We start from the raw sequence: 229,535 nt of genomic DNA on the forward strand, positions 1-229,535 counted from the left end.
TGCTTTTACCGATGAGAAGTGGAGGGTCAAATACTGCTGGACTCGACACATCACGATGCGGAGTCAAGAGAGCCTGCTGCCGATTATTCAGTAGCAGGTCGTTTAAGTATCTGGAAGGTCAGAGTTGCTTGAATCCCGGTTTGCCGTTGGCGGCGCGCCAAACTTTTACCTTTGCTACTATTTGTTCAGGGCTGTTATGACCGTCTTCTGGATAATAAATTAGATCTGAACCGGAAGGGTGCTCTGAAATTTTTTCAAACTCCATAATCGCGGCTATGTGGGCCGAATCTGATGGATAATCTACATCGCAAATTTTTTTCACAAAGGCGAGAAATTCTGATTCTGTCATTGTTAGTTTGGTCATTGTTTGTGCTCTCGATGTATTTCGATATGGCGTTTTGGGGTCATTAGATTAATGTTGTCAAGGTCATAAATTTCCCCTCCGTGGGAGATATATTTTATGTGGTGCAACTCATAAGTATACCGCCTGCCAATGCGTTCATTCTTATTAACAATTGCCGCCAACCCTCTCTTCATTCGTCCTAGATTGTACCGGTCAAAATGTTGCGAAAGTATAGGATCCCCAGCAGCAGCCTTCCAAAAACTCTCCCGAAACTTCCTGAATCTCCTAAACTTCTTCCCCCTCAATTGATCCGCAATCTGCGACGGAATGGGTGCTCCTTCACCTTTTGATGCAGCGTCCGTCCACACGCCTGAAATCGGGGTACCCGATCCCAGCGCAATCCCAGGGTCTTCACGTCGATCCCTGAACATGACGTACAGGGGTGGCAGGCCTGAGTCGATGGGGAAAACGAAAACATAATCATTGAAACTGTTTAGGGATATCTCAGGGAATGGATCGATTCTCCCCACTACGGGTGTTACCGATGCGCCTGTATAAGCAGGTGGGCCGGGTGGTTCGGCTGGAAATGCAGTGGAACTGTTTCCGGGTTGAACGACCGGTGTCCACGTCAAGGATCTGGGTGGGGTGTCTTCAGTTGTAGCGGTGTAGAGGTTCTGTTGTGCGTTGTAGGTAACCGGTAGCACTCGGACTTTCGACGGGTGGGTTACACCGTCAGTGTTGATCACGAGGATTTCTGACTGACCATCTGCCGTCGCTTGGGAGGTGAGGCGTACAGGTAAGTCAACGGTCCCGCCGGCCGCCGCGATGGCGTGTAAATCGTGGTGTTGTGTCGGTGCGAGGTCTGAGAGTGGTGTACTTAAAGCATACCGTTCCGGTAATTCACCGTTCGCCAACTTGGGTGAATAGAGCAATGCCGCAAACCCTGCGACAGCGGGTACCGCGGTCGCCGCAATGGTTTCGCTGATTGCCGTGACGGCAACGCGTAGCGCAGCGGTGATTGCCGAGGTGGTTGTCGGGTTGGCGGCGAGACTTGCTCCCGCGACGCTGAACGCTGGGCCGGCGACAGCGACGGAGCCCGATAGGCGAAATGCCTGAGCAGCCGTGGCCGTTCTACGTGTCGTTTGAGTTTCGGCCTGAAGCCGGGCCGCTTTCGCGGCAAGCCGTCTGCGTCTGGCGTTGCGTTTGGCCTCAGCCCTGGCTGCCTTGCGGGCTTTTATAGTGGCCGTGCGTTCTTTGTCAGCCAGGGCTTTTGCTTGGGCGGCGGCTTCAGCCGCGACCTTGAGTTGTTCTTCTACCGCCAACCGTGCCTGTTCTTCTGCAACCCGTTTGGCCTCGGCTTCGGCTGTTTTGCGAGCCAGTTCTTCGGCCATTCGTTTTGCGTCGGCTTGGGCTTTCGCCTGGGCGGCGGCTTTTTCAGCCGCAGCCTTGCGTTGCGCCTCTGCCTCCAGCCGCGCTCGCTCTTCGGCCACACGTTTAGCCTCGGCCTGGACCTTTGCTTGAGCAGCGGCGGCTTTAGCTTTGGCATCGGCAATGGTCTTATTCTGTGTAGCGATGCGAGCATTCAGCAGTTTCATTTGCTCAGCCAGGAACTTCGCATGGTAAGCAGCGGCATAAGAAGCGTTCCATTGTTCTGCAGCTTTGATGTAGTCTTTTTCCGAAATGCGAAATGGGACATCGAATCCTTTCATATAAGGATCCCGTCCTTTATGAGTCAGCGGGTCGTGACCATAAAAAAGATTGGCGGTTGTTCTTTGCTTTTGGTGATCAGTTGTTATGTTGGAAAGCAGAAGACCCAGCGCATTTAACTCTAGGACGAGGGCATCGGTTCCCTCCTTGGCAGTAGCGCGAACATACGCTTTTGTGTTTGCGAGTTCGGTATCGGTTATGCGGACGATGTTTTTTATATTTTCTTTGTAGGTTGTTTCGGTATAAAGGTTGCCCTCGATTACCCAGTCTTTGGCTATATCAATTCCATCACGTCCAAGATCTGCGTTAATTGTGATTGTTGAGTGGTCCCAGTTACTGCCGAAGCCATTGTTTGAAAGAGAGGGCGTGCGAGGTATTCCTCTATTGACCAGTATATTTTTTTCTTCCAGCATCTCGATTTCCTTTTCGAGCTGAATGTTCAAATAGACATGTCGGCATGCAATATTTGCCGTCATTCATGCCTATTGATGTCGTCGCCATCCAAGTCGACGAAAAAGACTATAAATTTGATCTTGCAAACCGGGCAGGTGAGCGTTTCCGACGGTGTTGTAGGAAACAAGAAGTTTTACCCAGGAAATAAACCCACATAAAAAAAGCCGCTGCAAAAAGCAGCGGCCTAAACATGACGTTGCAAAGGAGCCACAAACCAACGTCGATAAACACGGGATGATGGACCGATACGCAATCCATCCGAATGACGGTGTGCCAGGCGTGAGGGATGCCATGGCGGGGGCTTGCAGGCCCGTTACCCTGGAAGCCCGGCCAGCATAGGGATCGGGCGCATCGGGAAACAGACCGGATCCGGACATGCACTGTTACGGCGCGCGCAACAGTCGAAACGAGGCGCCGAACATGCATAGCACTGATGGGCCACTATCCAGCCCATTCATGGCGTGTGCAAAGCCCCGTCCTGTGCGGGCGCTAATCCTTTCGAGCGACAGCGTGAATACCTCCTTGGTGCGCTTATCGCCCATGACCGGCGGCAGTAGGGTGAAGTCTCTGTCACTCATCGGGGAAGACGCATGACAACAATAACAATGCGCGCCATCTTCAAGCCGCAGGCGCTGGCCGTTGCGGTGGCCTTGGGTTGCTGTGCCCAGGCCCAGGCCGTCTCATTCAACATTGGCGAGATCGAGGGTCAGTTCGACTCCTCGCTGTCCGTGGGCGCGAGCTGGGGCATGAGCGATGCCGACAAGGATTTGATCGGCACGGTCAACGGCGGCAGGGGCCAGTCTTCCACCGGTGATGATGGGCGGCTGAATTTCAAGAAGGGCGAGACGTTCTCGAAAATCTTCAAAGGGCTGCACGACCTCGAACTCAAGTACGGTGATACCGGCGTGTTCGTGCGTGGCAAGTACTGGTATGACTTCGAGCTGAAGGACGAAAGCCGTCCGTTCAAGGACATCAGTGACAGCAATCGCAAGGAAGGTGCCAAGTCTTCCGGTGCGGAGCTTCTCGACGCCTTCGTCTATCACAACTATTCCATTGCCGATCTGCCGGGCACCGTGCGCGCCGGCAAGCAGGTGGTCAGTTGGGGCGAGAGTACCTTCATCGGTAACTCCATCAACAGCATCAACCCGGTGGACGTGTCCGCGTTCCGCCGTCCGGGTGCCGAGATCAAGGAAGGCCTGATCCCGGTGAACATGCTGTTCGCCTCCCAGGGCCTGACCGACAAGCTCACCATCGAGGGTTTCTACCAGCTTGAGTGGGACCAGACGGTGGTCGATAACTGCGGCACGTTCTTTGGCAATGACGTGGTGGCGGATGGTTGCACCAGCGGCTATACCGTGGGCAGCCCGGCTATCGCGCCGTTCGTACCGCTGACCCAGGCGTTCGGCCAGGGTATCGAAGTAACCAGCGAAGGCGTGGTCATTCCTCGGGGCGGCGACCGTGATGCCCGTGACTCCGGGCAGTGGGGCACGGCGTTGCGCTGGCTCGGCGATGACACCGAATACGGCCTGTACTTCATGAATTATCACAGTCGCACGCCTACTGTCGGTACCACGACGGCGGGCGCCTCCACTCTGGCGGCTTTGCCGGGAATGATTGCGATTGCCAACGGCCTGTCTCCAGGCAGCGGTGCCGGCCTGGCCCAAAGCGTCATGCTCGGCCGCGGTCAGTATTACCTCGAATACCCCGAGGACATCCGCCTGTACGGCGCCAGCTTCTCCACCACGCTGCCCACCGGCACCGCATGGACCGGTGAAATCAGCTATCGCCCCAACGCTCCGGTACAGCTCAATACCAACGACCTGACCCTGGCCTTGCTCAACCCGATTGCCGGCGGCGCAGCTTCACCTATAGCAACCAGGGCGGGCGCCGACAACACCGGCTACCGCCGCAAGGAAATCACCCAGATCCAGAGCACCATGACCCACTTCTTCGACCAGGTATTGGGCGCCGATCGCCTGACCCTGGTGGGCGAGGCGGCGGTGGTACATGTCGGCGGGCTGGAGTCCAAGGACAAGCTGCGTTACGGCCGCGATTCGGTCTACGGCCAATACGGCTTCAACGGTGACACCGATGGCTTCGTCACCTCCACCTCATGGGGCTATCGCGCCCGGGCGATCCTCGACTATTCCAACGTCGTTGCCGGCATCAACTTCAAACCCAACCTGTCCTGGTCCCATGACGTGGCCGGCTACGGTCCCAACGGCCTGTTCAACGAAGGTGCCAAGGCCGTCAGCCTCGGCGTCGATGCTGACTACCGCAACACCTACACCGCCAGCCTGAGCTACACCGACTTTTTCGGCGGCGATTACAACGTCCTCAAGGATCGCGACTTCCTCGCGTTGAGCTTCGGCGTGAACTTCTGATCTGGCTGACAAGGAAAACCCTATGCGCAAGATGATCCTGCAATGCGGTGCCCTGGCTTTGAGCCTGCTGGCCGCAAACGTGATGGCGGCGGTTTCGCCGGACGAGGCGAACAAACTGGGCACCAGCCTGACGCCGCTGGGCGCGGAGAAAGCCGGTAACGCCGATGGTTCGATCCCGGCCTGGACCGGTGGTATCCCGAAAAACGCCGGTGCCGTGGACAGCAAAGGCTTTCTGGCGGATCCGTTCGCCAATGAGAAGCCGTTGTTCATCATCACCGCCGCGACGGTGGACAAGTACAAGGACAAGCTTTCCGAAGGCCAGGTGGCGATGTTCAAGCGCTACCCGGAAACCTACAAGATCCCGGTCTATCCGACCCATCGCAGCGTAGGGCTGCCGCCGGAAATCTACGAATCGGCCAAGCGCAGTGCGCTCAATGTCACGGCGATCAACGACGGTAACGGCCTGGCCAATTTCACCGGCAACCGCTACTACGCGTTTCCGATTCCCAAGAACGGGGTGGAAGTCATCTGGAACCACATCACCCGTTATCACGGTGGCAACCTGCGGCGCATCATCACCCAGGCCACACCGCAGACCAACGGCAGCTTCACGCCGATCCGTTTCGAAGAGGAAGCTGCTGTGCCGGCCCTGATCAAGGACGCCGACCCGGAAAAAGCCAGCAACGTGCTGACCTATTTCAAGCAGGAAGTCACCGCCCCAGCACGCCTGGCCGGCAACGTGCTGCTGGTGCATGAAACCCTCGATCAGGTGAAGGAGCCACGCCTGGCCTGGATCTACAACGCCGGCCAGCGCCGTGTGCGCCGCGCCCCGCAGGTGGCCTACGACGGCCCGGGCACCGCCGCCGACGGGTTGCGTACTTCCGACAACTTCGACCTGTTCTCTGGTGCACCGGACCGCTACGACTGGCAGCTGGTCGGCAAGAAGGAAATGTACATTCCGTACAACAGCTACAAGCTCGATTCACCGAGCCTCAAGTACGACGACGTGATCAAGGCTGGCCACATCAACCAGGACCTGACCCGCTACGAGTTGCACCGGGTCTGGGAAGTGATCGGTACGGTCAAGCCCAACGAGCGGCACATCTATGCCAAGCGCCACATGTATTTCGACGAAGACAGCTGGCAGGCGGCGCTGGTGGATCACTACGACGGCCGTGGCCAGTTGTGGCGTGTGGCCGAAGGGCATGCGCAGTTTTACTACGACCACCAGAACCCCGCCTACACCCTCGAGACGCTCTACGACATCATCGCCGGCCGCTACATTGCGCTGGGCATGAAGAACGAAGAGAAGCACAGCTATGAGTATGGTTTCGAGGCCAGGGCAGCCGACTACACGCCGGCGGCGCTACGTTCGAGTGGGGTTCGTTAAGCCTCGGTGGTCTTCTGATTGTGGCGAGGGGATTTATCTGTGGCTAGGGGATTTATCCCCTCGCCACAAGGGTACCCCTCCGGTCGTTTCCTTATGGGCCGCGATCAGCGCGCTGAATACTTCTCCAAAGGTCGGTGACACAGGACTAGGGTGATGAGACAACAATAAAAAGGACCCTCACACATGACCGCCATGACCCCGTGTCCGGACCGTCCTGGATTGCTGCCGCGCCTGTCTTCGACGCATGTGCCGCGCCGGTCTCTGAGCGAGCCCTTGCTCACGTCCGAAGCACGGATAAAGCTGCTCTGCGCGCCGGCGGGCAGTGGCAAGAGTGCGCTGTTCGCCGAGTGTTTCCTGCAGGCTCCCGCTGGATCTCGGTTGCATTGGTTGCCGCTGGGGGGCGCGGCGCTGGACGCGAAGCAGATGTGCGAGCAATTGGCGCAGACCCTCGGGTTGCCGGTGCTGGAGGAGGCGGCGCTGTTGTCCCATCTGGCGCGCTTGCAAACGCCGACCTGGCTGTTCCTGGATGATTATTGCCGGGTACCCAATCCCGAGCTGGACCAGTTTCTCGACCGTCTGCTGAACGCCAGCAGCCCGGCGCTGCACCTGTGGCTCAATGGCCGTCGGCGTCCACACTGTAACTGGTTGCGCTTGTTGCTCGATGACGAACTGCACGAATTCGACGCGAAGGCGCTGGTGTTCAGCCTTGACGATATCCAACCGTTGCTCGGTCATCTTCCCGGTCCTCTGGCGGCCCGTACGGCCCGCGAGGTGATACAGCGCAGCGGTGGCTGGTGCGCGGGCGTGCGCATCGCCTTGCTTGAGCGTTGCGAGTGGGCACGCCGCCACGCATCGACGGGACGCCCCGGCACCTTGCTTGATTACCTCGAACACGAGTTGTTCAGCGCGCTGACCCCGGACCTGGCACAGGCCTGGCGCGTGCTGGCCCATCTGCCGCGATTCAATGCGCGGCTGTGCGAGCATTTGTTCGGTGACACGGTGGGGGCGGAATGTCTTCCCTTGTTGTTGGACCTGGGGTGCTTTATCGAGCCGTGGGAACAGTCTTCGGACTGGTTGCAGATATTCCCGGCCCTGGCCCGGCTGGTGCGTGAGGAGCCGTGGCCGCAAGGGCGCTCCTGGCATCGACGGGCCTGCCAGTGGTTCGCGGCCGAGCAGGATTGGCCCATGGCGTTCGAGCAGGCAATGCTGGCTGAAGAGTTCGAAACCGCCGTCAGCCTCTTGCAACACCTGAATTTCGAGCACGTCTTGCAGCGTCGCACCGTGGTGCTGTTACTGGACTTGCATGATCGACAGGGTGAAGCGCTGACGCTGGGTACGCCGCAATCGGTGGGTTTGGTTACCGCCGCGCTGCTGTTCGCCGGACGCTTCGACCAGGCATCGGCGTGTATCGAACAACTGGCCAGGTTTGCGCCCCAGCCCAAGGCGTGCCAGCAGCGCCAATTGGTCGCGCGGTGGCAGGTCCTCAGTGGCTGGCTATGGCACCTGGCAGGTGAGGGGGATCAGGCGAACGAACATTTTCTGCAAGCCCAGAGCAGCCTGGATCCGGAGGCCTGGGCTTCACGGCTGCTGTGCCAGTCGGGACTGACACAGCAGGCGTTGCTCAAGGGCGAGTTGGCGTCGGCCCAGTGGATCAATCGCCAGGCGCTGTGCCTGGCGCGTGCACAAGGCTCGCTGGTGTTCGAGGGGTTATTGGAGCTGGATCACGCCCAATTGCTGGAGCAACGCGGCGCGCCCCATCGGGCCGACCATTTGCTGAGCGAGATCCAGGCGTTGCTCGAAAAGCCAGGTCAGGACTTTTCCCCGTTGCTGGGACGCATTGCCCTGCGACGTGGGCGCCTGGCATTGCGCATGGGTTTTGAAGAGCAGGCAGCGGAGCAGTTTCAAGCGGGCCTGGAAACGAGCTTGCACAGCCAGGACAAACAAGTGCTCTATGGCTTTCTCGGCAAGGCCAGCCTGGCCGCCAACCAGGGCGACTACGGTGAGGCGTTCGTGCAGCTTCGAGAAGCCGAGCGGGTCATGCAGCAGCGGCATATTCCCGATACCGTGTACCGTGGCGTATTGCTGCAGACCAGTTGCCAGTTCTGGTTGCAGCAAGGCCGCCCGGAGCTGGCCCATGAAGCGTTGACCCGCGTCCTGCGACATTTTCGCGGCCCACGGGCCAAACACGCGCCTCCGGCGACTCTGGAGTTGATTCCGCGGCTTGAATACTTACAGGTATTGGCCGAGGTCTATCTGCAGCGGGGGCAGGATCCGCAGGCCCGACTGCAGGTCATGATTGCCCAGGCGCAGTGCTGTGGCATGCACGGGCTGGAAACCGAGCTGTATCTGGCGTTGGCCGAAGTCGTCTGGCTGTCCGGCGATCATTCCCAGGCCCGTGTTCTGATGCAAGAAGGCCTTGAGCGAGTCGCCTGTTGGCGCGCCCAGCAAGCCTTGTGCGAGCTGCGCTTGCGCCAGCCGGAACTGTTGCGTTGGGCGCAGTCGGTGGAGCCCGTCGGACAGCCGGCTGTCATTGCTGAAGGAGCCTTGCTCAGCCAGCGAGAGTTGGAAGTCCTGGAGCTGATTGCCCAAGGTCATTCCAATCAGCAAATTGCCGAGCGGTTGTTCATTTCACTGCACACGGTCAAAACCCATGCGCGGCGGATACATAGCAAATTGGGCGTGCAGCGACGTACCCAGGCGGTGGCGAAGGCCAAGGTCATGGGCGTCATGGGTTAGGCTCTGTACGAAAAGCCTAGTATTACAAGTCCGGTTTTTTCGATCAGGACACTGTTCTGAGATAACTGTTTGCAAGTCTTCACGCACGCTTACATTTGCCTTTTCGCGATAAACGCGAGCCCTGGTGTATAACGACCCTGTTGAAGTTACGCGGGGTTGTTCTACTCGCTCGCTTTATCAATTGAGCCCGGCCTGGGCGAATATCAATAATGGATCGGACAGGAAGTTCGAACAAAATGACAAAACAAGGATGCTTATGAATCTGCAGCTGTTTTCCTCTCACTCTGAAAGGCTTCTCGCGCTCAAGAAAACCCGTGTGGACTTTGCCGTGCGGGTACTGTTGGGCCTGGCTCTGGAGGCCCGAGGAATCAATCCCCATGCCAACTACTTGACAACATTGGTCGATGTTTCGAGCGCAAAGGTCCACTCTTCCGAGACCTTGTTCGATGTCGCGCTGGGTTGCGTCGCAGAACAAGTGTTGCCTCATTACACGCAAGGACTCAGCAATGTGTTCAGCAAGCGTTATTCCTTCGCCGACGAGGACCGGACAAAGACTCTGGATCTGATCGAGTTTGAACGCATTGTCATGGAGATCGTGACCGGCCTTGCCGAAAACCCCTCAATGGATCTGTCTTGGCGCACGATCAAGCCGCTGACGATTGAAGATCTTCAGCAGGCGTTGAACAGGCATCTGCCCGGCGTGGATCTCGATGAAGTCTACGTCACCAGTTTTGTCATCCACGGCTTTGGCGAACGGGTGGTGTCGTCCTCTCAAAATCTGGCTGCATATCTACTGGGCCATTTCGAACAGGATGAAATTCCTTACCACTCGAACGGCAGTCACCAGACGATTCATGCTGTCGCCTTCAGTGGGCCCGACGAACATTTGCATCCTTGGCTGACCACCGCGCATATCAATGACTTACTGATCCGGATGGTTCCGGACTTGCTGGGCTGATCCCGGGCCGGACTCATACCCCATCCGCCAACTCACGGCCCGGGTCGCCGCCAACAGTCGTTGGGCCGCCGGGCCATTCTCATCGGCATGGAACAATGAGGTCGGGCCGACGATGGTCATGACGGCCGTTATCTGGCCGACGGCATTGAAGACCGGCGCGGAAAGGGCGTCCACGCCCGGCATCAGCAAGCCATGTACGTGGTGCAGTCCTCGACCGCGGATCTGCTCGCACAAGGAGGCATAGGTGCGGTCGTCGGCCAGCGCATGATTGCCGATGCCTGCTACTTCCTGTTCGCGCAACCCGATGGTTTCGCGTTCCGGCAGATAGGCGCTGAACACCAGTCCGGTGGAGGAACTGAGCAGCGGTAACACCGAACCCAGTTGCGTCACCACGGTCACGGCGCGCACGGCGGGTTCGATCCGTACCACGGTCGCGCCGTGATTGCCCCACACCGCCAGGAAACAGGTTTCGTTCAAGTCGTCCCGCAGCTCCGCCAGGGGCAGGGCGGCCACTTGCAGCACGTCCATGCCGTTCAGCGCCGCCAGGCCCACCCGCAAGGCTTCGCGCCCCAGGCCGTAATGGTTGGTGGCGGTGTTCTGTTCGGCGAACCCACTGGCAATCAAGGCCTGCAGGTATCGATGAACCTTGCTCGCCGGCATCTGCACGTGTTCGGCCAGGCGCGACAGCGACGTGGAGGGGGAGAGTTCGGCCAGGGCCTTGAGAATGTCGGTGCCGACTTCGGCCGAGCGGACTTTCTGTTTACCGTTATTGAGCGGGGTTTCCATGGGGGCGCTGGATCCGGGAGCGAGTGGGCGTCTTTATAGCTTGACGGTCGTCGTCGAGCAAATTACGTTATGCGTAATCGAATTACGATAAAAACAACAGGTGTTCAGGAGGCTCCATGAACCTCGATTCCACAGCGTCCGAGCTGGCGTACCAATCGGGCTTCGGCAACGAGTTTGCCAGTGAAGCGCTGCCCGGCGCGCTACCTGCCGGTCAGAACTCCCCGCAAAAGGCCCCGTATGGTCTCTACGCCGAGTTGTTTTCCGGTACGGCGTTCACCATGGCGCGCAGCGAGGCGCGGCGTACCTGGATGTATCGCATTCGGCCATCGGCCAACCATCCGGCTTTCGTCAAGCTGGAACACCAACTGGCCGGCGGGGCGCTGGGCGAGGTCACCCCCAATCGCCTGCGCTGGAACCCGTTGGACATCCCCGCCGACCCCACCGACTTCATCGACGGGCTGGTGCGCATGGCGGCCAATGCCGGCCAGGACAAGCCCGCCGGCATCAGCATCTTTCACTACCGGGCCACCCGCTCCATGGAGCGGGTGTTCTTCAATGCCGACGGCGAGTGGCTGATCGTGCCGCAGTCGGGGCGACTGCGGATCATCACCGAGCTGGGGATACTGGAGCTGGCGCCGCTGGAAATCGCCGTGCTGCCTCGCGGTCTGAAATTTCGCGTCGAGCTGCTCGATCCGCAGGCTCGCGGCTACCTCGCCGAGAACCATGGCGCGCCGTTGCGCCTGCCTGATCTCGGCCCCATCGGTAGCAACGGCCTGGCCAACCCACGGGACTTCCTGGCGCCGGTCGCGCATTACGAGAACCTCCCGCAGCCGACCACGCTGGTGCAGAAGTTCCTCGGTGAGTTGTGGGCTTGCGAACTGGATCATTCGCCGTTCGACGTCGTGGCCTGGCACGGCAACAACGTGCCGTACAAGTATGACCTGCGCCGGTTCAACACTATCGGCACGGTCAGCTTCGATCATCCGGACCCTTCGATCTTCACGGTATTGACCTCGCCCACCAGCGTCCATGGCCTGGCCAACCTCGACTTCGTGATCTTCCCGCCGCGCTGGATGGTGGCGGAAAAAACCTTCCGTCCGCCGTGGTTCCACCGCAACCTGATGAACGAATTCATGGGGCTGATCCAGGGCGCCTACGATGCCAAGGCCGAAGGTTTCCTGCCGGGGGGCGCGTCCTTGCACAGTTGCATGAGCGCCCATGGTCCGGACGGCGAAACCTGCACCAAGGCGATCAATGCCGAGCTGTCCCCGGTGAAAATCGATAACACCATGGCCTTCATGTTCGAAACCAGCCAGGTGCTGCGCCCGAGCCGTTTCGCCCTGGACTGCCCGCAACTGCAAACCGACTACGATGCCTGTTGGGCTTCGCTGCCCGTCACGTTCGACCCGACCCGGAGATAATCATGACCCAAGTTTTCCCTGCCCGTAGCTGGGTTGCCTCCGCCAACGGCCATGCCGATTTCCCGCTGCAGAACCTGCCGCTGGGGATCTTCAGCGTCGGCGGCGGTGTTCCCCGTAGCGGTGTTGCCATTGGCGATCATGTGTTCGATTTGCAGGCCGCGTTGCAGGCCGGCCTGTTCGATGGCGCGGCGCGTGAAGCCGTCGAAGCCATGAGCGGCGGCCAGTTGAACGCATTTTTCGAGCTGGGTCGCAATGCCCGGGTGGCCTTGCGCGAACGGCTGCTGACCTTGCTGAGCGAAGACAGTGCGCAACGCGAGCAGATCCTGGCCCAAGGGGCAAAGATGCTTCCTCTGGCGACGGATTGCCAGATGCACCTGCCAGCGAAAATCAACGACTACACCGACTTCTACGTCGGCATCGAACATGCGCAGAACGTCGGCAAGCTGTTTCGTCCCGATAACCCGCTGTTGCCCAACTACAAATACGTGCCCATCGGTTACCACGGTCGCGCCTCGACCATCCGCCCGTCTGGCACCGATGTGCGCCGCCCCAAGGGCCAGACCCTGCCCGCCGGCCAGGCTGAGCCGACCTTCGGCCCCTGCGCGCGGCTGGACTACGAACTGGAGCTGGGGATCTGGATCGGCAAGGGCAATGCACTGGGCGAGCCCATCGCCATCGGCGATGCCGCCGACCACATCGGCGGGTTCTGCCTGCTCAACGATTGGTCGGCGCGGGACATCCAGGCCTGGGAATACCAGCCCCTTGGGCCTTTTCTGTCGAAGAGCTTCCTGACTAGTATCTCGCCGTGGGTCGTGACGGCTGAGGCCCTGGAACCGTTCCGTCGCCCTCAACCGGCGCGGCCGGCAGGCGATCCGCAACCGCTGCCGTACCTGCTGGACAAGCGTGACCAGGACGGCGGCGCCTTTGATATCGAATTGGAGGTCCTGCTGCTGACCGAAACCATGCGTGAGCAGAACCTGCCGGCCCATCGCCTGACCTTGAGCAACACCCGCTACATGTATTGGACCGTGGCGCAAATGGTCGCACACCACAGCGTCAATGGCTGCCAGCTGCAGGCCGGCGACCTGTTCGGCTCGGGTACGTTGTCGGGGCCGGAAAACGGTCAGTTCGGCAGCTTGCTGGAGATCACCGAAGGCGGCAGGAAACCCGTCGAACTGGCGTCCGGCGAAGTGCGCAAATTCCTTGAGGATGGCGACGAAATCATCCTGCGGGCCCGTTGCAGCCGTGACGGTGTCGCATCCATCGGTTTCGGCGAATGCCGGGGCAAGATCCTGCCGGCGCGGTGAGGAGCAAGCATGGAACTCTATACCTATTACCGCTCCACCTCGTCTTATCGGGTGCGCATCGTCCTGGCACTCAAGGGGCTGGATTACCGTGCCGTGCCGGTCAACCTGATCGCACCGCTGGGGGGCGAACATCGTCAGCCGGCCTACCTCGCGATCAACCCGCAAGGGCGGGTACCGGCGCTGCGCACCGATGAGGGGGCGCTGCTGGTGCAATCGCCTGCCATCATCGAGTACCTGGAGGAGCGTTATCCACAGGTGCCGCTGCTCAGCCCGGACCTGGCGGTTCGAGCTCATGAACGTGGCGTCGCCGCCCTGATCGGTTGCGACATTCACCCCCTGCACAACGTCAGCGTGCTCAACAAACTGCGGCAGTGGGGGCATGATGAAACGCAGGTGACGGAGTGGATCGGGCACTGGATCAGCCAGGGGCTGGCGGCGGTGGAGCAGTTGATCGGCGACGAAGGCTACTGTTTCGGCCCCGCGCCAGGGTTGGCGGACGTCTACCTGATCCCGCAGTTGTATGCGGCTGAGCGTTTCAACGTGTCCTTGCAAGGGTATCCGCGGATTCGTCGTGTTGCGGCGCTGGCGGCTGCCCATGCTGCGTTCCAGAAAGCGCATCCGGCGAATCAGGTGGATACTCCTGCCAGCTGAGATTGGGGCTGGCTGATGTGACGCTATCGCGAGCAGGTTCGCTCCCACATTTTGGTTCGCGTTGCACGCGGTCCTGTGTGGGAGCGAGCCTGCTCGCGATGGCGGCCTGACAGTCAACAAGAATGCTGCCAGTCCTGCAGATCAATGCACAATCGAATTCGGCGGCAGATGTCCCAGACGTTCCGTCAGCCGGATCCGCTGGATCGGATCGTCGCTGAGCATCAGCGCATGTTCCAGGTCGAAGCGTTCGGCATTGGGACAGTCGAGCCGCTGGTACAGGCTGGCGCGGGCCAGGTAATCGGCGGCGCTGGCGTTGCCCAGTTCCAGGACCCGTTCGGCATCGATCAGTGCGTCGATGTACTCGTCGTTGGTCAGATGCAACTGCCGTAGATTGCGTGACAGGCGCTGGAGCATCTGCAGCGGCTCGGCGCTGACCAGGTGTTCAGCCTTGAGCGGCATGTTCGAGCCATATTGGCGTTGCAACAGTTCCCGGCAGTCATTGGGATACAGCCGGCGACCGCCGCATGGATCGAGCAAGTGATCGGCACCGGGCACCCGGAGCAGGAAGTGGCCGGGAAAATTGACTCCGACCATCGGTATTTCCAGGCCTCGGGCCAGTTCCAGGGCAATCAGGGCGAGGGCCAGCGGTTGGCCGCGCTTCCTGGCCAATACCTTGTCGAGCAGCGCTGCCCGTGGACGCAGGGGTGTGAAGTCGTCCTGGGCGAACCCCAGGTTATTCAGGCAGCGCAACAAGGGCTGGCCCAGCTCCGCGGCGGGCAGCAGGGGCAGGTCATGGCTGACCCGCTGTTGCAGATCCCTGAAATCCTTCAGCAAAGCTGGTACGTCGACGTTGCGGTCATGCTCGGCAGCGATCCACAACGCCGCTTCGAACAGCGCCGCAGGCGACCGGTGCAGACATTCAAAAAAGGCTTGGCGCGGTTTCATCACACTCTCCGGACATTGCCTCGTTTTAGCTCTGCCATGGGCTTTCGTCCAGTCTCAGAGAGATGTGGTAACGGTTATGCCCGAAAAGATGAGAGTCGGGGCAGCTTATTCCGGCGTGCTCCAGCAAATTTCAGCTACGCGCCTATACTGGCGAAACAAACAGAAGTGATTCGGGAGCCTGTCGATGTTTGCGCTCATGCAAAGCTCCCGCCTTGAATCGCTGCACTTGAGCGTAGACCCGACAACCGGGTTGAAGGCGGTCATTGCCATTCATAGCAGCCGCCCAGGGCCAGCCTTGGGGGGATGTCGTTATCTATCCTACCCCGACGATGAAAGTGCCGTGGTCGATGCCGTGCGCCTGGCTCAGGGCATGAGCTACAAAGCCGCCTTGGCCGGCCTGCCGGTGGGCGGTGGGGTGGCGGTGATCATGCGGCCGGCCCATGTCGAAAGCCGAGCCGCGTTGTTCGAAGCCTTTGGCCGCTGTATCGAGCAACTGGACGGCCGGTACATCACCGCCATCGACAGCGGAACCTCGGTGGCCGACATGGATTGCATCGCCCAACAGACCCGTCATGTCACCAGCACCACCGCCTCGGGCGACCCGGCACCCCACGCGGCGATGGGCGTGTTTGCCGGTATTCGTGCCACGGCCATGGCCCGGCTGGGCAGCGATAATCTTGAAAGCCTGCGCGTGGCGATCCAGGGCCTGGGCAATGTCGGGTACGCCCTGGCCGAGCAGTTGCATGCGGCCGGTGCCGAACTTCTGGTCAGCGACATCGACCCCGGCAAGGTGCAACTGGCAATGGAGCAACTGGGCGCCCACCCGATTGCCAACGATGCGTTGCTCAGCACCCCTTGCGATATTCTCGCTCCCTGCGGCCTGGGCGGTGTGCTCAACAGCCACAGCGTGGCGCAGTTGCGTTGCTCGGCCGTGGCCGGCTCGGCCCATAACCAGCTGAGTAACCTGCAAGTGGCCGATCAATTGGAAAGGCGCGGGATTCTCTACGCGCCGGATTATGTGATCAACTCCGGCGGCCTGATCTACGTCGCCCTCAAGCATCGCGGCGAAGAACTGCCGACCATCACGGCCCATCTGTCGAAAATCGCTGCCCGGCTGACGGAAGTCTTCGCCCATGCCCAGGCGGAGAAACGCTCCCCGGCCCGGGTGGCGGATGAATTGGCGGAGCGCTTGCTGTATCGATAAAAACGGCTCGCAGCGGACCTTGAGCCGTCACGATCACTTGCCTGCGGCGATGATGGCGGTTTCGCTTTGCCGGGTATGAGTCAGCACGAAATGCGCCACAAGGCCGAAGATCAGGCCCCAGAATGCCGCGGCCAGCCCCAGGAAACTCATGCCCGATGCGGTCACCAGGAAAGTCATCAGGGCTGCTTCCCGCTGCTTTTCGTCCGCCATGGCGCCGGTCAGCCCGGCGCTGATTGCGCCGAACAGGGCAAGACCGGCGAGCGAGGCGATCAATTCTTTCGGCAGGGCGGAAAACACCGAGGCCAGCGTCGCGCCGAAGATGCCCATCAGAATGTAGAACAGCCCGCAGGCGATACCGGCGATGTAGCGTTTGTCACGGTCCTCATGGGCTTCGCGACCGGTGCAGATCGCTGCGGTAATGGCCGCCAGGTTCAGACCGTGGGAGCCGAAGGGCGCCATCAGGGCCGCGCCAATCGCGGTGACCGAAATGATGGAGCGCGCCGGTGTGTTGTAGCCCGCGGTCCGTAACACCGCCATACCCGGTACGTACTGGCCGGTCAACGTCACCAGCGCCAATGGCAGGCCAATATTGAAGATTGCATGCCAGCTCCATTCAGGGACGATAAAGACCGGATGAGCCACTGCAATGGTGATTGAGCCGCTGTTGAGCTCCCCGGATGCGGCGGCCATCGCGCAACCGACCACCAACACCGACAGAATCGCGTAGCGTGGCGAAAAGCGCTTGCAGATCAGGTACACCGCGATCATCGACAACACCAACGACGGCTGCAGCTTGATCGAAGTGAACAGCTCTGCGCCGAAGCGGAACAGGATGCCGGCGAGCATGGCGGCGGCGATGGCTTTGGGCAGGCGGCTCATCAGTTTGTCGAACGCGCCGGACAGACCCACCACGGCAATGATCAACGACGCCACCACGTAGGCGCCGATGGCCTGGGGCAGGGTGACGGTCGGCAGCATCGACACCAATAACGCCGCGCCCGGAGTCGACCAGGCGGTGATCACCGGAATACGCAGGCGCCAGCTCAGGAAGAGGCCGGTGATCCCGCTGCCGATGGAAATGGCCCAGATCCATGAGGACACTACGTCGTCGGCCAGATGTGCCTCCTTGGCTGCCTGGAACACGATGATGAGGGGACCTGCATAGGAAATGATCACGGCGATAAAGCCGGCGATGATCGCTGACAGGGATAGATCCTTTCTGATTGTGGCCATGGTGTCTCGACTTGGCGCAGGAACGCGCAGTGATCGGGGAGAGATTGAGTCGATTGATTCGATTCTTGGTGAGTGTATTTCAACGAATTGAATTGATTCAATGGTTCGTCCGTAGGTTTCGCGATGTTTAGCATCAGTTTCTGTTTAAATAATTGAATCCATTGAAAATTTATTTTTAATGAATCGCTATATAAGCGTCGCTTGATCATTGGGTATCGAATCAATCGACTCAATTATTCGAATGTTTCCGTTTCAAGTGGCTTCGCTTCGATGTGATATGCTCGAAAATTCATCATTTCTACGATGGCAGCGATCATTCATGTGGGTCCCCCAGCTAAGCGAGTCCAACCAGCCGATGTACCTGTCGATTGCCGATGCCTTGGCGCGCGACATCGGTAACGGGGTGCTGAATGAGGGTGATCGCTTGCCGACCCTGCGGGAATTGGCCAATGCCTTGGATGTCACGCCGGGCACCATCAGTCGGGCCTATGGCGAAGCCCATCGACGTCGGCTGGTGCGAGGGGAGGTGGGGCGCGGCACCTATGTGCTCAGCCAGCAGCCATCGGACCTGCCGGCAACCCAGGGCACCGCATCGTTGAATCTTGGGCAACCCGAGCTGCTCGATCTCTCGATCATCAAGCCTTCCAGCGAAACCCTGGAGTACTGGCTGCGTGGTGCGCTGGTAGGTATGGCGAAAAGTGTCGACTTTGCCGGCGCCCTGGATTATGCCCCGGACGGCGGTCACCCGGCCCATCGTGAGGCAGGCGCGCAGTGGTTGCGCCATTCATTGCCCGATGCGCAATGGCAACAAGTGGTGATCACCGCCGGGGCCCAGCATGGCCTGATGGTCGCGATGAGCGCCCTGACCAATGCCGGTGACCTGGTGCTTTGCGAAGCACTTTGCTACCCGGGCATCATTTCCCTGGCCCATGGTCTTGAACGTCGCCTGCGCGGTGTGCCGATGGACGACGAAGGCATCATCCCCGAGGCGTTGCGCGAACTGTGCCTGCGCGAGAAACCGGCGATGCTGGTATGCGTGGCGACGTGCCAGAATCCGACGACGGCGATCATGTCGCAAAAGCGTCGGGCTCAGATTGCGGCGCTGGCCGACGAGTTCGATTTCATCATCCTGGACGATGATATCTATGGCTTTCTTGCCACCGATCCGTCGACCAAGCCGCTGTCGGCCTTCGCGCCGGAGCGGTCGGTGTACCTGACCAGCCTGTCGAAGTCGGTCATGCCGGCGCTTCGGGTCGGTTATCTCTACAGTCCGCCGAAACTGCTGTCACGGCTGACCTCGATGGTGCGCAGCAGTGTCTGGATGCCGTCACCGTTGACCGCGCAACTGGCGAGCAATTTGATCGCCGAAGGCCTGGACAGGAAACTGGTCCGCATCCAGCGCAACGAAGCCGCCACACGACAGGCGATTGCCCGGGAAATCTTTGCCAGCTTCGAACTCAAGACCCAGCCCTGTGCGTACCATGTCTGGTTGACGCTGCCTGAGCCCTGGAGTGGCGACGAGTTCGCCATGCTTGCGCGGGCCAACGGCGTACTGGTGCTCAGTGGCTCGCAGTTCCAGGCTGAGCGTTCCGGGACCAGCCGAAGCGTAAGGGTGGTGCTGATGTCCCCTACCAGCCAGGACGAGCTGCGTTTTGCCCTGACCAAGTTGGCCAGCCTGATCGATTCCGACCCGCGTCGTTACTATTGAGTGCCACAGTAAGCTCACTCGCTTCCTTCGGAACCTAGAAGTTCCCCGAGGGCGGCCGCGTTGCTTTTGAAGGCTGCTGCAAACGCCGCCCGGTTTTTTGCCATGAAGATGCTCGCATCCTCGGCCTGTTTCTCGTTCAGGCCTTGCACATTCTTCATCAGAACAGTGGTCAGCACCTCTGCCAATTCAAGCATCTGGTCATGGGCATCAGCGAGCTTACGGTCCAAAAACGTAGTCTCCAAATCACGTGTACTGCGGTACAGAATCTCAACAGCCATGGCTGGCCTCTCGTTTGTTTGCATGTCTGCCGCAAGCATGGGAAGCCAGGCTGCGGAATCAATAAAATCCAAGCATCACGTTGCGGGTGCGACGGTTGCTTCCGTCTCGTGCCCCTTGAAACCGATTTTTTGTGAGCACTGTATTTATATACAGGTTGCGAGGATAAGCGAATCCTTTCCCTTTGGGTAGTGGCTTTTTAATGTAGACCGGTTTCTACGTTTGTCGTGGGGTGGACGTGTCGGTTGCCAGCTTGTTGCCATCTCATTCATCGCCGCTGGCCTTTTTTCTGCATACAGAACAACCGTCACGTCCAACCCGCATCATCGGTCGAGTCGACCTAAGGAAACCGCATCGTGAAAATCAACTGGGCCGAGAACCTGCGCCAGAACGTCCATCAGTTGGCCGAATCCCTGGGCAACCTGTTCGTCGAGACGTTCCACTACCTGGCGCTGTTCGCCATCGGGGCGGTGACCGCATGGGCGGCGGTCATGGAGTTTTTGCAGATGATCGAGGCAGGGCATATCAAGATCGACGATATCCTGCTGCTGTTCATCTATCTGGAATTGGGCGCGATGGTCGGGATCTACTTCAAGACCAACCACATGCCGGTACGGTTTCTGATCTACGTGGCCATCACCGCATTGACCCGCCTGCTGATCTCCAACGTGTCCCACCATAGCCCGCCGGACCTGGGGATCATCTACCTGTGCGGCGGGATCCTGCTGTTGGCGTTCTCGATCCTGGTGGTGCGCTATGCGTCGTCGCAGTTCCCGTCGGTGAAGATCGAGCACCCGCACCGTAAGGTCGGCGCGGGTTCCAGCGAGCATGCAGAAATAGAGAAAGGAGAAATCTAGAGACTGGCGGAGGCCGCTCCCTGAGCGCGCGGTGGTGGCAGCTTGACGTTGTCGCCGCCGGTCATGGCTTCGAGGATCGCCACGGCGCTGTGGCCCTGCTCGATGGCGATGCCGAACTGAATGCTTTGCACCAGGCGCTTGAGCCGTTCGGGGTCGTTGCGCTGCTGGGCACTGATCATGCGCTTGGCGACGATCCGCCCGGCCCTGGACAGGGTCAGCATGATGCTGCCGTCGAGGCCCTGGATGCTCAGGTTGATTTGATATTGCGGCGCAAAAGCGTCGGTAATGATCTGAAAAGGGTTGTCCATGATGCGTCACCGCCTGATTGAACGTGCAGTTGTTGACCGGCCGTGATCGGGATAAGTTCGCAATACCGGACCACCGGCCATTCCATGATCGTTTTCCATCGCTGGGTACACGCAAACATCAGCTGATGCCGCCTGCGACCGCTGCGACAAGACGATAGCAAGGGACATGCCGGAAAAACTGTCGGTCAGTGTTCGCGGCAAGATAGCCCGCGACGCTCTGGAACGGGATTCCAGTGGTTGCCCGTTTCGGGGCGGGATGTTCGTTGACGGTGCGGTGCGGTGCGCAAATTGCGAAAGATGGCGGGGCGAGGAAACTCCCGACATTAACAGCGCTTTTGCCCGTTGTCCGGCTTTATTTGCAAATCAATATTTATCTTTTTCGGGGGCTTGAATTGTTCCTCGGGCAGCCCGACTCTGTACTCAAGGGGCCGTTACGCCAACGTCGACAGGCCCCTGGCGAGCTAGCCGAAATAAGGGATGAACTATGCAAATCCAAGTCAACAGCGATAACCATATTCAAAGCAGCATCCGACTGGAGGAGTGGGTACGTACTACCATCGAAAGCACGCTCGAACGTTATGAGGAGGACCTGACACGGGTCGAGGTCCATCTGGGGGATGAGAACGGCGCCAAGCCTGGCCCCCACGATCTGCGTTGCCAGATCGAAGCCCGGCCAAAGGGTCATCAGCCGATTTCCGTGACACACAAGGCCGGTTCGCTGGAGGCCGCTATCGAGGGGGCGGCAACGAAGCTGGAGAACGCCCTGGAACATCTGTTCGGCAAGCTGCGTGGTAAACGCGCCGCTGTGGTCCAGAGCGAGTCCGTGGCCCTGGCTGATGCGATGCTGGAGGAAGAATTCCTGGAGAACGAGCGGGCCGCGCGTCACGGCTGAAGCCTCGTTTTATCTTTAATCCCAACTGAAAACGGGCCTGCATTGCAGGCCCGTTTTCGTTGGCAAGCATCATCAGCGCAAGAAGGCCTGCCGATACTCCCCAGGCGTCGCCCCCAATGCCTGGCGAAAGCGATGGGTGAAGTGACTGGCGCTGGCGAATCCGCAAGCCAGTGCCACGTCGCCCAGCGGTTGTGAGGTGTTGCGCAGCAGGTGTCGCGCCTGTGCCAGGCGTCTTGCCAACACATATTGGTGAGGTGGCAGCCCGAAGCTTTCGCGGAACATCCGGGCAAAGTGGTATTCGGACAACGCACACAGCGCCGCCAGTTGCCCGAGGCTGATGGCCTCGGCCAGATGGCTGTCGATGTAGTCCACCAGTAACCGGCGCTGGTGCGCGGCCAGCCCGCCCTTGAGGCGCAGTCCCTGGCGTTGGCCGACCTGGCTGAGCAGCAGATGATTGAGCAAGTCGTGGGCCAGGCTGGTCGTCAGCAGGCGTTCGCCGGGTTCATTCCAATTCAGGGCGATCAACTGGCGAAAGCGTTGCGCCTGTTGCTCATCGTCGAGGAAGGTCGCCTCGCGCAGTTGCACTTGCCGGGGTTCGCGATCCAGCAGCGTGACGCAACCGAGGGCGAACTGTTCGGCACTGAAGTACAGATGGGCGAGGCGAATGTCGCCGTTGATGACCCAGGCCGATTCATGGTCCGCCGGCAGGACGCAGAGTTTGTCAGGGGCCCCGAGCGTGTCGGGCCGTTCGCGACGAAAGGTACCGGTGCCGCCGGCGATGTAGCAGGACAGCGTGTGGTGGGTCGGCGCCTCGTAGTCCCGGGCGTCGTGATGATTGGTCCACAAGGCGGCCGCCATGCCGTCACCGAGCTCGGCACTGTGCTCCAGGCGGGCATTGGGCGAACTGTTGAGGGCTTGGAAGACTTGCAGGGTTTGCAGTGTGGGCATGATCGGTTATCTCCAACGCCTTGCATCCTACTCCGTTGGAAGCCCCGTGCCAGCCTCACGCCGACAAAACCGCAAGTTTACGCAAGTGCTCCGTGGGCGACGGCGTGACACTGAACGCCATTGTCAGGAGCCGTCACCATGAACCTCTCGCTTTACCTGCTTACCGTGCTCATCTGGGGCACCACCTGGATTGCGCTGAAGCTGCAACTGGGCGTCGTCGCCATCCCGGTATCGATTGTCTATCGCTTCGGTCTCGCGGCCCTGATCCTGTTCGCAATGCTCCTGCTCAGCCGGCGCCTGCAGGTGATGAACCGCCGTGGTCATTTGATCTGCCTGGCCCAGGGGCTGTGCCTGTTCTGCATCAATTTCATGTGTTTCCTCACGGCCAGCCAGTGGATTCCCAGTGGCCTGGTGGCGGTGGTGTTTTCCACGGCGACGCTGTGGAATGCCCTCAATGCCCGGGTGTTCTTCGGCCAACGGATCGCCCGTAATGTACTGTTGGGCGGTGCGTTGGGGTTACTGGGGCTGGGGCTGTTGTTCTGGCCGGAACTGGCCGGCCATCAAGCGAGCCCGCAGACGCTGCTCGGATTGGCGTTGGCATTGCTGGGAACCTTGTGTTTTTCGGCGGGCAACATGCTCTCGAGCCTGCAACAAAAAGCCGGGCTCAAGCCGTTGACCACCAATGCCTGGGGCATGGCCTACGGTGCGATGATGTTGGCGGGTTGGTGCCTGTTCAACGGCATTGCTTTCGACATGGAATGGAACCTGCGCTACATCGGTTCGTTGCTGTACCTGGTGATCCCGGGTTCGGTGATCGGCTTCACCGCTTACCTGACGCTGGTAGGGCGCATGGGGCCGGAGCGAGCTGCATATTGCACGGTGCTGTTCCCGGTGGTGGCGTTGAATGTCTCGGCGTTTGTCGAAGGCTACCAGTGGACGATGCCGGCGTTGGCCGGGCTGGTATTGGTGATGCTGGGGAACGTGCTGGTATTTCGCAAGCCTCGTTCAGCGGCGACCGGTGTCGCACTGGGCGCCCGCTGAATGGGCTGTGAGGGGGGTTACTTCCAGACCTGCGGATTGACCAGGTTCTGTGGTCGTTCACCCAGCAACGCACTGCGCAAGTTATCCACCGCGAGATTGGCCATGGCTTCACGGGTTTCGTGGGTCGCCGAGCCGATGTGCGGCAGGGTGACGGCGTTCTTCAGCTGGAACAGCGGCGAATCGGCCAACGGTTCCTTCTCGTAGACGTCCAGGCCTGCGCCGCGGATGCGGTTGTTCTGCAAGGCCTCGATCAGCGCCGGCTCATCCACTACCGGGCCGCGGGAAATGTTGATCAGGATGGCGCTGGGCTTCATCAGCGACAGCTCCCGTTGCCCGATCAGGTGGCGGGTCTTCTCGCTCAGGGGCACGACGAGGCAGACGAAGTCCGCCTCGGCCAGCAATTGGTCCAACTCGCGAAACTGCGCGCCCAGCTGGTTTTCCAGTTCGGTCTTGCGGCTGTTGCCGCTGTACAGGATCGGCATGTTGAACCCCAACCGGCCACGCCGGGCGACGGCTGCGCCGATGTTGCCCATGCCGACGATGCCCAGGGTCTTGCCGTGCACGTCGCTGCCGAACAGTTGCGGCCCCACCGTCGCCTGCCATTGTCCGGCTTTGGTCCAGGCGTCCAGTTCGGCGACGCGACGGGCGCTGCTCATCAGCAGGGCGAAGGCCAGGTCGGCGGTGCTTTCGGTCAGCACATCGGGAGTGTTGGTGAGCATGATCCCGCGTTCGTTGAAGTAGGCCAGGTCGTAGTTGTCGTAACCCACCGAAACACTGGCGACCACCTGCAGGTTCGCGGCATCTTGCAGTTGCTCGCGACCGAGTTTACGACCGACACCGATCAGGCCGTGGGCGTGGGGCAAAGCTTCGTTGAACTGTGCATTGATGTCGCCCTTCGATGGGTTCGGCACGATCACGTCGAAATCCTGTTGCAGGCGCTCGACCATCTGGGGTGTGACACGGCTGAAGGCAAGTACGGTTTTTTTCATCGCGCAAGGCTCGTCTTGGAGGCAATACCAAGCACGCTAACATTCTCGGCGAGGGTTAGGCGAGGGGGGAGTGCAGGTTAAGCGCTGGAATGACCTGTGGGAGCGAGCCTGCTCGCGATGGCGGCGGTTCAGTCAGCGTTGATGTTGTCTGACATAGCGCTATCGCGAGCAGGCTCGCTCCCACAAGGGGTCTTTATGTCGTCTCTAAGCCGCCCGTAGCGAAATAAACGCGTAATCGGGGGTCGCCTCTGTGACCACTCGCGCGCCGCCGGCCATGACCTCGCGGGCGACGTCATCCCCGGACAGATGGAATTGCCATTCACCGGTTTCCTGCGCCGTGGGCCGCAAGCGCACCTGATCGATGGCGGCCGCGAACGCTGCCATCTCCGGCAGATAGGCGGTAAACCCGTCGCCTTTCAGCGCGGTGGTACGGATCCCAAGGGCCGCACAGATGCGGTCCTTGATCGCGATTTCTTCACGATCAGCCTGGCGGGAACGTTCGATCAGCCCGGCCAGTTCTTCATCGACCAGTGTCCCGCCGACGATCAGTTGCGGTCCGGTTTCCCAGGATTCCGGCGGGCAGTCCTTGGCGGCAGGAGTGAGCGGGATGTGCGGGTTGATTTCCATCGGATAGATGCGGCACACCAGCGGGCGACGTTCGTAGATGCGGCAGAGGTTTTCTTCGTCGAGATTATGGCAACGGCCGGCGTTATAAGCGGCGAAGGTGATCGCCACGAAGGCATCGCTGCCGCCGCTCCGAACCCTGACGGAACGGCGTTCGGCATGCTCGCGTTGCGCCATCGGCAGGCCGAGGCCATTGGGTAGGAAGCCTTCCACCAGGACAATGACCTGGCCGCCATCGCTCGCCCACATCCGGGCTTCGTCGAGGGTCAGGGGAACGTGGTGATCGGAGCAGCATTTGCCGCAGCCTACGCAGGAAAACCTTGTATTCATTGAGCGACCGGTCGAGAACTGGAAGACGGCGACAGAAAAACGCCGTGACGAGCCTCGCGAAGCAAGTTATGCGCCACTCATTACTCGGTTGTGGCGGATCGGATCGAGTCCCATTCGGTCACATGGGCGGTCTTGGTTTTCTTGCGGTAGAGGCACAGCTCGGTACCGGTCGCCCCTTTCATGTGTTTCTGCGGGTATTGGCCTTGTAGCAACAGGGCGGTGTAGCCGACCCGGTCGTCGAATTGCGCGGCGGTGCCCACCGGTTCGGCGTTCTTCAAGCCGCTGGCCTTGATGCAACTGGCCAGCACAGCTTTGTCGTAAGCGGCCCAGGCCTCCGGGCTGGAAGCGTGGGCCTGGGCGGCCAGGGCAGCGAAGCCAAGGAAAATCAATGTGCGGGTTTTCATCGGGATGCCTCGTTCCGGAAAGTCAGGGCAAGAGTATGCCTGAGGTTGCCGGACCCTGATCACTCCCATGCCGGAGCGCAGAAGCGAGCCATCGGTATAACTCAGTGACCTTGCTCGGCCACCGCCTTGGCTGCGGTGATCAGGCACTTGGTCAGTTCTGGCGAGGAAAACTTGGTCAGTACCCCGTTGGCGCCGGCCAGGCGGGCCTTCTCGCTGTTCATGGCGCTGTCCAGCGAGGTGTGCAGCAACACGTAGAGGTGAGCAAAGTCCGGCGTTTCCCGAAGGGTACGGGTGAGGGCGTAACCGTCCATCTCCGACATTTCGATATCGGAGACGATGAGGTTGATTTGCCCGGCCGTGCCTTGCAGGTCCAACAGGCATTCGATGGCTTCCTTGGCGCTGCGGGCGGTGTGGCATTGCAGGCCCAGGTTGCGCAGGGTGTGCACCGATTGCTGCAGCGCCACCTGGCTGTCGTCGACCACCAGGATCCGTGCGTTGCCCAGTACTTCGGCGTCTTCCATGCTCAGTTCGGTGGGCGCGGTTTCGATCTGCGCCGGGGCGATGCCATGGATAACTTTCTCGATGTCCAGCACCTGCACCAGCGTGCCGTCCACTGACGTTACGCCGGTGATGAACGCTCGGTTACCGCCGGAGCCGTAAGGCGGTGGCTTGATGTCGGTGGTCAGGCAATGGACGATCTTGCTCACCGCCTGCACATGCAGACCCTGCTTGGAGCGGCTGACATCAGTGACGATCAGGCAACCACCATCCGGATCTTCCAGGGGCCGCTCGCCGATGGCGCGGCTCAGGTCAATCACCGACAGCGATGTGCCACGCAGGGTCGCGATGCCTTTTACGTGCGGGTGCGATTCCGGCAGTTTGGTCAGTGGCGGGCACGGAATGATCTCACTGACTTTGAGCAGGTTGATTGCCATCAGCTTGCCGCTGCGCAAGGTAAACAGCAGAAGCGAAAGTGAATCTGCGCGGGCTTTGTTGGAAGACATAAAAACCTTCTGTGGAAAAGGTGGGGCGAACGTGAGGATCGCCAAAACAGCTTTCGATATTGGGTTATCGACTTGTTGGGGGCAGGCTTTAGGGGGAAAGCTGTCGACCTCCGATTTTCGGGGCAGCGGCTTGTAATAAACAAGACTTGAGCAACTTGAGGGCGTTACCTGAGCCCCAACCGCCGCGCCATCCGCCCCAGGTTCGCCCGATCCAGCCCCAGTTCCCGAGCGGCGCTGGCCCAATTGTGCTGATGGCGTTCCAGGCTGGCGCTGATCAGCCGACGTTGGAAATCGTCCACGGCTTCGCGCAGATCTCCCGTCACGGGAGCCGTCGCCAAGGCCGGGTGGATAGCGGAGTGTTCAGAGGTTGGCTCGGTGGCCTGGGGCAGGTCCAGATCCTGGGCGCCGAGGCTTAGGATCTTCGGGCGCACCGGGCATCTGCCCAGTGCTTTCAGGGCGCTACGGCCGATCAGGTGTTCCAGTTCACGCACGTTACCCGGCCAGTCGTAGGCCAGCAGCGCGGCTTGGGCGTCGCTGCTCAGGCGCAGGCTGTTAAGGCCCATGCGCGAGCGGTTCTGCTCCAGGAAGAAACCGCTGAGCAACAAAACATCCCGGCCGCGATCCCGCAGTGCCGGTACCTGCAAGGGGTATACGCTCAGGCGGTGATAGAAGTCGGCTCGATAACGGCCGTTGCGCACTTCTTCGGCCAGGTCGCGATTGGTTGCGGCGATCAGGCGCACGTCGACCCGGTGTTCCTTGTCCGAACCCAGGCGCTGCAATTGGCCGCTCTGCAACACTCGCAGCAGTTTGGCCTGGACAGTCAGGGACAACTCGCCCACTTCGTCGAGGAACAAGGTGCCGCCATCGGCCAGCTCGAACTTGCCGCGCCGGTCGCTCGTGGCTCCGGTGAAAGCCCCGCGCACATGGCCGAAGAGTTCACTTTCCACCAGGGTGTCCGGCAAAGCGGCGCAGTTAAGGCTGATCAGTGGCTGTTCGGCGCGTTTGGAGGCCGCGTGGATCGCCTGGGCCACCAGTTCCTTGCCGACGCCGGTTTCCCCGGTGATCAACACGGTCAGGTCGCTGCCGCCCACCAGATTGATCTCTTCCATCAGGCGTTTATGAGCTTTGCTCTGCCCGACCATGTCGCGGGGTTGCTGGCCGCTGGCCTGGCGATAGACCTCGGCGCGACGGTGTTCGTCTTCGGCTTTCAAGGCCAGGCGCTCGATGCGTTCGGCGGCGCTGACCGTGGCGGCGGCAAGGCTGGCGAAGGCTTGCAAGGCGCTGAGGTCGATGGGCTCGAAGCGTTCAGGATCCAGTGAGTCAAGGGTCAGCAGGCCCCAGGGACGTTCGTCGACGAACAGCGGGCAGCCCATGCAATCGTGAACCTCCAGATGGTCGTCGAGGCCATCGACCAGCCCGTCGTAGGGATCGGGCAGGTCGCTGTCGGTAGCAAAACGGGTGGGATGCGGGTTGGCCAGCAACGCTTCGAAGCGCGGGTGTTCGCTGACCCGGAAACGCCGGCCCAAGGTGTCGGTGCTCAAGCCGTCCACCGCCAGCGGCACCAGGCAGTCCCCGTCCAGCCGCAACAACGCCGCCGCGTCGCAGGGCAGCAAGGCGCGCAAGGCTCCGAGCAAGCGGCGATAGCGCTCGCCTTCAGGCAATTCGCGGGACAAGTCCGCTACCAGTGGCAGCAGGGAGGTCAGCAGGGAGGTTGCGGTCATAATGACTCCGTGTAGTCGAAAGGACTATATCCTCGCCCGTGTCTTAATGACTACTTTATTTTTAACTTGCTGAAAATAAAGGAAAATATTTGTGGCACGAAAACTGATAAGCATGAGTATCCGTTTCCGTAATACGCGAGGAGTCACCTTATGCTTACCCGGGAAGAACGCGCCATCATTCGCTCCACCGTTCCATTGCTTGAAAGTGGTGGTGAAGCGCTGATCACTCATTTCTATCGCATGATGCTTTCCGAATACCCCCAGGTCCGACCGCTGTTCAACCAGGCTCACCAAGCCAGTGGCGATCAACCCCGGGCCCTGGCCAACGGCGTGTTGATGTACGCGCGGCACATCGACCAGCTCGACCAGTTGGGTGACCTGGTGGCGAAAATCGTCAACAAGCACGTCGCCTTGCAGATCGAGCCACAGCATTACCCGATTGTCGGTTCCTGCTTGTTGCGGGCGATTGCCGAAGTGCTGGGCAACGAAATTGCCACGCCCGAAGTCATCTCTGCCTGGGGCGCCGCCTATAACCAATTGGCCGATATCCTCATCGGTGCCGAAGCCGGCATGTACGACATGAAAGCCGCTGCCCCGGGTGGTTGGCGGGGTGATCGGGAATTCATTCTGGTGGCCAAGGTCCAGGAAAGCTCGGAGATCACCTCTTTCTACTTCGAACCCGCGGACAAGGGACCGATTCTGCTGGCCGAGCCAGGTCAATACATCGGCATGAAACTGTTCCTGGACGGTGAGGAAGTACGTCGCAACTACTCGCTGTCGGCACTGGCGGACAACGGCCAGTACCGGATCAGCGTCAAGCGCGAGCCGGGTGGACGGGTATCGAACTACCTGCATCATGATTTCCAGGTTGGCAGCAGCATCCAGCTGTTCCCGCCGTCCGGGGATTTCTACCTGACCGCCAGCGACAAGCCACTGGTGCTGATCAGCGGTGGCGTTGGTATCACCCCGACCCTGGCAATGCTGCAGGCGGCATTGCAAACCGAGCGGCCAGTGCATTTCATTCACTGCGCACGCAATGGTCGCGTCCATGCCTTCCGTGAGTGGATCGACGACCTGGCCGAGCGGCACCCGCAGCTCAAGCGTTTCTATTGCTATGACGAAGACGACGGCTTGAGTCCGGCGGCCGACCGGATTGGCTTGTTGAGTCAGGAGCAACTGGCCAAATGGCTGCCGGAACAACGTGACCTGGATGCCTATTTCCTTGGACCGAAAGGTTTCATGGCGGCTGTGAAGCGTCATCTCAAAGCCCTGGGCGTACCGGATGGACAGAGCCGCTACGAGTTCTTCGGGCCGGCTGCGGCACTGGAATAAAGGCAGGCGGCAAGCCTGGCAGAGCCGGGTTGCCTTCATCGCGAGCAGGCTCGCTCCCACAGGGAATTGCGGCGGATGCACTGTTGTGACCGCTGCAAAAACTGTGGGAGCGGGCTTGCTCGCGAAGACGGCGGCATCGTCGACACAGAGGTTGCCTGACACTCCGCTTTCGCGAGCAAGCCCGCTCCCACAGCGGGCTTGCGGTAAGCGTGTCTTCCTGGGTGTCACCAGCCCCTGTGGGAGCGAGCCTGCTCGCGAAGGGGCCGGCAGGCGTTGCACACTCTCAACTGACCCTTCGCACGCCCCAAGTTAATCCGCACTTAACCTTTTTCCTGTCTATTCCCCCTCAAAGTTGGCGCAAGCCGCTCGTTCACTGTCATGGCCAAGTGTAGACTTCGGCCATCCGATAGCGCGCCGGGTGTCGCAAGGCTGTGCGTCGATCCATGCATCCAAAGGAAAACGCAATGAGTGAGGAAATGATGCGGTTGGGCCGCGAGCGTCGCTACCTGGTGCTGCTCGGGCTGATCTGCCTGGCGCTGATCGGTGGTGCGCTGTACATGCAGGTGGCCCTCGGTGAAGCACCGTGCCCGCTGTGCATCCTGCAGCGATATGCGCTGTTGTTGATCGCGATCTTCGCGTTCATCGGCGCGGCCATGCGCACCCGTCGCAGCCTGACGATTCTTGAGGGAATCGTGGTGCTCTGTGCCCTGGCCGGCGCAGGAGTGGCGGGACATCACGTGTATACCCAGTTCTTCCCGGCAGTCAGTTGCGGCATCGATGTGTTGCAACCGATTGTCGATGATCTGCCGCTGGCGAAAATCTTCCCCCTGGGTTTCCAGGTTGATGGGTTCTGCTCCACCCCGTACCCGCCGATCCTGGGCTTGTCCCTGGCGCAGTGGGCCTTGCTGGCCTTCGTACTGATCGTGGTGCTGGTGCCTTTGCTGGTGTCGCGTAACCGCAAGCCCCTTCGCTGAAGCACCTTGATGAAACGCCCCGGTTTTCCTGTTGGAGAACCGGGGCGTTTTGTGTTTCAGCGATGGGAAGGATCAGCCTTGATCCGGGACAAGAATGACCTGCGACACTGTGCGACACGTTGTCACACATTTCCTGGTTCCAGGGTCGTCCGCAGCATGCATAGGTGCTTCGTCCTGTAACAAAAAAACTTTCAAACTTGCCTTGGTGGTGATCTTTGCTGAGCCGGCAGCAGGCATTTTTAACAGCGCAACGCCAGTGGGCGAGCCCCCCGAAAAACGGGCTCTTGCCGGGCAAAAAACCTCAATGCGTTCCGTTCAGGCTGTCTGAATCGCGGGTAGTAGACCTACCTTTTCTGGGGTTCTTGTTGAGAATCAATTTCGATAACATGCCGCACCGTTGCGGTATCTGGAAGAGATTGTTGCCGGTTTGGATAAAAATTATTTCGGGATGAGACATGGTCTCCAGCGCTTCAGCTCACTACAATCGCCCGCACCGAGTATCCGACCCGGCTCAGGCTTGAGCACGAGAGGTGGTCGAAGGGCGCCAGCGCCCCATGCGACCCCAGGTGTCGGTGCCTTCCTACTACCTGCACCAAATGGAATTGGGCTGTAACAAGGCCTTTTACCGACGAATTCGAATAAGAACTCACTGCTGGCCCAGGATAGGTCGAACAGCGTCTGACGCTCGACGGGCAGCCCTTATTCAAATCCAAGAAAATGCCAACCCTTGGCAGGGTGAAGTGTTGGCGATCAAAACCCAACTGCATTGCGCAAGCTGCTTTAGAGGTCGTGAGATGAGTAAAAACAGGTACCCCCGATTACTAGGCTTGTTGCCGCTGCTCGGCACGTTGCTGCTGGGAGGCTGCAACATGACCTTGCTCGATCCCAAGGGCCAGGTCGGCCTGGATGAACGAAACCTGATCATCACCGCCACGCTGCTGATGTTGCTGGTCGTCGTGCCGGTTATCGTCATGACGTTCCTGTTCGCCTGGAAATACCGCGCCTCCAACACCAAGGCCGTGTATACGCCGAAGTGGTCGCACTCCACCAAGATCGAAGCGGCCGTGTGGACGATCCCGGTCCTGATCATCATTGCCCTGGGTTATGTCACCTACAAGTCGACCCACGCCCTGGACCCGTATCGTCCGCTGGACTCCGATGTCAAGCCGATCACCATTGAAGTGGTCTCCATGGACTGGAAGTGGCTGTTCATCTATCCGGAACAAGGCATCGCCACCGTCAACAAGATCGTGTTCCCGGCCCACACGCCGATCAACTTCAAGGTCACCTCCGACACCGTGATGAACTCGTTCTTCATCCCGGGCCTGGGCGGGCAGATCTATGCGATGGCGGGCATGCAGACCAAGCTGCACCTGATCGCCAACCAGAACGCCGAACTCGAAGGGATCTCCGCCAACTACAGCGGCGCAGGTTTCACCGGCATGAAGTTCAAAGCAATCGCCACCACTCAGGAAGACTTCGACGCCTGGGTCAACGATGTGAAGAAGGCACCTAAACAGCTTGAAAAAGCTGAATACGAAGCCCTTTCCAAACCGAGCCAGAACAACCCAGTCGAACTCTACTCCGCGGTCACGCCGAACCTGTTCCAGACCATCATCGACAAGTATGAGGGGATGAATCCAGGCAAGCCGATGCACCACGAGAAGCATGAGAAGGAAGTGGCGCACAACATGGAAGGGATGGACATGAGCTCGCATTCAGCTGCCGGGGCAGAGGAGTAAACGATGTTTGGTAAATTAAGTTGGGAAGCGATCCCGTTCCACGAGCCGATTGTCATGGTGACCCTTGCCATCATCGCGCTCGGTGGTCTGGCGTTGTTCGCCGGGATCACTTACTTCAAGAAGTGGACCTATCTGTGGACCGAGTGGCTGACGTCGGTCGACCACAAGAAAATCGGCGTGATGTACATTGTCGTCGCCATGGTCATGCTGCTGCGTGGTTTTGCCGACGCCATCATGATGCGTACCCAGTTGGCCATGGCCACCGAGGGTTCGCCTGGCTACCTGCCACCTGAACACTATGACCAGATCTTCACCGCCCACGGTGTGATCATGATCATCTTCATGGCGATGCCATTCTTCACCGGCCTGATGAACCTCGCAGTGCCGCTGCAGATCGGTGCCCGCGACGTTGCCTTCCCGTTCCTGAACTCCCTGAGCTTCTGGCTGCTGGTGTCCGGCGTCGTGCTGATCAACGTTTCCCTGGGTGTCGGCGAGTTCGCCAAGACCGGTTGGGTGGCCTATCCGCCGTTGTCGGGGCTGCAGTACAGTCCGGGCGTGGGTGTGGATTACTACATCTGGGCGCTACAGCTATCCGGCCTGGGTACGACGCTGACGGGGGTCAACTTCCTGGCCACCGTGCTGAAAATGCGTACCCCGGGCATGAAACTGATGGACATGCCGATCTTCACCTGGACCTGCACCTGGGCCAACGTACTGATCGTCGCTTCGTTCCCGATCCTGACCGCTACCCTGGCACTGCTGACGCTTGACCGCTACATGGATTTCCACATTTTCACCAATGAGCTGGGTGGAAATCCGATGATGTACGTCAACCTGTTCTGGGCCTGGGGTCACCCCGAGGTGTACATCCTGATCCTGCCGGCGTTCGGGATCTTCTCCGAAGTCATCTCGACCTTCTCCGGCAAGAAACTGTTCGGCCATCACTCGATGATCTACGCGTCCGGCGCGATCTCGGTGCTGGGCTTCATGGTCTGGCTGCACCACTTCTTCACCATGGGCTCGGGTGCCAGCGTCAACGCCTTCTTCGGCCTGGCGACGATGCTGATTTCGATCCCGACCGGGGTGAAGCTGTTCAACTGGCTGTTCACCATCTACCAGGGGCGCTTGCGTTTCACCAGCCACGTCATGTGGACCCTGGGCTTCATGGTGACCTTCGCCATCGGCGGCATGACCGGCGTACTGCTGGCCATTCCGGGTGCCGACTTCGTCCTGCACAACAGCCTGTTCGTGATCGCGCACTTCCATAACGTGATCATCGGCGGTGCGGTGTTCGGCTACATCGCCGGCTTCGCCTTCTACTTCCCGAAAGCGTTCGGCTTCAAGCTGCACGAAGGCTGGGGCAAGGGCGCGTTCTGGTTCTGGATCACCGGCTTCTTCGTCGCGTTCATGCCGCTCTATGTACTGGGCTTCATGGGCATGACTCGTCGCTTGAACACCACCACCAACCCTGAGTGGGTGCCTTACCTGTACGTCGCCATGTTCGGTGCGGTGCTGATCGCCGTCGGTATCGCTTGCCAGCTGATCCAGCTGTACGTCAGCGTGCGTGACCGCAACAAGCCAGAGAACATGTGCGAACACGGCGACCCGTGGAATGCCCATACCCTGGAGTGGTCGACCTCTTCGCCGCCGCCGTTCTACAACTTCGCCGTGCTGCCGAAAGCGGACGTCATCGACCCGTTCACCGAAGCCAAGGAAAACGGTACTGCGTACCAGACTCCGGCCAAGTACTCGCCGATCCACATGCCGAACAACACCGCCACCGGTGTGGTCATGGGCGGCCTGTTGACCGTGTTCGGTTTCGCGATGATCTGGCACATCTGGTGGTTGGCGATCGCCAGCCTGGTCGGCACCGTGGTGTATTTCGCCATCCATGCCGCCCGTGACGATCAGGGCTACATGGTGCCGGTGGATGTCATCGAGCGCATCGAAGCCGAGCAGCACAAACGTCTGGTCGCGGCCGGGAAAGTCCCTGCCACCGCCACCCGTGTTGAAACCTCGTTGGAACAGGCTTAAACCATGTCGAACTTAGTGACCAATGTTGGACACGCCCATGGTCATGACCATGGGCACGATGACCATCACCACGACTCGGGCGAGATGACCGTATTCGGTTTCTGGCTCTACCTGATGACCGACTGCATTCTGTTCGCGTCGATCTTCGCGGCCTACGCGGTGCTGGTAAATAACGTCGCCGGTGGCCCGTCGGGCCACGACATCTTCGAACTGCCTTACGTACTGGGCGAAACCGCTCTGCTGCTGTTCAGCTCGATCACCTACGGCTTCGCCATGCTGGCGTTGTACAAGGGCAAGAAAACCCAGGTCCTGGGTTGGTTGGCCATGACCTTCCTGTTCGGTGCCGGCTTCATCGGCATGGAGATCAACGAGTTCCACGTGTTGATCTCCGAGGGCTTCGGTCCTAACCGCAGCGGTTTCCTGTCCGGGTTCTTCACCCTGGTCGGCACCCACGGTCTGCACGTGACCAGCGGCCTGATCTGGATGGCGATCATGATGTACCAGGTCCAGAAAAATGGCCTGACCGCGACCAACAAGACCCGCCTGAGCTGCCTGAGCCTGTTCTGGCACTTCCTGGATGTGGTGTGGATCTGCGTATTCACCGTTGTTTATCTGATGGGGACCCTGTAAATGGCTAACGCACATTCCCATGATGGTCATGACGCCAGCCACGGCAGCGTCAAGTCCTATGCCATCGGCTTCATCCTGTCGGTGATCCTGACCGTCATCCCGTTCGGCCTGGTGATGTACCCATCGCTGCCCAAGAGCCTGACCCTGTGGATCGTCCTGATCTTCGCCGTGGTCCAGGTCCTGGTACACCTGGTGTACTTCCTCCACCTTGACCGCTCCGCCGCCCAGCGTAACAACGTGATTGCGTTTGTCTTCGCGGCGTTGGTGATCGTCCTGCTGGTCGGCCTGTCGTTGTGGATCATGTTCAGCATCCACACCAACATGATGGCGCACTGAGGAAAGTCCGGATGTCCTTAAAGCACTTTATCCAAATCACCAAGCCGGGGATCATTTTCGGTAACGTGCTTTCTGTGGCAGGCGGGTTTTTCCTGGCCTCGAAAGGGCATGTCGATCTGGCCATCTTCCTGGCGGCGATGATCGGCACCTCCCTGGTGGTGGCGTCCGGTTGCGTGTTCAACAACTGCATCGACCGCGACATTGACATCAAGATGGAGCGCACCAAAAACCGTGCGCTGGTCCAGGGGCTGATCCCGGTACAACTGGCCCTGGCGTTCGCCACGGTGCTGGGCGTGGCCGGCGTGGCGCTGTTGTATCGGGTGGCCAACCCGTTGGCGGCGCTGTTTGCAGTGATCGGTTTTGTCATCTACGTCGGCCTCTACAGCCTGTACCTCAAGCGCAAGTCGGTTCACGGCACGTTGGTGGGCAGTCTGTCGGGGGCGATGCCGCCGGTGATCGGCTACGTGGCGGTCAGCAACAGCTTCGACATGGCTGCGCTGACGCTGCTGGTGATGTTCAGCCTGTGGCAGATGCCGCATTCCTATGCCATCGCGATCTTCCGCTTCAACGACTACCTGGCAGCCTCGATTCCGGTGTTGCCGGTCAAGCGTGGCATTCGCGTGGCCAAGAAGCACATCCTGCTCTACATCCTGGCCTTCCTGGTGGCGACCTTGATGCTGACCTTCAGTGGCTACGCCGGCATGAGCTACCTCGCCGTCGCCGCCGCCATGGGCATGTACTGGCTGTACATGGCCTGGACCGGCTACAAGGCCGTGGATGACACGGTCTGGGCACGCAAGCTGTTCGTGTTCTCGATCTTCACCATCACCGCCCTGAGCGTCATGATGTCCCTGGACTTCAAAGTGCCAAGTGAGCTGCTGCTGACCTACGCACCATAAGCGCCAGACGCTATATAGAAAGCCCCGCCTTCGCGAGAAGCGCGGGGCTTTTTCTTGGTACGGAGCTTTGAGCGGTATCGTCTGTCATCTGCTGCAACAGATGGGTGGGTGTTGAACTATAAGCAATTTGCCTATAGTTTTGCCATGCGCACTCAATTTTTTGAAACCTCGTCATTTACTGCCACCGTAAGCCGTTACCTGACGGACGATGAATATCGCTTGCTTCAAACTCATCTGCTGCAGCATCCGGGCGCCGGCGACCTCATGCCTCGTACAGGGGGATTTCGTAAGTTGCGCTGGGCGGACGAGCGTCGTGGCAAGGGGAAGCAAGGAGGGTTGCGGGTTATCTACTATTGGCTTATGAATGATGGCCAATTCTGGATGTTTGCGATTTATGACAAGGACGAGTTGGAAAACCTGACCTCGGATCAGGAAAAAACGCTCAAGCGCGCCATAGACGCAGAGTTGAAAGTACGAGGTACCTTATGAAAAAGCGCGATCTGTTTGCCGAGCTGATGCAAGGCGTCGACGAGATGGCTGCTCATCGAGAGGGCAAGATCACCCTTCGTCAGATATCGATTGAAGACAAGCCCGCTCCCGAGGTGTCGGCGCAGGAAATTGTTGCTCTGCGCGACAAGCTCCACATGTCTCAGGCGGTTTTTGCGAAGAGCATCAGGACTAGCCCCGGTACGCTTAGAAATTGGGAGCAGGAGAAGTCCAAACCCAATGCCCAGGCGGCTCTGCTGATCAAACTGGTCGAGAAGTTTCCAGACATGGTCGAGCGGCTCGGCGCGGTCTGATCAATCAGTCCCATGAAAAAGCCCCGTCTTCGCGAGAAGCGCGGGGCTTTTTCATGGGTGTCATTTCGGACTTTTGTGGGAGCGGGTTTACTGCTGGGCGATGCTATAGCCGTCAAAGGCCTTTTGCTGCTGCAAAGCGGTGATGATGCTTTTGCGGGTGGCCTGTTGTTCGGTGCCGTCGTTGTCGAGGAACAGGTCGTTTTCCAGCTCGGCCTCGTCCCCTTCGCCGACGAAATTGAAACCCAGGAATTCGAAGGCCTCACGGTCGACGTTCGGCTTGGAGCTCGGGGTGCGCAGGGGCAGAGTGACGCTGATGCCGTCCTTGCTGATGACAAACACTTGCGCTTCCTTCTTGGCCCGCGAGGCCTTGCCCTTGCTGCCGCTCGGGTTGCTGATGGCCTGGTGGGTCTGGTTCAGCACCTTCAGGGCCAGGCCATAGACCAATTCCTGGAAGGCTGGGTCGTCCTTGTAGCTGGAAAGAATCCGGCTGATGGGGAAGCGGCTGCTCAGGTCTTCCAGCGCGGCGAAATCGGCCGCTTCGGCGTCCTTGAGTTGCTTGAGCTGGCCCATCAGTTCGTAGGCCTTGTCATCGTCGAACGCGTCGTGGGCCTGGCGGATGGCGCTGCGCAGTTCGCGGATCTGGTCGCTCTCACGGTTCGACTGGAAGGCATCCAACACCATCTCACTGATGGTCTTGGCTTGAGGCAGATGCTGTGAAAGATTGATGGAGTTTTCGTATTCCGCTTTGGACGACAGGGTGACTACGGATTCAGCGGTATTGGAATCGGACATTGAAATTTCACTACTTCTGTTAGCTGGATAAGACGAGAAAGGCATTGAGCTTTTTTTCGGTCGCCTAATCTATTGGACGCGGGCGGTGTTGTCACGGTTGATCCGGTGGCTGGTCGGCATTTGTTGCCGGCATCGGCGTTCAGGTGCGCATCAGCGCCTCCAAGCGCAACGCGTCGGGGATGGCGGCGCCGCTGGCGGTGTTGTCGAAGATGCACCAGGTCGGCGTATCGGGTTCGCGTTTCAATTGTTGAGCGAGTTGCTCCAGCCAAATGTCTTCGTAGCGCGAGTAATAGATCCGCGGGGAGCCGTGCAGCCGGTAGTAACGCACCCCGGGCCAACCCCCTGGTTGATCGCAACCGGGCAGGGGTGATGGATCGGCGGCGACGCGGCCGATGTGTTCATCGTGCAGCAATGCCGTGACGTGCTCGGTCAGCCAGCTTGGATGTCGGGGCTCAAGCACCGCGTGGCCCTGATAGCGGTCTCGCAAGGCCCCGAAAAACGATTCGGCCACCGCTGCATCGAAGGCCAGTGACGGTGGCAGTTGGATCAACAGGCAGCCCAGCTTTTCCCCCAATTGCGAACATTGCCCGAGAAACTCACCCACAAGCCCGTCGCAATCGCGCAACCGCCGTTCATGGGTGATCTGCTTGGGCACCTTGACCGAGAAGCGGAAGTCCGGCGCGACGCGTCCGCCCACTTTGCATAGGTGGCGGGGCGGTGCGGGCGATAGAACGAACTGTTGATTTCCACCGCCGGGAAGCGGGCGCTGTAACGCTGCAGGTGCGTGCCTTCCTCGGGAAAGGCCGGCCATTGCTCCCGGGGCAACGACCAGCCGGCGCAGCCCAAATGAAAGTCAGCTGAAGGGCGAGATTGAATCGACAAGGGCAATGACCTGTACCGTCTCTGGTTTCGCTGGGTTTTCTGTAGCCTCTCAGGGCTACTCCTGGATTTAGTCAGCGGATCTCGCCCATTTCTCCAACGCAAACTCCACAAAACTGCGCAGCTTTGGCAACCGGTAGCGATCCTGGGCGTAGATCAGGTTCATTGGCCGATGGGGCAGTTGGTAATCCTGCAGCAGCGCTACCAGGTGTCCATCCTTCAGGTCCTGTTCCACCAGCGCATCGGGCAGCATCACCACACCCATGCCGGCCAGGGCCGCGCGATGCAGGCCTGCGGAGCTGTTGATCAGCATCGGTCCGTTCACCGGCACTTTGATTTCTCCATCCGGGCCGTTGATGGGCCAGTGGTCCTGGGCGAAGCGCCACTCGTCGCCGGCGGAATAGGCGAACGACAGGCAGTCGTGCTGTTGCAGGTCGGCGGGCTGTTCCGGGGTGCCCCGGCGGGCCAGGTAGGCCTTGGAAGCGCAGATCGTCAGGCTGTAGTCGATCAAGGGCCGGGCAATCAACTTCGGATCGGACAGGCCGAGGCGGATGGCGGCATCGAAGCCGTGGTCGAGCAGGTCCAGGCGCTGGTTGGTCAGTACCACGTCGAGTTTGACCTGCGGATAACGCTGACTGAACTCGGCCAGGGCCGGCGCAAGGCGTTCGGTGCCGAAGGTCAGCGGCGCAGTGATGCGCAACGTGCCGGTGGGCTCACCTTGGGTCTGCTCGGCCAGGCGCTCGGAGTCGGCCACCAGCCCCAGGACTTCCAGGCAGCGCTGATAGTACGTCGAGCCGAATTCCGTCAGGCGCTGTCGACGGGTCGTGCGGTTGATCAGTCGTACCCCCAGGCGTTGTTCCAATGCCCGAAGGTGATTACCCACCATGGTGGTGGACATTTCGCACGCCTGGGCCGCTGCGGTCAGGCTCCCGGTTTCTACTACTTTGACGTAAACCGTCATTGCCTGGAACAGATCCATTATCAAGCCTGGCTTTTAAATGATTGAAGTTAAGCAGTGTTTATCCAGCAAAGGTGGCTAACCATACTGGAAAAAACCACCTGATGGAGCTTGATGTCATGACCGCCACCTGCCTGATGACCACTTACCAACCTTTGGCCCTGAGTTTCACCCATGGGCTGGGGACGCGCCTGTGGGACCAGGACGGTCGCGAGTACCTCGATGCGGTGGCCGGTGTGGCGGTGACCAATGTCGGTCATTCCCATCCCCGGCTGGTGGCCGCCATCAGCGAACAGGCCGGTCTGTTGCTCCACACCTCGAATCTGTACAGCATCGACTGGCAGCAACGGCTGGCACAAAAGCTCACCCAACTGTCGGGGTTGGAACGGGTGTTTTTCAATAACTCGGGTGCCGAGGCCAACGAGACCGCGCTGAAGTTGGCGCGTCTCTACGGCTGGCACAAAGGCATTGAGCAGCCCTTGGTGGTGGTCATGGAAAACGCCTTTCATGGACGCACGCTAGGCACTTTGTCCGCCAGCGATGGCCCGGCGGTACGGTTGGGTTTCAACCGCTTGCCGGGGGACTTTATCAAGGTGCCGTTCGGCGATCTCGCCGCGCTGGAAGACATCCAGCAGGCCCACGGTGAACGCATCGCGGCAATACTGGTGGAACCGATCCAGGGTGAGAGCGGTGTGCAGATGGCATCGCCGGGCTACCTCAAGGCTTTGCGGCAGTTGTGCTCCCGGCGTGCCTGGTTGTTGATGCTTGACGAGATCCAGACCGGCATCGGCCGCACCGGGCAGTGGTTCGCGTTCCAGCACGAGGGCATCGTGCCGGATGTCATGACCCTGGCCAAAGGGTTGGGCAATGGCGTACCCATTGGCGCGTGCCTGGCGCGGGGCAAGGCGGCCGAGCTGTTCACTCCCGGCAGTCATGGCAGCACCTTCGGTGGTAATCCACTGGCCTGCCGGGTTGGCTGCACGGTATTGGATATCATCCAAGAGCAGGACCTGGTGGGCAATGCCAGGCGTCAAGGCGAGCACTTGATCGGCCGGCTGCGGGCGGAACTGGCGGACAACCCGAACGTGCTGGCGATTCGTGGCCAGGGATTGATGATCGGCATCGAACTCAAGCAACCGGTCCGCGACCTGGTGCTTCGTGCCGCCCGGGACCACGGTCTGTTGATCAATGTCACCCGCGGCAAGACCATCCGCTTGTTGCCACCGTTGACGATCGATGGGCGGGAGATCGAAATGATTGTCCGGGGGGTAAGCCGCAGCCTCGTCCAATGATAAAATCGGCCTGAGCGAAGCGCAGCGTGACGGAATTTTTAACGTTTGCTGCGTTCCAACGCCAGCCAGAGTCGATTGCCCATGTCCTGGCACATCAGACTGAAAACCCCAGGAGCTTGTCCCATGTTCACCTCGCGTCGCTTGATCGTTGTCGCTACCGCCGTGGCCCTGTTGTCCGGCTGCGCGTCGCCTAACCCGTATGACAACCAGGGCCAGGCTTCCACGGACTCCTCAGGGATGAGCAAGACCGCCAAGTACGGCGGCCTCGGAGCGTTGGCCGGCGCACTGGCCGGTGCGGCCATCGATCACAACAATCGTGGCAAGGGTGCGTTGATCGGCGCCGCAGTCGTGGGTGCTTCCGCGGCAGGCTACGGCTACTACGCCGACCAGCAGGAAAAGAAATTGCGGGCCAGCATGGCCAACACCGGTGTTGAAGTGCAGCGCCAGGGCGACCAGATCAAACTGATCATGCCGGGCAACATCACCTTCGCCACTGACTCGGCGAACATCGCATCGAGCTTCTACCAGCCGCTGAACAACCTGGCCAACTCCCTCAAGGAGTTCAACCAGAACCAGATCGAAATCGTTGGCTACACCGACAGCACCGGCAGCCGTCAGCACAACATGGACCTGTCCCAGCGTCGCGCCCAGAGCGTGGCAACCTACCTGACGTCCCAGGGCGTCAGTGGTGCCAACCTGAGCGCCCGCGGGGCCGGTCCGGATAATCCGGTGGCCAGCAACGCCGACGTCAACGGTCGGGCGCAGAACCGTCGCGTTGAAGTCAACCTCAAGGCCATTCCGGGCCAGAACTACCAGGCACCGGCGCAGCAAGGACAGACTTACCAACAGTACCCATGATTGCCTGACGGCATATGAAAACGGGGGCCCTGGAGACAGGGCCCCCGTTTTTTTCATCACGAGCAGGCCCTCACGTTTTTCCGAACTGTTACAAGCGTCACGTACGCCATCAATCCCGTGTGGGAGCGAGCCTGCTCGCGATAGCGGTCCGCCTGAACCGGTGATGTCGGATGTGCGGACGTCATCGCCAGCAGGCTCGCTCCCACCGGTTTTGCGCAATGGCTGAGGGATGCATGGTTACCACAAATCCCTCTGTGGGAGTCAGGCTGGAGGGGATGTCGGGCCCAGCATCCGCGTTGGCGGCTTGCCGTTGGCGTTGTGCTGGTAGATCTGCTCCGGCTGGCCTTGCTCATTGAAAAATACCTGGCCGATCCCGGCCGAGTTCCACAAGCGTTCACCCGCCTCGGCATGTTCCGGGGTGTGGGGAACGATGCGCATGCGTCGACGCTGGGTGAACCAGTTCAGGGGCGAGCGTGGGGCGTAGAGCCAGCGGTTCAGGCGGTCGAACCATTCCAGCAGCACCGGTGGGAATTCATTCTTGATGCCGCTGCTGGTGATCTGCCAGACCCGCGGGCCGCCCTTGCGATGGGGAATCAACACTTCGTAGACGAAGGAATAATGCACATCCCCTGACAGCACCACGTAGTTCCCTGGCGTCCGCGAGTGTCGGAAAATGTTCAGGATCACCTGGGCCGCGCCGCGGTGGGCCATCCAGTTTTCCGCGTCCACCAACAGTGGATAACCACACCAACTGAACACCCGCTGCACAGTTTCGATCAGCTTCACCCCGAAGATCGGTGCTGGCGAAACGATGATTGCTGAAGGATGGTCCAGCAGTTCCTGTTGCAGTTCGCTCAGTGCTTCCCAATCCAGCAGACCGGAGGGGTGCCTGAGGTTGCGTTCACTGCGCCAGCGGCGGGTACGGGTATCGAGCACCACCAGGGCCGGGGTGCTGGGCAACACGTAGTGCCACTGCTGGAAGCCCAGCAAGGTATCGATCAGGGCGTCCTGGGGCCCGCTGTCGAGGTAGCGGTCCCGTGCCGTGTCGCTCAGGGCTACGGTCTGGCGAACCACATCCTCGAACGCATCCGGGTTGTTGCCCCAGCCCTGACACAGCATGTAGGCGATCAACGTATTGCCGATGATGCGCTTGGAGAACGGGTGGCCGTAGGCCGTTTCTTCCCACTGTGCAGACAGGTTCCAGTCATCGGTGATGTCGTGATCGTCGAAAATCATCAGGCTCGACAGGTGCGCCAACACCCGCGCCACGCCATCCAGGCCGGCCTTGAAGCCATCGATGCGTTGCTGCTCCAACCCGTAGCGCTGGCGTCGCTCGGCGGTCAGCTCGGGCGGCTGCGGATCGATCAGTGTCCAAGGCACTGGCGACCAGACCAGCAGGTACATTGCCATGACCTCGGCGAAGGTCACCAGGTGATTGTCGGCGCTGCTGCTGGTGAAGATCGGCTTGCGCGCGCCGCCGAAAAATCGCTCGCGCAGGGTTTCGTTGCTTTCCAGGGCAGGCAACAGATCGGCGCGATGGTAGTAGCTGGCCGGGTGTCGATAGAGCCGGGCGCTGTCTTCCACCACCGCACCGTCCAGACATTCCTCGAACAACCCCAGCCGCTCGATCAGTGCATGAATCGCCCGCAGCATCGGCCCGGCGACGTCATCGGCATAGACTTGATCGCCGCTCATCATCAACAGTGCCGGCCGTTGCGCTGGGGGTTGCGTGAGCAGTCGGTCGACACAGAGCAAACCGTCGTTGGCCGGGTGATGAGGCTTGCGACACGAGCCGTGGACCAGTTGCCCGATACGCGAGTGCAGCACGAAGTTCGGCCGTTTCGCCTCGCCATACAACAGGTGCGGCGCCCACTCGGCGATGGGGCTGCCGTCCACCAACAGGTCGTATTCAAGCGCGACGTCCTGGGGCAGGGGATGATCGAGTCGGACATCGACCAGGTGCACAAACGCGTGCTGCCCCACCGGCACCACCGTGCAGTGGTCGGTATCCAGTGCCAGATCGCCCACACCCTCCACCTGCAACGTCAATGCCAGCGACCGCGTCCCCACCAGCCACATCACCAGCCGCGTGGGCTCCAGCCGCCGCAGCAGCGGACCGACCAGGACGGGGGGCAGGGCAGTGGTGATATCGGCAGTGGACGGCATGTGTGGGTAAAGCTCGGGTTCAGAACGAGGAGCGGATCATAACGCAATGCGCTTTGGCACTGCGGAGGGGTGAACAAGAGCAGCAAAGCGACACAGCTCTTGTGGCGAGGGGATAAATCCCCTCGCCACAAGAAAGCGATGTTCAGTCGATCGACAGCTCGGTCACTGAACCTGATTGGCCGCCTGCGCTGCCTTGAGCAGATCCGCTCCGATCTCCTTTTCGAATGTCGTCCATACCGGTTTCATCTTTTCCCGCCAGGCGTTGCGCTGCTCCGGTGTGAGGGTAATGATCTGGGTGAGCTTGGTGTCCAAGACGTGCTGCTTATCCTGCTGGTTCAACCGCTCTGCCTCACCATTGGTATAGGTGGTCACCTCCACCACGATCTTGTCCAGTTCGGCGCGGATATCCGGTGGCAGGCCATTCCAGAAATCGGAAGTCGTGATCCACATGTAGTCGAGTGCGCCGTGGTTGGTTTCGGTGACGTACTTCTGCACTTCATACAGCTTCTGGTTGTAAAAGTTCGAATAAGGGTTTTCCGCCCCATTGACGACGCCTGCACGCAGAGCCTGATACGCCACTGAGAAAATCATCGGCTGCGCCTTGGCACCCACCGCCTTGAACTGTTCTTCCAGCACCGCGGAAGTCTGGATCCGGAAGATCAAGCCTCGGGCATCATCGGGTGTGCGCAGGGGCTTGTTGGCGGACAACTGCTTCATGCCGTTGTGCCAGTAGGCCAGGCCGGTGATGTTCTTGCTTTCCATGGACTTGAGCAGCTTCTGGCCCTCGGGGCTCACCTGGAAACGCTCCACCGCGGCCATGTCGTCAAACAGAAATGGCAAGTCGAACAACTGTACGGTCCTGGTGTACTGCTCGAACTTGGCCAATGATCGCGCAATCATCTGCACATCCCCCAGCAGCAGGGCTTCCATCTCCTTGTCATCGTTGTACAAGGTGGAATTGGGATACACCTCGACCTTCACCTTGCCCGCCAGCCGCTCATCCACCAGCTTCTTGAACATCAACGCGCCCTGGCCCTTGGGCGTCTGTTCGGCCACGACGTGGGAGAATTTGATCACGATGGGTTCTGCTGCCATGGCCGTGCCCAATGCACTGAACGCGAGGGTACAGACGAGCGCTTTCCAAAGAGGTGTGAACATTGCGAAGTTCCCTTTGCATCAATATTTATCGGGTGGGCTCATTCAACTCAGACCAACGGCGGTCAACTCCAGGTCCGGGAGAAAACCGCCGCGACTTCGGCAGAGCCGGTGGGCTAACTCATCCCCAACCAGTTCGGCAAGACCAGCGAGATCCACGGCACATAGGTAATCAGCACCAGGAACGCCAGCAGGATCATCAACCACGGCATGGCCGCGCGGATGGTGGCGGGCAGGGACATGCCGGTCACCGCCGAGGTCACGAAGAGGTTCAGGCCCACCGGCGGCGTAATCAAACCAATCTCCAGGTTCACCACCATGATAATGCCCAGGTGGATCGGGTCGATGCCCAGTTGCATGGCGATCGGGAACAGAATCGGTGCCAGGATCAGGATGATCGCCGATGGCTCCATGAACGCGCCGGCAACCAGCAGCACGATGTTCACCACCAGCAGGAACGTCACGGGGGTGAGCCCGGCATCGATCACCCATGCGGTGATCTGTTGGGGAAGTTGCTCGGTGGTCAGCACATGGGCGAAGAGCATGGCGTTGGCAATGATGAACATCAGCATGATGCTCAACTTGGCCGACTCCAGCAGTACCTTCGGCGTCTCACGGAACGTGAGGTCCTTGTAGACGAACAAGGCGATGAACGCCGAATACACCGCAGCCACCGCAGCCGCTTCGGTCGGAGTGAACATCCCCGAATAGATCCCGCCGAGGATGATGAGCATCAGCAGCAGACCCCACAGGGCCTTGCGCGCGGTGGACAGCCATTCGCGGAACGTCGCCCTAGGCAGGGCCGGCAGGTTCTTTTTCACCGCGACGATGTAGATCGCGACCATCAGCGCCAGGCCCAGCAGCAAACCAGGCACCACCCCGGCCATGAACAACTTGCCCACGGAGGTCTCGGTCGCGGCGGCATACACCACCATCACGATCGAGGGTGGAATCAGGATCCCCAGGGTCCCGGCGTTGCACACGATGCCGGCGCCGAACGATTGTGGATAACCCGAGCGCACCATGCCAGCAATGGCGATGGAGCCGACCGCCGCTACGGTCGCCGGGCTTGAGCCGGACAGCGCCGCAAACAGCATGCACGCCAGCACCGCGGCAATCGCCAAGCCGCCGCGAATGTGGCCGACGCAGGCGTTGGCGAAGTCGATCAGCCGTCGCGCCACGCCGCCGGTGGTCATGAACGCGCCGGCCAGCAGGAAGAACGGAATTGCCAGCAGTGTGTAGTGTTCAGACGTTTCGAACAGCTTGATCGCCAGGGATCGCACGGAGTCCGGGCTGAAGAAAATGATGGTCAGTGAGCCGGCCAACCCCAACGAAATGGCAATGGGCACACCGATGAACATCAGAATGAACAGTGCTGCAAACAGGAAGGCAATGGTCATGGCTTGTCTTCCTCGTGTTCGGTCAGTTTGATAGCTTCCGCCGCTTCATCGGCCAGGCCCAGGCCTGTCTGACGATTCCTCAGGATGCGCAGGAGGATTTCCGCGAAACGGATGAACACCAAGGCAAAACCCACCGGTACGATCAACCCGATATGCCATTGCATGATGCCGAATTGACCCAGGTCCTCGGCGCCGATCTGCGCGATCATCAACGTATTGATCCATTCATAGCTCGCCACGGCCAGCAGCCCGGCGTAGGTCAGGCAGAACAGGCAGGCGATCACCCCGATAAAGCGCTGCACCGGCTTGCTGGCCAGTTTCACCAGCGCGTCGACGCCGATATGCCCGGCGGTGCGCACGCCATACGACAAGCCGAAAAAGATCAGCCAGCCGAACAGCGCTTTGGTCAGCGAGCTGCTCCAGGTCATGGCCTGGGCCATATTCATGATGCCATCGCCAATGGCGGACGCCGGTTCACTGACGGCCGACCAGTTATCGCCGATGCTGTAGAAAACGCTGTAGAGATTGTTGAGCACCACATAGACGAAAGTAACCAACGTCATGGCGGCCAGAAGGAAGGCAATGAAACCTTCCTCGAAGTGTTCCCAGATGCGCCGAAAAGCGTTCATGGAGGACATCTCCTGCAGGGGGACGACAAGCCGGTGTTGCCAGAACGGCAGCACCGGCCAACCCATTACTGAGCCTTGTTGGAGGCTTCGGCCGCTTTGATCAGATCAGCACCGATGTCACCTTCGAACTTCTTCCACACCGGTTTCATCTTGTCGCGCCATTCGCCACGCTGCTCGGGTGTGAGCGTGATGATTTCGGTGGTTTTGGCATCGACGATTTTCTGCTTGGCATCCTGATTCAGTTGTTCGGCTTCTTTGTTTACCTGGGTGGTGACTTCCTTGATGATCTTGTCCAGTTCGGCACGGACATCGGGTTGCAGGCCGTTCCAGAACGTGGTGTTGGTGATCAGCATATAGTCGAGTACACCGTGGTTGGATTCGGTGATGTACTTCTGAACTTCATGCATTTTCTGGCTGTAGATGTTCGAGTACGGGTTTTCCGCACCATTGACCACGCCGGTCTGCAGGCCTTGGTACACCTCTGCGAAACTCATCTTGCGCGGGTTGGCGTTCACCGCCTTGAACTGTTCTTCCAGCACGGCGGACGCTTGCACCCGGAACTTCAGGCCACGGGCATCCTTGGGCTCGCGCAGCGGCTTGTTGGCCGACAGCTGCTTCATGCCGTTGTGCCAATAAGCCAGTCCGGTGATGTTCTTGCTTTCCATGGACTTGAGCAGCTTCTGCCCATCAGGGCTCAACTGGAATCGGTCCACGGCAGAAATGTCATCGAACAGGAACGGCAAGTCGAACAACTGCACGCTCTTGGTGTATTGCTCGAACTTGGCCAGCGATGGCGCAATCATCTGCACATCGCCCAGCAACAAGGCTTCCATCTCCTTACCGTCACCGAACAGCGAGGAGTTGGGGTAGACCTCCACCTTCACTTTGCCCGGGAGTCGTTCTTCCACCAGCTTCTTGAACATCAATGCGCCCTGGCCCTTGGGCGTTTGCTCGGCCACCACGTGGGAGAACTTGATGATGACCGGATCAGCCGCCATGGCCGTGCTCAATGCACTGAGGGCGAGGGTACAGACGAGGGCGTTCCAGATAGGTTTGAACATTGCGGGAGTACCTCTTTATTTTTGTATTTATCGTGCAGGCTCATTCAAAACCGAATGCACGTCGGGACAGTTGCAGTCTAGGCAGAAAACAATCTGCCGGGGGTTTTTGACGGTCGAAAAGGGCAGAATCGTCCGTATGGGGAACGTCTGAAGAGAGACCTCAAGGTCCCCAGCGGCCGAGTCGAGCCCCTTGTGACCGACACTGGGCCAAAGACCTCAGCCAACAACCGTAACGGGGGCAGGAAACCATAAACGAGGGGTAATGGCTACTGGCTTTCAATGGTGGCGACGGGACAGGATCGAGGTGCTGTGGCAGAGGTCCGTGCTTTGGTCGGACGGTAAAAAGGTCCTCTTCCGATCCTTGTGAGGTTCGCTCCAACTGCATCAGAATCCCATCCTCCCGCCTTTACTGGCCTGAAACGCTTTTCAACTCGAAGGATTTATGGATGATCGACTTCAACAACAAAGGCTTCTTCAAACTCAAGCAGAACGACGAATATGCCGAGCGTGTCACGGCGTTGCTGCTGGATGGTGAGCAGGTCATCGACGCCTACAAATCCATGCGTGACGGCGTGGTCTTCACCAACAAGCGCATCATCGCGGTGAACGTACAGGGCATCACCGGCAGCAAGAAAGACTTCACCTCCCTGCCTTACAAGAACATCGTGGCTTACTCGGTCGAAACGTCCGGCACCTTCGATCTGGACTCCGAGCTGGAGATCTACTTTTCGTCTCTGGGCAAGGTGAAGTTCGAGTTCACCGGCAAGACCGGGATCGTCGAGATCTCGAAGGTGATCTCCCGGCATCTCCTGGCTTGACCTCAGGGCGCCGCCGGAGGGAGGGGCGCCAGGAGTCGGTGTCTACCTCACTCGAAATCCGTCCCACCGGACTTCAGCACCAGTAACTGATAAACGCCGTTCTCCACGTCGATCCCATGGGTGTCATGGGTGAAGCCCGGAAAGGATCTGTCGAAGCTCTCCAGTGCTTTCAGATAAGCCAGCAAAGGTCCGTCCGCGGGGCCGGCGTTTTCCCCCGGCATCAACAAGGGGATGCCCGGTGGGTACGGCACGATGCCGGTGGCGGCGATGCGTCCCGCGGCGTCCTTCAGGGGCACCAGCTCGACATCGTTGCGCACCAGTTTTTCGTAGGCCTGCACCGGGCTGAACACGGCTGTGGGCAACGTGCCGAAAGCCTGGGCCATGGTCGAGGTGGTCTTGTTCTTTTTCATCGCGGTGAAGATTTCATCGGCCAAATCCTTGAGCCCCATGCCGGCGTAGCGCTGCTGATTGGCCACCAGCAGGTCCGGCAGGCACAGCTCCAGCTCGGTGTTTTCGTCATAGTCGCGCTTGAAGTCGAGCAGGGCGTTGACCAGGGTGCCCCATTTCCCTTTGGTGATGCCGATGGAGAACAGAAACAGGATGGTGAAGTCGGTGGTCTTCTCGACCACGATGCCCTGGTGTTCCAGGTAGGCCGTCAGGACGCAGGCCGGGATGCCGAAGTCGAGCAGGTTTCCATCGTCGCCCATGCCGGGGCTCAACACCGAGACCTTGATAGGGTCGAGCATGCAATAGCCGTCTTCGATGTCGCCGAAGCCGTGCCAGACCTCGTTCGGGTGCAGCACCCAGCAGCTCGGGTCCGTCTTGAGCAATACCGGGTCCACTGCATGGAACGGCATCTGGCTGGCGCCAACGCGCACTGACGGCGGCTGCCAGCAGGTGAAGAACCATTCCTGCTTGCTCGACATCTCGTTGTGCATGCGTGACAGGACCTGGCGAAACGCGACGGCCTCCTCGATGGATTCGCTGGTCAGGATCTGTCCGCTCGGTGCCTCCATCATGGCCGAGCTGACGTCGCAGGAGGCCATGATTGCGTAGTTGGGCGACGTCGAGGCGTGCATCATGAACGACTCGTTGAACCGCCCGTGTTCGATCGGGTTGCGGCCATTGCGCACATGAATCATCGAGGCCTGGGACAAGGCGGCAATCAGCTTGTGTGTCGACTGGGTGGCGAACACGGTCGGCTTCGAATCGTCGTGATCGTCGGGCTCGCCGTGCATGGCGAAGCGGTCGCGGTACAGCGGGTTGAAACGTGCATAGCCGTACCAGGCTTCGTCGAAATGCAGGCGGTCGACGCTTTGCCCGAGCAATTCTTCTACGCGGGTGACGTTGTAGGTCAAGCCGTCGTAGGTGGAATTGGTGATGATCGCGTGCACCGGTGTCGGGTCGATGCCTTTCTTGACCAGCGGGTTATTCGCGATGGCGGCTTTGACCCCTTCGGCGCTCAAGGTTTGCGGCAGGATCGGACCGATGATGCCGTAGCGGTTGCGGGTGGGGACCAGATAGGTGGGCAGCGCGCCCGACAGGGTCATCGCATGTTCGGCCGATTTGTGGCAATTGCGGTCGCAGAGGGCGATCTGGTTGCGCGTGACGCTGGCCATGAGGATCACGCGGTTGGACATCGAGGATCCATTGGTGACGTAGTACGTGCGATGGGCGCCGAACACCTTGGCCGCATAGCGTTCACCCTGGCCGATGGGGCCGCTGTGATCCAGCAGTGAACCCAGCTCCCCGACAGAGATGGACAGGTCGGAACGCAGCAGGTTTTCTCCGAAGAACTCGTAAAACGCCCGACCTGCGGTGCTTTTGAGAAACGCCGTGCCACCCGCATGGCCGGGGGTGTGCCAGGAGTATTCGTAGGAACTGGCAAACCTGACCAGCGCACCGAACATGGGGGGCAGGGAGGCTTTGCGGTAGCGCTCGATGGCCGCCAGAATGCGACCGCTGAGGAAGCGGCTGGTGTCCTCCGGCAGCCAGATGAAGTCATCGGCGTACTGCATGACCACCAGGGGAATACTGGAGGCGGTACTTCGGTCGCTGATCAGGAAGACCGGTACCCGGGTGTTGCGTTCACGCAGGTTGGTCAGCAGCTTGATGCATTCCTCGTGGCCCTCGCTGTCGTCCATTTCCCAACTGAGCAGGACACATTGAATGGCCGGGTCCGAATTCAGGATCGACGTGGCGTCGCTCAGGGATTCCGACACCAGCATGCTGATGGCCCGCTGCTCCACGTCGCTGATCAGTTGAAGCAGGGCTCGACCGAAGACCGTGCGTTTATCCGGCGGGCTGCTGACCAGTAGGGTGAGCATCCCGAGCGTGTGCTTGTTTTCCGTCATGGCAGAGCCCCCGGAGTGGCTTTATTCAAGTGGTTCACCGGTACTGGCTCGCCTTTGAGATGCTGGGCGCTGACCACTGCGCCGGGTATCAACGCTTGTTTGCCGAGTGAGCGACATCCCTGCCCCATTCAATGCGTGGTAAAGACTTAGCTATAGCTGAAGATAGGGATGTCGCAAGGCTTGCCCTGGCGCGTTCCGATGGTTGTCGAGCCGAAAAACCTTACAGATCACGCCAATTTCAGTGGTCCGGAAACTCAGGCAAATAACAAGCCGGCGAACTCATCTCTCCCCGTTTCTCCAGCTCATCCTCCAGCCATTCGGCCAGCACCACGGCATTGTTTTCGCTGGTCGAGTGGGCGGCGTAAACCAGGGTGAGGTTGCCGTTGCAGGCGGTGTCGACCAGCTCCCACCAATGCTGCGGTTGCGCGCCCAGTGCCTGGCGATAGGCCGCTTTGAACTGATCAAAGGTCATCGCACCGCTCTTGAATGCCTTGCGCAGTTCAGGAGACGGCGCCACGTCCTGGAGCCATGCGTCGATGATCAATTTATCCTTGCGACAATTGCGCGGCCACAGGCGGTCGACCAGCACGCGCCGACCATCGTCGGGGGCGGGTGCTTCGTAGGCGCGTTTGCATTGGATCATGACGGCCGGCCTCTCGAGGGGATTGGATCAGCATAGGCCTTGGCGGCTGGGTTATCACGGGACAGTTCAAGCGTAGAGGTGTTGAATGTTCGGACGCCATCGCGAGCAGGCTCGCTCCCACAGGTCCGGCGTCGTACTTCAATACTGCATATACCGCAGAGTTTCTGTGGGAGCGGGCTTGCTCGCGAAAGCGTGGGGCCACCCAACGAGGTTCCGTGGCGTCACTGAACATCCAGCAGAGGCTGCAACCGTGGCATCGTCGCCACAAATCCCATCTGCTGCGCTGCGCGTTGAATCCCTTTCAACGACTCCTCCTTCGTTCGATCGCCCCGCAACCATTGGCTCGCCACATCGATCAGCCGCACATGATGACTGACCCACGCGCACGACGCGGACTCAGGCAGTACCGCCATCTGTTGCCCATGCCGGATTGCCTGTTCGATGTTCCCCGCCAGCAGGCAGGCTTCAGCGGCGGCCACGCGAAAGCGCAGGGTGTTGTGGGCGAGGCAGGCTTGGGTGAGTTGAGTTTCGCCTTTCAATAGCGCCTGGTCACTGAGTTGCGGATCGTCGACCATCATTGCCAGGCTGCCGTAGATCCAGGGGCCGATATAACGGTGCAAATCGAAGCGTTCAACCAGGTTTGCCGCGTCCATGATCAACGTCTGCGCCTGCTTGCGTTCACCCTGGTGCAGGGCTACCCGTGCCAGCCCTTCCAGCAGGATCGCTTCGAAACGGCTGGCGCCCAGGTTGCGCGCCAGTTCAAGGGCGCAGGTCAGTTGCTGCTCTGCCGATGCCTGCTGAGCACTTGCTGCCAGCACCCAGGAGGCGGTCAGGCGCGAGAACACTTCCGCCCGATGGTTGCCGATCCGGCGACTGTATTCGATGGCATCCGTGGCGTCGCGCAACGCCAGGTGCGGCTGGCCCAGGTAGAATTGCGCCGAGCCGCGGGCACTGCGATTGCCTGCTTCCACGTCCACCAACCCATGCCGCTCGCACAGGCGCACGCATTGGTCGAAGACTTCGTAGGCAGTCTGCATGTTCCCTTGGGCGTAGTAGGAGTCACCGATCCCGCTCAAGGCCTTTGCCTCGGTTTCCAGATCCCGACCGATCCTCGCAAAGGAGAGTGCCTCTTCGTGCAAGCGACGACATTCGACATAGTCTCCGCGCGGAAAGTAGATGTTGCCGTGCAACTGATGCAGCCGGGCCAGTGCGGTGTGGGCGCGCAGGGCCTGGGCGACGGGGAGCATGTCTTCGATCAGGCGTTCTTCTTCGTCCAGGCAATCGAGAGTATTGAGGACCGCCGCCAGCCCGAGCGCCGCCTCGATCCGGTCCTGCGGCTGTTGCGCCAATGCCAGCGCCCGCTGGAAATGTTCCCGTGCCTGTGCCGTCTGGCCCAGACCCGAACAGGCCTGGCCGCACAGCAACGCAAGGGTAAAACTGCCCTGGGAGCGCTCGCCGAACACTGCGCATTGGTGTGCCAGCGCGAGTACGCTGTCGTACTGACAGGCAAGGCGTTTTTCGTCCATGGCCGCCAGCAGCGCATCGAACGCTGCCGGGTCTTTGGCCCGCAGCAGATGCTGGGCATGGAGCACCCGGTCGCGCTCACGGTAGAGCTTCGCCACCGTCCGGTGCAACTGTTCACGCAGCACGTCGGGGATCGCGTCGTAAAGGCAATGCATGACCAGGTCATGGACGAACAGGTAGCTTCCCGGCTCGACTTCGCGTAACAGCCCCTGGCGCATGTCCGCCGTCGGTAAATAATCAGGCTGCCCAAGAGCCTCGCGCCAGAGCGTCAGTTCGAAGCGATTGCCCAGCACCGCGGCGTAGTGCAGGGCGTGACGCTGGTGCGAGGCCAGCTTGTCAAAACGGGTCTGTATCAGGTGTCGCAGGCTATCGGGAAAAGTACCTTCCTGACTCGCCAGCAACTGCGTCAGGTACAGCGGGTTGCCTTGGGCCCGGATGACGCAATCGGCGCGGTAATGCGGGTCGACATCAATGAACTGAGCGGCCAGGGCGGAGGCCTCCCGTGCGCGGATCGGCGCGATGTCGAGCACACTCATGGGTGTGTTCGCGTGAGCACGGATTGAGTTTTCCAGCGGATCGCCTTCTGGTCGGGACGTCAGCAGCCAGACGATGGGCGCCTCGTCCGTGGCATCGAGCAGCTTGCCCAGTAGCGTAAACAATGGAGCGTCGCCCCAGTGCAGGTCCTCCAGGCCGATCAGCAAGGGCTGTTGCACCGCGATTCGTCGCAACACCTCGACCAAGGCCAGCAGCAGGCCCTGAGTGCGGGCCGGGCTGCTCATCGCTGCATACAAAGCGGGCGGCTCGGCGGATGAAACAGCCGTCAGGACCTGAAGGAACATCCAATGTTCAGGCGCCACTTTCAGGCGGGACAACCCGGCCTCCAGCTGCGCAGCATTGATCGACGTAGTGCCAGCGACACCCAACAAGCTGCCCACCAACTGCCCCAACGGCCAGAGGCTGTTGTCCATGCCGAAGTCCAGCACATCGGCACGGTGACAAGCGAAACCGCTTTGCCGGGCGATGTCGAAAAACTCGCTGACCAGCCGTGTCTTGCCGATGCCCGCCATGCCGCGCACATAGACCACATGGCCGTCCTGGCACTCGTGGGTGGCCTCGATCACGCCCTTGAACTGCAGCAACTCAATGGCCCGTCCCACCAACGGTCGGGGGGCGTTTTCGTCGAGGTTGCGCAGACGCCGACACTTTCGATAGGTGGGAAAAGCCTCGTCGGTGGGGGAGAACTCGAAGCGCGAAGCGAGTTGTTCAAGCAGGCTCTGTGCGACATACACCGGAGCGTGACCGTGGTGGTCCGACAGCGGTTGTCGCGCAAGCAGGATTGCATCGCCTTCCGGCATCGCCACTTCGTTGCCCAGGCGCACCAGCCGCAGCAACAAGGCGTGCCCCGGCTTCACGAATTGCTCCCGGCTCAGCGCCAACGCACACAACAGGCCACGTTCGCTGTCGCTGCGATAGGCGTGGGGTGAGCCGAACCGGGCGATGATGACATCCTGGGCGATGACGGAGACTGCGCCGCCGAACTGCCGGACCAGGCGTTCGATGTCATGCGCCAATACATCGGGCAACCCCCCGATGGCAAAAGAAAGTTCCAGCACATAGCGGATGACCGCGTCGTCGGCTTGTTTCAGCGTCTGTTGTGCCAGGGTCTTCTCATGCAACTGGGTGACCGATTGCTCTATCTCCACCAGCATCGTTGACATGGCTGCGCCCAACAACGCACTCACGTCGACATCGAAGGCCGTCGCCAGGTGACGGGCCGTGCGGTAGAGCACCGGTTTGCCGGTTTCGGCGCGTTTGATGGAGGCGATAGACACGCACAGGTGCCGGTTCAGGCAGGCTTCGGCCAGGGTTTCCTGGCTCAGGCCATGTTGTTTGCGCAAGCCTTTCAATAGCCCGGCGTCCAGCAGTACGCGGCCATCGGACACCGAAGCATCGCGCTTGGGGAGGGCAGGGAGCACGCGGTATCTGGAGTCCATGTCGATCGCCAGGGGAAGTCAACGGCAGACGCCCGAGTCTACTCCTCTGCATCCGCGACGTTAACGAAAAGATGGCATTTTGCCTGATACCAAACTGATACCGGACTGACACCACGCTGGACTGTCGGCTCGGCAGCGGTCTCCTGATACTGAATCCCGTCAATTGGCATCAGTTGATACCACCTGAGCGATGGGAGAAAGCGATGAACGAAGGCATTCAAGGCAGCACAAATGATCTGCGTGATATCGGCGGCTCGCAATTACTGGGGCGCGGCCTGAATCGGCTCGACTGGGCCGGCGACAGGAAGGAATGTCAAAAGGTCGGTGATACCGAGTCGGGTAAGCGGGCCGTGCCGTACAAGGCCACGTCTTATAACGTGGGTCAGCACGTCACCATGAGCACGGTGGTCTCCCAGGACAACTCCACGGTCGAGACGTTCTCTTCCCGCGACGATTATGAAAGCCATACCCAATCGAGCGTCGAGGGGGCTGGTAAATACGGTGCCTTTGCCGCGGGTTTCAAAGTCACGTTCGGCAGTGACATCAAAACCTTCGAGGAGCGTGAGGCTGCGCTTTACAGCCACACGGCACGGCTGTGGAAACTGACGCTTGCGGTCGACCCCGCCAACGCCACCGAAGTCTTCAAGGAGCGGGTCAAGGCACTGCCCAAGGCTTTCGACGAGGACAATCCGCAGCCATTCTTCGACTTCTTCCTCGCTTTCGGTGTCGATATCGTCAGTGAGGTCACCGTCGGCGGCTCGCTGAACTACGCGATGACCGCGCTCAAGAGCTATCTCAGCCAGACCAACACCCTCGATGCGATGGTCAAGGCCGAGTACGGCGCTTTCGTCAGCGGCAGCGCCTCGACCTCGATTTCGGAAACGGTCAAGAAAAACCTGGCCCATCGCAAGGCCAACCTGACCACGCGGGGTGGCACCCATTCGATCAACTTCAACTCGATGGAGCCCAATAACTGTAATGCGGATTTCAGCAAGTGGCGCGAGTCGCTGGCCGACGATCCCGCGATTGTGGAATTGACCCTTTCGCCGGTCTATTACTTCATCGACAGTGGCGCAACCCGCACGGCAGTGGAGCAGGCCTACCAGTGGTACACCAGCTACAAGGCGGAAATCAAAGCGGACTGGCAGGAGTCGACGATTGTTCTCGGCCGCTCCAATCGGCTCAAGGCATCTGTCGCGGCGGCAACCGGCCCAGCCCTGCGGCTAGTGTTCGTCGACAACAAGAGCAAGGAAACCCACGAAACCTTTCACACCCCGCCGGCTGCGGACGCCTCCAGCGAAGACTTTGAACAGTTCTGGGATGCGCTGGCCTCACTGGTGAAGCAAAAAGGCGGGCACAAGCTATTGATGGCCACTGAGCGCTGGCCTCGCGACAAGCGTTACTACCCGGGGCGCCGTATGCGTGAGGCGCTGTTGCTGAATGGTGCCAGCGAGAAGGCGCTCCAGCGTTGGGAAGCGTTGACCAAGCACATGGTGCCAAACCCATTGGCTGGACTCACTTATGTGCTGGCGGGCAACGACCTGGAAACGCCGGGCGTCGACGGGCTCATCGCCGGCTTCGGCCAGGCGGGCAAAGACCTCAACCCAACGGTGAAAGTCTCGGCGCGCCTGTGTCATGACTCGTTCGGCAGGGTCAAGGTGGTGCAGACGGAAAAGACCCAGGAAGACCCGTGCACCTTGCTGTATATCGTGCGCAACAACACCGACTCCAAACCGGCCCTGGCGACTGACCCGCAGAACAAGACCCGTATCGCCATGCAAACCCCGGACAGGCACAACCTGGGGCAGTACTGGTACATGCCCGAGCTGGAAAAACCCTATCCGGAAATCAACCACCCGGTGCTGCTGATCAACTACGAGACGGGGACCTGTCTGCAAGGCATGCATGATCAGAACGACTGCCGGCTCAAACCCATCGAGCCGGGTCGCCAGCAAGACGATGTGATCTGGGATCGGCGTGGCGACGACGTGTTCCATCTATTGCTGGTGCACTACTGGATGAACGCCATGTGCCTGACCCAAGTCGAAAAGCGCGCCGCCGTCCGGCCATGGCGTCTGCCCCACGGCATGGACTGGTTCCGCGAAGTACATCGTCCGTATAGTTGATAACCAACAGACAGACCCGGCTGTCCGGCCGGGTCTCCCGTGCTTTCTTGCGTGAGTGGTCCCTGACGATGCAAGTCTTCAACAGTGTTTCTTTTATCGACGAGGGCGTGGAAGTAGCGCTCGATCCGCGAACCTCTCCTTATCTGTTCAACGACCATGGCCTGGCCCAGCCCAGTGCCTGTGTGCGCGGCAAGCTGATCTCCCTGACACCTGAAAACCCCGACCTGCTGCTGGGGGCTCGCTATTCCGGCATCACCTGGTGGGACCGTGAAGTGCCGACGAGCACCGGCTCCTATCGGATCAAGCAATTCGACTTCCATGCCAAGGAAGTACGCTACGAGCCCATTTGGGCCACGAAGGAAACGGCACAAGCCTTCGGCATGACCCTGCTCGCCAATGGCGAATGCCTGCGCTTCGAGTACGACCAGTTGATCCTGGGCCAATACACCTACGGCAAATGGGCCGGCCATCAATCCCCGTATCTGGGGCCGGAGCGCATGCGTGAACTGCTGACCTACAACCCCACCGACCTCGAATACCACAACTTCCCCCACGCCTTCTTCTCTCGCTACGGGCGCCTGCCACTGGTCATCAGCGTCGCACGCTGGCGGCCTGCGGCACGGGAGATCTACCTGGCCGATCTGTGGCTACGCCCCGGCGACGCGCTGGTCCTGCCGCCCAAACACTACCCCGACATCCCATCCAGCGACGCCGGCGGCCTGGAGAACTGGCCGGTGGTGGTGGACATGCATGGCAATAGGAACTCGGCCTTGGCTTGCTGGTTTGGAGGGCAGGATTGCCTGCTCACGGAAACGGTACTGGCGAATTCGGCATTGATGAGGTCCCCGGCGGGGAGGCCGCATTATCACGAAGAGAAGACGGCGACGCGGCATGAGATGCCAGTGGGTTATCAGGCGTAAAGAGGTCAGGCACGACGCCCTGTGGGAGCGGGCTTGCTCCGGGCGGCGATCCGACGAAGGCGGCCTGTCAATTACCCGATACCAACAGTTGCCGCACAGCCACTTCCCCCGGCTGGACGTCCCGAATTCCCCTGTCTAGAGTGAAATATCCGCGCCGGATACATCGGGAGGGATTCCTGTGAACCAGCTTAATGACTACACCAGCCTGACTGATCCATTGAATGTAAAAATCATGGAGCTGGCCCCCAAGGAAAAGCGCGATGGTAAGAAAACCAACCTGTTCTTCACCCCCGACACCGCATTCGACGCCAAGCCACTGACCCTGACGACCGGCAGCTATCCCTTCACGCCCATCGGCAGCCTGGGCATCACCCAGGTGGATACCACAGGAAAGGAATGGAGGCATGTCGTCAATCAAATCACCAACAGGCATGGCCTCACTTCGGATTACGGCAATCCTGACCGAGCCGATCAACTGGTCTTGCTGGACACCCTGGACGCCCTGAAGATCAAGGAGGCCGTCGCACGGGACAAGCAGTTCACCAAAGGCAGCTACTACCATCCCGACGTCGAACAGGTATTCGGGACAACCAACCCTGTCACAACCTATGCCGCCCAACAGGTCATCGAACGCCGAGCCGTCTTGTGTCAACCCGTGCCCGATCCGATTGCGCTCAACTACTGGAACCTGCTCAGCTCGGACCCGACCGCGCAGGCAAAGGTCTATAACTGGCTGCAAACCCATGGGTGGATTTCCCACAAGTTCTCGGTCCATGACAGAAAATCGGGAAACAGAATCCAGAACCACTTCCAGAACCTGGAGAACTCCAACGCCATACATTTCGCCAGCGAAACCCGTGGGGAATATGCTGCCGCCAAACTGCTGATTACCGTCCTCGGCAACGAATACCAGATGAAGATCGGCAAAGCCTCTTCAGGTCGCACCAATGGCATCGACCAGATATGGGTCAAGCGCAACCTGATCAGCGGCGTGGTGGAGGAATACATCATCGTCGAGTGCAAAGGCAGCGTGGATGCGTCGCTCAACGAAGCCAAGTATGGCTGGCAGATGTCGCCGTGTTGGGTCTTCTATTGCCTGGTCGGTCTGCTGGGCACCAATGGCAGTCTTGCCAGTACCTCGACCACGGATGTGTTCGCCAAGACCACCATGGTCAGGAAAATCTTGAACGCCTTGATCAACCCAGGCCCGCCCGTGGTGAAAGGCCTGGTCATCCAGCCCATGACCAAGTCCATCACCGCACCGAATAACATCGAAATGGTCGACTTGGGCGCCTATGACCTGGTCGAGCAATATACGAATGCGGTGGCCGGACACTCGAAGTTCCATAACGCCCAGGTGTTCACCGGCACTTTGTTCTAGGACGTCAACGCCATGAAAAAAACAGAACAGGAAAGCCTCCTGTACACCCTGAAATCCCGCTTTGAACAAAACCCCCATCGTCACCCGGACCTTCAATGGCCTGACATCCAGGCCCGGCTCGAAAGCAACCCTACCGCGCTGAAAACCCTCCAGGCCATGGAAACCACCGGAGGCGAGCCGGACGTGATCGGCCACGACAAGCATACCGGGCGCGTGACCTTCTGCGATTGCGCCAGGGAAACCCCGGCCGGCCGCAGAAGCCTTTGCTATGACCGCGCCGCCCTGGACGCGCGCAAGGAAAACAAACCTCGGGGCAGCGCGCTCGAGCTGGCCGCAGAGATGGGCATCACCCTGTTGACGGAGGATCAGTACCGCGAGCTGCAGGCGCTGGAGGCATTTGATTTGAAGACGTCCAGCTGGCTGGCCACACCCGCTGAGATTCGCTCGCTGGAGGGGGCGATATTCGGTGACCGGCGTTATGGCCGGGTGTTCGTGTACCACAACGGCGTGCAGTCGTATTACGCGGCGAGAGGGTTTCGGGGAATGCTGGGTGTTTGAACTGAACCTGTTTGCGAAGCGGAGTGGCTGTCGGCGAATAGGTTGAATGCAGGGCCGCCATCGCGAGCAGGCTCGCTCCCACAGGGGATTCGTGCAAGCGCATAGTTTGAGGGGGTCACGGCTTTTTAGCGATGACGACCAACCCGCCCACTATCAGCGCCGCGCCTATCAGCGTGCGCAAGGTGATCACTTCCCGCAGGATGAGCCACGCCAACAGCATGGTGACCAGTACGCTGCCTCTGTCAATCAAGGCAATGGTAGCGACGTCGCCCAGTTTCAACGCCTTGTAGTAGAAGATCCAGGACAGCGCCGTGGTAACGCCGGAGGCTCCAAGCCACAGCAGGTTTTGCTGGTTGATCTGTGCGATGTGTTGAACCGGCACCGCCCATGCGGCGAATACCAGCACAAACATGCACACGAATAATGTACGAACGGTCAGCCCCAGTTCGGCTGATATGCCGTTGAGCCCCATCTTGGCGATCACCGATGTGAAGCCGGCAAAGAACATTGAGATGCAGGCGTATATCACCCATTTTTCCATGGCTTCTATTCTCCAGATCGGGTAGTCGGAACAGACATTCGAAGCTCAGGTGTCATGTCCTGCATTGGTATTTGTAGCATCTCATCCGCGACGCGATATCGATTAGACAGTAGCGGCAGTTGATCAGGGTCTAGGTTCGTCAAAGGCGCATACATGGCGAACAGGTCGCCTGTCGTCTACTTTTGACTGGAGCCGCCATCACCCAGCCTGGAGACATCTCATGTTCACCTTCCCCCGAGCGCAGCAGAGTAGAAGATGGGAAGGGCAGGGTGACCTGCTTGGCGGTGGAATTCCCTGGTTTGGCGTGGACAGTCTGGGGGTGTGCTTCGGTTTCAGTACGCTATGGATTAAGCTCGGCGCACCTTATAACTGTTTTGATGCATTGCGGGCCGAGAACCAGGCGGTTATCGAAACCCAGCGCAAGCTGACCCAGGCTATGGAAGGATTCGAAGTGTTGATGGCCATGGGCACTACCGCCGAGGGCATCATGGGAGCCAGTACGGTCAGCGAGACTGCCTACGTCGACGGTGTTGCCAGCCACATCGTCCTCGACATCCTCCAGAGAGCCGGCGCCCGCCACTTCGTTGTCTCGTTCTACTTCTCCGGTGGGCCGGAAGGCGCCGGTGGTCATGCGATCGGGGTGTCCTTCGATGTGGGCCAGACGGGGAGGCTCTTCGACCCCAATTACGGTATCGGCGCCTACTCGTCGAGAACCGACCTGTGCAACGACCTGCATGGGTTGCTGGCGAGCTACGTTGTGCCCAACGGGCATGTCAGTGCCAGCTACCTTCTGGAATTCGCGGTCGTCGACGATGACGATGGGTTTGGTGATTTCATGAGTGCAGCTGATTTTCACTGATTGACGTTGATGGGGTTAAGCGCAGGCGCGGACGTCCTTCCAGGTCCTCAGCCCCCGGACACACCTTCCAGCAACACCTGTTCCAAAATCCCGAAAAAACATTTGATATGCGCCTGCTTCAACGCCTGGGGCCGGCTCACCAGATAGACCTCCAGGTCTGGAATAGGCAGCTCCGCAAACACCTCGATCAGGTCCTGCGCCAAGACCCGAGGCAATACCGCCACCCCCATGCCGCGCCGCACTGCCTCAAGTTGTGCCGTGAATGAATTCACGCTGATCGGCCCGCGCTCCAGGCCGCCGGCTTTTGCCGCGCGCAATTGCGGCAGCATGTCCAGCGGAGGAAGCAAGGCGATATGGGCCGCCGTGGCCGGGGTGAGCCCTGGAGAGCGCTTCAAATAGTCTGCATCGGCGAAGACGCCATAAGCGACTCGGTCTATATGCTTGTAAATCAGTGATGGCTCACCCAGATGCGCGGTGCGCACCCCGATGTCGGCCACGCCGCGGACGATCTTGTGGAACTCGGCGGTGACCAGTAATTCTACTGAACAACGGGGGTGCAGGGTGGTGAAGCGGCTCGCGGCCTCCAGTACGGAGGAGGAGAAGCCTTCCCCGGCACTGACCAGCACGCTGCCACTGAGCTCGGCCTGGCGCCCGGTCGGGCTCGCAACGGTTTGTCGGCGCAAACCGGTTTCCGCGGCCAGGGCGACTTCCACCAGCGACTGGCCTCGCGAGGTCAGCCAACAGCCTTCGACGCCCCGCTCGACAAGGGGTTCGCCCAAGGCGCTTTCCAATTGCGTCAGACGACGGGACACCGTGGACGCCGCGATTCCTAACAACTGTCCCGCTTGAAGAAAGCTACCGCGCCGCGAGACGGCCAGCAGCAGTCGAAGATCGTCCCAATTCGCTTGCAATGCCATGCGTCCTTTCTTCCCTGGTTTGCATATATGCAAAGCCATTATGCAGCAGTCGCTGTTTTTCAAAAATGGCGCCGACGGTATATCTACGGCCCTTCGAAACCCATGGAGTGGACTCTATGACCACCGGCCCCAACGACTATGCGGAACGCGCCTCAAGAGCCTTCAATTGCCGTGATGTGGAGGCGATGCTTGCATTGGTGAGCGAGGACTTCATCTACCTCGATGGCTCGGGCATTCAGATTGGTCGCGAGGCCATGCGCAAACGGGAAGTCGCATTGTTCGAAGCGCTGCCCGACGCTGAAATCAACTTTAGCCCTTTCATGGTCGCCGAGGACCGACTGGCGCTGGTCGCCGTACTGTGCGGCACCTTCACCGCCCCCCTGATGTTGCCGGAGCGAGTGATACTGCCCCATGGCCGGCACATCACTGTGCACTTTGCGGCGCATTTCATCTTCAAGGACGGCCTGGCTACCCATGAAGAAGTGTTCTTCGACAGCGCGGTGCTGCTGCCGTCCGCCGAACAGGGGGAGGGCTGAACCATGCAAAACATATTTGTGACCGGGGCAACCGGCTTGCTGGGTAACAACCTGGTACGGGAACTGGTTGCGCGTGGCTACGGGGTCAAAGCCCTGGTCCGCTCCAGAAGCAAAGGTGAACAGCAATTCAGTGACCTGCCCGACGTGGAGCTGATTGTCGGCGACATGGCCGATGTCAACGCCTTCGCCGCCTCGCTGCAAGGCTGCGACACGGTGTTCCACACGGCGGCGTTCTTTCGCGATAACTACAAGGGCGGCAGCCACTGGGCGGCGCTCGAAGCGATCAACGTCACGGGCACCCGAGATCTGCTTCATCAGGCGTACCGCGCGGGCATACGCCGATTTATTCACACCTCGTCAATCGCCGTGCTCGACGGTGAGCCCGGCGCGTCCATCGACGAAACCTGCCTGCGGGCCGAGGTCGATGCGGACGATTACTACCGCAGCAAGATCCTCGCCGACCGTGTCGTCCTGTCTTTCCTGGATGCCTACCCCGACATGCACGCTTGCATGGTCCTGCCCGGCTGGATGTGGGGGCCTGGCGACATGGGCCCGACGTCTTCGGGGCAACTGGTCGATGACGTCGTGAATGGCAAGTTGCCCGGGTTGATCCCCGGCAGCTTTGCCGTGGTCGATGCCCGCGACGTGGCCTGGGCTCTGATTGCCGCAGCCAGACTGGGACAGCGAGGCGAGCGCTACCTCGCGGCGGGCCGGCATATGACCATGGGGCAGTTGGTGCCTGTGCTGGGACGGATCGCGGGCGTCAAAACACCTTCGCGGCAACTGCCGCTGCCCTTGCTATACGCCTTTGCGACGGTGCAGGAAATCTATGCCCGGCTGACCGGCAAGCCGATTCTGTTGAGTCTGGCGACGTTGCGGCTGGTGATACGCGAGGAGCATCGCACGTGTTTCAACCCTCGCAAGAGCGAGCAAGCGCTGGGGCTACGCTTCCGGGATCTGGAAGTGACCATTGCGGACACGGTGGCCTGGTATCGGGAGCATGGTGGGTTTGGCAAGCACAATGCTGTAAACACTGCATAACGACTGGGCCGTTCTGTGGCGAGGGGATTGTTCCCCGCTGGGATGCATAACAGCCGCAACCTCAACTCCCCAAAAAACCACCCCCCAGCCTGATGCCAGTCAGTTAAGCCACGAACGATCCGTTCCCTTCAAGTCTTCGCCCCACCTGCCGCTATTGGTATGACAATTTTTACCCACCCCTCGATTGTCTTTGCGATACCTTTGCCTTTCGGCAGTGGGGTTGGCGAAAGCACGACAAGAGAACGCAGCGAATGGACGACGGACGAGACGAAAGGAGGGCGGCTGAGGCTGGAAGCGCGACGGTGTCTTCCGATTCGCTGCCGCATATTCTGCTGATCGACGATGTTCCGGAGGATCTCCGTGCGACGCTGATACTGCTGAAGGCGCAACCCTGGCGCATTTCCCTGGCCAGCGATGCTCACCAGGGGTATCAGCGAGCGCTGGCATTGCGTCCCGACTTGATCGTGCTGGATGTGCACATGCCGCACATGGACGGTTTCAGCCTGTGCCGGCTGCTGCGCGAGGCGCCATCGACCCGGCAGACGCCCATTCTCTTCTTGTCCTCGGCCAACAGCACCTTCGAGCGCCTGGAAGGGCTGACCGTGGGCGCGGTCGATTACATCCCCAAATCCTGCGCCCCCGAGGAAGTGCTGGCGCGAATCAAGATCCACCTGCAATTGACCTGGCGCGCGCCGCCGCCCCTTCAGCACAACCCGACGGACCCGGAGCCGGAGGGTGACGAAATTGTGCTGCGCGCCGCGATGCGCTGGATTGAGCAACATCTCGACGATATGCCCTCCCTCGTGCAACTGGCGCAAAAAGTCGGTACCCATGAAAAACGCCTTTCGCGGATATTTCGCGAGTACCTGGGCCTGACCGTGTTCGCTTACATTCGCGATGCGCGGTTGCGTCGAGGCCAGACCTTGCTGAGCGAAAGCGCCATGAGCGTGCAAGACGTGGCTGAATTGATCGGTTTTCGCAATGCCTGCAACTTCACTACGGCCTTCCGCCAACGCATCGGCATGACCCCCAGTCAATTTCGCCAGCAAACCCTGGGCATCACCGATGCCGAGTCGGCCGGGCGCGCCTGATGCGGCTCGTGCAATTTCTGCTGCTGGCGATGACGCTGTTGTCCGCCGGCCTGTTGCGCGCAGCGCCCGTGGACGCCTGCCAGGCTGAACAGTTGGACGTGATGCCCGCGATGCAGGTTTTCGAAGATCCCCAGGCCAGGTTGAGTCTGGAGGACGTCGCGCAACTGCCCGACGGGCGATTCAGCACCGCGACCCCGACTTGGCCGACGCAAGGCTACAGCCGCTCGGCATTCTGGTTGAAACTGCAACTCACCAATGCAAGCGCCAGGGCCTGTTCGCGTTTGCTGGTAATCGGCGCGCCGCGCCTGGAGGACATCCGCATCCATCAACCTGTCGACGGACACTGGCGCGAGGTCCGGGCTGGTAGCGCCCATCCCCTGGCCGAATGGCCACAACCGCCGGCGCGCCAACCGGCGTTCCCGGTCACGTTGGCGGCCGGGCAGAGCACCACCTTGTTCATCCGGGTGACCAGCAATTTCCAGTTGCTGCTGGAGCCGCAGCTGTGGTCCGAACCGGCGTTGCTGCGCAGCCAGCAACAGACCTACCTGAGCGACGGTCTGACCCTGGGCATTGTCCTGCTGGTGGTCCCGTTCGGGCTGATCGTTGGCTGGATCCTGCGCTCCCGCTTGCTGAGCGTGAATGCGGGGGCGGTGCTGAGCTATATCCTGCTGACCTGCACCGTGAATGGCTACTTGGTCTACTGGCCCGCGGCGCTCGGCTGGACACGTGAGCTACTGGCCTGCCTCAGCGTGACCTCGTTCGTTCTGTTCCTCGCCTACATGCGCGTGTTGTTACAGGTGGCCCGGCTGCCCAGAATCATTGGCTGGAGCTATTGGGTGCCGCTGTTGGGCTGTGCCTTTGGCCGAATCTGGTGGTTGAAGGTCGATCCGGTCCAGGGCGCGCAGATGATCCAGGCGTCGCTTTTGAGCTTTTACGGTGCGCTTCTCGCCACGCTGTTCATGGCATGGCGCAGGCGGCTCACTTACAACTGGATGGCGTGGCTGGTGCCGGGGCTGCTGCTGTCGCAGTTGTTGATGCGATTCTTCTTCCCCCAGGAACAGTTGCCCTGGCAGTCCCCGCAAAGCAAACAGAGCCTGTCATCGACATTGCCCGGCGTGGCGTTACTGGTGTGCACATTGATCATCGAAGTCAGCCGCAGTCGGTATCGGGAAAAGCACGCTCTGTTCACCCTCGAACAGCAGCGCCAGGCCGAGCACGAGCGCCTGGAAAGCACCGTGGCGCTGCGCACGGCACAGTTGCGCGAATCGCTGGCGGCACGCAGTGCGTTGATGGCCCGCATCAGCCATGACCTGCGCTCGCCGCTGGTGCGCATCATCGATTATTCGCGCCTGCTGCACGCGGGGCTGAACCGGGAGTACCCGGCCCATATCGAGCGCAACGCCCGTCAGCAACTGGAACTGATCGACGAAATGCTCGAGTTCTCCCAGGGAGAATTGGAGCAGATGCAACTGACCCTCGCGCCCGGCTATTTGTACGGGTTTCTGAAAGAGATCGAAGAGGAGGCGGGCTTCCTCGCCGCGCGGCAGGGCAACACTTTTGAAGCCGTTCTGGTGCCGGATTTGCCGGCGCTGGTTGAGGCCGATTTCAAACGGCTGCGGCAGGTCCTGATGAACCTGTTGGCCAACGCGGCGAAGTTCACCCGTAACGGCCGGATCCGTTTCGAAGTGAGCGCTGCTCCAGGGGCGACGGCTGACAGCGTGGTGCTGTGTTTCAGCGTGATCGACAGCGGCATCGGCATCGATCCACTAGAGTTCGAACAGCTGCTGCAACCGTTCCGTCGCGGTCGCAACGCGCAACGCTACGAAGGCAGTGGGTTGGGCTTGTCCATCGTCACGCAACTGCTGGAGCGCATGGGCAGTCGGCTCGAACTCCAGGCCGGCGAGCAGGGCGGCAGCCGCTTCAGTTTTCGCCTGCAATTGAACTGCGCCCAGGAACACGAACTGGAAAACGGTATTGTCGATAACCATGCCGAGCCGTTCGATGGCCGAGGCCAGCACGTGCTGCTGGTGGACGATGTCGAGCAGAACGGCGAATGGCTATATGACCTGTTGGCCGGCTACGGGTTTGACGTGAGCCTCGCGGCGAACGGCGAAGACGCCTTGGCCTGCCTGGCCCAGCAGCCGGTCGACCTGCTGATCAGCGACCAGATGATGCCCGGCATGGACGGCTGGGCATTGCTGCGACAGGTGCGCGAGCACGGGCACGATTGCCCGGTGCTGCTCTATTCGGCCGTGCCGCCCCGCAGGCCGGAGGGCTATCCCGAGGACCTGGCCTTCGATGCGGTTCTGCTCAAGCCCGCCGACAGCCGTGAATTGTTGGCGTGGCTCAAGGCACTGACGGGCTCGAGCAGGGTGCGTCGGCCGATGGCCCGGGAGCAATAGCGTGCTCGGTCGGCGTTACCGGCGGCTCTTGCTTGGCAGTCTGACGGCATTGCCCTGGACGTGGGCCTGTGCTGAGCAAGCGCCATCGCCGACCGTGCCTGCGGTGTCGCCCGGCCCCCTGGTCTTGGAGGAAACCACGGTGACCGCTCGTCGCCGCGAGGAGGATCCGCAAGATGTGCCGATCCCGATCAACGTCCTTTACGGCGAGCAACTGGACGAGGCCGGCCTGCACCGGCTGCAAGACATCCAACAGCGCGTGCCCGGCCTGGTAGTTTCCGGACATGACGCCCGCTTTGCCGGCTTCGGCCTGCGCGGCTTCGGCGCCACCGCCTACAACGATGGCCTGGAGGGCAGCGTCGGTACCTACGTCGATGGCGTTTACCAGGCGCGCCAGGGCATGGCCTTCACCGAGTTGATGGACATCGAGCGCATCGAAGTGCTGCGCGGGCCCCAGGGCACCCTCTTTGGCAAGAACACTACCGCGGGCGCGCTGAACATCATCACCCGCCAGCCAACCTTTCAGCCTGAAGCCAACCTCGAAGCCAGCTACGGCGAGCGCGGCCTGCGGGAATATCGCGGGACGGTTTCCGGGCCGTTGCAGGACGATGTGCTCGCCGGCCGACTGAATGTTTTCGACAGCGCCACCGATGGCGCCGTGGAAAACCTGCAAGACGGCGCCCGCCTCGGCGATGCCGACAGCCATGGCCTGCGCGGCCAGTTGCTGTGGACGCCGACCGCCGACTTCAGCGCGCGCCTGATCGCCGACTATGCCGAGCAAAACGAAGCCGGCAACGTCCTGCTGGTCAATCACTACAGCCAACAGACCCGCAAGCGCGCCCAGTTCCTCGGCTATCCGCTGCCGGAGCCCGACCCTTACAAGCGCGAGGCACGCATCGACGCGCCGGGTCATCCGCAAACCCTGCAGAACGGTGTCTCACTGGAATTGAATTGGGACCTGGACGAGGCGATGCGCTTGACCAGCATCACCGCCTACCGCGACTGGGACTACCACGCCACCCGCGACAGCGACAGCACGACGCTGTCCGTGGCCGAGTCCGAAACCGAGCTGGGCCACCGGCAGTTCAGCCAGGAATGGCGCCTGTCCGGCACGGTCGGTTCGTCCGTCGACTACGTGGCCGGGCTCTATTACCTGCGCCAACAGCTTGACCGCGAGATCGACGCCGATTTTGGTAAGGACGCCGCGGCCTGGTTCGTCGGCGATCAGCTGGAAGCCTTGCGCAAGCTCTATGGCATCACCTTCACCGATCCGAAGCAGGTGCCGGCGATGCTGCTGGACGGCGCCCGGCAACGCTATGACGGCGAACAGAAGGGCGACAGCCGAGCCATTTTCGGCCAGCTCTCATGGCGGCCGATCGACCCGCTGGAACTCACCGGCGGCCTGCGCTACAGCCAGGAGCGCAAGGACGGCTGGATCTCCCGCGACGTCAGCAATCTCGCCCCGCTGACGGGGTTGCCGCCGGTATTCCAGGCCGGCGGGCAATTGCTGCGCGACATTGCCCTCGGCGGTGCGTATTACCGCGAGGATTCGATAAAGGAAAACAACCTCTCCAGTCTCCTCAGCGCCAGCTACCGCTTCAGCGATGCGGTAATGGGCTACGTCAGTTGGTCGCGGGGCTACAAGGCCGGCGGCATCAACTTCGACGTGGTCGGCCCGTTCACCGCGCCCACCTTCGAGCCGGAGCGCGCCACGTCCCTGGAACTGGGCATGAAGACGCGCTTCTGGGATGAGCGCGCATTGCTCGACCTCGCCGTCTACCAGACCGACGTCGACAACTATCAGGCGCTCACCTACAGCCCGCCGACGTCCATGTTCGCGCCGCCGCTGCGGGACAATCTGATCAACGTCGGCAAGGTCCGCCTGCGCGGCATCGAGCTGGACTCCGCCTGGCAACTCACCCCTCAACTCACCGGGCGCCTGGGCCTGGCCTGGAGCGATGCGCGCTACCGCAGCTTCCCCAACGCCCCGTGCCCACCGGCCTCGGGCCAATGGACCTGCGACCTCAGCGGCGACCGGCTCTACAATGCGCCGGAATGGAACCTCAGCAGCGGCCTCGACCACACCCATCCGCTGCCCTACGGGCTGGAAGCCTTCAGCGGCATCGACTACAGCTTCCGCACCGGCTACTCCGGCACCCTCGAAGGCGGCGAAGGCAGCTATCAACCCAGTTACGGCCTCACCAACCTGCGCCTGGGGCTGCGCAGCCAGGACCGTGGGTGGGAAGTGGAAGGTTGGGTACGCAATGTCTTCGACCGTCGCTACATCACCGCCGTCTACTCACTGCTGGGCGCCGGTGACTATGGGGTGATGCCCGGCAGCGAACGAACCGTCGGCACCACCGTCAGGCTCCGTTATTGAGGGAAATGAAACGGGTCGGACAAAACGCCAGACGATTGCCGCCGGCCTTTTTCGACAGGTACATCGCCTGGTCCGCCTTGCTGATCAGCCCATCGACTTCCTGCCCATGCTCCGGAAAGAACGCCACGCCGATACTGGCGGCGATCTCCACCGTTTGCGCGCCAATCAAGATCGGCGCACTGGCCGCCGCCAGCATCCGCTTGAGCAGCGGCTCGCTGTCCTCCACCGCCTGCAAATCCACCAGCCCCGCCACAAACTCATCGCCACCGAGGCGCGCCAATGTATCGCCCTCACGCAACGTCGCATTGATCCGCGCCGCGACAATCTGCAACACCCGATCTCCCCAGTCATGTCCGTAACTGTCGTTCAGCGCCTTGAACCCGTCCAGATCAATGAACGCAATGGCCACCTTGTGTTGGTGAATCCGCGCCTTGCCCAGTGCCTGACGCATCCGCTCGGCCAACAGCAACCGATTGGGCAGTTGCGTGAGGGCGTCATAACGGGCATCGCGCTCCAGTAACTGAAGGCGTTGCTTCACCTGCGTCATGTCGCTGAGCAGCGCCACATAGTGCTGCACGTTACCGTGACGGTCATGCACGGCACTGATGCTGATGCGCAACGTCATCTCCCGACCATCCTTGTGGTTGCTTTGAATCTCGCCGGACCAGTGCCCGTGGAAATCCAGCGCGGTCTTCATCGGCGCATAAAACGCCGTGAGCCGCCGCACCATGCGATGGGAATTCAAATCCCGGCCCTTCACCTCGTCTTGCCCGTAACCGGTGAGGCGGGTGAAGGCCTCGTTCACGCTGATGACCCGACCGTAAGGATCAACTAGCACAATGCCCTCCCGCGCATGGCTGAACACCGTCGCCGCCAACTCAAGGCAAACACCGCTACCGCGCAGCTCCAGCGCGTCCTCGTCACGGGGCGCCGGCCATATGCTGGAGTCGAAGCCCTGCTGTGCCAGGTAACCGGCCAAAAACGAAAGCGCCCGGTGCAGCCGAGTCAGTGCGTTCGTTACGAACCTGGAATCAAAGCAATAGCTGCGGATGAAGGTGCGTAGGTTCATTTAGGTTTATGTGAGGCTGGCGGGTAAGGGGAGTGCGAGTGAAGGGGGGATTATCGGGGGGCGGATTTGCCGAGAACTTTGCTGGAGAGGATGGGGGCTTTGCGGGAGGGGATGGAGGGGAAATATTTTTGCTGGGCGTGCTGTGGCTGCGCCTTCTGAGCTGGGAGTTTCCCCAGGGTATCCACCCACCTGTGGCGAGGGGATTCAGCGAAACGTCGCACCGCCCCGCTGGGCTGCGCAGCAGCCCCAAACCGCAAGAGTGAAAAACGGATCAGATGGCTGGTCATTTCACCACTTGGTTCGGTATCGAAATCCAATCTGATAGTCGAACTTCTCTGGATCGATTGGGTGATCAAAGAAGGGTTGGATGATAGGTATCCATCCAGCGAGCACATCAAAGCCTCCGTCATATATCTCCGGTTCGCTTTCCAGATCCAAAGCGGTGATTACCGACAAATCGTCCCCCAAGTCTTTCGAGTATTCTTTGCCTTCAGCCAGTTCGGTTTTTTTGTCGTACCAATCCAATTTAAGCTTCAAACCCATTGAAATCCTCACAAGTATTTTTTAATGCTGCGGTTTTTTCTAGCCTGACTTACTTGCAGACCCGTTTCGTGATCGAACGCGCCTAAATGGCTTCCATCGCTTGCGCGGTATGCCTCGAGCTCACCATGTCTGGAATCCCATTCATAAATAGTTCTTCCTTTAGGATCAACCCACCGCTCTCTAAGGCCTGCCCCTGCTTGTTTAGGTGTTTTCTTTTTTGCGGATTTTAGATTTGGAATACCGGTAATTTCTTCGGTTTCTGGCGCTGGATGATAGTCATGATCGGCGTTACCGCTTCGCCTGACCGAGGCAACGACATAAACCGGTCGAACCCCCGAATCCGCCGGAAACACCAGAATGAAATCCTTGTACTCCGGCGGATAGATCGGATCGACAATGATGCTGTCGGCCATTGGCGTCGGCGGGTAGATCCAGATGGGAGGCGCCTGCGGCGCGGCCTCCAGGGCGGGGATGCCGAGGGTGTCGGCCGGGTTAGTGGCCGGTGTCCAGATCAGTTCGATGCCATCACCCAGGTCGGCAACGAACTGGTCGGCTCGCGGAGTGAACTGGACAACGTCGACCATTTCCCAGTCGCGATTCTGACCGGTGTAGAAACCGTAGCCCTTGAGGCTGCCGTCGGCCTGTTGCTCGATGTTCAGGCGCATGCGACTGCGGGCTTGCTTGAGGTTACGTAGCTGGTCTTCGCTGTAGAGCGCGCTGTCGTCCAGGCTGGAAGGCCAGAGCAGGGCGACGATGCCGGTCAGCAGTGCTGCGCCGACGGTGCCGCCAGCGGTAGCCGCCGTAGTAGCCGCGGAACTGCCCAGCGCGAGCCTGCCCAACGTAAGCGGAACCGCGCCCGCGCCGATCTGCATGAGGGGGACCGTGCCGGATGGATCGGCGCTGCGGCCGCCGAGCCACATGAGATCGCCATACTGCTTGACCAGATCGGCCGGGACGTAGCCGTTGGGGTTGTTGTAATCGATGATGCCATCGGGGAGCTTGCAGCTCTTGGCAAACACGCTTCCCGCGACGCTGAGTACGGGCTTTTTATCTAGCGTGGCCCAACGCTCCCGTTCATAGGCAGCCTGCCGGGCAAGCATGGCTTCATAAGCTTGCTGTCGGGCCTTGCGCTCGGCCAGTTCGCTGGCGGTCATGTCCCGATAGGTGACGTAATGCCCGTCACCACCGGGCGGGTTTCGGACCTGGGGGATGTCTTTTGTGCGTGTCGCCACGTAGTGAGTCTCGTCCAGTGAGTGCGGGACAGACGCTAACGCGGGAAGATAGGGGCGCGATGTAGGAGGTTTCTGAAGTGGTCGTTCCGGTTTCCTCAATGCAGGTAGGGCTAGCTGTTTGAATAAGCTGAAGCGTCAGCTCGGTTTGAGCTTATGAATCCGTGCTGTCATGGAACAACCCACCCGCGCCAGAATAGCTAAACTCACTGCTTATCTTTGACCAGTAGAGTTTAGGGGATGCTGATGCTGATCCGGCGTTACCAGCTAAACATGCGTGGAGTAGCGACCATGAATTACGATGACAAATTGATAGAAGAAGCTGTGCTTGCCTTGTTGGCAGCCTTCAGTTCCGACGACGGAAACGCTTGGAAAGGTTTCGACTTCGAAGTCATGAACCGATTGCATGAACAAGGCCTCATCAGCAATCCGGTAAACAGGAACAAATCGATCTGGTTGACGGTTGAAGGGCTGGAGCGAGGTCGGCAGCTTGCCGACAAGTTGTTTGGGACAGAGCGTTGAGGGGCGCGTCTGAACGGATTACCCACTCGCCAGCACAACCCGTCCAAACCGGGCGTTGTGATCCTGCGGCGTAATCGCCAGCAACTGATCGAGTCGAATCTCTCGGCGACCTTCCGCAGTGTCCACATCAAGAAACTCCTCCCGCGTGGGGGCGGTGCGCGTGGTGATTGCACGGGCGGTCAGGCGTTGGCCGTCAGTCAGTTCGATGTCCAGCGTGTAGCCATACAGGCAGGCAATTTCCAGGTAATCATGCAGGTCGCAGTTCAACGGTTGATAGGTCTTCATCTCAAGTGACCCCCAAGGGAGCGAGCGGACAGGTTAGGGCGCTACCTGTCCGTCGCAAGATTAGAACTCTCAATCAGCGCAGCTGTTTCAACATCGTCTGCAGTTGCTGGTTACGCGCCTCATCCAATGGGAAAACCGGCAGACGTGGATCGCCAACCTCCAGGCCAAGCGTACGCAAGCCGGCCTTGATGGTGGCAGGCAAACCGCCCTTGAGGATGAAGTCCAGCAGCGGCAATTGACGATAGAACAACGCCCGGGCCTGGCTCAGGTCGTTGGCCAGTACGGCCGCATACAGGTCGAGGTTGAGCTGCGGGATCAGGTTCGGCGCGGCGGTGCACCAGCCCTTGGCCCCGGCGGCGAAGGCTTCCAGCGCCAGCGGGTTGCAACCGTTGTAGAACGGCACCTGGCCTTCGCCCAGCAACTGCAGCTTGTGCATGCGCTGAATGTCGCCAGTGCTTTCCTTGACCATGGTGACGTTATCCACCGCGTTGAAAATCCGCAGGATCAGCTCCACCGACATGTCGATGCCGCTGGTGGCGGGGTTGTTGTAGAGCATGATGGGCAGGTCGATGCTGGCGCCGATGGCCTGGTAGTGCGCGAGGATTTCCGCCTCGCTCAGTTTCCAGTACGAGGCCGGCAACACCATCACCACATCGGCGCCCTTCGCCTGGGCAAAGCGTGCGCGGCGCACCGCCTTGGCGGTGGTCAGGTCAGACACGCTGACCACGGTCGGCACCCGGCCGGCGACGCGGGCGATGCTGAACTCGCTGACCTGGTCCCACTCGGCGTCGCTCAGGTAGGCGCCTTCGCCGGTGCTGCCCAGGGGCGCGATGGCATGCACGCCGCTGTCGATCAGACGGTCGATGGACCGGCCCAGTGCGTCCAGGTCCAAGCCCTGGCCGTCGCTGGAGAAGGGCGTGATGGTGTAGCCGATGATGCCGTGGATGTTGGGGGTAGACATGGCTTCGCTCCTGGTGGGTTCAGTTCAAGCAATCGGCGTGTTGGCGCAGGGTCTGCCGGGCGTAGTAGTTGAAGGCGGCCGCGTGACGCTTGGGGCGGGCGATCCAGTCGTGGGCTTCGCGGCCCAGGTGAGGCAGGATCGGTTTCACCTCGCCGGCGGCCATGGCCAGCAATTGCAGCTTCGCGGCGCGTTCGATCAGTTGGGCGATGTTGCAGGCTTCTTCCACGGTGGCACCGGTGGACAACTGGCCGTGGTGGGAAAGCAGGATGGCGCGCTTGTCACCCAGGGCACCGGCGATCAATTCGCCTTCCTCGTTACCCACCGGCACACCCGGCCAGCCCTCCAGGAAGGCGCAGTCGTCGTACAGCGGGCAGAGGTCCATGTGGGAAATCTGCAGCGGCACTTCGAGCATCGACAGCGCGGCGATGTGGGTCGGGTGGGTGTGAATGATGCAATTCACATCCGGCCGGGCGCGGTAGACCCAAGTGTGAAAGCGGTTGGCCGGGTTGGGCATGCCATGGCCCTCCAGCACCTCGAGGTCTTCATTGACCAGCAACAGGTTGCCGGCGGTGATCTCATCGAAGCCCAGGCCCAATTGCTGGGTGTAATAGGTGCCAGGTTGCGGCCCACGCGCGGTAATCTGCCCCGCCAGCCCTGAGTCGTGGCCGTTCTCGAACAGGATGCGGCAGGTCAGGGCCAGCTTTTGTCGTACAGTCCACGTATTATCCGGCAGTGTTTTCTGCATCTGGTTAACAGCATGCTGGACCAACTGGTCCTTGGGCGTCGCCAGTGTCTTGCTCATACCCGTTCTCCTGATTCGTTCTTTGACCGTTCTTGATCCGCGTCATGGAAGCTGTGAAAGGAAGGTGCTGATGACACTAAATAGACTATATGACACAAAGTGTCATTTGCAATCGCAGATTGTCCGTTTCTCTGGAAATGTTGGTTACCTATGTCCATTCGCTTGAAATTGCTCAGGAAAAAACTCGGCATGACACTGGACGTCCTGGCCGAAAAAACCGGGATGACCAAGAGCTACCTGTCCAAGGTGGAGCGGGGCTTGAGCACGCCCTCCATCGCCACAGCACTCAAGCTCGCCAAGGCCCTGAGCGTGAAAGTCGAGGAGCTGTTCTCCGAAGAAAACGTCTCTCTCGACAGCTACAGCCTGGTGCGCAGCGAAGACCGCCAATCCCTCGCGGCGAGCAGCGGCAGCTCCGAATACGCGGTATTGGCCCACCAGGTGTCAGAGCGCAGCCTGCTGCCCTTCATCCTTTACCCGGCGAGTGAGTTCACAGCGCATCACGCGTTCAAGGAACACACCGGAGAGGAGTTCCTGTTCGTGCACGAGGGCCAGGTGGAAGTGGACTTCATGAACGAGCGCGTGCTGCTGAACCGTGGCGATGCCCTGCATTTCAATGCGCAGAAACCCCATCGGTTGCGTTCGGTGGGGGATGTTCAGGCGCAGTTGCTGGTGGTGGTGCACAGCGATGAGTCGCCAGAGAAGAGCGAGGGCGCCTAGTGGCTCCAATCGCAATGCCATTCAGATAAGCAAAACAATGAACTGTGGCGAGGGAGCTTGCTCCCGCTGGGCTGCGCAGCAGCCCCCTCCTATAAGCGCCTCGCCACAGACCTTCCGACAGCCTCAATTGAACGGCATCGGACATCTGCTCAGACCAGTCGAGCGGCGTCTGTCAGTACAGACCGACAGACACCAGCGACGAAGGCTCGCTAGGCCACAGCGCCTTGCGCCTTTGCCTACAACTACGCCAGAATCCGCCGGCTTGTGCGCCTGGGGTTGCGTCGGTAGTTTTGGACCTGTCGCTGATTGTCAGTGATCGGGTTTAGCAGCTCGCTGAGTTAAGTCGCACAACGCGTCATCAGACAGGAATCCCCATTCCTGCACTTGATGGTGGCTGTGCGCAGGGCGCCCTCGGGCGCGCCGATTTCTTAACTCGTCGGTCTGCTAACCTGCGTACAGCTGCCTCCCAATTCGTTTAGCAGCGAACGGGTCGTGGCCTCAACCTGAGAGTTAAGACCATGGTCAAAATTACACCGAACCCTCCAGTTACAGATACAGACGAACCCACATCCCGTGCCCAGTCTGCCCGCAACAAAAAGCTCGACGACGCGGCCACCCGTGCGTTGGATTACTACCTGAAGCCCAAGCCTAAGAGCGAAACGTCTGACAAGTCGGACTCCATTTTTCGGATTGATCCGGGGGTGGATTCTGAGTGTTTGCTTGCGAATCTCAGTGAGAACCTGGCGTCGGCGAATGCCATGATCAGTGATTTGGCGTTTGATCTGGATGGGTCAAGACGGCGGGTTGCGTTGGGGATTTTGCAGGTGATTGAGGTGAGTGAGCTGTTGGCGAATCGGGCTTTGGATATTGTTGAGGTGAGGTAGCCGAGGCGTTTGCCCTCAGGACAAGAAAGGTCTTGCGCAGCTAGGCCTTTCTTGTTCGGAAAAATTACCTCTCCTTACTTGCAATTAGTTGCTGCTGGTTAAAAAAAACAACAGGTTTCGGGGCAGTTCTATAGAGCACTCAGATTCCAACGCTTTAATTTGAGATGTATTCAGTTCGTAATCGTAAAAATAGTCTTCTTCTTTGGTCCAGCTCATTATTTTTGCTAAAACTTGAGTGTCAATGCAGAGCGTTTTTTCGTATGAAGCGAAGTCGTCGCCGTCCATTACCCCCATTATTTTGTGTTTCATGGCTCTATCCACCTCGTTGGGTCGGCTGGTTTGGTTTGGGCTCCCGTAATATGGTCGAATTCGCCCAAGTGCTTTCCTCGCTTGTTATATTTTTCTACTGCACCATGCTGTAAATCCCATTCATATATTATTTTGTCATTATCTTTCCAGCGAGGACGTAATCCTCCTCCTTTCATGCGGGTTTTGGGTGGCGCCCATTTCGCACTTGGAAAAGCAGGTAAAAAATCTGGTTTCGGGTGGTAGTCATGATGAGGCGTACTCACCACAACATAAACCGGCCGAACCCCCGAATCCGCCGGAAACACCAGAATGAAATCCTTGTACTCCGGCGGATAGATCGGGTCGACGATGATGCTGTCGGCCACTGCCGTCGGGGGATAGATCCAGATGTGAGGCGCCTGGGGCGCGGCTTCCAAGGCGGGAATGCCTAGGGTGTCGGCTGGATTCGCGGCCGGGGTCCAGATCAGTTCGATGCCATCACCCAGGTCGGCGATGAACTGGTCGGCGCGAGGGGTGAACTGGACAACGTCGACCATTTCCCAATCACGATTCTGGCCGGTGTAAAAGCCGTAGCCTTTGAGACTGCCATCGACCTGCTGCTCGATGCTCAGGCGCATGCGGCTGCGGGCCTGTTTGAGATTGCGTAACTGGTCTTCGCTGTAGAGCGCGCTATCGCCCAGGCTGGACGGCCAGAGCATGGCGACGATGCCTGTCAGCAGGGCAGCGCCGACGGTGCTGCCGGCAACTGCAGCCGAGGAAGTCGCCGAACCGCCCAGCGCGAGCCTGCCCAAGGGAACGGGAGCCGTTCCAGCGCCGATCTGCTTGAGGGGGATCGCGCCAGATGGATCGGCGCCGCGACCGCCGAGCCACATGAGTTCGCCGTACTGTTTGACCAGATCTGCCGGGACGTAGCCGTTGGGGTTGCTGTAATCGATGATGCCGTTGGGGAGCTTGCAGCTTTTGGCAAACACGCTTCCGGTCACGATGGGTAAAGGCTTTTTATCCACCGTGGCCCAGCGTTCTTGCTCATAGGCCGCCTGCCGGGCAAGCAGGGCTTCGTAAGCCCGCTGCCGAGCGTCGCGCTCGGCCAGTTCGGTGGCCGTCATGTCCCGATAGGTGACGTGATGCCCGTCACCGCCGGGCGGGTTTCGGACCTGGGGGATGTCTTTTTTGCGTGTCGCCACGTGGTTGTCTCGTCCAGTGAATGCGGGACAGACGCTAACGCGGGAAGAGAGGGACGCGATGTAGGAGGTTTCTTGAAGTGGTTGTTCCGGTTTCCTCAATACAAGTAGGGCTGGATATTGAGGGGCGGAGCAATCTGAAGCGTCAGATGGGGCTGTCAGTCATTGGGCAACCGCAACTCGCCAGCCGACGTCGCCTTGCGCCTTTGCCTACAACTACGCCAGAATCCGCCGGCTTGTTCGCCTTGGGTTGCGTCGGTAGTTTGAGACCTGTCACTGCTCATCAGTGATCGGGTTTAGCAGCTCGTGGTGAAACAAGTTGTGCAAGGCGTCATCCAGTCAGGACTCCCATCCTGCACTTGATGGTGGCTGTGCGCAGGGCGTCCCCGGACGCGCCGGTTTCTTGTTTCCCCGGTCTGCTAACCTGCGTACAGCTGCCTCCCATCGTTTAGCAGCGAGTGGGTGATGGCTCCTACTACAGGAAGCAAGAGAATGGCAAAAGTTACTCCGAATCCCCCAGATGCCGACGAACACATCTCCCGTGCTCAATCTACCCGCAACAAGAAAATCGATGACGCTGCTACGCGAGCGTTGGATTTTTATTTGAAGCCCAAGCCTAAGAGCGAAACGTCTGATAAGTCAGACTCCATTTTCCGGATTGACCCTGCGGTTGATTCTGAATGTTTGCTTGCGAATCTCAGTGAGAACCTTGCTTCGGCGAATGCCATGATCAGCGATCTAGCGTTTGATCTGGACGGGTCGCGACGGCGTGTTGCGTTAGGGATTTTGCAGGTGATTGAGCTGAGTGAGCTATTGGCGAATCGGGCGTTGGATATTGTTGAGGTGAGGTAGGTTGGGCATGTGGATCGTTAATCCACGAAGCATAAAAGGGTCTTGCTGAGCAAGACCCTTTTAAGTAAATTCGTCCCCTTTACCGTCTGGGTGGCTAAGAGCTATGATGATTTGGTTATATTGGTGTTATAACCTGCCCGAGAATTGACATGAATCTAGCGCTTTTAATTGGAATAGATAAGTATGACCGTTTGTCATCATTGCCTGCCTGCGCTCACGACCTTGCCAATATGCATGAGGCATTAAAGGCGACTAAAAAATATCACGAAATAAAAGTTCTCGACGTTATGTCGGCAGGAGAAGTTAAAAAAACTCTGCGGGAGTTTTTTTCTAGATTTACTAGTGTTTCAAGTGTTGATGAAGTGTTTATATATTTTTCTGGTCATGGAGGGTATCAGGATGATGCTTTGTTTTGTTGTTCTGATTACGATGAAAAGCGAGCGGCAACAACATCAATCAGTAACACAGAATTAGACGATTTGCTGCGAAGTGTTAATCCTAAAGTTTCTGTCAAAGTCATTGATGCTTGCCAGTCGGGTGCTCCATACATTAAAGATTCAGGCGATGGATTTGTAAAGTCACTTAGAGCCAGTAAACTTTCATCTTTCATCTGTATGGCCTCCAGTCAACATGACCAATATTCATACGCTTCCGGCACTGCTAGCTATTTCACAGATGCATGGATTAATGCAGCACTGTCAAAGGATAGTGGTGAAGTTCTTTATCGCGATATTCAGGCAGCCCTGGCTGACGCTTTTGCGGCAGATACAAGCCAAACTCCATTTTTCGTGAACCAAGGATCGGGGCTGGAGAGCTTTAGTACCGTTACCGAAGAAATGAAAGCGCTTTGTGCGGCACGTGTCGGTACTTTAGACGCCTTGCCTACAGAAAAAGACATAGGTGAAGTTTTACGGCTTGAAATCGCAAAAAGCGATTTGCGACTTGTCGAATATACAGAGGCAGCAGCGGCAATTGAATCAAGTTTTGATCTTTTAAGAAGCAAAAAAATCTCTGACCCACTTGTGAGTAGATTTTACACAAAAACAATCAGTACTGATCTGAATCTCACTGATTTACCAAACCCTCGCACATTTGCTTCCTTTGCCGACAGTCAAGGGTGGTCAAAAAAGTATTTTATTGATATTCAGTATGAGACGTATACGGCAACAATCAGTAATCCTATGAATCTTCTAGGGTTAGGTAGTGCTACTAAAGATTATACGGTGGAGAAAATACGTCCGTCGTATGTTCTTTCTACTGAGTCTTTGCCGATCGAGGCTGTAAAAATATCTTTGGAGGCTAATAATCCATCACTTCCGTCTTATCGTACGTATATAGGTATCATCCACTCTCATATCGAAGTTATGGTTCTATCTGCTACTGCATCACTTACCCAGAAGGGTTGGGATAGAAGAGAACTTGAACTGAGTGAGATAAAGTGGGAATACCACGCTGCTCCATGGAAAAGCATAGTTGGCCAGCCTGCTAGTATCTGGGATCGAGGGCTAAATTATGCAATTGATACGATTCGAAATAATCTGGAAAATATTGCGAAGAGAGCTGGCGCCGATTCGTAGCACGCACCAAGGCTAAAAAGGGGACGGATTTATTTTCTGATTGTGACGGATGGATCTTGTAAAGAGCGGAGCATCCAACCCAAGGAAAAAAGGGAACAGATTGGAAGGAAAAGGGACGGATTTATTTTCTTTGGCTGTGCTGTGCTAGTCCCTGTTTAACCAGCTTGGATACGCGGGTCGCAGCGAACCATGCAAATTGACCAAAATCAACCAGCAATCGCTTCAGCACACGAATGCACTGACCCAGCCGATACCGTGCAGCCCTAAGAACACGACGCCTATCAGCCGCAGGCCGTGCATCAATCAAACACAACTTGGTAGTCGCCAACGCCACTTTTGCTCCGACCGCCACAGCGACAGCAAGGAAATACAGCCAACGGTGATTCTTGGCTTTGTCATGTTGGCTGACTAGCGCCGACAACTGCTTCAAGGAAGGCTTGGCACCGGCGAGCCAGGGAATGATGCATTCGCTGGCCAAGGCTACGGTGTGGCTGCTGATATTGTTGTCTACGAGTCCCGGCGGAGCATCAGGGTTGACCGAGCAATAGCCACGGGGGACGTACTCACAGGTGCTGGAGAGCGGCGATGAGCGCGACATGCCATTGGAAAAGTGCTTCACGGGGCACAACCGTTGGTTGTAGTCGTTGATCTCTGTGCGAATGGCGATCACGTCCTCATCGCTTAGGGTTCTTCTATTCGCGGCGTAGAACCCCTTGGACTCGTTCGGTGCGAAATCTATGAAGTAGCCGGATTCACCTTCCTTGATGTGAGTGAAGGTCCACTGTGAATCGCTGCTCCACTGGCACGACTTCAGGCTACCCAAGTCATTGGCCTTACAGTAATCGTCGTAGCGCCTGATTTGGCTCAACAGGAACGCGCTGGCGTCCTGGATGCTCGCTGTCGCCTCTTTCAGCAATGCGGCGTCTTCATTGGCGCCGTTGTCCGCGACGAAGAACACCGCTACGACCAATGCCAGCGGAAACCAGAAGTGATCGTATAGCTGTCGGAAGCGTTCGGTGAGGTTGAGGTTGTCATAAATAAGGACCATGACAGCCCATCCGGTGAGGGCGCAAAGCATCAACAGGGGAATCAGCCCGACTTCGCTGCCCAGCTTCCCAACACCGTTGATGGTGTAACGGATGGGCAGGTAATTGATGGTTGGGAAAAGGCCCAGGCAGTTCAACAGACCGGGTAGGAACAAGAGCGCGAAGAAGATGAACACGCCTCGCTTCTTGCTCACTGTAAAGGCCGCTGCTGCCAGCAACGGGATCAGCAGCAGTGACAGCATCATCAGATAGCCCAGCGTGATCACCATGGCTTCATCAGGCGACCAGTAAGTTCCGATGATTTGTCCGGCGTCGTTACGCCCGGTGAAAGTCGATGATACGACGCTAAGGCCTTCAAGGATCTGGTGCAGGTTGTAGGCCGCGCCGTGGAGAAACTTTACGTAAGGGTAGAAAAAATCCCCTATTGAAATTGACATCAATCTGAGTCCTTCAATTCTTTTGCCAATCCGTGGTTACGTAGAAGAGAGCGTGAAAAGCGGTCAGATTATTTGTGGGTCTATCCAAGGCGGATCGCCCATTCGGCCTTAAGATGCAAGTGCTCTGATCATCGCGAGTGAGTAAACGTTTCCCTCGCCGGATCCCCATAATAGAGGGGATAGTCGGTCGTCAGCGGTGAATATTAAATGAGTGGATGACAGCTCGATCAGTTTGGAGTCAGTCAAGCCAAATTGCGGGAAGTAGGGGTTTTGTAAATCGTCGTTGAGATTGGAATCTATCTCTTTGAATGTTTCAAAGATGGTTCTGGCAATTTCAAAGGCTTTCTCTTGAGCGTAACCCTTTAAATCTAGAAGGTTGGAGACCTCTGCGGCAATGTATTTCGTTGTGTAGCCCTCTCCAAATGGTTTGATGGCTTTAAGCAACAAGTCATAGTCGCGAATGCTAAAGTCTTTCAGTCGCTTCGAGCTAGAGATGAACCTGCCTTCTTCTACGCTGCCAATTACTAGCAATAGCAGAAGGTTGGTATCAATAATTATGTTTCTTTTGTGGTTGGGTACCGATCTTTTTTTGTTTTTGGCCATCTTATTGGCCTTTGTAACGCTTGAATCCCTTGAGCGATCCATCTTTAGATGAAACTAAAAAAGTCTTGTACTCTTTCCGCTTGCCCAAAACAGTGGCCAATTCAAAAAGCGGCGTTCTAGTACGCGTTCCCGAGAGCGATGAAGGGGTACGGTCGACATCGTAGCTAAAGGTCACTTCATATCGCGAGTTGTCATCTGAAATGACGATCTCCTCCAGAACTATGTTACTTGCTCCCTGTACAAAATCATCGAAGCCATTACGGGCAGCTGCTTCAGCCTTTTTAAAATCGATCATGATTTCCTCCTGCCGGGTCAGTCAGCGTAAATAAATGTGTCATGCCCTGATCAAAGAACATCCCGCAGATAATCCCTCAGAATGATAGCTGGAGCATAAAGCCCTTCCATCGCCTGTGCAGCACCAAAATTCTTTGCCAAACGATGCAGCTCACCACCGAGCACCGTGTCCGCCCCACCCACCGCCGTCAGCGCCAGATCCAGGCACCGACCAATTTCACCCTGAATCCCAACCAAATCCTCCCGCCGCACCAGCAACCCAAAAACCTCCCGATCACACCCGCCCATCAACGGATCATCCCGCAAAATCGGACTATGCCCCTCCGTCTCATAAGCCAGCTTCAGCGAGTAAAGAGCGACCGTTTCCAGCAGCAATTCCATGGGGTGAAGTCCTTTGTCAGCGGGTGAGGAGGGGCGGTGGATCAATTGGGCGTCGCAAGGCGGAGCATCGGTGGGGGCTGTGACATTTTTGTGAGCGCTTTGCGCTCAAGCGGGAGCAAGCTCCCTCGCCACAGGTTCCTATTAGCCACAGATTCTTCCTTGCCACAGGTTTGGTCGTTGGGGCCGCTTCGTGACCCAGCGGGGATAAATCCCCTCGCCACAAATGGATCGGGTGACTTTCCTGCAGACGAAAAAAAAGACCTTGAATTTCAAGGTCTTTCTTTAAGATGGTGCCCCGAGGGAGACTCGAACTCCCACTCCTTTCGAAAACGGATTTTGAATCCGCCGCGTCTACCAATTCCGCCATCAGGGCTCAATGGCGGCGAAGTATAGAGAGGTGCCTACCGTTGGTCAATCACGTTTCATGGTGAATTTTTGATATTTCCGCTAGACTTTCCGGCCCTGCTAGACGAACCCCATCATGCGTGTTGCTGACTTTACCTTCGAACTCCCGGATTCGCTGATCGCTCGCCACCCTCTGGCCGAGCGTCGCGCCAGTCGACTGTTGACCCTGGATGGGGTCAGCGGTGCCATGGCTCACCGTCAATTCACTGATTTGCTTGAGCATTTGCGCCCTGGCGATTTGATGGTGTTCAACAATACCCGGGTGATTCCGGCGCGGTTGTTTGGCCAGAAGGCCTCCGGCGGCAAGCTGGAGATTCTGGTGGAGCGGGTGCTGGACAGTCATCGTGTGCTGGCCCATGTGCGCTCCAGCAAGTCGCCCAAGCCGGGTTCGTCGATTCTCATCGACGGTGGTGGCGAGGCGGTGATGGTGGCGCGGCATGATGCGTTGTTCGAGCTGGAATTTGCCGAAGAGGTGTTGCCGCTGCTCGACCGTGTCGGGCACATGCCGTTGCCTCCTTATATAGATCGCCCGGACGAAGGTTCGGACCGCGAGCGTTATCAGACCGTGTACGCCGAGCGCCTGGGGGCGGTGGCGGCGCCGACGGCGGGGCTGCATTTTGATCAGCCGTTGTTGGAGGCGATTGCCGCCAAGGGCGTGGAGACCACGTTCGTGACGCTGCACGTCGGCGCCGGGACGTTCCAGCCGGTGCGGGTCGAGCGCATCGAAGACCACCACATGCACAGCGAATGGCTGGAAGTGAGCCAGGACGTGGTCGATGCGGTAGCGGCCTGTCGCGCGCGCGGTGGGCGGGTGGTGGCGGTGGGGACCACCAGTGTGCGGTCCCTGGAAAGCGCTGCTCGCGATGGCGTGCTCAAGCCGTTCAGTGGCGACACCGACATTTTCATTTACCCGGGCCGGCCGTTCCATGTGGTCGATGCCCTGGTCACCAACTTTCATTTGCCCGAATCCACGCTGTTGATGCTGGTTTCGGCGTTCGCCGGTTATCCCGAAGCCATGGCCGCCTACAAGGCCGCCGTCGAGCATGGATACCGCTTTTTCAGCTACGGTGATGCGATGTTCATCACCCGTAACCCCGCGCCACGCGGACCCGAGGAAACAGTATGAGTCGCACCTGTCGCATGTCCTTCGAGTTGCTCGCCACCGATGGCAAGGCTCGTCGCGGTCGTCTGACCTTCCCCCGCGGAACCGTGGAAACCCCGGCGTTCATGCCGGTGGGCACCTACGGCACGGTCAAGGGCATGCTGCCACGGGACATCGAGGCGATTGGCGCGCAGATCATCCTCGGCAACACCTTCCACTTGTGGCTGCGCCCGGGTATGGAGGTGATCAAGGCCCACGGCGACCTGCACGATTTCATGCAGTGGAAAGGCCCGATCCTGACCGACTCCGGCGGTTTCCAGGTGTTCAGCCTGGGCGCGATGCGCAAGATCAAGGAGGAGGGCGTGACCTTCGCTTCTCCGGTGGACGGTTCCAAGGTGTTCATGGGCCCGGAAGAGTCGATGCAGGTGCAGCGCGACCTGGGCTCGGACATCGTGATGATCTTCGACGAATGCACGCCGTATCCGGCCGATGAAGACGTGGCGCGGGTGTCCATGGAGCTGTCGTTGCGCTGGGCCCAGCGTTCGAAGAATGCCCATGGCGACAACACCGCGGCGCTGTTCGGTATCGTCCAGGGCGGCATGCACCAGGACCTGCGCATGCGCTCGCTGGAAGGCCTGGACAAGATCGGCTTCGACGGCCTGGCGATTGGCGGCCTGTCGGTGGGCGAACCGAAGCACGAGATGATCAAGGTGCTGGATTATCTGCCGGGCCAGATGCCCGCTGACAAACCTCGTTACCTTATGGGCGTTGGCAAACCGGAAGATCTGGTTGAGGGTGTGCGCCGCGGGGTGGACATGTTCGATTGCGTGATGCCAACCCGTAATGCCCGCAATGGGCATCTGTTCATCGACACCGGTGTGCTGAAGATCCGTAACGCGTTCCATCGCCATGATGATTCGCCGCTGGATCCGACCTGCGATTGCTACACCTGCCGGAACTTCTCCCGCGCTTATCTGCATCATTTGGACAAGTGCGGCGAAATGCTCGGCAGTATGCTCAATACCATCCACAATTTGCGCCATTATCAGGTGCTTATGGCTGGTTTGCGCGAGGCTATCCAACAGGGTACATTGGCCGCCTTCGTCGAGGCCTTCTATGCCAAGCGCGGGTTGCCTGTGCCGCCTTTGGACTGAGTTTTCCGATCCCTAGATTCAATACTTGCAACTGGAGTGCTAAATGAGCTTTTTTATCTCTAACGCCATGGCTGATGCCGCTGCCCCTGCAGCTGCGCCTATGGGTGGCGGTTTCGAGTGGATTTTCCTGGTCGGCTTCCTGGTCATCTTCTACCTGATGATCTGGCGTCCACAGGCCAAGCGCGCCAAAGAGCAGAAGAACCTGCTCAGCAGCCTGCAGAAGGGCGACGAAGTGGTGACCACTGGCGGTATCGCCGGCAAGATCACCAAAGTGGCCGATGACTTCGTGGTACTGGAAGTGTCCGACACCGTTGAAATGAAGTTCCAGAAGGGCGCTATCGCGGCCACGCTGCCTAAAGGCACGCTGAAAGCGATCTAAGGTTTCAAACATCTCTTCAATCGACGGGGCGCGCAAGGCGCCCCGCGTCATAAGCGGGCGGCGTGATGCTGAACAAATACCCTCTGTGGAAATATGTACTGATCCTGGCGGTGCTGGCGGTCGGTCTGATTTATTCCGCTCCCAACCTCTACCCGGATGACCCGGCCATTCAGGTCAGTGGCGCAAGCACTGCCTTGCAGGTCACCCAGGCGGATCTGGACCGTGCGAGCGCGGCCCTCAAGACCTCCGGTATCGAAGTCAAGGCTGCGTCTGTTGCCGAAAATGGCAAGGGCGGCCTGTTGCGCCTGGTCAAGGCTGAAGACCAACTGCCGGCCAAGGACGTGGTGCGCAAGGCGTTGGGCGACGATTACGTCGTAGCTCTGAACCTGGCCCAGACCACCCCGCAATGGCTGCGCAAATTCGGCGCGCATCCGATGAAGCTGGGCCTGGACTTGTCCGGCGGTGTGCACTTCCTGCTGGAAGTGGACATGGACAAAGCCCTCGACGCGCGGATGAAAGTCTACGAAGGCGACGTCAAGAGTCTGTTGCGTAAGGAGCGCGTGCGCTATCGCAGCCTGCCGGCCTTCAACGGTGCCATTCAGCTGGGCTTCAGCGATGAAGATACCCGCGAGCAGGCCCGTGCACTGGTCCGCAAAACCTTCAACGATTTCGACATTGTGCCGGCCGACCTCAATGGTCAACCGGTGCTGCGTCTGGCGATGACCCCGGCCAAGCTGGCGGAAATCCGCGAATACTCCATCAAGCAGAACTTGACCACGGTGCGTAACCGCGTCAACGAGCTGGGTGTGGCCGAACCGATCGTGCAGCGCCAGGGTGCCAACCGCATCGTGGTCGAGCTGCCGGGTGTGCAGGACACCGCCGAGGCCAAGCGTATCCTCGGCAAGACCGCCAACCTGGAGTTCCGCCTCGCGGCCGAGCCGGGTGCGTCCAAGGCCACTTCCGAGAGCTTCGAGTTCCGTGAGGGCAACCGCCCGGCGGCGCAGATCGAGCGCGGCCTGATCATCACCGGTGACCAGGTCACCGACGCCAAGGCGAGCTTCGACGAGCACGGTCGTCCACAGGTGAACATCCACCTCGACGGCCACGGCGGCGAACTGATGAGCCGCGCCACGCGCAGCAATGTCGGTCGCAGCATGGCGGTGATCTTCATTGAGCAGAAGCCGATCACCACCTATACCAAGCAAGTGGTCGACGGCGTCGAAAAAGACGTCGCGGTGCAGGCGTTCAAGGAAGAGAAGAAGATCATCAGTTTGGCGACCATCCAGTCGCCACTGGGCAGCCAGTTCCGCATCACCGGCCTGAACGGCCAGGGTGAATCCTCCGAGCTGGCGCTGCTGCTGCGCGCCGGTGGCCTGGCCGCACCGATGTACTTCGCTGAAGAACGCACCATCGGCCCGAGCCTGGGTGCGGACAACATCACCAAGGGTATCGATGCGTCGCTGTGGGGCATGCTGTTCGTGTCGCTGTTCATCATCGCTATCTACCGCTTCTTCGGCCTCATCGCCACCGTCGCGCTGGCGGTGAACATGGTGATGCTGCTGGCCTTGATGTCGCTGCTGGGTGCCACGCTGACCCTGCCGGGTATCGCCGGTATCGTATTGACCATGGGTATGGCGGTGGACGCCAACGTGCTGATCTTCTCGCGGATACGTGAAGAGATCGCCGCGGGCATGTCGATCCAGCGGGCAATCAACGAAGGCTTCGGCCGGGCATTCACTGCGATTCTCGACGCCAACCTGACCACGTTGCTGGTGGGCGGGATTCTCTTCGCCATGGGCACCGGCCCGGTCAAGGGCTTCGCAGTGACCATGTCCCTCGGGATCTTTACCTCGATGTTCACAGCCATCATGGTGACCCGCGCAATGGTCAACCTGATCTTTGGCGGTCGTGACTTCAAGAAGTTGTGGATTTAAGGGGCTGCCATGTTACGTACAATCAACTTCATGGGCGTTCGCAACGTTGCGTTCGGCGTCACATTGTTCCTTACCGTGCTGGCGTTGTTCAGCTGGGCCACCAAGGGCCTGAACTACGGCCTGGACTTTACCGGCGGTACGCTCATCGAGCTGACCTACGAGCGTCCGGCCGATGTGACCAAGGTGCGTGAGCAACTGGCAACGTCCGGTTACCACGAAGCCATCGTACAGAGCTTCGGTGCAACCACCGACCTGCTGGTGCGCATGCCGGGTGAAGATCCGCAACTGGGCCACCAGGTTGCCGATGCCTTGCAGAAGGCCGGTGGCGACAACCCGGCGAAGGTCAAGCGCGTCGAGTTCGTGGGCCCGCAAGTGGGTGAAGAACTGCGCGACCAGGGCGGCCTCGGCATGCTGATGGCGCTGGGCGGTATCCTGCTTTACCTGGCCTTCCGCTTTCAGTGGAAATTCGCGGTGGGCGCCATTGTCTCGCTGATCCACGACGTGGCCGTGACGGTGGGTATCCTGTCGTTCTTCCAGATCACCTTCGACCTGACGGTGCTGGCGGCGGTGCTGGCGATCATCGGTTACTCGCTCAACGACACCATCGTGGTGTTCGACCGGGTGCGTGAGAACTTCCGCGTGCTGCGCAAGGCCTCGTTGATCGAGAACATCAACATCTCGACCACCCAGACCCTGCTGCGGACCATGGCGACGTCGATCTCCACCTTGCTGGCGATTGCCGCGCTGCTGTTCTTTGGTGGCGACAACCTGTTCGGATTCTCCATTGCGCTGTTTATCGGTGTATTGGCGGGTACCTACTCGTCGATCTACATCGCCAACGTGGTGCTGATCTGGCTGAACCTGAACTCCGAGGACCTGATTCCTCCTGCGGCCACCGAAACGGAAGTGGACGACCGCCCGTAAGGCGCGTCGCTCCGCCCGTCACCGCTGAAAAGGCGCGAATTGAACTCGCGCCTTTTTTTATGCTCCAAGGCTGGGAGAAGCGCGGATTATTCCGCTGGTGATGCCCAGGAGGTTCAAGTGAACAAATCGATGCTGGTTGGTGCGGTATTGGGTGCTGTCGGTGTTACTGCCGGTGGTGCGGTCGCCACCTACAGCTTGGTGAAAAGTGGTCCTGAGTATGCGCAGGTGCTGGCAGTGGAGCCGGTCAAGACTCAGATCAAAACCCCGCGTGAGGTCTGCAAGGACGTCACCGTGACCCGGCAGCGGCCGGTCCAGGATCAACATCAGATTGCCGGTACTGTGTTGGGCGCCGTGGCGGGTGGCCTGTTGGGTAACCAGATCGGCGGCGGCACCGGCAAGAAAATCGCCACCGTGGCGGGTGCGGCCGGTGGTGGTTATGCCGGTAACAAGATTCAGGAAGGCATGCAGGAGCGCGACACCTACACCACCACCCAGACGCGCTGCAACACGGTCAATGACATCAGCGACAAGGTGGTAGGCTACGACGTTCGCTACATGCTCGACGGCAAAGAAGGTAAAGTCCGCATGGACCGCGACCCGGGCAACCAGATCCCGGTGAGCAAGGAAGGCCAACTGATCCTGGGCCAGAACCAACCGGCGCAGTGATCTGAATGTTTTGAAGAAGCACCCTTCGGGGTGCTTTTTTTATGCCCGGATTCCAGGATCCATCACTCAATCCTGTGGGAGCGGGCTTGCTCGCGAATGCGGACTGGCATTCAAACCAGACATCGACTGACCCACCGCTTTCGCGAGCAAGCCCGCTCCCACACTGGAACTTCAGTGAACTCAAATTTCATGCCCGGCACAGGGATCGGGTTCATCCATAAAACTGAGGCATAAAAAAAGCACCCCGAAAGGTGCTTTTTCTGTAGCCGGGATGCTTAACGCTTCAACGAAGCCGGCAGATGCGGCTGGATAGCAGTCAGCACAGCCTTGAAGCATTTGGTGTTGCCAGCAACGATGTGGCCTTTTTCAAGGAAGTCGTGGCCGCCGGTGAAGTCGCTCACCAAGCCACCGGCTTCCTGGATCAGCAGGGCGCCTGCCGCCATGTCCCACTCGGACAGGCCCGACTCCCAGAATGCGTCGAAACGACCGGCCGCCACATAAGCCAGGTCCAGGCTGGCGGCGCCAGCGCGGCGGATGCCGGCGGTCTGGCCGACCAGGGCGCGGAACATGCCCAGGTAGTTGTCCAGGTTGTCCATCTGATCATCGCGGAACGGGAAGCCGGTACCCAGCAGGGCGCCGTCCAGGCTGGTGCGGCCGCTGACGCGCAGGCGACGACCGTTCAGTTGGGCGCCACGGCCACGGCTGGCGGTGAATTCTTCCTGGCGAACCGGGTCCAGCACGACAGCGTGTTCCAGGCGGCCACGGTATTTGCAGGCGATGCTGACGGCGAAGTGAGGAATGCCGCGCAGGAAGTTGGTGGTGCCGTCCAGCGGATCGATGATCCACAGGTACTCTTCACCCTCGATGCCGGTGCCGGCGTGCATGCCGGTCTCTTCACCGAGGATGGAGTGGTTCGGGTAAGCCTTGCGCAGGGCATCGACGATTTTCTGTTCGGCGGCGCGATCGACCTCGGACACGTAGTCCTTGGCGTCTTTTTCATCGACCTTGATGGTATCCAGGCGCTCGATGGAGCGGAAGATCAGTTCACTGGCGCTGCGGGCGGCGCGCAGCGCGATATTCAGCATGGGCTGCATGGATGTGTCACCTAAGGTTGTTAAAGAAAGCCGCGCATTCTATCAGAAAGTTTTCCGAGGAGAAGGTTGGCGTTCGCTTTCATAGCTTAACGGTAGGTGCTTAGGTAAGATTTGCTCCCTTTGTCGTGTTCGAGAGCGCCTCCCTTGTTGCAGAACATTCGTGTCGTCCTGGTCAATACCAGCCATCCGGGCAATATCGGCGGAGCTGCGCGGGCCATGAAGAACATGGGCCTGTCGCGGCTGGTGCTGGTCGAGCCTCGCTTGTTTCCCCATCACGAAGCCGACGCCCGGGCGTCCGGTGCCGGTGACATCCTGGCGGGTGCGCAGGTCGTCGCCACTCTGGAAGACGCCTTGGCGGGCTGCAACCTGGTGCTCGGCACCAGTGCTCGTGACCGCCGCATCCCCTGGCCGTTGCTCGATCCCCGCGAATGTGGGACGAAAGTGGTCGAGGAAGCCGCGCAGGGTATCGAAATCGCGTTGGTGTTCGGTCGTGAAGACTCCGGCCTGACCAATGACGAGCTGCAGCGATGTCACTTTCACGTGCATATCCCTTCCGACCCCGGATTCAGTTCCTTGAACCTCGGGGCGGCGGTGCAGGTGTTGAGCTATGAAGTGCGCATGGCCTGGCTGGCGGCCGAAGGTAAGCCAAGCAAGGTCGAAAAATTCGAGGCGACGTCGCCGCGCAGTGAGACACTGGCGACCATGGACGAACTGGAGCGATTCTATGAACACCTGGAGCAGACCCTGGTGGACATCGAATTCCTCGACCCGGACAAGCCTAGGCACTTGATGGCGCGCCTGCGTCGGTTGTACGGACGAAGCTCGGTCAGCCGGGCGGAGATGAATATATTGCGCGGCATCCTCACGGAAACCCAGAAAGCGGCCCGTGGCGAGCTGATTAAGCGGAAGGATTAAAATGTTCGATCGTTTGCGTGAAGATATCCAAAGCGTTTTCCATCGTGACCCGGCGGCGCGCAACGCCTTTGAAGTGTTGACCTGCTACCCGGGGATGCACGCCATCTGGATCCATCGGCTGTCCGGCGCCCTGTGGAACCTTGGCTGGAAGTGGCTGGCACGGTTGGTATCCAACTTCGGTCGCTGGCTCACCGGGATCGAGATCCATCCGGGGGCCAAGGTCGGTCGCCGGTTCTTCATCGACCACGGCATGGGCATTGTCATCGGCGAAACCGCTGAGATCGGCGATGACGTGACTCTGTATCAGGGGGTGACGCTGGGCGGTACCAGTTGGAACAAGGGCAAGCGCCACCCGACCCTGGGCGATGGTGTGGTGGTCGGCGCGGGCGCCAAGGTGCTCGGCCCGTTCACCGTCGGGGCGGGGGCGAAGGTCGGCTCCAACGCCGTGGTCACCAAGGCCGTGCCGCCCGGCGCGACCGTGGTGGGCATTCCCGGGCGGATCATCGTCAAATCCGATGACGAGCAGGACGCCCGACGCAAGGCCATGGCCGAGAAAATCGGCTTCGACGCCTACGGTGTCGGTGAAGACATGCCCGACCCGGTCGCCCGCGCCATCAACCAGTTGCTCGATCACCTGCAGGCCGTCGACGGGCGCCTGGAGGGGATGTGCGGCGCCCTGAAGGACCTGGGCAGTAATTATTGTGCCAAGGACCTGCCTGAGCTGCGCGAGGAAGATTTCGCGTGCGTGAAGGACAAGGATCAGAGCCAGGTCGGCTGAAACCTGGCTGGCCCCTTCGCGAGCAAGCCCGCTCCTACATTGAATCGTGGCGTTTATGCGATCCCTGTGGGAGCGAGCCTGCTCGCGATGAACGATAACGCGGTGTCACTGTCCTGCCCGCCAAGCCTTTGCTATCATGCGCGCGCTCTTTCGCGGGTAAACCCGAGTGCTCCACTAGGTCTTATAGTTGACTTAATTACTCGGGAATTGCATACTCGCCCCATTCCGAACTCCGTGGTAATTGTCCATGCGACTGACTACAAAAGGCCGATACGCCGTGACCGCGATGCTGGACCTGGCATTGCATGCGCAGCACGGGCCGGTGTCCCTGGCCGATATCTCCGAGCGCCAGGGCATTTCCCTGTCTTATCTTGAACAGCTGTTCGCCAAGCTGCGTCGCAGCAACCTGGTGTCCAGTGTGCGTGGTCCTGGTGGCGGCTATCAGCTGTCGCGCGACATGCAAGGCATCCAGGTCGCCCAGGTGATCGATGCGGTGAACGAATCGGTCGATGCGACCAAATGTCAGGGGTTGGGCGACTGCCATGGCGGTGATACTTGCCTGACCCATCATCTGTGGTGCGACTTGAGCCTGCAGATCCACGAGTTTCTGAGCGGTATCAGCTTGGCTGACCTTGTTACCCGCCGTGAGGTGCAAGAAGTAGCCCAGCGTCAGGACCAGCGCCGTTGCAATAGCAAGGCGCCGCACCTGGACAAGATTGAAGCGTCCGCCGTCGAATGACTGCCGCAGAGCACGCGGAACGCCAGCCAGCCTGATTTAGGAGAGAGTCCATGAAATTGCCGATTTACCTTGATTACTCTGCGACCACCCCGGTTGACCCGCGTGTCGCGCAGAAAATGAGTGAATGCCTGCTGGTCGACGGAAACTTCGGTAACCCGGCCTCCCGCTCCCACGTGTTCGGCTGGAAGGCCGAGGAGTCGGTCGAGAACGCCCGTCGCCAGGTCGCCGACCTGGTCAACGCCGACCCGCGTGAAATCGTCTGGACCTCCGGTGCCACCGAGTCCGACAACCTGGCAATCAAGGGTGTCGCGCACTTCTATCACACCAAGGGCAAGCACCTGATCACCTCCAAGATCGAGCACAAGGCTGTCCTGGACACCACGCGCCAACTGGAGCGTGAAGGTTTCGAAGTCACCTACATCGAGCCTGGCGAAGACGGTCTGATCACCCCGGCCATGGTCGAAGCCGCGCTGCGCGACGACACCATCCTGGTTTCGATCATGCACGTGAACAACGAAATCGGCACCGTCAACGACATCGCGGCCATCGGCGAACTGACCCGCTCCCGCGGCGTTCTGTTCCACGTCGACGCGGCCCAGTCCACCGGCAAGGTCGACATCGACCTGTCGAAGCTCAAAGTCGACCTGATGTCGTTCTCCGCCCACAAAACCTATGGCCCTAAAGGTATCGGCGCGCTGTACGTGAGCCGCAAGCCGCGTGTTCGCCTCGAAGCGACCATGCATGGTGGCGGTCACGAGCGTGGCATGCGTTCCGGCACCCTGGCGACCCACCAGATCGTCGGCATGGGCGAAGCATTCCGCGTGGCCAAGGAAGACATGGCCGCCGAGAACGTGCGCATCAAGGCCCTGAGCGACCGCTTCTACAAGCAGGTCGAGCACCTGGAAGAGCTCTACGTCAACGGCAGCATGACCGCTCGCGTACCGCACAACCTGAACCTGAGCTTCAATTACGTTGAAGGCGAGTCGCTGATCATGGCGCTCAAGGACCTGGCCGTGTCGTCCGGTTCGGCGTGCACCTCGGCGTCCCTCGAGCCGTCGTATGTACTGCGCGCCCTGGGCCGCAACGACGAACTGGCCCACAGCTCGATCCGCTTCACCTTCGGCCGCTTCACCACCGAAGAAGAAATCGATTACGCCGCGCAGAAAGTCTGCGAGGCGGTCACCAAGCTGCGCGCACTGTCGCCGCTATGGGACATGTACAAAGACGGCGTCGACATTTCGAAAATCGAATGGGCGGCGCACTGAGAAGTCGCCACCAGAGCGGCTCCACTGATGAGGATTGAAGCAAATGGCATATAGCGAAAAGGTCATCGACCACTACGAGAACCCGCGCAACGTCGGCAAGATGGACGCGCAGGATCCTGATGTCGGCACCGGCATGGTCGGCGCGCCTGCGTGCGGCGACGTGATGCGCCTGCAGATCAAGGTCAACGAGCAAGGCATCATCGAAGATGCCAAGTTCAAGACCTACGGCTGCGGTTCGGCCATTGCGTCAAGCTCCCTGGCCACCGAGTGGATGAAGGGCAAGACCCTTGATGAAGCCGAAACCATCAAAAACACCCAGCTGGCCGAAGAACTGGCCCTGCCGCCAGTGAAAATCCACTGCTCGGTACTCGCTGAAGACGCCATCAAGGCTGCCGTTCGCGACTACAAGCAGAAGAAAGGCTTGATCTGAACCGCGACAGGTAAGGAGTTTCCATGGCTATCCAGATGACAGAAGCAGCCGCCAGGCATGTACAGCGTTCCCTTGCAGGACGCGGCAAGGGCGAGGGCATCCGCCTGGGTGTTCGCACCACGGGTTGTTCCGGCCTTGCCTATGTACTGGAATTCGTCGATGAAGTCGGCGAAGACGATCAGGTGTTCGAGAGTCATGGTCAGAAAGTGATCATCGACCCGAAGAGCCTGACGTACCTGGACGGCACTGAGCTGGATTTCGTCAAGGAAGGGTTGAACGAAGGCTTCAAGTTCAACAACCCCAACGTGCGCGGTGAGTGTGGCTGCGGCGAAAGCTTCAACATCTGAGGCAGCTCGTGGGTACTCCTTGTCATTTCGCTTTGTTTCAGATGCAGCCGGGTTTCAGCCTGGATCTCGATGAGTTATCGGCGCGTTACCTCGAGCTGGCCCGGGGTGTCCATCCGGACCGCTTCGCGGATGCCTCCGAGGCTGAGCAACGGCGGGCGCTCGAGCAGTCCGCGAACCTCAACGAGGCCTACCAGACGCTCAAGAGCCCGGCCAAGCGCGCGCGATACCTGCTTGCCATCAGCGGTCATGAGCTGCCCCTGGAAGTCACGGTGCACGATCCCGAGTTTCTTCTGCAGCAGATGCAGTGGCGCGAAGAACTCGAAGACCTGCAGGACAGTGCCGACCTGGCGGGTGTCGCCGCGTTCAAGCGCCGCTTGAAGGACGCCCAGCAAACCCTGAACGAAAGCTTCGCAGCCTGCTGGAACGATGCCGCGCAACGCGAACAGGCCGAACGCCTGATGCGGCGCATGCAGTTCCTCGACAAGCTCACCTACGAAGTGCGCCAGCTAGAAGAGCGCCTCGACGATTAACCCAGTGCCGCTCCGGTCGCACGCCTGATTACAGATAAGTCCTGATTACGATGGCCCTACTGCAGATCGCCGAACCCGGCCAAAGTCCACAACCGCACCAGCGTCGCCTGGCTGTGGGGATCGACTTGGGTACCACCAATTCCCTGGTCGCTGCGTTGCGCAGCGGTCTTTCCGAGCCGCTGGCCGATGAGCAGGGCCGGGTGATCCTGCCGTCCGCCGTCCGTTACCACGTCGACCGTGTCGAAGTGGGCGAGTCGGCCAAGCTGGCCGCCGCCACCGATCCGTTGAACACTATTGTTTCGGTCAAGCGCTTGATGGGTCGTGGTCTGTCCGACGTCAAGCAATTGGGCGATCAACTGCCGTACCGCTTCGTCGGTGGCGAATCCCACATGCCGTTCATCGAGACCGTGCAGGGCCCGAAAAGCCCGGTGGAAGTGTCGGCCGACATCCTCAAGGTCCTGCGTCAACGCGCCGAAGCGGCGCTGGGCGGTGAATTGGTGGGTGCGGTCATCACCGTCCCGGCCTACTTCGATGACGCCCAACGCCAGGCCACCAAGGACGCGGCCAAGCTGGCCGGCCTGAACGTGCTGCGCCTGCTCAACGAGCCGACCGCTGCGGCGGTGGCCTACGGTCTGGATCAACACGCCGAAGGCCTGGTCGCCATCTATGACCTGGGCGGCGGCACCTTCGATATCTCCATCCTGCGCCTGACCGGCGGGGTCTTCGAAGTCCTGGCCACCGGTGGCGATAGCGCCCTGGGCGGCGATGACTTCGACCACGCCATTGCCGGCTGGATCATCGAGCAAGCCGGCTTGTCCGCCGACCTCGACCCGGGTGCGCAACGCCACCTGCTGCAAACCGCCTGTGCCGCCAAGGAAGCCTTGACCGACGCCGCCACTGTTGAAGTCGCTTATGGCGACTGGAAAGCCGCGCTGACCCGCGAAGCCTTCGATGCCCTGATCGAACCCATGGTCGCCCGCAGCCTCAAGGCCTGCCGCCGCGCCGTGCGCGATTCCGGCGTGGAGCTGGAAGACGTCAAGGCCGTGGTCATGGTGGGCGGGTCGACCCGCGTGCCTCGGGTTCGCGAAGCCGTTGCCGAGGCCTTTGGCCGTCAACCACTGACCGAAATCGACCCCGACCAGGTGGTCGCCATCGGTGCCGCGATTCAGGCCGATACCCTGGCCGGCAACAAGCGCGACGGCGGCGAACTGCTGCTGCTTGACGTGATTCCGCTGTCCCTGGGTCTGGAAACCATGGGCGGCCTGATGGAGAAGGTGATTCCGCGCAACACCACCATCCCCGTCGCCCGTGCCCAGGATTTCACCACTTATAAAGACGGCCAGTCGGCCATGATGATCCACGTGCTGCAAGGCGAGCGTGAGCTGATCAGCGACTGCCGCTCCCTGGCGCGCTTCGAATTGCGCGGCATTCCGGCCATGGTGGCTGGCGCGGCGAAGATCCGCGTGACCTTCCAGGTCGATGCCGACGGCCTGCTCAATGTTTCCGCCCGCGAGCTGGGTTCGGGCGTCGAGGCGAGCATTCAGGTCAAGCCGTCCTACGGCCTGACCGACGGCGAAATCGCCCGGATGCTCAAGGATTCCTTCCAATATGCCGGCGACGACAAGGTGGCCCGCGTGTTGCGCGAGCAGCAAGTCGACGCCCAGCGACTGATCGAAGCCGTGCAGGGCGCCCTCGAAGCCGACGGCGAGCGTCTGCTGGACGCCGAAGAGCGCATGGTCATCGAATTGCAGATGCAGGAATTGTCCGAATTGATCAAGGGCACCGATGGCTATGCCATCGAGCAGCAGACCAAGCGTCTGTCGCAAGTCACTGATGCCTTTGCCGCCCGCCGCCTGGATTCAACGGTCAAAGCCGCCCTGGCGGGGCGTAACCTGAATGAAATCGAGGAGTAATTGATGCCGCAGGTGATTTTTTTGCCCCACGAGAAGTTCTGCCCAGAGGGCAAGGTGGTGGAGGCTGAGCCTGGGATATCCATCCTTGATCTGGCCCATGAACACCATATTGAAATGGAAAGCGCCTGTGGCGGTGTCTGCGCCTGCACGACCTGCCATTGCATCATTCGCGAGGGCTTCGATTCGCTGGAAGAGGCGGACGATCTGGAAGAAGATTTCCTCGATCGCGCCTGGGGGCTGGAACCGCAGTCGCGTCTGGGTTGCCAGGCCATCGTCGGTACGGAAGACCTGACCGTCGAGATCCCGAAATATTCGCTTAACCACGCCGCCGAAGCGCCGCACTGATCCGGGAAACCATCATGAGTCTGAAATGGATTGATGTGCTGGAGATTGCGATCCAGCTGACCGAGGCCAAGCCTGATGTAGACCCGCGGTACGTGAACTTCGTCGATCTGCACCAGTGGGTGTTGGCATTGCCGGAGTTCAGCGACGATCCGGCCCGCGGTGGCGAGAAAGTACTTGAAGCCATTCAAGCCGCCTGGATAGAAGAAGCAGACTGAGTCTGCGCTGTACGCAGTTAGGCAATACCCGATAACCCGCGTATAATTCGCGGGTTTAATTTTTCGCACATTACCGTTTCTGGAGTTACACCATGGCTGTTCAACGTACTTTCTCCATCATCAAGCCTGACGCCGTTGCTAAAAACGTGATCGGCAAGATCGTCACCCGCTTCGAAGACGCCGGCCTGCGCGTCGTCGCTTCGAAAATGAAGCAACTGTCCAAGGCCGAAGCCGAAGGCTTCTACGCTGAGCACAGCGAGCGTGGTTTCTTCGGTGAGCTGGTTGCGTTCATGACTTCCGGTCCGGTTGTCGTTCAGGTGCTGGAAGGCGAAAACGCCATCGCTCGCAACCGTGAGCTGATGGGCGCCACCAACCCTAAAGAAGCCGCTCCAGGCACCATCCGTGCCGACTTCGCACAGTCCATCGACGCCAACGCCGTTCACGGTTCGGACTCCGAAGCCGCTGCTGCCCGCGAAATTGCTTACTTTTTCTCCGCTACTGAAGTAACCACTCGCTAAGCCCAGGCTTTTGAGTGAAGGTGAATCCATGACTACATCGAACGGCAAAACCAACCTGTTGGGCCTGACCCAGCCGGAAATGGAGAAATTCTTCGACTCGATCGGGGAGAAGCGTTTCCGTGCCGGTCAGGTAATGAAATGGATTCACCACTTTGGCGTCGACGATTTCGACGCCATGACGAATGTCGGCAAGGCCTTGCGTGAAAAGCTCAAGGCCGTTGCCGAGATTCGCGGCCCCGAAGTGGTCAGCCAGGACATTTCCAGCGACGGCACCCGTAAATGGGTGGTGCGCGTGGCGTCCGGCAGCTGCGTCGAGACCGTCTACATTCCCCAGGGCAAGCGCGGCACCTTGTGCGTTTCGTCCCAGGCAGGCTGTGCCCTGGATTGCAGTTTCTGCTCCACCGGCAAGCAAGGCTTCAACAGCAACCTTACCGCCGCCGAAGTGATCGGCCAGGTGTGGATTGCCAACAAATCCTTTGGCAGCGTCCCGGCGACCGTCGACCGTGCCATCACCAACGTGGTGATGATGGGCATGGGTGAGCCGCTGCTGAACTTCGACAACGTCGTGTCCGCCATGCATCTGATGATGGATGACCTGGGCTATGGCATTTCCAAGCGCCGCGTGACCCTGTCCACGTCTGGCGTGGTGCCGATGATCGATGAGCTGGCCAAGCACATCGACGTCTCCCTGGCGTTGTCGCTGCACGCACCCAATGACGCATTGCGTAACCAGTTGGTGCCGATCAACAAGAAGTATCCGCTTAAGATGCTGCTGGACTCGTGCCAGCGCTACATGTCGGCCTTGGGCGAAAAGCGCGTGCTGACCATCGAGTACACCCTGCTCAAGGATGTGAACGACAAGGTCGAGCATGCGGTCGAGATGATCGAACTGCTCAAGAACATCCCGTGCAAGATCAACCTGATTCCGTTCAACCCGTTCCCGCACTCCGGTTACGAGCGTCCGAGCAACAACGCGATCCGTCGCTTTCAGGATCAGCTTCATCACGCGGGCTTCAACGTCACCGTGCGTACCACCCGCGGCGAAGACATCGATGCGGCGTGCGGTCAATTGGTCGGGCAGGTGCTGGATCGCACCCGTCGCAGCGAACGCTACATTGCCGTGCGCGAGTTGAACGCCGCCGACGATGTGCAGAACGCTGCGAACGGTCACTAAGAGAGGAACTCTATGTCCCTGCGCTTCGCGCTGCTGTTGCTGTTCGCCGGTCTGTGCGCCGGTTGTGTTCTGTCGGGTGACTACAACCCGATGAAAACCAGCAAGGGGCGTGACGAAGCGCGTGTGGCCTATGTGCAACTGGGCATCGGCTACCTGCAGCAGGGCATGACCGAGCGGGCCAAGGTACCGCTCAAGAAGGCCCTGGAGCTGGACAGTTCCGATGCCGACGCCAACGCGGCCCTGGCCCTGGTGTTCCAGGCTGAGCTGGAACCGGAGCTGGCCGACGAGCACTTTCGCAAGGCACTGTCCAGCCGGCCCCAGGATGCACGGATCCTGAACAACTACGGCAGTTTTCTCTACGAGCAACAGCGTTACAAGGAAGCCTACGAACGCTTCGAACAGGCCGCCGCGGATACCCTTTACCCTGAGCGTTCGCGGGTTTTCGAGAACCTCGGCATGACCGCCGCGAAACTCGGCCAGCGTGACCTGGCCCGCCAGCAATTGGAAAAGGCGCTGCGGCTCAACCGCCAGCAACCGCGAGCCTTGCTGGAAATGGCTGAGTTGTCCTACGAAGACAGGCAATATGTGCCCGCGCGGGACTATTACGAACGTTTTAGTCTGCTGAGCGAGCAAAATGCACGTAGTCTATTGCTCGGCGTTCGGCTGGCGCACGTATTCGAAGATCGTGACAAGGCCGCCAGTTATGGCCTGCAACTAAAAAGACTCTATCCCGGTACGCCGGAATATCAGCAATACCTGTCGGAGCAATGATGAAAGCGGCGCATCCTGAAGTGGTAGCAGCGACTCGCGTGAACCCCGGTGAGACCCTGCGTCAAGCCCGCGAAAGCAATGGTTGGTCGCTGGCCCAAGTAGCCCTCAAGCTCAATCTCACCGTGGCTTCCCTGAGCAATCTGGAAGCGGGCGCGTTCGACAAATTGCCGGGGCATACCTTTGCCCGGGGCTACATCCGTGCCTACGCCAAATTACTCGACATGGACCAGACCATGCTGGTCCAGCAATTCGATCAGTACACCGGGTCCGACGCCCAGGGCAGCAATGTGCACAGCCTGGGTCGCATCGAGGAGCCGGTGCGTGTTTCCCACACCATTTTGCGAATCGTCAGCCTGCTATTGCTGATTGCGGTGATTGGGGGCGGTTTCGTCTGGTGGCAGGATCAAGCCTCGCTACGCAGTAAGGAATCGGTCGCCATGGCGCCGGAGCACGTGGAAGTGGAGGGCGCCGACGGCACCACGCGGATCCATCCGCTGGACGAGCCGGAGGACCAGGCTGTGCTCGAAGGCCAGGCGGAAGGCGAAACCAGCCTGGCATTGCCGCAAGGCCAGGACGGCGCTGATGCCGAAGCCGGTGCCGAGCAGGGCGCGCCTGCCGCCCCGGCTGTTGCCCCCGCTGTGCCCGGCACTCCCGCTCCTACCACCAGCGCACCGGTGGCCCCGAGCACACCTGCGCCGACCGTGGCTGCTCCGGCGCCTGCTACTTCGGCAGCTCCGGCAGCGACGCCGGCAGCTCCCGTGGCGCCGGCCGCAGGTGAAGGCCAGGTGCAGATTCAATTCACCGCTGACTGCTGGACGCAGGTTACCGACGGCAACGGCAAGGTGCTGTTCAGTGGGCTCAAGCGCAAGGGCGACAGCACTACCATCAATGGCAAGCCACCATTCGCCGTACGCCTGGGCTATGTCCGTGGCGCGCAGGTCAGCTACAACGGCCAGCCGGTCGACGTCGCTCCGTTCACCAGTGGCGAGACCGCTCGCCTGAAGTTGGGTCAATAAGTCATGCACGGCGAATCTCCAATCAAACGTCGCGAATCCCGCAAGATCTGGGTTGGTAACGTGCCCGTGGGCGGCGATGCGCCTATCGCTGTGCAGAGCATGACCAACAGCGACACCAATGACGTGGCCGCCACGGTCGCGCAGATCAACCGTCTGGAAGCCGCCGGTGTCGACATCGTGCGGGTTTCCGTGCCGGACATGGACGCTGCCGAGGCGTTCGGCAAAATCAAGCAACTGGTCAAGGTTCCCCTGGTGGCCGATATCCACTTCGACTACCGCATCGCCCTGCGCGTGGCCGAGCTGGGCGTCGATTGCCTGCGCATCAACCCGGGTAACATCGGTCGTGAAGACCGCGTGCGCGCCGTGGTGGATGCTGCCCGCGACCGTGGCATCCCGATTCGCATCGGTGTGAACGCCGGTTCCCTGGAAAAAGACCTGCAAAAGAAATATGGCGAACCTACACCGGCGGCCCTGGTGGAGTCGGCGCTGCGCCATGTCGAGCACCTCGAACGGCTGAATTTCCAGGATTTCAAGGTCAGCGTGAAAGCCTCCGACGTGTTCATGGCCGTCGAAGCCTATCGCCTGCTGGCCAAGGAAATCGTCCAGCCCCTGCACCTGGGCATCACCGAAGCCGGTGGGTTGCGTTCGGGCACGGTGAAATCCGCCGTCGGCCTCGGTATGCTGCTCGCCGAAGGAATTGGCGATACCATCCGCATCTCGTTGGCGGCTGATCCGGTCGAGGAAGTGAAAGTCGGCTACGACATTCTCAAGTCCCTGCACCTGCGTTCCCGTGGCATCAACTTCATCGCCTGCCCGAGCTGCTCGCGGCAGAATTTCGATGTGGTCAAGACCATGAACGAGCTGGAGGGGCGACTCGAAGACCTGCTGGTGCCGTTGGATGTCGCGGTGATCGGCTGTGTGGTCAACGGGCCGGGCGAAGCCAAGGAGGCCCATATCGGCCTCACCGGCGGTACGCCGAATCTGATTTACATTGACGGCAAGCCGTCGCAGAAGTTGACGAATGACAATCTGGTGGATGAGCTGGAACGGCTGATCCGCGAGAAAGCGGCCGAAAAGGTCGAAGCCGACGCTGCGGTCATCGCGCGCGGTTAAGTCGAAAGATTAAGGAATAGACGTGAGCAAGTCTCTGCAAGCCATTCGTGGCATGAACGACATCCTGCCCGAGCAGACGCCCCTGTGGCGCTATTTCGAGGGCACCGTGGCGCGCCTGCTGGATAACTACGGTTATCGGCAGATCCGCATGCCAATCGTCGAGTTCACCGAGCTGTTCAAGCGCTCCATCGGCGAAGTGACCGACATCGTCGAAAAAGAGATGTACACCTTCGAGGACCGCAATGGCGACTCCCTGACCCTGCGCCCCGAAGGCACGGCGGCCTGTGTGCGTGCAGTGCTCGAACACGGCATTACCGGTGGCGGCCAGGTGCAGAAGCTCTGGTACATCGGTCCGATGTTCCGTCACGAGCGGCCGCAGAAGGGTCGCTATCGTCAGTTCCACCAGATCGGCCTGGAAGTGTTCAACCTCGACGGTCCGGACATCGATGCCGAGCTGATCGTCATGACCTGGCGCCTGTGGGGCGAGCTGGGCCTTCGTGACGCGGTCAAGCTTGAGCTCAACAGCCTGGGCACCAGCGAGTCCCGTGGCCGCTACCGTGAGGCGTTGGTGGAATTTCTTTCCGCGCACCTGGACAAGCTCGACGAAGACAGCCAACGCCGTCTGAAGACCAATCCGTTGCGCGTGCTCGACACCAAGAACGCCGATACCCAGGCGATCCTGGCTGACGCGCCGAAAATGGCCGACTACCTCGACGACGAATCCCGTGCGCACTTCGAAGGCTTGAAGGCGCGCCTGGACGCCGTGGGCATTCCTTACGTGATCAACCCCAAGTTGGTCCGTGGCCTGGATTACTACAGCAAGACCGTCTTCGAATGGGTGACCGACAAGCTTGGCGCCCAGGGCACCGTGTGTGCCGGCGGCCGCTACGACGGCCTGGTGGAGCAGATGGGTGGCAAGCCGACGCCAGGCGTGGGCTTTGCCATGGGCATCGAGCGTCTGGTGCTGATGCTTGAAGCCCTGGACAAGGTGCCGGAAGCGCTTTCCCGTCAGGTCGACGTCTACCTGTGTGCTTTCGGTGAAGCGGCCGAACTGGCGGCCCTGGCGCTGAGCGAACGGGTCCGCGATCAGTTGCCTGGCCTGCGCCTGCAGATCAACGCCGGTGGCGGCAGCTTCAAGAGCCAGTTCAAGAAGGCCGACAAGAGCGGTGCGCTGTATGCACTGATCCTGGGTGACGACGAACTGGCCCAACAAGTGGTAGGTTTCAAACCCCTGCGTGGCCAGGGCGAACAACAAAGTATTGCCTGGGATGCACTTGCTGCACACCTGGCCACCTGCGTCGTGCAGGGTTGAAGCTGTCTAAACAGCCGATTTAGCGATTAAGGAGTATTGGGGTGTCGAGTACCGAAGATGAACAGCTGGCGGATTTGAAGGACTGGTGGAGTCGTAACGGCAAGCCGCTGGTCACTGGCGGCCTGTTGGCGCTGGTCATCGTATTCGGCTGGCAGGCGTTCCAGAAATACCAGAGCAACCAGTCGCAAGGCGCCTCGATGCTCTATCAGCAGTTGCTGGAAACCACCCTGACCCCGGACGGCAAGCCTGACGCCGCCCGCGTGGCGGACCTGGCTGGCAAGCTCAACAGCGAATACGGCGGCACCGCCTACGCGCAGTACGGTCGTCTGTTCGTGGCCAAGGTCGCGGTAGACAGCGGCAAGCTGGACGACGCGGCCACCGAGCTCAAGGGGATCGTCGACAAGCCTGCCAATCCGACCCTGGGTGAAGTGGCGCGTCAGCGCCTGGCGCAGGTGCTGGCGGCTCAGAACAAGACCGAAGATGCATTGAAGCTGCTCGACGGCGATGCCGACAAGGCGTTCCTGGCGACCCGCGAAGAACTCAAGGGCGACTTGCTGGTACAGCTGGGTCGTGCTGATGAGGCCTATGCGGCCTACCAAAAAGCCAAGGCTGCGCTGTCGGACGAAGCCGCAGTCGGTGGCCTGCAAATCAAGCTGGACGACCTGGCCAAAGGGGATGCGTGACGTGATCCGTTGGAAACATGCAGCATTGCTGGCTCTGGCCATTCTGGCCGCGGGTTGCAGCAGCAACAGCAAGAAAGAACTGCCGCCGGCTGAACTGACCGACTTCAAAGAAGAAGTCGTGCTGCAGAAGCAGTGGAGCCGCTCCATCGGCGACGGCCAGGGCGAAACCTACAACATGCTGGTGCCGGCCATCGACGGCGACACCATCTATGCCGGTGACGTCACGGGCGTGGTGATGGCGATGGATCGCCTGAACGGCGACGTCAAATGGGAAAAAGATCTTGAGCTGCCGGTGTCCGGCGCCGTTGGCGTGGGTTACGGGCTGGTCATGATCGGCACGCTCAAGGGGGAAATCGTCGCCCTGGACGCCAGCAACGGTGAAGAGAAATGGCGCGCCCGCGTGACCAGCGAAGTACTCGCACCGCCGGCTTCCAACGGTGATGTGGTGGTGGTCCAGACCCAGGATGACCGTCTGATCGGCCTGGATGCTGCTACCGGCAACCAGCGCTGGTTGTACGACAGCACTCCGGCGGTCCTGACCCTGCGTGGCACCAGCGCGCCGATCGTTACCAACCGCCTCGCGGTGGCCGGGTTGTCCACCGGTAAAGTGGTTGCCCTGGACATCTCCAACGGCGTGCCGGTGTGGGAGCAGCGTGTTGCCGTTCCACAAGGTCGTTCGGAACTGGAGCGCGTGGTCGACATCGATGGCGGCCTGCTGCTGTCCGGCGGCACGATCTACGTCGCCAGCTACCAGGGTCGCGTCGCGGCGCTGGACCTGGAAAGCGGTCGTCCGTTGTGGCAGCGCGATGCGTCCAGCTACGCCGGTGTCGCCCAGGGTTTCGGCAGCGTCTATGTCAGCCTGTCCTCGGGCACGGTTGAAGGCGTCGACGAACGTTCCACCACCGCATTGTGGAGCAACGATTCCCTGGCCCGCCGTCAACTGTCGGCTCCGGAAGTGTTCTCCAGCTACGTTGCAGTCGGTGACCTGGAAGGTTACCTGCACCTGCTGAGCCAGGTGGACGGTCGTTTCGTCGGCCGCGAGCGTATCGACAGCGACGGCCTGCGTGCCCGTCCGCTGGTGGCAGGCAACATGATTTATGTGTATGGCAACAGCGGCAAACTGGAAGCCCTGACCATCAAGTAAGACTATGCTTGGGGCTAGATCTCAAGCGGCCCGTCCATTGTGAGAGCGGGCTTGCTCGCGAATACGGTGTATCAGAAGAGAATTTGTTAACTGACACACCGCATTCGTGAGCAAGCCCGCTCTCACAGGACTGCCTCCGAGCACCAGCCGCTGCCTCGCAGCGGCTTTTGTATTTTCTGAAATAACGAAGTGGAGAGCCGCATGGTTCCCGTAATCGCCCTGGTGGGCCGACCGAACGTCGGCAAGTCCACCTTGTTCAATCGCCTGACCAGGACTCGAGACGCCATCGTTGGCGACTTGTCCGGTCTGACCCGTGATCGCCAATACGGTGAGGCCAAGTGGCAAGGGCGTACCTACATCCTGATCGACACCGGCGGTATCTCCGGTGATGAACATGGCATGGACGAAAAAATGGCCGAGCAGTCGCTGCTCGCCATTGAAGAAGCGGATGTGGTGCTGTTCCTGGTAGACGCCAAGGCTGGTTTTACTGCCGCCGACCAGATGATCGCCGAGCATTTGCGCAAACGTAACAAGCGCTCCCACGTGGTCGCCAACAAGGTCGACAATATCGATCCGGACATGGCCCGCGCCGAGTTCGCGCCGTTGGGCATGGGCCAGGCGATTCCGATTGCCGGTGCCCACGGTCGCGGCATCAGCCAGTTGCTGGAAGTCGCCCTGGCTGATTTCCCGAAAGACGACGAAGACGAGCCGGAAGAAGGCGAAGAAGAGGTCGTTGCCGAAGGCGAGGAAGCCAAGCGCATTCCGGGCCCGAGCGAAAAGGACGGGATCAAGATCGCGATCATCGGCCGTCCGAACGTGGGCAAGTCGACGCTGGTCAACCGCATGCTCGGCGAAGACCGGGTCATCGTGTACGACCAGCCCGGCACCACCCGCGACAGTATCTACATCCCCTTCGAGCGCAACGAAGAGAAGTACACGCTGATCGACACCGCCGGTGTGCGCAAGCGCGGCAAGATCCACGAGGAAGTCGAGAAGTTCTCCGTGGTCAAGACGTTGCAGGCCATCAAGGACGCCAACGTGGTGATCTTCGTGATGGATGCCCGCGAAGGCGTGGTCGATCACGACTTGAACCTGCTGGGCTTCGCCTTGGAGGCCGGTCGTGCGCTGGTGATCGCGATCAACAAGTGGGACGGCATGACGCCGAGCGAGCGCGATTTCGTCAAGGTGGAGTTGCAGCGCCGGCTGTTCTTCGTCGACTTCGCTGACATTCACTTCATCTCGGCCCTGCACGGCACGGGCGTGGGCAACCTCTACGCCTCGGTGCAGAACTCCTTCAAGTCGGCGGTCACCCGCTGGCCGACCAACCGCCTGACCCAGATCCTGGAAGACGCGGTTGGCGAACACGCGCCACCGATGGTCAACAACCGCCGGATCAAGCTGCGTTACGCTCACCTGGGCGGCGCCAACCCGCCGATCATCGTGATCCACGGCAACCAGATCGAGAAGGTGCCCAAGTCGTACGTCCGTTACCTGGAAAACACCTATCGCCGTGTCCTGAAGCTGGTTGGCACGCCGATCCGCATCGAGTTCAAGGGCGGCGAGAACCCGTACGAAGGCAACAAGAACACGCTCACCGACCGTCAGGTCAACAAGAAGCGCCGCTTGATGTCGCACCACAAGAAGGCCGACAAGAAGCGTCGCGACAAGAAATAGAAGCAGCTGCAAGCTGCGAGCTGCAAGCCACAAGTTCGGCGCACCGGCTTGTAGCTTGCTGCTTGCAGCTTTTTTTTGGGCTATTCTCGACCTCTCCCGCGCCGCGCCAGAGCCCGGGTGCAGACGCAGAGACCCCCTGATGATCACCAGCAAGCTGCCGAATGTCGGCATCACCATTTTCACCCAGATGTCCCAGCTCGCCGCGCAGACCGGTGCGCTCAACCTGTCCCAGGGGTTTCCCGATTTCGATGGCCCGCAGGCCTTGCGCGATGCGGTAGGCCGGCATATTGCCCAAGGTCATAACCAGTATTCGCCCATGACCGGGCTGCCGGCCCTGCGTCAGCAGATCGCGGCGAAGATTGCCCGCAGTTATGGCGCCCAGGTCGACGCCGACCAGGAAGTCACTGTGACCCCCGGCGCGACCCAGGCGATTTTCTGCGCCATCGCGGCGGTGGTCCAAAGCGGCGATGAAGTGATCGTGTTCGACCCTTGCTATGACAGCTACGAACCCTCCGTCCAACTGGCCGGTGGCCGTTGCGTACATGTTCAGTTGGGCCTGGATGATTTCTCCATCGATTTCCAGAAGCTCGGCGAAGCCCTGAGCCCGCGTACGCGGATGATCATCCTCAACACGCCCCACAACCCCAGCGGCGCCCTGATCAGTCGCGCCGAGCTGGATCAATTGGCGGCGTTGATCCGTGATCGCGATATCTACCTGATCAGTGATGAAGTCTATGAACACCTGGTGTTCGACGGTGTGTCCCATGCCAGCGTCCTCGCCCATGAGGAACTGTACCGCCGCGCCTTCGTGGTCAGTTCGTTCGGCAAGACCTACCACGTTACCGGCTGGAAAACCGGCTACGTCGTGGCGCCACCGGCCCTGACGGCGGAGCTGCGCAAGGTGCATCAGTACGTCAGCTTCTGTGGCGTGACACCGCTGCAATACGCCTTGGCTGACTACATGGCGGCGCATCCCGAGCATGTGGAAGAGCTGCCGGGTTTCTACCAGGCCAAGCGTGACCTGTTTTGCGATCTGCTGGCCCCGTCGCGGTTCAGCTTCAAGCGCGTGACCGGTACCTATTTCCAGTTGGTGGATTATTCGCACATCCGCCCGGACCTGAACGATGTCGACATGGCGGTCTGGATGACCCGTGAGCACGGCGTGGCGACGATTCCGGTGTCGGTGTTCTACCGGGAGCCACCCCAAGGCCAGCGCCTGGTGCGGCTGTGCTTCGCCAAACGCGAGGAGACGCTGCGCGAAGCGGCGGAAAAACTATGCGTGATCTGAGTGCATTGCCGAACCTCAATATCGCCTTGATCCAGACTACCCTGGCGTGGCATGACCGCCAGGCCAACCTGGAACATTTCGAAAGCTTGCTGGAGCAGGCGCGGGGGGCCGACCTGGTCATCCTGCCGGAAATGTTCACCACCGGGTTTTCCATGGAGTCGCAAACCCTGGCGGAGCCTGAACACGGGCCCACCAGCGTCTGGATGCGGACCCAGGCGGCAAGGCTGGATGCGGTAATCACCGGCAGTCTGATTGTCCAGGCCGCTGATGGCAGCCATCGCAACCGCTTGCTCTGGGTGCGACCGGATGGTGAGGTGCTGCACTACGACAAGCGCCATCTGTTCCGCATGGCCGGCGAACACGATCACTACACACCGGGTGAGCGGCAAGTGCTGTTCGAGCTCAAGGGGTGGCGGGTCCGTCCGCTGATTTGCTACGACCTGCGTTTCCCGGCCTGGAGTCGCGACGCCGAGGACACCGACCTGTTGCTGTACACCGCCAACTGGCCGGGCGCCCGGCGCCAGCATTGGAACCGCCTGCTGCCGGCCCGCGCCATCGAGAACCTGTGCTACGTGGCGGCAGTGAACCGCATCGGTACCGACGGCAAGGGCTTCGCCTATACCGGCGACAGTCAGGTGCTGGACTTCCAGGGCGAAACCTTGCTCAGTGCAGGGGAGGCCGATGGTGTGTTCATGGTGAGTTTGAATGCGGCGGACCTGGCGGCCTATCGCAAGCGCTTTCCGGCGAACCTGGATGCCGACCGTTTCGAATTCATCTGATTGAAACGATTCAGCTCTTAAGAAGCGCTGTTGCATGCCGATAACGGGTCAGCCAAGGAGGAGTCCCCATGACCACGATCAGCGCAACTACCGTAAATCCTTACCCACTCTCGGCCCCAAAGACCCGGATCGGCGGGGCCGCCGAAGAAACGACGGCCACTTCGCCGGCATCGACTGATGCCGCCGACGAGAAGGAAAAGGCACTGAAAGTCGATACCAGTGGCGCCAATATCGCCGGTGCGCCTGCCAGCAGCGGTGTGGATGTCATCGAGCAACTGAAAAAGCAGATTGAGCAGACCGAAAAGCTGTTGGCCCAGCAGCAGGCCGAACTGGCCCGCGTGGAGAAAAGCCAGGCCAATGAAGAGCAGAAGGCCCAGCAGGCCATGGCCATCCAGACCCAGATCATGGGCACCCAGGCCGCTTTGCAGACCTTGCGGGCAGCGTTGTTGCAGGCCATGGCCGGTTCTGTCGATACCCATGCCTGAGATTGTTGTTGCCTGACAGATCGCCATCGCGAGCAGGCTCGCTCCCACAGGGGCTACATGGAACCTGTGGGAGCGAGCCTGCTCGCGATGGGGCCATGACAGATAGCACAAGACCACCGCCAAACAAAAAAGGCCCCAGGGTTCACACCCCGGGGCCTTTTGCATTTCGGCCGCGAATCAGGCCGCCTTGGCCTCAGGCTGGCTCAGCGAACGGTTCAGCGCGCTGAACAGGGCCTTGAAGCTGGCCGTGGTGATGTTTTCATCGATGCCCACGCCGTGCACCGCGCGTTCACCGTTGACCCGCAGTTCGATGTACGCCGCTGCCTTGGCGTTGGTGCCGGCGCCGATGGCGTGTTCGTTGTAGTCCATGATCTCCACCGGAATTGGCAGGCCGGCCACCAGTGCCTCCAGCGCGCCGTTGCCCTTGCCGCGCCAGTGCAGGTTGGTTTCGCCCTGGCCCTTGCTGGCGACTTCCACTTCCACGGCGCTGTTGCCGTTTTCTTCCTGCAGGCGATGGCTGACCAGCGCATATGGGGTGTTGGCTTGCAGGTATTCGCGTTGCAGCAGGCTGTGGATCTGCTGGGCGGTCATTTCCAGGCCGAGGCGGTCGGTCTCGCGCTGAACCACCTGGCTGAACTCGATCTGCATGCGGCGCGGCAGGCTGATGCCATATTCCTGTTCCAGCAGGTAGGCGATGCCGCCCTTGCCCGACTGGCTGTTGACGCGAATCACCGCCTCGTAGCTGCGGCCGATGTCGGCCGGGTCGATCGGCAGGTACGGCACTTCCCACAGCGTGTCGGATTTCTGCTGGGCAAAGCCCTTGCGGATAGCGTCCTGGTGCGAGCCGGAGAACGCGGTGTGAACCAGGTCTCCGACGTAGGGGTGACGTGGGTGCACCGGGATCTGGTTGCACTCTTCGACCACTTTGCGCACGCCATCGATGTCGGAGAAATCCAGCTCAGGGTTGATGCCCTGGGTGTAGAGGTTCAGCGCCACGGTCACCAGGTCGACGTTGCCGGTGCGCTCGCCGTTGCCGAACAGGCAGCCTTCGACACGGTCGGCACCGGCCATCAGGCCCAGCTCGGTGGCGGCCACACCGGTACCACGGTCGTTGTGGGTGTGCAGGCTGATGAGCACGCTGTCACGACGGCTGATGTTGCGGTGGAACCACTCGATCTGGTCGGCGTAGACGTTCGGGGTGGCGACTTCCACGGTGGCGGGCAGGTTGAGGATCACCTTGCGCTCGGGAGTCGGGTTCCAGACTTCGATCACCGCGTCGCAGACTTCCTTGGCAAACTCCAGCTCAGTGGCGCTGAACGTCTCTGGCGAGTATTCGAACTGCCACTGGGTTTCCGGCTGTTGGGCGGCATATTTGACGAACAGCTTGGCCGCGTTCACCGCGATTTCCTTGACGCCGTCCTTGTCCTGGTTGAACACGATGCGGCGGAACGACGGGCAGGTGGCGTTGTAGAGGTGGACGATGGCTTTCTTCGCGCCGCGCAGGGACTCGAAGGTCCGGGCGATCAGGTCTTCACGGGCCTGGGTCAGCACCTGGATGGTGGTGTCGTCCGGGATGTGGCCTTCTTCGATGAGGGTGCGCACGAAGTCGAAATCGGTTTGCGAGGCGGCCGGGAACGACGCTTCGATTTCCTTGACGCCCACGGCGACCAGGGTTTTCCAGAAGCGCAGTTTCTTGACCGCATCCATCGGCTCGATCAGCGACTGGTTGCCGTCGCGCAGGTCGGAGCTGCACCAGATCGGCGCGGCGGTGATGGTCTTCGACGGCCAGGTACGATCCGGCAGGTTGATGGTCGGGAAGGCGCGGTATTTGGAAGACGGGTCTTTGAGCATGCTCATGGGCGGAATCCTTATTGTCGTGGCCGGAAAAAGGCGGCCTGCCGGTGGTTCGAACGGGGTGGCTCTACAGCCTGGACGGGGTGCCGCGATTCAGCCCGGCAGTCGTGCGCTGACGAGGCACAGGCTGCGGTGCTGGCGAAGCTGGATGAGGGTATGAGAGGTTTTCATGCCTTCAACCCTAACCGTGTGGGGGGAGGATCGCAAGCAGTCGGAAAAAATTGAGAGAAGTTCTGCTTTATGGCGTTTTTGCGAGATTTAATCGCGTGCTATTCGGGTTTTTGTATTTTTATTGCGTCGATGTTTCTGACTTGGCAATCCCTTGAATATGGGTGGATGCAGCTTAAGCCTTCGCGAGCAAGCCCGCTCCCACAGGTACAGCGTCGATCCTGTGGGAGCGGGCTTGCTCGCGAAGAGGCCAGTCGCCTTGCCTCACTCTTTCAGGGTTCGAACGCCCCGATGAAAATCGCCGGATCCACCCGCGCATCGTTCAGGCTGATGTTCCAGTGCATGTGGGGCCCGGTCGCTCGACCGGTGGCGCCGACCTTGCCCACTACCGCGCCTCGGGCCAATTGTTGGCCCACCTTCACATCGATCTTCGACATATGGCAGAACATGCTGATGAAGCCCTGGCCATGGTCGACGAACACGGTGTTGCCGTTGAAGAAGTAATTGCCAGTGAGGATCACCCTGCCGGCCGCCGGTGTCTTGATCGGCGTGCCGGCGGGCACGGCGAAGTCCAGGCCGGCGTGGGGGTTGCGCTCTTCGCCGTTGAAGAAACGACGCACGCCAAACCGGCTCGACAGCGGGCCATTGACCGGCTTGTCCAGCAGCAGGTTGCTGGGGATGTTCGGGCTGAAGCTGCGGTAGGCCTTCAACTGCACGGCCAGCTCGGCGTCGATGCGCTTGAGGTCCGCCGGGTTCGGATTGACCTGGCGCTTGTTCTTCAGGGTGATGTGCTGCTCGGGGTATTTTTTATAGCCGACCACGAACGGGTGGGTGCCGCCGCCGCTGCTGATCTGCTGGGTGCCCGGCTGGACGGTCAGCGGGATGCCGACAATCGCCAGCCAGTTGTTCTGTTCCTTGACCACCAGCACCGGCTTGCCTTGATAGCTGGCTTTCGGCGCCTGGGCCGCGCTGCCCAGGTCGACCACGGCCACGCCGCCGGGCACCGGTTTGTTCAGCAGGCGGGTGATGTAACTGTCGGCATGGGCATTGAAGGTCAGGCACAGCAAAAGCAGAGGTGTTAGAAATCGCGGCATGGATCAATCCAGTAGAGAAAGGGTGACCGGCGTCAGGTGATTGTCTTCGACCCTTACCAGCAATTCGCCTTCGCCGAGCCGGGCCGTCAGGCGCTGGCCGGTCTGGGTCTGTCCGGCACTGCGGATCGCATGGCCGCGCTCGTCCAGCAGAATGCTGTAGCCTCGGCCGAGGGTCGCCAGGGGGCTGACAATGTGCAGTGTCTGCATCTGGTTGTGCAATTGCACGCGTCGCGCTTTCAAGCCTTCGCGCATGGCCCGGGGCAGGCGTTCGGCCAGGCTGTCCAGGCGCTGGCGCAGCAGTGCCAGATGACGGCCCGGATGTTGGCCAGCCAGTCGGGTTTCCAGGCGGATCAGACGTTCGCGACGGGTATTGAGGCTGCGTTCGAAAGCCCGGCGCAGGCGCATGTCCAGGTCGTCCAGGCGCTGGGCTTGCTGGCGCAGGCGTTCACCGGGGTGACGCAATCGTCGGGTCAGGCCTTCGAGACGCAGTTGATCGCGCATCAAGCGGTCACGCATACGCATCACCAGCCGCCGATGCAGGCTTTCAACCCTGCGCACCAGGTCACCGGCATCCGGCGCCAGCAGTTCAGCGGCGGCGGATGGCGTCGGGGCGCGTACGTCGGCGACGAAATCGCTGATAGACACGTCAGTTTCATGGCCGACGGCGCTGACGATCGGTGTCACGCAGGCGTCCACGGCCCGGGCCACGGCTTCTTCATTGAAGCACCACAAGTCTTCCAGCGAACCGCCGCCTCGGGCCAGGATCAGCGCATCGAAGCCCCGGGCGTCCGCCAGTTTCAGCGCGCGGACGATCTGTGCGGTGGCTTCGCGACCCTGCACGGCGGTGGGGATCAGCGTCAGGGCAATCTGCGGCGCACGGCGACGGAACACGCTGATGATGTCGCGGATCACCGCGCCGGTGGGCGAACTGATGATGCCGATGCGTTGTGGATGGGCGGGCAGGGGCATCTTGCGCTCGGCGCTGAACAGGCCTTCGGCGCTGAGCTTTTCCTTCAAGGCATCGAAGGCCAGGCGCAGGGCACCGTCGCCGGCCGGCTCTACGGTGTCGAGAATCAACTGGTAGTCGCCACGGCCCTCGAACAGCGAGACCTTGCCGCGTACCTTGACCGCCAACCCGTCCTTCAAGGTCTGGCGCACCCGCACGGCGTTCTGCCGGAACAGTGCACAACGCACCTGGGCACCGCTGTCCTTGAGGGTGAAATACACATGGCCGGAGGCAGGGCGGGCGAGGTTGGAGATTTCGCCCTCGACCCAGATGTTGCTGAATACGTCTTCGAGCAACACCCGCGCACGGCCATTGAGCTGGCTGACAGTCAGGACCTCACGGTCCAGGCCCAGGCGGGCAAAGGGATCTTTAATCATGGGCGGCATGATAAGGGCATTTGTGGCTGAATCTCCATGAGTGCAAAGAATTAGAGCGCGTCGCCTTCTTCGCGAGCAAGCCCGCTCCCACAGGGTCCTACGCCGTCCTTGTGGGAGCGAGCCTGCTCGCGATTGCAATGGTGAAGTCATCATAATTGCTGGATAAGCCTACGAGCTCTGGCTAAAGTCGCCGCTTCGTCAGCAAGGAAGTGCCGGATGAACCTCTTCTCGTGGTTAGGCCAATGGGCATTCGCACCCACGGATTGGCTGGTGATCGGCCTTGCCATCGCCCTGGCCTACATTGTGTTCGGCATTGCCGGGTTCGGCACCGCTCTGGTAGCCGCGCCGATTCTGCTGCTGTTCCTGCCGCTGTCGAAAATCGTGCCGCTACTGGTGCTGCTGGATTTTGTCGCGGCGTTCGGCAACCTGCTGCCGTCGCGCAAGGATGTTGCCCGGCCGGAATTGCTGCGCTTGTTGCCGTGCATGGCGATAGGTTGCACCCTGGGCGTGATTTTCCTGCTCAACCTCAAGTCTGACCTGCTGTTGCTGTTGATGGGCCTGTTCATCAGCGCTTATGCGATCTACAGCCTGTGGATAAAGACCCGGCCCGCTCAACTGTCGGCGCTGTGGGCGATCCCGATGGGCACGGTGGGCGGGATGTTCGGGGCCTTGTTCGGCAGCGGCGGCTTTTTATATGCAATCTATTTGAACAGCCGCTTGCCCAAGGAACCGGCCCGGGCCACCCAAAGCGCGCTGATCAGTTGCAGCACCGTGGTGCGCCTGAGTCTGTTCGCTGTCGCGGGCGTGTATGCCGAACTACCCTTGTTGGTACTGGCGCTGTGTTTATTGCCGGCCATGGCGCTGGGGCTGTGGATAGGGCGTCGCCTGACCATGAGGATGTCCCGCGAGACGTTCGTGCGTCTGGTGACGTGGCTGGTGCTTGCCAGTGGCCTCGCGCTGATCGGGCGCTACCTGAGCGCTTGACCTGGCTCGGCCAGGGATTAAGCTGCCGGCCTCCCAGCGCATCGCAACGTAAACCGTCAGGCCGCATCATGAATTCGCAAAGCATCATCGTTCCGAGAATCTCCACCCTGCCGGTCCATGAACCTCGGGCCCGGGCCATCGTGCGCTGGCTGGTGCGCAAGAATATCGTCGAGGAACAACTGACCACCTGCGCACGCACCGGCAATCGCATGGGCCACGCCATCGCCCCCGGCGCCCGCGAGGTGGTCCTGCAGCCTGATGCACTGCCATTCGGCGACGCGATCAACGGCCTGGAGATCATCACCAAGCGTTGCATCTATACGCCGGCCAAGGGTTTCCTTGAAGAGGCCGGCTGTGCCGAGTGCCGCAAAGAGGTCGGCGAGGCGCTGTTCGAAAGCCTGGAAGACTGGATGCCGGGTCGCACCGACAACTTCACCTGCCCCGAATGCGGGCATGAAGACGACATCAACGGGTTCCTGTTCTTGCAGCCGTGCGCATTCTCCAACCTGGGGTTCATTTTCAATAACTGGCTGGAAGCGGGGTTCAAGCAGTCGTTTCTCGATGAGTTTGCTGATTGGCTGGACCAGCCGGTGAGTTGGGTTCGGGTGGAGCTGTAGATAGGCACACAGGATCTGTTGTGCGGCAAGGATTGTTGTGCTTTAGCTCCATCAATCAGCCCGCCAATAATAGACAGAGTTTTACATTGAGCCAGACGGTGTGCATGAGTATAATGGCGCGCTTCCATTTTCCCGCTCGGGAGCCCCCGCGATGCTGCGTATCAGCCAAGAAGCCCTGACCTTCGACGACATTCTCCTAGTGCCTGGTTATTCCGAGGTGCTGCCTAACGAAGTCAGCCTCAAAACCCGTCTCACCCGTGGCATCGAACTGAATATCCCGCTGGTTTCCGCTGCCATGGACACCGTGACCGAAGCCCGTCTGGCCATTGCTATGGCTCAGGAAGGCGGTATCGGTATCATCCACAAGAACATGACCATCGAACAGCAGGCCGCCGAAGTGCGCAAGGTCAAGCGGTTCGAGGCTGGCGTGGTCAAGGATCCGATCACCATCGAGGCTGACGCCACCGTCCGGGATCTGTTCGAACTGACCCGTATGCACAACATCTCCGGCGTTCCGGTACTGCACGATGGCGACCTGGTCGGCATCGTCACCTCCCGCGACGTGCGTTTCGAGAACCGTCTCGATGCTTCCGTGCGCCAAGTGATGACGCCTAAAGAGCGTCTGGTCACGGTCAAGGAAGGCACCAGCAAGGACGAAGTCCGCGAGTTGCTGCACAAGCACCGCATCGAGCGCGTGCTGATCGTCGACGAAAAATTCGCCCTCAAGGGCATGATGACCGTCAACGACATCGAAAAAGCCAAGGCCTACCCGCTGGCGAGCAAGGACGACCAGGGTCGTCTGCGCGTCGGCGCTGCGGTCGGTACCGGCAAGGACACCGGCGACCGCGTCGCCGCCCTGGTCAATGCCGGCGTTGACGTGGTGGTGGTCGACACCGCCCACGGTCACTCTAAAGGCGTGATCGACCGCGTTCGCTGGGTCAAGCAGAACTTCCCTGACGTGCAGGTAATCGGCGGTAACATCGCCACCGGCGCTGCCGCCAAGGCCCTGGCCGAAGCCGGCGCCGACGCGGTCAAGGTCGGTATCGGCCCTGGCTCGATCTGCACCACACGGATCGTCGCCGGTGTCGGCGTGCCGCAGATCAGCGCCATCGCCAACGTTGCCGCTGCCCTTGAAGGCACTGGCGTCCCGTTGATCGCCGACGGCGGCATCCGTTTCTCCGGTGACCTGTCCAAGGCCATCGTTGCCGGTGCCTACAGCGTGATGATGGGTTCGATGTTCGCCGGTACCGAAGAAGCGCCGGGCGAGATCGAGCTGTTCCAGGGCCGTAGCTACAAGGCTTACCGCGGCATGGGGTCGCTGGGCGCCATGTCCCAGGCCCAGGGCTCTTCCGATCGTTACTTCCAGGACTCCTCCGCGGGTGCCGAGAAGCTGGTGCCGGAAGGCATCGAAGGTCGCGTGCCATACAAAGGCACCTTGACCGCCATCATCCATCAACTGATGGGTGGCCTGCGTTCCTCGATGGGCTACACCGGCAGTGCCAACATCGAAGAGATGCGCACCAAGCCGGAGTTCGTACGCATCACCGGCGCCGGCATGGCCGAGTCCCATGTTCACGACGTACAGATCACCAAGGAAGCGCCGAACTACCGGGTCGGCTAACGCCTCGAGCTGCGAGTTAGGAGCTTCAAGCTACAAGCGATAGTGGTGCTGCAGCCGCTATCGCGTTCTACCCGATCAACTTGCAGCTTGCGGCTTGAAGCTTGCAGCTGCATCAGAGAATGAGTCATGGCCCTCGACATTCACGCTCACCGCATCCTGATCCTCGACTTCGGTTCCCAGTACACCCAACTGATTGCCCGCCGCGTGCGTGAAATCGGCGTGTACTGCGAATTGCATCCGTTCGACATGGATGACGAAGCGATTCGCGAGTTCGCTCCCAAAGGCGTCATCCTCGCCGGCGGCCCCGAGTCCGTGCACGAAGCCAACAGCCCGCGCTGCCCGCAAGCGGTGTTCGACCTGGGTGTACCGGTTTTCGGCATCTGCTACGGCATGCAGACCATGGCCGAGCAGCTCGGTGGCAAGGTGGAAGGCTCCGACCTGCGTGAATTCGGCTATGCCCGCGTTGACGTGGTCGGCAAGAGCCGCCTGCTGGATGGCATCGAAGACCATGTCGACGCCGATGGCCTGTTCGGCCTGGACGTGTGGATGAGCCACGGTGACAAGGTCACCAGGATGCCGGAAGACTTCCACATCCTCGCCAGCACCCCGAGCTGCCCGATTGCCGGCATGTTCAGCGACGAGCGTCGCTACTACGGCGTGCAATTCCACCCGGAAGTGACCCACACCAAGCAGGGTGGCCGCATCCTGTCGCGCTTCATCCTCGACATCTGCGAATGCGAAGCCCTGTGGACACCGTCGAAAATCGCTGAAGACGCCATCGCCCAGGTGCGCGCCCAGGTCGGTACCGACAACGTACTGCTGGGTCTGTCCGGCGGTGTCGACTCCTCGGTAGTCGCCGCGCTGCTGCACAAGGCCATCGGTGATCAACTGACCTGCGTCTTCGTCGACAACGGCCTGCTGCGCCTGCACGAAGGCGAGCAAGTGATGGCCATGTTCGCCGAGAACATGGGCGTCAAGGTCATCCGCGCCAACGCCGAAGAGCAGTTCCTGGCCAACCTGGCCGGCGAATCCGACCCGGAGAAAAAGCGCAAGATCATCGGTCGTACCTTCATTGACGTGTTCGATGCCGAATCCTGCAAACTCGACAACATCAAGTACCTGGCCCAAGGCACCATCTACCCCGACGTGATCGAGTCGGCCGGCGCCAAGAGCGGCAAGGCCCACGTGATCAAGTCCCACCACAACGTCGGTGGCCTGCCGGAAGAAATGAACCTCAAGCTGGTTGAGCCGCTGCGCGAGCTGTTCAAGGACGAGGTTCGTCGCCTCGGCCTGGAACTGGGCCTGCCGTACGACATGGTCTACCGCCACCCATTCCCGGGCCCGGGCCTGGGCGTGCGGATCCTCGGTGAAGTGAAGAAGGAATACGCCGACCTGCTGCGTCGCGCCGACCACATCTTCATCGAGGAACTGCGCAAGGCTGACTGGTACCACAAGGTCAGCCAGGCGTTCGTGGTGTTCCAGCCGGTGAAATCGGTTGGCGTGGTGGGCGATGGCCGTCGTTACGCCTGGGTCGTGGCCCTGCGTGCGGTGGAAACCATCGACTTCATGACCGCTCGTTGGGCACACCTGCCGTACGAGCTGCTGGAAACCGTTTCCGGTCGCATTATCAACGAAATCGACGGTATCTCCCGCGTGACGTATGACGTGTCGAGCAAGCCGCCGGCGACGATTGAGTGGGAGTGATCCCGCGTCTGGCATAGACCGGCACAAAGCGCATTGAAGTACTTAAAGCCCGCGTAACTGCGGGCTTTTTGCATTTTCAGTCTGGCACTGTCTGGTCGGCGGCAGCTCGCGTCGCGTGCGCGGCGATAAACATGGCGACGGCCGACCGGCAATAGGATTCGATTTCGTTGTCGTCCTGTGCTCTCGTTTCATCGAAGCGAGCGATGATCAGCAGATCGGATCCTTTGAAAAGCGCGGCAAACAAGCGAGCGGACTGGCGAGGATCGGGCACGTTCAGAACCGCCTTCGCGTGCAACTGACGCAACAGGGCCTCGATTTGGGCGATAACATAGGCGGGGCCGGCTTCGTATTGGCGTTGGCTTAACGTTTTTTGATTGGTTTTGTCGGCCGTGATCATGGCTTCGACACTGCGTACGTCCGGGCTCAACAGCGTGCGAAGCAAGGTTGATCCCACCGCCATGAGCTGATCTTCGGCCGAGCCGTCGACGCCTTCAAAAAGGGCCTGTGGCGCAAACTGCTGGCAATGGACCGCGATGGCCGCGCTGAACAGCGCCTCCTTGTTCTCGAAGTGCCGATAGATGCTTAGCTTGGATATCTTCGCCCGCTGGGCGACTTTGTCCATGGTCGTCGCTTGAAAACCCAATTCCACAAAGAGTTCGTACGCTGCGTCGATGATCGTTTGGCCAAGCGCTTCGTTGGCGGGCCGGCCGCGTCGGGCCTGGCTGTTTTCGGACATAAAAATTCCAGTACTTGACAGTATTCTAATTCTGGAATTATGGTACTTTAAAGTATCTTAAAGCCGCAACCTATCTCCTCCACCCACAGCGCGGAGCCCATCACCATGAATGACGTCATTATCATCGGCGGCAGCTTTGCCGGCCTCGCCGCCGCCCTGCAGCTCGGCCGTGCTCGCCGCAAGGTCACGGTTCTCGATACCGGCCTGCCGCGCAATCGCTTCGCTGGCCACTCCCATGGCCTGCTCGGCCACGATCACAAGCCACCGCTGGACATCCTGGCAGAGGCGCGGCAGCAGTTGGCGCGCTACCCCACGATCAGACTGGTCAACGCCCGGGCCGAGAGCATCTCCGGCACCATTGACCATTTCTCCGTCCTCACTGGCGATGGCGAATGTCTTGGGGCGCGCCGCTTGATCCTGAGCTATGGCGTCGTCGACCAGATGCCTGATGTTCCGGGCTTCGCCGAAAGCTGGGGCACGTCCATCGTGCCGTGTCCGTATTGCGACGGTTTTGAAAACGCCGGCCAGCATTGGGGCCTCGTCTGGTCCGGCCCGCAGTCGCACAATTATGTCAGGCTGTACCACGATTGGACTGACACGTTGACGGTCTTCGCCGATGGTCATGACATCCCGCCCGATATCCGGGCCGATCTGGCGCACCGCAACATATCTGTCGTCGATGGCCGGATCGTCGAGATCGCCCATCAAAAGGGTCATATCAGCACGGTCAATCTCGACACCAGCCCCAATGTCGCGGTCGACATCCTGTTCGCCCATCCGCGCAGCAAGCCGTGCACAAGCCTGCATGAATCACTGGGCCTCGCCACGGTGGATACGCCCGCCGGCATCGTCCTCAAAGTCGACGAGCGCCGCCAGACCAGCATGCCCGGCATCTACGCCGCCGGCGACCTCGCCACGCCATTTTTGCCCTCGGTCACCCAGGCATCATCGCAGGGCGCGATGGCGGGTATCTTCGCTCAGCAATCGATGCTGGTTTGAGCGCGCAGATTCCCGTCTATTAAGAACGAATCAGAACAGGGAGATCCCATGACAGAGCAAAATGCCCATCAGGTTGCCGACTGGAATGGCCAAAGCGGGGAGTACTGGGCCGCCAACCAGGCTCGGCTGGACGCCATGATGGCGGTGTTCGGCCGGGCCGCGATCGAAGCCGCCGCGCCCGTCACGGACGAACGCGTGCTGGACGTCGGTTGCGGCGCGGGTGCGTCAAGTCTGGATCTGGCCGCTCGCGTCGGCGCGGGCGGCTATGTGCTGGGCGTGGACATCTCCGAACCGCTGATCGACCGAGCACGTGCGCTTGCGCCACAGGATACGCCGGTCCTGTTCCGAGTGGCCGACGCCAGCAGCACCGAGCTGCCCGAGGGCGCGTTCGACATCCTGTTCTCGCGTTTCGGGGTGATGTTCTTCGAAGATCCGACTGGGGCGTTCGCCCATATGCGCCGCGCGCTTCGGCCGGGCGGGCGGGTCGCTTTCGTCTGCTGGCGCGGCGTGGCCGAGAACGATTGGGTGCGCCTGCCGATGGGGGCGATCAAGGACATCGTCCCGCTACCCGCGCCGCCCGGTCCCGAAGCGCCCGGCCCATTCTCGTTCGGTGATCGGGGGCGGGTGATGCGTATCCTGACAGCGGCCGGCTTCACCGATATCACTATCACACCCTTTGATGCTTCCATCCCATTCGGCGAGGGCAAAACGCGGGACGCGGCGATCGACGACGCGGTGAGGATGGCGTTCGAGGGCGGCCCGCTGTCACTTGTGCTCGCTGATCAACCCGATGACATCCGCGCCCGAGCCTGGGCCGCGGCCCGTGCCGCCTTCGCGGGCCTCGCCGGCGAGAGGTCGGTGATGATCAACGGCGCGGCTTGGATCGTGATGGCGCGCAATCCGGCAAGCTGATAAGGATTAACTGGGGAGATGACCCGCTGTGGAGCGGGCGTCTTTGGCCGGTCAGATTGATGTTCCCTCTGGCTTTAAAACCGCCATTTGCGAGCTGGAGACTTGGATCATGTTTAACCCTTTCCTCAGCTCTGGTGAGGATTGCTAGAAATAACTGTTTTTGTGCGTAACTCTTGTTTTCTAATCGTTTTTTTCCGAGCTTAATCGTTAGCTGACAAGATCAGGCGTAGCGCATCCTTTTTTCAATACCCGAAAGCCGTCTTGTCCGCAGAGGCCCCTGCGGCATGAAGTTACCCATCTGGAGTTCCTCGCCCGTCTGTTGAAGAGTCCCGCTATCTGCGCAGCCATGCACGGGCGCGTGCAGCGTTAAAGGAGGTGGTCGAGATGCCTGATCAACAGGCATACCTGTGAGTCTGATCTGGTTCACCGTGTGGTCGAGCGTGGTGCATGGCGCGATCATGGCTGTGCAGTCCTTCGGTGTCGGAATGGACGGAATGAGCCACTACGGCCACTTGCTCGGCGATGTGCCTGCGTTGTTCGTTGTCGCGGCGGCGCTGGCGTTCTTCACGCCGCGGGGCGAGAAGGCGCGGTAGCTCACATCTTCCAACTACGACAGCAGTAAGTGACGACGGCGCCTGATGGTGCTGTCATCTTTCTCTACGATTTGCCGCCTTCACCCGCGCTTGGAAGCACCTATCATCGACCCGTTCGTCCCGCGGCAATCCGCTTGCATGGCTGGAGGTTATGCATCCATGGATGCTGATGTTCGAGTGAGGAGTGATGGCGCAATAGTATTGAATTGTCGGGTCAACCAGATGAAACTTCAGACAACATGGACGTATCCAGGCATGAACGAGCCTGACTAAGGAATGTATGGTTTCTATCAAGGTACGCGGTGAAGACAGGACCGGACAGATCAGCAACTGGACAATCAAGAACGAGGGTAGCGCAGGGTTTTCGCTTGTTTGTCATCTTCCTTGCGGTAAGAAGGTGCTCTATCCGCTCGAAGAATGTGAAGTCGTTCCTACCCGAGTGGTGGGGAACAGCTACCTGTGCAAGCAGGGCTGTGCGGTACATGATCCTATCAAGGAGGCTGTGATCTATGGAGAAAAATACGCCATAGTCCAGTATCCCAAAGGCGCCAGGAAATACCTGTTCAAGCTGGACGCTATCGAGCTGGTCGCATCGACGAAGTTTAATGACGACCCGGTCTTTGAGTATTTCCTTTCTGTGGCTAACGGGCGGGTCACCCAGGCCGAGAAGCCGGATGACAAAAAGATCGCTGACAATGTGCTGCGTCAGCTGACTGCAGTTCCGTTGTGCGCAGGTACAGCACTGCACGCGTACTGCACCGGGCAGAATGGTCAGCAGAGGCAAGCGGGTCATTTAATCTTTCCGTTTGGTATCAACGAAAGCCAGCTCCAAGCTGTTGAGCGGGCTTTGGCCTCCCAAGTCAGTCTTATCGAAGGCCCTCCCGGCACTGGCAAGACCCAGACCATCCTGAACATCATCGCTAACATCCTGTTGCGTGGAAAAAACGTAGCGGTGGTCTCCAACAATAATTCGGCCGTTGCGAATGTCTGTGAAAAACTGGGCAAGTCGGGGCTTGATTATTTGGTCGCCGAGCTGGGCAGCAGCAGAAATCGCGAGACATTTTTCGCCAATCCGCGTTCTCGACCTTCACCACCTACCGAAACCGCGCCATCAATGGAGCGCATCCAGGCTGTCCTGCACCAACTCAAGGGCTATTTGCATGCCTGCAATGCGGTGGCGCAGTTGCAGATTGAAATCGCTGAACTGGAAGTCGAGAAGCGCTACTTGCAGCAATGGCAGCAGGACAACGGCATACGGGTGCCGGACCTGGAGAAGTACAAGCTCACTGCGCAAAAGTCCGCTGATCTGATGGCGTATTTGACTCATCTTGGCGGCGGTCGCATCAGGATCAAGGATCGAATCGAGTTGCTGTTCAATTTCAGCATCTTGCGCACCAGGCCATTCGATAATTGGGAGAAACGCAAGTCGACGTTCTATGGCCTGCAACTGCACTATTACGACAAGGCGTTGCAGGAAAAAAACGCAGCGCTGGAAGGCCATCAGCAAGCGTTGAGAATCGGCAATTATCAGGCGCTGCTGGATGAGCTGACCGGCAGCTCGATGAAGTACCTCAAACAACACTTGCATCAACATGTACCGACCCCTGAGGCCTTTGAAGCCGAGACTTACAAGTGCAGATTCGATGAGTTCGTGAAGCGTTATCCGATCATTTCCAGCAGTACACATTCAATCATCAACTCGCTTCAAAGCGGGACGATACTCGACTACGTGATCATCGACGAAGCCTCGCAGCAGGACATCGTTCCAGGAATATTGGCTTTGGGCTGCGCAAAGAATCTGATCATTGTCGGTGATAGGAAACAGTTGGCGCACATCCCGGCAAAGCTGGGCCTGGCTGCGCCCGAGTATAAGGATCACTACGATTGCGAGAAGCACAGCCTGCTCGATTCATGCGTCAGGGTTTTCAACGGTTCTATTCCGAGAACGTTGCTTAAAGAACACTACCGCTGTCATCCGAGAATCATTCAGTTCTGTAACCAGCAGTTCTACGAGGGGCAACTGGTCCCGATGACAAAGGACAATGGGGAAAAACCGCTGTCGTTGTTGATCACCGCCAAGGGCAACCACGCACGACGGACAACCAACCTTCGCGAATTGGAATCGCTGCTGGCGACGCTCGACAGTGAGGGCAAAAGTGCCTGGGAGGGCGAGGATGGCAGGGGCCTCATTGCTCCATTCAGGGCCCAGGCCGCACTATCGGGCACGCTGCTGCCGGCTGACTTCGTCAATGACACCGTACATAAGTTCCAGGGCCGGGAGTGCGAAGAAATCGTCTTCTCCACGGTGTTGGATAAAAAGACGACTACCCAGAAGTTCCTCGCATTCGTGGATGATCCGCGCATGGTGAACGTGGCGGTGTCCCGCGCTAAAAATCGCTTTACGCTGGTCACGGGAGATGATGTTTTCACTGCGAACAACGGGCATATCGCGGCGTTGGTGCGCTACATCGAATACTACGCCGAAGAAAGGCAGGTGCATCGTGCACCGGTGATATCGGCCTTTGACCTGCTTTACAAGGAATACGACCAATCGCTTGAGCGTCTTAATCAGCGGCTACGGTCGGAGGACTCCACTTACAAATCCGAGCAGATCGTCGCACAGATATTGCGCGAGACGTTGGAGCCTGCGGCTTGCCGAGGGCTCAGATTCCGCTCGCAGATCCCACTGATTCAAGTGGCTTCCATCCTCAACACTAGCCTGACGCCGCGAGAGCAGGCATTCATGAGTAACGGTGCCAGTTGTGATTTCGTAATTTATTTCAAAGCCGGGAAAACGCCGCTAGGTGTCATTGAAGTTGATGGAGGCAGCCATGACACGCCGGAGCAGGCGGAACTTGACGCTTTGAAAAACAGCATCCTGGGCAAATGCAGTCTTCCGTTATTGCGCTTGCGCACGGTTGAAAGTCACATTGAACAGCGGGTGAGCGCATTCGTAACGCAGTGGACAACCAGCGTTTCGAACGAAATTGCGACTTAGGCTCTGTACGAAAAGCCTTGATACTCGTCCATGCTGCGTTGAAAACAGCCTCGCAATGCTCATGTACTCCAGTACACTGCGCTTCCTCGGCTGTTTTCGCCTTGCCTGACCTTCGTCTCAAGACTTTTCGTACAGAGCCTAGTCTGAGCATTTGGGCGCTGTGGTGACCAATGTTCGAACGGGGTCGCGACAATCCTTCACTTAATCTTTCTCAATTGCGGGTGTATCGTATTCGCCTTTTGCGGACTTGCCGGTTCGCCGCGGATTCAATAGGTGGTTGCCTTCATGTCGTTTACCCGTCGCCAAATACTCGGTGGCCTGGCCGGTCTTGTTGTCGTGGGCGTTGGCGCGGGAGGCGCATCGCGGTATTGGTTGGGCAAGCGGGCGGATGCCGAGGCTGGGCACGACTATGAATTGATTGCGGCGCCTCTGGACGTCGAGTTGGTGGCCGGGCACAAGACCCAGGCCTGGGCCTTTGGACCAGCGGCGCCGGGGACCGAGTTGCGGGCGCGCCAGGGCGAGTGGCTGCGGGTGCGCTTCATCAATCACCTGCCGGTGGCGACTACGATCCATTGGCACGGGATCCGCCTGCCGCTGGAAATGGACGGTGTACCGTACGTCTCGCAACTCCCGGTGCTGCCGGGGGAATACTTCGATTACAAGTTCCGTGTGCCGGACGCCGGCAGCTACTGGTATCACCCGCACGTCAACAGCAGCGAAGAGTTGGGGCGTGGCTTGGTAGGGCCGTTGATCATCGAGGAGCGCGAGCCCACCGGGTTCAAGTACGAGCAAACCTTGAGCCTCAAGAGCTGGCATGTGGACGAGCAAGGCCAGTTCGTTGAGTTCAGCATTCCCCGCGAGGCGGCCCGTGGCGGGACGGCCGGGCGACTGGCGACCATCAACGGTGTGCCGGAGGCGGTAATTGACTTGCCGGCCGGGCAGATCACGCGGGTGCGCCTGCTCAACCTCGACAACACCCTGACCTACCGGATCAACATTCCCGGGGTCGAAGCGCAGATCTATGCCCTGGACGGCAATCCCATCGAGCCGCGCCCGCTGGGCAAGGAGTACTGGCTCGGCCCGGGCATGCGCATCTGCCTGGCCATCAAGGCGCCGCCGGCCGGGGAAGAATTGTCGTTGCGCAACGGCCCGGTGCGCCTGGGCACCCTGCGGTCGGTGCCCAACAACGATGCGCCGACCCAATGGCCACCCGCGTTGCCGGCCAATCCGGTGTCCGAGCCGGACCTGGCCAATGCCGAGAAACTCAACTTCAATTTCGAGTGGGTCGGTTCGGTGTCGGTCAATGTCGACAACGGCAAGCCGCCAAGCCTGTGGCAGATCAACGGCAAGGCCTGGGACATCACCGACAAGACCTGCGCCGACCGGCCGATTGCCACGCTGAAAAAGGGCAAGAGCTACATCTTCGAATTGAAGAACATGACTCAATATCAGCATCCAGTCCATTTGCACGGGATGAGCTTCAAGGTGATCGCGTCCAACCGCCACAAGGTCATTCCGTATTTCACCGACACCTACCTGCTGGGCAAGAACGAGCGGGCACAGGTGGCGCTGGTGGCGGATAACCCGGGTGTGTGGATGTTCCACTGCCATGTGATCGACCACATGGAAACCGGCCTGATGGCCGCCATCGAGGTGGCGTGATGCGTCAGATTCGTCCCGCTCGGATCATCGATCGCAGCCGCGACCAGGACTTCATGCGCGAAGCCCTGGCGCTGGCCGCGCAAGGGGCGGCCTTGGGCGAGGTGCCGGTGGGCGCGGTGCTGGTGCAGGACGGCGAGATCATCGGGCGCGGCTTCAACTGCCCGATCAGCGGCCACGACCCCAGCGCCCACGCGGAAATGGTCGCCATCCGCGCCGCCGCCCAGGCCGTGAGCAATTATCGCCTGCCCGGCAGTACCCTCTATGTGACGCTCGAACCGTGCAGCATGTGCGCCGGCCTGATCGTCCATTCCCGCATCGCCCGGGTTGTCTACGGTGCCCTCGAACCCAAGGCCGGTATCGTGCAGAGCCAGGGGCAGTTTTTCAGCCAGGCGTTCCTGAACCATCGGGTGATGTTCGAGGGCGGGGTGTTGGCGGAAGAATGCAGCACGATGCTGAGCGAGTTCTTCAAGGCGCGCAGGGCCAAACCCCAGGACTGAACACCGAATCCCCTTGTGGGAGCGAGCCTGCTCGCGATAGCGGAGTGTCAGTTAACACACCTTTGACTGATTCACCGCTATCGCGAGCAGGCTCGCTCCCACTGGAAATGGGGGGGGGGTGATCTATTTATTTACGCGCCACAATCACCGCCCGCATTGGCGCCGGCAAGCCTTCGATGGTCTTGCTGGAGTCTTCGGGGTCGAGAAAATCGCTCAGCGACTGATACTTCATCCACTCCGTGCTGCGTTGTTCTTCCACGGTGGTCAGGCTCACGTCCACGCAGCGCACGTCGCTGAAACCAGCGCGGCGCAGCCAGCGCTCCAAGGCTGGCACCGATGGCAGGAACCACACGTTGCGCATCTGTGCGTAGCGATCCTCAGGCACCAGCACCTGATGCTCGTCGCCCTCTATCACCAGGGTTTCCAGTACCAGCTCACCGTTCTTGACCAGGCAGTTCTTGAGGGCCAGCAAGTGCTCGATAGGGGAGCGGCGGTGGTAGAACACGCCCATGGAAAAAACCGTGTCGAAGCCTTCCAGATCCGGCGGCAAGTCTTCGAATGGGAACGGCAGGTGCCAGGCATTGGGCTGCGACAGGTAGCGCTGCACCGCCTGGAATTGGCAGAAGAACAGCCAGTTGGGGTCTACGCCGATCACCGTGTCAGCCCCGGCGCCGAGCATCCGCCACATGTAGTAACCGTTGCCGCAGCCCACATCGAGGATGCGCTTGCCCTTGAGGTCCAGGTGCGGCGCCACCCGGGACCACTTCCAGTCCGAGCGCCATTCGGTGTCCACGTGCACGCCAAACAGATCGAACGGCCCCTTGCGCCACGGCGACAAGCCCATCAGCGCGGCGCGCATTCGGGCGCGGGTTTCGTCGCTGCAATCGGTGTCGAGGGTCAGCCCGTTCAACAGGTCGATTTCGCTCGGCTGCAGCACCGGCAAGGCATCAAGGGCACTCTGCCAGCGCTCCAGGTCGCCATGGCCCTTTTCCATTTTGGTGTCGAGTTGCGCCTGCAGCGTCGCGGCCCAATCGGCCAGGGGCGTGCCGGCCAGGCGGCGGGCGAGGGGGGACAGATCAATCATGGCAGGGCAATCAACGAGGCGAAGTTAAGACACTGGAACCATGGCACGACTTTCGAGAACCCGGCCGCCAGCAGGCGTTCGCGGTGTTCCTCGAGGCTGTCGGGCTTCATGACGTTTTCGATGGCACTGCGTTTCTGGGCAATTTCCAGCTCGCTGTAGCCGTTGGCGCGCTTGAACGCGACGTGCAGGTCAGTGAGCAGCGCATGCTCCTGCGCATCGTTGAAGCGCAGCTTTTCCGACAAGATCAGGGCGCCGCCGGGCAGCAGGGATTGGCGGATGCGGCTCAACAAGGCCGTGCGCTGATCCGGTGCGATGAACTGCAGGGTGAAGTTCAGCGCCACCACCGAGGCCGGCTGGAATTCCAAGGCCAGGATGTCGCCCTCGATCACTTCCACCGGCAGCAGCTCCTGGAACATCGAGTCCTGGCCGTTAAGGTATTCGCGGCAGCGCTCGACCATGGCCGCAGAGTTATCCACAGCGATCACCCGGCAACCGTCGGTGCGTACGTGGCGGCGCAGCGCCTGGGTCACCGCGCCCAGGGAGGAGCCCAGGTCATAGAGCACGCTGCCCGGCTGGGCGAATTGCGCGGCAAGCACACCGAGGTTTTCGACAATGGTCGGGTAACCCGGCACCGAGCGCTTGATCATGTCCGGAAATACCCGCACGACGTCCTCGTTGAAGGCGAAGTCCGGCACTTGGGCCAAGGGTTGGGCGAATAGGCGATCAGGGTCGTTGCTCACGGCGGTTCCAGCGGCAGGGTGAAAAGGCGGGCATTTTAGCCAATTAATGCGTCGAGCGTGATCTTTGATCGATGCCTGGCCGTGGGCGGTGCGGGGCGTTTTCATCGGAGGCGCGAAGACCGTCCGATCAAGGTGCGCAATATGTGCAACTTCCTGGCACATTTTGTTTGGTCGCGTTTTAAATTCGTTTCTTGCTGAATAACTTTACGTTGATATAAAAAGCTCCACTTCGTAAGACGGGTGCGGTGTTAGAAGTCTCATTGTTGTTATGAGGTTGCCGCCTGTAAAATTTTCAGGGAGAAACGAAATGTTCATGCCAGGGGTCAAGACGGCCAAGCGACTACAGCGGTTTATAATCATGACACTCGCGTCGGTTAGTTTTGCAGCTACTGCCGATAATACGGACTCGTTATATACCAATGAAAGATTGACGCTTGGTATTAATATGGGGGTGCTCAGTGGTCAGGCCAAAGAGCGGGTCTACTTTCCCGAGGAGGGAGGAAGAAAAGCCAGCCAACTGAATTGGGAGTACAGCAATGCCGCTGTCATCAAAGGCTCCCTGGATTGGGACGTGCTGCCATGGGTGTCGGTCGGGGCCTCAGGCTGGACGACAATCACCAGCAAGGACGGCCACATGGAGGACTATGACTGGATGGATGCTCGACAGAGCAAATGGTCGGATCGAAGCGTCCATCCCGATACCACCCTGCAATACGCCAACGAGTTCGATCTTCATCTAACGGGTTGGCTGATCAACCAACCCGCTTATCGTTTCGGTTTGATGGCGGGTTATCAGGAAAGCCGCTTCAGCTTCAGGGCCAGAGGCGGATCATATGACTACAACAACGGTGCAGATATCGGTGAAATTCCGGCCGGTGTCACGGTGATTGACTACAAACAACGATTCAAAACCCCCTATGTTGGCTTGGTAGGAAGTTATCGTTATCAGCGTTTCGATATGGAGGGCGCGCTCAAGTACAGCCGCTGGGTGTCAGCCACAGACTTCGATGAGCACTATCTGGCCGATAAAAATTTTGTCGGTAAAACAAAACGTCAGCATTATTATGCGCTGGTGGGAAACCTGGGCTATTTCGTGACGGACAATACAAAACTTTTCGTGGAGGGCGCCTGGAGTCGCATGCGAAATAAAAAAGGCAGCGTCGACCTCTCCAGTCGCTCCGATGACTACCGCGAAACCTTCGCCGACTCCGCGGGTATTGAAAACTCGAATGTGATGATGACCCTTGGGCTGAAACACTTGTTCTGAAGTGCGAGGATCAGCCGGCCCGTTATCAATTCACCGCAATGGCACAGTCGAAGGTTTCCACGGGGGGCACTTCGGGAGCCCAGGGCTGCTGATAAGTCAGGCGCAACCGGCCGGTACCGGCGGCGAATGCCTGGAAGCGCCAGGTCGACACGCCAGCGGCACCGACGATGCCGGCGTCTTCCGGGTTGCGGTAGACCTCAGGGCCCAGCGCTTTCAACACACCGCCCGCTGAGTCCTGGATGGCCCAGCGATACCCGGTGGTCGGGTTGCTGGGCAAGCTGAGGATCATGTTCTGCCCGTTGTTGAGCCGCACCGGGCACTCGCTGAGTTTCTCCACGGTCACGTTGTTTTTCGGTTGCGTGGCGCAAGCGCTCAGCAGGGCAAGGCTGACGGGGACGAGCAGGCGGGTAAGGGACATGGGGGCTCCGGCATTCACGACGAATGGTGAGCATAACCGAAGATGCTACAGGGTGTGTCAGCTAGGAATGTGTTGTGGCTGATGCCGTTTCGCGAGCAGGCTCGCTCCCACAGAGTATTGTGAGCAACACAATTTTCAATGTGGGAGCGAGCCTGCTCGCGATGAGGCCCGCGCGGTCGCTACATCATCTTCAGAACAACACCTTCGCCACATCCGCAAAGCGCTTGGCGAAGTGCACCGTGACGCCTTCCTTCAGGTAGTCCGGCAGCTCTTCGAAGTTACCCCGGTTGGCTTCCGGCAGGATCAGTTCGAGAATCTTCTGCCGGCGCGCCGCGATGACCTTTTCGCGGACCCCGCCAATGGGCAATACGTGCCCGGTGAGGGTCAGCTCGCCGGTCATGGCGACGCCTTTCTTCGGTGGCTGGTTGCGGGCCAGAGACAGCAGCGCGCTGGCCATGGTCACCCCGGCGCTCGGGCCGTCCTTGGGCGTGGCGCCTTCGGGCACATGCAGATGGACGAAGGCTTCGTCGAAGAACTTCGGGTCGCCGCCGAACTGCTTCAAATGCGAGCTGACATAGCTGTGGGCGATTTCCGCCGATTCCTTCATCACGTCGCCCAGTTGTCCGGTGAGTTTGAAGCCGCGATTGTGGGTGTGGATGCGCGTTGCTTCGATCGGCAGGGTGGCACCGCCCATGCTGGTCCAGGCCAGGCCGGTAATCACGCCGATGCCAGACAGCACCTGCTCGTTGCGGAACACCGGTTTGCCCAGGGACGCTTCAAGGTCCTTCGGCCCGAGCTTGATCACCGCCTTTGGCTCGTCGATCAGCTTCATCACCGCCTTGCGCACCAGTTTGCCCAGCTGCTTCTCCAGCTGCCGAACCCCGGCTTCGCGGGCGTAGCCGTCGATCAACGTCTTCAAGGCCCCGTCGCTGATGCTCAGGCTGCCCTTGGACACCCCAGCCTTGGCCAGTTGCTTGGGCCACAGGTGGCGCTTGGCGATGGCGACCTTTTCTTCGGTGATGTAGCCCGACAAGCGAATCACTTCCATCCGGTCCAGCAGCGGGCCGGGGATCGAGTCCAGGGTGTTGGCGGTGCACACGAAGAGCACCTTGGACAGGTCCAGGCGCATGTCCAGGTAGTGATCGAGAAACTCGACGTTCTGCTCCGGGTCGAGGGTTTCCAGCAAGGCCGAGGCTGGATCGCCCTGGTAGCTCTGGCCCATCTTGTCGATCTCGTCGAGCATGATCACCGGGTTCATCACTTCGACGTCTTTGAGCGCCTGTACCAGTTTGCCCGGCTGGGCGCCGATGTAGGTACGCCGATGGCCCTTGATCTCGGCCTCGTCGCGCATGCCGCCGACGCTGAAACGGTAGAACGGCCGGCCGAGGGACTCGGCAATGGACTTGCCGACGCTGGTCTTGCCCACGCCCGGCGGGCCCACGAGCAGCACGATGGAGCCGCTGATCTCGCCTTTGTAGGCACCGACGGCGAGGAATTCGAGGATACGGTCCTTGATGTCGTCCAGGCCGGCGTGGTGCTGGTCGAGCACCTTGCGCGCGTGCTTGAGATCGAGCTTGTCCTGGCCGTATACGCCCCACGGCACCGAGGTCGCCCAATCGAGGTAGTTGCGGGTGACGGCGTATTCCGGCGAACCGGTTTCCAGGATGGAAAGCTTGTTCATTTCCTCTTCGATACGCTTCTGGGCCTGGGCCGGCAGCGCCTTGCCCTCCAGTCGCTGCTCGAACTGTTCGAGGTCGGCGCTACGATCGTCCTTGGTCAGCCCCAATTCCTGCTGAATGACCTTGAGCTGTTCCTTGAGGAAGAACTGGCGCTGATGTTCGCCGATCTTGCTGTTGACCTCGGCGGAAATCTCTTTCTGCAACCGCGCCACTTCGACTTCCTTGCGCAGCATCGGCAGCACTTTTTCCATGCGCTTGAGCATGGGCACGCAATCGAGCACTTCCTGCAGTTCGTTGCCGGTGGCGGAGGTGAGTGCGGCGGCGAAGTCCGTCAGCGGCGACGGGTCGTTGGGGCTGAAGCGGTTGAGGTAGTTCTTCAGCTCTTCGCTGTACAGCGGGTTCAGCGGCAGCAGTTCCTTGATCGCATTGATCAGCGCCATGCCATAGGCCTTGACCTCGTCGGTCGGCTCGCTGGGCTGATGCGGGTATTCGACTTCCACCAGGTACGGTGGACGATGGTGCTTGAGCCAGGTGCGGATGCGCACGCGGGTCAGGCCCTGGGCAACGAATTGCAATTTGCCCGCCTCGCGACTGGCGTGATGCACCTTGACCAGCGTGCCGTACAGCGGCAGCGCCGACGTATCGAAATGGCGTGGGTCTTCCTGGGGAGTATCCATGAAGAACAGCGCCAGGGAATGATGTTCGGACTTGGCCACCAGTTCCAGGGTTTCGGCCCAGGGTTCTTCATTGACGATGACCGGCAGCACCTGAGCCGGGAAGAATGGACGATTATGGATGGGGATGATGTAGACCTTGTCCGGCAGGTTCTGGCCGGGCAGCGCCAGGCCGGTGCCGGAAACGGTGTGTTCGATGTGTTCGGAGTCAGCGTATTCGTTCGTGGCTTCAGTAGAGTGCTGGTCGCTCATGGGGCACCTGCGCAATGGAGTATGGAGCTTAGATGGGGCAGGTGGGGGGTGGTTTCAATGGTGGGCGATTGTTAGCGGCTATTTCATGGTGTGTTGTTCAGCGTTGTGACAGGTCTGCGGCAAGGGATTGCCGTGGCGATGGAGCTTCTGTGGCGAGGGAGCAAGCTCCCTCGTCACAGTGGGTAGAGGCTGCCGGGTTTCACTCGACCCGGTTCAAATCGTTATGCCGGGTTTCTTTCAGGCACAGCACCGCGATCACGCTGAGTACGGCAGCGGCTGATACATAGCCACCGACATAGCTCAAGCCGCCCATCGCCACCAGTTTCTGGGCAAAGAACGGGGCGGCCGAGGCGCCAACGATGCCGCCCAGGTTGTAGGCGGCCGACGCGCCGGTGTAACGCACGTGTGTCGGAAACAGCTCCGGTAGCAAGGCACCCATGGGGGCGAAGGTCACGCCCATCAGGAACAGCTCGATGCACAGGAACAGCGCCACGCCCGCAGTCGAACCCTGGGTCAGCAGGGGCTCCATGAGAAAACCCGAGGCTATGGCCAGCACACCACCGGTGACCAGCACGGGCTTGCGCCCGAAGCGGTCGCTGGCCCAGGCCGACAAGGGCGTGGCGGCGGCCATGAACAGCACGGCAAAACACAGCAGGGCGAGGAACGTCTCGCGGCTGTAGCCAAGGGTGGCGACGCCGTAGCTCAGGGAGAACACCGTGGAAATATAGAACAGCGCATAACACACCACCATCGCCACCGCGCCCAGCAAGGTCGGCCCCCAATATTGGCTGAACAGCTCGACCAGCGGCACTTTCACCCGTTCCTGACGGGCGACGGCATTGGCGAAGACCGGGGTTTCATGAAGTTTGAGTCGCACATAGAGGCCGACGATCACCAGTACGGCACTGAGTAGGAACGGAATCCGCCAGCCCCAGGAGCGGAACTGCTCGTCGTCCAGGCTCATCGCCAGGGTCAGGAACAGCCCATTGGCTGCCAGGAAGCCAATGGAAGGGCCCAGTTGAGGGAACATGCCGAACCAGGCACGCTTGCCCTTGGGGGCGTTTTCGGTGGCGAGCAGCGCGGCGCCGCCCCATTCACCACCCAGGCCCAGCCCCTGGCCGAAACGCAGCAGGCACAGCAGGAACGGTGCCCAGGCGCCAATGCTGGCATACCCGGGCAGCACGCCGATGAGTGTGGTGCACACGCCCATCAGCAGCAGTGACGCCACCAGCGTGGACTTGCGCCCGATCCGGTCGCCAAAGTGGCCGAACAGCGCCGAGCCCAGTGGACGGGCGAGGAAAGCGATGCCGAATGTCAGGAAGGACGACAGCATCTGTGCCGTGCCTGACGTCTGTGGGAAGAACACCGGCCCGATCACCAGGGCAGCAGCCGTGGCATAGACGTAGAAATCATAGAACTCGATGGCCGTGCCGATGAAGCTCGCGGTCGCCACGCGGGTGGTGGAGTTCGTCGGCTGGGCAGACACGGCGTCGTTGCAGGTGGTGGTAGTCATGCAGTTATCCCTGACAGTCATGTGCTCCGTTGGAGCGAATTATTATGGTTGAACGGCTAGGGGTGGTGCTGGTGGTGAACTTTGTGGCGAGGGGATAAATCCCCTCGCCACAGGGAGAATTCAAGCAGCCGTTGGCGCCGAACTGTTATGCCATGCCAGCACCTGGCTGACGCGGTTGTCCACGGTCTCGATGATTTCCAGGCGATAGCGACCGATTTTCAGGCAGACCGGGCTTTCGGGAATGGTTTCCAGCGCTTCGGTCACCAACCCGTTGAGGGTCTTGGGTCCATCGCAAGGCAGGTGCCAGCCGAGGGTCTTGTTCAATTCGCGAATCGACGCCGCGCCATCGATCATCAGGCGCCCGTCCGGCTGCGGATGGACGTGAGGGTTGTCGAGGCTGTGCTCGCTTTCGAACTCACCGACGATTTCTTCGAGGATGTCTTCCAGGGTGACGATACCCAGCACTTCGCCATATTCGTCCACCACCATACCGAGGCGCCGTTGCTGCTTGTGGAAGTTCAGCAGTTGCAGCTGCAGCGGTGTGCTTTCGGGCACGAAGTAAGGTTCGTGGCAAGCGGCTAGCAGCGCCTCCTGGGTCAGGCTCGCGTCCGCCAGCAGATGGCGGATCTGGCGGGTGTTGAGCACGGCTTCGACCTGGTTGATGTCGCTGTGGAACACTGGCAGGCGGGTGCGCCGATTCAGGAGCAACTGCTCGATGATCTCGCCAATGGGATCGTCGAGGTTGATGCCGTCGACTTCGCTGCGGGGGACCAGGATGTCGTTGACGGTGATGTTGTCGAGGGCGTGGATGCCGGAAACCGGATGCGGCCGGCCGATGCTCTGCTCATGTTCATGCTCGACGCGCGCCGGTGTGGGCATTTCCTCGTCGCTTTGCTGGACGGCGCTGGTCTTGCGGGCAAAGGGTCGCAGCAGCCACTCACTCAGGTTGTTCAATAGCCAGGCCAGGGGGTAAATCAGTTTCAATGGTACGCCAAGGAGGGTGTTGCCCAGCGCCAGTATCGCGTCCGGGTGGCGGGTGGCCAGGGTGCGTGGCAGGTAGTCGGCGAACACCAACAGTGCCGCACTGATGGCGAGCCAGGCGATCCAGGGGCCGTTTTCCAGCCAGGTAAAGATCGCTAGCAAGGTGCCGATCACCAGCGCCAGGGCGCGACACAGGGTATTGCACAGAATCAGGCTGGTCAGGGGGAAGTCCAGCTTCGCCAGCGGCTTGTCGCCGGCGCGCGAAGCCTTGCGCTGGGCCAACAGATGGTGCCGGGCGGCTTCGATGGCGGTAAACAGGGCCGCCCAGAGAATCAGCACGACCAGTACAGCGAGCAGTGGCCCCGCGGGCAACCTATCCATCAGCGCCGTCCGTCAGATATGCAGGATGTATTCACGGACCAGTTTGCTACCGAAGTACGCCAACATCAGCAGGCAGAAACCGGCCAGGGTCCAGCGAATGGCTTTATGGCCGCGCCAGCCGAGACGGTTGCGGCCCCACAGCAGCACACTGAACACCACCCACGCCAGGCAGGCCAGCAGGGTCTTGTGCACCAGGTGCTGGGCGAACAGGTTCTCGACGAACAGCCAGCCGGAGATCAGCGACATCGACAACAGGGCCCAGCCGGCCCAGAGGAAGCCGAACAGCAGGCTCTCCATGGTTTGCAGCGGCGGGAAGTTGCGGATCAGTCCGGACGGGTGCTTGTTCTTGAGCTGGTGGTCCTGGACCAGCAGCAGCAAGGCCTGGAACACGGCGATGGTGAACAGGCCATAAGCGAGGATCGACAGCAGGATGTGGGCGAGAATGCCCGGTTCTTCGTCGATGACCTGCACCGTGCCCGACGGCGCGAACTGCGCCAGCAGCACCGTGGCCAGCCCCAATGGGAAGAGCAGCACCAGCAGGTTTTCCACCGGGATGCGCGAACAGGCCAGCAGTGTCAGGGCGATCACCGCGACGGCGATCAGGCTGGCGGCGTTGAAGAAGTCCAGGCCCAGGCCGATCGGCGTCATCAGGTGGGTATAAAGGCTGGCCGCGTGGCCGAGCACCGCCAGCACGCCGAGCGTGACCAGCAGGCGTTTGTTCGCCTTGGCACCGGTGGCCAGGCGGGTGCCGTGATAGAGGGTCGCCGCGGCGTATAGGCAGGCGGCGACGAGGGAGGCAAGCAAGCTGGGTGACAAGGGGAGCATAAATCCTGTTAGGCAAGCCCGAAAGGCGCTGAGTTTGGCATAGAACCCATCCTGCACGAAAGGCCGCCGCGAGGTGTACGTGGCACGCTTCTTCGCTATAATCCGCGACCTGCCCACGCCGCAGGCTCGCCGAGCACATTTTTCACGGTCTGGGCCGCCATTATCCCGGCCTCGTACGGGCCTGAAAGGATCGCGCATGTTTGAAAACCTAACCGACCGTCTCTCGCAGACGCTGCGCCATGTCACCGGCAAGGCTAAGCTGACCGAGGACAACATCAAAGACACCCTGCGCGAAGTGCGCATGGCGTTGCTCGAAGCCGACGTTGCCCTGCCGGTGGTCAAGGACTTCGTCAATTCGGTCAAGGAACGCGCCGTCGGCACCGAAGTGTCGCGCAGCCTGACGCCGGGCCAGGCGTTCGTGAAGATCGTCCAGGCCGAGCTCGAAAGCCTGATGGGCGCCGCCAACGAAGACCTGAACCTCGCCGCCGTACCGCCAGCGGTGGTGCTGATGGCCGGTCTGCAGGGCGCGGGCAAGACCACCACCGCCGGCAAGCTGGCGCGCCTGCTCAAGGAGCGCAAGAAGAAGTCGGTGATGGTGGTGTCCGCGGACGTCTACCGTCCGGCGGCGATCAAGCAGCTGGAAACCCTGGCCAACGACATCGGCGTGACGTTTTTCCCGTCCGACCTGAGCCAGAAGCCGGTGGACATCGCCCAGGCGGCCATCAAGGAAGCGAAGCTCAAGTTCATCGACGTGGTCATCGTCGACACCGCCGGTCGCCTGCACATCGATGAAGAAATGATGGGCGAGATCAAGGCGCTGCATGCCGCGGTCAACCCGGTGGAAACCCTGTTCGTGGTCGATGCCATGACCGGCCAGGACGCGGCCAACACCGCCAAGGCCTTCGGTGATGCGCTGCCGCTGACCGGCGTGATCCTGACCAAGGTCGACGGCGATGCCCGTGGCGGTGCCGCGCTGTCGGTACGGGCCATCACTGGCAAGCCGATCAAGTTCATCGGTATGGGCGAGAAGAGCGAAGCGCTCGAACCGTTCCACCCTGAGCGCATCGCCTCGCGCATCCTGGGCATGGGCGACGTGCTCAGCCTGATCGAGCAGGCCGAGCAGACCCTCGACAAGGAAAAAGCCGACAAGCTTGCGAAGAAATTAAAGAAGGGCAAGGGCTTCGACCTCGAAGACTTCCGCGACCAGCTGCAACAAATGAAGAACATGGGCGGCCTCGGCGGGCTCATGGACAAACTGCCGAACATCGGCGGCGTGAACCTGGCGCAGATGGGCAACGCCCAGGGCGCGGCTGAAAAGCAGTTCAAGCAGATGGAAGCCATCATCAACTCCATGACCCCGGCCGAGCGCCGCGACCCTGACCTGATCAGCGGTTCGCGCAAGCGCCGTATCGCCATGGGTTCCGGCACCCAGGTGCAGGACATCGGTCGCTTGATCAAGCAGCACAAGCAGATGCAGAAGATGATGAAGAAGTTCTCCACCAAGGGCGGGATGGCCAAAATGATGCGCGGCATGGGCGGCATGCTGCCCGGCGGCGGCATGCCCAAGATGTAGGAATCCACGCACCGGCAGTCATGCCGGTGCAACTCACGGGGACGTGGGATCTCCAGCCAACCCGTCATTCGCGGGCGCTGATCGTCGCAGATCTGAATGGCAGCCCGGCACCCGCCGGAAAAAGTCATTTGCAAAAGTCTGGATATTCCTTAGAATATGCGGCCTTTCGGGCACCCATGCCCGCTGTGCATTTAGATTTGCAGCACCGACTACAGGAACGATGTTCACATGCTAACAATCCGTCTTGCCCTTGGCGGCTCCAAAAAGCGCCCGTTTTACCACCTGACCGTAACCGACAGCCGCAACCCGCGCGACGGTTCCCACAAAGAGCAGGTTGGTTTCTTCAACCCTATCGCCCGTGGTCAGGAAGTTCGTCTGTCCGTGAACCAAGAGCGCGTTGCCTACTGGCTGAGCGTTGGTGCACAACCTTCTGAGCGCGTTGCTCAGTTGTTGAAGGAATCGGCTAAGGCTGCGGCCTGAGCAATATGAACGCGACGCCAAAAGATGCTGATGATCTGATCGTTGTCGGCAAAATCTATTCTGTACATGGCGTTCGCGGCGAAGTGAAGGTGTATTCCTTTACTGATCCGATCAAGAACCTGTTGGACTACAAAGCCTGGACGCTCAAGCGCGAAGGCAGCGTGAAACAGGTTGAGCTGGTCAGCGGACGCGGGAACGACAAGTTCCTGGTCGCAAAGCTCAAGGGTCTCGATGATCGTGAAGAAGCGCGTCTTCTGGCCGGTTATGAGATCTGCGTGCCGCGCAGCCTGTTCCCTGAACTGACCGACGGCGAGTACTACTGGTACCAGCTGGTAGGGCTGAAGGTCATCGACCATCTCGGGCAATTGCTCGGGAAAATCGATCACCTGCTTGAGACCGGTTCGAACGATGTCATGGTGGTAAAGCCTTGCGTCGGCAGTCTGGATGATCGCGAACGCCTGTTGCCCTATACCGGGCAGTGCGTGTTGGCCGTTGACCTGGAGGCAGGCGAGATGAAGGTGGAATGGGATGCGGATTTCTGAACGTGGCCAACTTGCGCGTTGAAGTCATCACATTGTTTCCCGAGATGTTTTCCGCCATCAGCGAGTACGGCATAACCAGCCGCGCGGTGAAACAGGAGCTATTGCAGCTGACCTGTTGGAATCCGCGGGACTACACCACGGATCGGCATCACACTGTGGACGATCGCCCGTTTGGCGGTGGTCCGGGCATGGTGATGAAGATCAAGCCCCTGGAAGATGCACTGGTTCAGGCCAGGGCGGCAGCCGGGGAAGGTGCGAAGGTGATCTACCTGTCGCCCCAAGGCCGCCAACTGACTCAGTCGGCGGTACGCGAACTGGCGAATTCGGATGCATTGATCCTGATTGCCGGTCGTTATGAAGGCATTGACGAGCGTTTCATTGAAGCTCATGTCGATGAAGAGTGGTCGGTTGGCGACTATGTACTGTCTGGCGGCGAGCTGCCGGCGATGGTCCTGATCGATGCGGTTACACGACTGCTGCCTGGAGCTTTAGGGCATGCAGATTCCGCTGAGGAAGATTCCTTTACGGATGGTCTGCTGGATTGCCCGCACTACACCCGACCGGAGGTGTATGCGGATCAGCGTGTTCCCGACGTGTTGCTAAGTGGCAACCACGCGCACATCCGGCGTTGGCGTTTACAGCAGTCCCTTGGTCGGACCTGGGAACGACGCGCCGATCTTCTGGAAAGCCGCTCGCTTTCTGGAGAAGAGAAGAAGCTGCTCGAGGAATACATCCGCGAGCGGGACGATAGTTAACAACGTATCGATGGTAAGTCCGAGACTTGCCTTAGGAGCACAGCATGACTAACAAAATCATCCTTGCACTCGAAGCAGAGCAGATGACCAAAGAAATCCCTACCTTTGCCCCGGGTGACACCATTGTCGTCCAGGTGAAAGTGAAGGAAGGTGATCGTTCCCGTCTGCAAGCGTTCGAAGGCGTCGTTATCGCCAAGCGTAACCGTGGCGTGAACAGTGCTTTCACCGTTCGTAAAATCTCCAACGGTGTTGGCGTAGAGCGTACTTTCCAGACCTACAGCCCGCAAATCGACAGCATGGCTGTGAAGCGTCGCGGTGACGTACGTAAAGCCAAGCTGTACTACCTGCGTGACCTGTCCGGTAAAGCAGCTCGCATCAAGGAAAAACTGGCCTGAGTCCAGCTTCCGATGCAAAAAAAGCAGCCTGAGGGCTGCTTTTTTGTTGCCTGCGATTTGCTCTTTGAGCACCCTGCGTACTTTCTTTATCGTATGGATGCAGCGTGCTTGCGCATCCGCCAAGAGTGTTTATGCCAGCCATCGATCATCCGCTGATAGACCAGTTTCTCGACGCCCTGTGGCTGGAGAAAGGGCTTTCCGACAATACCCGTGACGCCTACCGCAGCGACCTGGCGCTGTTCAACGGCTGGTTGCAGGAGAAGAACCTGGAATTGGCCGATGCCGGCCGGGAGCTGATCCTCGATCACCTGGCATGGCGTCTGGAGCAGAACTACAAGCCGCGTTCAACTGCACGATTTCTCTCCGGCGTGCGTGGGTTCTATCGTTATTTGCTGCGGGAAAAACTGATCGCGGTGGATCCGACCTTGCGGGTGGAGATGCCCCAGTTGGGGCGTCCGTTGCCCAAATCCCTGTCCGAAGCCGACGTGGAAGCGCTGCTGGCGGCGCCGGACCTCAGCGAAGCTATCGGTCAGCGCGACCGGGCCATGCTGGAGGTCCTGTATGCCTGCGGCCTGCGCGTCACCGAGTTGATCAGCTTGACGCTGGAACAGGTGAACCTGCGTCAGGGTGTCTTGCGGGTGATGGGTAAAGGCAGCAAGGAGCGCCTCGTACCAATGGGCGAGGAGGCGATCGTCTGGGTCGAGCGCTACCTGCGGGACGCTCGTCATGAGCTGCTTGGCGGTCGCCCTAGTGACGTATTGTTCCCGAGTCGTAACGGCGATCAGATGACTCGCCAGACGTTCTGGCACCGCATCAAGCACCAGGCCAAGGTCGCCGGGATCGGTAAATCCCTCTCGCCCCACACCTTGCGCCATGCCTTTGCCACGCACCTGCTCAACCACGGCGCCGACCTGCGGGTGGTGCAGATGCTGCTGGGCCACAGCGACCTGTCCACCACCCAGATCTACACCCATGTCGCCCGGGCGCGGTTGCAGGATCTGCATGCCAGGCATCATCCGCGCGGCTGAACGAAGAATCCTGTGTACAAGCAGGACTGAGGTTTTGAGTCAAGGCTAAACCTTGTGGGAGCGGGCTTGCTCGCGAAAGCGGTGCATCAGTGGAGTCAATGGCGACTGACACGCCGCATTCGCGAGCAAGCCCGCTCCCACAAAAAATGCATCCTCAATGCCTTGCATCAACGGCATTCGGCCCCGCCGGCCTTATGTGGTAGGCTTGGCCGGTTTGCACAGTGGGCGGCCGGAACCGGATCTGCGGGTTGGCGTTCTCCGTCCCATTTGTTCGCCTCAGGAGTTCCCATGCGTTTGATCCAGATGTTCACCGCCGCTGCCATTGCGTTGGCCAGCACCTTTGCCATCGCCGACGACGCGGCGGACAAGGCTATTCGCAAGAGCCTGGAAAACCTTCAGCTCGAAGTACCGATCGAAGCCATCTCCGCCAGCCCGATGGCCGGCCTGTATGAAGTCAAGCTCAAGGGCAGCCGCGTGCTCTACGCCAGCGCCGACGGTCAGTACATCGTCCAGGGCAACCTGTTCGAGCTCAAGGACGGCAAGCCCGTCAACCTCACCGAATTGACCGAGCGCCAGGGCGTTTCCAAGCTGATCAACGGCATTCCGGTTGCTGAAACCGTGGTCTATCCGGCGGTGGGTGAAACCAAATCCCACATCACGGTGTTCACCGACACCACGTGCCCGTATTGCCACAAGCTGCACGCCGAAGTGCCGGAGCTGAACAAGCGCGGCATCGAAGTGCGCTACGTCGCGTTCCCGCGTCAGGGCCTGGGCTCGCCGGGCGATGAGCAGTTGCAGGCCGTATGGTGCTCCAAGGACAAGAAAGCGGCCATGGACAAGATGGTCGATGGCAAGGAAATCAAGTCCGCCAAGTGCGATAACCCGGTTTCCAAGCAGTTTGCTCTGGGGCAGTCAATAGGCGTGAACGGTACGCCGGCAATTGTTTTGGCTGATGGTCAGGTAATTCCGGGCTACCAGCCGGCGCCGCAAGTCGCCAAACTGGCCCTTGGCGCGAAATAATCATGGGCAATGTGCTGATGAAGAGCATGGCTCGGCGAAAACCTTCGCCGGGCCGTTAAACGCAGAGCCGCGTTGCTGCGCGGCTGTATTTCACGGCCGACCTTGTGTCGGCCGTTTCATGGGGAGTCAAGAGTGAATCCGGTCAAAGTAGGCATCTGTGGGTTAGGTACCGTCGGTGGCGGCACCTTCAACGTACTTCAGCGTAACGCCGAGGAGATTGCCCGCCGTGCCGGGCGTGGAATCCAAGTGGCACAAATTGCCATGCGTACGCCAAAGCCTCAGTTCCAGACGACCGGTATTTCGATTACCAACGATGTATTCGCCGTGGCAGCCAACCCTGAAGTCGATATCGTCATCGAGTTGATGGGCGGCTACACCGTGGCTCGTGATCTGGTGCTCAAGGCCATCGAGAACGGCAAGCACGTGGTCACTGCCAACAAGGCGCTGATCGCCGTGCACGGTAACGAAATTTTCGCCAAGGCCCGTGAAAAAGGCGTGATCGTGGCGTTCGAAGCCGCCGTGGCCGGCGGCATCCCGGTGATCAAAGCCATCCGCGAAGGTCTGTCGGCCAACCGCATCAATTGGGTGGCCGGTATCATCAACGGCACCGGTAACTTCATTCTCACCGAAATGCGCGAGAAGGGCCGGACCTTCGAGGACGTGCTCACCGAAGCCCAAGCCCTGGGTTACGCCGAGGCCGATCCGACGTTCGACGTGGAAGGCATCGATGCGGCACACAAGTTGACGATCCTGGCGTCCATCGCCTTTGGCATCCCGCTGCAGTTCGACAAGGCCTACACCGAAGGCATCACCCAGCTGACTACCGCTGACGTGAACTATGCCGAAGCCTTGGGCTATCGCATCAAGCACCTGGGGGTTGCCCGCAGCACCGCCAGTGGCATCGAGCTGCGCGTGCATCCGACGCTGATCCCGGCCGACCGCCTGATCGCCAACGTCAACGGTGTGATGAACGCCGTGATGGTCAACGGTGACGCCTCTGGCTCGACTCTGTTCTACGGCGCTGGCGCCGGCATGGAACCGACCGCCTCGTCGGTCGTGGCCGACCTGGTGGACGTGGTGCGTGCCATGACGTCCGATCCGGAAAACCGTGTGCCGCACCTGGCGTTCCAACCGGACTCGCTGTCGGCTCATCCGATTCTTCCGATCGAAGCGTGCGAAAGTGCCTACTACTTGCGCATTCAGGCCAAGGACCATCCGGGCGTACTGGCACAGGTGGCGAGCATCCTGTCGGAGCGCGGCATCAACATCGAGTCGATCATGCAGAAGGAAGTCGAGGAGCACGATGGCCTGGTGCCGATGATTCTGCTGACCCACCGTGTGGTCGAGCAGCGTATCAACGATGCGATCGCCGCGCTGGAGGCCCTGCAGGACGTCGTTGGCCCTGTAGTCCGTATCCGCGTAGAACATCTGAATTAATCAAAGCTGCAAGCTTCGAGCCTCAAGCTGCAAGTAAAAGCCGATCCGCTTTCAATTTGTAGCTTGCGGCTTGAAGCTCGAAGCTCAAACCAAAGGTTTGCCCTTATGCGCTATATCAGCACCCGCGGCCAGGCACCGGCCCTGAATTTCGAAGATGTCCTGCTGGCTGGGCTGGCCACGGATGGCGGCCTCTATGTGCCGGAGAACCTGCCGCGTTTCACCCAAGAGGAAATTGCCTCCTGGGCCGGCCTTCCGTATCACGAGCTGGCCTTCCGGGTCATGCGTCCGTTCGTCACCGGCAGCATCCCGGACGCCGACTTCAAGAAGATCCTGGAAGAGACCTATGGCGTCTTTTCCCACAACGCCATCGCTCCGCTGCGTCAGCTCAACGGTAATGAATGGGTGATGGAGCTGTTCCACGGCCCGACCCTGGCATTCAAGGACTTCGCCCTGCAATTGCTCGGTCGTCTGCTGGACTACGTGCTGCACAAGCGTGGCGAGCGCGTGGTCATTGTCGGCGCAACCTCCGGAGACACCGGTTCGGCCGCCATCGAAGGTTGCAAGCACTGCGAGAACGTCGACATCTTCATCCTGCATCCGCACAACCGCGTCTCGGAAGTGCAACGCCGGCAGATGACGACGATCTTCGGCGATAACATCCACAACATCGCCATCGAAGGCAACTTCGATGACTGCCAGGAAATGGTCAAAGCCAGTTTCGCCGACCAGGGCTTCCTCAAGGGCACACGGCTGGTGGCAGTGAACTCGATCAACTGGGCGCGGATCATGGCCCAGATCGTCTATTACTTCCATGCGGCCCTGCAGCTGGGCGGTCCGGCCCGTTCGGTGTCGTTCTCGGTGCCTACCGGCAACTTTGGCGACATCTTCGCCGGCTACCTGGCGCGCAACATGGGGCTGCCGATCAATCAACTGGTCGTCGCCACCAACCGCAACGATATCCTGCACCGCTTCATGAGCGGCAACCAGTACGTCAAAGAAACCCTGCACGCCACGCTGTCGCCCTCCATGGACATCATGGTGTCGTCGAACTTCGAGCGCCTGTTGTTCGACCTGCACGGTCGCAACGGTGCGGCGATTGCCGGCCTGATGGACAGTTTCCGCCAGGGTGGCGGTTTCAGCGTCGAGGCCGAGCGCTGGACCGAAGCCCGCAAGCTGTTCGACTCCCTGGCGGTGGACGACGCACAGACTTGCGAAACCATTGCCGAGGTGTTCGGGCAGAGCGGCGAGCTGCTTGATCCGCACACGGCCATCGGCGTGCGGGCTGCCCGTGAGTGCCGCCGCAGTCTGGATATCCCAATGGTGATCCTGGGGACCGCTCACCCGGTCAAGTTTCCGGAAGCGGTGGAGAAAGCGGGTGTAGGAAAAGCGCTTGAACTACCTGCACATCTTTCGGATTTGTTTGAGCGAGAAGAGCGCTGCACAGTGCTGCCTAATGACCTGAAAGCCGTGCAGGCCTTTGTCAGTCAGCATGGCAACCGTGGCAAGCCTCTCTGACCGCTGAAACCTGTCACATTTTGAAGCCCGTCTCCTGACGGGCTTTCTTGTTTCTGCATGCCAAACTGATCGGGTTTTCGCCCCTGGGAGGGACGGGCGAGTCATCTCGAAGGAAATGCAGATGTTGTTTTTTATCAAATGCAAACCAGCGCTGAGCTGGATGACAGGGCTGGCCTTGATGTGCTGGATGCAATGGAGCGTGGCGGCACAATTGGCAGCCTTTGAAGCGCCGCCGTTTCAGTCCGGCGAGCGGCTGGTGCTGGATGCGCAGGAATTGCAGTGGATCCAGGAACACCCCAGGGTCGTCGTGGCCTCGATGCAGTTTCCGGTGTACCTGTTCAAGAATGAACGTGGGCAATGGAACGGCCTGAACAACGACATCCTCCTGCGTATTGCGCGCATGACGGGCCTCGAGTTCGTGCACCGGGAGTCGTTCTCCCCCGACCAGTTACTGGCGATGCTGGAACGGGGCGAGGCCGATATGACGACCACCCTGGCGATGAACGACGAACGCCGGGATTTTCTCAACTTCAGTCACGCATTTGGCGGTTCCGGCTGGGTATTCGTCGGTCGCGACGGAGAGCCGGCGCTCCGTTCGCTGGAACAGCTGGAGGGAAAGGTCCTGGCGCTGCCAGCACGGCATGCCTTGGAGACGGAAATCCGCCGTGATCACCCTTCCGTCGCGCTGCGCACGGTCAAGACCTACGCAGAGGCGAGGGCCCTGGTCGAAAGTGGGGAAGCCCATGCCACCATCGAAAACGAGACCGGGGTGCATCTCTACCCGGCGGGACAGTTGAAGGTAGGGAAAAACCTCGATGGCAAATGGGAGCCGGACTATCTGGCCGTACGTCAGGATCTGCTGCCGCTGCTGAGTATCCTGAACAAGGCACTGGAAGCATTTCCGGCCGAGGAAATGCGTGCCCTGCGTTCCAAGTGGATGGCGGGTGTCATCCCCAGCAAGGCGCCGTCGCTTTGGTTGCGGGTGTCCCAATGGGGCTACTGGTGCGTCGTCGTGTTCGGCGTCTCCGGCCTTCTGTCGCTGCTGTGGAATCGCCGCCTGCAGATACAGATCGATCAACGCCACAAGGCCGAAGCCGTCCTCAGCGACCAGGTGATGCTCCAGAGGGCCTTGATGGATGCCATCCCCGATCCGATTTTCATCCGTGATCTGGAAGGGCGCTTGCTCATGTGCAACAAGAGCTACGAGGAACAGTTCGCGACTCGCTTCGAAAAGCTGCGAGGAACACGCCTGACCGATTGCCCCGCGTTTCCGGCGGCCACGGCTGAATTGTTGCATGGAGAAATGATGGAGCAACTGCGAACCGGACAGTCCCGCTTCAGCGACCGCCAGTTGATGTTCAATAGTGGATTACGGGATATCCACCATTGGTCGGTGCCATTCTACGGCGCCGATGGACAGTTGCGCGGTCTTCTGGGCGGCTGGAGCGATGCTGGGCGGCGATGGCGGCGTTCGCAGAGGATCCTGGCCTGATGCAAGCAGGCGATGAAAAATGGCGACCCGCGAAAGCTGTTCTTTCCCTGTCATATTGAACGCGCATGCTCGGTTGAACAGCGCCGGTTCGGTGCGCTGACGAACTTTCTACTGCGGCCCACGGTCATTTACTGTGTACACGCAGTTGTTTTCGGACTATTGAAGGGTGATCGAATGGAAAGTATCAGCCTATTGCTGGGTGAGGCTTTGAGCCCGTATCAGGTCACGCTGACCCCCTCCGGCGCCGGTGGCGAATGCCTTGTGACGCTGAAAAATGCTTCTGGAGCCATTATGGTTGAGAGGGTGTTCAATCAGGCGCAGTTGACCGACAAGCGTCAACTGACGGATGTGGTCGATGGTCTGCATCGGGATGTATTGATCGCCGAGGGGCGCCTGGAGCCCTGTGTGATCGCGGCACTGCGTAATCTGGATCGCGACAAGGTCATGACCGCAGCGAATTGAATGGCAGGTTGTGGGAACCTTCCTACCACCTGAGGAGTCAGACCTTTTACCAGCAAGATCGAGCATTGTGCTCCGGTGCTTGTCGCTTGTTGCACGGACCTCGAATGGTCACGTTTAACCCCGAGTCGTCTCCCCACTTCTCGGGGTTTCTTTTTGCCTATCGTTTGCCGCCTGGCGTGGAAATGCCTCAACGGACGGTTCCACGTTCGACAGCTTCAGATTGCCCCCTCCGCGCGCAGGCGAGCGACTTGCTGCGCGTCATAGCCAAGTTCGCCAAGCACCTGGGCATTATGTTCCCCCAGCGTGGGCCCGACCCATTCGGCGCTGCCCGGCGTGTCGGACAGTTTCGGTACGATACCCGGCATCTTGAACGCCTTGCCGTCTGGCAGCTTGGCTTGCAGGAACATTTCACGGGCCAGGAATTGTGGGTCGTTGAACATGTCTTCGGCGCTGAAGATCCGGCTGGCCGGCACTTCTGCACGGTTCAATTGTTCGATGACGGTATCGAGCGGCAGTGAATTGACCCAGCGGTCTATGACGCCGTACAGCTCGTCGCGGCGACTGTCACGGCCGTCGTTGCCGGCCAGTTGCGGATCATTGGCCAGGTCGTCACGACCGATGAGCTGCATGAACCGCTTGAAGATCGCGTCACCATTGGCACCGATCTGCACATGCTTGCCATCGGCGCTGGTGTGAATCGATGACGGGGTGATGCCGGGCATGATGTTGCCGGTGCGCTCGCGGATAAAACCGAACACGTCGAACTCCGGCACCATGCTTTCCATCATGGCGAATATCGCCTCGTACAACGCCACGTCCACCACTTGTCCGCTGCCGCCGTTGACTTCGCGGTGACGCAAGGCCATCAGTGCGCCAATCACGCCCCAAAGGGCGGCGATAGAATCACCGATGGAAATCCCGGTGCGCACCGGCGGACGGTCTTCGAACCCAGTGATGTAGCGCAGGCCGCCCATGGATTCGCCCACTGCGCCAAACCCAGGCTGATCTTTCATCGGCCCGGTCTGGCCGAACCCGGAGAGGCGCACCATCACCAGCTTAGGATTCAGTGCGTGCAGCACCTCCCAGCCCAGGCCGAGCTTTTCCAGTACGCCGGGGCGAAAGTTCTCGATCAGGATGTCGGCTTCGCCAATCAGCTGTTTCAGAATCGCCAGGCCGTTGGGGTGTTTCAGGTTCAGGGTCAAGGATTTCTTGTTGCGCGCCTGGACGAACCACCACAGGGAGGTGCCTTCATACAATTTGCGCCACTTGCGCAGTGGGTCACCGCCGTCAGGCGATTCGACCTTGACCACTTCGGCACCGAATTCCGCACAGATCCGCGAGGCAAAAGGCCCGGCGATCAGGGTGCCGAGTTCGATGACTTTGACCCCGGCAAGGGGTTTGGCTGTGAGCGACATGAAAGATCCTGTAGGACAAAACGGAACGAATGGAGCGTTTTATCATAGGCCAGCATCCGTCGCCGCGGGTTGATGGTCGGCAATTCGTGGATTTGCCGTTTCATCGGTTAGACTTGCCGCCTTTCCACGTATCAAGAAGCCCGTTCATGGCCCAGCCGTCCACGACCTACAAGTTTGAACTGAACCTCACCGACCTCGACCGCAACGTCTACGAGAATGTGAAGCAGACCATCGCCCGCCATCCTTCGGAAACCGAGGAACGCATGACTGTGCGGTTGCTGGCCTACGCGCTCTGGTACAACGAGCTGCTGTCGTTTGGTCGCGGTCTGTCAGATGTCGATGAACCAGCACTGTGGGAAAAAAGCCTGGATGACCGCGTGCTGCACTGGATCGAAGTCGGTCAGCCCGACGTCGATCGCCTGACCTGGTGCTCGCGCCGTACCGAACGCACCAGCCTGCTGGCTTATGGCAGCTTGCGGGTCTGGGAGGGCAAGGTGATCCCGGCGGTAAAGGGCCTGAAGAACGTCAACATCGCGGCTGTGCCCCAGGACGTGCTGGAAACCCTGGCCCAGGACATGCCCCGCGTGATCAAGTGGGATGTCATGATCAGCGAAGGGACAATATTCGTGACCGACGACCGTGGCCAGCATGAAGTCCAGTTGCAGTGGTTGCTGGGCGAGCGCGGTTGATCGGGCCACTGTGAAAGCGGGCTTGCTCGCGAATGCGGTGTATCAGTCGATGCGCGGCTGCATGCCGTACCGCATTCGCGAGCAAGCCCGCTCCCACATAAGCTTCTTCGCCAGAACTTCCATAATTAATAGAGAAATGTCTGTCCCCCCATGCGCATAGAACCCCGCCAGCTCCCCGACACCCTGCCGTTCCTCGGTGACCTGCCGCCCCTGCTGACCCGCCTTTACGCGGCACGCGGCGTGCAGTCCGAGGCCGAACTGGACAAGAGTCTGGCGCGCCTGATTCCCTACCAGCAACTCAAGGGCATCGATGCGGCGGTGGATCTGCTGGTGGTGGCCCTGGAGCAGCGCCAACGGATCCTGATCGTCGGCGACTTCGATGCCGACGGCGCGACGGCCAGTACCGTGGGCCTGCTGGGGCTGCGCCTGCTGGGCGCGGCCCATGTCGACTATCTGGTGCCCAATCGCTTCGAATACGGCTATGGGCTGACCCCGGAAATCGTCGAAGTCGCCCTGACCCGCGAGCCGCAATTGTTGATCACGGTGGACAACGGCATTTCCAGTGTGGAAGGCGTGGCGGCGGCGAAAGCGGCCGGGCTCAAGGTACTGGTAACCGACCACCACTTGCCGGGCATCGAGTTGCCGGCGGCCGATGCCATCGTCAATCCGAACCAGCCGGGCTGCGAATTCCCGAGCAAGGCGCTGGCCGGGGTCGGGGTGATTTTCTACGTGTTGATGGCGCTGCGCGCGCGGCTGCGCAGCCTGGGTTGGTACGCCAGCAAACCGCAGCCGAACATCGGTGAACTGCTGGACCTGGTGGCCCTGGGCAGTGTGGCCGACGTGGTGCCCCTGGACGCCAACAACCGGATCCTCGTGCATCAGGGGCTGGAGCGCATTCGCGCCGGGCGCGCGCGCCCCGGCATCAAAGCCATTCTGGAAGTGGCCAAGCGTGATCACTCGCGCATTACCTCCACCGATCTCGGCTTCATCCTGGGGCCGCGCCTGAATGCGGCGGGGCGCCTGGACGACATGAGCCTGGGCATCGAATGCCTGCTCACCGACGACGAGGCGCTGGCCAGGGAGATGGCCGCGCAACTGGATGGCATGAATCAGGATCGCAAATCCATCGAGCAGGGCATGCAGCGTGAGGCGCTGGCCCAGCTCAAGGAGCTGCCGGTGGAATCGATGCCGTTCGGCCTGTGCCTGTTCGATCCGCAGTGGCACCAGGGCGTCATCGGGATCCTTGCCTCCCGCATGAAAGAGCGTTACTTCCGTCCGACCATTGCTTTCGCCGATGCCGGAGACGGCATGCTCAAGGGCTCTGGCCGCTCGGTGCAGGGATTTCATATTCGCGACGCCCTGAGCGTCGTGGCGGCGCAACATCCGACCCTGATCACCAAGTACGGCGGGCATGCCATGGCGGCAGGACTGTCATTGCCAGAGGCGAATTTCCCGTTGTTCGCCGAGGCTTTCGATGCGGAAGTGCGCAGGCAGTTGCGTGAGGAAGACCTGACCGGGCGGCTGTTGTCGGATGGCACCCTGGCGGTGGAAGAGTTTCATCTGGAACTGGCCCGGGCGCTGCGTCATGCCGGACCCTGGGGCCAGCATTTTCCAGAGCCGATGTTCCACGGTGTGTTCCAGCTGGTGGAGCAGCGAGTGGTGGGCGAGCGGCACCTGAAGGTGGTCCTCAAGAGCGAATGCGGTTCGGTGAAGCTCGACGGCATCGCCTTTGGCATCGACCGCGACGTCTGGCCGAACCCGACCGTACGCTGGGTTGAACTGGCCTACAAACTCGACCTCAACGAGTTTCGTGGTCAGGAAACGGTGCAGTTGATGATTGCCCATATCGAGCCGCGGTAGGCACATGGATTTCCGGGGGCGATGATCTTCCCTCGCCACAGGAGCTTGTTTTAAACGCGGAACCCTGCCTTATCCCACGTTGTCGACTAGGCTCTAAACACTGGTTGATAGCCCTTGTGACGTCTTGTCCATTTTCTTTGCCCGCGGGGGCGGGTGCTGCACCTTTTGTCACTCGTCGACTTTTCAAACAGAACCTGGAGCCTGCCCACTGATTCGAAGAGGTGCCCCATGAGTCTGCTGCTTGAACCCTATACCGTACGCCAATTGACCCTGCCCAATCGCATCGCGGTATCACCGATGTGCCAGTATTCGAGTGTCGATGGCCTGGCCAACGACTGGCATCTGGTGCACCTCGGTAGCCGTGCCGTGGGCGGCGCCGGCCTGGTGTTCACCGAAGCCACCGCCGTCACCGCCGATGGCCGCATCACCGCCCAGGACCTGGGGCTGTGGAACGATGAACAGATCGAGCCCCTGCAACGCATCACGCGTTTTATCACCGCCCAGGGCGCAGTGCCGGGCATTCAACTGGCCCACGCCGGGCGCAAGGCCAGTACCTGGCGGCCCTGGTTGGGCAAGCATGGCAGCGTGAAGCCTGCGGATGGCGGCTGGGTGCCGGTCGGTCCCTCGCCGATTGCCTTCGACCCGCAGCACACGCAGCCGTCTCAACTGGACGAAGGACAGATCAACGCCGTCATCCAGGCGTTCGTGGAGGCGGCCAGACGCGCCTTGACGGCCGGGTTCAAGGTGGTCGAGGTCCACGCGGCCCATGGTTACCTGCTGCATCAATTCCTGTCTCCGCTGAGCAATCAGCGGCGCGATCAATATGGTGGGTCGTTCGAGAACCGTATCCGGCTGGTACTGCAGGTCACCGAAGCGGTCAGGGCCGTATGGCCCCAGGAGTTGCCGGTGTTCGTGCGCGTCTCTGCCACCGACTGGGTCGAGGACGGCTGGAATCCCGACGAGACTGTCGAGTTGGCGCGGCGATTCAGGGTGTTGGGGGTGGATCTGATCGATGTGTCATCGGGCGGTACCGCGGCGAATGCGGAAATCCCGACCGGTCCGGGTTACCAGACGCGTTTTGCTGAACGGGTGCGCAAAGAGTCGGAAATCGCCACCGGCACCGTTGGCATGATTACCGAACCGGCCCAGGCCGAGCACATCCTGCGCACCTGCCAGGCCGACATCATTTTCCTGGCCCGCGAGTTGTTGCGCGACCCCTACTGGGCGTTGCATGCCGATGATGACCTGGGTGGGCGCAAGGCCGTCTGGCCGGCGCAGTATCAGCGGGCGACCCATCGGGACCAGCCGATCCATGAGTCGGATCTGCGGGACTGAGTGCCCAGTAAAGCAAAAAGCCCCGGTCGTCATTGGCCGGGGCTTTTTCATCTCTGCGATCATTGGTGCCTGTACTGCCGTCTTCGCGAGCAAGCCCAGGCACCCGATCACTGTCCGGGATACTTGCGCTTATCCGGTGCGGGCGGGAAGTACTGGTACAGCCAGGTCTCGCTCAGGGTCCGGTCCTTGCTGCGAATGAACAGGCGCATCTGCACCGGGTCCACGCGGTCATCGGTCGGGTACCAGTCGAAGGTGATGCGATAGCCCTTGATCGCATCCATTACCAGCACGTTGAAGTCTTTCACCTCGCCATGGGAGCAGGTCACCACTGGTTCGATACCGGTTCCAGGAGGTAGCTGGTCGAGACCGCCGCCACTGAAGTCCACTGCAAAGCGTCGGGCCCAGACGGTCGGGTAATGCTCGCCCGGTGCCCAACCTTCGATGAACCCCCCCATGCCGGAACGGCTCGCGTGGACCTGGGCCAGCTCGGTGCTTACCGGTGGCAGGGCGCTCCAGTAGAGTTTGTAGCCGTAGTTCAGCGAATCGCCGGCCGCGACCGGTTTCTTCGGCGACCAGAACGCGACGATGTTATCCAGGGTTTCGCCGGTTGTAGGAATTTCCAGCAGATCCACAGAGCCTTCACCCCAGGCCGTTGTCGGCTCGACCCACAGGCTTGGGCGCTTGCTGTACCAATCGACCGTGTCCTGGTAGCTCTCGAAGCTATGGTCGGTCTGCACCAGGCCGAAGCCTTTCGGATTCTTGTCGGCAAAGGCGTTGAATTGCAGGGTGGCGGGGTTGTTCAGCGGACGGCAGACCCATTCGCCGTTGCCGCGCCACATGGCCAGTCGGTCGGAGTCGTGGATCTGCGGGTGAATGGTGTCGCACATGCGTCGCTCGACGGTGCCGCAACTGAACATGCTGGTCATCGGCGCAATGCCCAATTGCTCGATGGCGGTACGCGCATTGATATGGGCGTCGACTTCCATCACGACCCGTGTGGGCTGGCAATCGATGTCAAAACGATAAGCGCCGGTGGCGCTGGGGGAGTCGAGCAGGGCATAGACCACGAAACGGGTGCTGTTCTTGTCCGGGGTTTCGAACCAGAACTGAGTGAAATCCGGAAATTCTTCGCGGTGCTTGGCATACGTATCGATTGCCAGTCCGCGGGCCGAGAGCCCGTACTGACCAGTGGCGTCCACGGCGCGGAAATAACTGGCACCCAGAAACGAAACGATGTCGTGGCGATCCAGTTCCGGCGCCTTGAAGGCGCGGAACCCGGAGAACCCCAGGTCACCCTTCAGTTGCGCGGTGTTGACCGTGGTTTTCTCGTAGTTGAACAACTCCGGGCGGAAGTGTACTTCACGGGCCAGGCGGCTCTTCGGATCGACACTGTGCATGCGCACCGGCTGCTTGAACCCCATGCCGACGTGAAAAAACTGTACGTCAAGTTGGCCATCCAGCTCATTCCACAGCGAATGGTTGGCGTCATACCGGATAGCGTTGAACTGCAGTGGCGACATCATAGCCAGTGTTTCTGGCAAGACTTGCTTGGTATCGACGTACCGTTGTCCGGCCAGCCGCTTGGCCTGGTCTTTCAAGGTCTTGAAGTCGAAGGGACGGGCTTCGCCGTCTGCCGTCTGATCGGCGGCCCAGGCTCGTGCGGCCATGAGGCCTGAAGCCGTGAGTCCGGTATAGGCGGCAAAAGCCATGGAGGCCTTGAGCAGGTTCCTGCGATGCATAAATACAACCTTTCTCGAAACAATCCCCAGCCGTTCCTGGCAACAGGGACTGATACAACTGATAAAGGAGTTCGGACATGCCTTTGGCCAAACGAACGTTAAAACAGATGCCTGAGAACCGGATCGGTTCACCGAGGCGCAAAATCATAGGGGATACGTCGACGACTGAGAAAAGGAAAGCGTGGCTCGGTTAAATTTCCTTACAGATATTTCTTTTTTCTTGGAGGCCTCTGCATTTTTTTGACTAATTACTCTAAAACTGCCTCCTCGCTGTGTGAATCGCCCCTATTCTTAGCTTGGCAAGGGGTTCCGTCCGCGGGCCCGGCAGGCTCCGGGAATCAATTCGACGTACACAAGGACACCGTTCATGACGAAACTACAGGGCATTGCCGAAATGCTGGGGCTTCTTCCATGCCTGCATAGCGCGCGCCGGACGCGGCGCCTTAGCCTGGAGGAACTGCGACTGGTGGAACGCTACCGCGAGCTGTCGGAAAACGACCGGATCGCCATGCGTTACCTGGTGGATGCGATGAGGAGTGTTTCGCGGTTTTGAGCCGGTTGTCGTACTGGAGCCGGTCCGGGCGGCGTCAATGCTTATTCCATCGACCAGTCCCGGGGACGTTCTGTGCGCTGGTGCAATATGCGCAGGATCTGCAATTGATCTTGCACGACCCGGTAAGGTGCAACGAATGGGTAGCGTGTCAGCACCAGTTCTCGAACATCCGGAACGACTGAAGGACGGCCGCAGCCGGGGAAACGCTGCAGCTGTTGCAGCGCCTCCAGAATGAAGGTGATGACATCGGTGGCGTCTTGCGTGCCGATGGCACCCTGATAGTGTTCATGAATCGAATCGAGGTCACTTTGTGCTTTATCTGTCAGTACGATGCGCAGCACGCTTTGCCCACTTAGCCTTCACGGCATCCAGATCGGTCAGATTTCCAGCGTCGGCATCTGCCATGCCTTCGCTGATGGCTTGCAGATGCCAGGACTCGGCTTCCACATATCGGACCAGTGCACGCTTGAGGTGATACTGACGGTCGCGCTCGGTGGCGGCGGCTAACAAGTCCAGCTGCTGGGCCAGACCTTCTTCCACACGAAACGACAAAACAGGCGAGGCCATGAGAGATACCCTTGGGTGTATACGTTGTAGACAACCCTAGGGCCTGCCAGGATTTCCGTCAACCAGCGAGGGTGCACCGGTTGACGGAAACCTTAGCAAGACCAAGGCGGGCAGGCTGTGAGCATGTGTTTCCAGATACTTATTGCGCTCAATGCTTGAACATCACATGCCGTACCACTGTGTAGTCCTCCAGCCCGTACATGGACATGTCCTTGCCATACCCGGAATGTTTCTGACCACCATGGGGCATTTCGCTGACGAGCATGAAGTGGGTATTCACCCAGGTGCAGCCGTATTGCAGGCGTGCCGAGAGGCGATGGGCCCGGCCGACGTCGCGGGTCCATACCGATGAGGCCAGGCCGTAGTCCGAATCATTGGCCCAATCCAGCACCTGGGCTTCATCGAGAAACGGCGTGACGGACACCACCGGGCCGAAGACCTCCCGGCGCACGATCTCGTCGTCCTGCTGGGCATCGGCCAGTACCGTCGGTTCGAAGAAGAATCCGTTGCCGTCCACGGCCTTGCCACCGGTGATCAAACGGATATGCGGCTGGGCGATGGCGCGCTCGACGAGCCCGGCCACGCGGTCGCGATGCTGGGCGGTGATCAGCGGGCCCATCTCAGTGTCCGGTGCGGTTTGCAGACCGTACTTGATGCTGCCCACCGCGGCGCCGAGTTTTTCGACGAACTGGTCATAGACGCCTTGCTGGGCATAGATGCGACAGGCAGCGGTGCAATCCTGGCCGGCATTGTAGAAACCGAAGGTGCGGATGCCTTCCACGGCGGCGTCGATGTCGGCGTCGTCGAAGATGATGACCGGGGCCTTGCCGCCCAGTTCCATGTGGGTGCGCTTGACGCTGTCGGCGGTGCTGGAAATGATGTGCGAGCCAGTGGCAATGGAGCCGGTCAGCGAGACCATGCGCACTTTCGGATGAGTGATCAGCGGCTGGCCGACGGTCTGCCCACGACCGAACACCACGTTGAGTACACCCGCCGGGAAAATCTCCGAGGCCAGCTCCGCCAGGCGCAATGCCGTCAGGGGCGTCTGTTCCGATGGCTTGAGTACCACGGTATTACCGGCGGCCAGGGCCGGGGCGATTTTCCAGGCAACCATCATCAGCGGATAGTTCCAGGGCGCGATGGAAGCAATCACGCCCACCGGGTCGCGACGGATCATCGAGGTATGCCCCGGCAGGTATTCGCCTCCCGCCGAGCCGTTCATGCAGCGACTGGCGCCGGCAAAGAAACGGAACACGTCGGCGATGGCCGGGATCTCGTCGTTCAGGGCGGCGCCCAGGGGTTTGCCGCAGTTGTCCGATTCCAGCTTCGCCAGTTCTTCGCCATGGGCTTCAATGGCGTCGGCCAGTTTGAGCAGCAATAGGGAACGGTCCTTGGGCGGGACCTGCGACCAACTGTCGAAGGCGTCATCGGCTGCGCGCACGGCGGCATCGACCTGGGCTTCGCTGGCTTCGTTGATTTCCACCAGCACCCGACCCAGCGCCGGGTTGAACACGGCCTGTCCGGGACCTTCGCCGTTCACCAGGCGACCGTTGATCAGCAGTTTGGTTTGCATGTCCATGTCCTCTTGAGTCTTGTTTGTGGTCTTGGTGGGAGCGGGCTTGCTCGCGAATGCGGTGTGTCATCCAACCTATCCATGCCTGAAACACCGGCTTCGCGAGCAAGCCCGCTCCCACAGGCGATCTGGTTATCCATTGGCGAGTTATTTCCCCCCGCTACCCGCCACACTCTCACTCCCTCGGGTCAAGTAATAGGCGCCGAGTATCGGCAGCATGGTCACCAGCATCACCAGCATGGCGACGACGTTGGTTACCGGCACGTCGCGGGGGCGGCTGAGCTGGTTGAGCAGCCAGAGCGGCAGGGTGCGTTCGTGGCCGGCGGTGAAGGTGGTGACGATGATTTCGTCGAACGACAGTGCGAACGCCAGCATGCCGCCGGCCAGCAGGGCCGAGCCGAGATTGGGCAGGATGATGTAGCGGAAGGTCTGCCAGCCATCCGCCCCCAGGTCCATCGAGGCCTCGATCAGGTTGTGGGAGGTGCGGCGCAGCCGGGCGATGACGTTGTTGTAGACGATCACTACACAGAAGGTCGCGTGGCCGACGACGATGGTGAATATGCCCGGTTCGATCCCCAGGGTCTTGAATGTGGCCAGCAACGCGATGCCGGTGATGATCCCCGGCAGGGCAATGGGCAGGATCAGCATCAGCGAAATCCCCTGCTTGCCGAAGAAGTCGCGGCGGTACAGCGCGGCCGAGGCCAACGTGCCGAGCACCATGGCGATCAGAGTGGCGATGCTCGCCACCTGCAACGACAACTTGATCGCCTCCAGTACATCCGCACGGGCGAAAGCCACGCTGAACCATTTCAGGGTCAGGCCCTTGGGCGGGAAGCTGAACGCGGCGTCCTCGGTGTTGAAGGCGTAGAGGAAGATGATCAGGATCGGGAAGTGCAGGAACACCAGCCCGCCCCAAGCTGCGATGCGCAAACCCCATGAAGCCCGGGATGAAGAATCAGAGTGCATCGAAAGCCCCCAGGCGCTTGACGATAGACAGGTAAATGGCGATCAGCACGATGGGCACCAGCGTGAAGGCTGCGGCCATGGGCATGTTGCCGATGGCGCCTTGCTGGGCGTAGACCATGCTGCCGACGAAATAGCCCGGTGGGCCCACCAGTTGGGGCACGATGAAATCCCCCAGGGTCAGCGAAAAGGTGAAAATCGAACCGGCGGCGATGCCCGGGACCGACAGCGGCAGGACCACTTGCATGAACGTCTGGCGGGGCCTGGCGCCCAAGTCCGCCGAGGCTTGCAGCAGCGAGGGCGGCAGGCGCTCCAGGGACGCCTGGATCGGCAGGATCATGAACGGCAGCCAGATATAGACAAAAACCAGGAAACGTCCCAGGTGCGACGTGGACAACGTGCTGCCGCCGACGCCGGGGATGCTCAACACGAACTGCAACACCGGCTCCAGGCCAAGGTGCTGAATGAACCACTGCGCCACGCCGCCCTTGGCCAGCAATAATGTCCAGGCATAGGCCTTGACGATGTAGCTGGCCCACATGGGCAACATCACCGTGATGTAGAAAAACGCCTTGGTCTTGCCGCTGGTGTAGCGCGCCATGTAATAGGCGATGGGGAACGCGACGACGGCGCTGGCGATGGACACCGCGATGGCCATGCTCACGGTGCGCAGGATGATGTCGAAGTTCGACGGTTGGAACAACGCCGCGAAATTCGCCAGGGTCAGGTCGGGTGTGACTGCCATGGTGAAATCGTCGAAGGTATAGAAACCTTGCCACAGCAAGGTCAGCAGTGACCCCAGGTAGATCGCGCCGAACCAGATCAGCGGCGGCACCAGCAGCATCGACAGATACAGGTTGGGTCGCCGGTAGAGCAGGTTGGAAAACCGTCGCAGCGAGCCTGGCGCGGGTGTCCGGGGCAGGGCTAGTGTGTTCATCTCAGGCCTCGCCGCCGACGGTATCGTGCAGAGCGATCATCGCCTCGCGGGCCCAGCGGACCGTGAGCTGCTGGCCGGTCTGGTGCAGGGCGCTGCTGTCGGTCCACTGAGTGTTGGCCTGGCTGAGATTCAGGGTCTGGCCGTTTTCCAGTTTCAACTCGAAGCGGGTGGCGCTGCCCTGGTATTGAATGTCGTGAAGCAGTCCCTGGACTTCGATTTCATGGCCGCCCAACGGGCCCTCGGCGAAACGCACATGTTCCGGGCGGATCGAAAACGGCTGTGGATAACCGCTCAGCTGTCGCGCCAGCTCGCCGCGAATCACGTTCGAGGTACCGACAAACTCCGCGACGAAGGTGGTCGCCGGTTTCATGTACAGGTTGCGCGGCGTATCCACCTGCTCGATGCGGCCCTTGTTGAACACCGCCACCCGGTCGGACATTGACAGGGCCTCGGTCTGGTCATGGGTGACGAAAACGAATGTGATACCCAACTGGCGTTGCAGTTTCTTCAATTCGCCCTGCATCTGTTCGCGCAGCTTCAGGTCGAGGGCCCCCAAGGGTTCGTCCAACAGCAACACCCGCGGGCGATTGACCAGTGCACGCGCCAGGGCTACGCGCTGACGTTGGCCACCGGAGAGTTGCACCGGTTTGCGCTCGCCATAGCCGCCCAGGGCCACCATCTCCAGAGCTTCGTCGGCGCGCTGGATTCGCTCCACCTTGGCGACGCCTTTGACTTTCAGGCCGTAGGCCACATTGTCGCGCACGTTCATGTGGGGAAAGAGCGCGTAATCCTGGAACACCGTATTGACGTCCCGTTGATAGGGCGGCAATCCGGCGGCCTCTTCGCCATGGATGCGGATGGAGCCGGCGCTCGGCTGTTCGAAACCGGCAATCAGCCGCAGGCAGGTGGTCTTGCCCGACCCGGAGGGGCCCAGCATGGAAAAGAATTCGCCGTCCTCGATGTCGATGGAGACCCGGTCAACGGCCTTCACCTCGCCGAATTGACGGGAAACCTGGGTGAACTGGACTGCGAGTGTCATGGTGCGGTGCTCCATAAGCGCAACTGCTGTTGAATCATTAATGATGACGGGCACCGAACCTGTGGCGAGGGGACAAATCCCCTCGCCACAAAGGCAGTGTTCGTCGCCACTTTTCGTGGCGACGGAATAACCCTACCGCCCGCCCATGATTGCGATGTAATCCTGGGTCCAGCGGCTGTACGGCACGAACTTGCCGCCCTCGGCCTGTGGGGTTTTCCAGAAGGCGATCTTGTCGAACTGGTCGAAGCCGTTGGTCTTGCACCCTTCGGCCCCCAGCAGCTCGCTGCCTTGGCACGCCGCGGGCACTGCCGGCAAGGAGCCGAACCAGGCAGCCACGTCACCCTGGACCTTCGGTTGCAGCGACCAGTCCATCCATTTGTAGGCACAGTTGGGGTGCTTGGCCTCGGCGTGGAGCATGGTGGTGTCGGCCCAGCCGGTGGCGCCCTCCTTCGGAATGGTCGAGGCGATCGGTTGTTTTTCGTTGATCAGGCCGTTGACCTGGTACGGCCAGGCGCCGGACGCCACCACGCCTTCGTTCTTGAAATCACTCATCTGCACGGTGGTGTCATGCCAGTAGCGGTGTATCAACGGTTGCTGGGCCCGCAGCAGCTCCAGCACGGCTTTGTACTGGGTTTCGTCGAGTTGATACGGATCCTTGATGCCCAGCTCGGGCCTGGCCGTCTTGAGGTACAACGCCGCATCGGCGATGTAGATCGGCCCGTCGTAGGCCTGCACGCGTCCCTTGTTCGGCTTGCCATCGGGCAGGCTCTGGGCGCTGAACAACACGCTCCAACTGGTGGGCGCCTGCTTGAACACGTCGGTGTTGTACATCAGCACGTTCGGCCCCCACTGATACGGCGTGCCGTAGGTCTGCTGGTTGACCACGTACCACGGCGCGTCCTTGAGGCGCGGATCGAGGTTCTTCCAGTTGGGGATCAACGCGGTATTGATCGGCTGCACCCGCTTGCCGGCGATCAGTCGCAACGAAGCATCGCCTGAAGCGGTGACCAGGTCGTAGCCACCCTTGCTCATCAGGCTGACCATCTCGTCGGAGGTCGCGGCGGTTTTCACATTGACCTTGCAGCCGGTTTCCTTCTCGAAACCGGTCACCCAATCGTAGGCCTTGTCGCTTTCGCCCCGTTCGATGTAACCCGGCCAGGCGACAATATCCAGCTGGCCTTCGCCCGCGCCGACGGTCTTTAGCGGTTCGGCGGCCTGGACGCTGACGCTGGTCAGCAGCGCCAGGGTGATTGCACTGAGCAATACGGTGTTGTGCGCGTACATGGGAATCCCTCTTGCTTTAATTATGGTCGGGGCAGTGTTTTCAACGGGTGAAGCGCCATGGATGGCCTGTTATCAGCGTAGTGCTGTTTATAAATGCTGGCCGTGGCGGGCCATGATGTGACGCACCACGCTGTAGTCCTGGAGCGAGTCGCTGGAGAGGTCTTTGCCATAACCCGAGCGCTTGAGGCCGCCGTGGGGCATTTCGCTGACCAGCATGAAGTGACTGTTGATCCAGGTGCAGCCGTATTGCAGGCGCGCCGCCACCTGCATCGCCTTGTCCAGGTTCTGGGTCCATACCGAGGACGCCAGGCCGTATTCGGAATCGTTGGCCCAATCCATCGCCTGGCTGAGTTCGTCGAAGCGGGTCACGGTGACCACCGGGCCGAACACTTCTCTCTGGACGATTTCATCGCTTTGCTTGCAGCCGGCCAGCAAAGTCGGTTGGTAATAGAAGCCGGCACCGGAATGCACCGCCGCGCCGGTGATGCGCTCGATGTGCGGCTGGCCGAGGGCGCGTTCGACGAAACTGGCGACGCGGTCGCGTTGGCGAATGCTGATCAACGGGCCGATTTCGTTGTCGGCGTCGCGTTTTCCGGCAAAGCGCAGGCTGCTGACCGCCGCGCCGAGTTCGGTCACCAGCCGGTCGTGAATGGCGCCCTGGGCGTAGATCCGGCAGGCCGCGGTGCAGTCCTGCCCGGCGTTGTAATACCCGTAGGTGCGCACACCATCGACCACCGCGTGGATGTCGGCATCGTCGCAGACGATCACGGGGGCCTTGCCACCCAGCTCCAGGTGCGTGCGCTTGAGGGTTTTCGCCGCGGCCTGAAGGATTTTCTGGCCGGTGACGATATCGCCGGTCAGCGAGACCATGCGCACCTTGGGATGGCTGACCAGATGGCTGCCGACCCCTTCGCCGCCTCCGCAGATGACGTTGATGACACCCCGGGGCAGGATCTCGGCCAGCAGTGGCGCCAGGGCGAGGATGGACAGCGGCGTATGTTCCGAGGGCTTGAACACCAGGGTATTGCCGGCGGCCAGGGCTGGGGCGATTTTCCAGGCGGCCATCATGATCGGGTAATTCCATGGGGCGATGGACGCGACCACGCCGATGGGGTCGCGGCGGACCATGCTGGTGTAGCCGGGCAGGTACTCACCGCAGAGCTGGCCGGTCTGGCAGCGTACGGCGCCGGCGAAGAAACGGAACACATCCACTGTGGCGCTGAGGTCGTCCTGTCGCGCCAGGTGCAGTGGCTTGCCGCAGTTCAGCGATTCGAGGCGGGCCAGGTGATCGGCATGCTTTTCGATGGCGCCAGCGATCTCCAGAAGCAGGTTCGAGCGTTGTTGCGGGGTGGTGCGCGACCATCCGTCGAAGGCGTGGTGGGCGGCCAGGATCGCTGCCTCGACCTGTTCGATGCTGGCCTCGGCGATAGAGACCAGGACCTCGCCGGTGGCCGGGTTGAGGATCGGCTCGACAAAACCCTCGCCGGAAACGAGCTCCCCATCGATCAGCAACGCGGTGCACAGTGGAGTTTGCGTGCCAGCCATGTTTGATTTTCTCTTTTTGAATGGCCCGGAGGATGCAGCAAGACTAGTGCGGAGCCGGTGGGCCGACAAATTCTAAATACTCAAGTCTGCATTCGATTAAATAGATGGCTTGCGCCCGCCGTGGGGTTGTTCCCGGGCGACGGTCAGGAATGGATCGACCAGCGCCGGTCGTGACGTGCCGCGGCGCCAGGCCAGCCCGACGTCGAGGGTCTGGTTGAGGTCGGCGATCGGGCGCGCTTCGATGATGTCGCCCTCCAGGGACCAGGGGCGGTACGTCATGTCCGGTTGGATCGACATCCCCAGTCCCGCCGCCACCAGGCTACGCACCGCCTCGGTAGAGGCGGTGCGTAGCGTGATCTTCGGTTGCAGGCCGGCACCGCGCCACAGGCGCTGGGCGTTGCGCTCCATCTCATCGACGTTCAGTTGGATCAACGGTTCGCAAGCGACATCCGCCAGACTGATACTGTCGTGTTCCAGCAGTGGATGCTGGGCCGGCAGCCATAAGCGGTGCGGGGAATGGGTCAGTACTTCGGTCTGCAAGGCATGGCGATCTTCGAGGTTGGAAAGGATGAGCACGCCGACATCGATTTCACCACTGACCAGCAGATGTTCGATATAGGGTCGCTCGTCTTCCATCACGCGAATCACCACATTCGGGTAGGCGCGCTGGAAGCGGGTCAGCAGGTCCGCCAGGTAGTAGCCGGCGACCAGGCTGGTGACCCCGACGGTCAGATGGCCGGCCACCTGGTCGGTACTTTGCTGCAGGCTGCGCTTGGCGTTATCGACGGTGGCGAGGATCAGGTGGGCCTGGCGCAGGAACTGATGGCCTTGATGGGTCAGGGTCATGCCCTTGGCATGGCGGTTGAACAGACTGACACCGATCTCCTGCTCCAGTTGCTGGATGGCCAGGGTCAGGGTGGATTGGGAAATGAACGCGGCTTGCGCGGCGGCGGAAATCGAGCCGGTCTCGGCTACAGCGATGAAATGACGGATCTGACGCAGGGTCATCATGGGCGAATACCCGGTGGGCTGTTTTTATCGATGTTCTGCAGTCTATATCGTTTTTCCTGAAGGAGAGTGGAAGCGCTCGAAGAGACGAGCAACATCTCGAAGCAATCTCGCCCACGACGCCGGGCACTTTCGATTTAGGCTGATGGCCTTGCTCATCCGGTTACCCGAACATAGGGAGGCAACGAAAATGAATACCCGTGGATTGCTCGATCAGCTGCTCAAGTCCGGCCAGGACCTTTTGCAGAACAAGGCGGGCGGCGCGCAGAACAAGCCGGCCGGTGGGCTTGGCGACCTGCTGGGCGGCAAGGCCGGGGCGGGCGGGCTTGGCGGCCTGCTCTCCGGTGCCGGCGGCGGAGCATTGGCGGCGGGCGCCATGGGCTTGCTGCTGGGCAACAAGAGAATCCGCAAGACCGGCGGCAAGGTCGCGCTCTACGGCGGTCTCGCCGCGCTGGGTGTAATCGCCTACAAGGCCTATGGCAACTGGCAGGCCCAGCAGGGCCGCGCGCCGCAAACGGAGCCCCAGACCCTGGACCGCGTCCCTGCGGCGCAGGTCGAGCAGCACAGCCAGGCCATCCTCAAGGCGTTGGTCGCGGCGGCCAAGGCCGACGGTCATGTGGATGAGCGTGAGCGGCAATTGATCGAAGGCGAATTCACCAGGCTCGACAACGACCAGGAGCTGCGGCACTGGCTGCATGCCGAGCTCAACAAGCCCCTGGACCCCACCGATGTCGCCCGCGCCGCTGGCACCCCGGAAATGGCCGCGGAAATGTACATCGCCAGCGTGATGCTGGTGGACGAGGAAAACTTCATGGAAAAGTCCTACCTCGATGAACTGGCGCGGCAACTCAAGCTGGAGCCGGGATTGAAGGTCGAGCTGGAGAATCAGGTGCGGCAGGCGTCGGCGTGAACGTTGCAGCGAGACCTCGGGCCTTGTTGTAGGAGCTGGCGAAGGCTCGGGCCGCGTTCGGACGATCTTTTGATCTTTCGCTTGAGATTAAAGTGTCAGTGGGAAGATCGCAGCCCTTACGCAGCCCGGCGGTGCTACGGGGCGTCACACCCCTTGCAACAAGGTTCGGTGTTGAGCCCGGTGGTTGATTCAATCTGAACCTCATTACCCCCTCAAGCCGCCAGGCGGGCTGCCGCTGGCGCTTGATTACGTTATACTCGCCGGCTTTCAAAAGTTCGCCAATGAGTGCTGCCCGTCATGGAAATCAACCCGATCCTGAACACCATCAAGGACCTGTCCGAGCGCTCCGAAACTATTCGGGGGTATCTTTGACTACGATCAAAAGCATGAGCGTCTGACCGAGGTCAACCGCGAGCTTGAAGATCCGAGTGTCTGGAACAAACCTGAGTACGCCCAGGAGCTGGGCCGTGAGCGCTCTGCGCTGGCACAGATCGTCGAAACCCTGGACGAATTGTCCAGTGGCCTGGCCGATTGCCGCGACCTGCTGGACATGGCTGTCGAAGAAAACGACGAAGGCGCGGTCGGTGACGTGGTCGCCGAGCTGACACGCCTGGACGAGGCCCTGGCCAAGCTGGAGTTCCGCCGCATGTTCAGCGGCGAGATGGACATGAACAACGCCTACCTGGACATCCAGGCCGGTTCTGGTGGCACCGAAGCCCAGGACTGGGCCAACATCCTGCTGCGCATGTACCTGCGCTGGGCCGACAAACGTGGCTTCGACGCGACCATCATGGAGCTGTCGGCCGGCGAAGTCGCCGGGATCAAGGGCGCCACCGTGCACATCAAGGGTGAATACGCCTTTGGCTGGCTGCGTACCGAGATCGGTGTGCATCGTCTGGTGCGCAAGAGCCCGTTCGACTCCGGCAACCGTCGCCACACCTCGTTCTCGGCGGTGTTCGTTTCCCCCGAGATCGACGACAAGGTGGAAATCGAGATCAACCCGGCAGACCTGCGCATCGACACCTACCGCTCCTCGGGCGCCGGTGGTCAGCACGTCAACACCACCGACTCGGCGGTACGGATCACCCACGTACCGACCAACACCGTGGTCAGTTGCCAGAACGAACGGTCCCAGCACGCCAACAAAGACACCGCGATGAAAATGCTTCGGGCCCGCTTGTACGAGCAGGAGATCCAGAAGCGCAACGCGGCGTCCCAGGCCCTGGAAGACAGCAAGTCCGACATCGGTTGGGGTCACCAGATCCGTTCCTATGTGCTCGATGCCTCGCGCATCAAGGACCTGCGCACCAACATCGAACGCAGTGACTGCGACAAGGTGCTGGACGGCGACATCGACGAATATCTGGAAGCGAGCCTCAAACAAGGGCTGTAACGCGACACCCATGCGGCAGGCGGGCACGCTTTTGCGAAAGCGCGGCCCGTCGGCAAACTCTGGCCCCGGAGCCAGGGGCAACGAACCTGTGATGGAATCCTTAAAGACATGAGCGACCTAGAACTCGACCCGCAAGCCCTGCAACAGGAAGAAAACTCCCTGATCGCCCTGCGCAAGGAAAAGCTTGCTGCCGAGCGCAACAAGGGCCAGGCCTTCCCCAACGACTTCCGCCGCGACGCCTACTGCGACGCCCTGCAGAAGAAGTACGCGGACAAGACCAAGGAAGAGCTGGCCGAGGCGGCGATTCCAGTCAAGGTGGCCGGTCGTATCATGCTCGACCGTGGTTCGTTCCTGGTGATCCAGGACATGACCGGTCGCATCCAGGTCTACGTCAACCGCAAGACCCTGCCGGAAGAAACCCTGGCCGCCGTCAAGACCTGGGACCTGGGCGACATCATTGCCGCCGAAGGCACCCTGGCCCGTTCCGGCAAGGGTGACTTGTACGTCGAAATGACCAGCGTGCGCCTGCTGACCAAATCCCTGCGCCCGTTGCCGGACAAGCATCACGGCCTGACCGACACCGAGCAGCGCTACCGCCAGCGCTACGTCGACCTGATCGTCAACGAAGACGTGCGCCAGACGTTCCGCGTGCGCTCCCAAGTGATCGCCCACATCCGCAGCTTCCTGATGAAGCGTGACTTCCTGGAAGTCGAGACGCCGATGCTGCAGACCATTCCCGGCGGCGCGGCGGCCAAGCCGTTCGAAACCCACCACAACGCCCTGGACATGGAAATGTTCCTGCGCATCGCGCCGGAGCTGTACCTCAAGCGGCTGGTGGTCGGCGGGTTTGAAAAAGTCTTCGAGATCAACCGCAACTTCCGTAACGAAGGCGTTTCGACCCGGCACAACCCCGAGTTCACCATGCTCGAGTTCTACCAGGCCTACGCCGACTACGAAGACAACATGGACCTGACCGAGGAGCTGTTCCGCGAGCTGGCGCAGCTTGTTCTCGGGACTACCAACGTGCCGTACGGCGACAAGGTGTTCCACTTCGGTGAGCCGTTCGCTCGCCTGTCGGTGTTCGATTCGATCCTCAAATACAACCCTGAAATCACCGCCGATGACCTCAACGACATCGACAAGGCCCGCGCCATCGCCAAGAAGGCCGGTGCCAAGGTGCTCGGCTTCGAAGGCCTGGGCAAGTTGCAGGTGATGATTTTCGAAGAGCTGGTGGAGCACAAGCTGGAGCAGCCGCACTTCATTACCCAATACCCGTTCGAAGTGTCGCCGCTGGCTCGCCGCAACGACGATAACCCGAACGTGACCGACCGCTTCGAGTTGTTCATCGGCGGCCGCGAAATCGCCAACGCCTACTCCGAGCTCAATGACGCCGAGGACCAGGCCGAGCGCTTCATGGCCCAGGTGGCCGACAAGGACGCCGGCGACGACGAAGCCATGCACTACGACGCCGATTTCGTGCGCGCCCTGGAGTACGGCATGCCGCCCACGGCCGGCGAAGGGATCGGTATCGATCGCCTGGTGATGTTGCTGACCAACTCACCGTCGATCCGGGATGTGATCCTCTTCCCGCACATGCGGCCTCAAGCGTAAGTGTTTCAATTAAAAAACCGCCTGGAAGGGCGGTTTTTTATTGCCTGTCTGGTACAAACGTATCAATTGGTTACTTTTGAAATAGCGAGGAAAGACCTGTCGTGAATCGTGCAATGTCTCCAGAAGGTGCAGCGGGCGTCGCCACTGCAGTCGCTGAAAGTGTTCAGTACCAGGGCCGCAAGGCGAGCCGACAGGGCAGTGAACAGCGTCGCCAGGAGATTCTCGATGCGGCCATGCGCATTGTGGTGCGCGATGGTGTGCGAGCCGTGCGACACCGGGCTGTGGCCGCCGAAGCGGGCGTGCCGTTGTCGGCCACCACGTATTATTTCAAGGACATCGATGACCTGCTCACCGATACCTTCGCCCAGTACGTGGAACGCAGCGCGGCGTTCATGGCCAAGCTATGGACCAACAACGAAGGCTTGCTGCGGGAAATGGTCGCGTACGGCGACGGCAGCCCCGAATCCCGTTCGCAACTGGCCGATGACATTGCCCGGATGACTGCTGACTACGTGCAGCATCAACTGGACAGCCGCCGCGACTACCTGATGGCCGAGCAGGCCTTCCGCCAGGAAGCGCTGCTCAACCCGCGTCTGGCGGAACTGGTGCGCTCGCACCAGCAGATCCTGCTGCACGGCACCTGTCAGTTTTTCCAGGTGTTGGGCTCCCGCGAGCCGCAACAGGATGCCAAAGTGTTGACGGCGATTATCGGACGGATGGAATATCAGGGCTTGCTCAATGGTACCGAGCCTGTCGGCGGTGAAGACATGCTCGGCATTTTGACCCGCTACATGCACTTGGTATTGGCGTCGGTGTAACCCGTTAAGGGACACCACAGTCCCTGTGGCGAGGGGATTCATCCCCGCTGGGGCGCGTAGCGGCCCTGAAACCCAACAACTCGGTGCGTCAGGTAGACCGCGTTGAAGGGTTTGGGTCTGCTGCGCAGCCCAGCGGGGATAAATCCCCTCACCACAAAGGACAAAGCTGCCATATGCCATAGGGAGTTCCAATGAAAGCCTGGCGTGCCGTTGTAATGGCCGTGTCGTTGCTGCTGCTCAGCGGCTGCCTGGTGTCCTTCAAGGCGCCGTTGCCCGACGCCGAGGTCGCGCCCAAGGGCTTGCTCGGCCACTGGACCAGTACCAACGCCTGGGGCGAGCCGCTGAACCTGGAACTGACGAAAGTCGGCAAGCACCGCTACCAGGCCATCAGTTATTTCAGGGTCAGGCCTCAGGAGCGGGAAGCCATTCCTCTGACCGTTTCCCGTCACGGCAGCCGCTGGTACCTGTCGGCCAAGGTACCGGCCCGGTACGGCGGGCATTTCGTGATCGCTGGTTTCGAACTGACCGACAAGCAGGAACTGGTGGTCTACAACCTGGACATGGAACAGATCAACCAGGCCATCGGCCAGAAAATCCTCAGCGGCCAGCCGAGCCGGAGCGAGGAGGGCGACGGCGTCCTGGTGGACAGCGACATGAGCAAGGTCTTCAGTTACCTGGACGATCCGGCCAATTCCGATGTGTTCTCGGAAGCCGTGCGTTACCAGCGGCTCAAAGCCCAATAGACTCAGGCATCGATAACAGCAACGAGTGGACGTTTTTCACAGGAGTTCCGGGTGGACGATTACCAGCAGACGATACGCACCTTGTCCGATCGCATAGTGCTGGCGCAAACGCCGATTCGCATTCTCGACGCGGTGAAATGGGACGAGAACATCCGCAAAGGGTTTCTCAAGGCCAAGGGCAAGGAACCGCCTGCCGTAGACCGTGATTATTACCTCAATCGACCGCTGTCTTTCGATTCCAGCAAGGTCAAGCTGGAGTTCCAGAACATCGAGCGCGACATTACCCGTCAGCTCGGGCAGTTCAACCCGGTCGGCCAGATCATGCGTCGCATGTGCAAGGAATACCGCATGGTGGTGCGCATGCTCGAAGCGCGCGGCACCGAGGACTTCGGGCTGATTTCCCAGGAGCTCTACGGCGCCGCCTCCGACGCCTTCCATGCCGGCGACCCGACCCTGTCCGACCTGGGCCTGATGCTGTCCGACTATCTGAACAACATCGATGGCCGTGGCGATTTGAAGGACGAGCCCAAAGTCCTTAGCGCCAAGGAAGCGGTCGGCCTGCTGCAGCACCGCCTCAACCGGGTCTTTGGCGAAGCCGAGGAAACCATTCGGGTGTTCGAGTCCGACGGGATCGTCGCGGATGCGGCGGCGGGTGCCGACTACATCAAGATTCGCGCCGATGCGATGTTCAATGAACGGGACGTGCGGGCCCTGGAGGTCCATGAAGGGCTGGTGCACGTCGGTACGACCCTCAACGGCTTGAATCAGCCGATCTGCACGTTCCTGTCCAAGGGCCCGCCCTCGTCCACCGTGACCCAGGAAGGCCTGGCGATCCTGATGGAGATCATCACATTTGCCTCCTACCCGAGTCGCCTGCGCAAGCTCACCAACCGCACCCGCGCCATCCATATGGTGGAGGAAGGGGCCGACTTCCTGCAGGTCTTCGAGTTCTTCCGCGAGCAGGGCTTTGAAATGGCCGAAAGCTACGGCAATGCCAGCCGGGTTTTCCGTGGCTCGGTGCCGAACGGTCTGCCATTTACCAAAGACTTGTCCTACCTCAAGGGCTTCATCATGGTTTACAACTACATTCAGTTGGCCGTGCGTAAAGGCAAACTGGAGCAGGTGCCGCTGCTGTTCTGCGGCAAGACCACCCTGGAGGATATGCGTACCCTGCGGCAACTGGTGGACGAAGGCCTGGTGGTGCCACCCAAATATCTGCCCGACCAGTTCCGTGACATGAACGCACTGTCGGCCTGGATGTGTTTCTCGAACTTCCTGAACCATCTGAGCCTGGACCGGATCGAAGCGGATTATTCCAATATCCTTTGACCAACACCGACCCCCGTGGGAGCGAGCTTGCTCGCGAAGGCGGTATGTCAGTCACCCGGTAAGTTGCTGACCCGACGCCTTCGCGAGCAAGCCCGCTCCCACAGGGACTGTGCTTCAACTTCAAATTTATGCGAGGTTCACCGGATGCGAACCCTCGGCATCATTTGCCTGCTACTGGCCCTTGGCGGCTGCAGTTCGCTGTTGTTCTACCCCGAGCGCGGCCAGCCCTTCACCCCGGAGCGGGCGCGACTCGAATACCGTGACGTCACCCTGCTCACCACCGATGGCTTGAAGCTCCACGGCTGGTGGCTGCCGGTCAAGCAGGGTGTCGAGGTCAGGGGTACGGTGCTGCACCTTCACGGTAACGGCGGCAACCTCGCCTGGCACTTGGGCGGTAGCTGGTGGCTGCCGGAGCAGGGTTATCAGGTGCTGATGGTGGACTATCGCGGTTATGGCTTGTCCGAAGGCGAAGCGAGCCTGCCGGCGATCTACCAGGACCTCGATGCGGCATTCAAATGGCTCGACCAGGCGCCGGAGGTTCAAGGCAAGCCGTTGGTGCTGCTCGGCCAAAGCCTGGGTGGCGCGCTGGCGGTGCATTACCTGGTCGATCACCCGCAGCGCCAGCAGCAACTCAAGGCCCTGATACTCGACGGCGTGCCCGCCAGTTATCGCGACGTTGGACGTTTTGCCCTGAGCACGTCGTGGCTGACCTGGGCCTTCCAGGTGCCCTTGTCCTGGCTGGTGCCTGACGGTGACAGCGCCATCGGCTCCATCGCGCAATTGAATGGCGTGCCGAAATTGATCTACCACAGCCTCGACGATCCCATCGTGCCTCTTTCCAACGGTATCCGCCTGTATCAAGCTGCGCCGCCGCCGCGGGTCCTGCAACTGACCCGTGGCGGGCACGTGCAGACGTTCGCCGACCCGGTCTGGCGCACCGTGATGTTGCGCTACCTCGACGATCCGCAACACTTCGACGGGCTGCGCCGCCTCGGCGAAGTCCCGAATTACCCGAAATCACCCGCTGAATCTCCAGAGAGCCCGCAATGAGCGAAGAACGCAACGCCATCCCCCTGATCATCACCGGTATCTGCAGCATCCTCGGCACCGTCGCGGTGCTGTGGTACTACGGTTACCTGCACTTCGCCAAGCCCGAGGATGCGCTGTTGCTCAATGAGTTCACCATGCTCAAGACCATGCCGGGCGAAGACTACAAGGTTTCCCTGGAGCCGGCGTCCCAGGTGGCCCAGTGCATCGATGGCGTGCTGGTGCTGTTCGACACCGAACAGAAAGGCCTGACGGGCGTGCTGATCAATGACAAGAAACGCGCGGTGCGGTGCATGGGGCAGGAGACGCCGCAGAAGCTTCAGCCGTGATGCCATGAATTTCGATGATCCCTGTGGGAGCGAGCCTGCTCGCGATGGCGGAGTGTCAGCCGATGCATGACTGGCTGAACTGACGCCATCGCGAGCAGGCTCGCCCCACAGGGGAAAGTGTTCGTTCGATAAAGAGCCCCGCCTGAGCGAATCAAGCGGGGCTGTTTCTATTGCCTGATCGATCAGTTGGCGCTCATGCTCGAGCGTGGTGCTACTGGTTGGTTGTCGTTGGAGATGGTGACTTCCACCCGACGGTTCATGGCCCGACCCGAAACGCTGTTGTTGTCGGCCACCGGGAATTCCTTGCCATAACCCTGGATCATGATGCGACTCGGATCGACACCCATGTTCACCAGGGCGGTGCGCACGGAGCTGGCGCGGCGTTCGGACAGCGATTGGTTGTAGGAATCCGAACCGGTGCTGTCGGTGTAGCCTTCGACGATCACCTTGCGGTCAGGGTTTTCCTGGAGGAACTGCGCCAGCTTATTCACGTTGGCCAAGCCGCTGGAACGCAGATCGGACTTGTTGGTGGCAAACAGCACGTCACCGAAGGTCACCAGGGTACCGCGTTCGGTCTGCTTGGCGTTGAGGCTGTCCTGCAGTTGCTTGATCTGCGCGTTGCGGGCGTCGAGCAAGGCACGGGCGCGTTCGTCGCCGGCGTTTTTCAACTCCATCTCAGCGGTACGCAGGGCAATGGTCTGCTTGGCCACTTCGACACGCTGGTTGGTCAGGTAGGCCAATTGATCGACCTTGGCTTCGTCTTCCCGGTCCAGGTAAGCCTTGTCGGCCTTGGCCAGGAAATCGGCGGCGTCCTTGGTTTCCAGCGCGGCCACCTTGGTCGCTGCCGGGTTGGCCTGCAGGCCGTTGTAGTTGGTGCGGGCCTGTTCCAGGTTGACGTTCGGATCGTGGGAGCAAGCGGCCAGGGCTACGCAGGCAGCGAGCAGGGCGGGCATCATCAAATGTTTGTGCATCATAGTCTGTCGTCCTTTTATCGATGAGAAGTACGTCGTGGCGTGAACGGCTTACTGAACCTTGTTCATGCCTTCCTGACGCAGTTCCTGAACCCCTTTCTGGGAATCCTTGAGTGCCTGTTCGGCCTTGGCGGCCTGGGCCTTGCGTTCGGCGACGCGGGCGTCCCACTCGGCCTGTTCGGCCAGACGCTTGGCTTCGTCGTATTTCTTGTCGTGCATGGCCAGCTCGGCTTGCTTGAGTTTGTCCTGAGCCGACTTCATTTCCACCGCGGCGAATTCGGTACCGCCGGCGCTGACCGCGCTGTTGACGGCCGATTGCGTGACTGCGTACTGCTCCGAAGGGGGATTGCCGGCGCATCCTGCGAGGATGAAGCTGCTTCCGATGGCCAGGGCAGCCAACTTCAGACCACGCAGGCCATTGAATGAGGGTTTGGCAGTGCAGGTATTCATAGGCTTCAACTCCATTGGAAAACTCCTGGGAAACTACAAATCCATGCCGGAACCGAAGCCTTGACGTCCGTTTAGATGCTGGTGCCAGGCGCGTTTATTTAAACAACCGTTCCAGTATGGTTACTCGGTGTGACCCGAGGCGTTTTTCAAAAGTTCAGCAAAGATGGCCAATCGCCAAAAAGCATTGCTGACTGATTGGTCAGGCGCAAAAAGGCTGAACTTTCCTGGCGCGCAGCGGTATTCCAGCGCCGCTCATGGCGCTGGAACAGGGGGAGGAGGGATCAGTGCTTGGACTCGTCGTTCTGTGAACTGAGTTGATGCAAATGACGCCGGGACAGGGCGAGGAAACGCGGCGTCGGGCCGACGTCTTCGTACAGCGGGCAGAGCAATAGAGAATTTTGTAGGCGAGGTGATCCATTTAAGCCAAGCGTAGACCAATTCTGTCTTGGGTTGTGGTCGTTTCCGGGTGTCGATTCCAGCACCATTTCTTGGTGTGCCCAGCGTTCGATGTTAAAACGCCTGTACAGGATTCCGCTCACACGATGGCGAGATACGAACGATGGCACCACGGAAGAACAAAGCACCGAAGGTTGTTGAAGAAGGGGCCAGCGTGAGCACCCGTGACGACTTTTCTGATATGACTAAGATTGAGCTGCTCGTGAGAGCAGCGAACCTCTGTTCGCGTTGCCATGTCTTCACGGTTGCTTCAACAGATGCTGGTGATAAGAAAAATAGCATTGGTGTCGCTGCTCACATCTGTGCTGCCGCGAGTGGGCCGGGTGCCAAGCGGTATGACCCAAGCCAAACGAGAGCCCAGAGAAGACATTTCGATAACGGTATCTGGCTTTGCTATTCATGCTCCAAGCTGATCGACAACGAAGAGACATTCCACACAGTAGCTCATTTAAAAGAAATGAAGGCCCGCCACCAAGTCTATGCGTCTGGATGGGTCGGCGTAGTGCCAATGGCACCATTCGAAGCCAAATCTGAAATTCGTGCGGGGATTCTTGAAGCAACCATCTTCCTGATTACAAAGGCAGGCAGTCCGGCAAATTTCGATGTCTCTGCAGTCGTAGAAGGCTATGAACAAACAATAAATAGTATCGATCCAGACTTTAAGGTTGTCGTTACCGCCACAAGCGGTTCTGTTGTGCATGAATTGGTCCCGGTCACCAGCCCTGCACCGCCAATTCAGATAGTTTTTAATGATGATGAAGCCAATGCTTCTGCTGATCGGGCATGGCAAAATATGACTGAATTGGGCGAGCCAATTCACTTACCTACCAAGGATTTCAAATTCGTAGGGTCAAAACTATTTGAACATCTTAATGAAGTCATCGTAGGTGGAACTCTTACCCTCACGCCCGGTAAACGACGACTTGAAACCTGTATCTATCTTGTAAGTGATGATGCTGAATTTGAGCTTGCTCAAACTGAATCATTAATGGGTAAGGGGTCTAAGCAATTTGATATTGAGGGGTCTGCGTTAAATGGATTTTTTACCTATCGGTATTTTATTCATGACCGCTACAAGGTAGACGCAACCTATACGTTCGACGTTGCTGGTTGGTTAGGTCAGCCGATCAACAATTTGAGGCATTATCACCGTATCAAGAGAGCCTATGACTTTGTTATAAAAAATCCAAAGTCCAGAATTTCGATTGAAATCGTTTTGAACGGCGAACCTATGCGGCTTTGGGATGGAACGTATGGTGACTACACTGAGCTTTTCAATAGATTGAAAAAGATTGTTGAGGTTGCTGAGTGCTCAAAAGTCATAGCCTCGAAAATCCTTGAACAACTGAGATTGAAAACTTTAGACCTGATGCTGCCGGATGAACGATACATCGAACTCTACGCCCAGCTATTCAAAGGTGATGTGATTCGTAAGCTAGACTATGGGGAGAGTATTTTCACTGCCCGTATAGATGAAATAGAAAGCAGGGCAATTAAGGTTTTCTGTTCAGAAGAACAGACTGAAATTGTTATCGCAAAATCTCCTGAAATTGATTTTTTTGGTAATGTTATAAGGCTGCCAAGAATGTCAAAGAAAGTATCAAGTTTCGATCTGGTTTTCTTCTCGAGCATTAGAAAAGAAGACTGGCAGTCTCTGTGGTGTATTGGAAGAGCAAACCATTTTAGTGATTCGGTGATTTCCATTGCACCCGATGAAATTCCGCTGCTTTGCAGTGATGAGGACGTTATACATGGATGAGCTTATGCTGATGGATCGGAGTCGCGTTCTTCATGAAGCACTTGAACAGAGTGGGTGGGAGAATCCCGAAGAAGTCATTCAACGTGTGAAGCGTCTCGACCTAGGGCTACCAGCCGAGGATGAATTCGCCGTCATCTGTAGCTGGCTTGGGAAGTGTTCGCTTGTCCATAAACTGGATCAGCAGCAAATCCCAAAATCTTCCAGAGAAACCTATCAGGTTCCCGATTTGCTGGCGGTTTTCAACACAGAAAATAACCAGTATAGAGTTCTCATTGAGGTCAAAACTAAGCAAGAAAAAAACCTAACTCTCAGAGCTAAGGACAGGGAAAAATTGTTAAAGTATGGTGAAATGCTTGGATTACCTGTCTTGTTTGCTTGGAAATATCACGGACTTTGGATGTTGTTTGATATTTCGTTGTTTCAGCGATTTAACAAAAATTATCGAATCGACTTCTTCACTGCTATATCAAATAGCTTGATGAGTCTCCTAGCGGGCGATATGAATTATCAGCTAGGGGACGGTGTAGGTCTTTATCTGAAATTCAAAAAAGACGAAATGCATGAATGCGATGAAAACGTAGAAACTTGGAAAGCAAGAATAGAAGACGTTTACCTTCGTGATTTCAATGGTGATAAGCAATACAAGTTTTCGCCTAAAACCCTCTCTATCCTGAATACATGCGAGATTGAAGAAAATACTGAAGTGGACGATGAGTACATCAGTCAAAGCTTCGTTGTGCGTCCCGATATGGGGAACATGGCACACAGAGCGATTGAGAAGCTTTTAAAGATGGCTGATGCTGATACTAATATTCATTGGCGGTCTTTACTTGTTGATGAATCGCCTCTTCATTCTATTGCTAATTTTCAAAGTGCTTTAGATGAAGCATTGAAACAGAAGTTTGTAAAATACATTCTTCTTCAACATCCTCAACAGTATCCAGATTTCATTAAGGGTGATGATAAAGCTAAAGGAATACACTGATGTCTGTTATTCAGGTTGAAAACACGCTACATGATTTTGCTGTTAAAAAAATGGGTTCTGCTATTGTCTTGAAAGGGGAGTGGGGGACGGGTAAGACATACCTATGGAACTCGATAATCAAAAAGCATAGGTCAAATTTTGGTCGTGCAAATTACTCTTATGTCTCATTGTTTGGTGTTAACTCACTAGCTGATTTGAAACGTTCTATTTTTGAAAATACAGTGCCATCTGCTAAGGCTAATGAAGTTACTAGCAAAGATTCTGTAATTGAGAATTTAAAGAAACTTGATTTTAGTGATGCTTTTGGTGGTTTGAGAAGAGCTTTTAGTTTTGGGAAGGAAGCAAAGATTCCATTCGTTGGAAGCTTTGGCGGTTTAATTGATTCCATTCAATATTCTTTGGTGACTGATACTATTATCTGCATCGATGATTTTGAACGTCGTGGAAATTCTCTATCAGCGAGAGACGTTTTAGGGTTGGTATCAAATCTGATTGAGTCTAAAGACTGCTCAGTTATTCTTGTACTCAATGACGGTTCGCTAGACAAGAATGATGAGTTTTTTACGTACAGCGAAAAGGTTTTCGATTACGAGGTTTTGTATAGCCCGACAGCTAAAGATTCTGTCAGCTTGATTTTTGACGCAAACAATCCATTGTTTAAAATGATTGGTGATAATTGCGAATTTCTTAAAATAAATAATATACGATTGCTCAAGAAAATTGAGCTGTTTGCTAATTTGCTGAGTGAAAAGTTGAAAGGTAGTCAGGCTCTCGTTATTGAGCAAGCTTGTAAAGTTCTTCCATTGGCAGTTTTGGCTATTTATGGCGAGCGAAATTCAAAGGTAAATCTCGACTTTGTTATCACTCATGGGACATCGAATCGTCTTCGTTTGCCAGACCCGAACGCAACAAAAGAAGATTTAGAAGCTACACGAATCGACGCAGAAAAGACTTCTTATCTTCAAGAGTACGGATTTATCAGATGTGGCGAGTTTGAATTGGCTGTCATAAATCTGGTGAAAAAAGGTTACGCTGACGAAGATTTAATAAAGAAAATCGTGGAGGAAATCGAAAGAGAGATTCGACACAATAACGACATAGCTATACTTCGTGAGGCTTGGAAGATTTACAATTCCTCATTTTTAGACAATGAAGCTGAGGTTCTTCTTGCCTTCGATAGAGCTATTAAGGCAGGGCTTGATAAGTTTTCTTTAGAGGACTTGGATTCTGTAGCTTTCCTTTATTTTGGTCTTGGTAAGGAGAAAGAGATTCAGCCTATTATTGATAAATATTTCACTGATATTTATCCTGCTTATGGGGTTAAAGATGAAGGCGACATTTTTCAGTGGCCGTCGAATTCTTACGTTCGTCAATCCTTGGAGAAGTATTTTGAGGGTTTGGTGTTCAAAGGAAGTTTTTCAGAGTTGATGCAGGCGGCTTTGGCAAATCCTAGTAACTCTTATGAGATTATCAAGGGGTTGGCAGAAAAGGATGAAGTCGAATTTTATGATTATTTTTCCAAGCTAAATGACCATGCGTTTACTTATCATGCTCGTTTGTTGCTGAAGCTTGGAAATACTTCATTCCCAAATCAAGCGGATTCATTGATATATAGAGATATTTTTATTAAGACGTTCAAGTCTTTGAAAGACCTGTCAGAAGCGACTGCGTTAAACAAGCTGCGTATGGTTAAGTTTGTTTCTTATGAGCAACTATATCTCAGAGATATGAAAAAAATTGAGAAGGAAGCTGAGGAAGCTGCTGAAGCAGAAGCAGCCTCAAAACTAGAATAATAGAAGCTAATCCAATTGTGGCGGATTGTTCATTGATTTAAAAATTCTTATCTCGGCCTCAACAAATGCAGGTGTCTTACCAACATCTGCATAAATCTCTTCACCTTCCTCTACCCGGATCACTTCATCCCCTTTCACGTAGGGCATGGCGATTTCTGCTTCTTTTATAGCACTGTGAATCAGCCCCTCAGTGATGACGCTTTCATCCAGTTCGTAGGCTTCCGCAAAGGCTTTGATTTTTACTAGGTCTTGTTGGCGAATGGTCAGGGTGATTTCAACAAGCTTCGAGGTTTCGTGAGCTTTGTTTTCCCAGTTGCTGAGCATCGTTTTGAAGGTGTCCATGGGGTATCTCCGGCGTGGCTACATGTGTCGTAAATCTAGGACTGTCTTTACCACTCATGGTTCTCTGAAATGATCGCTAAGCCATGTTCTACGCGGCTTTCATGAGATATTGAGTTTTTCCTATTGCGTGCTCGCTTTCTTCATACAGCGGGTCGCCTTCCTCATCGGTGGCGACCACTTGGGAGCCCTTGATGTACGGGAAACTCGCTTCCAATTCCTCCAGGGCAGCCCCGATCAGTTCGCCCAGCAGTTCCTCGGGCTGGCGCTTGGGGTACATGTCGCAGATCGCGGCGAGGCGCGCGGCGGCTTCCATGTCCAGGTGAATGGTGTAGCCGGTCTGGGTCAGGTGGCCCTTGGCGTTCTCTTCCCAATGCTGGGCAAGCTCACGGATTTTCATGATGGCCTCATTAGACCTGCTCGTGGCAGGCACGGTGAGTGACAAGCCGTCGTGTGGCTTACTGTTGAGACTAGTGTCCTGCTTCGCAAAGACGTTCTTTTTTTGACGAGTGGCTGTCTTCGTCCGACAAGGTTTAAAGACCCTTCTTCGCTTGTCATAAACGACTGGCATCGGCACTCTCTTGTGAACGTCTCACCCAAGAGCTGTCCGGACCTTTTTTGCTGGAGAACTGCTGATGACCGATATCGATGCCCGCTTGCGCGAGGATGTCCACCTGCTCGGCGAGCTGCTGGGCAATACCATCCGCGAACAGTACGGGGACAGGTTTCTCGGCAAGATCGAGCAGATCCGCAAGGGCGCCAAGGCCGATCGACGCGGCTCCGTGGATGCCGAACTCAGTGCCAGTCTCAATCAGTTGAGCGAAGACGAACTGCTGCCGGTGGCGCGGGCGTTCAACCAGTTCCTCAACCTGGCGAACATTGCCGAGCAGTACCAGCTGATCCACCGCCGCGAAGAGTCGCAACCAGCGCCATTCGAGGCGCGGGTGTTGCCTGAGTTGCTCGCCCGGTTGCGCACCGAAGGCCATGCCGCCGAGTCCCTGGCGCGGCAGCTGGGGCGCCTGGAGATCGAGCTGGTGCTCACGGCCCACCCCACCGAAGTCGCCCGCCGTACCCTGATCCAGAAATACGATGCCATCGCCGCGCAACTGGCGGCCCAGGATCACCGTGACCTGACCAGTGCCGAGCGTGCGCAGATCCACGAGCGCCTGCAACGGCTGATCGCCGAAGCCTGGCACACCGAGGAAATCCGCCGCACCCGGCCGACCCCCGTGGACGAGGCCAAGTGGGGCTTCGCGGTGATCGAGCACTCGCTGTGGCAGGCCATCCCCAATTACCTGCGCAAGGCCGACCAGGCCCTGCATGCCGCCACCGGGCTGCGCCTGCCGTTGGAGGCGGCGCCGGTGCGCTTTGCCTCGTGGATGGGCGGTGACCGCGACGGCAATCCGAATGTCACCGCCGCGGTGACCCGTGAAGTGCTGTTGCTGGCGCGGTGGATGGCGGCGGATTTGTATCTGCGCGACGTCGATCAACTGGCCGCCGACCTGTCCATGCAGAAGGCCAGCGAGGCCTTGCGTGCCCAGGCCGGCGACAGCGCCGAACCCTACCGTGCCGTGCTCAAGCAACTGCGTGAACGCCTGCGTGCCACGCGCAATTGGGCCCAGGCATCCTTGAAAGCCACCACACCGGCGAGCGCGGATGTATTGCAGGACAACCGCGAGCTGCTGGATCCCCTGGAGCTGTGCTACCAGTCGCTGCACGACTGCGGCATGGGCGTGATCGCCGACGGTCCGCTGCTCGATTGCCTGCGCCGCGCGGTGACCTTCGGGTTATTCCTGGTACGGCTCGACGTGCGCCAGGATTCGACCCGGCACACGGCGGCCATGACTGAAATCACCGACTACCTGGGGCTGGGGCGCTATGAGGAGTGGAGCGAGGAGCAGCGCATCGGCTTCTTGTTGGACGAACTGAATAATCGTCGGCCATTGCTGCCGACGAACTTCAAGCCGTCGGCCGATACGGCGGAAGTCCTGGCCACCTGCCGGGAGGTCGCGGCGGCGCCGGCGGCGTCCCTGGGTTCCTATGTGATTTCCATGGCTGGCGCGGCTTCCGATGTGCTGGCGGTGCAACTGCTGCTGAAAGAGGCCGGGGTGCTGCGGCCGATGCGGGTGGTGCCATTGTTCGAAACCCTGGCCGACCTGGACAACGCTGGACCGGTGATCGAGCGGCTGTTGCTGCTGCCGGGCTATCGCGCACGCCTTCATGGGCCCCAGGAAGTGATGATCGGCTATTCCGATTCGGCCAAGGACGCGGGGACCACCGCGGCGGCCTGGGCACAGTATCGGGCCCAGGAACGTCTGGTGGAGATCTGTCGCGAGCAGCAGGTCGAATTACTGCTATTCCATGGCCGTGGCGGTACGGTCGGCCGTGGCGGCGGTCCGGCCCACGCGGCGATTCTGTCCCAGCCCCCGGGATCGGTGGCGGGGCGTTTCCGCACCACTGAGCAGGGCGAAATGATTCGTTTCAAATTCGGCCTGCCGGACATCGCCGAACAGAACCTCAATCTGTACCTCGCGGCCGTGCTCGAAGCGACCCTGCTCCCACCGCCACCACCTACGCCCGAATGGCGCCACCTGATGGACGAACTGGCGGCCGACGGCGTCAATGCCTACCGTGCCGTGGTGCGGGAAAACCCACAGTTCGTCGAGTACTTCCGGCAGTCCACCCCGGAGCAGGAATTGGGACGCTTGCCCCTGGGCAGTCGGCCGGCCAAGCGCCGGGCCGGTGGCATCGAAAGCCTGCGGGCGATTCCGTGGATTTTCGGCTGGACCCAGACCCGCCTGATGCTGCCGGCCTGGCTCGGCTGGGAAACCGCCCTGGGCAAGGCCCTGGAGCGGGGCGAGGGCCAATTGCTGGGGCAGATGCGCGAGCAGTGGCCGTTCTTCCGTACCCGCATCGACATGCTGGAAATGGTGCTGGCCAAGGCCGATGCCGATATTGCGCGCTCCTACGACGAGCGTCTGGTGGAGCCGGCACTGCGACCTTTGGGTGCGCATTTACGCGACCTATTGTCGCAGGCCTGCTCCGTGGTGCTGGGGTTGACCGGCCAGTCTCAACTACTGGCACATAGCCCAGAGACGCTCGAATTCATTCGCCTGCGCAACACCTATCTCGACCCCCTGCACCTGTTGCAGGCCGAACTGCTGGCCCGCTCGCGGCAACAGGACGTCGCCCAGGGCAGCCCCGTGGAGCAAGCATTGCTGGTGTCTGTGGCGGGTATCGCCGCCGGATTGCGCAACACCGGCTAAGCTCAAGCGGCGCCTCGAAACGGCTCGCCCGGTGTCGCCGGGTGGTGCCGTGCAGAAATGGCGGCAGGTCGGCCGGGCGACACTTTGTTGCCCGGTTGCGACTCTCGCCACCCCCTCCAAAGGTCGCGCCGGACGCCGGTTCCTCCGACTTTCGGCGGCTTGTGTGGGTCGGGCCCGCTGTGTATCTTGATCAGCCTTTGGCCGTTTGGGCGGTCACGATTCCAGTTTTCCGAGATTGGCCCGACGAGGCGAATCCGAGCGTTTTACATATAAAAATTGAGGAGCACATCGATGCGCGTCATTCTGCTGGGAGCTCCCGGGGCCGGTAAAGGTACTCAGGCAAAGTTCATCACCGAAAAATTCGGTATCCCGCAAATCTCCACCGGCGACATGTTGCGTGCAGCGGTCAAGGCCGGCACCGAGCTGGGCATCAAGGCCAAGAGCATCATGGATGCCGGCGGCCTGGTGTCGGATGACCTGATCATTGCCCTGGTCAAGGATCGCATCGCTCAATCCGACTGCGCCAAGGGCTTCCTCTTCGACGGTTTCCCACGCACCATTCCCCAGGCCGAAGCCCTGGTGGAAGCCGGCGTGGAACTGGATCACGTCGTTGAAATCGCCGTCGACGACGAAGAGATCGTCCAGCGCATCGCCGGGCGCCGCGTCCACGAGCCTTCCGGCCGCGTCTACCACACCGTCTATAACCCGCCGAAAGTGGCTGGCAAGGACGACCTCACCGGTGAAGAACTGGTGCAGCGCAAGGACGACACCGAAGAAACCGTGCGTCATCGCCTGTCGGTCTACCATTCCCAGACCAAGCCGCTGGTGGACTTCTACCAGAAGCTGTCCGCCAGGACCGACGGCAAGCCCAAGTACAGCCACATCCCGGGCGTTGGCACGGTCGATGCGATCACCGGCAAGGTGCTTGAAGCGTTGAGCTGAAAAGTCTGCTCGGTTACACCAACTACGGCCCGCTTGCGGGCCGTAGTTGTTTATACTGGCGCCCCTTTTTTCCCCTGATTGAAGGACACATTGATGAGCACCTTGCTGGCCCTGGACACCGCGACTGAAGCTTGCTCCGTTGCCCTGCTGCACGACGGCAAGGTCACGAGCCATTACGAGGTGATTCCACGCCTGCACGCTCAGAAACTGTTGCCGATGATCCAGCAGTTGCTCAGCGATGCCGGTACTACCTTGCAGGCTGTGGATGCGATTGCCTTTGGTCGTGGCCCGGGGGCCTTCACCGGTGTGCGCATCGCCATCGGCGTCGTACAGGGGCTGGCGTTCGCATTGCAGCGTCCAGTGTTGCCGGTGTCGAACCTGGCGGTGCTGGCCCAGCGTGCCTTGCGTGAAAACGGCGCCCATCAGGTGGCGGCAGCCATCGATGCACGCATGGACGAGGTGTACTGGGGCTGCTACCGCGAGATCGCTGGCGAGATGCGTCTGGTGGGTGCCGAAGCCGTGCTGCCGCCCGAAGTAGCGGCTTTGCCGGCAGATGCGGCGGGTGAGTGGTTTGGCGCCGGTACCGGTTGGGGCTATGGCGAGCGCATCGCCGTCAAGCTCAGTGGTCAGGACGCCAGCCTGCTGCCACACGCCGAAGACCTGTTGGCCCTGGCCCGTTTCGCTTGGGAGCGCGGCGAAGCCATCCCGGCCGACGATGCTCAGCCGGTGTACCTGCGAGATAAAGTCGCTACCCCCAAGTCGGAACGATAATCCCACTCTCAAGCGGACAGTGTTGTGGCGAGGGAGCTCCCGCGCCACAAAGGCTTCCAGATCCAAGGTCTCCCGGGATCCTCAAAAGTCATTTGCACCGCAAAAAGTCACACCTGATATCACCAGTCGTCATTTTTTTGCCCGGTTTTTAAACCTTTTCGACTTTATGTGTTCTAGTTATCACTTGCGCGTTTGCGCGGCTGGGAAAGTGCCGCTAAATTGCCATCATTGATATTGAGCATTCTGTTATGCGTATAGACGGATATTCACCGCAGTCTTATCCCATCAAGCGCCGGCCCAGGACGGGCAAGGTCGCTGATCAGGAATCCTTCGACGACGTCGATGGCGAATTGGAGTTTCCGTCTGAAGAGCAACTGGCCGCCCGCGCCGCCAAAGCTTCCGCACAGCGCTTGAGCAATCTCCCCGCTCGCCAGCAAGACATGCTCTACCACCGCTCCATGAGCCGCAGTGTCGCCACGGCCCTCGCCAGTTACCTGAGCACCGCCGGCTTCGTCGATTGGGATATGGAAGTGCTGGGGCTCGACCTCTACATCTGATGGCGTTGTCTTACTACCTCGGCTGCCCCTCCTGGAGCGAAAACGCCTGGCGTGACTATCTCTATCCCCTGGACGCCAGAAGCTCCGACTTCCTGAATCTGTATTCCCAAGTGTTCAACGCCGTGGAAGGCAACACGACCTTCTACGCGAGCCCGTCCGCGGCCATCGTGCAGCGTTGGGCCGAAACCATGCCCGCGCACTTTCGCTTTACCGCCAAGTTTCCCGGTGAGATCAGCCACAACGGCGATCTGCGCGAGCACCAGACGGCCGTCGACACTTTCCTGCAGTTGCTCAGCCCTTTGGGCGAACGGGTTTCGCCACTCTGGCTGCAGCTGTCCAAGGCGTTCACGCCAAATCGATTAGCGGAACTGGCGGGGTTTATCGACGCCTTGCAGCGCCCGCTGGCGGTGGAGGTCCGTCACGATGAGTTCTTTGCCAAAGGCGATGCCGAACGGCAACTCAATCGCCTGCTGCTCGATCGTGGTGTCGAGCGTATCTGCCTCGATCCCCGGGCCCTGTTCAGTTGCACTTCCACCGATCCTGCCGTGCTCCATGCCCAATCGAAAAAGCCGCGGGTACCACCCCGGCCGGCGGCCTTCACCCAATATCCGCAGGTGCGCTTCATCGGTCATCCGGTGCTGGAGGCCAACGAGCCATTCCTGACGCCCTGGGTGGAAAAAATCGCCGGCTGGATCGAAGAAGGGCGCACGCCCTACATCTTCCTGCACACCGCCGACAATCTGCTGGCGGCGAAACTGGCGCTGCGTTTTCATAGCCGGCTGATGCAGCGATTGCCTGGCTTGCCGGCCTTGCCTGAGTTATATAGAGAGCCCGCCGCCGAGCAACTGGGTTTGCTCTGAGGCTGAAATCCTTCTCTGCTCAGGAGTAACCTCCATGGATGCGCAAACCCGTCGGGCCCAGGCGTTCAAAGCTTTGCACGAACGTGAAGAGGCTTTTGTCATTCCCAACCCGTGGGACGCCGGTTCCGCGAAAATGTTGGCCAGCCTGGGGTTCGAGGCCTTGGCCACCACCAGCGCCGGTCACGCTTTTTCCCTGGGCCGCCCGGATGGCGCGCTGGGGCTGGAAGACACCTTGGCCAATGTCCGCGCGATCGTGGCCGCCACTGACCTGCCGGTGGCGGTCGATTTCGAGAACGGTTTCGCCGACGCCCCCGAAGATTGCGCCCGCAACCTGCTGCGCGCGGCAGAAGCCGGCGCGGTCGGCGGGTCCATCGAGGATGCCACGGGACGCGAAGAGAGCCCGATCTATTGCTTCGAGCATGCCGTGGCGCGGGTCAAGGCCGCGGCCGAAGCGGTACGCAGCCTGCCGTACCCGTTCCTGCTGACTGCCCGGGCGGAGAACTTCCTGCACGGCAACCCCGATCTGAATGACACGATCCGTCGCCTGAAAGCATTCGCCGACGCCGGTGCAGACGTGCTCTATGCCCCTGGGTTGAGTACTGCCGAGCAAGTGCTCGCGGTGGTGCAAGCCGTGGCGCCGAAACCGGTGAACGTGCTGATGTCCGGGGCGCTGGACCTGACACTCGCGCAGTTGAGCGAGCTGGGTGTCAGGCGCATCAGCGTCGGCTCGGCCCTGGCCTTGGCGGCGTACGGTGAGTTCATGCGCGCCGCTGGGGAAATCCGCCAGCAGGGCACGTTCACCTTTACCCGCCGCTCGATGACGTTCAAGCAGGCCAACCAGCTGTTCAAGGGTTGATGCGCGAGGCGTTGCAGTGAGGATTGCGAAAGGCTTGACGTTGTTGGGGGTGCTCGCTGGCGTCGCGGTGTTGGGGGTGTGGCGGGGCTGGTTGTCGGTGCCGCCGCAGTGGAATCCCTGGGCACCCCTGGACGTCCGGGCGCCACCGAACCTGCTGACCCGCTACAAACTCATGGCCTTGCGCAATGACCCGCAATTGTGTGAGCAGGCCTTGGCCACCTCGGGGCTGCGGGTCGCCCACCAGGCCGACAGCAACCCGGCCGCCAGTTGCCCGTTGACCAATGTGCTGCGGGTGCAGGGTGGCGAGGTGGCGCTGAGCAGCAGTTTCCTCGCCAGTTGCTCCCTGGCGGTGGCATTCGCCTTGTTCGAGCATCATGCGCTGCAACCGGCCGCACAGGCCGCCTATGGGCAGAAAGTGACCCGAGTCGATCACCTCGGAAGCTTCGCCTGTCGCAACATGTACGGCCGTGAAAGCGGCGCGCGCAGCCAGCATGCCACGGCTAGTGCGTTGGACATCGCCGGGTTTCGCCTGGCCGATGGTCGCACGGTCAGCGTCCTCCGGGACTGGCCGAAGGACAATGCCGACGCGCGTTTCCTGCACCAGGTGCGCGACGGTGCCTGTGACATGTTCAGTGTGGTCTTGAGCCCGGACTACAACGCAGCCCACCGAAACCACTTCCACCTGGATGTGGGGCCTTGGTGGATCTGTAGGTGATCAGGCGGCGATGCGCAGGTTCTGCAGCACGATCGGGCGTGCCCAGCGGGTGTCGAAGTCCAGCGCTTTCTGTTGGGCGACGATTTCTTCTTCCGGGAACGGCGGGAATGGCTTGTCCAGCAGATCGAGTTCGAATTCGGCAATCGGCAGGTGCAATGGGCGTGGCTGCGGTGCCGGGCCGGGTTCCGGTAATGGTTGGCCAGCAGCGAGGACAATGGGACGAACCCAATTGCTCTCGAAGTTCTGCTGTTTTTGCTGTGCGCTGATTTCTTCCGGTGGGAAGGGTGGGAACGGCTTGTCCAGCAGGTCCAGTTCGAATTCGGCGATGGGCAGGAACAGCGGCTCAGGCGGTTTGACCTGGGTCTCTTTCACATCGCAGGTGCGCTGGCTGACGATGTGGTCCAGCAGTTCGGCGCCGAGGGTCGGTTCAACGGCCTCATCGAGTGCGACGGGCTGGTAGCTGCCGGGCGCGGGTGCGTTTTCACCCAACTGATCGGCCAGGGCCCGGGCAAAAAAATCTTGCCACAGGTGACTGACGCGGCTCAGGGCCTGGGTGTTGCGCAGGCTGTAATCACCGTAACGGGAGATAACGCCTATCGATGTGGAATGAATGTCTGACATTTTTTTCGGTCGACGCTCAGCTCTGGCAAAATGCCGTTCACCGTTGTTATCGGCCGTTTTTGCCGATCCTTAATTTTTTGAGCATGTTTCCATAATGAACAACTTCCATGAGTGAGCAACCCGCGGCCTGCCGCATCCACGTCGAGGCCCTGGGTGCGGCCTTCCAGCCTCAGGCCGAGGACTGGGCCCAGCGCCTTGGCCTGCCCTTGCAGATGGACGATGGCGAGTTTGCCCTGCAGGTCGGCGAACACGGGCTGCAATTGCAGCAGCTGGGGCCGGACGCGCCGGGGCCGGTGCGGGTGGATTTTGTCGAGGGCGGCGCGGCCCATCGCCGGTTGTACGGTGGCGGCAGCGGCCAGATGATCGCCAAGGCCGTCGGGATTGCCCAGGGGGTGCGTCCCCGTGTTCTGGATGCCACGGCCGGGTTGGGCAAGGACGCCTTCGTGCTGGCCAGCCTGGGCTGCGAGATGAGCCTGATCGAGCGCCAGCCGCTGATCGGCGCATTACTGGAGGACGGTCTAGCCCGTGGCGCGGAGGATTTCGACGTGGCGCCCATCGTGGCGCGCATGCACTTGCTCAAGGGCAATTCCATCGAGGTGATGCAAAACTGGGAAGGCGAGCCGCCCCAGGTGATCTACCTGGACCCGATGTTTCCCCATCGTGAGAAAACCGCCCTGGTGAAAAAGGAAATGCGCCTGTTCCGGCCCTTGGTCGGCGACGACCCCGACGCCCCTGCCTTGCTGGCCGCGGCCCTGGCCCTGGCGACGCACCGGGTGGTGGTCAAGCGCCCGCGCAAGGCGCCGTGCATCGAAGGGCCGAAACCGGGCCATGGGCTCGATGGCAAATCCAGTCGCTACGATATCTACCCCAAAAAGGCGCTCAAGGCCTGAGACCGGGGTGTCTTCACCGCGAGCAGGCTCGCTCCCACACTGGTTCGGCGTCGTTCACCGATGTTGTGGCCCACACCAACACCTGTGGGAGCGAGCCTGCTCGCGATGAGGCCCTTCAGTACACCGGGAATTAAGGCCGATAAGCCCGCATGAACAACCCCACCACCTCCTGAACATGCTCTTCGGCCGCTTCTGCCTCCAACGGCGCGCCGCAGCCATACAGTAAGCGGAAATTCGCTGCGCCCTTGATCAGGCAGAAGAAATGCTCCGCCGCATGGCGGGGTTTGTCGATGCACAGGGCGCCGCTCTGGTTGACCTTGGTCAGCAGCCGCTCCATGCCCGAGAGCATCCGCTCGGGACCGGCCTGGTAGAAAATCGTCGAAAGCCTGGAGTCCTGGCTGCCCAGGGCCATGATTACCCGATGCAGGTTCACCGATTCGTCGCTGTTGACCAGCAGATGGAAGCCACGGGCGATGTTCAACAGCACGCGTTCAATCGGCACGCCCTCCGGCCACTCGAAGAACAGTGGTGGCACCTGCTCTTCGCACTTGGCAATCACGGCGGCGGAAAACAGCGTTTCCTTATCGTTGAAGTGGCTGTAGACCGTCAGCTTCGACACGCCCGCTTCAGTGGCGACGGTATCCATGCTGGTATTGGCATAACCCAATTCTATGAACAGCCGTTTGGCAGCGTCGAGAATGGCCTGGCGCTTGACCAGATCCTTCGGACGGCCAGGCCCGCTGGGGGGTGAAAGATTGTTCGACATTCTTCGCTTTAATACTGGACTGGTGAGTTTGCTATTAATAACATACCCGCCAGTATAATTATTCCAAGCACCATTAGCGAAAGGTCTGCCGCCATGTTCCGCTATGCATTGCCCCTCGCCGTGCCAGTCAGCCTGGCTTTTTTATTGTCTGCGTGTGGTCATGACGAACCGGTACCGGTCGCCGTGCGCCCTGCCATGGTCGTGAAACCAGAGCCTTCGGCCCAGGCGACGGACAGTTATCCCGGCGAAGTGCGGGCCCGTTTCGAGCCGGACCTGGCTTTTCGCATTGGCGGTAAAGTGAGCCGACGACTGGTCGAAGAGGGGCAGCGGGTCAAGGCTAACCAACCACTGGCCGAACTCGACCCCCAGGACGTGCGCTTGCAACTGGAAGCGACCCGGGCCCAGGTGGCTGCGGCCGAGGCCAACCTGAACCTGGTGCGTGCCGAGCGTGATCGCTACAAAACACTGCTGGACCGGCAGATGGTCAGCCGTTCCCAGTACGACAACGCCGAGAACCTCTACCGCTCCGGCGCCGCGCGTCTCAAGCAGATCCAGGCGGAGTTCGACGTTTCCAGCAACCAGGCCAGCTATTCGGTATTGCGGGCGCCCCAGGATGGTGTGGTCGCCCGGCGTTCGGTGGAAGTCGGCCAAGTGGTGCAGGCCGGGCAGACCGTCTTCACCCTCGCCACCGATGGCGAGCGTGAAGTGCTCATCAGCCTGCCGGAACAGAGTTTTGGTCGGTTCAAGATCGGCCAACCGGTCTCGGTCGAACTGTGGAGCCAGCCGGGCCAGCGTTTCAATGGACATATCCGTGAACTCTCGCCCGCCGCCGATCCGAAGTCCCGTACCTTCGCCGCCCGTGTCGCGTTCACTGGGGGCAGCGTTCCGGCCGAATTGGGTCAGAGCGCCCGGGTGTTCATCCAGACCGTCGATAAGGTGCCGTTGTCGGTGCCGCTGTCGGCCCTGACGGCTGAAAACGGCGCGACGTACGTCTGGGTGGTCAACCCCAACAACACCTTGAAGAAGGTCCCGGTGCGGGTCGGCGCCTTCGGTGAAAAGACCGTTCCGGTGCTTGAGGGCCTCAGTGCCAACGACTGGGTGGTGGCGGCTGGCGTGCATGTGCTCCTCGACGGCCAGCAGGTACGGCCGGTGGATCGCTCCAACCGCGTGGTCAACCTGGCGGCCAAGGAGTAATCCCCGATGGGTTTCAATCTTTCCGAATGGGCGTTGCGTAATCGCCAGATCGTACTATTCCTGATGCTGTTGCTGGCCATTGTCGGCGCGCTTTCCTACACCAAGCTGGGTCAGAGCGAAGACCCTCCGTTCACCTTCAAGGCCATGGTCATCAGTACCAACTGGCCAGGGGCCACGGCTGAAGAAGTGTCGCGCCAGGTCACCGAGCGGATCGAAAAGAAGCTGATGGAGACCGGTGACTACGAGAAGATCGTCTCGTTTTCCCGTCCGGGTGAGTCCCAGGTGACCTTCATGGCCCGGGACTCCATGCATTCTGCGCAGATCCCTGAGTTGTGGTACCAGATCCGCAAGAAGGTCAACGATATCCGCCACACCTTGCCGCAAGGTGTTCAGGGGCCGTTCTTCAACGATGAATTCGGCACCACCTTTGGCAACATCTACGCCCTGACCGGCGATGGTTTCGACTACGGCGTGCTCAAGGACTACGCCGACCGTGTCCAGATCCAGCTGCAACGGGTCAAGGATGTGGGCAAGGTCGAGTTGCTCGGTCTGCAGGACGAGAAAATCTGGATTGAGCTGTCGAACGTCAAGCTGGCAACCCTCGGCCTGCCTTTGTCGGCGGTCCAGCAGGCCCTGGAAAAGCAGAACGCGGTCTCCACCGCGGGCTTTTTCGAAACCGGTAGCGAGCGTTTGCAGCTACGGGTATCGGGCAATTTCCAGACCGTGGAAGAGATCCGCAACTTTCCGATCCGGGTCGCCGACCGCACATTCCGTATTGACGACGTGGCGGACGTGCGTCGCGGTTTCAACGAGCCACCGGCGCCACGCATGCGCTTCATGGGCGAAGATGCCATTGGTCTGGCCGTGGCGATGAAGGAGGGTGGCGACATCCTGATCCTGGGCAAGGCGCTGGAAACCGAATTTGCCCGGATCCAGAACAATCTGCCGGCCGGCATGCAGTTGCGCAAGGTGTCAGACCAGCCGGCGGCGGTGAAGACCGGCGTAGGTGAGTTCGTCCAGGTGCTGGTGGAAGCCCTGACCATCGTCTTGCTGGTGAGCTTCTTTTCCCTGGGGCTACGCACCGGGATGGTGGTCGCCCTGGCGATTCCGCTGGTGCTGGCGATGACCTTCGCGGCGATGTATTACCTGGGGATCGGCCTGCACAAGATTTCCCTGGGCGCGCTGGTGCTGGCGCTCGGGTTGCTGGTGGACGACGCGATCATTGCGGTGGAGATGATGGCGATCAAGATGGAGCAGGGTTTCGACCGGATCAAGGCGGCCAGCTACGCCTGGACGAGCACGGCATTCCCGATGCTCACCGGTACGCTGATCACGGCGGCGGGCTTCCTGCCGATCGCCACGGCGCAATCGGGCACCGGCGAATATACCCGTTCGATCTTCCAGGTGGTGACCCTCGCGCTGCTGGCCTCCTGGGTGGCTGCCGTGGTGTTCGTGCCCTACCTGGGGGAAAAACTTCTGCCGGACCTGGCAAAAATTCATGCGGCCAGGCACGGCATTGGTCACGGTCAGCCCGACCCTTACGGCACGCCGTTCTACCAACGGATCCGGCGCTTGGTGGAGTGGTGCGTGCGTCGGCGCAAAACCGTCATCGCCTTGACCGTGCTGTTGTTCATCGGCTCGGTGATGCTGTTCCGTTTTGTCCCGCAGCAGTTCTTCCCGGCGTCGGGGCGACTGGAATTGATGGTCGATCTGAAGCTGGAGGAAGGCGCCTCCCTGAGCAACACCGCCGAACAGGTCAAGCGCCTGGAGGCGATGCTCAAGGACCATCCGGGCATTGACAATTACGTGGCCTATGTCGGCACCGGTTCGCCACGTTTCTACCTCCCACTGGATCAACAACTTCCGGCACCGAGCTTTGCCCAGTTCGTGGTGCTGGCCAAGACCATCGAAGACCGTGAGCCCCTGCGCAGCTGGTTGATCAGTACCCTGAACGAACAGTTCCCGACCATGCGCTCCCGGGTCACGCGCCTGGAAAACGGCCCGCCCGTGGGGTACCCGGTGCAGTTCCGGGTGACCGGCGAGCACATTGAAGAAGTCCGCGCCCTGGCGCGGAAAGTGGCGACGAAAGTTCGCGAAAACCCCTACGTGACGAACGTGCATCTGGATTGGGAAGAACCGAGCAAAGTCGTGTACCTGAACGTCGACCAGGAGCGTGCCCGGGCCCTGGGCGTGAGCACCGCCGACCTGTCGAAGTTCCTGCAGAGTTCCCTGATCGGCTCCAGCGTCAGCCAGTACCGGGAGGACAACGAACTGATCGAGATCCTGTTGCGTGGCACGGTGCATGAGCGCACCGAACTGACGCTACTGCCGAGCCTGGCGGTGCCTACCGAGAATGGCCAGAGTGTCGCGCTGTCACAGATCGCGACGCTGGAATACGGCTTTGAAGAGGGGGTGATCTGGCATCGCAATCGCCTGCCCAGCGTGACGGTGCGGGCCGATATCTACGGCAAGGAACAACCGGCGTCCCTGGTGCAGCAGATCTTCCCGACCCTGGACCCGATTCGCGCTGAGTTGCCGGACGGTTACCTGTTGGAAGTCGGTGGTACCGTCGAGGATTCGACCCGAGGGCAGAAGTCGGTGAACGCTGGGGTACCGTTGTTCATCGTGGTGGTGCTGACCTTGCTGATGCTCCAACTGCGCAGTTTCTCACGCACGGCCATGGTGTTTCTGACGGCGCCCCTGGGGCTGATTGGCGTCACGCTGTTCCTGCTGGTGTTCCGCCAGCCGTTCGGTTTCGTCGCCATGCTGGGCACCATCGCCTTGTCGGGGATGATCATGCGCAACTCGGTGATCCTGGTGGACCAGATCGAACAGGACATTGAGGCGGGGCTGACACCGTGGCAGGCGATCATCGAAGCCACGGTGCGACGCTTCCGTCCGATCGTGCTCACCGCACTGGCGGCAGTGCTGGCAATGATTCCCCTGTCGCGCAGTCTGTTTTTCGGCCCAATGGCGGTGGCGATCATGGGCGGGCTGATCGTGGCGACGGCGTTGACGTTGCTGTTCCTGCCGGCGTTGTACGCGGCCTGGTTCAGGGTCAAGAAAACCTGACTGAGAGGCTATGAACACCAAGTCTTTTTGTGGGAGCGGGCTTGCTCGCGAAAGCGGTGGATCAGCTTGCATCGATGTTGTTTGTGCCACCGTCATCGCGGGCAAGCCCGGCTCCCACAGGGGCCGAGGTGATCGCAGATTTGCCGTCCACCGCAAAGCAATGTGGGAGCGAGCCTGCTCGCGATAGCGGTGTAACAGCCAACGACGAGGTCATGGCTGAAGCCGCTATCGCGAGCAGGCTCGCTCCCACAGTTGCTTATCGCGTTCAGAGGCTACCAAACACCTTCTTCGCCAGGCTGGTAGCCGCGGCCGCCGGGTTCTGGCGAATCGCGGCTTCCTGCTTGCCGATCATTTCGAACAAGCCGTCCAGTGTCTGCTCGGTCACGTAGTTTTCGACGTTGGCGCTTTTGGCATCCAATACACCGAACGTCGCGGCCTGGCCGGCAAAGGCATTGTATTTCTGGGCCAGGCCGACCTTGTCGGTGGCTTGTTTGACGATGGGCAGGAACTTGGCGCGGATCTGCTCGCGGCTGCTCTTGTTCAGGTACTGCGTCGCCGAGTCGTTGCCACCGCTCAAGATGCCCTTGGCATCGTCCACGCTCATATTCTTCACGGCATTGACCAGAATCGGCTGGGCCTGGACCACGGCCGTCTCGGCTGCCTGGTTCATGCTGGCTTCCAGTTGATCGACCTGATCACCCATGCCGAAGGCTTTCATTTTGCTGGCGACTTTGCCCAGCTTGCCGGGCAATTCTATTTTCACATCCGGGTTGTTGCTGAAGCCGCCGGGTGTACCCAGTTGTTTGACCGCCACCTGCGCGCCCTGGGTCAAGGCGTCCTTGAGACCTCCCGTGGCATCTTTTTGCGACAGATCACCCAGGGACAGAGCCATGGCATTGGCGCAGATCAACAGACCCGCGCACAGGCCGGTGAAACGGAGGGTAGAGCGGAGCATAATGGCGTCCTTGTAAAAGTTGGAAAAAAGCAATCAGCGTGCGGCGTTGACGCGAATCTTCAACGGCTGCGGATCCTGACCATCGAGTTGTACGGCGTGTTGTTCAGTGGTGATGAACATCAACTGGCCGTCCACTTCGATGCGGGCGCTCACGGCATAACGATGGCCGGGCTTGACCTGGGCGGGATCATAACTGAGGCGGAACGGCAGCGGGACCTGGCCTTTGATCAGGCCGCTCTGCTCATCGAGCACCACCGCAGGAGCGTCGGCCAGTGAAACATCTTGCAGGCTCACGCGCAGGGTCGCGGTGGGCGGCAGGGCGATGCGTTGCAGATAGAACACTTCGCCGTCGAGGTAGTTCTTGCTCGCCAGCGGCGCGCTGGAGCAGGCGCCGAGCAGTGCGGCAATGGCCAGCAGGGTCATTTTTTTCATGGCGCAATTCCTTGTTCGAGGGCACCAGGAAACAGCCTGGCGCCGGTGGGAATCAATCCTGGGTCACCGGAGCAACCTGATCCGCCGCATCTTCACTGCGATGCAACGCCACTTGGCGGATCGACAAACGAATCTCCGCCGGCAGCACCCGTTTGGCGGCGCCTTCGGCCAGTTCGCCCAGCAGTTCGTGATAGCTTAGCTTGCCGGCTTCGTCCCGGCGCAGAACATCGAGGTCCAGCATCGTCTGGATGAAATGGCGGAACAGGGTCTTGTCGAAGAATTCCGGTGCGTTCAGGCCATGCAAGATCGACAGGCGCTGGGCCATGACGGTGCAGAGATCTTCCAGCTCTTCGGCACTGATGCTGTTCTGACCGCTGTTGAGCAACAGCGAGACGGTCATGTAGAAGCGTTGCAGGGCCTGGGCGATGCTCTTGGACAGCAGGGTCAGCAACACGAAGTGCCGCGAACTCGGCGCCGGACGCAGGTACAGGTTATTTTCGAAACGCAGCAGGCCCTGTTCGACGAACGCTTCGAGCCACTGGTCGATCACGTCGTCCAGTTGTTCCAGTGACCAGCGAATGAACAACTCCGATTGCAGGTACGGGTACAAGGCGTGGGTGTAGCGCAGGATCTGCTCGCGGCTCATGCGCGAAGCACTCTGGAAGAAGCTCGCCAGCAACGCCGGCAGGGCGAAGATGTGCAGCACATTGTTGCGGTAGTAAGTCATCAGCACCGCATTCTGCTCATCCAGGTACAGGATCTTGCCCAGGGCATCGTTCTGTTCCGACAGCAAGTCCATGCCTTTCACGTGTTCGATCAGCGCCCGGCCATCCCCTTCGGGCAATGTGGTGTGGGGGGAGTACGGTACTTTGCGCAGCAACGCCAGGTACAGGTCCAACACCCGGGCCATGGCCTGATCGTCGAGTGCCAGGCGGCTGGTGGACAACAGCGCCAGGGCCACGAGATTGACCGGATTGATGGCGGCGGCTTCGTTCAGGTGCCGGGCCACGCGTTCACCCAGGCGATGGGTGGTCGCGTTGAGCCAGGCCGGTTTGAACTGCGGCCCCAATTCCTGCTGGCGCCAATCCGGCTGTTCGCCATCGAGGAACTCAGCCAGTTTAATCGGTTCGCCGAAGTTCACCGCCACCTGGCCGAAGCGTTGCTTGAGGGCTCCGATGACCTTGAAGATGTCGAAGATCGATTCCTTCTTCTTGCTGGCCCCGCGTAACTCACCCAGGTACGTACGACCTTCCAGCACCCGCTCATAGCCGATGTACACCGGCACGAACACAATGGGTGTGCGCGATGAACGCAGGAAGCTGCGTAAGGTGATGGCGAGCATGCCGGTCTTGGGTTGCAGCATGCGTCCGGTGCGCGAACGACCGCCTTCGACGAAGTACTCCACCGGAAAACCCTTGGTGAACAGCGTGTGCAGGTATTCATTGAACACCGCGGTGTAGAGCGGGTTGCCCTTGAAGGTGCGGCGCATGAAGAACGCCCCGCCACGGCGCAGCAGGCTGCCGACCACCGGCATGTTGAGGTTGATGCCGGCGGCGATATGCGGTGGGGTCAGGCCATTGCGGAACAGCAGGTATGACAGCAGCAGGTAGTCGATGTGGCTGCGGTGGCACGGCACATAAATGACTTCATGGCCTGGGGCGATGTTTTGCACGCCTTCGATATTGTTGACCTTGATGCCATCGTAGATCTTGTTCCAGAACCAGCTCAGCACCACTTCCAGGAAACGAATGGCGGTGTAGGTGTAGTCCGAGGCGATTTCGTTGCCGTAGCGCAGGGCCAGTGCCTTGGCTTTTTCCGCCGAGATTTTTTCCCGCTCGGCCTCGTCGGCAATCGCTTGCTTGACCAATGGCTGGTTCACCAGGCCCTTGACCAGGTTGCGCCGATGAGAAAGGTCGGGGCCGATGACCGCCGCCTTCAGGTTGCGGAAATGCACTCGCAGGATCCGCTGGGCCATGCGCACGGTACGTTCGTGGCCTTTGTCGTGCTCGATCAGGTTGCGCAGATGAATCGGCGCAGAGAACTGCACGCGGGTCTTGCGTCCCAGGATCATGATGCTCAACAGGCGACGCAGGCGTCCGGTGACGGCCCAGCTGTCGGCGAACAACAGTTTCCACGGGCTGGATTCGCTGTCGGGCGACTGACCCCAGAACACACTGACCGGGATGATCTGCGCATCTTCGGCGGCGTCGTGGGTCAACACGTTGACCAGTCGCGTCAGGGTCGGTGGCGCGCCGCGCTTGTCCTGGCGTCCGAGCCAATCCGGCGCCGGCGTCAGGTAGAAGAATGCCGCCGGTTCCAGCAGGTTGCCCACCGACACCGGCAACACCGGGCGGGGCAGGCCGGCCTTGGTGCACTCGGCGTCGAGTACCGCCAGGTCGGTGAGCGAGGGATCTTGCAGGACGTAGAACACCGGACGACTGCGGTCGAGGTTGAGGGTGAAGGACGACTGGTTGATCGTCTCTGAGCGAACCCAGAGGTACAACAGTCGGCGCAAGGTGCCAAACACAAGACGGCGGAACGGGGAGCGGGTCATACGGCTTCTGCGTGAGTGGATGGAACCGAGCAACTGCTCGGGTCGTTAGTGTGCCGGATTCGCCTGGGATCGGCAAAAAAGCGGCGATGTTGCTGGGTTCTTTATTCGAGGCTTTTGTGGTTTCCGGTATTGCGGTGCATGTACCTGTCAGGTCTGCCAGTAGACGCGTCGTTGGATCAGCGTCATACATTCGTCGTAGCTTCGAATGGAGAGGGCCGATCATGAAAGATTACTGGAAGATATTGTTGTTTAGCGCATGGGTGTGTTCAGTGTGTACTCCGCTTACGGCACTCGCGTTGGCACTGTCCCGCCCGACGATTGAGACGCCCGGATTAAACGGTTCAAGTTACCGTCTGCCATGGCTGTCCGGTACAGGAATCCCGGGAGCGACGGTGCAAATAGCAACGAGCCATACCGGCACATGGATAGCCAGTACGACAGTTGACGCCGAAGGCCGCTGGCAGGTTCGCAGTACGGTGGCGCTCCCGGTCGGGCCCTATTCGATAGCAAGCCACCAGACCTTAAATGGGGAAACGTCCGATTGGGGGGAAAATGTGGCCTTTACCGTGACCGATACACCGGATCCCCCCGTGATCACCTCGCCGATGGAAAACAGTCTGGGTGAGCCATGGTTATTGTTCTCCGGCACAGGCATTGCGGGGGCGACCATTCAAGTGGCAAGGAGCCATTTAGGCACCCTGTTAGCCAGTACGACAGTCGGTGCCGATGGCCGTTGGCAAATTCGCAGCGAGGGCCAACTCCCGACGGGCCCTTACTCGATAAGCGCCTACCAACGTCTCAATGGCATCGCTTCGAATTGGGGGCCGAATATACCGTTCCATGTGGCAACGTGGACGAGTGAGGGGGATCGGGTTGCCAAAGAACTCAATGTGCTGTTTGCAAGCACGAACACCAGTTGTCTGAATAACAGGGCGGCGTTCTATTGCAGCGGGATCTTGATGCGCACAGCGGGCTACTCCACGGCCTATCATGTTTGGAATCCGAGTTTTAGTGCTATCAACCTGGGGGGTGTTTCGTTCAGTTACCTGCGAGCCGGGCTGGGTATGAACCATCTACCGGGCAATCGTGTCCAGGGCCTGATCCTTGAGCCAGCCCGGTCCTTTGCCAATGGCAGTTATCCACTGCAGGTACTTTGTGCGTACCCCTACGATGGCGAATCCGTGCGCAGGGCATCCAATGGTTGCGGGGTCGGTTACGAGTTTCCCCAGGACAGCGGGCCCTGTATCACTCAAAACATCACGACGCTGGACGCTTGGCGCGCGCACTTTCAACAGTATCCGAGTGCCCCTGACCGGTACCGTCATCAGTGTAGTTTTGGCGTCGATCAGGCGGGGTTTGCCTTGAGTCTTGCCGCTCGGGAACACCCGGATGCGGAACATCCGGATTGGCAACACAACGAAGTAGTCATCAAGACTTGGCCACAAGATACACCCAACCTTCCGATCAAGGCGTTCTTCCATTTCGGCACGAATGAGCAGGGTGTCGAAGAGGCCAAGAATATGCAGCGGGATTTTTTCAACACGACAGGACGGCGTGTTCCGGTGGTCCGGCTTACCCTCGACGGCCCGGCGGGGGATAACTTCAGTTATATCATGGAGGATCAAGGTGTCTTCTAGGTCGTGAAAACGCAGCGATCACATTGCAAATCGGCAAAAATGGCGACCCGCACGCCAGTTGAGAGTTTTGGGCGCTGTAATATACTCGGCAGTCTGTCACCGACGCCCTCGGGCACGGCCGACATTCCCGAGGCTTTCCCATGAAAAGCCGTTCAATAATAACAATGGGGTATGAGCAGATGGCAGCGCGCGAGACCGGCAATGTGAAATGGTTCAATGACGCCAAGGGATACGGCTTCATCCAGCGCGAAGGTGGAGCGGATGTATTCGTGCATTACCGCGCGATCCGCGGTGAGGGCCACCGTTCGTTGACCGAAGGCCAACAGGTCGAATATGCGGTGGTGCAAGGGCAGAAGGGTTTGCAGGCTGAGGATGTGGTGGGGTTGTAACCTTTTTCAGCCATACCAGGGATCCCTGTGGGAGCGAGCCTGCTCGCTCCCACAGGGGATTTGCTTTACATCCTCAAAGGCTGCGTCAGGCAGTCCGCCAGGTAATCTCTTCTTCCCCATCGGCACTGATGCGAATCCAGCGATCAGCCGACTCTTCCCCTTCCTCTTCAACCCACGAACCAGGCGCGCAACGCACTTCGACATTCAGTGCGGCAAATGCGGCACGGGCGCAGGCGATGTCGTCATCCCATGGGGTCCGGTCGCTTTCCAGGTACAGGCTGTTCCATTTGCCCACGGCCTTGGGCAGCCAGGTCACCGAGATGTCGCCGGCCTTGCACTTGTAGGTCTGGCCTTTCTGGGTCCATTCGCTGCACGGGCCCAGCGCCTGGGTCAGCCAGGCGGCGATGGCCTTGTGGTCGACGTCAGCGTCTTTGAGGTAGATCTCGATATCGGGTTGGCGCATGGATATCCTCACTGCGGTCTTGAAAAATCCATTCGCGGATTTGATCGGTTATTGAAGAACGAAATAATCGTAGCGCATCGACACCGTGACTTCGAACGGCTCGGCCTGCTCGATCACGCTGGCGCGGCGCTCGGCACTGGCGCGCCAGCCGTGGGGCGTCATCGCCAACAGGTTGGCACGGTCCTGGCCGTGTTTCAGGACCAGCTTGAATTCCAGGGTTTCGCTGTGCGCCAGCGCCATGCCCGAAGGGACCAGGGCCAGATGCTTGTCATCGGTGTACTCGCGCACTTCGTCGTACAGGCGTTCGCGCAACTCCATCAGGTGACCGCGGGTGGGACCGACTTTCATCAGGCCACCACCGGGGCTGAGCAGGCGCTTGGCCTCCTGCCAGTCCAGCGGGCTGAACACGCTCGCCAGGAATTGGCAGCAGCCGTCAGCCAGCGGCACCCGCGCCATGCTGGCGATCAACCAGGTCAGCTGTGGGTCGCGTTTACAGGCGCGCTTGACTGCCTCGCGGGAAATGTCCAGGGCATAACCATCGGCATCAGGCAGCGCGTCGGCGATCTGCGCGGTGTAATAGCCCTCGCCACAGCCGATGTCCAGCCAGCGGCCGGGGTTACGCTCAGCCGCCAGTTCGGCCAGGCGGCGGGCGACGGGGGCGTAGTGCCCGGCATTGAGGAAGTCGCGACGGGCTTCGACCATGGCCTGGTTGTCGCCAGGGTCGCGGCTGTTCTTGTGTTGCACCGGCAACAGGTTCAAGTAGCCCTGGCGGGCGCGGTCGAACCGATGCCCGGCCGCGCAGGCCACGCCATTATCCACCGCGTTCAGCGGTTCACTGCAGATCGGACACGCGAGCATCAGGCGAGCAACTTGACCAGCGTTTTGTAATAGATCTCGGTCAGTACATCGAGATCGGCCGCCAGCACGCGTTCGTTGACCTGGTGGATGGTCGCGTTGACCGGCCCCAGTTCCACCACTTGGGTGCCCATGGTGGCGATGAAACGACCGTCGGATGTGCCGCCGCTGGTGGAGGCCTGGGTTTCGCGACCGGTCACGTCCTTGATGCTCGACGATACGGCGTCCAGCAGCGCGCCCGGCTCGGTGAGGAACGGCAGGCCGGACAGGGCCCAGTCGATGTGCCAGTCCAGCTGATGCTTGTCGAGAATGTCAGCGACGCGCTGTTGCAGGCCTTCGACAGTGGACTCGGTGGAGAAGCGGAAGTTGAACACCGCCACCAGGTCACCCGGGATCACGTTGGTCGCGCCGGTGCCAGCGTTGAGGTTGGAGATCTGGAAACTGGTGGGCGGGAAGAAATCGTTGCCATGGTCCCAATGCTCGGCGGCCAGTTCCGCCAACGCCGGAGCCGCCAGGTGGATCGGGTTCTTCGCCAGGTGCGGGTAGGCCACGTGGCCTTGCTTGCCGCGCACGGTCAGCTTCGCACCGAGGGAGCCGCGACGGCCGTTCTTGACCACGTCGCCCACCAGGGTGGTGCTCGACGGCTCGCCGACGATGCACCAGTCCAGGCGCTCCTGGCGGGCCTTGAGGCGCTCGACCACGGCCTTGGTGCCGTGGTGGGCCGGACCTTCTTCATCACTGGTGATCAGGAACGTGATCGAGCCCTTGTGGTCCGGGTAGTCGGCGACGAACCGCTCAGCCGCCACTACCATCGCCGCGAGGCTGCCCTTCATGTCGGCCGCGCCACGGCCACAGAGCATGCCTTGGTCGTCGATGACCGCATCGAACGGGTCGAGCTGCCAGGCCTGCACCGGACCGGTCGGCACTACGTCGGTGTGCCCGGCGAAGCACAGTACCGGACCGTCGTGCTTGCCATGGCTGGCCCAGAAGTTATCCACATCCTCGATGCGCATCGGCTCGAGCTTGAAACCTGCATCGCCCAGGCGCTGCATCATCAGTTTCTGGCAATCGGCATCCACCGGCGTCACGGACGGACGGCGGATCAGGTCGCAGGCGAGTTGCAGGGTCGGCGAGAGGTCGGCGTGGGCCGTCATGGAAAGCTCCGGATCAGGGAATAGAGACATAGATCCCATGTGGGAGCGGGCTTGCTCGCGAAAGCGGTGTATCAGTCACACATGTATTGCCTGACACACCGCTTTCGCGAGCAAGCCCGCTCCCACAGGATCTGAGTCTGGCCATCGGTTAATGTTCGGCCAGCACTCACAAAATGGCGGTTATCTTATAGCAAAACGACGACCGATTGGTTTCCGGTGCCCTATAATGCGCGCCGGTTTTCAGGGTAATGTTCATGAGTACAGAAGATCCACGGTTTGCCGGCATCGCCCGTTTGTATGGCCTCGAAGGCCTGGAGCGCCTGCGGGCGGCCCATGTGGCGATTGTCGGGGTGGGTGGCGTCGGTTCCTGGGCGGCGGAAGCCATTGCCCGGTGTGGCGTGGGCGAGATTTCGCTGTTCGACCTGGACGATGTCTGTGTCAGCAACGCCAACCGCCAGTTGCACGCCCTGGACAGCACCGTCGGCAAACCCAAGGTCGAGGTGATGGCCGAGCGCCTGCGCGGGATCAATCCCGATTGCACGGTGCACGCCGTGGCGGACTTCGTCACCCGCGACACCATGGCCGAGTACATCACGCCGAACATCGACTGCGTGATCGACTGTATTGACAGTGTCAACGCCAAGGCGGCGCTGATCGCCTGGTGCAAGCGCCGCAAGATCCAGATCATCACCACCGGCGGCGCGGGCGGGCAGATCGACCCGACGCTGATCCAGGTCTGCGATCTGAACCGTACCTTCAATGACCCGCTGGCTTCGAAAGTCCGTTCTACCCTGCGCCGCGACTACGGTTTTTCCCGTACCGTGACCCGTCACTACAGCGTGCCCTGTGTGTTCTCCACCGAACAACTGCGCTACCCGAAACCGGACGGCAGCATTTGCTTGCAGAAGAGTTTCGTCGGCGACGGCGTGAAGCTCGACTGCGCCGGCGGGTTTGGCGCGGTGATGATGGTAACGGCGACGTTTGGCATGGTCGCGGCGACCAAGGCTGTGGATAAGATCGTGGCGGGTGTGCGGCGGCCGGCTGACAGGCTAAAGAGCGGGCAGTAACGGCTTTTGTGGCGAGGGGATAAATCCCTCGCCACAATCATTGTGCCAGTTGGTGCATCCGCTGTAACACCGCATTCAACCCATTGCTGCGCGACGGCGAAAGCTGGCGCGATAATCCCAACTCACTGAACCACCCCGGCAAATCCACCTGCTGCAACTCGGCGGCGGTCAACCCGTTGACCCGCGCCAGCAGCAGCGCCACCAGCCCACGAATCAACCGCGCATCGCTGGCCGCAGAGAATTGCCAGTGCCCATCCTGTAACTGGCCCACCAGCCACACCTGGCTTTCACAACCGCTGACCAGGTTGGCATCGCACTTTTCCGTCTCGCCCAAGGGCGGCAGACGCTCGCCCCATTGCATCAACAGCCGGGCGCGTTGTTCCCAGCCCGAGGCGTCCTGGAAGATTTGCAGCGCCGTGGCGGCATCGGCGGGCAGGTTCATCGCAGCATCTCCAGGGCCTGGTCGAGGGCTTCGAAGAAACGCTCGATATCGGCTGAGTCGTTGTACAGCGCCAGCGACACCCGGATCGCGCCCGACAACTGCAGATGCTTGAACAGTGGCATGGCGCAGTGATGCCCGGCGCGTACGGCAATGCCTTGTTCGGTCAATAGATGAGCGAGGTCGGCGTTGTGCACGCCGTCCACTACGAAACTGACCAATGCCAGCCGTGGATTGCCCACCAGGCGCACGCCGTTGCGCGCCAGCAGGCCGTGGAGCAGGTAGTCGTGCAACGCGCGCTCATGGTCAATGACATCTTGTGCGTCGAGGCCGGACAGATAATCCAGGGTCGCCCCCAGGCCGATCACGCTGGCGATGGGCGGTGTGCCGGCTTCGAAACCCAGGGGGGCGGGGCGGAACGTGGCGCGGTGGTAGTCGGCCTGTTGCACCATTTCGCCGCCGAACTGCCAATGACGCAGCTCGCCAAGGGCTTCGTTGCGGCCGAACAGCGCACCCAGCCCTTCGGGCCCATAGAGCTTGTGGCTAGAAAATACGTAGAAATCACAGCCCAGGGCCTGCACATCGTGACGTCCGTGGACCACACCCTGGGCACCGTCGATGACCGTCAGGGCGCCTTGGGCCTTGGCCAGGGCCAAGAGCGGCGGCAAGGGTTGCCAGGTGCCCAGCACGTTGGACAGCTGGCTCACCGCCAGCAAGCGTGTACGCGGGCCAATCAGGTCGGCGGCGGCGTCGAGGTTGATGACGCCGTGGGTGTCGAGCGGCAACACCACCAGCGTCAACGAGCGGCGCTCGGCTAGTTGCTGCCAGGGCAGCAGGTTGGCGTGGTGCTCCAGGGCGCTGATGACGATTTCATCGCCTGGATTGAATAAATGTTCCAGCCCGTAGGCCAGGAGGTTCAGCGCCGAAGTGGCGCCGTGGGTAAACACGATCTGCCCGCATTCCCCCGCATTGAGCCATTGCGACACCTTGAGGCGACTGTCTTCGAACGCCTGGGTGGCATGGGCGCCCGGCAGGTGTTGCGCGCGGTGCACGTTGGCCGCGCCGTTGGTGTAGTAATGCGCCAGGGCATCCAGCAGGGCCTGGGGTTTTTGCGTGGTAGCGGCGTTGTCCAGGTAGGTCTGGCCTTGCCGTTGCAGGGCGGCGATGGCCGGGAAATCGGCACGCCAGGGGGATTGGATCAACATGCTTTCGGGCCCTGCCGGGTTACGCCGGACGCTGTGGGAGCGGGCTTGCTCCCACAGGTGACGGTGAAGCGGCTTAGTTATGCGCGTGCAGTGCTTCGTTCAGCTCGATGGCCGACTTGTGGGTCTTGCATTCCACCGCGCCGGTTTCGGAGTTGCGACGGAACAGCAGGTCAGGCTGGCCGGCCAGGTCGCGGGCCTTGACCACTTTGACCAGCTGGTTGTTTTCATCCAGCAACGCCACCTTGGTACCGGCGGTCACGTACAGGCCCGATTCCACGGTGTTGCGGTCGCCCAATGGAATACCGATACCGGCGTTGGCACCGATCAGGCAGCCTTCGCCGACCTTGATCACGATGTTGCCACCACCCGACAGGGTGCCCATGGTGGAGCAACCGCCGCCCAGGTCCGAACCCTTGCCGACGAACACGCCCGCCGAGACACGCCCTTCGATCATGCCCGGGCCTTCGGTGCCGGCGTTGAAGTTGACGAAACCTTCGTGCATCACGGTGGTGCCTTCGCCCACGTAGGCGCCCAGGCGGATCCGTGCGGCATCGGCGATACGCACGCCGGCCGGAACCACGTAGTCAGTCATTTTCGGGAACTTGTCCACCGAGAACACTTCCAGCAACTCGCCACGCAGGCGGGCTTCGAGCTGGTGCTCGGCCAGTTCGCTGAGGTCGATCGCGCCCTGGCTGGTCCAGGCCACGTTCGGCAGCAACGGGAAAATGCCGGCCAGGTTCAGGCCATGGGGCTTGACCAGGCGATGGGACAGCAGGTGCAGCTTGAGGTAGGCCTCGGGGGTGGAGCTCAGTTGCGCATCTTCAGCCAGCAGGGTGGCGACCAGCGGCTTGTGGCTTTCGGCCAGGCGGGTCAGCAACGCGGCTTGTGCGGCATCGACACCCTTGAGGGCTTCAGCCAGTTGCGAAGCCTGGGCGGTGGTGAAGGTGATGGCCTGGTTGCCTTCGCTGTAGCCCAGGATCGGCACGATGGCCTTGACGATATCGGCCGACGGGTTGAGCAGTGGCTGTGCGTAGAACACTTCCAGCCAGACGCCTTGACGGTTTTGAGTGCCGACACCGAAGGCCAGGCTGAACAGGGTAGTGGACATGAACATTACCTCAACAAAATGGACTGGGCAGGCTTACTTGATTTCTGCCGCATAGATATCTGGCTTGAAGCCAATCAGGGTTCGGTCACCGAGATCGAGCACCGGGCGCTTGATCATCGAGGGTTGGGCGAGCATCAGTTCGATGGCTTTCGACTGGTCGAGATCGGCTTTGCGTTCGTCGTCGAGCTTGCGAAAGGTCGTACCGGCCCTATTCAACACCACTTGCCAGCCATGCTCGTTGCACCATTGGGTCAGGTGCTCACGGTCGATGCCGGCAATTTTATAGTCGTGAAAATCGTAGTGCACAGCGTGTTCATCGAGCCAGGTACGCGCCTTTTTCATGGTGTCACAGGCTTTGATGCCGAAAAGGTGCAACGTTTTGCTTGAATCGGTCAAGGAACTGCCCCCTTTGCAGGTGCCGGAAATAAAAGGTGAAGGATTATGCCATGACCGGACGGTTTCGGCTGCGGCCTTCCAAATGCCATTTAAGGTTTGGTGGAGGTGTTGCAGAGCTAAATCCCCTCGCCACAGGAAGTGCGGTCTGACAGACGCACCGAAGTTTCCGACAAGTTTTTAAGGTTGTCCGTCGGAAGCGAGGGCTCTAGCCTCTGGGGGTCGCTGCCAATTCAGCGACCGGACGTGAGAATCCGATCTCCTCTAGGCGTGCAGGCGCCGACCATATAAAGTGCAGGCGCTTTTCGTCTGCGCATTGTTATGGCGGCTGTGCGCGGGCATGCTTCGGCATGGCCGGGTTCCTAGAGACTCGGATTCTCACCCCGCGTATGGCTGCCACCCTCCGGTCCGTGAGAAGACTCGGTGGCGGCTCCCAATTCTCTAGGAGCAATAACATGATCAAAGAAACGCCGAATCCCCCAAAACCAGCCTCCACGTTCCCCTACGGCGACTACGCCCCTGAAAAGCTGCAAGAAGCCGCTGATCGCGCGTTGGATCTTTACCTCAAGCCTGACGACTGCGAGTCTGCCCCCAAGCCCTCAGTACAGTTATTCACTGTGGCTGACGGTGTCGACACCGAAGTGTTACTGGCCAATCTCAGCGAAACCCTGGCGTCTGCCAATGCAATGCTCAATGACCTTGCCTTCGATCAGGACGGCTCGCGACGACATGTAGCATTGGGAGTGGCCCAGATGATTGAGTTGGGCATGTTGTTGGCGAACAAGTGCCTGGACCGGGTAGAGCTTCGGACTTGATGCAATAGATACCGACCACCCGGCCCACACTGATCGTTCCCACGCTCCGCGTGGGAATGCCGCCAGGGACGCTCCGCGTTCCGCTTCTGGAAAGTGACGCAGAGCGTCACGGGATGCATGCCCACGCGGAGCGTGGGAACGATCAATCCCGTTAGAGCAAGCTCTCTCGCCACAGAACTTCAGTGTTCAACCGAAACGGTCCATCACCCGCGCCGCTGAATGAACGCCCGAATCCGCTCCGCCGCTTCCACACATTCCGCCAGCGGTGCGACCAGGGCCATGCGTACGCGCCCGGCGCCAGGGTTGACGCCATCCACTTCTCGGGACAGGTAGGAACCCGGCACCACGGTCACGTGTTCCTGTTCGAACAGGTCCCGGCAGAAGGCTGCGTCGTCGCCCGCCACGTTCGGCCACAGGTAGAAGCTGCCGTCGGGGCGTTGAACGTCCAGCACCGGGCTGAGGATGTCCAGCACGGCGTCGAACTTCTCTCGGTACAGCGTCCGGTTGGCCCGTACATGTTCCTCGTCGTTCCATGCGGCGATGCTCGCCAGTTGGGTCTGCACCGGCATCGCGCAGCCGTGGTAAGTGCGGTACAGCAGGAAACCTTTGAGGATGTCCGCGTCGCCGGCCACGAAACCGGAGCGCAGGCCTGGCAGGTTGGAGCGCTTGGACAGGCTGTGGAACACCACGCAGCGCTTGAAATCCTGGCGGCCGAGTTCGACGCAAGCGCTGAGCAGGCCCGGGGGCGGGGTCTGTTCGTCGAAGTACAGTTCGCTGTAGCACTCGTCGGCGGCGATCACGAAATCGTACTCGTCGGCCAGGGCGATGAGTTTCTTCAGCACGTCCACCGGAATCAATGCGCCGGTCGGGTTGCCAGGGGAGCACAGGAACAGGATCTGACAGCGTTTCCAGATGTCCGGTGAAACGGCGTCGAAGTCCGGGTTGAAGCCGTTTTCGTCCAGGCACGGCAGGTAGTGCGGCTTGGCCCCGGCCAGGAACGCGGCGCCTTCGTAGATCTGGTAGAACGGATTCGGGCTGACTACCAAGGCATCGTCGCCACGGTTGACCACGGTCTGGGTGAAGGCGAACAGCGCTTCACGGGTGCCGTTGACCGGTAGCACATGGCGCGCCGGGTCGAGCCAGCCGTTCGGTACATTGAAACGACGTTCGCACCAGCCAGTAATGGCTTCGCGCAAGGTTGGAATGCCCAGGGTGGTTGGATAAACGGCCATCTGATCCAGGTTGGCGGCCAGAGCCTCGGCGACGAAGCTGGGTGAGCGGTGCTTGGGTTCGCCGATGGACAACGCAATCGGCAGCTTGTCCGGGTTGGGCGTGACGCTGCCCAGCAGGGCGCGAAGCTTTTCGAACGGGTAGGGCTGCAACTGGTTCAGGGCGTTGTTCATTGGGGCCTCTTCAATATGGGGCACTGTCCTGTGGGAGCGGGCTTGCTCGCGAAAGCGGTGTATCAGCTATAGAGAGGTCGACTGACACTCCGCTTTCGCGAGCAAGCCCGCTCCCACAAAAGGAAGTTTGTGGGTTCAGATGTTGATGCGTGTCAGGCTGGCATCGGGTTCCTGGTTGACGCTCAAATGCTGGACGATCGCGTCCTGCAGGCGACTGCACAGCAGGGGATCGGACAACGGCTGGTTATGGGCGTCGGTGATAAAGAAGACGTCTTCCACCCGCTCGCCAAGGGTAGCGATCTTGGCGTTCTGCAACGACAAGTCGAACTCCAGGAAAATATGACCGACCCGTGCCAGCAAGCCGGGGCGGTCCGGGGCGCTGAGTTCCAGCACCGTGATCTGGCGCTGGGCATCGTTGTGGATCGTCACCTGCGGGGCGAACGCGAAGTGCTTGAGCTGGCGTGGCACCCGCCGCTGGATGATGGTCGGGTAGTCCGCCGGGTTGCGCAAGGCTTCGGTGAGGCCGTCGCGAATCTGCTTGATCCGTGCAGGGTTATCGCCAATCGAATCGCCGTCGGTGTCGAGCACGATATAGGTGTCGAGGGTGAACTGGCTGCTGGACGTGATGATCCGCGCATCGTGGATGTTGAGGTTGAGCTGGTCCATCGCGGCCACGGTCACGGCGAAGAAGTCATGTTGGTCCGGCGCGTAGATGAAGATCTGCGTGCCGCCTTCGAACTCGCGCTGCGTGGTTTCCTTGATCAACACCAGCGGCCCACCATCGGCCGGTTGCTGCAGGATCGCGTCGCTGTGCCAGGCCACGTCGCCAGCGGTGTGGCGCAGGAAATAATCGTCGCCCAGTTGCGACCAGAGCTGCTCGACGTCGTCCGGGTCGGTGCCACCGCGCACCAGGATATCCAGGGCAGCGCTTTGGGTGCGACGGATCTGCTCTTCGCGGTCCACCGGGTTTTCCAGGCCCCGGCGCAAGGCCCGCTTGGTCTCGGTGTAAAGCTGGCGCAACAGGCTGGCCCGCCAGGAGTTCCACAAGGTCGGATTGGTGGCGTTGATGTCGGCCACCGTCAGCACATAGAGGTAATCCAGGCGCGTTTCATCGCCGACGATCTGGGCGAAATCGTGGATCACCTGCGGGTCGGACAGGTCCTTGCGCTGGGCGGTGGTCGACATCACCAGGTGGTTCTGCACCAGCCAGACGATCAGCCGGCTGTCCCACAGGGGCAATTGATGGCGCTGACAGAACGCCTCGGCATCCACCGCGCCGATTTCGGAGTGGTCACCGTGGCGGCCCTTGCCAATGTCGTGGTACAGCCCAGCCATGTAGATCAGCTCGGGCTTGGGCAGCTTGCCCATGAGCTTGCTGGCCAGCGGGAATTTCTCCGACACCTGGGTGTACTGCAACTTACGCAGGTGCTTGATCAGGTTCAGGGTATGGGCATCGACCGTATAGATGTGGAACAGGTCATGCTGCATCTGCCCGACGATAAAGCCGAACTCCGGCAGGTAGCGCCCGAGGATCCCGTAACGGTTCATGCGTCGCAGGTTGCGGTGCACGCCGATCTTGCACTTGAACAGCTCGATGAACAGGCTGGTATTGCGGATGTCGTGGCGGAAGTCTTCATCGATCAGGTGACGGTTTTCCCGCAGCAGGCGAATGGTATCGGCGCGTACACCCTTGATTTCCGGCTGCTGGGCCATCAGCACGAAGATTTCGAGCATGGCGAAGGGGGTGCGACGGAACACGTTGGCGTTGCGTGCTTCGATGTACCCGTCATGCAACTGGAGCCGGGAGTTGATCGGCTGCGGTGGCGCACTGTCTTCCGGAGCGAGGATGACTTCCTCGAAATGCTGGATGATCAGTTCGCTGAGCTGGGCGATGCTCATCACCACCCGGTAATACTGCTGCATGAAGTTTTCGATGGCCTGCTTGGCATCCTGGCCCTCGAAGCCCAGCAGGCTCGCGATGGAGCGCTGGTGATCGAACAGCAAGCGGTCTTCAGAGCGCCCGGCGAGCATGTGCAATGCGTAGCGGACCTTCCACAAGAATTCCTGTGATGAAGCCAGCAAGGCGTTCTCGCTTTCCACCAGGAAACCCTCGCCGGCCAGGTTACGCAGGTTCAGCGTGCCGTACTGGCGGCGGGCGACCCAGAGGATCGTCTGGATGTCCCGCAGCCCCCCGGGCGAGCCCTTGACGTTGGGTTCCAGGTTGTACTCGGTGTCGTTGTATTTGTGATGGCGGGCCTTCTGCTCGGCGCGCTTGGCCAGGAAGAAATCCTTGCTCGGCCACATGTGCGCCGTGCTGGTCACCTCGAGCATGCGCTGGCGCAGCTGCTCGGGGCCGGCAATGGTGCGACTTTCCATCAGGTTGGTCACCACCGTCAGGTCGGCGCGGGCCTCATCGGCGCATTCCTGCACCGAGCGCACGCTCTGGCCAACCTCCAGGCCGATATCCCACAGCAGCGTCAGGAAACGTTCGATGGAGTCGCGAAAGATCTCATGATCGGCGCTGTCGAGCAGGATCAGCAGGTCGATATCGGAGTAAGGGTGCAATTCGCCACGCCCGTAGCCTCCCACTGCCACCAGGGCGATGTCGGCATCCAGGCTCCAGTCGAACTGCTCCCAGGCCTTCTGCAGGATATTGTCGACGAACCAGGCGCGGTCCTCGATCAGCCGGCGGATATCCCGGCCATTGCGAAAGCGCTGGTCGAGTACTTCGTGGGCCTGGCGGATCGCCTTCTTGAAGGCCGGGATGGGGCTTGCCTTCAGGGCCAGTTCAGCCTGGAACTGGCCACGGTCGAAGAGTTCGGGATCCACCTGCGGCATCGAATGGCTTTCCTTTCTATCTATCTATCTATCTATCTATAGCGGTACGCTGGTTTCGCTCAGGCGGAAACGCGAGGGATGGTGTCGTCGCTGCGCAGGGTGAAGATCTCGTATCCGGTCTCGGTCACCAGCAGGGTGTGTTCCCATTGGGCCGACAGCTTGCGGTCCTTGGTGATGGCGGTCCAACCGTCGCCCAGGACCTTGGTGTCGGCGCGACCCTGGTTGATCATCGGCTCGATGGTGAAGGTCATGCCCGCCTGGAGTTCCATGCCGGTGCCGGCACGACCGTAGTGCAGGATCTGCGGCTCTTCGTGGAAGACCTTGCCAATGCCGTGGCCGCAGAACTCACGCACCACCGAAAAACCGTTCTTCTGCGCATGCTTCTGGATCACTTCACCGATGTCCCCCAGGCGGCAACCCGGCTTCACCAGTTCAATGGCCATGTACATGCATTCCTGGGTGACTTTCGACAGGCGCTGGGCCCACTCCGGCACGTTGCCGACATGGAACATGCGGCTGGTGTCGCCGTGATAGCCGTCCTTGATCACGGTGACGTCGATGTTCAGCGTGTCGCCATCCTTCAACGGTTTCTCGTTGGGAATGCCGTGGCAGACCACGTGGTTGATCGAAGTGCAGATCGACTTCGGGAAGCCCTTGTAGTTGAGCGGCGCCGGAATGGCTTTCTGCTCGTTGACGATGTAGTCGTGGCAGATGCGGTCCAGCTCTTCGGTGGTCACGCCCGGCTTGACGTAATCGGCGATCATTTCCAGGACTTCGGCGGCAAGCTTGCCGGCGACGCGCATTTTTGCGATGTCCTCGGGGGTCTTGAGGGTGACGGTCATACAGGCTCTCTCTGCGCCCGGCGGCGCTGTTCGAAACGAAATGGGCGGCGGATGATGACCAGCACGGCCCTGAAAACGCGATTCTAACAGACGAACCGTACAAAGAGCTCCCCAGCCCGAACTCAGTGGCGAGGGGATAAATCCCCTCGCCACAAGAGGTTTTCAGAATCCGGGTTCCGTTTTCGCCCTTGCTGTGGTATAAAATGCGCCGCTTTCCGGGGATGACCCCGTGAGCTTAAATCCACACACGTGTCGACACGATGACCTGGGTGCCTTCGGTTTATATAGCCGCTGGTTGGTCATTGGGATACGTGGAGGCCAAACCCGACTTATCAAGGAACTATCATGTCCCAAGTCAACATGCGCGATATGCTGAAGGCCGGTGTGCACTTCGGTCACCAGACCCGTTACTGGAACCCGAAAATGGGCAAGTACATTTTCGGCGCGCGTAACAAGATCCACATCATCAACCTTGAAAAAACCCTGCCGATGTTCAACGAAGCACTGACCTTCGTAGAGCGCCTGGCCCAGGGCAAAAACAAGATTCTGTTCGTCGGCACCAAGCGTTCCGCTGGCAAGATCGTTGCTGAAGAAGCAGCACGTTGCGGTTCGCCGTACGTCGATCACCGCTGGTTGGGCGGCATGCTGACCAACTTCAAGACAATCCGCGCTTCCATCAAGCGTCTGCGTGATCTTGAAGTCCAGTCCGAAGACGGCACTTTCGCCAAGCTGACCAAGAAAGAAGCGCTGATGCGCACTCGCGATCTTGAGAAGCTGGACCGCTCCCTGGGCGGTATCAAGGACATGGGCGGTCTGCCTGACGCGCTGTTCGTGATCGACGTTGACCACGAGCGCATCGCGATCACCGAAGCCAACAAGCTGGGTATCCCGGTCATCGGCGTTGTCGATACCAACAGCAGCCCGGAAGGCGTTGACTACATCATCCCAGGCAACGATGACGCCATCCGCGCCATCCAGCTGTACATGGGTTCGATGGCTGACGCTGTTATCCGTGGTCGCAACAACGTTCAAGGCGGTACCGAAGTCTTCGCTGAAGAAGCTCCGGCAGCAGCCGCTGAGTAATTGACGCCCCTGGCGTTGACTCAGTAAGCAAAAAGGGGGCTTGGCCCCCTTTTTGCCACCTCGAAAACCATTTGTCGCCAGCGCAGCTACCTGTTTGTCATCTGTCGCGGTCTATAAACAACGGTTTTCCAGGAAGAATTGATCGCCCGTTCGATCGGGTGGAATGGTTGAAAACCTATCCAAGAGGATTTTGAAATGGCAGAGATTACTGCAGCGTTGGTCAAAGAACTGCGCGAGCGTACCGGCGAAGGCATGATGGACTGCAAGAAAGCCTTGACCAAGGCTGGCGGCGACATCGAGAAAGCCATTGATGACATGCGTGCTTCGGGCGCCATCAAGGCTGCCAAGAAGGCTGGCAACGTTGCCGCTGAAGGCGCCATCGCCGTCAAGGACAACGGTAAGGCCGCCGTTCTGCTGGAAGTCAACTCCCAGACCGACTTCCTGGCTCTGCAGGATGACTTCAAGGCATTCGTCGCTGCCAGCGTCGAGAAAGCCTTTGCTGAGAAAATGACCGATGCCGCTCCGCTGATCGAAGCTCAGGAACAAGCGCGCCTGGTGTTGGTTGGCAAGACCGGCGAGAACGTCAATATCCGTCGTCTGGTTCGCGTTGAAGGTGACGTGGTCGGTACTTACCTGCACGGCAACAAGATCGGCGTTGCGGTTGTCCTGAAGGGCGGCGACACCGAGCTGGCGAAAGACATCGCCATGCACGTAGCAGCGACCAATCCTGAGTTCCTGCTGCCTTCGGACGTTTCGGCTGAAGCGATCGAGCGCGAAAAAGCCGTTTTCCTGCAACTGAACGAAGAGAAGCTCAAGGGCAAGCCTGCCGACATCGCCGAGAAGATGGTGGCCGGTCGTATCTCCAAGTTCCTGGCTGAAGCCAGCCTGGTCGAGCAGGCGTTCGTCAAGAACCCTGAAGTCAAGGTCGGTGACCTGGCGAAGAAAGCCGGTGCTGAAATCGTCTCCTTCACCTACTTCAAAGTAGGCGAGGGCATCGAGAAGCCGGTCGACAACTTCGCCGAAGAAGTTGCCGCCCAGTTAGCTGCTGCCAACAAGCAATAAGACAGGTTTTACAACTGTCGCCCAGAAGAGGCTGCCCGCTCACGCGCGCAGCCTCTTTTCGGATGAGGATGCCGATTTTTATTGGTTTCCTGTCGGAACTGACTTACAAAGCCGTGTTCCGATGGCGCTGTGTCAGCGTCACGCTAGAGTGAGTGCAGGCTGCAAAATAGTCTGCCCAGAATTTTCGTAAATACGCCGCAGGAGAGATTCGCAATGGCTCAGCAGGGCAGTGGTTATCAGGCTCGCTATAAACGCATTCTACTCAAGCTTAGCGGCGAGGCCCTGATGGGCTCGGAAGAGTTCGGGATCGATCCGAAAGTGCTGGACCGCATGGCCCTCGAAGTAGGTCAACTGGTCGGGATCGGCGTTCAGGTCGGCCTGGTTATCGGCGGCGGCAACCTGTTCCGTGGTGCAGCGCTGAGCGCGGCCGGCATGGATCGGGTCACGGGCGACCATATGGGCATGCTGGCCACTGTGATGAACGCCCTGGCTATGCGCGACGCCTTGGAGCGTGCCAATATCTCGGCCATCGTGATGTCGGCCATTTCCATGGTTGGCGTGACCGATCACTACGATCGCCGCAAAGCCATGCGCCACCTCAACTCCAAGGAAGTGGTGATTTTTGCCGCTGGTACCGGTAATCCGTTCTTCACCACGGATTCGGCGGCTTGCCTGCGAGCGATCGAAATCGATGCCGATGTCGTGCTCAAGGCAACCAAGGTCGATGGTGTCTACACCGCCGACCCGTTCAAGGACCCGCATGCCGAGAAGTTCGATCATCTGACCTACGATGAAGTGCTGGATCGCAAGCTGGGTGTCATGGACCTGACGGCTATCTGTCTGTGCCGCGACCACAAGATGCCGTTGCGTGTCTTCAACATGAACAAGCCCGGTGCCCTGCTGAATATCGTGCACGGTGGCGCCGAAGGAACCCTGATCGAGGAAGTTCAACAATGATCAATGAAATCAAGAAAGACGCCCAAGCGCGTATGCAGAAATCCCTGGAGTCCCTGAGTCACGCATTTGGCCAGATTCGTACCGGCAAGGCTCACCCGGACATCCTGGGCAGCGTGATGGTCCCTTATTATGGCGCCGACACCCCTATCACCAGCGTCGCTAATATTACCGTAAAGGATTCGCGGACCCTGCAGGTCGTGGCCTTTGAGCGCAACATGCTCGCGGCGGTCGACAAGGCGATCCAGAGCGCCGGCTTGAATCTCAACCCGACCAACCTGGGCGAGTTGCTGCTCATCTCCATGCCTGCCCTGACCGAGGAAACCCGCAAGGGCTTCACCAAGCAGGCGCGCAGCGCTGCCGAAGATGCGCGCGTCGCCGTGCGCAATATTCGACGCGATGCCCTGGGCGAACTGAAGAAGTTGGCCAAGGACAAGGAGATCAGCGAAGACGAAGAACGTCGCGCGGCGGCCGATATCCAGAAACTGACCGACAAGGCAGAGGCTGATATCGATGCGGCCACCAAGCAGAAAGAAGCGGATCTGATGGCCGTATAAGGGTCTCGTTTTCATGGATAAGACCAAGCAGGCCGCGTCGTTCGCGGTGCCGCGCCACGTAGCGATCATCATGGACGGCAACAACCGCTGGGCCAAGAAACGCTTCATGCCCGGTGTCGCCGGGCACAAGGCGGGGGTCGATGCGGTTCGCGCGGTCATCGAGGTGTGCGCCGAGGCTGGCGTCGAGGTGCTGACCCTGTTCGCGTTTTCCAGCGAAAACTGGCAGCGCCCGGCCGACGAGGTCAGTGCCTTGATGGAGTTGTTCCTCAAAGCCTTGCGTCGTGAGGCCAAGCGCCTCAACGAGAACAGCATCAGCCTGCGCATCATCGGTGATCGCGCGCGCTTCCATCCAGAGTTGCAGGCTGCGATGCGCGACGCCGAGGCCGCGACGGCCGGCGCCGATCGGTTTGTCCTGCAGATCGCCGCCAACTACGGCGGTCAGTGGGACATTGCCCAGGCAGCCCAGCGGCTGGCGCGGGAAGTCCAGGCCGGGCACTTGCGGCCGGAAGACATCACGCCTGAACTGCTGCAGACCTGTCTGGCCACGGGCGACTTGCCCTTGCCGGACCTGTGCATCCGCACCGGTGGCGAACATCGCATCAGTAATTTCCTCCTTTGGCAGCTGGCTTACGCCGAGCTGTACTTCTCCGACCTGTTCTGGCCGGACTTCAAACACGAAGCCATGCGCGTTGCGCTGGCTGATTTCGCTTCCCGTCAGCGTCGTTTCGGTAAAACGAGCGAGCAGATCGAAGCTGGAGCCCGGGTTTAATGCTCAAACAACGAATCATCACTGCACTGATCCTGTTACCCATCGCCCTGTGTGGCTTCTTCCTGCTTGATGGTGCCGGCTTCGCCCTGTTCATCGGGCTGGTCGTGACACTGGGGGCGTGGGAGTGGGCGCGGCTGGCCGGCTTTGCCGCGCAGTCGGCCCGTGTGACCTACGCTGCCGTCGTGGCGGCGATGCTCTTTGTCATGTACGTGGTGCCCGGTATTGCGCCCTGGGTGCTGGGTGCTTCGGTGCTTTGGTGGACAGCGGCAACCTTCCTGGTGTTGACCTACCCGCAAACGACCCATCATTGGGCCAACGCCGCGACCAAACTGATGATCGGCCTGTTGATCCTGCTGCCGGCCTGGCAGGGGCTCATCTGGATCAAGCAAGGTGCGCTGGGCAACTGGCAGATCATGGCGGTGATGGTGCTGGTCTGGGGGGCTGACGTCGGCGCCTACTTCTCCGGTAAGGCATTCGGCAAGCGCAAGCTCGCGCCCAAAGTCAGTCCCGGGAAGAGTTGGGAAGGGGTCTACGGTGGCCTGGCCTTGAGCCTGGTGATTACGACGATCGTTGGCGTCATGCGGGAATGGACGGCCGGCCAGTTGCTGATCGGTCTGTTTGGCGCCGCCCTGATTGTCTTCGTTTCGGTAGTCGGGGACCTGACCGAAAGCATGTTCAAGCGCCAGTCCGGGATAAAGGATAGTAGCAATCTGCTGCCTGGCCACGGCGGTGTGCTGGATCGTATCGACAGTCTGACCGCAGCGGTCCCGATCTTCGCTGTGCTGCTGTGGATGGCGGCGTCGTGAGTCGCCCCCAGCAGATCACTGTCCTGGGTGCTACCGGTTCGATCGGCCTGAGTACGCTGGACGTCATCGGCCGGCACCCGGAGCGCTACCAGGTGTTCGCCCTCAGCGGCTTCACGCGCCTGAGCGAGTTGCTGGCGTTATGCATTCGTCACACCCCACGGTTTGCCGTGGTGCCCGAGGTCGGCGTGGCACGGGCGCTGCAGGATGACTTGCGTGCAGCCGGCTTGCAGACCCGCGTGCTGGTAGGTGAGGAGGGCCTGTGCGAAGTGGCCTCCGATCCTGAAGTCGATGCAGTGATGGCGGCGATCGTCGGTGCTGCGGGGCTGCGCCCGACGCTGGCTGCGGTGAAGGCCGGCAAGAAGATCCTGTTGGCCAACAAGGAAGCGCTGGTCATGTCCGGCGCGTTGTTCATGCAGGCAGTGGGCAAAAGTGGTTCGGTGCTGCTGCCGATCGACAGTGAACACAATGCGATTTTTCAATGCATGCCACGGGATTTCTCCCGTGGCCTGGGCGCCGTGGGTGTCCGGCGGATCTTGCTGACCGCTTCCGGCGGTCCGTTCCGGCAGACGCCGCTGACAGAATTGGAACATGTTTCACCCGAGCAGGCCTGTGCCCATCCGAACTGGTCCATGGGCCGCAAGATTTCCGTGGATTCAGCCAGCATGATGAATAAGGGCCTTGAGCTGATCGAGGCTTGCTGGCTTTTCGATGCAAGGCCGTCCCAGGTCGAGGTGGTGATTCATCCGCAGAGTGTGATCCACTCGCTGGTGGATTATGTAGACGGTTCGGTGCTGGCCCAATTGGGCAACCCGGACATGCGCACGCCCATCGCCAACGCGCTGGCCTGGCCGGATCGAATCGATTCGGGTGTGGCCCCGTTGGACCTGTTTGCCGTCGCCCGCCTGGATTTCCAGGCACCCGATGAGCAACGCTTCCCTTGCCTGCGCCTGGCGCGGCAGGCGGCCGAGGCGGGCAACAGTGCTCCGGCCATGCTGAACGCTGCCAATGAAGTGGCGGTCGCCGCGTTTCTTGATGGGCGTGTCCGTTACCTCGAAATCGCGAGTATCATCGAGGAAGTCTTGAATCTCGAGGCTGTGGTTGCCCTCGATGACCTCGACGCGGTGTTCACCGCGGACGCCCGGGCCCGCGAGTTGGCGGGGCAATGGCTGAGGCGCCATGGACGTTGAGGCTGCGGTACGTTAGCCGGGACTGCCCTGGACAGGATTGCGGAGAAAACAGATGAGCGCGCTCTATATGATTGTCGGCACCCTGGTGGCATTGGGTGTGCTGGTTACTTTTCACGAATTCGGTCATTTCTGGGTCGCCCGTCGCTGCGGCGTGAAAGTCCTGCGGTTTTCCGTCGGCTTCGGCATGCCCTTGCTGCGCTGGCATGACAAGCAGGGCACCGAATTCGTCGTGGCCGCCATCCCGCTGGGCGGCTACGTAAAGATGCTCGACGAGCGTGAGGGTGAGGTGCCCGTCGATCAGCTCGATCAATCCTTCAACCGCAAGACTGTCCGGCAGCGCATCGCCATCGTGGCGGCGGGGCCGATCGCCAATTTCCTGCTGGCCATGGTGTTCTTCTGGGCGCTGGCCATGCTGGGGAGCGAGCAGGTACGTCCTGTCATTGGTGCGGTCGAGGCCGGCAGCGTCGCGGCCCGGGCCGGATTGAGCGCCGGTGAGGAAATCGTTGCCATCGATGGCGAGCCGACTTCCGGCTGGGCCGCCGTCAACCTGCAACTCGTGCGTCGCCTGGGTGAGAGTGGTTCGTTGCAGTTGATGGTGCGCGAGCAAGGCTCGACGACGGATTCTCCGCGGGAACTGGTTCTCGATAACTGGCTCAAGGGGGCTGATGAGCCGGATCCGATCCGTTCCCTGGGCATCCGCCCCTGGCGTCCGGCACTGCCGCCGGTATTGGCCGAGCTCGACCCGAAGGGGCCGGCCCAGGCTGCCGGGCTGAAGACCGGCGATCGCCTGTTGGCCCTTGATGGTCAATCGGTCACTGACTGGCAGCAGGTGGTCGACGCGGTTCGTGTACGTCCTGATACCAAAATTGTGCTGCGCGTCGAGCGCGACGGTGCTCCAATCGACGTCCCGGTGGCCTTGGCCTCCCGTGGCGAGAGCAAGACCCCGGCAGGCTACCTGGGGGCGGGTGTCAAGGCTGTCGACTGGCCGTCGGAGATGATCCGCGAGGTCAGCTTCGGTCCGGTTGCGGCGATTGGCGAGGGTGCACGTCGTACCTGGACCATGAGTGTCCTGACCCTCGACTCACTGAAGAAAATGTTGTTCGGCGAGCTCTCGGTAAAAAACTTGAGTGGACCGATAACCATTGCTAAAGTGGCGGGCGCTTCTGCCCAGTCGGGCGTTGCTGATTTCCTGAATTTCCTTGCTTATCTGAGCATTAGCCTGGGGGTTCTGAATTTGCTGCCTATCCCGGTATTGGATGGGGGGCATCTGCTGTTCTATCTGATCGAGTGGGCGCGTGGTCGTCCCTTGTCGGATCGGGTTCAAGGTTGGGGGATACAGATCGGTATCAGCTTGGTGGTCGGGGTGATGTTGCTTGCCTTGGTCAACGATCTGGGTCGTCTGTAACGCTTCGCTGAATTGCGAATCTGCCGCATTTTGCGGCAGTTTGTTTATTGCCAGTTGGAATAAGAAAGGACTTCATGAAACGTCTGCTGCTAACCGCGGTATTTACCGTGTTGATGATCGCCGAAGTTCACGCCGAGTCCTTCACTATCTCTGATATTCGTGTCAACGGCCTCCAGCGGGTTTCCGCAGGTAGCGTCTTTGGTGCCTTGCCGTTGAACGTCGGCGAGCAGGCGGATGATCGGCGCCTGGTGGAGTCCACTCGTGCGCTGTTCAAGACCGGTTTCTTTCAGGATATCCAGCTGGGCCGTGACGGTAACGTCCTGGTCATCACGGTCGTCGAACGGCCGTCGGTCGCCAGCATCGAGATCGAAGGCAACAAGGCGATCTCAACCGAAGACCTGATGAAAGGCCTCAAGCAATCCGGTCTGGCCGAAGGCGAGATCTTCCAGCGCGCGACCCTCGAAGGTGTGCGTAACGAGCTGCAGCGCCAGTACGTCGCCCAGGGTCGCTACTCGGCCACCGTCGACACCGAAGTGGTGCCGCAGCCGCGCAACCGTGTCGGCCTGAAGGTCAACATCAACGAAGGCACCGTGGCGGCCATCCAGCACATCAACGTGGTGGGCAACACGGTTTTCCCCGACGAAGACCTGATCGACCTGTTCGAACTCAAGACCACCAACTGGCTGTCGTTCTTCAAGAACGATGACAAGTACGCCCGTGAAAAACTCTCCGGTGACCTGGAGCGCCTGCGTTCCTACTACCTGGACCGCGGCTACATCAACATGGACATCGCTTCGACCCAGGTATCCATTACCCCGGACAAGAAGCACGTCTACATCACCGTCAACGTCAACGAAGGCGAGAAGTACACGGTTCGCGACGTCAAGCTCAGCGGTGACCTGAAGGTGCCTGAAGACCAGGTCAAGTCGTTGCTGCTGGTACAGAAAGGCCAGGTGTTCTCGCGCAAGTTGATGACCACCACGTCCGAGCTGATCACCCGTCGCCTGGGTAACGAAGGCTATACTTTTGCCAACGTCAACGGCGTGCCGCAGCCACACGATGAAGACCACACCGTCGACATCACCTTCGCCGTGGACCCGGGCAAGCGCGCCTATGTCAACCGTATCAACTTCCGGGGCAACACCAAGTCCGAGGACGAGGTGCTGCGCCGTGAAATGCGCCAGATGGAAGGTGGCTGGGCTTCGACCTACCTGATCGACCAATCCAAGACCCGTCTGGAGCGCCTCGGCTTCTTCAAGGAAGTCAACGTCGAGACACCGGCAGTGCCGGGCGTCGATGACCAGGTCGATGTGAACTACAGCGTCGAAGAGCAGGCTTCCGGCTCGATCACCGCCAGTGTCGGTTTTGCCCAGAGCGCCGGCCTGATTCTCGGTGGCTCGATCACCCAGAACAACTTCCTGGGTACCGGTAACAAAGTCAGCGTCGGCCTGACCCGCAGCGAATACCAGACCCGCTACAACTTCGGTTTCGTGGACCCCTACTGGACTGCCGACGGTGTGAGCCTGGGCTACAACGCCTTCTATCGCACCACCGACTATGACGAGCTCGACTCCGATATCTCCAGCTATGCGGTGGACAGCTACGGTGTCGGCGCCAACATCGGTTACCCGATCAGCGAGACCTCGCGCCTGACGTTCGGTCTGACTGCCCAGCAGGACAAGATCAACACCGGTAAATACACCGTCGACGAGATCTTCGACTTCGTCAAGAAAGAAGGCGACAGCTACCTGAACTTCAAGGCGTCTGCCGGCTGGTCCGAATCGACCCTGAACAAGGGCGTGCTGGCGACGCGTGGTCATTCCCAGAGCCTGGTCCTGGAAAGCACCATTCCTGGCAGCGACCTGTCGTTCTTCAAGCTCGATTATCGCGGCCAACTGTTCCAGCCGTTGACCGACACCTACACCATGCGCCTGCATACCGAGCTGGGTTATGGCGATGGGTATGGTTCGACCGACGGCCTGCCGTTCTATGAAAACTATTATGCCGGCGGCTTCAACTCGGTACGTGGCTTCAAGGACAGTACCCTTGGCCCGCGCAGTACGCCGAGCCGTGGCGCGGCCGTTACCGGTAACACAGGTACATTGGCGGACCCGGATCAGGATCCTCTGCCATTTGGTGGCAACGTACTGATCCAGGGTGGCGTTGAAGTCCTGTTCCCGATGCCATTCGTGAAGGATCAGCGCTCTCTGCGCACCTCGGTATTCTGGGACGTGGGTAACGTGTTTGATTCCAGTTGCGATAACACCACTAACACGAACGGTACTAATTCGAACGCCAAATGCAACGACATCAGCCTCAGCAACATGGCCAGTTCCGTTGGTGTAGGCGTGACGTGGGTGACCGCCCTCGGTCCTTTGAGCTTCGCGCTGGCGATGCCGATCAAGAAACCGGACGACGCTGAAACCCAAGTGTTCCAATTCTCCCTCGGCCAGACGTTCTAAGCGTCTGACCCAAGATAACGACAATGAATTTTGTAGGAGTACATCGTGCGTAAGTTGACTCAATTGGTTCTCCTGGCGACCGTACTGGTCGCAGGTCCGGCTTTTGCCGACATGAAGATCGCCGTACTGAACTATCAGATGGCCTTGCTGGAATCCGACGCGGCAAAGAAATACGCCGTGGACGCGGAGAAAAAGTTCGGCCCGCAACTGACCAAGCTCAAGAGCCTGGAAAGCAGTGCCAAAGGCATCCAGGATCGCCTGGTCGCCGGTGGCGACAAGATGGCCCAGGGCGAGCGTGAGCGCCTGGAGCTTGAGTTCAAGCAAAAGGCCCGTGACTTTCAGTTCCAGTCCAAGGAGCTGAACGAAGCGAAAGCCGTTGCCGACCGTGAAATGCTCAAGCAGCTCAAGCCGAAGCTCGACAGCGCCGTCGAAGAAGTCATCAAGAAAGGTGGTTTTGACCTGGTGTTCGAGCGTGGTGCAGTGATCGACGTCAAGCCTCAGTACGACATCACGCGCCAGGTCATCGAGCGCATGAATCAGCTGAAGTAATCCATGACAGCGACTATAAAACTCGGTCAGCTGGCCGAGTTCCTCGGAGCCACCTTGCGTGGCGACCCGGAGAAGGCAATCACTGGGCTAGCCACTTTACAAGAGGCTGGCCCAGCTCAGTTGAGCTTCCTGGCAAATCCTCAATATCGCAAGTACCTGGCTGATAGCCGGGCCGCCGCTTTGTTGCTCAAGGCTGCCGATGCCGAAGGTTTTGCCGGTGACGCCCTGATCGTGCCCGATCCCTATCTGGCGTATGCGCGGATTTCCCATCTGTTCGACCCCAAGCCCAAGGCGGCTGCCGGCATTCATCCCAGTGCGGTGATTGCGACGGATGCGGTGGTCGATCCGACGGCCAGCATCGGTCCTTTCGTGGTCATCGAGAGTGCGGCGCGGATCGGTGCCGGGGTCACGCTGGGTGCCCATTGTTTCGTCGGTGCCCGTAGTGAGATCGGCGAAGGTGGCTGGCTGGCTCCCCGGGTCACGCTGTATCACGATGTGCGCATCGGCAAACGGGTGGTGATCCAGTCCGGCGCGGTGCTGGGCGGTGAAGGATTCGGTTTCGCCAACGAGAAGGGCGTCTGGCAGAAGATTGCCCAGATTGGTGGCGTCACCGTCGGCGATGACGTGGAGATCGGCGTCAATACCGCCATCGACCGTGGCGCGCTGGCTGACACTGTCATCGGCAATGGCGTGAAATTGGACAACCAGATCCAGATCGCCCACAACGTCCAGGTCGGTGACCACACCGCCATGGCGGCCTGCGTGGGTATCTCCGGCAGCACCAGGATCGGCAAGCACTGCATGCTCGCCGGTGGCGTGGGGCTGGTGGGGCACATCGAGATCTGTGACAACGTTTTCCTGACCGGAATGACCATGGTGACCCACTCGATTACCGAGCCGGGTGCCTATTCTTCCGGTACGGCTATGCAGCCGGCGGCTGAATGGCGCAAGAGCGCGGCCCGTATTCGTCAGCTCGATGATATCGCGCGACGCCTGCGACAGCTGGAAAAGCGTGTAGGGGAAGTGACCCCTGACGGTAATGCTTCATCAGATGGCTGATACCATTTCCATATCAAGTGTGCACGGCCGCCAGGCTTCCTTGATTTGCTAGCGGAGCGCGCGTCTATCGCGCACCTCCCAATCTTTACATAGGCTTCCCCCCGAAATGATGGACATCAACGAGATTCGCGAATACCTGCCTCACCGTTACCCGTTCCTGCTTGTGGATCGGGTAGTGGAGCTGGATGTTGAGGGCAAGCGCATTCGCGCCTACAAGAATGTCAGCATCAACGAACCATTCTTCAATGGTCATTTCCCTGCGCACCCCATCATGCCCGGCGTGCTGATCATCGAGGCCATGGCTCAGGCTGCCGGGATCCTTGGATTCAAGATCATGGACGTGAAGCCCGCGGACGGCACGCTCTACTACTTCGTCGGGTCCGACAAGTTGCGTTTCCGCCAGCCGGTGACCCCGGGCGATCAGTTGATCCTCGAAGCCACGTTCATCAGTTGCAAGCGCCAGATCTGGAAGTTTGAATGCCAGGCTTCGGTCGACGGCAAGCCTGTCTGCTCTGCTGAAATCATTTGCGCGGAACGCAAGCTATGAGTTTGATTGACCCTCGCGCAATCATCGATCCGACGGCCGTCCTGGCCGACGACGTCGAGGTCGGCCCTTGGTCGATTATCGGCGCAGGTGTGGAAATCGGCGAGGGTACGGTGATCGGCCCGCATGTGGTGCTCAAGGGACCGACCCGGATCGGCCGGCATAATCGTATCTACCAGTTTTCTACGGTAGGCGAGGACACGCCCGATCTCAAATACAAGGGTGAAGAAACCCGCCTGGTCATCGGCGATCACAATGTGATCCGCGAAGGTGTGACGATTCACCGTGGCACCGTTCAGGATCGTTCCGAAACGACCCTGGGCGACCATAACCTGATCATGGCCTATGCCCACATCGGCCACGACAGCGTCATTGGCAACCATTGCATCCTGGTCAACAACACCGCGCTGGCGGGCCATGTCCACGTGGATGATTGGGCGATCCTGTCCGGCTTCACCCTGGTCCACCAGTACTGCCATATCGGTGCCCACAGCTTTTCCGGCATGGGCACCGCCATCGGCAAGGACGTCCCGGCGTATGTCACCGTGTTCGGTAATCCGGCCGAAGCCCGCAGCATGAACTTCGAAGGCATGCGTCGACGTGGTTTCAGCGAAGACGCGATCACCGCATTGCGTCGCGCCTATAAGGTTGTGTATCGCCAGGGGTTGACCATCGAACAGGCGCTTGTCGAGTTGGCCGAAGCATCGACCCAGTTCCCGGAAGTCGCGGTGTTCCGCGATTCCATCCAGTCTTCGACCCGCGGCATCACTCGCTGACCATGGGCCATTTGCGTGTTGCGCTGGTGGCGGGCGAAGCTTCCGGCGATATCCTGGGTGCAGGCCTGATGCGAGCGCTCAAGGTGCAGCATCCAGCGGTCGAGTTCATCGGCGTCGGCGGGCCATTGATGCAGGCTGAGGGGCTGACCTCCTATTTCCCGATGGAGCGCCTGTCGGTGATGGGGTTGGTGGAAGTGCTCGGTCGGCTGCGAGAGCTGCTGGCCCGGCGCAAGAAGCTGATTGCGACCCTCATTGACGAAAAACCGGATGTGTTTATCGGCATCGATGCGCCGGATTTCACCCTCAACATCGAACTCAAGTTGCGTCAGGCCGGGATCAAGACCGTGCACTACGTCAGTCCCTCGGTCTGGGCCTGGCGGCAGAAGCGCGTATTGAAGATTCGCGAAGGCTGCGACCTGATGCTGACGCTGCTGCCGTTCGAAGCCAGGTTCTATGAGGAGAAGGGTGTGCCGGTGCGGTTTGTCGGGCATACCCTGGCCGACACCATTCCCCTGGAAGCCGACCGCGAGGCTGCCCGCCAGGCGTTGGGTTTGCCCGACGGACCATTAGTGGCCTTGATGCCGGGCAGCCGGGGCGGCGAAGTGAGTCGCCTGGGCGGCTTGTTTTTCGATGCCGCCGAACGCCTCCGGGCGATGCGTCCCGGCGTGCGCTTTGTGTTGCCGTGTGCCAGTGCGCAGCGGCGTGAGCAGCTCGAAGCATTGCTGGCTGGCCGCGATTTGCCCGTCACGCTGCTCGACGGTCGCTCCCACCAGGCGTTGGCTGCGTGCGACGCAGTGTTGATTGCCTCCGGCACTGCTACCCTTGAAGCGTTACTGTACAAGCGCCCGATGGTGGTCGCCTATCGTCTGGCACCGCTGACGTTCTGGATCCTCAAGCGCATGGTCAAGAGCCCTTACATCTCCTTGCCGAACCTGCTGGCCCAGCGTTTGCTGGTGCCCGAGTTGCTGCAGGACGATGCAACCGCCGATGCATTGGCCAACACGCTGGCGCCGTTGATCGACGGTGGCCAGGAACAGACCCGGGGCTTTGATGAAATTCACCGCACGTTGCGTCGCGATGCCTCCAACCAGGCGGCAGACGCGGTACTGACCTTGATCGGTGCCAAGCCATGAAGCATTCGAAGCAGCAGATGGGCCTGGACTTCAACCTGGTCGCCGAAGTCGAAGAGCTGGTAGCGGGCGTCGATGAAGTGGGCCGCGGTCCATTGTGCGGCGCAGTGGTGACGGCAGCGGTGATTCTCGACCCGAAGCGGCCGATCCTGGGCCTCAACGATTCCAAGAAGCTCACCGAAGCCCGTCGCGAGAAGCTCTACGACGAAATCTGCGAGAAGGCCCTGAGCTGGTGCATCGCCCGGGCCGAGGTCGAAGAAATCGACGAGCTGAATATCCTGCACGCCACCATGCTCGCCATGCAGCGTGCGGTACAAGGCCTGCACATCATGCCGAAGCTGGCGATGATCGATGGCAATCGTTGCCCGAAACTGTCGATGCGCGCCGAGGCGGTGATCCAGGGCGATGCGAAGGTGCCGGCTATCGCGGCGGCATCGATCCTGGCCAAGGTCAGCCGTGACCGGGAGATGAGCGCCTTTGAACTGATTTACCCAGGCTATGGCATTGGTGGCCATAAGGGCTACCCGACGCCGGTGCATCTGGAAGCCTTGGCGCGACTGGGGCCAACACCGATCCATCGGCGCTCGTTCGCGCCGGTGCGGCTGGCTTATGAAGCCCGTGAAGGGATGATCATAAACAGTCAGTACCCTGTTTCTTAAGACGAACGCTGCTTTTGTGGCGAGGGGATTTATCCCCGCTGGACTGCGAAGCAGTCCCGAAGTCTGTCAGACATAACGGGTTATCAGGTTTCAGGGCCGCTTCGCGCCCCAGCGGGGATAAATCCCCTCACCACAAAAGCCGTGTTCGGATTTTCAAGGTCCGACACTCTTGGCTGATGTTTTGCCCAAGGCCCGGTACAATCCGGGCCTAGTTGTTTTCATGACTTAACGCAGGATCACTATGCCGGCTTCATTCGTTCATCTACGCCTGCACAC

Annotated in this window: 212 protein-coding genes, 1 tRNA gene and 3 pseudogenes (1 of these 216 cut by a window edge); 134 read left to right on the top strand and 82 right to left on the bottom strand. The window is 60.0% G+C overall.

The genetic code is table 11. The features are described from left to right. Positions 1-118: 118 nt before the first annotated feature. Entirely contained in the window at positions 119-364 is a 246-nt protein-coding gene (locus tag FBY02_RS02405; RefSeq protein ID WP_144922922.1) for a bacteriocin immunity protein, read from the bottom strand. Next, positions 361-2,526, bottom strand: coding sequence for an S-type pyocin domain-containing protein (locus FBY02_RS28565; protein WP_144922925.1), 2,166 nt, complete (start codon positions 2,524-2,526; stop codon positions 361-363). The genes FBY02_RS02405 and FBY02_RS28565 overlap by 4 nt, the downstream gene beginning before the upstream one ends. Before the next feature lie 567 nt (positions 2,527-3,093). On the opposite strand from FBY02_RS28565, the gene FBY02_RS02420 reads away from it, so the two are divergent. The 4 genes from FBY02_RS02420 (at position 3,094) to FBY02_RS02435 (ending at position 9,971) form a co-directional block, all read left to right on the top strand. After that, the gene (locus tag FBY02_RS02420; protein ID WP_144922930.1) at positions 3,094-4,887 is read left to right on the top strand and encodes a DUF1302 domain-containing protein; all 1,794 of its coding nucleotides are present in this window, start codon (positions 3,094-3,096) and stop codon (positions 4,885-4,887) included. A 22-nt stretch (positions 4,888-4,909) separates the two neighbouring features. Continuing rightward, positions 4,910-6,277 (top strand): DUF1329 domain-containing protein, encoded by a 1,368-nt coding sequence (locus FBY02_RS02425; protein WP_144922933.1) that lies wholly within the window; start codon positions 4,910-4,912, stop codon positions 6,275-6,277. Positions 6,278-6,460: 183 nt separating this feature from the next. Beyond that, positions 6,461-9,013 (top strand): LuxR C-terminal-related transcriptional regulator, encoded by a 2,553-nt coding sequence (locus FBY02_RS02430; protein WP_144922936.1) that lies wholly within the window; start codon positions 6,461-6,463, stop codon positions 9,011-9,013. 256 nt (positions 9,014-9,269) lie between these two features. Continuing rightward, on the top strand, positions 9,270-9,971 hold the full coding sequence (locus tag FBY02_RS02435) for a hypothetical protein (RefSeq protein ID WP_144922939.1): 702 nt from the start codon (positions 9,270-9,272) through the stop codon (positions 9,969-9,971). Here the strand turns inward: FBY02_RS02435 and FBY02_RS02440 are convergent. After that, entirely contained in the window at positions 9,936-10,757 is an 822-nt protein-coding gene (locus tag FBY02_RS02440; RefSeq protein WP_144922942.1) for an IclR family transcriptional regulator, read from the bottom strand. The two genes, FBY02_RS02435 and FBY02_RS02440, sit on opposite strands and share 36 nt — an antisense overlap. A gap of 116 nt (positions 10,758-10,873) precedes the next feature. Here FBY02_RS02440 and hmgA point away from each other — a divergent pair, with 116 nt between their 5' ends. From hmgA to maiA, 3 genes are read left to right on the top strand one after another with little or no spacing between them, the layout of a single operon-like run. Then, on the top strand, positions 10,874-12,178 hold the full coding sequence (gene hmgA, locus FBY02_RS02445; protein WP_144922945.1) for a homogentisate 1,2-dioxygenase: 1,305 nt from the start codon (positions 10,874-10,876) through the stop codon (positions 12,176-12,178). Positions 12,179-12,180: 2 nt separating this feature from the next. Continuing rightward, positions 12,181-13,485 (top strand): fumarylacetoacetase, encoded by a 1,305-nt coding sequence (fahA, locus tag FBY02_RS02450; RefSeq protein WP_144922948.1) that lies wholly within the window; start codon positions 12,181-12,183, stop codon positions 13,483-13,485. A gap of 9 nt (positions 13,486-13,494) precedes the next feature. Next, a complete protein-coding gene (gene maiA, locus FBY02_RS02455; RefSeq protein WP_144922951.1) occupies positions 13,495-14,136 on the top strand; it encodes a maleylacetoacetate isomerase in 642 nt (213 codons plus the stop codon). A 141-nt stretch (positions 14,137-14,277) separates the two neighbouring features. Here the strand turns inward: maiA and FBY02_RS02460 are convergent, their stop codons facing one another. Further along, positions 14,278-15,081: a SirB1 family protein gene (locus tag FBY02_RS02460; protein WP_144922954.1), complete on the bottom strand. Its 804-nt coding sequence runs from the start codon at positions 15,079-15,081 to the stop codon at positions 14,278-14,280. Between the two features lie 184 nt (positions 15,082-15,265). Between FBY02_RS02460 and FBY02_RS02465 the strand changes: the two genes are divergently transcribed. Beyond that, on the top strand, positions 15,266-16,285 hold the full coding sequence (locus FBY02_RS02465; RefSeq protein WP_041022375.1) for a Glu/Leu/Phe/Val dehydrogenase dimerization domain-containing protein: 1,020 nt from the start codon (positions 15,266-15,268) through the stop codon (positions 16,283-16,285). Positions 16,286-16,318: 33 nt separating this feature from the next. Here FBY02_RS02465 and FBY02_RS02470 read toward each other — a convergent pair whose 3' ends face one another. Next, positions 16,319-17,518, bottom strand: coding sequence for a benzoate/H(+) symporter BenE family transporter (locus tag FBY02_RS02470; protein WP_144922957.1), 1,200 nt, complete (start codon positions 17,516-17,518; stop codon positions 16,319-16,321). 319 nt (positions 17,519-17,837) lie between these two features. Between FBY02_RS02470 and FBY02_RS02475 the strand changes: the two genes are divergently transcribed. Then, positions 17,838-19,226: a PLP-dependent aminotransferase family protein gene (locus tag FBY02_RS02475; protein WP_144922960.1), complete on the top strand. Its 1,389-nt coding sequence runs from the start codon at positions 17,838-17,840 to the stop codon at positions 19,224-19,226. A 14-nt stretch (positions 19,227-19,240) separates the two neighbouring features. Here the strand turns inward: FBY02_RS02475 and FBY02_RS02480 are convergent, their stop codons facing one another. Further along, positions 19,241-19,504, bottom strand: coding sequence for a YebG family protein (locus tag FBY02_RS02480; protein WP_144922963.1), 264 nt, complete (start codon positions 19,502-19,504; stop codon positions 19,241-19,243). A 354-nt stretch (positions 19,505-19,858) separates the two neighbouring features. On the opposite strand from FBY02_RS02480, the gene FBY02_RS02485 reads away from it, so the two are divergent. Continuing rightward, complete coding sequence (locus tag FBY02_RS02485) at positions 19,859-20,359, top strand: phosphate-starvation-inducible protein PsiE (RefSeq protein WP_041022371.1); 501 nt, start codon at positions 19,859-19,861, stop codon at positions 20,357-20,359. Here FBY02_RS02485 and FBY02_RS02490 read toward each other — a convergent pair. Continuing rightward, entirely contained in the window at positions 20,356-20,667 is a 312-nt protein-coding gene (locus FBY02_RS02490) for a DUF3509 domain-containing protein (RefSeq protein ID WP_144922966.1), read from the bottom strand. The genes FBY02_RS02485 and FBY02_RS02490 overlap by 4 nt on opposite strands. 484 nt (positions 20,668-21,151) lie before the next feature. On the opposite strand from FBY02_RS02490, the gene FBY02_RS02495 reads away from it, so the two are divergent. Next, a complete protein-coding gene (locus FBY02_RS02495) occupies positions 21,152-21,559 on the top strand; it encodes an HPF/RaiA family ribosome-associated protein (protein WP_144922967.1) in 408 nt (135 codons plus the stop codon). Between the two features lie 72 nt (positions 21,560-21,631). On the opposite strand, the gene FBY02_RS02500 is transcribed toward FBY02_RS02495, so the two are convergent. After that, positions 21,632-22,507, bottom strand: coding sequence for a helix-turn-helix domain-containing protein (locus FBY02_RS02500; RefSeq protein ID WP_144922970.1), 876 nt, complete (start codon positions 22,505-22,507; stop codon positions 21,632-21,634). A 138-nt stretch (positions 22,508-22,645) separates the two neighbouring features. Here FBY02_RS02500 and FBY02_RS02505 point away from each other — a divergent pair, with 138 nt between their 5' ends. Next, the gene (locus FBY02_RS02505; RefSeq protein ID WP_144922973.1) at positions 22,646-23,548 is read left to right on the top strand and encodes a DMT family transporter; all 903 of its coding nucleotides are present in this window, start codon (positions 22,646-22,648) and stop codon (positions 23,546-23,548) included. A 17-nt stretch (positions 23,549-23,565) separates the two neighbouring features. Here the strand turns inward: FBY02_RS02505 and FBY02_RS02510 are convergent, their stop codons facing one another. From FBY02_RS02510 to norR, 5 genes are all read right to left on the bottom strand, one after another. Beyond that, complete coding sequence (locus FBY02_RS02510) at positions 23,566-24,537, bottom strand: D-glycerate dehydrogenase (RefSeq protein ID WP_144922977.1); 972 nt, start codon at positions 24,535-24,537, stop codon at positions 23,566-23,568. Between the two features lie 204 nt (positions 24,538-24,741). Beyond that, the gene (locus FBY02_RS02515; RefSeq protein ID WP_144922980.1) at positions 24,742-25,491 is read right to left on the bottom strand and encodes a YkgJ family cysteine cluster protein; all 750 of its coding nucleotides are present in this window, start codon (positions 25,489-25,491) and stop codon (positions 24,742-24,744) included. An 80-nt stretch (positions 25,492-25,571) separates the two neighbouring features. Next, the gene (locus FBY02_RS02520; RefSeq protein WP_144922983.1) at positions 25,572-25,895 is read right to left on the bottom strand and encodes a hypothetical protein; all 324 of its coding nucleotides are present in this window, start codon (positions 25,893-25,895) and stop codon (positions 25,572-25,574) included. A gap of 101 nt (positions 25,896-25,996) precedes the next feature. Next, positions 25,997-26,899: a chemotaxis protein CheV gene (locus tag FBY02_RS02525; protein WP_047699646.1), complete on the bottom strand. Its 903-nt coding sequence runs from the start codon at positions 26,897-26,899 to the stop codon at positions 25,997-25,999. A 164-nt stretch (positions 26,900-27,063) separates the two neighbouring features. After that, positions 27,064-28,620: a nitric oxide reductase transcriptional regulator NorR gene (norR, locus tag FBY02_RS02530; protein ID WP_144922986.1), complete on the bottom strand. Its 1,557-nt coding sequence runs from the start codon at positions 28,618-28,620 to the stop codon at positions 27,064-27,066. 150 nt (positions 28,621-28,770) lie between these two features. Here norR and hmpA point away from each other — a divergent pair, with 150 nt between their 5' ends. The 9 genes from hmpA (at position 28,771) to FBY02_RS02585 (ending at position 37,367) form a co-directional block, all read left to right on the top strand. Then, positions 28,771-29,952 (top strand): NO-inducible flavohemoprotein, encoded by a 1,182-nt coding sequence (hmpA, locus tag FBY02_RS02535; protein WP_144922989.1) that lies wholly within the window; start codon positions 28,771-28,773, stop codon positions 29,950-29,952. Positions 29,953-30,416: 464 nt separating this feature from the next. Continuing rightward, the gene (locus FBY02_RS02545; RefSeq protein WP_144922992.1) at positions 30,417-30,926 is read left to right on the top strand and encodes a disulfide bond formation protein B; all 510 of its coding nucleotides are present in this window, start codon (positions 30,417-30,419) and stop codon (positions 30,924-30,926) included. Positions 30,927-31,720: 794 nt separating this feature from the next. Then, positions 31,721-32,668: a ubiquinol oxidase subunit II gene (cyoA, locus tag FBY02_RS02555; protein ID WP_047699654.1), complete on the top strand. Its 948-nt coding sequence runs from the start codon at positions 31,721-31,723 to the stop codon at positions 32,666-32,668. Positions 32,669-32,671: 3 nt separating this feature from the next. After that, positions 32,672-34,702 carry a cytochrome o ubiquinol oxidase subunit I gene (gene cyoB / locus FBY02_RS02560; protein ID WP_144922996.1) on the top strand — a complete coding sequence of 677 codons (2,031 nt, stop codon included), beginning with the start codon at positions 32,672-32,674 and terminating at the stop codon, positions 34,700-34,702. A gap of 3 nt (positions 34,703-34,705) precedes the next feature. Then, positions 34,706-35,332 (top strand): cytochrome o ubiquinol oxidase subunit III, encoded by a 627-nt coding sequence (locus tag FBY02_RS02565; protein ID WP_047699659.1) that lies wholly within the window; start codon positions 34,706-34,708, stop codon positions 35,330-35,332. Then, positions 35,333-35,668 (top strand): cytochrome o ubiquinol oxidase subunit IV, encoded by a 336-nt coding sequence (gene cyoD / locus FBY02_RS02570; protein ID WP_041022358.1) that lies wholly within the window; start codon positions 35,333-35,335, stop codon positions 35,666-35,668. Between the two features lie 11 nt (positions 35,669-35,679). Continuing rightward, a complete protein-coding gene (gene cyoE / locus FBY02_RS02575; RefSeq protein WP_025211928.1) occupies positions 35,680-36,567 on the top strand; it encodes a heme o synthase in 888 nt (295 codons plus the stop codon). Positions 36,568-36,711: 144 nt separating this feature from the next. Beyond that, complete coding sequence (locus FBY02_RS02580) at positions 36,712-37,056, top strand: toxin (RefSeq protein ID WP_144923475.1); 345 nt, start codon at positions 36,712-36,714, stop codon at positions 37,054-37,056. Beyond that, positions 37,053-37,367, top strand: coding sequence for a DNA-binding transcriptional regulator (locus FBY02_RS02585; RefSeq protein WP_144922999.1), 315 nt, complete (start codon positions 37,053-37,055; stop codon positions 37,365-37,367). Before FBY02_RS02580 ends, FBY02_RS02585 begins: the two co-directional genes overlap by 4 nt. Positions 37,368-37,454: 87 nt before the next feature. Here FBY02_RS02585 and FBY02_RS02590 read toward each other — a convergent pair whose 3' ends face one another. The 3 genes and pseudogenes from FBY02_RS02590 to FBY02_RS02600 form a co-directional block, all read right to left on the bottom strand. Next, positions 37,455-38,159: a hypothetical protein gene (locus FBY02_RS02590; RefSeq protein WP_047699663.1), complete on the bottom strand. Its 705-nt coding sequence runs from the start codon at positions 38,157-38,159 to the stop codon at positions 37,455-37,457. Positions 38,160-38,298: 139 nt separating this feature from the next. Further along, a pseudogene (locus tag FBY02_RS02595) lies at positions 38,299-39,035 on the bottom strand (DUF72 domain-containing protein). A 73-nt stretch (positions 39,036-39,108) separates the two neighbouring features. Beyond that, positions 39,109-40,017 (bottom strand): LysR family transcriptional regulator, encoded by a 909-nt coding sequence (locus tag FBY02_RS02600; RefSeq protein WP_144923002.1) that lies wholly within the window; start codon positions 40,015-40,017, stop codon positions 39,109-39,111. A 98-nt stretch (positions 40,018-40,115) separates the two neighbouring features. On the opposite strand from FBY02_RS02600, the gene FBY02_RS02605 reads away from it, so the two are divergent. Further along, a complete protein-coding gene (locus FBY02_RS02605) occupies positions 40,116-41,288 on the top strand; it encodes an aspartate aminotransferase family protein (RefSeq protein ID WP_144923005.1) in 1,173 nt (390 codons plus the stop codon). Between the two features lie 123 nt (positions 41,289-41,411). After that, a complete protein-coding gene (locus tag FBY02_RS02610) occupies positions 41,412-42,146 on the top strand; it encodes an OmpA family protein (RefSeq protein ID WP_047699666.1) in 735 nt (244 codons plus the stop codon). 261 nt (positions 42,147-42,407) lie between these two features. On the opposite strand, the gene FBY02_RS02615 is transcribed toward FBY02_RS02610, so the two are convergent. The 5 genes from FBY02_RS02615 to dctP all read right to left on the bottom strand — a co-directional run bounded on the left by FBY02_RS02615 (position 42,408) and on the right by dctP (position 48,557). Beyond that, positions 42,408-44,312, bottom strand: coding sequence for an alkaline phosphatase D family protein (locus FBY02_RS02615; RefSeq protein ID WP_144923008.1), 1,905 nt, complete (start codon positions 44,310-44,312; stop codon positions 42,408-42,410). Positions 44,313-44,474: 162 nt separating this feature from the next. Continuing rightward, positions 44,475-45,470 carry a TRAP transporter substrate-binding protein gene (locus tag FBY02_RS02620; protein WP_144923011.1) on the bottom strand — a complete coding sequence of 332 codons (996 nt, stop codon included), beginning with the start codon at positions 45,468-45,470 and terminating at the stop codon, positions 44,475-44,477. A gap of 113 nt (positions 45,471-45,583) precedes the next feature. Beyond that, positions 45,584-46,867 carry a C4-dicarboxylate TRAP transporter large permease protein DctM gene (gene dctM, locus FBY02_RS02625; protein ID WP_144923014.1) on the bottom strand — a complete coding sequence of 428 codons (1,284 nt, stop codon included), beginning with the start codon at positions 46,865-46,867 and terminating at the stop codon, positions 45,584-45,586. Then, on the bottom strand, positions 46,864-47,496 hold the full coding sequence (locus FBY02_RS02630; RefSeq protein WP_144923017.1) for a TRAP transporter small permease: 633 nt from the start codon (positions 47,494-47,496) through the stop codon (positions 46,864-46,866). The genes dctM and FBY02_RS02630 overlap by 4 nt, the downstream gene beginning before the upstream one ends. A gap of 65 nt (positions 47,497-47,561) precedes the next feature. Continuing rightward, the gene (gene dctP / locus FBY02_RS02635) at positions 47,562-48,557 is read right to left on the bottom strand and encodes a C4-dicarboxylate TRAP substrate-binding protein DctP (protein WP_144923020.1); all 996 of its coding nucleotides are present in this window, start codon (positions 48,555-48,557) and stop codon (positions 47,562-47,564) included. A 446-nt stretch (positions 48,558-49,003) separates the two neighbouring features. Here dctP and FBY02_RS02640 point away from each other — a divergent pair, with 446 nt between their 5' ends. Beyond that, positions 49,004-49,375 carry a PH domain-containing protein gene (locus tag FBY02_RS02640; protein WP_039592153.1) on the top strand — a complete coding sequence of 124 codons (372 nt, stop codon included), beginning with the start codon at positions 49,004-49,006 and terminating at the stop codon, positions 49,373-49,375. A gap of 47 nt (positions 49,376-49,422) precedes the next feature. On the opposite strand, the gene FBY02_RS02645 is transcribed toward FBY02_RS02640, so the two are convergent. The 3 genes from FBY02_RS02645 to FBY02_RS02655 all read right to left on the bottom strand — a co-directional run bounded on the left by FBY02_RS02645 (position 49,423) and on the right by FBY02_RS02655 (position 55,890). Then, on the bottom strand, positions 49,423-51,729 hold the full coding sequence (locus FBY02_RS02645) for an Orn/Lys/Arg decarboxylase N-terminal domain-containing protein (protein ID WP_144923023.1): 2,307 nt from the start codon (positions 51,727-51,729) through the stop codon (positions 49,423-49,425). 238 nt (positions 51,730-51,967) lie between these two features. After that, complete coding sequence (locus FBY02_RS02650; RefSeq protein WP_144923026.1) at positions 51,968-52,372, bottom strand: DUF488 domain-containing protein; 405 nt, start codon at positions 52,370-52,372, stop codon at positions 51,968-51,970. Positions 52,373-52,593: 221 nt separating this feature from the next. Then, the gene (locus tag FBY02_RS02655) at positions 52,594-55,890 is read right to left on the bottom strand and encodes a tetratricopeptide repeat protein (RefSeq protein ID WP_144923029.1); all 3,297 of its coding nucleotides are present in this window, start codon (positions 55,888-55,890) and stop codon (positions 52,594-52,596) included. A 203-nt stretch (positions 55,891-56,093) separates the two neighbouring features. On the opposite strand from FBY02_RS02655, the gene FBY02_RS02660 reads away from it, so the two are divergent. From FBY02_RS02660 to FBY02_RS02675, 4 genes are all read left to right on the top strand, one after another. Continuing rightward, a complete protein-coding gene (locus tag FBY02_RS02660) occupies positions 56,094-58,016 on the top strand; it encodes an MAC/perforin domain-containing protein (protein WP_144923033.1) in 1,923 nt (640 codons plus the stop codon). A 68-nt stretch (positions 58,017-58,084) separates the two neighbouring features. Further along, positions 58,085-58,936, top strand: a complete 852-nt coding sequence (locus FBY02_RS02665) for a hypothetical protein (RefSeq protein ID WP_144923036.1) — start codon at positions 58,085-58,087, stop codon at positions 58,934-58,936. A 178-nt stretch (positions 58,937-59,114) separates the two neighbouring features. After that, the gene (locus FBY02_RS02670; protein ID WP_144923039.1) at positions 59,115-60,317 is read left to right on the top strand and encodes a hypothetical protein; all 1,203 of its coding nucleotides are present in this window, start codon (positions 59,115-59,117) and stop codon (positions 60,315-60,317) included. A 12-nt stretch (positions 60,318-60,329) separates the two neighbouring features. Beyond that, complete coding sequence (locus tag FBY02_RS02675; RefSeq protein WP_144923042.1) at positions 60,330-60,875, top strand: DUF4256 domain-containing protein; 546 nt, start codon at positions 60,330-60,332, stop codon at positions 60,873-60,875. Between the two features lie 115 nt (positions 60,876-60,990). Here FBY02_RS02675 and FBY02_RS02680 read toward each other — a convergent pair whose 3' ends face one another. Next, positions 60,991-61,416 carry an EamA family transporter gene (locus tag FBY02_RS02680; protein WP_144923045.1) on the bottom strand — a complete coding sequence of 142 codons (426 nt, stop codon included), beginning with the start codon at positions 61,414-61,416 and terminating at the stop codon, positions 60,991-60,993. Positions 61,417-61,636: 220 nt separating this feature from the next. Here FBY02_RS02680 and FBY02_RS02685 point away from each other — a divergent pair, with 220 nt between their 5' ends. Then, positions 61,637-62,275, top strand: a complete 639-nt coding sequence (locus FBY02_RS02685; RefSeq protein ID WP_144923047.1) for a YopT-type cysteine protease domain-containing protein — start codon at positions 61,637-61,639, stop codon at positions 62,273-62,275. Positions 62,276-62,322: 47 nt separating this feature from the next. Here FBY02_RS02685 and FBY02_RS02690 read toward each other — a convergent pair whose 3' ends face one another. Then, the gene (locus FBY02_RS02690; protein ID WP_144923050.1) at positions 62,323-63,192 is read right to left on the bottom strand and encodes a LysR family transcriptional regulator; all 870 of its coding nucleotides are present in this window, start codon (positions 63,190-63,192) and stop codon (positions 62,323-62,325) included. A 116-nt stretch (positions 63,193-63,308) separates the two neighbouring features. On the opposite strand from FBY02_RS02690, the gene FBY02_RS02695 reads away from it, so the two are divergent. The 5 genes from FBY02_RS02695 to FBY02_RS02715 all read left to right on the top strand — a co-directional run bounded on the left by FBY02_RS02695 (position 63,309) and on the right by FBY02_RS02715 (position 70,639). Next, the gene (locus FBY02_RS02695) at positions 63,309-63,728 is read left to right on the top strand and encodes an ester cyclase (protein ID WP_144923054.1); all 420 of its coding nucleotides are present in this window, start codon (positions 63,309-63,311) and stop codon (positions 63,726-63,728) included. 3 nt (positions 63,729-63,731) lie between these two features. Then, the gene (locus tag FBY02_RS02700; RefSeq protein ID WP_144923057.1) at positions 63,732-64,769 is read left to right on the top strand and encodes an SDR family oxidoreductase; all 1,038 of its coding nucleotides are present in this window, start codon (positions 63,732-63,734) and stop codon (positions 64,767-64,769) included. A 251-nt stretch (positions 64,770-65,020) separates the two neighbouring features. After that, positions 65,021-65,860, top strand: a complete 840-nt coding sequence (locus FBY02_RS02705) for a helix-turn-helix domain-containing protein (protein ID WP_178111874.1) — start codon at positions 65,021-65,023, stop codon at positions 65,858-65,860. Continuing rightward, positions 65,860-68,262: a 7TM-DISM domain-containing protein gene (locus FBY02_RS02710; protein ID WP_144923063.1), complete on the top strand. Its 2,403-nt coding sequence runs from the start codon at positions 65,860-65,862 to the stop codon at positions 68,260-68,262. The genes FBY02_RS02705 and FBY02_RS02710 overlap by 1 nt, the downstream gene beginning before the upstream one ends. 1 nt (position 68,263) lies before the next feature. Then, the gene (locus FBY02_RS02715) at positions 68,264-70,639 is read left to right on the top strand and encodes a TonB-dependent receptor (protein ID WP_144923066.1); all 2,376 of its coding nucleotides are present in this window, start codon (positions 68,264-68,266) and stop codon (positions 70,637-70,639) included. Here FBY02_RS02715 and FBY02_RS02720 read toward each other — a convergent pair. From FBY02_RS02720 to FBY02_RS02730, 3 genes are all read right to left on the bottom strand, one after another. Then, the gene (locus tag FBY02_RS02720; protein ID WP_144923069.1) at positions 70,623-71,708 is read right to left on the bottom strand and encodes a sensor domain-containing diguanylate cyclase; all 1,086 of its coding nucleotides are present in this window, start codon (positions 71,706-71,708) and stop codon (positions 70,623-70,625) included. The genes FBY02_RS02715 and FBY02_RS02720 overlap by 17 nt on opposite strands. 288 nt (positions 71,709-71,996) lie before the next feature. Further along, positions 71,997-72,251: a colicin E3-like toxin immunity protein gene (locus FBY02_RS02725; RefSeq protein WP_144923072.1), complete on the bottom strand. Its 255-nt coding sequence runs from the start codon at positions 72,249-72,251 to the stop codon at positions 71,997-71,999. Positions 72,252-72,259: 8 nt separating this feature from the next. Next, complete coding sequence (locus FBY02_RS02730; protein WP_144923075.1) at positions 72,260-73,483, bottom strand: colicin E3/pyocin S6 family cytotoxin; 1,224 nt, start codon at positions 73,481-73,483, stop codon at positions 72,260-72,262. Between the two features lie 237 nt (positions 73,484-73,720). Between FBY02_RS02730 and FBY02_RS02735 the strand changes: the two genes are divergently transcribed. Beyond that, entirely contained in the window at positions 73,721-74,002 is a 282-nt protein-coding gene (locus FBY02_RS02735) for a DUF6429 family protein (protein WP_256662464.1), read from the top strand. Positions 74,003-74,020: 18 nt separating this feature from the next. Here the strand turns inward: FBY02_RS02735 and FBY02_RS02740 are convergent, their stop codons facing one another. The 3 genes from FBY02_RS02740 to FBY02_RS02750 form a co-directional block, all read right to left on the bottom strand. Then, entirely contained in the window at positions 74,021-74,287 is a 267-nt protein-coding gene (locus tag FBY02_RS02740; protein WP_144923078.1) for a Rho-binding antiterminator, read from the bottom strand. A gap of 73 nt (positions 74,288-74,360) precedes the next feature. Further along, positions 74,361-75,248 carry a dihydrodipicolinate synthase family protein gene (locus FBY02_RS02745; protein WP_144923082.1) on the bottom strand — a complete coding sequence of 296 codons (888 nt, stop codon included), beginning with the start codon at positions 75,246-75,248 and terminating at the stop codon, positions 74,361-74,363. A gap of 19 nt (positions 75,249-75,267) precedes the next feature. Further along, positions 75,268-76,050: an aldolase gene (locus FBY02_RS02750; RefSeq protein WP_053152480.1), complete on the bottom strand. Its 783-nt coding sequence runs from the start codon at positions 76,048-76,050 to the stop codon at positions 75,268-75,270. Between the two features lie 150 nt (positions 76,051-76,200). Here FBY02_RS02750 and FBY02_RS02755 point away from each other — a divergent pair, with 150 nt between their 5' ends. Further along, a complete protein-coding gene (locus FBY02_RS02755; protein ID WP_144923085.1) occupies positions 76,201-76,767 on the top strand; it encodes a helix-turn-helix domain-containing protein in 567 nt (188 codons plus the stop codon). 518 nt (positions 76,768-77,285) lie between these two features. Then, entirely contained in the window at positions 77,286-77,651 is a 366-nt protein-coding gene (locus tag FBY02_RS02760) for a DUF6124 family protein (RefSeq protein WP_144923088.1), read from the top strand. Positions 77,652-77,735: 84 nt separating this feature from the next. Here FBY02_RS02760 and FBY02_RS02765 read toward each other — a convergent pair whose 3' ends face one another. Both FBY02_RS02765 and FBY02_RS02770 read right to left on the bottom strand, forming a co-directional pair. Further along, positions 77,736-77,960, bottom strand: a complete 225-nt coding sequence (locus FBY02_RS02765; RefSeq protein WP_144923091.1) for a hypothetical protein — start codon at positions 77,958-77,960, stop codon at positions 77,736-77,738. Beyond that, positions 77,957-79,144, bottom strand: a complete 1,188-nt coding sequence (locus FBY02_RS02770) for a colicin E3/pyocin S6 family cytotoxin (RefSeq protein ID WP_144923094.1) — start codon at positions 79,142-79,144, stop codon at positions 77,957-77,959. The genes FBY02_RS02765 and FBY02_RS02770 overlap by 4 nt, the downstream gene beginning before the upstream one ends. A gap of 489 nt (positions 79,145-79,633) precedes the next feature. Between FBY02_RS02770 and FBY02_RS02775 the strand changes: the two genes are divergently transcribed. Both FBY02_RS02775 and FBY02_RS02780 read left to right on the top strand, forming a co-directional pair. After that, entirely contained in the window at positions 79,634-79,993 is a 360-nt protein-coding gene (locus FBY02_RS02775) for a DUF6124 family protein (RefSeq protein ID WP_144923097.1), read from the top strand. A 149-nt stretch (positions 79,994-80,142) separates the two neighbouring features. Further along, entirely contained in the window at positions 80,143-81,570 is a 1,428-nt protein-coding gene (locus tag FBY02_RS02780) for a caspase family protein (protein ID WP_144923100.1), read from the top strand. A gap of 121 nt (positions 81,571-81,691) precedes the next feature. Here FBY02_RS02780 and FBY02_RS02785 read toward each other — a convergent pair whose 3' ends face one another. The 5 genes from FBY02_RS02785 to FBY02_RS02805 all read right to left on the bottom strand — a co-directional run bounded on the left by FBY02_RS02785 (position 81,692) and on the right by FBY02_RS02805 (position 84,704). After that, entirely contained in the window at positions 81,692-83,053 is a 1,362-nt protein-coding gene (locus FBY02_RS02785) for a hypothetical protein (RefSeq protein WP_144923103.1), read from the bottom strand. Positions 83,054-83,161: 108 nt separating this feature from the next. Then, on the bottom strand, positions 83,162-83,656 hold the full coding sequence (locus FBY02_RS02790) for a hypothetical protein (RefSeq protein ID WP_144923106.1): 495 nt from the start codon (positions 83,654-83,656) through the stop codon (positions 83,162-83,164). Position 83,657: 1 nt separating this feature from the next. Beyond that, positions 83,658-83,951, bottom strand: a complete 294-nt coding sequence (locus FBY02_RS02795; protein WP_144923109.1) for a hypothetical protein — start codon at positions 83,949-83,951, stop codon at positions 83,658-83,660. A 50-nt stretch (positions 83,952-84,001) separates the two neighbouring features. Next, a complete protein-coding gene (locus tag FBY02_RS02800) occupies positions 84,002-84,331 on the bottom strand; it encodes a hypothetical protein (RefSeq protein WP_144923112.1) in 330 nt (109 codons plus the stop codon). Positions 84,332-84,619: 288 nt separating this feature from the next. Beyond that, positions 84,620-84,704: transfer RNA gene (locus FBY02_RS02805), tRNA-Leu, on the bottom strand. A 108-nt stretch (positions 84,705-84,812) separates the two neighbouring features. Between FBY02_RS02805 and queA the strand changes: the two genes are divergently transcribed. From queA to FBY02_RS02835, 6 genes are all read left to right on the top strand, one after another. Beyond that, positions 84,813-85,862 (top strand): tRNA preQ1(34) S-adenosylmethionine ribosyltransferase-isomerase QueA, encoded by a 1,050-nt coding sequence (gene queA / locus FBY02_RS02810; RefSeq protein ID WP_144923115.1) that lies wholly within the window; start codon positions 84,813-84,815, stop codon positions 85,860-85,862. 14 nt (positions 85,863-85,876) lie between these two features. After that, on the top strand, positions 85,877-86,992 hold the full coding sequence (gene tgt, locus FBY02_RS02815) for a tRNA guanosine(34) transglycosylase Tgt (RefSeq protein WP_178111879.1): 1,116 nt from the start codon (positions 85,877-85,879) through the stop codon (positions 86,990-86,992). Positions 86,993-87,035: 43 nt separating this feature from the next. Beyond that, positions 87,036-87,371, top strand: a complete 336-nt coding sequence (gene yajC, locus FBY02_RS02820) for a preprotein translocase subunit YajC (RefSeq protein ID WP_007956696.1) — start codon at positions 87,036-87,038, stop codon at positions 87,369-87,371. Positions 87,372-87,436: 65 nt separating this feature from the next. Beyond that, positions 87,437-89,305 (top strand): protein translocase subunit SecD, encoded by a 1,869-nt coding sequence (gene secD, locus FBY02_RS02825; protein WP_144923121.1) that lies wholly within the window; start codon positions 87,437-87,439, stop codon positions 89,303-89,305. A gap of 9 nt (positions 89,306-89,314) precedes the next feature. Beyond that, positions 89,315-90,229: a protein translocase subunit SecF gene (secF, locus tag FBY02_RS02830; protein ID WP_144923126.1), complete on the top strand. Its 915-nt coding sequence runs from the start codon at positions 89,315-89,317 to the stop codon at positions 90,227-90,229. 117 nt (positions 90,230-90,346) lie between these two features. Then, positions 90,347-90,895: a glycine zipper 2TM domain-containing protein gene (locus FBY02_RS02835; RefSeq protein WP_024777040.1), complete on the top strand. Its 549-nt coding sequence runs from the start codon at positions 90,347-90,349 to the stop codon at positions 90,893-90,895. Positions 90,896-91,170: 275 nt separating this feature from the next. Here FBY02_RS02835 and suhB read toward each other — a convergent pair whose 3' ends face one another. Beyond that, positions 91,171-91,989 (bottom strand): inositol-phosphate phosphatase, encoded by an 819-nt coding sequence (gene suhB / locus FBY02_RS02845; protein WP_003185165.1) that lies wholly within the window; start codon positions 91,987-91,989, stop codon positions 91,171-91,173. A gap of 144 nt (positions 91,990-92,133) precedes the next feature. On the opposite strand from suhB, the gene trmJ reads away from it, so the two are divergent. The 22 genes from trmJ (at position 92,134) to FBY02_RS02955 (ending at position 111,423) form a co-directional block, all read left to right on the top strand. Beyond that, entirely contained in the window at positions 92,134-92,904 is a 771-nt protein-coding gene (gene trmJ, locus FBY02_RS02850) for a tRNA (cytosine(32)/uridine(32)-2'-O)-methyltransferase TrmJ (RefSeq protein WP_144923129.1), read from the top strand. 1 nt (position 92,905) lies between these two features. Then, positions 92,906-93,682 carry a serine O-acetyltransferase gene (cysE, locus tag FBY02_RS02855; RefSeq protein ID WP_047702174.1) on the top strand — a complete coding sequence of 259 codons (777 nt, stop codon included), beginning with the start codon at positions 92,906-92,908 and terminating at the stop codon, positions 93,680-93,682. 247 nt (positions 93,683-93,929) lie between these two features. After that, positions 93,930-94,421, top strand: a complete 492-nt coding sequence (gene iscR / locus FBY02_RS02860; RefSeq protein WP_003185160.1) for a Fe-S cluster assembly transcriptional regulator IscR — start codon at positions 93,930-93,932, stop codon at positions 94,419-94,421. Positions 94,422-94,471: 50 nt separating this feature from the next. Further along, entirely contained in the window at positions 94,472-95,686 is a 1,215-nt protein-coding gene (locus FBY02_RS02865; RefSeq protein ID WP_144923132.1) for an IscS subfamily cysteine desulfurase, read from the top strand. A 43-nt stretch (positions 95,687-95,729) separates the two neighbouring features. Continuing rightward, entirely contained in the window at positions 95,730-96,116 is a 387-nt protein-coding gene (gene iscU / locus FBY02_RS02870) for a Fe-S cluster assembly scaffold IscU (RefSeq protein WP_003185157.1), read from the top strand. A gap of 23 nt (positions 96,117-96,139) precedes the next feature. Further along, a complete protein-coding gene (iscA, locus tag FBY02_RS02875) occupies positions 96,140-96,463 on the top strand; it encodes an iron-sulfur cluster assembly protein IscA (RefSeq protein WP_047702172.1) in 324 nt (107 codons plus the stop codon). Between the two features lie 8 nt (positions 96,464-96,471). Continuing rightward, positions 96,472-96,993, top strand: a complete 522-nt coding sequence (hscB, locus tag FBY02_RS02880; RefSeq protein WP_047702171.1) for a co-chaperone HscB — start codon at positions 96,472-96,474, stop codon at positions 96,991-96,993. 50 nt (positions 96,994-97,043) lie between these two features. After that, positions 97,044-98,906 (top strand): Fe-S protein assembly chaperone HscA, encoded by a 1,863-nt coding sequence (gene hscA, locus FBY02_RS02885; RefSeq protein ID WP_144923135.1) that lies wholly within the window; start codon positions 97,044-97,046, stop codon positions 98,904-98,906. A gap of 3 nt (positions 98,907-98,909) precedes the next feature. Beyond that, positions 98,910-99,251: an ISC system 2Fe-2S type ferredoxin gene (gene fdx, locus FBY02_RS02890; protein WP_144923137.1), complete on the top strand. Its 342-nt coding sequence runs from the start codon at positions 98,910-98,912 to the stop codon at positions 99,249-99,251. 14 nt (positions 99,252-99,265) lie between these two features. Further along, complete coding sequence (gene iscX / locus FBY02_RS02895) at positions 99,266-99,466, top strand: Fe-S cluster assembly protein IscX (RefSeq protein ID WP_144923140.1); 201 nt, start codon at positions 99,266-99,268, stop codon at positions 99,464-99,466. Between the two features lie 92 nt (positions 99,467-99,558). After that, complete coding sequence (gene ndk, locus FBY02_RS02900) at positions 99,559-99,984, top strand: nucleoside-diphosphate kinase (protein ID WP_144923143.1); 426 nt, start codon at positions 99,559-99,561, stop codon at positions 99,982-99,984. 28 nt (positions 99,985-100,012) lie between these two features. Next, positions 100,013-101,158, top strand: a complete 1,146-nt coding sequence (rlmN, locus tag FBY02_RS02905) for a 23S rRNA (adenine(2503)-C(2))-methyltransferase RlmN (protein WP_144923146.1) — start codon at positions 100,013-100,015, stop codon at positions 101,156-101,158. Between the two features lie 12 nt (positions 101,159-101,170). Beyond that, the gene (pilW, locus tag FBY02_RS02910) at positions 101,171-101,929 is read left to right on the top strand and encodes a type IV pilus biogenesis/stability protein PilW (protein ID WP_144923149.1); all 759 of its coding nucleotides are present in this window, start codon (positions 101,171-101,173) and stop codon (positions 101,927-101,929) included. Then, positions 101,929-102,945, top strand: coding sequence for a RodZ family helix-turn-helix domain-containing protein (locus tag FBY02_RS02915; protein ID WP_144923152.1), 1,017 nt, complete (start codon positions 101,929-101,931; stop codon positions 102,943-102,945). The genes pilW and FBY02_RS02915 overlap by 1 nt, the downstream gene beginning before the upstream one ends. A gap of 3 nt (positions 102,946-102,948) precedes the next feature. Beyond that, complete coding sequence (gene ispG, locus FBY02_RS02920) at positions 102,949-104,058, top strand: flavodoxin-dependent (E)-4-hydroxy-3-methylbut-2-enyl-diphosphate synthase (RefSeq protein ID WP_020795607.1); 1,110 nt, start codon at positions 102,949-102,951, stop codon at positions 104,056-104,058. A gap of 22 nt (positions 104,059-104,080) precedes the next feature. Next, complete coding sequence (gene hisS, locus FBY02_RS02925; RefSeq protein WP_055126918.1) at positions 104,081-105,370, top strand: histidine--tRNA ligase; 1,290 nt, start codon at positions 104,081-104,083, stop codon at positions 105,368-105,370. 41 nt (positions 105,371-105,411) lie between these two features. After that, entirely contained in the window at positions 105,412-106,053 is a 642-nt protein-coding gene (locus tag FBY02_RS02930) for a tetratricopeptide repeat protein (RefSeq protein WP_144923156.1), read from the top strand. Beyond that, the gene (gene bamB, locus FBY02_RS02935; protein WP_144923160.1) at positions 106,046-107,197 is read left to right on the top strand and encodes an outer membrane protein assembly factor BamB; all 1,152 of its coding nucleotides are present in this window, start codon (positions 106,046-106,048) and stop codon (positions 107,195-107,197) included. The genes FBY02_RS02930 and bamB overlap by 8 nt, the downstream gene beginning before the upstream one ends. Positions 107,198-107,398: 201 nt before the next feature. Continuing rightward, a complete protein-coding gene (gene der, locus FBY02_RS02940) occupies positions 107,399-108,871 on the top strand; it encodes a ribosome biogenesis GTPase Der (RefSeq protein ID WP_144923163.1) in 1,473 nt (490 codons plus the stop codon). Positions 108,872-109,010: 139 nt separating this feature from the next. Further along, positions 109,011-110,159, top strand: coding sequence for a pyridoxal phosphate-dependent aminotransferase (locus FBY02_RS02945; RefSeq protein ID WP_144923166.1), 1,149 nt, complete (start codon positions 109,011-109,013; stop codon positions 110,157-110,159). After that, the gene (locus tag FBY02_RS02950; protein ID WP_144923169.1) at positions 110,147-110,938 is read left to right on the top strand and encodes an amidohydrolase; all 792 of its coding nucleotides are present in this window, start codon (positions 110,147-110,149) and stop codon (positions 110,936-110,938) included. Before FBY02_RS02945 ends, FBY02_RS02950 begins: the two co-directional genes overlap by 13 nt. Before the next feature lie 68 nt (positions 110,939-111,006). Then, the gene (locus FBY02_RS02955) at positions 111,007-111,423 is read left to right on the top strand and encodes a hypothetical protein (protein ID WP_144923172.1); all 417 of its coding nucleotides are present in this window, start codon (positions 111,007-111,009) and stop codon (positions 111,421-111,423) included. Between the two features lie 177 nt (positions 111,424-111,600). On the opposite strand, the gene leuA is transcribed toward FBY02_RS02955, so the two are convergent. From leuA to xseA, 3 genes are all read right to left on the bottom strand, one after another. Continuing rightward, entirely contained in the window at positions 111,601-113,280 is a 1,680-nt protein-coding gene (leuA, locus tag FBY02_RS02960) for a 2-isopropylmalate synthase (RefSeq protein WP_144923175.1), read from the bottom strand. A gap of 437 nt (positions 113,281-113,717) precedes the next feature. Further along, positions 113,718-114,539: a peptidoglycan DD-metalloendopeptidase family protein gene (locus FBY02_RS02970; protein ID WP_144923177.1), complete on the bottom strand. Its 822-nt coding sequence runs from the start codon at positions 114,537-114,539 to the stop codon at positions 113,718-113,720. A gap of 3 nt (positions 114,540-114,542) precedes the next feature. Further along, the gene (gene xseA / locus FBY02_RS02975) at positions 114,543-115,922 is read right to left on the bottom strand and encodes an exodeoxyribonuclease VII large subunit (RefSeq protein WP_144923480.1); all 1,380 of its coding nucleotides are present in this window, start codon (positions 115,920-115,922) and stop codon (positions 114,543-114,545) included. A gap of 216 nt (positions 115,923-116,138) precedes the next feature. On the opposite strand from xseA, the gene FBY02_RS02980 reads away from it, so the two are divergent. From FBY02_RS02980 to guaA, 4 genes are all read left to right on the top strand, one after another. Further along, entirely contained in the window at positions 116,139-116,906 is a 768-nt protein-coding gene (locus FBY02_RS02980) for a sulfite exporter TauE/SafE family protein (protein ID WP_144923180.1), read from the top strand. A 68-nt stretch (positions 116,907-116,974) separates the two neighbouring features. Beyond that, positions 116,975-117,523: a sugar ABC transporter ATPase gene (locus FBY02_RS02985; RefSeq protein ID WP_144923183.1), complete on the top strand. Its 549-nt coding sequence runs from the start codon at positions 116,975-116,977 to the stop codon at positions 117,521-117,523. Positions 117,524-117,674: 151 nt separating this feature from the next. Further along, positions 117,675-119,144 carry an IMP dehydrogenase gene (gene guaB / locus FBY02_RS02990; RefSeq protein WP_144923186.1) on the top strand — a complete coding sequence of 490 codons (1,470 nt, stop codon included), beginning with the start codon at positions 117,675-117,677 and terminating at the stop codon, positions 119,142-119,144. 126 nt (positions 119,145-119,270) lie between these two features. Beyond that, complete coding sequence (guaA, locus tag FBY02_RS02995; RefSeq protein WP_047702151.1) at positions 119,271-120,848, top strand: glutamine-hydrolyzing GMP synthase; 1,578 nt, start codon at positions 119,271-119,273, stop codon at positions 120,846-120,848. Positions 120,849-120,924: 76 nt separating this feature from the next. Here guaA and FBY02_RS03000 read toward each other — a convergent pair whose 3' ends face one another. Beyond that, positions 120,925-121,584: a TetR/AcrR family transcriptional regulator gene (locus FBY02_RS03000; protein ID WP_144923189.1), complete on the bottom strand. Its 660-nt coding sequence runs from the start codon at positions 121,582-121,584 to the stop codon at positions 120,925-120,927. A gap of 105 nt (positions 121,585-121,689) precedes the next feature. Between FBY02_RS03000 and FBY02_RS03005 the strand changes: the two genes are divergently transcribed. The 6 genes and pseudogenes from FBY02_RS03005 (at position 121,690) to tadA (ending at position 129,245) form a co-directional block, all read left to right on the top strand. After that, positions 121,690-122,583: an NAD(P)/FAD-dependent oxidoreductase gene (locus FBY02_RS03005; protein ID WP_144923192.1), complete on the top strand. Its 894-nt coding sequence runs from the start codon at positions 121,690-121,692 to the stop codon at positions 122,581-122,583. Between the two features lie 48 nt (positions 122,584-122,631). Then, positions 122,632-123,495: a class I SAM-dependent methyltransferase gene (locus FBY02_RS03010; protein WP_144923195.1), complete on the top strand. Its 864-nt coding sequence runs from the start codon at positions 122,632-122,634 to the stop codon at positions 123,493-123,495. A gap of 407 nt (positions 123,496-123,902) precedes the next feature. Next, positions 123,903-124,088, top strand: a pseudogene (locus tag FBY02_RS03015) (DUF6632 domain-containing protein); the annotation flags it as partial. Between the two features lie 280 nt (positions 124,089-124,368). After that, positions 124,369-127,086, top strand: coding sequence for an AAA domain-containing protein (locus FBY02_RS03020; RefSeq protein ID WP_144923198.1), 2,718 nt, complete (start codon positions 124,369-124,371; stop codon positions 127,084-127,086). Positions 127,087-127,371: 285 nt separating this feature from the next. After that, positions 127,372-128,748 (top strand): multicopper oxidase family protein, encoded by a 1,377-nt coding sequence (locus FBY02_RS03025; protein ID WP_144923201.1) that lies wholly within the window; start codon positions 127,372-127,374, stop codon positions 128,746-128,748. Next, on the top strand, positions 128,748-129,245 hold the full coding sequence (gene tadA, locus FBY02_RS03030) for a tRNA adenosine(34) deaminase TadA (RefSeq protein ID WP_144923204.1): 498 nt from the start codon (positions 128,748-128,750) through the stop codon (positions 129,243-129,245). Before FBY02_RS03025 ends, tadA begins: the two co-directional genes overlap by 1 nt. Before the next feature lie 127 nt (positions 129,246-129,372). Here tadA and cmoB read toward each other — a convergent pair whose 3' ends face one another. Together cmoB and cmoA are read right to left on the bottom strand one after the other, a co-directional pair. Then, positions 129,373-130,329 carry a tRNA 5-methoxyuridine(34)/uridine 5-oxyacetic acid(34) synthase CmoB gene (gene cmoB / locus FBY02_RS03035; RefSeq protein ID WP_144923207.1) on the bottom strand — a complete coding sequence of 319 codons (957 nt, stop codon included), beginning with the start codon at positions 130,327-130,329 and terminating at the stop codon, positions 129,373-129,375. Then, positions 130,326-131,069, bottom strand: a complete 744-nt coding sequence (cmoA, locus tag FBY02_RS03040; protein ID WP_024778935.1) for a carboxy-S-adenosyl-L-methionine synthase CmoA — start codon at positions 131,067-131,069, stop codon at positions 130,326-130,328. The genes cmoB and cmoA overlap by 4 nt, the downstream gene beginning before the upstream one ends. 307 nt (positions 131,070-131,376) lie before the next feature. Between cmoA and FBY02_RS03045 the strand changes: the two genes are divergently transcribed. Beyond that, entirely contained in the window at positions 131,377-132,336 is a 960-nt protein-coding gene (locus FBY02_RS03045) for an omptin family outer membrane protease (RefSeq protein WP_256662463.1), read from the top strand. A 25-nt stretch (positions 132,337-132,361) separates the two neighbouring features. Here FBY02_RS03045 and FBY02_RS03050 read toward each other — a convergent pair whose 3' ends face one another. The 5 genes from FBY02_RS03050 to FBY02_RS03070 all read right to left on the bottom strand — a co-directional run bounded on the left by FBY02_RS03050 (position 132,362) and on the right by FBY02_RS03070 (position 139,059). Then, positions 132,362-132,754 carry a protease inhibitor I42 family protein gene (locus FBY02_RS03050; RefSeq protein ID WP_041020627.1) on the bottom strand — a complete coding sequence of 131 codons (393 nt, stop codon included), beginning with the start codon at positions 132,752-132,754 and terminating at the stop codon, positions 132,362-132,364. A 190-nt stretch (positions 132,755-132,944) separates the two neighbouring features. Beyond that, on the bottom strand, positions 132,945-135,359 hold the full coding sequence (gene lon / locus FBY02_RS03055) for an endopeptidase La (protein ID WP_144923210.1): 2,415 nt from the start codon (positions 135,357-135,359) through the stop codon (positions 132,945-132,947). A 199-nt stretch (positions 135,360-135,558) separates the two neighbouring features. Then, positions 135,559-136,872 (bottom strand): MFS transporter, encoded by a 1,314-nt coding sequence (locus FBY02_RS03060; protein ID WP_144923213.1) that lies wholly within the window; start codon positions 136,870-136,872, stop codon positions 135,559-135,561. Positions 136,873-136,992: 120 nt separating this feature from the next. Then, positions 136,993-138,234: a CNNM domain-containing protein gene (locus FBY02_RS03065; protein WP_144923216.1), complete on the bottom strand. Its 1,242-nt coding sequence runs from the start codon at positions 138,232-138,234 to the stop codon at positions 136,993-136,995. 12 nt (positions 138,235-138,246) lie between these two features. Next, complete coding sequence (locus FBY02_RS03070) at positions 138,247-139,059, bottom strand: inner membrane protein YpjD (protein ID WP_144923219.1); 813 nt, start codon at positions 139,057-139,059, stop codon at positions 138,247-138,249. Between the two features lie 196 nt (positions 139,060-139,255). On the opposite strand from FBY02_RS03070, the gene ffh reads away from it, so the two are divergent. The 11 genes from ffh (at position 139,256) to FBY02_RS03125 (ending at position 149,758) form a co-directional block, all read left to right on the top strand. Beyond that, positions 139,256-140,632 (top strand): signal recognition particle protein, encoded by a 1,377-nt coding sequence (gene ffh, locus FBY02_RS03075; protein ID WP_144923222.1) that lies wholly within the window; start codon positions 139,256-139,258, stop codon positions 140,630-140,632. A 228-nt stretch (positions 140,633-140,860) separates the two neighbouring features. Next, positions 140,861-141,112: a 30S ribosomal protein S16 gene (gene rpsP, locus FBY02_RS03080; RefSeq protein WP_007927680.1), complete on the top strand. Its 252-nt coding sequence runs from the start codon at positions 140,861-140,863 to the stop codon at positions 141,110-141,112. A 5-nt stretch (positions 141,113-141,117) separates the two neighbouring features. Further along, positions 141,118-141,654, top strand: coding sequence for a ribosome maturation factor RimM (gene rimM, locus FBY02_RS03085; RefSeq protein WP_144923226.1), 537 nt, complete (start codon positions 141,118-141,120; stop codon positions 141,652-141,654). Further along, positions 141,636-142,409, top strand: coding sequence for a tRNA (guanosine(37)-N1)-methyltransferase TrmD (trmD, locus tag FBY02_RS03090; RefSeq protein WP_173668653.1), 774 nt, complete (start codon positions 141,636-141,638; stop codon positions 142,407-142,409). Before rimM ends, trmD begins: the two co-directional genes overlap by 19 nt. 44 nt (positions 142,410-142,453) lie before the next feature. After that, positions 142,454-142,804, top strand: a complete 351-nt coding sequence (rplS, locus tag FBY02_RS03095) for a 50S ribosomal protein L19 (protein ID WP_003175895.1) — start codon at positions 142,454-142,456, stop codon at positions 142,802-142,804. Between the two features lie 131 nt (positions 142,805-142,935). Beyond that, positions 142,936-143,832, top strand: a complete 897-nt coding sequence (xerD, locus tag FBY02_RS03100; protein WP_144923229.1) for a site-specific tyrosine recombinase XerD — start codon at positions 142,936-142,938, stop codon at positions 143,830-143,832. Positions 143,833-144,120: 288 nt separating this feature from the next. Then, entirely contained in the window at positions 144,121-144,852 is a 732-nt protein-coding gene (locus FBY02_RS03105) for a DsbC family protein (protein WP_144923232.1), read from the top strand. A 132-nt stretch (positions 144,853-144,984) separates the two neighbouring features. Further along, positions 144,985-146,289 (top strand): homoserine dehydrogenase, encoded by a 1,305-nt coding sequence (locus FBY02_RS03110; RefSeq protein ID WP_144923235.1) that lies wholly within the window; start codon positions 144,985-144,987, stop codon positions 146,287-146,289. A gap of 105 nt (positions 146,290-146,394) precedes the next feature. Next, complete coding sequence (gene thrC / locus FBY02_RS03115; RefSeq protein WP_144923238.1) at positions 146,395-147,804, top strand: threonine synthase; 1,410 nt, start codon at positions 146,395-146,397, stop codon at positions 147,802-147,804. A 121-nt stretch (positions 147,805-147,925) separates the two neighbouring features. Next, a complete protein-coding gene (locus tag FBY02_RS03120; protein WP_144923241.1) occupies positions 147,926-149,296 on the top strand; it encodes a transporter substrate-binding domain-containing protein in 1,371 nt (456 codons plus the stop codon). 174 nt (positions 149,297-149,470) lie between these two features. After that, complete coding sequence (locus FBY02_RS03125; RefSeq protein WP_047702122.1) at positions 149,471-149,758, top strand: DUF3509 domain-containing protein; 288 nt, start codon at positions 149,471-149,473, stop codon at positions 149,756-149,758. Between the two features lie 215 nt (positions 149,759-149,973). Here FBY02_RS03125 and FBY02_RS03130 read toward each other — a convergent pair whose 3' ends face one another. Then, positions 149,974-151,173, bottom strand: coding sequence for a CaiB/BaiF CoA-transferase family protein (locus FBY02_RS03130; protein ID WP_144923244.1), 1,200 nt, complete (start codon positions 151,171-151,173; stop codon positions 149,974-149,976). Between the two features lie 146 nt (positions 151,174-151,319). On the opposite strand from FBY02_RS03130, the gene FBY02_RS03135 reads away from it, so the two are divergent. From FBY02_RS03135 to FBY02_RS03145, 3 genes are all read left to right on the top strand, one after another. Beyond that, positions 151,320-151,862, top strand: a complete 543-nt coding sequence (locus FBY02_RS03135; protein ID WP_144923247.1) for a YaeQ family protein — start codon at positions 151,320-151,322, stop codon at positions 151,860-151,862. 150 nt (positions 151,863-152,012) lie between these two features. After that, positions 152,013-153,722, top strand: a complete 1,710-nt coding sequence (gene recJ / locus FBY02_RS03140) for a single-stranded-DNA-specific exonuclease RecJ (protein ID WP_144923251.1) — start codon at positions 152,013-152,015, stop codon at positions 153,720-153,722. A 228-nt stretch (positions 153,723-153,950) separates the two neighbouring features. Next, positions 153,951-155,057 (top strand): NADH:flavin oxidoreductase/NADH oxidase, encoded by a 1,107-nt coding sequence (locus FBY02_RS03145; protein WP_144923254.1) that lies wholly within the window; start codon positions 153,951-153,953, stop codon positions 155,055-155,057. Between the two features lie 107 nt (positions 155,058-155,164). On the opposite strand, the gene FBY02_RS03150 is transcribed toward FBY02_RS03145, so the two are convergent. Beyond that, positions 155,165-156,796, bottom strand: coding sequence for a glucan biosynthesis protein D (locus FBY02_RS03150; protein ID WP_144923257.1), 1,632 nt, complete (start codon positions 156,794-156,796; stop codon positions 155,165-155,167). 367 nt (positions 156,797-157,163) lie between these two features. Between FBY02_RS03150 and FBY02_RS03155 the strand changes: the two genes are divergently transcribed. Beyond that, on the top strand, positions 157,164-157,349 hold the full coding sequence (locus FBY02_RS03155) for a hypothetical protein (protein ID WP_144923260.1): 186 nt from the start codon (positions 157,164-157,166) through the stop codon (positions 157,347-157,349). A gap of 41 nt (positions 157,350-157,390) precedes the next feature. Here the strand turns inward: FBY02_RS03155 and FBY02_RS03160 are convergent, their stop codons facing one another. The 9 genes from FBY02_RS03160 to FBY02_RS03200 form a co-directional block, all read right to left on the bottom strand. Next, a complete protein-coding gene (locus tag FBY02_RS03160; protein WP_144923263.1) occupies positions 157,391-157,690 on the bottom strand; it encodes a type II toxin-antitoxin system RelE/ParE family toxin in 300 nt (99 codons plus the stop codon). Then, positions 157,665-157,916: a CopG family ribbon-helix-helix protein gene (locus FBY02_RS03165; RefSeq protein ID WP_144923266.1), complete on the bottom strand. Its 252-nt coding sequence runs from the start codon at positions 157,914-157,916 to the stop codon at positions 157,665-157,667. Before FBY02_RS03165 ends, FBY02_RS03160 begins: the two co-directional genes overlap by 26 nt. 148 nt (positions 157,917-158,064) lie before the next feature. Further along, positions 158,065-159,489, bottom strand: coding sequence for a gamma-aminobutyraldehyde dehydrogenase (locus FBY02_RS03170; protein ID WP_144923269.1), 1,425 nt, complete (start codon positions 159,487-159,489; stop codon positions 158,065-158,067). Positions 159,490-159,636: 147 nt separating this feature from the next. After that, positions 159,637-160,455 carry an ABC transporter permease gene (locus FBY02_RS03175; RefSeq protein ID WP_144923272.1) on the bottom strand — a complete coding sequence of 273 codons (819 nt, stop codon included), beginning with the start codon at positions 160,453-160,455 and terminating at the stop codon, positions 159,637-159,639. Next, on the bottom strand, positions 160,445-161,389 hold the full coding sequence (locus FBY02_RS03180) for an ABC transporter permease (protein ID WP_144923275.1): 945 nt from the start codon (positions 161,387-161,389) through the stop codon (positions 160,445-160,447). The genes FBY02_RS03175 and FBY02_RS03180 overlap by 11 nt, the downstream gene beginning before the upstream one ends. A 1-nt stretch (position 161,390) precedes the next feature. Further along, positions 161,391-162,428: an ABC transporter ATP-binding protein gene (locus FBY02_RS03185; RefSeq protein WP_144923278.1), complete on the bottom strand. Its 1,038-nt coding sequence runs from the start codon at positions 162,426-162,428 to the stop codon at positions 161,391-161,393. 132 nt (positions 162,429-162,560) lie between these two features. Next, positions 162,561-163,712, bottom strand: coding sequence for a putative ABC transporter substrate-binding protein YdcS (ydcS, locus tag FBY02_RS03190; protein ID WP_144923281.1), 1,152 nt, complete (start codon positions 163,710-163,712; stop codon positions 162,561-162,563). Positions 163,713-163,799: 87 nt separating this feature from the next. Beyond that, positions 163,800-165,257 carry a gamma-aminobutyraldehyde dehydrogenase gene (locus tag FBY02_RS03195; protein ID WP_144923284.1) on the bottom strand — a complete coding sequence of 486 codons (1,458 nt, stop codon included), beginning with the start codon at positions 165,255-165,257 and terminating at the stop codon, positions 163,800-163,802. Positions 165,258-165,353: 96 nt separating this feature from the next. Further along, entirely contained in the window at positions 165,354-166,268 is a 915-nt protein-coding gene (locus FBY02_RS03200) for a LysR family transcriptional regulator (RefSeq protein ID WP_144923287.1), read from the bottom strand. A gap of 187 nt (positions 166,269-166,455) precedes the next feature. On the opposite strand from FBY02_RS03200, the gene FBY02_RS03205 reads away from it, so the two are divergent. The 8 genes from FBY02_RS03205 (at position 166,456) to FBY02_RS03240 (ending at position 174,445) form a co-directional block, all read left to right on the top strand. After that, positions 166,456-167,175, top strand: coding sequence for a tellurite resistance TerB family protein (locus tag FBY02_RS03205; protein WP_144923290.1), 720 nt, complete (start codon positions 166,456-166,458; stop codon positions 167,173-167,175). A 297-nt stretch (positions 167,176-167,472) separates the two neighbouring features. Further along, a protein-coding gene (gene prfB / locus FBY02_RS03210) for a peptide chain release factor 2 (RefSeq protein WP_139646090.1) occupies positions 167,473-168,568 on the top strand; the annotation gives its coding sequence in 2 pieces (ribosomal slippage) (positions 167,473-167,544 and positions 167,546-168,568; 1,095 coding nt in all). 108 nt (positions 168,569-168,676) lie between these two features. Beyond that, positions 168,677-170,179 (top strand): lysine--tRNA ligase, encoded by a 1,503-nt coding sequence (lysS, locus tag FBY02_RS03215; RefSeq protein WP_144923293.1) that lies wholly within the window; start codon positions 168,677-168,679, stop codon positions 170,177-170,179. Between the two features lie 113 nt (positions 170,180-170,292). Further along, the gene (locus FBY02_RS03220) at positions 170,293-170,997 is read left to right on the top strand and encodes a TetR/AcrR family transcriptional regulator (RefSeq protein ID WP_371921392.1); all 705 of its coding nucleotides are present in this window, start codon (positions 170,293-170,295) and stop codon (positions 170,995-170,997) included. Positions 170,998-171,188: 191 nt separating this feature from the next. After that, a complete protein-coding gene (locus tag FBY02_RS03225; RefSeq protein ID WP_144923299.1) occupies positions 171,189-171,740 on the top strand; it encodes a hypothetical protein in 552 nt (183 codons plus the stop codon). A 51-nt stretch (positions 171,741-171,791) separates the two neighbouring features. Then, complete coding sequence (locus tag FBY02_RS03230; RefSeq protein ID WP_047702097.1) at positions 171,792-173,069, top strand: flavohemoglobin expression-modulating QEGLA motif protein; 1,278 nt, start codon at positions 171,792-171,794, stop codon at positions 173,067-173,069. A gap of 144 nt (positions 173,070-173,213) precedes the next feature. Further along, the gene (locus FBY02_RS03235) at positions 173,214-174,119 is read left to right on the top strand and encodes an alpha/beta hydrolase (RefSeq protein WP_144923302.1); all 906 of its coding nucleotides are present in this window, start codon (positions 173,214-173,216) and stop codon (positions 174,117-174,119) included. Beyond that, positions 174,116-174,445, top strand: coding sequence for a hypothetical protein (locus FBY02_RS03240; protein WP_144923305.1), 330 nt, complete (start codon positions 174,116-174,118; stop codon positions 174,443-174,445). The genes FBY02_RS03235 and FBY02_RS03240 overlap by 4 nt, the downstream gene beginning before the upstream one ends. Positions 174,446-174,627: 182 nt before the next feature. Here the strand turns inward: FBY02_RS03240 and FBY02_RS03245 are convergent, their stop codons facing one another. The 3 genes and pseudogenes from FBY02_RS03245 to FBY02_RS03255 all read right to left on the bottom strand — a co-directional run. Continuing rightward, positions 174,628-175,416, bottom strand: coding sequence for an OmpA family protein (locus FBY02_RS03245; protein WP_144923485.1), 789 nt, complete (start codon positions 175,414-175,416; stop codon positions 174,628-174,630). Between the two features lie 51 nt (positions 175,417-175,467). Beyond that, positions 175,468-175,881, bottom strand: a complete 414-nt coding sequence (locus tag FBY02_RS03250; RefSeq protein WP_047702094.1) for a DUF4398 domain-containing protein — start codon at positions 175,879-175,881, stop codon at positions 175,468-175,470. A gap of 266 nt (positions 175,882-176,147) precedes the next feature. After that, positions 176,148-176,246 (bottom strand): annotated as a pseudogene (locus FBY02_RS03255) (pilin assembly protein); the annotation flags it as partial. 230 nt (positions 176,247-176,476) lie between these two features. Between FBY02_RS03255 and FBY02_RS03260 the strand changes: the two are divergent. Genes FBY02_RS03260 through FBY02_RS03270 form a run of 3 tightly spaced genes read left to right on the top strand, consistent with a single transcriptional unit; the run spans position 176,477 to position 180,859 of the window. After that, a complete protein-coding gene (locus tag FBY02_RS03260) occupies positions 176,477-178,081 on the top strand; it encodes a hypothetical protein (protein ID WP_256662462.1) in 1,605 nt (534 codons plus the stop codon). Beyond that, the gene (locus FBY02_RS03265) at positions 178,074-179,066 is read left to right on the top strand and encodes a hypothetical protein (RefSeq protein ID WP_144923308.1); all 993 of its coding nucleotides are present in this window, start codon (positions 178,074-178,076) and stop codon (positions 179,064-179,066) included. Before FBY02_RS03260 ends, FBY02_RS03265 begins: the two co-directional genes overlap by 8 nt. Further along, entirely contained in the window at positions 179,066-180,859 is a 1,794-nt protein-coding gene (locus FBY02_RS03270) for a P-loop NTPase fold protein (RefSeq protein ID WP_144923311.1), read from the top strand. Before FBY02_RS03265 ends, FBY02_RS03270 begins: the two co-directional genes overlap by 1 nt. A gap of 6 nt (positions 180,860-180,865) precedes the next feature. On the opposite strand, the gene FBY02_RS03275 is transcribed toward FBY02_RS03270, so the two are convergent. Next, on the bottom strand, positions 180,866-181,201 hold the full coding sequence (locus tag FBY02_RS03275; protein WP_144923314.1) for a hypothetical protein: 336 nt from the start codon (positions 181,199-181,201) through the stop codon (positions 180,866-180,868). Positions 181,202-181,289: 88 nt separating this feature from the next. Then, positions 181,290-181,598, bottom strand: coding sequence for a hypothetical protein (locus FBY02_RS03280; RefSeq protein WP_144923317.1), 309 nt, complete (start codon positions 181,596-181,598; stop codon positions 181,290-181,292). A 235-nt stretch (positions 181,599-181,833) separates the two neighbouring features. Between FBY02_RS03280 and ppc the strand changes: the two genes are divergently transcribed. From ppc to FBY02_RS03315, 7 genes are all read left to right on the top strand, one after another. Continuing rightward, positions 181,834-184,464, top strand: a complete 2,631-nt coding sequence (gene ppc / locus FBY02_RS03285) for a phosphoenolpyruvate carboxylase (protein ID WP_144923320.1) — start codon at positions 181,834-181,836, stop codon at positions 184,462-184,464. Between the two features lie 291 nt (positions 184,465-184,755). Next, positions 184,756-185,406, top strand: a complete 651-nt coding sequence (gene adk, locus FBY02_RS03290; RefSeq protein ID WP_144923323.1) for an adenylate kinase — start codon at positions 184,756-184,758, stop codon at positions 185,404-185,406. A 93-nt stretch (positions 185,407-185,499) separates the two neighbouring features. Continuing rightward, positions 185,500-186,177 carry a tRNA (adenosine(37)-N6)-threonylcarbamoyltransferase complex dimerization subunit type 1 TsaB gene (tsaB, locus tag FBY02_RS03295; protein WP_144923326.1) on the top strand — a complete coding sequence of 226 codons (678 nt, stop codon included), beginning with the start codon at positions 185,500-185,502 and terminating at the stop codon, positions 186,175-186,177. Positions 186,178-186,425: 248 nt separating this feature from the next. Next, the gene (locus tag FBY02_RS03300; RefSeq protein WP_024778986.1) at positions 186,426-186,734 is read left to right on the top strand and encodes a hypothetical protein; all 309 of its coding nucleotides are present in this window, start codon (positions 186,426-186,428) and stop codon (positions 186,732-186,734) included. Next, entirely contained in the window at positions 186,734-187,594 is an 861-nt protein-coding gene (locus tag FBY02_RS03305; protein ID WP_144923329.1) for a DUF72 domain-containing protein, read from the top strand. Before FBY02_RS03300 ends, FBY02_RS03305 begins: the two co-directional genes overlap by 1 nt. Positions 187,595-187,628: 34 nt before the next feature. Continuing rightward, positions 187,629-188,450, top strand: coding sequence for an oxaloacetate decarboxylase (locus FBY02_RS03310; RefSeq protein WP_144923332.1), 822 nt, complete (start codon positions 187,629-187,631; stop codon positions 188,448-188,450). 16 nt (positions 188,451-188,466) lie between these two features. Then, positions 188,467-189,165 carry an extensin family protein gene (locus FBY02_RS03315; protein WP_144923335.1) on the top strand — a complete coding sequence of 233 codons (699 nt, stop codon included), beginning with the start codon at positions 188,467-188,469 and terminating at the stop codon, positions 189,163-189,165. On the opposite strand, the gene FBY02_RS03320 is transcribed toward FBY02_RS03315, so the two are convergent. Next, a complete protein-coding gene (locus FBY02_RS03320) occupies positions 189,166-189,786 on the bottom strand; it encodes an energy transducer TonB (RefSeq protein WP_144923338.1) in 621 nt (206 codons plus the stop codon). Positions 189,787-189,893: 107 nt separating this feature from the next. On the opposite strand from FBY02_RS03320, the gene FBY02_RS03325 reads away from it, so the two are divergent. Next, the gene (locus FBY02_RS03325) at positions 189,894-190,676 is read left to right on the top strand and encodes a class I SAM-dependent methyltransferase (RefSeq protein ID WP_144923341.1); all 783 of its coding nucleotides are present in this window, start codon (positions 189,894-189,896) and stop codon (positions 190,674-190,676) included. Positions 190,677-190,806: 130 nt separating this feature from the next. On the opposite strand, the gene FBY02_RS03330 is transcribed toward FBY02_RS03325, so the two are convergent. Beyond that, positions 190,807-191,442, bottom strand: coding sequence for a TetR/AcrR family transcriptional regulator (locus FBY02_RS03330; RefSeq protein WP_144923344.1), 636 nt, complete (start codon positions 191,440-191,442; stop codon positions 190,807-190,809). A 93-nt stretch (positions 191,443-191,535) separates the two neighbouring features. On the opposite strand from FBY02_RS03330, the gene FBY02_RS03335 reads away from it, so the two are divergent. Continuing rightward, entirely contained in the window at positions 191,536-192,636 is a 1,101-nt protein-coding gene (locus tag FBY02_RS03335) for an efflux RND transporter periplasmic adaptor subunit (RefSeq protein WP_144923347.1), read from the top strand. Positions 192,637-192,642: 6 nt separating this feature from the next. Beyond that, the gene (locus FBY02_RS03340; protein ID WP_144923350.1) at positions 192,643-195,708 is read left to right on the top strand and encodes an efflux RND transporter permease subunit; all 3,066 of its coding nucleotides are present in this window, start codon (positions 192,643-192,645) and stop codon (positions 195,706-195,708) included. Between the two features lie 265 nt (positions 195,709-195,973). Here FBY02_RS03340 and FBY02_RS03345 read toward each other — a convergent pair whose 3' ends face one another. From FBY02_RS03345 to plsB, 3 genes are read right to left on the bottom strand one after another with little or no spacing between them, the layout of a single operon-like run. Continuing rightward, positions 195,974-196,663 carry a DUF4197 domain-containing protein gene (locus FBY02_RS03345; RefSeq protein ID WP_144923353.1) on the bottom strand — a complete coding sequence of 230 codons (690 nt, stop codon included), beginning with the start codon at positions 196,661-196,663 and terminating at the stop codon, positions 195,974-195,976. A gap of 33 nt (positions 196,664-196,696) precedes the next feature. After that, positions 196,697-197,095: a YbaY family lipoprotein gene (locus tag FBY02_RS03350; RefSeq protein ID WP_144923356.1), complete on the bottom strand. Its 399-nt coding sequence runs from the start codon at positions 197,093-197,095 to the stop codon at positions 196,697-196,699. Positions 197,096-197,147: 52 nt separating this feature from the next. Beyond that, positions 197,148-199,649, bottom strand: a complete 2,502-nt coding sequence (gene plsB, locus FBY02_RS03355) for a glycerol-3-phosphate 1-O-acyltransferase PlsB (protein ID WP_144923359.1) — start codon at positions 199,647-199,649, stop codon at positions 197,148-197,150. 221 nt (positions 199,650-199,870) lie between these two features. On the opposite strand from plsB, the gene FBY02_RS03360 reads away from it, so the two are divergent. Together FBY02_RS03360 and FBY02_RS03365 are read left to right on the top strand one after the other, a co-directional pair. Then, positions 199,871-201,286: a carboxypeptidase-like regulatory domain-containing protein gene (locus FBY02_RS03360; protein WP_144923363.1), complete on the top strand. Its 1,416-nt coding sequence runs from the start codon at positions 199,871-199,873 to the stop codon at positions 201,284-201,286. Positions 201,287-201,465: 179 nt separating this feature from the next. Then, complete coding sequence (locus FBY02_RS03365) at positions 201,466-201,675, top strand: cold-shock protein (protein WP_144923488.1); 210 nt, start codon at positions 201,466-201,468, stop codon at positions 201,673-201,675. Positions 201,676-201,760: 85 nt separating this feature from the next. Here FBY02_RS03365 and FBY02_RS03370 read toward each other — a convergent pair whose 3' ends face one another. Genes FBY02_RS03370 through dapE form a run of 3 tightly spaced genes read right to left on the bottom strand, consistent with a single transcriptional unit; the run spans position 201,761 to position 204,147 of the window. After that, positions 201,761-202,138 carry a hypothetical protein gene (locus FBY02_RS03370; protein WP_144923365.1) on the bottom strand — a complete coding sequence of 126 codons (378 nt, stop codon included), beginning with the start codon at positions 202,136-202,138 and terminating at the stop codon, positions 201,761-201,763. Between the two features lie 48 nt (positions 202,139-202,186). Next, positions 202,187-202,996, bottom strand: a complete 810-nt coding sequence (locus FBY02_RS03375) for a putative RNA methyltransferase (protein ID WP_144923368.1) — start codon at positions 202,994-202,996, stop codon at positions 202,187-202,189. Continuing rightward, complete coding sequence (gene dapE, locus FBY02_RS03380; RefSeq protein WP_144923371.1) at positions 202,996-204,147, bottom strand: succinyl-diaminopimelate desuccinylase; 1,152 nt, start codon at positions 204,145-204,147, stop codon at positions 202,996-202,998. Before dapE ends, FBY02_RS03375 begins: the two co-directional genes overlap by 1 nt. A 254-nt stretch (positions 204,148-204,401) precedes the next feature. Between dapE and tcdA the strand changes: the two genes are divergently transcribed. Further along, positions 204,402-205,214: a tRNA cyclic N6-threonylcarbamoyladenosine(37) synthase TcdA gene (tcdA, locus tag FBY02_RS03385; protein WP_024779001.1), complete on the top strand. Its 813-nt coding sequence runs from the start codon at positions 204,402-204,404 to the stop codon at positions 205,212-205,214. Between the two features lie 37 nt (positions 205,215-205,251). Here tcdA and FBY02_RS03390 read toward each other — a convergent pair whose 3' ends face one another. The 4 genes from FBY02_RS03390 to FBY02_RS03405 all read right to left on the bottom strand — a co-directional run bounded on the left by FBY02_RS03390 (position 205,252) and on the right by FBY02_RS03405 (position 208,362). Next, positions 205,252-205,656 carry a SufE family protein gene (locus FBY02_RS03390; protein ID WP_144923377.1) on the bottom strand — a complete coding sequence of 135 codons (405 nt, stop codon included), beginning with the start codon at positions 205,654-205,656 and terminating at the stop codon, positions 205,252-205,254. After that, positions 205,653-206,858, bottom strand: a complete 1,206-nt coding sequence (locus FBY02_RS03395) for an aminotransferase class V-fold PLP-dependent enzyme (RefSeq protein ID WP_144923380.1) — start codon at positions 206,856-206,858, stop codon at positions 205,653-205,655. Before FBY02_RS03395 ends, FBY02_RS03390 begins: the two co-directional genes overlap by 4 nt. Before the next feature lie 73 nt (positions 206,859-206,931). Beyond that, positions 206,932-207,966: a 2,3,4,5-tetrahydropyridine-2,6-dicarboxylate N-succinyltransferase gene (gene dapD / locus FBY02_RS03400; protein WP_144923383.1), complete on the bottom strand. Its 1,035-nt coding sequence runs from the start codon at positions 207,964-207,966 to the stop codon at positions 206,932-206,934. Between the two features lie 33 nt (positions 207,967-207,999). Then, entirely contained in the window at positions 208,000-208,362 is a 363-nt protein-coding gene (locus tag FBY02_RS03405) for an ArsC family reductase (RefSeq protein ID WP_256662461.1), read from the bottom strand. 452 nt (positions 208,363-208,814) lie between these two features. Between FBY02_RS03405 and FBY02_RS03410 the strand changes: the two genes are divergently transcribed. After that, positions 208,815-209,174 (top strand): DUF6124 family protein, encoded by a 360-nt coding sequence (locus tag FBY02_RS03410; RefSeq protein WP_144923389.1) that lies wholly within the window; start codon positions 208,815-208,817, stop codon positions 209,172-209,174. Positions 209,175-209,377: 203 nt separating this feature from the next. Here FBY02_RS03410 and dapC read toward each other — a convergent pair whose 3' ends face one another. The 3 genes from dapC to map all read right to left on the bottom strand — a co-directional run bounded on the left by dapC (position 209,378) and on the right by map (position 214,257). Continuing rightward, on the bottom strand, positions 209,378-210,577 hold the full coding sequence (gene dapC, locus FBY02_RS03420) for a succinyldiaminopimelate transaminase (RefSeq protein WP_144923395.1): 1,200 nt from the start codon (positions 210,575-210,577) through the stop codon (positions 209,378-209,380). A 135-nt stretch (positions 210,578-210,712) separates the two neighbouring features. Further along, the gene (locus FBY02_RS03430; protein ID WP_144923402.1) at positions 210,713-213,415 is read right to left on the bottom strand and encodes a [protein-PII] uridylyltransferase; all 2,703 of its coding nucleotides are present in this window, start codon (positions 213,413-213,415) and stop codon (positions 210,713-210,715) included. Positions 213,416-213,474: 59 nt separating this feature from the next. Beyond that, on the bottom strand, positions 213,475-214,257 hold the full coding sequence (map, locus tag FBY02_RS03435; RefSeq protein WP_047702012.1) for a type I methionyl aminopeptidase: 783 nt from the start codon (positions 214,255-214,257) through the stop codon (positions 213,475-213,477). Between the two features lie 345 nt (positions 214,258-214,602). Between map and rpsB the strand changes: the two genes are divergently transcribed. The 16 genes from rpsB to dnaE form a co-directional block, all read left to right on the top strand. After that, on the top strand, positions 214,603-215,340 hold the full coding sequence (rpsB, locus tag FBY02_RS03440) for a 30S ribosomal protein S2 (protein ID WP_033034560.1): 738 nt from the start codon (positions 214,603-214,605) through the stop codon (positions 215,338-215,340). Between the two features lie 195 nt (positions 215,341-215,535). Beyond that, entirely contained in the window at positions 215,536-216,402 is an 867-nt protein-coding gene (tsf, locus tag FBY02_RS03445) for a translation elongation factor Ts (protein WP_144923405.1), read from the top strand. A 213-nt stretch (positions 216,403-216,615) separates the two neighbouring features. Then, positions 216,616-217,359, top strand: a complete 744-nt coding sequence (gene pyrH, locus FBY02_RS03450) for a UMP kinase (protein WP_003198235.1) — start codon at positions 216,616-216,618, stop codon at positions 217,357-217,359. Beyond that, on the top strand, positions 217,356-217,913 hold the full coding sequence (gene frr / locus FBY02_RS03455; RefSeq protein WP_144923407.1) for a ribosome recycling factor: 558 nt from the start codon (positions 217,356-217,358) through the stop codon (positions 217,911-217,913). Before pyrH ends, frr begins: the two co-directional genes overlap by 4 nt. Before the next feature lie 13 nt (positions 217,914-217,926). Beyond that, positions 217,927-218,682: a polyprenyl diphosphate synthase gene (gene uppS / locus FBY02_RS03460; protein ID WP_144923410.1), complete on the top strand. Its 756-nt coding sequence runs from the start codon at positions 217,927-217,929 to the stop codon at positions 218,680-218,682. Then, positions 218,682-219,488 (top strand): phosphatidate cytidylyltransferase, encoded by an 807-nt coding sequence (locus FBY02_RS03465; protein ID WP_144923413.1) that lies wholly within the window; start codon positions 218,682-218,684, stop codon positions 219,486-219,488. The genes uppS and FBY02_RS03465 overlap by 1 nt, the downstream gene beginning before the upstream one ends. Continuing rightward, on the top strand, positions 219,485-220,675 hold the full coding sequence (ispC, locus tag FBY02_RS03470) for a 1-deoxy-D-xylulose-5-phosphate reductoisomerase (RefSeq protein WP_144923416.1): 1,191 nt from the start codon (positions 219,485-219,487) through the stop codon (positions 220,673-220,675). Before FBY02_RS03465 ends, ispC begins: the two co-directional genes overlap by 4 nt. A gap of 52 nt (positions 220,676-220,727) precedes the next feature. Beyond that, positions 220,728-222,080, top strand: coding sequence for a sigma E protease regulator RseP (rseP, locus tag FBY02_RS03475; RefSeq protein WP_144923419.1), 1,353 nt, complete (start codon positions 220,728-220,730; stop codon positions 222,078-222,080). Between the two features lie 74 nt (positions 222,081-222,154). Beyond that, positions 222,155-224,542, top strand: a complete 2,388-nt coding sequence (bamA, locus tag FBY02_RS03480; protein WP_144923422.1) for an outer membrane protein assembly factor BamA — start codon at positions 222,155-222,157, stop codon at positions 224,540-224,542. A gap of 45 nt (positions 224,543-224,587) precedes the next feature. Next, positions 224,588-225,091 (top strand): OmpH family outer membrane protein, encoded by a 504-nt coding sequence (locus tag FBY02_RS03485; RefSeq protein ID WP_024779019.1) that lies wholly within the window; start codon positions 224,588-224,590, stop codon positions 225,089-225,091. Between the two features lie 3 nt (positions 225,092-225,094). Next, a complete protein-coding gene (lpxD, locus tag FBY02_RS03490) occupies positions 225,095-226,150 on the top strand; it encodes a UDP-3-O-(3-hydroxymyristoyl)glucosamine N-acyltransferase (RefSeq protein ID WP_144923425.1) in 1,056 nt (351 codons plus the stop codon). Positions 226,151-226,256: 106 nt separating this feature from the next. Beyond that, a complete protein-coding gene (gene fabZ / locus FBY02_RS03495) occupies positions 226,257-226,697 on the top strand; it encodes a 3-hydroxyacyl-ACP dehydratase FabZ (protein ID WP_139647365.1) in 441 nt (146 codons plus the stop codon). Beyond that, positions 226,694-227,470 (top strand): acyl-ACP--UDP-N-acetylglucosamine O-acyltransferase, encoded by a 777-nt coding sequence (lpxA, locus tag FBY02_RS03500; RefSeq protein ID WP_144923428.1) that lies wholly within the window; start codon positions 226,694-226,696, stop codon positions 227,468-227,470. Before fabZ ends, lpxA begins: the two co-directional genes overlap by 4 nt. 2 nt (positions 227,471-227,472) lie before the next feature. Further along, the gene (lpxB, locus tag FBY02_RS03505) at positions 227,473-228,603 is read left to right on the top strand and encodes a lipid-A-disaccharide synthase (protein WP_144923431.1); all 1,131 of its coding nucleotides are present in this window, start codon (positions 227,473-227,475) and stop codon (positions 228,601-228,603) included. Beyond that, positions 228,600-229,259, top strand: a complete 660-nt coding sequence (gene rnhB / locus FBY02_RS03510; RefSeq protein WP_144923434.1) for a ribonuclease HII — start codon at positions 228,600-228,602, stop codon at positions 229,257-229,259. Before lpxB ends, rnhB begins: the two co-directional genes overlap by 4 nt. A gap of 241 nt (positions 229,260-229,500) precedes the next feature. After that, positions 229,501-229,535 carry the 5' end (the start) of a DNA polymerase III subunit alpha gene (gene dnaE / locus FBY02_RS03520; protein WP_144923436.1) on the top strand. It continues 3,487 nt past the right edge of the window, so only the first 35 of its 3,522 coding nucleotides appear in the window; it begins with the start codon at positions 229,501-229,503; its stop codon lies beyond the right edge, outside the window.

The organism is Pseudomonas sp. SJZ078 (assembly GCF_007828255.1).
Taxonomy (GTDB): Bacteria; Pseudomonadota; Gammaproteobacteria; order Pseudomonadales; family Pseudomonadaceae; genus Aquipseudomonas.

Coding starts and splice junctions, on each gene's coding strand:
- FBY02_RS02700 (WP_144923057.1), top strand. CDS start 63,732: ATGCAAAACATATTTGTGACCGGGGCAACCGGCTTGCTGGGTAACAAC.
- FBY02_RS03180 (WP_144923275.1), bottom strand. CDS start 161,389: ATGAACACACTAGCCCTGCCCCGGACACCCGCGCCAGGCTCGCTGCGA.
- tsaB (WP_144923326.1), top strand. CDS start 185,500: ATGAGCACCTTGCTGGCCCTGGACACCGCGACTGAAGCTTGCTCCGTT.
- guaA (WP_047702151.1), top strand. CDS start 119,271: ATGGCCCTCGACATTCACGCTCACCGCATCCTGATCCTCGACTTCGGT.
- FBY02_RS03245 (WP_144923485.1), bottom strand. CDS start 175,416: ATGCACAAACATTTGATGATGCCCGCCCTGCTCGCTGCCTGCGTAGCC.
- FBY02_RS02725 (WP_144923072.1), bottom strand. CDS start 72,251: ATGGGTTTGAAGCTTAAATTGGATTGGTACGACAAAAAAACCGAACTG.
- FBY02_RS02790 (WP_144923106.1), bottom strand. CDS start 83,656: ATGGCCAAAAACAAAAAAAGATCGGTACCCAACCACAAAAGAAACATA.
- hscA (WP_144923135.1), top strand. CDS start 97,044: ATGGCCCTACTGCAGATCGCCGAACCCGGCCAAAGTCCACAACCGCAC.
- FBY02_RS02785 (WP_144923103.1), bottom strand. CDS start 83,053: ATGTCAATTTCAATAGGGGATTTTTTCTACCCTTACGTAAAGTTTCTC.
- FBY02_RS02500 (WP_144922970.1), bottom strand. CDS start 22,507: ATGCCCACACTGCAAACCCTGCAAGTCTTCCAAGCCCTCAACAGTTCG.
- adk (WP_144923323.1), top strand. CDS start 184,756: ATGCGCGTCATTCTGCTGGGAGCTCCCGGGGCCGGTAAAGGTACTCAG.
- der (WP_144923163.1), top strand. CDS start 107,399: ATGGTTCCCGTAATCGCCCTGGTGGGCCGACCGAACGTCGGCAAGTCC.
- secF (WP_144923126.1), top strand. CDS start 89,315: ATGTTACGTACAATCAACTTCATGGGCGTTCGCAACGTTGCGTTCGGC.
- FBY02_RS02440 (WP_144922942.1), bottom strand. CDS start 10,757: ATGGAAACCCCGCTCAATAACGGTAAACAGAAAGTCCGCTCGGCCGAA.
- FBY02_RS03165 (WP_144923266.1), bottom strand. CDS start 157,916: ATGGCCTCGCCTGTTTTGTCGTTTCGTGTGGAAGAAGGTCTGGCCCAG.
- frr (WP_144923407.1), top strand. CDS start 217,356: ATGATCAATGAAATCAAGAAAGACGCCCAAGCGCGTATGCAGAAATCC.
- FBY02_RS02955 (WP_144923172.1), top strand. CDS start 111,007: ATGACCACGATCAGCGCAACTACCGTAAATCCTTACCCACTCTCGGCC.
- FBY02_RS03350 (WP_144923356.1), bottom strand. CDS start 197,095: ATGAAAAAAATGACCCTGCTGGCCATTGCCGCACTGCTCGGCGCCTGC.
- rlmN (WP_144923146.1), top strand. CDS start 100,013: ATGACTACATCGAACGGCAAAACCAACCTGTTGGGCCTGACCCAGCCG.
- FBY02_RS03300 (WP_024778986.1), top strand. CDS start 186,426: ATGCGTATAGACGGATATTCACCGCAGTCTTATCCCATCAAGCGCCGG.
- FBY02_RS03135 (WP_144923247.1), top strand. CDS start 151,320: ATGGCCCAGCCGTCCACGACCTACAAGTTTGAACTGAACCTCACCGAC.
- xseA (WP_144923480.1), bottom strand. CDS start 115,922: ATGATTAAAGATCCCTTTGCCCGCCTGGGCCTGGACCGTGAGGTCCTG.
- FBY02_RS03130 (WP_144923244.1), bottom strand. CDS start 151,173: ATGTCGCTCACAGCCAAACCCCTTGCCGGGGTCAAAGTCATCGAACTC.
- tadA (WP_144923204.1), top strand. CDS start 128,748: ATGCGTCAGATTCGTCCCGCTCGGATCATCGATCGCAGCCGCGACCAG.
- thrC (WP_144923238.1), top strand. CDS start 146,395: ATGCGCTATATCAGCACCCGCGGCCAGGCACCGGCCCTGAATTTCGAA.
- FBY02_RS03465 (WP_144923413.1), top strand. CDS start 218,682: ATGCTCAAACAACGAATCATCACTGCACTGATCCTGTTACCCATCGCC.
- rnhB (WP_144923434.1), top strand. CDS start 228,600: ATGAAGCATTCGAAGCAGCAGATGGGCCTGGACTTCAACCTGGTCGCC.
- FBY02_RS02425 (WP_144922933.1), top strand. CDS start 4,910: ATGCGCAAGATGATCCTGCAATGCGGTGCCCTGGCTTTGAGCCTGCTG.
- FBY02_RS03275 (WP_144923314.1), bottom strand. CDS start 181,201: ATGGACACCTTCAAAACGATGCTCAGCAACTGGGAAAACAAAGCTCAC.
- FBY02_RS02765 (WP_144923091.1), bottom strand. CDS start 77,960: ATGAAACACAAAATAATGGGGGTAATGGACGGCGACGACTTCGCTTCA.
- FBY02_RS02795 (WP_144923109.1), bottom strand. CDS start 83,951: ATGATCGATTTTAAAAAGGCTGAAGCAGCTGCCCGTAATGGCTTCGAT.
- cyoE (WP_025211928.1), top strand. CDS start 35,680: ATGTCCTTAAAGCACTTTATCCAAATCACCAAGCCGGGGATCATTTTC.
- FBY02_RS02475 (WP_144922960.1), top strand. CDS start 17,838: ATGTGGGTCCCCCAGCTAAGCGAGTCCAACCAGCCGATGTACCTGTCG.
- FBY02_RS02915 (WP_144923152.1), top strand. CDS start 101,929: ATGAAAGCGGCGCATCCTGAAGTGGTAGCAGCGACTCGCGTGAACCCC.
- FBY02_RS02980 (WP_144923180.1), top strand. CDS start 116,139: ATGAACCTCTTCTCGTGGTTAGGCCAATGGGCATTCGCACCCACGGAT.
- FBY02_RS02675 (WP_144923042.1), top strand. CDS start 60,330: ATGAAAAAAACAGAACAGGAAAGCCTCCTGTACACCCTGAAATCCCGC.
- yajC (WP_007956696.1), top strand. CDS start 87,036: ATGAGCTTTTTTATCTCTAACGCCATGGCTGATGCCGCTGCCCCTGCA.
- rpsP (WP_007927680.1), top strand. CDS start 140,861: ATGCTAACAATCCGTCTTGCCCTTGGCGGCTCCAAAAAGCGCCCGTTT.
- FBY02_RS03265 (WP_144923308.1), top strand. CDS start 178,074: ATGGATGAGCTTATGCTGATGGATCGGAGTCGCGTTCTTCATGAAGCA.
- FBY02_RS02750 (WP_053152480.1), bottom strand. CDS start 76,050: ATGAGCAAGACACTGGCGACGCCCAAGGACCAGTTGGTCCAGCATGCT.
- iscU (WP_003185157.1), top strand. CDS start 95,730: ATGGCATATAGCGAAAAGGTCATCGACCACTACGAGAACCCGCGCAAC.
- FBY02_RS02775 (WP_144923097.1), top strand. CDS start 79,634: ATGGCAAAAGTTACTCCGAATCCCCCAGATGCCGACGAACACATCTCC.
- fdx (WP_144923137.1), top strand. CDS start 98,910: ATGCCGCAGGTGATTTTTTTGCCCCACGAGAAGTTCTGCCCAGAGGGC.
- FBY02_RS02620 (WP_144923011.1), bottom strand. CDS start 45,470: ATGTTCACACCTCTTTGGAAAGCGCTCGTCTGTACCCTCGCGTTCAGT.
- FBY02_RS03325 (WP_144923341.1), top strand. CDS start 189,894: ATGAGTGAGCAACCCGCGGCCTGCCGCATCCACGTCGAGGCCCTGGGT.
- secD (WP_144923121.1), top strand. CDS start 87,437: ATGCTGAACAAATACCCTCTGTGGAAATATGTACTGATCCTGGCGGTG.
- tcdA (WP_024779001.1), top strand. CDS start 204,402: ATGAGTACAGAAGATCCACGGTTTGCCGGCATCGCCCGTTTGTATGGC.
- FBY02_RS02460 (WP_144922954.1), bottom strand. CDS start 15,081: ATGAAACCGCGCCAAGCCTTTTTTGAATGTCTGCACCGGTCGCCTGCG.
- FBY02_RS02680 (WP_144923045.1), bottom strand. CDS start 61,416: ATGGAAAAATGGGTGATATACGCCTGCATCTCAATGTTCTTTGCCGGC.
- FBY02_RS02580 (WP_144923475.1), top strand. CDS start 36,712: ATGCGCACTCAATTTTTTGAAACCTCGTCATTTACTGCCACCGTAAGC.
- FBY02_RS03170 (WP_144923269.1), bottom strand. CDS start 159,489: ATGCAAACCAAACTGCTGATCAACGGTCGCCTGGTGAACGGCGAAGGT.
- FBY02_RS03045 (WP_256662463.1), top strand. CDS start 131,377: ATGTTCATGCCAGGGGTCAAGACGGCCAAGCGACTACAGCGGTTTATA.
- FBY02_RS03205 (WP_144923290.1), top strand. CDS start 166,456: ATGAATACCCGTGGATTGCTCGATCAGCTGCTCAAGTCCGGCCAGGAC.
- FBY02_RS03025 (WP_144923201.1), top strand. CDS start 127,372: ATGTCGTTTACCCGTCGCCAAATACTCGGTGGCCTGGCCGGTCTTGTT.
- norR (WP_144922986.1), bottom strand. CDS start 28,620: ATGACCGCAACCTCCCTGCTGACCTCCCTGCTGCCACTGGTAGCGGAC.
- FBY02_RS02950 (WP_144923169.1), top strand. CDS start 110,147: ATGCGTGATCTGAGTGCATTGCCGAACCTCAATATCGCCTTGATCCAG.
- rimM (WP_144923226.1), top strand. CDS start 141,118: ATGAACGCGACGCCAAAAGATGCTGATGATCTGATCGTTGTCGGCAAA.
- FBY02_RS03370 (WP_144923365.1), bottom strand. CDS start 202,138: ATGCGCCAACCCGATATCGAGATCTACCTCAAAGACGCTGACGTCGAC.
- FBY02_RS03195 (WP_144923284.1), bottom strand. CDS start 165,257: ATGGCTGGCACGCAAACTCCACTGTGCACCGCGTTGCTGATCGATGGG.
- FBY02_RS02435 (WP_144922939.1), top strand. CDS start 9,270: ATGAATCTGCAGCTGTTTTCCTCTCACTCTGAAAGGCTTCTCGCGCTC.
- cyoA (WP_047699654.1), top strand. CDS start 31,721: ATGAGTAAAAACAGGTACCCCCGATTACTAGGCTTGTTGCCGCTGCTC.
- FBY02_RS03125 (WP_047702122.1), top strand. CDS start 149,471: ATGGAAAGTATCAGCCTATTGCTGGGTGAGGCTTTGAGCCCGTATCAG.
- lon (WP_144923210.1), bottom strand. CDS start 135,359: ATGAGCGACCAGCACTCTACTGAAGCCACGAACGAATACGCTGACTCC.
- leuA (WP_144923175.1), bottom strand. CDS start 113,280: ATGAGCATGCTCAAAGACCCGTCTTCCAAATACCGCGCCTTCCCGACC.
- FBY02_RS03280 (WP_144923317.1), bottom strand. CDS start 181,598: ATGAAAATCCGTGAGCTTGCCCAGCATTGGGAAGAGAACGCCAAGGGC.
- FBY02_RS02645 (WP_144923023.1), bottom strand. CDS start 51,729: ATGACGGAAAACAAGCACACGCTCGGGATGCTCACCCTACTGGTCAGC.
- FBY02_RS03070 (WP_144923219.1), bottom strand. CDS start 139,059: ATGCTCCCCTTGTCACCCAGCTTGCTTGCCTCCCTCGTCGCCGCCTGC.
- FBY02_RS03010 (WP_144923195.1), top strand. CDS start 122,632: ATGACAGAGCAAAATGCCCATCAGGTTGCCGACTGGAATGGCCAAAGC.
- FBY02_RS02490 (WP_144922966.1), bottom strand. CDS start 20,667: ATGGACAACCCTTTTCAGATCATTACCGACGCTTTTGCGCCGCAATAT.
- FBY02_RS02780 (WP_144923100.1), top strand. CDS start 80,143: ATGAATCTAGCGCTTTTAATTGGAATAGATAAGTATGACCGTTTGTCA.
- map (WP_047702012.1), bottom strand. CDS start 214,257: ATGACCGTCACCCTCAAGACCCCCGAGGACATCGCAAAAATGCGCGTC.
- FBY02_RS02690 (WP_144923050.1), bottom strand. CDS start 63,192: ATGGCATTGCAAGCGAATTGGGACGATCTTCGACTGCTGCTGGCCGTC.
- FBY02_RS28565 (WP_144922925.1), bottom strand. CDS start 2,526: ATGACGGCAAATATTGCATGCCGACATGTCTATTTGAACATTCAGCTC.
- pyrH (WP_003198235.1), top strand. CDS start 216,616: ATGGCTCAGCAGGGCAGTGGTTATCAGGCTCGCTATAAACGCATTCTA.
- maiA (WP_144922951.1), top strand. CDS start 13,495: ATGGAACTCTATACCTATTACCGCTCCACCTCGTCTTATCGGGTGCGC.
- FBY02_RS02585 (WP_144922999.1), top strand. CDS start 37,053: ATGAAAAAGCGCGATCTGTTTGCCGAGCTGATGCAAGGCGTCGACGAG.
- rpsB (WP_033034560.1), top strand. CDS start 214,603: ATGTCCCAAGTCAACATGCGCGATATGCTGAAGGCCGGTGTGCACTTC.
- FBY02_RS03000 (WP_144923189.1), bottom strand. CDS start 121,584: ATGTCCGAAAACAGCCAGGCCCGACGCGGCCGGCCCGCCAACGAAGCG.
- FBY02_RS02610 (WP_047699666.1), top strand. CDS start 41,412: ATGTTCACCTCGCGTCGCTTGATCGTTGTCGCTACCGCCGTGGCCCTG.
- FBY02_RS02495 (WP_144922967.1), top strand. CDS start 21,152: ATGCAAATCCAAGTCAACAGCGATAACCATATTCAAAGCAGCATCCGA.
- FBY02_RS03270 (WP_144923311.1), top strand. CDS start 179,066: ATGTCTGTTATTCAGGTTGAAAACACGCTACATGATTTTGCTGTTAAA.
- FBY02_RS02605 (WP_144923005.1), top strand. CDS start 40,116: ATGACCGCCACCTGCCTGATGACCACTTACCAACCTTTGGCCCTGAGT.
- lpxA (WP_144923428.1), top strand. CDS start 226,694: ATGAGTTTGATTGACCCTCGCGCAATCATCGATCCGACGGCCGTCCTG.
- FBY02_RS02510 (WP_144922977.1), bottom strand. CDS start 24,537: ATGAAAAAAACCGTACTTGCCTTCAGCCGTGTCACACCCCAGATGGTC.
- hmgA (WP_144922945.1), top strand. CDS start 10,874: ATGAACCTCGATTCCACAGCGTCCGAGCTGGCGTACCAATCGGGCTTC.
- FBY02_RS03430 (WP_144923402.1), bottom strand. CDS start 213,415: ATGCCGCAGGTGGATCCCGAACTCTTCGACCGTGGCCAGTTCCAGGCT.
- FBY02_RS02600 (WP_144923002.1), bottom strand. CDS start 40,017: ATGGATCTGTTCCAGGCAATGACGGTTTACGTCAAAGTAGTAGAAACC.
- FBY02_RS03120 (WP_144923241.1), top strand. CDS start 147,926: ATGTTGTTTTTTATCAAATGCAAACCAGCGCTGAGCTGGATGACAGGG.
- FBY02_RS02655 (WP_144923029.1), bottom strand. CDS start 55,890: ATGGACTCCAGATACCGCGTGCTCCCTGCCCTCCCCAAGCGCGATGCT.
- FBY02_RS02590 (WP_047699663.1), bottom strand. CDS start 38,159: ATGTCCGATTCCAATACCGCTGAATCCGTAGTCACCCTGTCGTCCAAA.
- bamB (WP_144923160.1), top strand. CDS start 106,046: ATGCGTGACGTGATCCGTTGGAAACATGCAGCATTGCTGGCTCTGGCC.
- cyoB (WP_144922996.1), top strand. CDS start 32,672: ATGTTTGGTAAATTAAGTTGGGAAGCGATCCCGTTCCACGAGCCGATT.
- FBY02_RS02465 (WP_041022375.1), top strand. CDS start 15,266: ATGTTTGCGCTCATGCAAAGCTCCCGCCTTGAATCGCTGCACTTGAGC.
- FBY02_RS03240 (WP_144923305.1), top strand. CDS start 174,116: ATGAGCGAAGAACGCAACGCCATCCCCCTGATCATCACCGGTATCTGC.
- FBY02_RS02650 (WP_144923026.1), bottom strand. CDS start 52,372: ATGATCCAATGCAAACGCGCCTACGAAGCACCCGCCCCCGACGATGGT.
- dapD (WP_144923383.1), bottom strand. CDS start 207,966: ATGTCCACTACCCTGTTCAGCCTGGCCTTCGGTGTCGGCACTCAAAAC.
- FBY02_RS02755 (WP_144923085.1), top strand. CDS start 76,201: ATGTCCATTCGCTTGAAATTGCTCAGGAAAAAACTCGGCATGACACTG.
- FBY02_RS03320 (WP_144923338.1), bottom strand. CDS start 189,786: ATGTCAGACATTCATTCCACATCGATAGGCGTTATCTCCCGTTACGGT.
- FBY02_RS03390 (WP_144923377.1), bottom strand. CDS start 205,656: ATGAACCTGCCCGCCGATGCCGCCACGGCGCTGCAAATCTTCCAGGAC.
- uppS (WP_144923410.1), top strand. CDS start 217,927: ATGGATAAGACCAAGCAGGCCGCGTCGTTCGCGGTGCCGCGCCACGTA.
- FBY02_RS02480 (WP_144922963.1), bottom strand. CDS start 19,504: ATGGCTGTTGAGATTCTGTACCGCAGTACACGTGATTTGGAGACTACG.
- FBY02_RS03060 (WP_144923213.1), bottom strand. CDS start 136,872: ATGACTACCACCACCTGCAACGACGCCGTGTCTGCCCAGCCGACGAAC.
- FBY02_RS02740 (WP_144923078.1), bottom strand. CDS start 74,287: ATGAAGACCTATCAACCGTTGAACTGCGACCTGCATGATTACCTGGAA.
- dapE (WP_144923371.1), bottom strand. CDS start 204,147: ATGACGGCCCACGCCGACCTCTCGCCGACCCTGCAACTCGCCTGCGAC.
- FBY02_RS02745 (WP_144923082.1), bottom strand. CDS start 75,248: ATGTCTACCCCCAACATCCACGGCATCATCGGCTACACCATCACGCCC.
- FBY02_RS03310 (WP_144923332.1), top strand. CDS start 187,629: ATGGATGCGCAAACCCGTCGGGCCCAGGCGTTCAAAGCTTTGCACGAA.
- cysE (WP_047702174.1), top strand. CDS start 92,906: ATGTTCGATCGTTTGCGTGAAGATATCCAAAGCGTTTTCCATCGTGAC.
- FBY02_RS03250 (WP_047702094.1), bottom strand. CDS start 175,881: ATGGAGTTGAAGCCTATGAATACCTGCACTGCCAAACCCTCATTCAAT.
- fahA (WP_144922948.1), top strand. CDS start 12,181: ATGACCCAAGTTTTCCCTGCCCGTAGCTGGGTTGCCTCCGCCAACGGC.
- dctM (WP_144923014.1), bottom strand. CDS start 46,867: ATGACCATTGCCTTCCTGTTTGCAGCACTGTTCATTCTGATGTTCATC.
- FBY02_RS03235 (WP_144923302.1), top strand. CDS start 173,214: ATGCGAACCCTCGGCATCATTTGCCTGCTACTGGCCCTTGGCGGCTGC.
- fabZ (WP_139647365.1), top strand. CDS start 226,257: ATGATGGACATCAACGAGATTCGCGAATACCTGCCTCACCGTTACCCG.
- FBY02_RS03340 (WP_144923350.1), top strand. CDS start 192,643: ATGGGTTTCAATCTTTCCGAATGGGCGTTGCGTAATCGCCAGATCGTA.
- FBY02_RS02505 (WP_144922973.1), top strand. CDS start 22,646: ATGAACCTCTCGCTTTACCTGCTTACCGTGCTCATCTGGGGCACCACC.
- FBY02_RS02470 (WP_144922957.1), bottom strand. CDS start 17,518: ATGGCCACAATCAGAAAGGATCTATCCCTGTCAGCGATCATCGCCGGC.
- FBY02_RS03330 (WP_144923344.1), bottom strand. CDS start 191,442: ATGTCGAACAATCTTTCACCCCCCAGCGGGCCTGGCCGTCCGAAGGAT.
- guaB (WP_144923186.1), top strand. CDS start 117,675: ATGCTGCGTATCAGCCAAGAAGCCCTGACCTTCGACGACATTCTCCTA.
- FBY02_RS02420 (WP_144922930.1), top strand. CDS start 3,094: ATGACAACAATAACAATGCGCGCCATCTTCAAGCCGCAGGCGCTGGCC.
- tgt (WP_178111879.1), top strand. CDS start 85,877: ATGTCCTTCGAGTTGCTCGCCACCGATGGCAAGGCTCGTCGCGGTCGT.
- FBY02_RS02865 (WP_144923132.1), top strand. CDS start 94,472: ATGAAATTGCCGATTTACCTTGATTACTCTGCGACCACCCCGGTTGAC.
- FBY02_RS03105 (WP_144923232.1), top strand. CDS start 144,121: ATGCGTTTGATCCAGATGTTCACCGCCGCTGCCATTGCGTTGGCCAGC.
- FBY02_RS02545 (WP_144922992.1), top strand. CDS start 30,417: ATGAGTGAGGAAATGATGCGGTTGGGCCGCGAGCGTCGCTACCTGGTG.
- cyoD (WP_041022358.1), top strand. CDS start 35,333: ATGGCTAACGCACATTCCCATGATGGTCATGACGCCAGCCACGGCAGC.
- ndk (WP_144923143.1), top strand. CDS start 99,559: ATGGCTGTTCAACGTACTTTCTCCATCATCAAGCCTGACGCCGTTGCT.
- FBY02_RS03145 (WP_144923254.1), top strand. CDS start 153,951: ATGAGTCTGCTGCTTGAACCCTATACCGTACGCCAATTGACCCTGCCC.
- FBY02_RS03220 (WP_371921392.1), top strand. CDS start 170,293: ATGTCTCCAGAAGGTGCAGCGGGCGTCGCCACTGCAGTCGCTGAAAGT.
- xerD (WP_144923229.1), top strand. CDS start 142,936: ATGCCAGCCATCGATCATCCGCTGATAGACCAGTTTCTCGACGCCCTG.
- ffh (WP_144923222.1), top strand. CDS start 139,256: ATGTTTGAAAACCTAACCGACCGTCTCTCGCAGACGCTGCGCCATGTC.
- cmoB (WP_144923207.1), bottom strand. CDS start 130,329: ATGATTGATCTGTCCCCCCTCGCCCGCCGCCTGGCCGGCACGCCCCTG.
- FBY02_RS03375 (WP_144923368.1), bottom strand. CDS start 202,996: ATGCTCGCGTGTCCGATCTGCAGTGAACCGCTGAACGCGGTGGATAAT.
- ppc (WP_144923320.1), top strand. CDS start 181,834: ATGACCGATATCGATGCCCGCTTGCGCGAGGATGTCCACCTGCTCGGC.
- FBY02_RS03175 (WP_144923272.1), bottom strand. CDS start 160,455: ATGCACTCTGATTCTTCATCCCGGGCTTCATGGGGTTTGCGCATCGCA.
- FBY02_RS03360 (WP_144923363.1), top strand. CDS start 199,871: ATGAAAGATTACTGGAAGATATTGTTGTTTAGCGCATGGGTGTGTTCA.
- FBY02_RS03410 (WP_144923389.1), top strand. CDS start 208,815: ATGATCAAAGAAACGCCGAATCCCCCAAAACCAGCCTCCACGTTCCCC.
- FBY02_RS03200 (WP_144923287.1), bottom strand. CDS start 166,268: ATGATGACCCTGCGTCAGATCCGTCATTTCATCGCTGTAGCCGAGACC.
- FBY02_RS03345 (WP_144923353.1), bottom strand. CDS start 196,663: ATGCTCCGCTCTACCCTCCGTTTCACCGGCCTGTGCGCGGGTCTGTTG.
- iscX (WP_144923140.1), top strand. CDS start 99,266: ATGAGTCTGAAATGGATTGATGTGCTGGAGATTGCGATCCAGCTGACC.
- FBY02_RS03335 (WP_144923347.1), top strand. CDS start 191,536: ATGTTCCGCTATGCATTGCCCCTCGCCGTGCCAGTCAGCCTGGCTTTT.
- queA (WP_144923115.1), top strand. CDS start 84,813: ATGCGTGTTGCTGACTTTACCTTCGAACTCCCGGATTCGCTGATCGCT.
- ydcS (WP_144923281.1), bottom strand. CDS start 163,712: ATGTACGCGCACAACACCGTATTGCTCAGTGCAATCACCCTGGCGCTG.
- FBY02_RS03155 (WP_144923260.1), top strand. CDS start 157,164: ATGACGAAACTACAGGGCATTGCCGAAATGCTGGGGCTTCTTCCATGC.
- lysS (WP_144923293.1), top strand. CDS start 168,677: ATGAGCGACCTAGAACTCGACCCGCAAGCCCTGCAACAGGAAGAAAAC.
- FBY02_RS02430 (WP_144922936.1), top strand. CDS start 6,461: ATGACCGCCATGACCCCGTGTCCGGACCGTCCTGGATTGCTGCCGCGC.
- FBY02_RS02630 (WP_144923017.1), bottom strand. CDS start 47,496: ATGAACGCTTTTCGGCGCATCTGGGAACACTTCGAGGAAGGTTTCATT.
- FBY02_RS02720 (WP_144923069.1), bottom strand. CDS start 71,708: ATGAACCTACGCACCTTCATCCGCAGCTATTGCTTTGATTCCAGGTTC.
- FBY02_RS03005 (WP_144923192.1), top strand. CDS start 121,690: ATGAATGACGTCATTATCATCGGCGGCAGCTTTGCCGGCCTCGCCGCC.
- FBY02_RS02970 (WP_144923177.1), bottom strand. CDS start 114,539: ATGCCGCGATTTCTAACACCTCTGCTTTTGCTGTGCCTGACCTTCAAT.
- FBY02_RS03225 (WP_144923299.1), top strand. CDS start 171,189: ATGAAAGCCTGGCGTGCCGTTGTAATGGCCGTGTCGTTGCTGCTGCTC.
- FBY02_RS03305 (WP_144923329.1), top strand. CDS start 186,734: ATGGCGTTGTCTTACTACCTCGGCTGCCCCTCCTGGAGCGAAAACGCC.
- FBY02_RS02985 (WP_144923183.1), top strand. CDS start 116,975: ATGAATTCGCAAAGCATCATCGTTCCGAGAATCTCCACCCTGCCGGTC.
- iscR (WP_003185160.1), top strand. CDS start 93,930: ATGCGACTGACTACAAAAGGCCGATACGCCGTGACCGCGATGCTGGAC.
- FBY02_RS02640 (WP_039592153.1), top strand. CDS start 49,004: ATGATCGACTTCAACAACAAAGGCTTCTTCAAACTCAAGCAGAACGAC.
- FBY02_RS02520 (WP_144922983.1), bottom strand. CDS start 25,895: ATGAAAACCCGCACATTGATTTTCCTTGGCTTCGCTGCCCTGGCCGCC.
- FBY02_RS02615 (WP_144923008.1), bottom strand. CDS start 44,312: ATGCCGTCCACTGCCGATATCACCACTGCCCTGCCCCCCGTCCTGGTC.
- rplS (WP_003175895.1), top strand. CDS start 142,454: ATGACTAACAAAATCATCCTTGCACTCGAAGCAGAGCAGATGACCAAA.
- FBY02_RS02695 (WP_144923054.1), top strand. CDS start 63,309: ATGACCACCGGCCCCAACGACTATGCGGAACGCGCCTCAAGAGCCTTC.
- FBY02_RS02405 (WP_144922922.1), bottom strand. CDS start 364: ATGACCAAACTAACAATGACAGAATCAGAATTTCTCGCCTTTGTGAAA.
- rseP (WP_144923419.1), top strand. CDS start 220,728: ATGAGCGCGCTCTATATGATTGTCGGCACCCTGGTGGCATTGGGTGTG.
- FBY02_RS03065 (WP_144923216.1), bottom strand. CDS start 138,234: ATGGATAGGTTGCCCGCGGGGCCACTGCTCGCTGTACTGGTCGTGCTG.
- plsB (WP_144923359.1), bottom strand. CDS start 199,649: ATGACCCGCTCCCCGTTCCGCCGTCTTGTGTTTGGCACCTTGCGCCGA.
- FBY02_RS02660 (WP_144923033.1), top strand. CDS start 56,094: ATGAACGAAGGCATTCAAGGCAGCACAAATGATCTGCGTGATATCGGC.
- ispG (WP_020795607.1), top strand. CDS start 102,949: ATGCACGGCGAATCTCCAATCAAACGTCGCGAATCCCGCAAGATCTGG.
- trmD (WP_173668653.1), top strand. CDS start 141,636: ATGGGATGCGGATTTCTGAACGTGGCCAACTTGCGCGTTGAAGTCATC.
- FBY02_RS02665 (WP_144923036.1), top strand. CDS start 58,085: ATGCAAGTCTTCAACAGTGTTTCTTTTATCGACGAGGGCGTGGAAGTA.
- FBY02_RS03365 (WP_144923488.1), top strand. CDS start 201,466: ATGGCAGCGCGCGAGACCGGCAATGTGAAATGGTTCAATGACGCCAAG.
- FBY02_RS03185 (WP_144923278.1), bottom strand. CDS start 162,428: ATGACACTCGCAGTCCAGTTCACCCAGGTTTCCCGTCAATTCGGCGAG.
- FBY02_RS02685 (WP_144923047.1), top strand. CDS start 61,637: ATGTTCACCTTCCCCCGAGCGCAGCAGAGTAGAAGATGGGAAGGGCAG.
- dctP (WP_144923020.1), bottom strand. CDS start 48,557: ATGTTCAAACCTATCTGGAACGCCCTCGTCTGTACCCTCGCCCTCAGT.
- FBY02_RS02525 (WP_047699646.1), bottom strand. CDS start 26,899: ATGTCTTCCAACAAAGCCCGCGCAGATTCACTTTCGCTTCTGCTGTTT.
- FBY02_RS03050 (WP_041020627.1), bottom strand. CDS start 132,754: ATGTCCCTTACCCGCCTGCTCGTCCCCGTCAGCCTTGCCCTGCTGAGC.
- recJ (WP_144923251.1), top strand. CDS start 152,013: ATGCGCATAGAACCCCGCCAGCTCCCCGACACCCTGCCGTTCCTCGGT.
- FBY02_RS02945 (WP_144923166.1), top strand. CDS start 109,011: ATGATCACCAGCAAGCTGCCGAATGTCGGCATCACCATTTTCACCCAG.
- FBY02_RS02760 (WP_144923088.1), top strand. CDS start 77,286: ATGGTCAAAATTACACCGAACCCTCCAGTTACAGATACAGACGAACCC.
- FBY02_RS02565 (WP_047699659.1), top strand. CDS start 34,706: ATGTCGAACTTAGTGACCAATGTTGGACACGCCCATGGTCATGACCAT.
- FBY02_RS02705 (WP_178111874.1), top strand. CDS start 65,021: ATGGACGACGGACGAGACGAAAGGAGGGCGGCTGAGGCTGGAAGCGCG.
- suhB (WP_003185165.1), bottom strand. CDS start 91,989: ATGCAGCCCATGCTGAATATCGCGCTGCGCGCCGCCCGCAGCGCCAGT.
- lpxB (WP_144923431.1), top strand. CDS start 227,473: ATGGGCCATTTGCGTGTTGCGCTGGTGGCGGGCGAAGCTTCCGGCGAT.
- bamA (WP_144923422.1), top strand. CDS start 222,155: ATGAAACGTCTGCTGCTAACCGCGGTATTTACCGTGTTGATGATCGCC.
- FBY02_RS03020 (WP_144923198.1), top strand. CDS start 124,369: ATGGTTTCTATCAAGGTACGCGGTGAAGACAGGACCGGACAGATCAGC.
- FBY02_RS03395 (WP_144923380.1), bottom strand. CDS start 206,858: ATGTTGATCCAATCCCCCTGGCGTGCCGATTTCCCGGCCATCGCCGCC.
- dapC (WP_144923395.1), bottom strand. CDS start 210,577: ATGAACAACGCCCTGAACCAGTTGCAGCCCTACCCGTTCGAAAAGCTT.
- iscA (WP_047702172.1), top strand. CDS start 96,140: ATGGCTATCCAGATGACAGAAGCAGCCGCCAGGCATGTACAGCGTTCC.
- FBY02_RS02735 (WP_256662464.1), top strand. CDS start 73,721: ATGCTGATGCTGATCCGGCGTTACCAGCTAAACATGCGTGGAGTAGCG.
- pilW (WP_144923149.1), top strand. CDS start 101,171: ATGTCCCTGCGCTTCGCGCTGCTGTTGCTGTTCGCCGGTCTGTGCGCC.
- FBY02_RS03150 (WP_144923257.1), bottom strand. CDS start 156,796: ATGCATCGCAGGAACCTGCTCAAGGCCTCCATGGCTTTTGCCGCCTAT.
- FBY02_RS02710 (WP_144923063.1), top strand. CDS start 65,860: ATGCGGCTCGTGCAATTTCTGCTGCTGGCGATGACGCTGTTGTCCGCC.
- FBY02_RS02800 (WP_144923112.1), bottom strand. CDS start 84,331: ATGGAATTGCTGCTGGAAACGGTCGCTCTTTACTCGCTGAAGCTGGCT.
- hmpA (WP_144922989.1), top strand. CDS start 28,771: ATGCTTACCCGGGAAGAACGCGCCATCATTCGCTCCACCGTTCCATTG.
- lpxD (WP_144923425.1), top strand. CDS start 225,095: ATGACAGCGACTATAAAACTCGGTCAGCTGGCCGAGTTCCTCGGAGCC.
- tsf (WP_144923405.1), top strand. CDS start 215,536: ATGGCAGAGATTACTGCAGCGTTGGTCAAAGAACTGCGCGAGCGTACC.
- FBY02_RS02515 (WP_144922980.1), bottom strand. CDS start 25,491: ATGAATACAAGGTTTTCCTGCGTAGGCTGCGGCAAATGCTGCTCCGAT.